Below are 193,514 nucleotides of genomic sequence, written 5' to 3' on the forward strand. Positions count from 1 at the left end.
GACCCCGGCGTTGCGGGCGGCCTGCTCGACGGCGGCCGAGCCGGCCAGCACGATCAGGTCGGCCAGCGAGACCTGCTTACCGCCGGTCTGGGCGGCGTTGAACGACGCCTGGATGCCCTCCAGGGTACGCAGCACCTGAGCCAGCTCGTCGGGGTTGTTGACCTCCCAGCCGTTCTGCGGTTCGAGGCGGATCCGAGCGCCGTTGGCGCCGCCCCGCTTGTCGCTGCCCCGGAACGTCGACGCCGACGCCCAGGCGGTGGAGACCAGCTGGGCCACGGACAGCCCGGAGTCGAGGATCTGCCGCTTGAGCGCGGCGACGTCCTCGGCGTCGACCAGTTCGTGGGTCACCGGCGGCAGCGGGTCCTGCCAGATCAGCGTCTCGCTGGGGACCTCCGGGCCGAGGTAGCGCTGGATCGGGCCCATGTCACGGTGGGTCAGCTTGAACCAGGCCCGGGCGAAGGCGTCGGCGAACTCGGCCGGGTTGTCCAGGAACCGCCGCGAGATCTGCTCGTAGACCGGGTCCACCCGCAGCGAGAGGTCGGTGGTCAGCATCGTGGGGGCGTGGCTGCGCGTCGGGTCGTGGGCGTCGGGGACGGTGCCGGCACCGGCGCCGTCCTTCGGCTTCCACTGGATCGCTCCGGCAGGGCTACGGGTCTGCTCCCACTCGTAGCCGAAGAGGATCTCGAAGAAGCTGTTGTCCCAGGCGATCGGGGTGTTCGTCCAGGCGCCTTCGAGGCCGCTGGTGATGGTGTCGCCACCGTTGCCGGTGCCGAAGGTGTTGCGCCAGCCCAGGCCCTGCTCCTCCAGCGAGGCGCCCTCGGGCTCGGGGCCGACGTACTTGTTCGGGTCGGCGGCACCGTGGGTCTTGCCGAAGGTGTGCCCACCGGCGATCAGCGCCACGGTCTCCTCGTCGTTCATCGCCATCCGGCGGAACGTCTCCCGGATGTCACGGGCCGCGGCGAGCGGGTCCCCGCTGCCGTGCGGGCCCTCCGGGTTGACGTAGATGAGACCCATCTGGACCGCGGCGAGCGGGTTCTCCAGCTCCCGGTCACCGGTGTAGCGCTCGTCACCGAGCCAGGTGGACTCGGGGCCCCAGTAGACGTCCTCGTCGGGCTCCCAGACGTCCGCCCGGCCACCGGCGAAGCCGAAGGTCTCGAAGCCCATCGACTCCAGCGCCACGTTGCCGGCGAGGATCATCAGGTCGGCCCAGGAGAGGTTCTTGCCGTACTTCTTCTTGACCGGCCAGAGCAGGCGACGGGCCTTGTCCAGGTTCGCGTTGTCCGGCCAGCTGTTCAGCGGGGCAAAGCGCTGCTGGCCGGCGCCGGCGCCGCCACGGCCGTCGCTGATGCGGTACGTGCCAGCGCTGTGCCAGGCCATCCGGATGATGAACGGGCCGTAGTGGCCGTAGTCGGCCGGCCACCAGTCCTGCGAGGTGGTCAGCACCTCGGCGATGTCCCGCTTCACGGCGGGCAGGTCGAGGCTGGAGAACGCCTCGGCGTAGTCGAACTCAGCGCCGAGCGGGTTGGCCACGGGCGGGTTCTTGGCGAGGATCTTCAGGTTCAGCCGGTTCGGCCACCACTCGCGGTTGCCCCCGCCCTGGGTGGGGTGCGGGGCGCGCGCGGACGCGACCGGGCAGCGGCCCTCGCTCTCCTCCGATTGCATGTCTCCTACGACTGCGTCGTGCTTCTCAGCCACGGGGATCCTTCCAGGATTGCGGGAACGGGTGGTTCAGGAACTCTGGGTGGTCGAACAGGCAGGGCACAGGCCCCAGTAGATGACCTCGGCCTCGTCGACCGCGAAGCGGTTGTCGTCGGACGCGGTGAGGCAGGGTGCCGCACCGACGGCGCAGTCCACGTCGGCGATCAGGCCACACGACCGGCACACGGCGTGGTGATGGTTGTCACCGACCCGCGACTCGTACCGGGCTACCGAGCCGGGTGGCTCGATACGCCGCACCAGGGCCGCCGCCGTCAGCGCCCGGAGTACGTCGTACACGGCCTGGTGGGACACGCCGGGCAGGTCCCGACGTACCGCTGTGATGATCGAGTCGGTGTCGGCGTGCGGCTGTGCGTACACCGCGTTCAGCACCGCCACGCGGGGACGAGTCACGCGCAGTGCCGCATCACGCAGCAGCTGTTCGAGATCCCCGGGCGTCGGCATGCCGTGCAGTCTTGCCGCTTTTCTGGAATGAGTCAAGAAGAAATCTCACCCAGCATAGCGGTCGACGCCGAGCGGTCGGTCAGCGATGTCCCGGTGAGATCCCGGTCGGTCGGGACCGGATGACACGTGCGGTCTGGGTCCAACGGTCGGCAGGGTCGGTGCCGAATCGTCCACTGACCGAGGAGGTAACCCCATGTATCCCGCCACGACACCCGCCGGCCCGACCGAGGTGCCACCGCAGGCCGTACGCCCGAGACGGGCCTGGGCGATCGCCGGCGCGACCGGCGGTCTGGTCGGTCTGGTCGGCATCTTCGCCACGGCCACGCTGACCGCGCCCGCCGAACAGTTCCGCGCCGACAACGCCGGCTACGTCGCCGCTCTGGTCGAGCGCACCGGCTACGTCTGGGCACACCAGGTGGTGACCGTGATCGTCATCGTCTGCCTGGCGATCTTCGCCGCCGGCCTACGGCGGCACCTGGCGGCACAGGAGCCGGCCGACAGTCTGGTGCCGGCGCTGGCCGCGACCGGCGTCGGGCTGGTGCTGGTCGGGCTGCTCGTCGGCGGCGGCATCTCGACGGAACTGTTCTTCGCCCTCGGCGCGGCCGAGCAGTACGACCCCGACGTCATCGCCCCGCAGTTGACCATCTTCGCCACCATGACCTGGCTGTGGGGCGGGATCGGGCTGAGCGCCGGCGCCGTCGCGGTCGGCGGGCTGCGACACGGCTCGGTCAGCCGCTGGTTCGCGGTCTTCAGCGTGGTGATCGCCGTGCTGATCGCCGCCACCCAACTGACGCCGGTGCAGTACATCGCGCTGGTACCCGCCGGAATCTGGACGGTCGTGGCCGGGCTGGCGCTGGCCTTCGGTCAACGTCCGGAGCCCGGACGGGACTGACCGTGGAACTGCCGGGGTCACGGCGGCCGGCTCGGCGTGACGTGCGACGTGCCGAGCCGGTCGTCCGATCCGCCGAGCCGGGCGGGGCGTCTAGTGTCGGCGGCGCGATGATCAGCCACCACCCGGCCAGTGAGCGGGCCGACGCACCGGCGCACCCGGACCGCGACGTCCGCCTCGGCTGGGCGGGCCGGGCGGCGTGGCCGGTGTGCGTCACCACGTTGCTGCTGGCCGCCAGCGCGGTGGCGCTGGCCGTGCTCAACCGCGCCGCAGTCAACGACGTCACGCACCTGTTCCTGGTGGTGACGAGCGCGGTCGTCGGCGCGACGATCGCCGCGCGTCGCCCGGAGCACCCGATCGGCTGGCTGGCTCTCGCCAGTGGTTTCTGCTTCGCCTTGCAGGAAGCCTGCGGCCAGTACGCGGCGCACGGGCTCGTCGTCGACCCCGGCTCGCTGCCGCTGGCCGCCGCGCTGGCCTGGCCGCAGAACTGGCTCTGGGTGCCCGGTAACGCGGCCATGGCGCTGACCCCGGTGTTCTTCCCCGACGGTCGGCCGCCGTCGCCCGGGTGGCGACCGGTGATCTGGGCGGTGGTGGTCACCGGCACGGCGGCGATGGTCACCGGCGCGGTACGGCCCGGAGCCAACGAACAGGTCGCGCCGGTCGGCGCGGTCAACCCACTGGGCATCGCGGGCTGGCAACCGATCGCCGATCTGGCCGGCGGCGCGGCCACGCTGGCCAGCGCGCTGGTCTTCCTGGCGGCGGGCGCGACCCTCGCCTGGCAGGCCCGCCGGGCCCGCGGAGTGCGCCGCCAGCAGGTCAAGTGGCTCGGATACGCGGTGGCGCTCGCGGTCGCGGTGGTGGCTGCCCGGCTGGTGGCCGGGCTGACCGACGGGCGGCCCGGCCTGTTCCCGTACGGCAGCGTGTTCTGGGATCTGGCCGGTGGGGTCAGCGGTGCGCTGATCCCGATCGCGATCGGCATCGCCATCCAGCAGCACCGGCTGTTCGACATCGACCTGCTGATCAGTCGGACCGCCGTGTTCCTCGCCCTGTCGACCGCTGTCGGGGGGACGTACGTGCTGATCGTCGGCCTGCTCGGGGCCGGCTTCGACACCTCGGCCAGCCTGCCGGTCTCGTTCGTCGGCGCGGCGGTGGCCGCGCTGCTCGTCGCCCCGCTGCGGCACTGGCTGCAACGGCGGGTCAACCTGCTGGTGTACGGCGAACGGGACGACCCGTACGCGGTCCTGGCCCGGCTCGGGCAGCGGCTGGAACAGACCCAGGACGCCGCCGCCGTACTCGCCACCAGCACCGCGACCGTACGCGAGGCGCTGCAGCTGTCCTACGTGGAGATCGCGACCGTGGACGGTTGGTCGTACCGGCTGGGTGTCCCACCCGCCGAGCCGGTGCGGCTGCCGCTAGCCGCCGGTGAACCGGTCGGTCACCTGCTGCTCGGTCCCCGGGCCGGGGAGAGCACGCTCGGTGCCCGGGAGTTGCGGCTGCTGCGTGACCTGGCCCGGCACATCGGCGTCGCGGTGCAGGCGGTCCGGGCACTCGACCGCGCCCAGTCCCTCGCCGCCGACCTGCAACGATCTCGCGAACAGTTGGTGCTGACCCGTGAGGAGGAGCGTCGGCGGTTGCGGCGGGACCTGCACGACGGGCTCGGGCCGACCCTGGCCGGGCTGACCATGCGGGCCGAGGCGGCTCAGGAACTCGGGCCGGGTGAGGCGACCCAGCGGCTGCTGGAGGAGATCGTGGTGGACGCCCGTACCGCCGTGGCCGACGTCCGACGCCTGGTCAACGGTCTGCGGCCACCCGCGCTGGACACCATGGACCTGGCCGCGGCGCTGCGGTCGCACATCGCGACGGGGCCGGCCGACGGGCCACGTGTGCTCGTCGACGCCCCGGCGGCGCTGCCCGCGCTGTCGGCCGCCGCCGAGGTCGCCGCGTACCTGATCGCGGTGGAGGCACTGAACAACGCCCGCCGGCACGCCCAGGCCAGCAAGGTCGAACTGCGGCTGCGGGTCGACGGCGCGATGCTGCACCTTCAGGTACGCGACGACGGGCAGGGTCGCCGGCCGGGCCGCCCGGACGGTGTCGGCATGCACTCGATGCGGGAACGAGCCGAGGAACTCGGTGGTTCCTGCGTCGTCACCTCGACGCCGGGTGCCGGTACCCAGGTGACCGCGACCCTGCTCATTGGCACGAAGGGAACCGATGGATCAGATCCGGGTACTGCTGGTTGACGACCACGCAACGTTCCGCGCGGGACTGCGGGCGTTGCTGGCCACCAGCGCCGACATCGAGGTGTGTGGCGAGGCCGCCAGCGGCGAGGAGGCGCTGACCGTGTCGGGTCGGCTCCAGCCCGACGTGGTGCTGCTCGACCTGACCATGCCCGGCATGGGCGGCATCGCGGCCACCGAGCGGCTGGTCCGGATGAGCCCGCACGTGCGGGTGTTGATCCTGTCCATGGCCGACGACGACGATTCGGTGTTCGCCGCGCTGCGGGCCGGGGCGCGCGGCTACGTGCTCAAGGGCGCCCGCCGGCAGGAGATCATTCGCTCGGTACGGGTGGTGGCCGACGGCGAGGCCATCTTCGGTCCCGCCATCGCCACCCGCCTGATGGGCTACTTCGCCGGGCTCGCCCGCAACGAGCCGGCCTTTCCCGAACTCACCGCCCGGGAGCGGGAGATCCTGGCGCTGATCGCGCAACACCTGACGAATCCGCAGATCGCGGCGCGACTCGGGCTGAGCACCAAGACGGTCCGCAACCACGTCTCCAACATCTTCGCCAAGCTCCAGGTCGCCGATCGGGCGCAGGCGATCAGCGTGGCTCGGGAACAGGGGCTGTGAGCGGCGCGCGGCTCAGCGGGGCAGGCCGGCGAGCCAGCGTTCCAGGGCCTGCGGGGTGTCGAACAGCAGCACGGGCGGCCCGGACCGGTCCTGGTGCCAGGCCCGCATCCGTCGGCGTTCCTTGCCGTACTCGGTGAGGTGCCAGCGCAGCACGGAGTCCCAGGACAGCACGCTGCTCAGCGACTCACGGTTGCCGTTGCAGATCACCTCGCCGGTGGAGAGGCGACGCCTGGTGCGCCGCAGCAGCCACCGGAAGGAGAGCCCGCGCGGATAGTCCAGGCCGATGACCAGGTCGGCGCGGGCCAGCGGCACGTCCCGCCAGCCGTGGTAGGCACCGTCGAGGATCCAGCGTTCGCGCCGGCAGATCGCCTCGATCCGGCTGCGTTGCACGGCGACCGGCACTTCCACCCAGCGCGGTTCCCAGAGCAGGTCGTCGACCGGGTGCCAGGGCAGCCCGAGACGCTCGGCGAGCAGCTGGGCGAGGGTGGACTTGCCGGATCCGTGGACCCCGTAGACCAGGATTCGCGACGGCGGGTTCATCGCGGTGCAGCCTAGTCGAGGTCTGCTCGGGCGGTCGGGTCAGCGCCCGACCGCCCGATCGTGCGTCAGCGCTTGCTGGCGAGGTCGCCGCAGTCGGTCTCGTCGGGCAGCAGCGGCCGCAGGTGGACGGTCCACTGCTTGCCCTCGGAGACCCAGGGGGTCGCCGAGTTGGCGCTCGCCGCGGCGGTCAGCACCTGCTTGGCCTGGTCGCCGGTGGCGGTGACGCAGCCCAGGCCGAGGTCCTTGCTCAGTTCGGTGCCGGGCAGCGCCGGGCCCGGCCAGGCTGCCTCGGGCTGGTCGCCGATCTCGGAGTTGGTCACGTAGTTCTCGGCGACGGCGGCCACGGCGGTCGGCGCGTACGCCTGGGTGTCCGTGGTCGCCCTGCCCAGCGGGCCCGATTCCGCGGTCAGGGATTCGGCGAAGGCGCGCAGCTTGTCCCGGGCGGCCTGCTGGTCGGCGGTCACGCCCTGGCCAGCACCCGCGCCGGGGTCCGCGCCCACCTCGAGCGCGTAGACCTCCACCTGCTCGGTCCTGGTGCCGTCGAAGACGGTGAACCGGGTGGAGGGCACGTCGCTGACCGGCGGGCTGCCCAGGTCACTCACGCCGCCCACGCCGGCCTCCCGGGCCGCCTTGATCAGGTTCTCCAGTTCGGCGGTGCTGATGGTGCCGACCTGGAGATTGGGCAGGGCCGGGCCGGGGTAGACCAGGGTGACCGGCCCTTGGGTGATCACCCGCCCGTCGCCGTAGACGCTGACGGCGGGTAGCCGGGTCGCCAGCATGGCGGGTGTGGTGAACCCGCCGACGTGGTCCATCCGGAACACCACGGTGTCGGCGGAGTAGGACTTCTCGGGAGCGCCGGAGTCCCCGGCGCCATCGGCGCCGGCCTGCTGGCCGCAGGCCGCCGACGCCAGCAACAGCAGGGGCAGAACGGCCAGTCGCCCGTAGCGTGAGGTTGTCATGCCCGATCTGACGTAATCGGGCCCCTGTTGGTTTCGCCGATCCGCGACCGGATCCGGCCGGGATGGGGGCCGCCGGGCGGCGGCCCCCACCGACTCACTCGAACAGGGACAGGGTCAGCGTCGAGGTGTACGCACCCGCCTCGACATCCGCCGGAGTCCGCAGGAACAGATCCGCGTCAACGGTGTACTCGCCAGGAGTCACCGCACCCGAATCGAAGGTCGAGACCAGCAGTTCCTGATCCACCAGACCCACGTTGTTACCCGGCTGCGTCGGCTCGTCCAACACCGTCACGACCTCTTCACCCTCACTGACCAGACCGGTGTCCCCACCATCGATCAGCTTCGGCTTCCAACCCAGATGACCGGCACCGATCGGCGCCTGCTCGGCGTCACCGACGAAATCGGTCGCACTACCCAGCACCGCCCACGCCGCACCCTCCGGCACCTCGTCCGGCGTACGGGTGTCGGTGACCGTCACCGTCGGCAGGGTGCCGGTGAACTGGCGGACCAGCAGCGTCGACCCGTCCTCCGACAACATCACCGAGTCGGCGGCGACCGACATGGCGAGGACACCCGGTTCCCGGATCTCCTCGATCTCGACGGTCACCTCCACCCCGGCCTCGTCACCCGGCTCGGCGAAGGCAGGCGAACCCACCGCCACCGCACCGGCCAGCAGACCGACAGCGGCACCGGCCGCCAGCAGCTGCCTGCGTTTGCCTGTGTCCATTGAATGCTCCGTTTCTGCCCGTAGGTGTCAGGCGCCGCAGGTGGCGCCCGGGTGGTTCACGGTGTGGGTCGTGGTCACGGTCCGGCCGTCGATCGAGCCGGTGGCCCGGACCGTCGCCGATCCGGCCGCCACGGTCGCGGTACGCGTGTTGAACTGCTGGTACGCGTTCGCTCCGGGCGCCACGGCGGCGACCGTGCGCTTGCCGTACGCGGTCTCCAGCTCGATGTCGACCGGACCGTCGTGGCCGTTGCGGGCTTGCACCGCCAGGTACACGGTGCCGCCGATGCAGCGGGTCTGCACGGTGGCTGTCACCGGCAGTTCGGCGGTAGCGGCGGTGAACTGCCAGGTGTCGAGCTCGAAGAGGTCGGCACCAGCGGGGCCGCTGTAGGTGAAGTAGACGTCGTGCACGCCGGAGACACCGTCGAGCTGGGCGGTCAACTCCGTCCACTCGCCGATGGTGCTGTCGACCGGGATGGTCGCCACGACCGGGCCGGTCAGCTCGTCGAGGCGGACCTGGATCTGGCCACCGGCCACCAGCGGGCGCACGTTGGCGGTCACGCTGCCGGCACCGGCACCGAAGTTCACCGACGACAGGGCCGTCCAGTCGCCGTTGTCGATGTCGCGGACGACCAGGTTCGGGGCGGAGCCACCGAACTCGGCGGAGCCACCGTCAATCTTGACGGTCGCGATGCCCTTGCTCCAGCCGAAGGTCTCCGCCTCGAACACCCGGTACGGGTCGAAGTCACGGACCTGCTCGACGCCCGCGTACGTGCCGACCACCTGCTGGATGGTGCCGTCGGCGTTGAAGGCCAGTTCCTGGATGTGCGGGCTGCGGTAGCCCTGCGTGGTGTTGCCGTTGATCCGCTTGTTCAGCGTCGGGGCGTGGTACGTGAAGTAGTACTTGCCCTCGTACTCGAAGACCGACTGGTGGTTGTTGCCGCCGGTGCCGGTGCCGAAGAACTGCGACTGGTTGGGGAACAGCACACCGGCGTAGGTCTCCTTGGGCCACGACATCGGGTCGTCGGAGATCATGTAGCCGATCTGGCCGCCACCGGGGTAGCCGGGCAGCGGCGTCTGGTTGCCACCGAAGTCGTTGCCACCGAAGTGCGACGAGTAGGACAGGTAGTACTTGCCGTCGCGCTTGAACACCTGCGCGGCCTCGAACGCCACCGGAGCGTCCACCACGGCCGCGGTGCCCTCGGTCGACACCATGTCCTCGCCCAGCTTGATCGCGCGCAGGTTCTTCGGGTTGTTGAACCGCTCGGCCGCCGGCATGCTCGTCGACGCGGGACCGCCACCGAAGTAGAGGTACGGCTCGCCGTCCTCGTCGACGAACGGCGCCGGGTCGAACTTCCAGGCGACCGCCTCCGCACCGGGGGTGCGGCCGTCGATCAGGGTGCTGGTGCGCTCGCTGGTCCACGGGCCGATCGGCGACGCACCCGTGATCACGTTGCTGGAGCCGCCACCGTTGGCGTAGTAGAGGAAGAACTTCTCCTGGCCGTCGACGACCTTCTTGGCCATGCCGGGCGCCCACGAGTTGTTGGTGAACGGCGCGACACCGTTGGGGCCGGCGACCGGGACCTCACCGTGGTCGGTCCAGTTGACCATGTCCGTCGTGGAGATCACGGTGATCTGGTTGATGTCACCGTAGTTGATGCCCGGTGAGACTCCGGTGGTCGGGTTCGGCGCGTAGCCCTGGGTGTCGTTGGTCATGTACATGTACACCCGGCCGTCGTGGACGAAGCCGTACCCGTCGGCACCGAACTTGTGCCCGATCAACGGGTTGTGCTCGCCGGGCAGCTTGCCGACCACCTCGATGGTCTTCGACGCCGGCGGGGGCGGCGGGGCGCCGACCACCGAGACGTCGTCGAGCGTGAAGTCCATCAGGTGCAGGTTGGGGTCACTGGCCGGGTTGCTGGTCCAAGGCGTCTCGAAGAACAGCCGGGCCGTCGACACGCCCTGGCTGGCCGGGATGGTGAACTGGCCGTTGAAGTGCGCCCACTGGCCCCTGGTCGCGGTCACGCTGACCAGGTTGGTGTAGGTGCCGCCGCCGTAGTGCATGGTGGCGAAGAACTGCTTCGTCGCCGGTGATTCCGGGTTGTCGTACTTGATCCGGGCGCTGAGCGCGTACGTCTGGCCGGCCTGGACCTTGCCGGAGAGATCCTGCATCGGTCCGGAGCCGGTGGTCGCCCGGTTGGTGACGTGCACCGCGGTCGCACCGGAGTAGGCGTCGGTGGTGGGGGTGAGCGTGGCGGCGTCGGTGGCGTTGCCGTTGTTGACGAACCAGCCGGTCAGACCCTCCTCGAAGCCGCCGTTGACGATGAGGTTCGTGTCGGCGGCCTGGACCGGTGCCGCCGACACGAAGCCGGCCAGCAGCACGCCGGCAGCCGCGATCGCGGTGACCCGGCGACGGGTCGCCCTTCGCAAATGTGGTGTCACGAAATGCCCTCCTTCAACGTGGGACAGGGCCCCGGGGCCGGCGTGGGTCCGGCCCCGGGGCAGCTTGGGGTCAGCCGCCGCAGGTGGTGGCGGCGTGATCCGCGGTGCGGACGGTGGTCACGTCCCGACCGTCGAGGGTGCCGGTGACCCGGAAGGTCGCGGTACCGGCCGCAATGGCGGTCGCCCGGGTGGTGAACTGCTGGTACGCGTTGCCGCCGGGCGCCACGGCCGGGAAACTGCGCTCGCCGTACGCCGTGGTCACGACCACGTCGACCGGCCCGTCGTGGTCGTTGCGGGCCTGCACCGCCAGGTAGACCTTGCCGGCCACGCACCGGGTCTGCGCGCTGACGGTGACCGGCAGCTCGGGTGTGGCGGTACGCAGCACGCCGAGCCGGGCGAGTTGGTAGCTCAGGGCCCGCTCCGGCGCGTCGATCTGGTTCTGGGTGCCGAACTCACCGGCCCGAGCCGTGGTCGCGGCGGCGAGCGCGGCCCGCATCGCGGCCCAGGCGTCGGCCGGGTACTGCGCCTCGTCGAGCGTGCCGGCGTACCCGATGGCCGCGTCGAGCGCGGTGGTGTCCAACGGCCGGTTCTGCGCGGTGAGGGTGTCACTGAGCAGGAAGTGGTCGAAGTCGACCTGGCCGCCGGTCTGCTGGGTCGCGTAGTTGAACAGGCCCACCCGGTGGCCCATGAAGTGGGCGAGGCTGCCGTCGAGGGCCTGCGGACCGACCCGGTTGCCCAGTTGCGTCCAGGTCAATCCGTCCAGGCTGTAGTGGAAGGTGGTCCACAGCTGCCCGGTCGGCGCGGCGAAGTCCAGGTCGGCCTTGACGTGCACCTCGGTGGCGTCGCCCAGCGACACGGTCGTGCCGGGCAGGAAGTTCTCCAGGCTCGCCTGGTCGAGGTCGACGGCGAACGGCTGGCCTCGATTGACCACGCCGAGGGTGTTCACCCCGCCGGCCCGCTTGACCGCCACGTACGAGAAGCCCCGGTTGTAGGCAGCCAGCCCGGCGACGTCCCCATCCTTCATCCGGGAGATGTCCATCCTGGTCTCGGCGGACTGCCGGGGGCCGAACGTGCGCTGCGACAGCGTGTTGCGGGCCTCCTCGAACCAGGCCAGCTCGGCCCGGTTGGACAGCTTGGTGTAGACGTAGTTGCCGGTCACCACCTTGCCGGTGGCCAGCCGCAGCCAGCCGTCGCGGTCGGTGAGCGACCAGTACCGGTTGTCCGGGGCGTGGTTCCACTCCCAGGCCATGTCCAGCCGCGAACCGTTGGGCCGGATCTCCGCCTCGGTGGGGTGTTCGGTGGTGGAGCGCTGCCCGACGACCGACACGTCGTCGAGCAGGTATTCCACGCTGGACGAGGCCGGCTGCGGGTTGGCCCACGGTGTCTCCACCGCGAACTTGAAGTTGTTCAGGTTCGCCGAGGCCGGCACGGTGTACTGGCCGGTGACGGTGGTCCACTGCCCGGCCGGCACGTTGCCGAACGTCATCACCTGCACGCCCGAGCCCCAGTCGGCGACGAGGTTGAACCGGATGCTGCTCGGCCCCGAGGTGTACTTGATCTTCGCGGAGACGGTGTAGGTGACGCCGTGCTGCATCTTGCCGTTGAGGTACTGGTTGGGTCCGGAGCCGTTGAGCGTACGGTTGCCGACCTTCAGCGCCGCCGAACCGGTCGCCGCGTCGGCGGTATCCAGCGCGAGGGTCGCACCGAACTGCGCGGCCCACGGCGACAGCTCCCCGGACTCGAAGCCGGCGTTGTCCAGCAGTTCGACCCCGAGCAGCGACTCGTCGATGACCGGTGGCGTCGGAATCGTCCACTGCTCGTCCATGTACGCCTTGTGCGGCGCGTCGTTGGCGAAGTCGTCGGAGACGACGATGCTCTTCTGCCGCTCGAACAGTTCCTCCTCCGGGCTGAGCCGGATCGGCTTGTCGAACGCGCCCTCGACCGGCACCACACCGTTGGTGCCGAACGTCGGCCAGCCGTCGGACCAGGTGGCGGGGATCAGCGCCGGGATACGCCCGATCGGGAAGGTGTCCCGGAAGAACATGCCGTGCCAGTCGGTTCCGCCGCCGGGTCGGGCGATCGGCACCAGGCTGCCCTGGGCGAAGCCGTTGGAGTTGAGCACGCCGCGCGCCTGCCAGGTGTTCGCCCCGCCCGGGGCGGTGTGCCGGCCGAGCAGTTCCGGTGAGCGGAGCATGACCACCTGGCGGCCCTGACCGGAGGGCCAGGTGATGATGACCGCGTAGTACTGGCCGTCGATGTAGTAGAACTGGGCGCCCTCGAACAGGCCGCCGATGAAGGGCTGGCCGGCGTAGTCGTTGGCGCTGAACACGTTCGGGTAGTCGGCCACGATGGCGGTCAGCCCGGCGTTGAGGCGTACCGCGCTGATGGTGCCGTTGCCGTAGAAGATGTACGGCGTACCGTCGTGGTCGAAGAAGAGCGACGGGTCGTGCAGGCCCCGGCCCAACGCCGTACGCTGCCAGGCACCGTTCTCGATGTCGTCGGTGCGGTAGATGTACGCGCCGTTCAGGTTGTTGGTGTTGAAGGCGACGTAGAACATGCCGTCGTGGTAGCGCAGCGACGAGGCCCACTGACCCTGCCCGTACGAGTTCTGGCCGTTGCGCAGCGAGAACGAGTCGCCGATGCTCGCCCGGTCGAAGACGTAGTTGACGATCTCCCAGTTGACCAGGTCGTAGGACTTCATGATCGGGGCACCCGGGCTCAGGTGCATGGTGGTGCTGATCATGTAGTAGATGTCCCGGCCCTCGGCGTTCTCAGCGGCCGGCACCCGCTCCACGCTGATGTCCGGCACGTCGGAGCGCAGCAACGGCACGGTGTAGGTGCCGTCGCCCCGGTCCGTCGAGGTGTACGACGAGCGAGGCGACCAGGGCTCGGCGGCGTGCGCGGCAGCACCGGGCACGATGGCCCCGGCACCGACCAGCGCGCCGACCGTGGCCACCGCGAGCCCGCGTCGGCGTGGCCGCATCGCGGTGACGATGCGGGTCGCGGCGCGGGCGACGGCGAACAACGGGGCGGCGAGGCGAGGCGGTACGGACGCGGGGCGGGGGTCGGAGGCAGCGGCGACGGACACTTGCATAGCGAGCTCCAGACGCGAGCGTGACGGGGACCCTTATCGTGTTAGCGCTAACAACGATCGTCAAGACCCTGCTCGATACTTGCTTGAAATCTTCAAGCAACATCTCCCGGAAGGTCCGATGCGAGCGCTCCCACGGTCCGCTTCCGATGAGACGGACGCGAGGCCGTGTGGTCGGCGCGGCGGCGCGCGAGGGCCGACACAGTGGACGTCGAGGCGGTCAGCTCAGGTCAAGCGTGTAGTCGGCGGTGTGCACCTTCCCGCCGACCTGGAAGTCGAAGAAGGCACGGTACCGTCCGGCGCTCGGCACGGTCAGCCAGAACGTGACCGCCCCGTCGACCAGCTCCGGTTCGGGGTGAACGTGCACATAGCCCAGGTCACCCTCGCGCACCACGACCAGGTGCCCGAACGCGCCGAGGTAGGGCTCCAACTGCGCCGGCCCGGAGGCACCGGCGACCCGCAGCACGATCGGGGCGCTCAGTCCGATGGTCGGCGTACCCTCCATCGACACCGTGTACGGCCCGGCGGTGGCCTTCGGCTCCGGCGCGGGCAGCTGTGCCGGTGTGTAGACGCCGGGCACGTGGTGGTCGACGCCGAGCACCAGCGGCAGTTGCCGACCGTCGGCTGTGGTGACGGTGAAGTCGGCGTAGAGGCGGTAGTTACCGGCCCGGGCCAACTCCAGCGGGACGCTCCAGACGCCGTCGGCGCTCATGCTCGGGTGCAGATGCTGGTAGCCGCTGAGGTCACGACCCACCACGATGAGGTGCAGGGGCTTGTCGTGGACGACCGCGAAGTTCGTCGCCGCCCGCCGGTTGCCGTCGACGATGCGGAACTGGTAGTCCACCCGTACGCCGGGCGGCTGGGACCGCTGCACCGGTTGCAGGGTGTAGCCGGCGGCGCTGACCCACGCGCCGGTGGCCTGGTCCGTACCGTCACCGGCGTGCGCGTGCGCGCCGGTGCCCGGCGGGTGCTGATGCCCGTCGGTGGCCGAACCGGCAGCCGACACACCGACCCCGCCCGGCGGCGCGTCGGTGGCGCCGCGCCGCTCGCCGGTGCCCAGCCGACCGAGCCCGAATCCCGCCAGCAGAGCGATCACCAGCCCACCGACGAGCAGCGCCAGGCGGGTGTTGTTCGACCGGTCGGTGGGCGCCGACTCGTCGCCCGGCACCGTCGACGGCGCAGCCGGGGCGAGGTTCGCAGTGATCGCCTCGCCGTCCGACCGGCCCGCCGCGACGACTGCCGTACGCCGCCGGCCGGTCGCGCCGGGCCTGCCCTTGGTCCCCGAACCCGACCCGGTGACGATCCGGCCGGTACGTGCAGCCGGCCCGCCGGAGCGGGCCGTCGCGCTCTTCTTCGACCCGGTACGGGAGCCTGCACCGGAGCGGCGACCGCTTCCTGACCTGCTGCCCGATCGCCCGAGCAACCGCGCGACGGTCGCCGGACGGCGCCAGACGAGCAGACCGATCAGGACAGCGGCGACCCCGATCGCGACGGCGGTCCAGGTCCCGGCTCCGGGGCCGGCGTCCGAGGTCGGTGCCGGTGCGGCGGCCGGCGGGGCCGAGGCCGGCGGGGCGGCGGATGCGGGTGACGGCTCGGTGTCGTGTCCGTGCTGGTCGGCAGCGGCGACCAGGGCCGGGTCCGGCTGCCCGGTCGGCGGGTTCCACCCGGCCGGGGCCAGGGTCGTCGGCCCGGTGTAGCGGAAGCTCATCGTCCCGCGTACCGGCTCGCCGTCGGAGGCCACCGACAGGTAGCTGACCGTGTACCGACCCGTCGCGGGCAGGTGGGCGAGGTTCACCACCGCCGGGAAACCCGTGGTGTACTCGCGGGGCTGGAAGGTGCCGTCGACCAGGAAGTACTCCCGCACCGGCTGGTCGAGTTGCCGGGGCTGTCCGTGCGACCAGCCGTTGTCGACCCGGGTGCCGCCCGGCGCGGTGACCGCGAAGTAGGCGTTGGGCACCACCTGCTCGGTGAAGTAGAGCTGCACCGTGGTCAGTGGCTCGGTCACCGTGGCGTCGGCCTTCGGTGTGGACATCGCCAGGCTGCCGTGGGCGGTCGCCGGTGGCGCGTAGGCGAGGACCGCGACCGCCGTGGCGAGGAGCAGCGCGAGCAGACCGCAGGTGACACGCACCAGGGCCTGAGGGAGACGACGCATCAGTTCATCCTCACGACGGCGCAGCTTTGGCCAAGACGCATCTATCTTTTTGCATGAATGGCAAAAGTCAATACGCCTGCCGCCGTCACCCCGAACCCGCAGTCCGAATCTCCGCGTTCGCCGGTCAACTTCCGGTCGACGCGGGGATCGGCGCCGGAGCCGGTCGGGTGCCGCGCAGACCCGGGGTGAGCAGCGCCGTCGCGGTCAGGGCCAGCCCGGCCAGCAGGGCCACCGCCCAGTGCGTCGGTACGAGGTCGGCCAGCAACCCGGCCACCGCGGCGAACACCGCCTGCCCGGTCATCATGCCGTTCTGGTGCAGACCGAGCACCTGTCCACGCGCCTCGGCCGGCGCCCGGGCGATCAGCCGTTCCTGCAACGGCAGCGAGGCGGCGAAACCCACCGAGGCCACCAGGGCGACGAGCATCGCCAACGGCAGCCCCGGCCGCACCAGGAACACCAGGTACGGCAGGGGCAGCAGCAGCCGCAGCGGCAGCACCCACCGGTCCCGCGCGGACGGGGAGAGAAACCGTCCGACCAGGACGTCGCCGGTGAGCATGCCGAGCGCACCGGCGGCGAAGAGAAAACCGGCCCGCTCCCCCGCGTACGGCAGGAACAGCGCCTCGCAGCCGACCACCAGACCGCCGGGCAGCCACAGATTGAGGTAGAGCGACCGGCATCCCGGATCCCGCCACAACTGCCGGTTGACCCGCAGCGTACGGCGGGTCGACGCGGCCCCGTCCGCCCGCGCGGGCCGCTCCCTGAGCCCGAACCGGGTCACCGCGAGCGCCACCGCCCGCAGCACGACGGCCACCAGGAAGACCTGGTACGGACTCAGCCACACCAACAGCAGCCCGCCGGCCCCGAAACCGGCGATCTGCATGACCCCGACGCTGACGTTCATCGCCGAGCGACCCAGCACGTACCCGCCGGCCGGCAGCATGTCGTTGATCAGTGCCCACCGGGCACCGCCGACGACCGACCCGACGTACGCGACGACGAGGATGACCGCGAACCGGGCCCACAACGGCAGCCCGGGCACCGCCTGTAGCCCGGCACCTAGGAGCGCGACCAACCCGGCGAGACTCAACGCCCGACGTGGCGGCAGGCTGTCCGCCGCCGAGAGCAGGGTGAGGCTGCCGAGCACGCCCGCCAGCGGCGCACCGAACATGCTCAGCGCGGTGAGCAGGGCGGAGCCGGTCGCGGCGTAGGTCAGCGAGCCCAGCGCCAGCGCCGAAGTGGTGTGGGCGGCGATGCCGGCACAGTTGGCCACGAACAGATTGCGGAATTCGGCGACGGCGAACAGGTCCGAGTAGGTCCTCACCGGCACGATCCTCGTGGCATCCGAGGCGTACCCATAGGGTTACGGCTGGAGGCGAAACATGTCGATTTGGCGGGTACCGGTGGACCTGTTGGCGCGCAGCCGGTTCGTCGTCTCGCCGATGACCGACACGGTCGCCGCGCTACGGGCCCTGCACAGCCCCGCCCGCCCCTGGCAGCACGCCTGGCGACAGCCGCACCTCGGGGCGTACCGACAGATGCTGGCGCGGCGGGAGACCCTTCGGGCGTTGCTGGCGGTGGCCTTCCAACCACGGTGGACAGCTGATTTCCTGACCCTCGCTCCCGCGACGGCCGCACCGGACTTCGCCGAGGAACTGGCCGTCGTCGCCCGACACAGCGACGACCAGATCCGCGACGACCTGCGGGCGACCCGGCCAGGCCCACTACCGGACATCCTGTACGCCGACGGGCTGACCGCACAGGTGGTGTCCCTGCTGGACTGGGTCTGGGGGCACACCGTTCGGCCGGAGTGGCCGGACCGCCGACGTCGGCTACAGGCCGACATCGTGGCCCGCACCGCCCGGCTGAGCGCCGAGGGTTGGGCCGGTGTGGTGGCCGGCTTCAATCCCGGGATGCGGTGGTTGGGTGACGGCTGCCTGCGGGTCAACGACTATCCGGCGGCACCACTGCCGCTCGACCGGGCCGAGGAGTTGGTGTTCGTCCCGGCCCACTGCGTGCGGGGCTGGGTGCTATGGGACCAGCCGACCCGCTTCGGCATGGTCTATCCGGCCAGTGGCATCCTCGCCGAGACCGCCCCGACGGTGCCGGACGGACTCGACCGGCTGATCGGGGCGAACCGGGCGGCCATCCTCGTCCGGCTGGCCACACCGCTGAGCACCTCGCAGTTGGCCTCGGTCACCGGGCTCTCCCTCGGCGCGGTCGGCGACCACCTGCGGGTACTGCTCGACTCGGGCATGGTGACCAAGCGTCGCTCCGGCCGGGAGGTGCTCTACTGGCAGACCCCGCGCGGGGCGACCCTCTGCGGGCCGGCGGCTGCCGAACCCCGGTGACGGCGGCCTACGGCAGATCATCGCCAGACCGGCGAGGTCGGGTTACGCGCGCGGCCCCGGATGTGCGGGGCCGCCGGTCCCACCGGGCCGGTCTCGGGAAAGCGGAACCGGTGCAGTTCCTCGACGGCGAAACCGGCGGCGGTGATCGCCGCAACGGTGTCGCGGCCGGTGTGGCATCCGCCCACCAGCAGCGGCCAGACGGTCGCGTCCACCAGCCGTTGGACTCGACGCAGCCGGGTGCCCGGTGGCGCGGCGACATGTTCGAGGAAGCGCACCTGCGCGCCGGGACGCAGCACCCGACGCAGTTCGCCGAGCGCGGCGGCCTGGTCGGGCACCGTACAGAGCACCAGCGCCAGCACCGCCGCGTCGAACTCGCCGTCCGCGCCGGGCAGGGCCTCGGCGAGGCCGTCGACGACGGTGACCGGGACCGGGGCGCTGCGCGCCGCCGTGACCGCCGCGGCCCGCAGCCGGGGTTCCGGCTCGACGGCGACGACCTCGGTCACCTCGGGCGGATAGTGCGGGAACATGCGCCCGTTGCCGGCACCCACCTCGATGACCCGACCGGTCAGGCCGGCGGCCAGGGCCCGGCGGTACTCGGCGACGCCGGCACGGTCCAGTTGTGCGCTGAACCGCTCGTAGACCCGGGCGAAGATCGGGCGAGACACTCCGGCCATGATCAACCTCCACCCTGCGCGGACATGGCCGTCGGCGGCAGCGGCAGCGGCAGGCCGGGCAGCCCGTCGATGCTGGTGGCGATGTGCTCCTTGCCGGCGAAGTCGAGGTAGGCCACCGTCAGCTCGTCGAGGATCGCGAACGAGCCGGTCAGCCCCTTGGGCGAGAGGTTGACGGTGCCGTCGGCGGCCAGGGGCGCCGTGGCGCTGAAGAACATCGGCTGCGCCTCGATGAAGGCCCGCAGCCGGCCGGTGATGTGTGGATGGGTCTTCCCCATGGTCGCCACCTCCGCGTGTTCGCCCTGATCGGCGGGCTCTGCCGACAGCATCCCCCGGCTCCGCAAGCGCGGGCGAGGGCATCGCCGCCGATAAGCCGGAACCGGACACCGGGCCATCGGGACGGGTCGGTGGGTGTATCGAGGGCTCCCGGGGGTAACAAGCGCCGACCGGAGGCACCCGCCAGTCGCTCGCGTGGCGCCGTACCGCAGGTCAGGGGGTCGGGATGAGCCGCGTGCGGAACCTGCGGGTACGCCCCGACCTGCTCTACGTGGCCAGCGGCTGGAGCACCCTGGTCACGGACGTGCGTGGACGCATCACCGGTGTCGGCGCGCAGGGCTTCTTCGCCCGCAACACCCGGGTGCTCAGTGCGGAGCGGATCACCGTCGACGGTCGTGAGCCGGTGCCGTTCAGCACGGCGACCGTGCAGGGGCACGCCCAGTTGTCGTACGCCGAACTCGGCGACGGTGAGACGCTGCCGTCGCGGGCGGCGTACCTGGCGGTCGAGCGTTTCGTGGCGGCGGGACTGCGTACCAGGCTGACCCTGTTCAGCTACGCCGAGCAGCACCTGGACCTGCTCCTACGGATCGAACTCGGCGCCGACTTCGCCGACACGAGCGAGGCCGAGAGTGGCCGCCGTGTCCAGTCCGGTGCGGTCGAGGGCCGGTGGGATCCGACCGGGCAGGAACTGCTGCTGACCTACCGGTGTGACGGGCTCGACCGGGCGGTGGCGATCCGGGTCCAGGCGCAGGCCCCGGTCCGGTACGCCGACGGCGCACTCAGCGTCGACGTGGCGCTGACGCCGGGCGGACTCAGCCGGGTCGAACTCGTCGTCGAACCGGTCTTCGACGGTCGGCGGCTCGCCGCGCCGCCGCCGAGCTTCCGCGAACCGGGCGATGCCGCCGGCTCGGCACGCCGCCGGCTCACCGCTGAACTTGCCCGGCTGACCAGCACCAACTTCGACGTCACCGCGGCGTGGCGCTGCGCCCGCGAGGACTTGGCCGGACTTCCCCTCGGCGAGCCGGCCGGTCCCACCGCGCCGATCGCCGGCCTGCCCATCTACCAGGAGATCTTCGGCCGGGACACGATGACCGCATCGTGGCAGGCGCTGCTCGCCGGGCCGACGATGCTCGCGGACAGCCTTCGGCTCAATGCCCGGCACTTCGGCCGGCGGATCGACGACTGGCGCGACGAGGAGCCCGGTAAACCGCTGCACGAGGCCCGCCAGGGGCCGCTGTCCGAACTCGACATCGATCCCTTCGCCCACTACCACGGCGACTGGTCGACCGCGCCGGACTTCCTGATCTTCCTCGGCCAGTACTACACCTGGACGGGAGATCTCGACACGGTACGGGAGCTGCTGCCGGCCGCCGACCGCGCGCTGTCCTGGATCGATCGCTACGGCGACCTCGACCACGACGGTTTCCTGGAATACCACCGGCGGTCCCGAGCGGGCCTGAAGAACCAGGGCTGGAAGGACTCGGACACCGCCATCGTCGACGAGCACGGCCGGGTGGTGTCGAACCCGATCGCCACCAGCGAGGTGCAGGCGTACTGGTACGCCGCGCTGCGGCACGCGGCCGGGGCGTACGCCGTGACCGGTCATCCCGCGGTGGCGGCCCGGCTGGCCGGTCGGGCGGTCGCCCTGCGCCGCCGGTTCCACCGGGCCTTCTGGCTGCCCGAGCAGGGCTGCTACGCGATGGCGTTGGGGCCGGACAAACGGCCGGTACGCTCGGTCAACTCCAACGACGGGCACCTGCTGGCCACCGGGATCGTCCCGCCGCAGATCGCGCCCCTGGTCGCGGACCGGCTGCTCGCACCGGACATGTTCAGTGGCTGGGGGGTCCGGACGCTGTCCGCCACCCACCCGGCGTACAACCCGTTCAGTTACCACCGGGGCAGCGTCTGGCCGGTGGAGGCCGGCACCATCGGTCTCGGGCTGGCCCGCTACGGCTGCTGGGAACACCTGCACCGACTCGCCGAGGGAATGTTCGCGGCGTCCGCCCTCTTCGCCGAGCACCGCCTACCGGAGGTGCTCAGTGGGCTGCCCCGCGACGACGCCCACCCCCACCCGGGGGTGTATCCGAGCGCCTGCTCACCACAGGCATGGTCGGCCAGCTCGGTGATCGCGTTGATCCAGGCCCTGCTGGCGCTGCGTCCCGCCGCACCGTTGCGGACGATCTTCGTCGACCCGCACCTGCCCGCCTGGCTACCCGATCTGGTGCTGGAGGGGGTGCAGGTGGGTGCGCAGACGGTCGACCTGATCGTCAGGCGTCGACGGGGTGGCCGAACGTCCGTACGCACCCGGGGCGACCGGATCGCCGTGGTCCGCCGCCCGACCCGCAGGGCGATCGCCACCCGCCGCCGACGACGCTGACCCGGTGGGCGCGACCCGGCACCCTAGCGGCGCGCCCCGAACGGGGAATGTCAGCATGTCGGGATGGATATCTACGAGGACGAGCGCACCGTGTCGCGGGCGGATCTGGCCGCCTGGCTGCGTCAGGTGGCCAACCAGTTGGAGACCGGGCAGATCTTCTACGGTGCGGCGGGCACCCTCGCCGTGGCCGACCAGGTGCACTGCGAGCTGGAGATCGAACAGGAGGGCAAGGACGAGTACTCGGTCGAGATCGAGTTCTCCTGGACCAACCCGAAGGCCAGCCCGCCCGCCGAGCCGGCTGCCGAGGAGGACAACGCGGACGAGGAGCCGGCAACCGCCGCCGAGTAGCCCACATAAGGAAGGGCCCCTTGTTAACGCCTGGCGTAGTACAGGGGCCCCCTCTTAACGCGTACTGCGGCGGAGGTCAGCGCAGGCGGCGTCGGCCGCCGAACCAGTCGCGGGAGGCTCGGGTGTTCAGCGCCCAGAGCACCCAGACCAGCAGGCCCAACCCGACGCAGGTGATGGCGCCGAACAGCCCGAGCGAGGCCGCGGCCAGCAGAGCCGCCAGGGCGTACGCCGGAAAGGGCGCCCACGGGCGGCGGGCGACCAGGCCGGCGGCCACCAGCAGGCAGGCGACCGTCATCACGGCGAAGAAGACCGCGGCGCCCAGCGAGCCGCCCTCGGTCAGCAACCGATGGGCGGTGGCCAGGGCGAACAACAGCGACAGCAACGCGAAGACGAGCACGGTGATCCGTACCGGGGTCGGCATGACGGGGTACCGGAGCACTTCGGGGTAGCCACGCGCGCCCATACGGACAACGATGAGCGTCTACCTTTGCCGGCGGGTGGCAGTGTCGGCAAGGCGACAGCCCCCAGTACGCGTTCTAAGCTTCCGCCCATGGCCAGGTATTTCGACGTGCACCCGGACAATCCGCAGCCGCGCATCATCGGGCAGGTCGTCGACCTCCTGCGCCGGGACGGACTGATCGCCTACCCGACAGACTCCTGTTTCGCCCTCGGCAGCCAGCTCGGCAACAAGGACGGCATGGACCGCATCCGGGAGATCCGTCAGCTCGACAGCGGCCATCACTTCACCCTGGTCTGCCGTGACTTCGCCCAGCTCGGCCAGTTCGTGCAGTTGGACAACGCGGTCTTCCGCGCGGTGAAGGCGGCCACCCCGGGCCAGTACACCTTCATCCTGCCGGCCACCAAGGAGGTGCCGCGGCGGCTGCTGCACCCCCGCAAGCGCACCGTCGGCGTACGCATCCCCGACCACCCCGTCACCCATGCGCTGCTCGACGAGCTGGGTGAACCACTGTTGTCGAGCACGCTGCTGCTGCCCGGCGACGACGAGCCGCTGACCCAGGGTTGGGAGATCAAGGAACGCCTCGACCACGCCGTCGACGCGGTGGTCGACGCGGGTGACTGCGGCACCGAGCCGACCACGGTGGTCGACTTCTCCGAAGGCGAACCGGAGGTCGTCCGGGTCGGCGCGGGCGACCCGGACCGGTTCGCCTGACGGTTGCGCGGCGCGGCGAGGATACCTGATGATCTTCGCCCCGATCAGCGGCCCCCGGTTCCATCGAGCGGGCCCTCGCACCGAGACGGCAGGTGGAACCGCAGCTCGCACGGGGTTGCTATCGTCGCCGCCACACAGTTGATCTCGGGAGGGGACACGATGGGGCTCATGGACCGCCTTCGGGGCGAGTTCGTAGACATCATCGAATGGCTGGACGACAGCCGCGACACGATCGTCTGGCGGTTCCCCCGTTTCCAGAACGAGATCAAGATGGGCGCCAAACTGGTCGTCCGCGAGTCCCAGACGGCGGTGTTCGTCAACGAGGGACAGGTAGCCGACGTCTACCTGCCGGGCACCCACACGCTCGAAACCCGCAACATGCCGATCCTGTCCACCCTCAAGGGCTGGAAGTACGGCTTCAACTCGCCGTTCAAGGCCGAGGTGTACTTCGTCAACACCCGCCAGTTCACCGAGATGAAGTGGGGCACCCAGAACCCGGTGATCCTGCGCGACCCCGAGTTCGGGGTGGTCCGGGTGCGGGCGTTCGGCGCGTACGCGGCACGGGTGGTGGACGCCCAGCGGCTGCTGAAGGAACTGGTCGGCACCGACCCGCAGTTCCGCACCGAGGAGGTGCAGGAGTACCTGCGCCAGCTCATCGTGGGCCGGCTCGGCGGCGCACTGGCCAGGGCCGGGGTGCCGCTGCTGGACCTGGCCGCCCACCAGGACGCGATCGGCCGGCAGCTGGCCGGCGTGCTGACCGAGGAACTCGCCGAGGTCGGCATCGCGATCCCGAAGTTCGTCATCGAGAACGTCTCCGTACCGCCGGAGGTGGAGCGGGCGCTCGACAAGCGCACCGAGATGGGCGCGGTCGGGGACCTGGACCGGTTCACCCGGTACCAGGCGGCCACCGCCCTGGAGGCGGCGGCGAACAACCCCGGCGGCGAGGCGGGTGCCGGCGTCGGGATGGGCATGGGCATGGCCCTGGGGCAGCAGATGGCCCGGGCCATGTCCGGCGAGAGCACCGCACCGCAGGCTCCCGCGCCGCAGGCCGCCGCACCGTACGCCGCACCAGCGGTCGCGGCGCCGGGTGGCGCCGAGCCGCCACCGCTGCCGGGCCAGGCGCAGTGGTTCCTCGGTGTCGCCGGGCAGCGCCAAGGCCCGTACGACCTCGGTGGGCTGGCCGCACAGGCCGGTGCCGGCACGTTCGGCCCGGACACGCTGGTCTGGCGGGCCGGCATGGCGCAGTGGCAGCCGGCCGGGCAGGTGCCCGAACTGGCGTCCGTGCTGGCCAGCGTCCCGCCGCCGCTGCCGCCGCTGTGATCATCGGGATCGGGAGGGTACACCGATGAGTGAAACCGCTGTCTCGCCCCCGTCGTACGGCTGCGGGGGCTGCGGCGCCCGGGTGGAGCACGCGCCCGGCACCACCGCCCTGCAGTGCCCCTACTGCGGGCACCAGCAGCAGATCGCCGCCGCCACGCGGGAGGTGCGCGAGCACTCCTTCGACGGGCTGGCCACCCTGGCCCGCAAGCCGGCCGCCGCCGTGGGCGCGTACGTCTACCGGTGTCCGGGCTGTGGTGCCTCGACCGAGAGCGAGGCGCTGGCCGAGCGGTGCCAGTTCTGCGCCACCCCGCTGGTGCCGCAGCAGGCGGCCGACGAGCTGATCGCCCCGGAGGCGGTGCTGCCGTTCGCGGTGGACCGCAACGGGGTGCGCACCGCGCTGAGCACCTGGTGCCGCAGCCGCTGGTTCGCCCCGAGCAGCCTGAAGAAGGTAAGCGAGGCGGAGACGCTCAAGGGCACCTACCTGCCGCACTGGACGTTCGACGCGCGGACCGTCTCCGACTACCAGGGCAAGCGCGGCGAGCACTACTACGTCACCGAGACGTACACGGTGACGGTGGACGGCAAGACGGAGACCCGTACCCGGCAGGTCCGGCACACTCGGTGGCACTCGGCCAGCGGCACGGTGCGCCGGGACTTCGACGACGTGTTGGTGCCCGCCACCTCGCACCTGCCGACGGAGAAGCTCGACGAGTTGGCCCCGTGGCCGCTGAACGAGGCGGTCGCGTACGAGAAGGACTACCTGGCCGGGTACCACGCGTTGCGCTACGACACCGAGCCGGAGACCGGCCTGGTCGAGGCGAAGGCCCGGATGGCGCCGGTCATCGACCGGGACTGCCGCTCGGACATCGGCGGCGACGAGCAGCAGGTCGACGCGGTGGACACCAGCTACTCGGACGTGACGTACAAACTGCTGCTGCTGCCGGTGTGGATCGCCGCGTACCTGCACGCCGGACGGTCGTACCAGGTGCTGGTCAACGCCCGCACCGGCGAGGTCATCGGGGAGCGGCCGTACAGCAAGGCCAAGATCGCCGCCGCGGTGCTGGCTGCGCTGGCGGTGATCGCGATGGTCGTGTTCCTTCTGTCGCGGTAGGTCAACCGACGGAGTGGGTCGAGCGGGCACGGGCCCGCAGCCGCCGGAGCATCCGGGCGTCGGTGAAACCGACCGCCCGGGCCGCGGCCTCCACGGCGAGGCCGTGGCCGATGAGGTGCTCGGCCCGCTCGACCCGGAGCAACTGCTGGTAGCGCAGCGGCGTGAGCCCGGTCGACGCGTCGAACAGGCGGGTCAGGGTGCGCTCGCTCACCCGGGCCACACCGGCCAACTCCCCCAGCGGCAACGCCTCGGTGAACCGTTCGTCGATCACGTCCTGGACGCGGTGCACCACGTCGCTGAGGTGCGAGCGGTGGCGCAGCATGGCGCTGTCCTGCCGCTCGTGTCCGTTGCGTCGGGCGTACACCACCATCTCCCGGGCGATCCGGGCCGCCACCGCCGGACCGTGTCGGGACGCCATCAGGTGCAGCGCGAGGTCGATGCCGCTGGCGATGCCGGCCGAGGTGGCCACCCGGTCGTCGACGACGTACAGCCGGTCATGCAGCACGGTGGCCGCCGGATAGCGGCGGGCCAACTCGTCCTGGAGTTCGTGGTGGGTGGTGCAGCGGCGACCGGCCAGCAGCCCGGCGCGACCCAGCAGGTAGGCGCCACCGCAGACGCTGACCACCGTGCCGCCCGCCGCGTGGTGCGCGGCGAGCCGGCGCAGCGTGGCGGGCTGCACCGGCTCGGCGCGGGAGGCGGGTGACCGCCAGCCGGGGACGACGACCAGATCGGCCGGGCCCAGGTCGGGCCAGTCGACGTGGGCGCGCACCGGCAGCCCCTGTGCGGTCACCACCTCACTGCTCTCCGCGACGAAGGACTGCCGGTAGTCGAGCCCGGAGTCCGCCGCCGTGGAGAAGACCTGCGCCGGACCGGCCAGATCCAGCAGATGCAGCTGCGGCAGCAGCAGAAAGACGACCCGGCTCACGAGCGCCTCAGCGGTCGGCGCCGACCGGCACCAGGGCGGTCACCTCGTCGACGGTACGGATGGTGGCGAACCGACCCGACAGTGCGTACACGGTGCGCTCGATGATCTCGTCGGTGCCGAGGGTGCGCGGATCGGCGAGGATCTCGGCCATGGTCCGACCGGCCGGGGCGTCCGGGTGCTCGATGGGCATGGTGGCGGTCGCGTCGACGACGAAGGTGACCTCGTAGCCGAGGTCGACGGCGAGCCGGGCGGTGGTCTCGCAGCACTGCTCGGTACGGATCCCGCAGACGGTGATCCCCTGGACGCCGTGGACGGTGAGCAGTTGCTGGAGTCGGGTCGTGGTGAAGGGGTTGTGCACGTACTTGGTCAGCACCGGCTCGCCCTCGACGGGCCGCAACCCGTCGATCAGCCGGACGAAGCCCAGTGCCGGGTCGAACACGTCACCGCTGTCCGGCTCCGAGTGCAACACCCACACGACCAGGTCACCCCGGCTGCGGGCGGCGTCGACCAGCCGGTTCACCTGACCGACGACGTCCGGTTGCGAGCAGGCCGTCCAGCTGGCCCGCTGGCGGAAGGACTCCTGTACGTCGATCACGACGAGTGCTGCGGTCATGCGTTCATCCTGGCCGTTCCCGGCCGGGGCGCACCAGCCACGATCACGCACCGCTGCGGAACGATCCGGTCATCATGCTGAGGTCAGCGCAACAGCTGACGGACGAGTTCGGTGCGGTTGCGTACGCCGAGCTTGCGGTAGATGTTGCCGAGGTGGAACTCGACCGTCTTGACCGACACCGACAGCCGCCCGGCCACCTCCTGGTTGCTGAGTCCCTCGGCGACAGCGGCGGCGACCCGGCGCTCGGTGGCGGTCAGCGTGACACCGACGCCGGCAGGCGCTGACGACCCGCCGGGCCCGGCGGCTGCCGACCGGGGCGGGTCGCCGGCGCGGGGCGGCGGCGCGGTGGGGGGAACCGCCGGTTCGGCGACCGAGGAGAGGTCGACGGCGACGCGGGCGAGCAGGCCGGCGGCGCCGGTCGCCGCGTACTCGCTGCTGGCCAGTTCCAACAACCGGATCGCGTCGACGCGGCGCCCGGCGCGGGCGTGCCACGCGCCGAGCAACCAGGCCAGCCGGGCGCGCGAGAGCCGTTCCACCGGCCGGTTGAGCCCGGCGAGGGACCTCTCCAACCAGGCCATCGCCGCCGGGTCGCCCGGGTCGGCGATCCACGCCCGCCAGGCGGGCAGGGCCGGCGCGCCCGGCCAGTCCAGCGGCGGATCCTCGATGTACGCGGTGACCGCCTGCGCGGCGGCGGCATCGCCGCGCAGCGCGTGATAGGTGGCCAACTCGCAGCGGTGCTCGAAGAGCAGACCCGAGTTGGCGCCGACCGCGGAGCCGACCAGGCGCCCCACGACTCCGACCCAGGCATCGACGTCGCCACTGGCCAGGTGCAATGCGGCGGCGCATTCGGCGATGTGCGACCCCACCCAGGCGGAGCCGGATCGGGCCGCCAGCACCCGTGCCTCGGTCAGCCGGTCCCGCGCCTGCGCCAGGTCACCGCAGAGCGCGTCGCACTTGGCCAGCCAGGACACGATCTCGGCCTGAAGGTCGAGCCGGCCGGCTGCGACGGCGTACCCGTGGGCCCGGCGCAGCGTGACCCGGCCACGCAGCAGCTCGCCGGACCAGGCCTCACCCATGCCGAGCATGGTGGTCAATCGGGCCCGGCGGACCGGGTCGACAGCGTCGTCGACCAGCCACGGCTCGACCAGATGGGCGAAGTTGGGTCGGATCTGGTCGGGTCGCTGAACGCTCAACGTCGCGAGCATGGCGCACTCCACGTACAGCGGGTCGTCGTGCAGCCCGGCAGCGGCGAACAGGCGCAGCGCCTCGTCCGGATCGGCCCGGTCCAGGCCGGGTCGGGCGACCGACTCGCGCCGGGCGAGCCGCCGGCCGGTGCGGGCAGCGACCGCGCAGGCGATGGCGTGGTAGACGAAGTCGATCTCGCGCTGCCGGTCCTCCACCTCGCGGTGCCGGGACCCGACCTGCCAGGACGCAGGCCGTACGCGCAGGCTCGCCAGCCGCCGCACCATCGGCGGCAGGGTTGCCGCGTCGGCGGTACGGGACACCGCGAGAAATGCCTCAGCCACCATGCGGGCGGCGGTCACCGGTTCACCGGCGCGGTCGGCGGCGGCCAGCAGCCGGTCGGCCTCCTGGTGACCGGGAGCATGCCGATCGATGTCCACGTCCGTCACCTTCGTCGGGCGGGTGCAGCAGGCCACACCCTAGCTAGGGTTTCTCCCAGGCCGACGCGGGACCCGACTGATTGTCGACTCAACGTCGAGACGGGCCCCGCCGGGTGTGACCGTACGACGCATGACACTCCGTAACCGCAAGGGAGTGGCGATGGTCGTCGCTCCTCTGCTCGCCATACCCCTGGCGTTCATCGCCACCAGCACCGCCGCTTCGGCCGACAGGCCGTCGGAGCGGACCCGCCTGTCGTACGCCCGGCTCTGCGACCCGACCGGCTGCTACCTGTCCTGGCGGGTGATCGACAGCGACCGGGACGGTTTCAGCGACGCCGACGAGTTGGCCGCCGGCACCGATCCCCGGGACCCGCAGAGCACGCCGAGCCTTCAGGTGGCCGTGGAACTGGCCTCGGTCAACAAGTTGCCGACCTTCTCGTACGGACGCGGCAGCTTCATCGCGTTCCCCGAGGAGATCCTGAAGCTCAAGGAGACGACGACGAACCTGCCGACCATCGGTGTCTTCGCGATGCCGGTCCGGCAGGACGCCTACACCCGGCTGGGCGTCGACCTCAAGCGGTTCGACGAGTTGAAGCTGTCGGTGCAGCGTGACGGCGTCGCGATCGGCCGTGGCAAGATCTCGCAGTCCGTCGGCGACCCGCTGAGCGGCAGCCTGCTGACTCCGTTCGACTCGCACTTCGTGGAATACGAGCCCGGTGTGACGGGGCAGAGCCCCGCCGCGTACGGCGGTGTCGTGAAGACCGAGAAGGGCGGCTGGTTCGACGACTTCGACTACCAGCTGCACTACGCCGACGGCTCGCGCGACGTCGTCGACCTGGTGCCGGGCGGTTCGGTGCGGGAGCACTTCAACGCCGACGGCTCGCGCGGCAACACCGTCCTGCACCAGTACGAGGAGCGCGGCGAGGCGGGTGACCGCTACATCGAGGAGACCACCACGGTCTTCGACGTGCACGGACGCCGGGTCAGCGAAACCACGTCGAAGACCCATTCGACGAATGGGAACCTGGACACCTGGCTCGAAACGATCTATTACGTCTACGACGAGGACGGCAAGCAGGTCGGCACGATCAAGGTGGAGTCGGTGATCTTCAACAGCTCCACGCACACCTCCGGCAACCAGACCATCACCACCTGCGACGCGAACGGCAGCTGCGACGACGGCGTCAACATGCACTACGACTCCGACGACAACGACTCCGGCGGTGACCACGGCGGTGGCGGTGACCACGGGGACGACGGAGGTGACGACGGCAGCGGTGACACCGATCCGGAGAACGACCACGGCTACGTCGATCCCGACTACACCAGCGACGTGGTGTCGATCCTCAGCGGCAGCGACGGCTTCACCCGGATCGTCGGCACGAATATCACGCCGGTGCGCAACTGGACGCCGACGTACGCCGACGGCACCATCCCGGAGAACAAGCTGACCGGCATCATCTACGTCGACGACACCGCCAACGCCTACAACACGGTCTTCTCCGAGCCACGGATCACCGGGGCGCAGCCGGAGCACGTGCCCGGCCTGCCACAGCCGTGGCTGACCGGGCCGCCGCCGAACCCGGATGGCTGCAACGGTCTCTGCTGATCCCGCGTACCGAATGCGTAGCGTCGCCCGTCCGGTCCTTTCCGGGCGGGCGACGCCGCGTTCGGTGGTGAGGCCTCGGCACTCGGCGCACGTCCCGAGGCGGCGGTTCAGCTTCGGCGTACGACAAGTTAGCCTTGCCTAACTCCAGAAGTGAGGCACGGATGACGAAGACCCCTGCGGCGGCACCGACCGGCCGGCTGATCGGCGGGATGTTCCGACGACAACGCCGCGACACGGCGTTGTGCGCCGGCTTCTGGTCCCTGCACCAGGTGTGTGAGGCGCTCGTCCCGGTGGCGATCGGTCTGGTCATCGACCAGGCCGTGGGGACCGGCTCGACCTCGGCGATGCTCTGGTCGGTGCTGGGGATCTTCGCGCTGTTCCTGGCGCTCACCATGGGCTGGCGGTTCGGGTTCTGGTTCCTGTCCAAGGCCGTGGTCCGGGAGTCACACGACCTGCGCATGCAGGTGGTCCGGCGGGTGCTCACCGGACGTGGCATCCGGACCAACCGGCAGAACGGTGAACTGCTGTCGATCGCCACCTCCGACACCCAGGCCGCCGCCGAACTGCTGGAACTGGGCAGCCGGATGATCTCCGCGTTCCTCGGCCTGACCGTGGCGACGGTGGTGCTGCTGCGCATCGACTGGTCGCTCGGGCTCGGGCTGGTGGTCGGCGTCCCGCTGCTGGTGCTCGGGCTCAACGCGCTCGGGCCGGTGGTGGAACGGCACACCTCGGCACAGCAGCAGGCCATCGGCCGGGCCGCCGCGACCGCGTCCGACCTGCTGCGCGGGCTTCGGCCGCTGCGCGGGTTCGGTGGGGTCGACGAGGCCGCGCGCCGCTACCGGGCGGCCAGCCGCACCTCGCTGCGGGCCAACGTCGGCGCGGTACGCGCCGGCGCCACCTTCGTCGGTGTGTCGACGTTCACCACCGGCCTGCTGATCACCGTGGTCGCCGCGCTGGCCGGCTGGTTCGCCCTCCAGGGGCGGATCACCATCGGTGAACTCATCACCATCGTCGGACTGGCGACGTTCATCAGCGACCCGGTGCTCAACCTCGCCGACTGTGTCTTCCGGCTGGCCACCGCCCGGGCCAGCGCGGCCCGGGTCGCCGAGGTGCTCGCCGCGCCCGAGCCGGCCGGGTCCGGCGACGCGGCGGCGCAGCCGGGCACGCTGGTCCTCGACGAGGTGCACGCACCGGGCCTGGACGGCGTCAGCCTCACCGTACGGCCCGGCGAGATGCTCGGCGTGGTCACCGAGCAGACCCGCACCGCCGACGCCATCACCGAACTGCTGGCCGGGGCGCGGCCTCCCGAGCGAGGCGAGGTGACGCTGGCCGGCACGCCGGTAGGCGACCTCGACGTCGCCACGCTGCGACGGGTCGTCCTGGTCGAACCGCACGCGGTGGACCTGTTCGGCAGCACGTTGCGCGAGGTGCTGCAGACCGGCGACGAGCACGACGACACGGCGCTGCGCCGGAGCATGACCGCCGCCAGCGTGGACGTGCTCACCGACGGCGACGCCGGGCTGGACCGGGAGTTGCTGGACCGTGGGCTGGACCTCTCCGGTGGCCAGCGGCAGCGCATCGCCCTGGCCCGGGCGCTGCTCGCCGACCGGCCGGTCACCGTACTGCGCGATCCGACCACGGCGGTCGACGCGGTCACCGAACACGCCATCGCCGACGGGGTACGCGAGTACCGCGCCGGCGGTGACCGGGCCACCGTCCTGGTCACCACCAGCGCACCGCTGCTCGACCGCTGCGACCGGGTCGTCTTCGTGCACGCCGGTCGGGTGGCGGCCGTCGGACGTCACCGCGAACTGCTCGCCCAGTCCGCGTACGCCGAGGTGGTGCTGCGATGAGCGGCCCGACGTCGACGATCCTGCCCGTCGCCACCGGCCGGGCCGCCCTGGCGACCTTCTGGCGGGCGCTGCGCCGCCACCCGATGCTCGGCTGGGCCTCGATCGCGGCCTCGCTGGCGGCCAGCGCCGCCGCGGTCGTCGTACCGTTGCTGCTCGGTCGGCTGGTCGACCTGGTGGTGGCCGGCGGTACCACCCGGTCGCTGCTGCTGACCTCGGCCTGGATCCTCGGCGCGGGTTTCGCCGCCGCGGTGCTGACCGGTGCCGCCCGCTGGCTGGTCACCGAGTGGGGCATGCGGGCCTGCGCCGACCTGCGGGAGGAGGTCCTCGACCACGCCCTGCGGATGGACTCGGCCCGGCTGGAGAGCGCGGGCTCCGGGGATGTCGCCGCCCGGGTCACCGACGACGTGGAGCAGGTCACCGACTCGATCCAGTTGGCCGCCGGGGTCTTCACCGCACTGGTCACCGTCGTGGTCACGTTCGTCGGCTTCACGGCCCTGGACTGGCGCATCGCCGCCGCGTTCCTGGTCGTCTTCCCGGTGTACGCGCTGAGCCTGCGCCGCTTCGTCCCTGCGGCCAAGCGTCTGTACGCCGCCGAACGACAGGCCGCCGCGGTGCGCACGCAACGCCTGCTGACCACCTTCGGCGGGGTCCGGACGGTGCACGCGTACGGCATGGAGCAGCGGCAGAGCCAGCGGGTCGAGCAGGCCTCCCAGGAGGCGGCCGACGCCCGGCTACGGGCGGTACGCGGGTTCCTCTGGTTCGCGAACATGATGAACTACGCCGAGGCGATCGGCCTGACCGCCGTCCTGCTGGCCGGGTTCCTGCTGGTACGCGCCGGGGACAGCAGTGTCGGTGACGTGACCGCCGCCGCGTTGCTGTTCCACCGCCTCTTCGGCCCGCTCGGCATGCTGCTGATCTCGTTCAACGACATCCAGTCGGCCGGTGCGGCGCTCGCCCGGCTGGTCGGTGTCACCGAGGTCGACGTGCCGGCGCAGCGGACCGCCGAGACGCCCACCCGGGGGCCCGCCGGGGTCACCGCCAAGTCGGTGTCGCACCAGTACGCCGCCGGCCCGACGGTCGTGCACGACGTGTCGATCGAGATCGCCGAGGGCGAGTCGTTGGCGATCGTGGGCGCCAGTGGTGCCGGCAAGACCACCTTCGCGGCCATTCTCGGCGGGGTGTTCCCGGCCACCGACGGCGCGGTGTGGCTGGGCGGCCGGCTGATCGACGACCTCGGCCCCGACGAGTTGCGCCGCACCGTCGGCGTGGTGACCCAGGAGGTGCACGTCTTCGCCGGCACGCTCGCCGACGATCTTCGGCTGGCCGCCCCGCACGCCACCGACGAGCAGTTGCACGACGCGTTGCGCCTGGTCGGCGCGGACGGCTGGGTCGCCGCGTTGCCGGACGGGCTGGCCACCCCCGTCGGCGACGGCGAGCATCCGCTCACGCCCGGTCAGGCCCAGCAGTTGGCGCTGGCCCGGATCGTCCTGCTCGACCCGCCGATCGTGGTGTTGGACGAGGCGAGCGCGGAGGCCGGCAGCGCGGGTGCCCAGCAGCTCGAACTGGCCAGCCAGGCGGTGATCCGGGGTCGTACCGCCATCGTGGTGGCGCACCGACTCACCCAGGCGCACGCCTGTGACCGGGTGGCGGTGATGTCCGGCGGTCGGATCGTCGAGCTCGGTCGCCCCGAGGACCTGGTCGCCGCCGGTGGCCGGTACGCCGAACTCTGGGCGGCCTGGCGGCGCTGACCTGACCGCGGACCTGGCGGTGCCGGCGAGCACCGCCAGGTCACGGCAGGTCAGCGGGTCAGCAGGTGTTCAGCATCGAGGCCAGGGCCGACTTCTCCGCGCTGTCGACGGAAAGCGCGTAGTACCACTTCGTCTGGATCCAGGCCCGGGCGTAGGTGCAGTGGAACGCGGCGCGCGGCGGCTTCCAGGCGGCCGGGTCCTTGTCGCCCTTGGCCTGGTTCACCGTGCTGGTGACCGCCCACAGTTCGGGGCCACCGAGGTCGTTGGCGTAGGTCTGCCGCCGCGAGGTGCTCCAGGCCCAGGCACCGGAGCGCCACGCCTCGGCGAGCGGGACCATGTGGTCGATGTCGATCTGCGTCGGGCTGGTCCGGGTCAGCCCGTCGTACGGGCTGTACCAGGAACCGGAGGTCGGATAGCAGCTCGCGTCGACGGTGACGTTGGTGCCGTCACGCTTGAGGACCTGCTCCCGGGTGTTGCAGGTGCCGGTGACCGTGCTCCAGTGCGGGAACAGGTCCCGGTTGTAGCTGGACTGGTGGGATTCGGCGGCGACGGTGAGCGCGTTGAGGCGGCTCAGCGCCGTGGCGTACGAGGGGATGTTGGGCGGGGTGGCGTGGGCCGGCCGTGGGACCAGCACCAGGGACAGGGCGAGGGCGACCACCATGGCGAGGGCGGCCTTGCGTACGTGAGCCACGCGGCGACTCCTGACTGTCGCCTGCCACGGCGGGTGGGGGTGGCCCGCTGACGGGCGTGACCGGCGACAGTCGGATTCTCGCAAAGATCGTGATCAATGAATACGCCGGCGAACGAAACGATCGTTAAATCCGGATGAAGAGGGGCCTACCCCTGGCGGATGGCCTCGCCGGCGATCTCGATGCGAACGGTGCGGCCGACCAGTACGCCGCCGCTGTCCAGGGCCACGTTCCAGACCAGGCCGTAGTCCTCCCGGTTGAGTTCCGCCGTGGCGCTGAACCCGAAGATGTCCTGCCCGTACGGGTCGCGTCGGGCGCCACCGAACTCGACCTGGCAGTCCACCGGGCGGGTGATGCCCTTGACGGTCAACTCGCCGGAGAGCACGAACCGGGCGGTCACCGGCCGCGTCGGCGGCGCCGGCTCCTCCACCACCGCCCGGCGACCGAGCCGGTGGTTCTTCAGCTTGGCCCAGAAGAAGATCGGATCGGTCTTGTCCAGGGCGGTGATGCCGGTGCTGCGGTACTCCAGGGTCGGGAACTGCTCCACGTCGAGGAAGTCGGCGCTGCGCAGGTGGGTGTCCCGGTCGACGTTCGCGGTGTCGATGCTGGCGGACTGGATGGTCGCCACGATCGTCGACTCCAGCGGATCCTCGGCGACGGTGATGCGGGCGGTCGCCTGGCGGAACTCGCCACGGACCGGGCTGACCATCATGTGCTTGGCGAGGAAGCCGATCCGCTTGTGCCCGGCGTCAAGCTCGTAACTGCCGGGTGCGGGGATGGACATGCCGTTCCAGATGCGCGTGGAGCCGGTCATCGCTCGCCACTTCCTCCCCCGCCTTAACTCAAGGCCCAGACCGGCACCGGACGGCCGGACGATCATCGACGCCAAGCATAGGGAGGTCAGAGGGGGTTTCCCTCCCCCGACCAGTGGTGATCGTGAGGACAATCACCAGGCCGGACGCCCCGGGGGACGGCGGGCGGCGGGTCACGCCCGCGGAGAACCGTTTCGGCGACGGCTGCGTCCTAACCTTGCGTGATGGATTCAGACGACGCGGCGTTGCTGCGCCGCGTCGGTACGGGCGACCGCCGCGCGTTCGACGTGCTCTACGCGCGACACGCACCGTGGTTGGTGCTGCGGCTGCGCCGCCGGTGCCGCGACCCGGAGTTGGCCCAGGAGTTGCTCCAGGAAACGTTCCTGACCGTGTGGCGGGCGGCGGCCGGCTACCGGGAGGACGGCGCGGTGACCGGCTGGCTCTGGGCGGTGGCGTCACGCCGGCTGATCGACGCCCACCGGCGCATCGCGGCCCGTCCGTCCACGGTCGGGGCGGTGACGCCGGAGTCGGTGCCTGCCTGGTCGCCGTCGGCCGAGGACGAGGCGTTGGCCGGGTCCTACGACGCGGCCCTGGAACGGGCGCTGCACCGGCTGTCGCCGGAACTGCGGGCGGTGTTGCAGGCCACCGTGCTCGACGGGTTGACCGTACGGGAGACGGCGACGCTGCTGGGCGTACCGGAGGGAACGGTCAAGACCCGGGCGATGCGGGCCCGCCGGGAGTTGCGGGAGGCGCTGTCGTGACAGCTTTTCACCTGGACGCCCGGACGCTGGCGGCGTACGTCGACGGTGATCTGGACGACGTCGACGCCTGGTCGGTGGAGACGCACCTCGACCGGTGCGCCGCCTGCCGGGGCAACCTCACCCTCGACGATCCGACCCGGCGGCTGGTCGAGGCGGCGGCGGTGGCGGTGGCCGCCCCGCTGCCACCACCGGGCCGGGTACGCCCGGCGACCCGCTGGCGTCGGATCCGGGTCCTGGTGGGTGCCGGCCCGGCCGCCCGGGGTGCGTGGCTGGTGGCGGTGGCGTTGACCGGGCTGGCCGCGCTGGGGCTGGCGGTCAGGCCGGAGATGCTGCCGCCGTGGCTGCTGTTGTTGGCCGCGCCGATGCTGCCGGCGGTCGGCACCGCCCTGTCGTACGGGTCGTGGTCGGATCCGCTGCACGAGATGGTGGCGTCGACACCACAGGGCGGGCTGCAGATCATCCTGTGGCGCACGCTCGCGGTGCTCGCGGTCACCGCGCCGGTCACGCTCCTCGCCGGCGCGATGACCGGCGTCGGTACGCCGATGGTGTGGCCGCTGGCCGGTCTCGCGCTCACCGCCCTGACGCTGGCGCTCGGCTCGCTGATCGAGCCCGGTCAGGCGGCGGCGGTGGTGGCCGGTGCGTGGGCGGTGATCGTACTGGCCCCGATCGGCGAGTGGGCGGTGCTGATGCAGGCCGGTCCGGTGTGGCTGACGGTCACGGCAGCGGCCGTGCTCGTGGTGTGGACCCGGCGGGATCAAGTAGGGAGACGAACCGCGTGAGCGTGACGGTGAGCGTACGAGGGTTGCGGGTCAGCTACGGCCGACGGACCGCCCTCGACGAGTTGGATCTCGACCTGGGTCCGGGGGTGCACGGCCTGCTCGGCCCCAACGGGGCCGGCAAGACGACACTGATGCGGGTGCTGGCCACCGTGCGGCGACCCGACCGGGGGCAGGTGCGGCTGCTCGGGCAGCCGCTGTCCGACGCGGCCGGGCTGCGGTCGGCCCGTCGGCAACTGGGTTACCTGCCGCAGTCGTTCGGGTTCTATCCACGGTTCACCGTTCGGGAGTTCGTGGAGTACTTCGCCTGGCTGAAGGAAATGCCGGCGGCGCAGATCCCGCTGGCGGTGGACCGGGCGATCGAGCGGGTCGGGCTGCTGGACCGGGCCGACGACCGGATGAAGCACCTCTCCGGTGGGATGCTCCGCCGGGCCGGCATCGCCCAGGCCATCGTCAACGATCCTCGGTTGCTGCTGCTGGACGAGCCGACCGCCGGCCTGGACCCGGAGCAGCGGGTGGAGTTCCGTGCGCTGCTGCGGGAGTTGGGACTGGATGCCGTGGTGCTGGTCAGCACGCACCTGGTCGAGGATGTCGTGGCGGCCTGCACCCGGGTCAGCCTGATGGACGCGGGACGGCTGGTGTTCGACGGGCTGCCCGCGGAACTCATCGCGGCCGGTGGGGCCGGCGACAGTGGCGACTCCCCGATCGAACGCGGCTACGCCGCTGTGCTGCGCGACGCCCGGGCGGCAGCCCGGTGAGGCGGATCCTGCGTACCGAGTTGCGTCGGGGCACGGCGCCGTGGGCGGCGGCGGCGATGTGTGGCGCCGGGGTGTGGATGCTGGCCGTACATCCGGAGGATTGGGGTGGCCGGTGGGCCGGGCTGGTCAACTACCTGCGCACCTCGATGCTGATCCTGTGCGCGCTGATGGTCGCGGCGGGCGTGTGGCAGGCCGGCCGGGAGCGGCGGCGCGGCATCGACGAGATGGTGGGTTCCACCCCGCGTCCCGGTTGGCAGCCGATTCTGGTGGCGTGGCTGGCGGTGACGCTGGCCGGCACCGTCGGGGTGCTGGTGGCCTTCGCCGGGGCGGGGGTGCTGGTCGCGCGGGTCGCGACGTACGCCGGGGACGGCTGGTGGTGGACGCTGCTCGTCGGGGTCCTCGCGTTGGGCACGGCGACCGCCGGTGGCATGTGCGTCGGCCGGCTGGTGCCGCTGCGCCTGGCCGCACCGGTCGCCGGGTTGGCCGCGTACCTGGCGCTGGCGATCCTGACGTACGCCGACACGAAGGGCGCGGTGTGGCTCACCCCGGTGCAGGGCGGTCAGGCCGCGTACCAGGTGGTGCCGGGCCGGGTGGTGGCCTGGCAGGTGGGCTGGCTGCTGGCGTTGACGGTCGTGCTGCTCGCGCTCGCCGCCCGGCGCTGGTTGGCCGCCGCGCTGGCCGGTGTGCTCGCGATGGGTGTCGCGGTGCCGATCGTCACCGGCCCCGGCCCGTACCGTCTGCCCGTCGACCCGGACGCGGTCGCGCTGGTCTGCACGGACACCGGCCCGCAGGTGTGCGTGGCCCGGATCCACGCGTTCCTGCTCGACGAGGTGACCCCGGTGGTGCAGCCGGTCCTGGCCCGGATCGAGGGCATCCCCGGCGCCGCCCACCGGGCGGTTGACGACGCCGCCCGGCCGGTCGACCAACCGCAGCTGCCCGGTGACGGGACGATCTGGCTGCACCTCGACGGGCAGCCCACCGTCCGGGGCGGCCTGGCGAAGCAGGACTGGCTGGAGACCGACCTGCGGGCGGTGACGGGGTTGAACTGCACCTACGACGATCATGACCGCGAGGCCGAACGGGCCTACCTCACCGGCGGGCTGGCCCACGCCTGGCTGTTCGAGTTGCCGGCGAGCCCCGAGGTCCCGGTCGACTGGCTCTACGCGCTGCCGATGCCGGCGCAGCGGGCCTGGTTCGCCGACTACCTGCGCGCGGCGGCCGCCTGCGACCTGCCCGCGCTGACCCGGCTCAGGCAACCCCGGTGAACGGCCGCAACACCGACCAGCCTCGATCGCGCCGCAACGCCGTTGACCGTCCTCCGGCAGCCACCGTGCCCGACGGTGGTGGCGCTGTCGCCTCCCGGGCCACGTCCGCTCGTCGGGCCACGTCGACCGGCCGTCGGTTCGCGCTGCATCTGACCGCGCGCGGTGGGCCGGCATTCCTGGTCGGCCTGGTCGTGATCGCGGTGCTGGCCTGGGCGGCGGGCAGTTGGCTGGCCGATCGACCCACCTTCGGCGGATCGGTCGCCCGTATCCCGGTGGTCGCCCTCGCTCCCCTGCTGGCTGCCGTGCTGCTCGGTCCGAGTCTGGCCGGTGCCGACGAGGAACTGGAACGCGGCACGCCGCTGCCGTGGCGGGTGTGGCGGACGGGTCATGTGCTGCTCGCCGCCGTCCTCAGCGCGGCCGTGCTCAGCCTGGCCGGGCTGGCCGACCCGCACACCTTCGGCGCGTACGCCCTGGTGCGCAACACGCTCGGACACACCGGTCTGGTGGTGGGCGCGGCGGCGCTGCTCGGTGTCCGCCTGGCCTGGCTGCCCGCCTTCTGCTACGGCTGCGCCGTCTACGCCGCCGCCCCGCGCGGCACCGACCGGGTCACCGCGATCTGGGCCTGGCCGGTGCAGCCCTCGTCCGCCACCGTCTCGTGGCTGGTCGTCGGGGTGTTGTTCGTCGCCGGCATCACCGGCTATGTCCTGCGCGGTGCCGGCGGCCGGCACGGTCGGTGGCCGGTCCTGATCCGCTCCCGACTCAGCTGGCGGTGAGCAGCCCGCGCGCGGCTCAACTGGCGGTGAGCAGGCCGCGGGCGGCGCGGACCTGGTCGACCGCGTGGCCCAGCGCCGCCACCACCCGCTGCTGCACCTGCTCGTTCAGGCGGGCCGCCGGGATGGAGAGGCTGATCGCGTCCACCGCGGGGGTGTGCAGGGGCACCGCGACGGCGAAGCAGACGATGCCCTCGGTGTTCTCCTCGTGGTCGACGGCGTAGCCGCGTTCCCGGCTGGCCGCGAGGTCGGCGTGCAGGGCCGCCAGGTCGGTGATGGTGTGTCGGGTCAGCGCCGCCGGGGACGACCCGAGGATCGTGTCGACCTCCTCGGCGGCGCGTTCGGCGAGCAGCACCTTGCCCAGGGCGGTGGCGTGCGCGGGCAGGCGTCGTCCGATGGCGCTGTAGAGCCGCAGCGGATGCGACGATTCCCGCTTGGCGGTGTAGACCACGTGCGCGCCGTCGAGTCGGCCGAGGTGCACGGTCTCGCCGAACTGCCGGGACAGGTCGTCGAGCACCCCGGCGAGCAGCCCTACCGCGTCGTCGGTGTCCAGGTACGCGGCACCGACCTGGAGGGCGCGTACGCCCAGCCCGAAGCGGGTGCCGGTGTCGTCGGCCTCCACCCAGCCGCGCTGCATCATCGTGCGCAGGATGCCGTGCAGGCTGCTCTTCGGGATGCCCAGGTCCCGGGCCAGGTCGCCGAGGGAACGTCGCCCGCCGGAGGCGGCCAGCGTTTCCAGCACCTCCAGCGTGCGCCCGGCCGACTTGACCGGTTGGAAGCCCTCGGCGGATGTCATGGCGTCACTGTAGCGGGATTGACATTGCCCGGATCAGCAGTAGGGTCACATATGTGACTGCCGTTCATCCTTCTGAACAGCCCGCCGACGTCTCCGAGACCATCGCCGCGGGCCGGATCCTGCCGGTCGTCGTGCTCGACGACGCCCGTGCCGCCGCCCCGCTCGGCGCCGCGCTGGCCGCCGGTGGCCTGCGCAGCGTGGAGGTGACCTTCCGCACCGACGCCGCCGCCGAGGCGATCCGGGCCATGTCCGAGGACCCGCAGCTGCTCGTCGGCGCCGGCACCGTGCTGACCCCCGGCCAGGTGGACGAGGCCGTCGCGGCGGGTGCCCGGTTCATCGTCTGCCCCGGCTTCAGCGCGCGCGTGGTCGCCCACTGTCAGCAGGTCGGCGTGCCCGTCTTCCCGGGCGCCGCCACCCCGACCGAGATCCAGATGGCCATCGACGCCGGGCTGGACACGGTCAAGTTCTTCCCCGCCGAGCAGCTCGGCGGCACCACGATGATCAAGGCGCTGGCCGCGCCCTTCCGGTCCGTACGCTTCATCCCGACCGGCGGGGTGAACACCGGGAACCTGCGCGACTACCTCAGCCTGCCGCCGGTCCTCGCCGTCGGCGGGACTTGGATGGTCGCCCCCAGCCTGCTCGCCGAGGGCCGGTGGGACGACGTGACCGCACTGACCGCCGCTGCCGTGACCGCCGCCCGGGAGATCTGATCGCGATGTCCATTCTCGACCTGCGCCCCGCCGAAGCGTGCCGCTACGACCTCGTCTCGCTCGGCGAGGTGATGCTGCGCCTCGACCCCGGAGAGGGGCGGGTACGCACCGCCCGCAATTTCCGGGCCTGGGAGGGCGGCGGTGAGTACAACGTCGCCCGGGGCCTGCGCCGCTGCTTCGGGCTGCGCACCGCCATCGTCACCGCGTTCGCCGACAACGAGGTGGGACGGCTGCTGGAGGACCTGATCCTCCAGGGTGGCGTCGACCCGTCGTTCATCCGCTGGATGCCGTACGACGGCATCGGTCGCAGCGTGCGCAACGGCCTGAACTTCACCGAGCGGGGCTTCGGCGTACGCGGCGCGGTCGGCACCTCGGACCGGGGCCACACCGCCGCCAGTCAACTGCGCGCCGACGACGTCGACTGGGACCACCTCTTCGGCGACCTGGGGGTGCGCTGGCTGCACACCGGCGGCATCTACGCGGCGCTGTCGGAGACCACGCCGGAGACCATCGAGGCGGCCATGGTCGCCGCCCGCCGACACGGCACGATCATCTCGTACGACCTGAACTACCGGCCCAGCCTCTGGAAGGCGGTCGGCGGGCAGGCCCGCGCACAGGAGGTCAACCGGCGACTCGCCCGGTACGTCGACGTCATGATCGGCAACGAGGAGGACTTCACCGCTTCCCTCGGCTTCGAGGTGCCCGACACCGACGCCAGCCTGTCCGAACTGGAGGTGACCAACTTCCAGCGGATGATCGAGGAGGTCACCAAGGAGTTCGACAACTTCCGGGTGGTGGCCACCACGCTGCGTACGGTGCGCAGCGCGACCGTCAACGACTGGGGTGCGATCGCCTGGGCCGGCGGCCGGTTCGTCCAGGCCACGCACCGGCCCGGCCTGGAGATCATGGACCGGGTGGGCGGCGGGGACAGCTTCGCCTCCGGGCTGATCTACGGCCTGCTGGAGCAGCACGACCTGGCCACCGCCGTGGAGTACGGCGCGGCGCACGGCGCCCTGGCCATGACCACCCCCGGCGACACCTCGATGGCCAGCCGCAAGGAGGTCGAGGCGCTGATGCGCGGCGCCGGAGCCCGAGTCCAACGCTGATCCGGCCACCCGGTGTCAGGCAGTGCCGTCGCCCGACTCCGACGCTGATCGGGGTCGGGCGACGGCTCACGCCAGGGCCGGCAGGATCACCTGCTCCAGCAACGTCGCCGGGATCCGCCAATCCTCGGGATCGTCGTAGTTGCCGGCGGTCACCGCCACGCTCAGGCCCAACTCGGGCAGGACGAACAACCGCTGTCCGCCGTTGCCGATGGCGGCGACGACTCGACGGCCGGCAACCGACTCCAGGTACCAGTGATAGCCGTAGCCGGCATCCCAGGTGGTCCGCGTACGCGGCGTGAGCATCGCGTCCAGCCACGCGGCGGGAACGATCCGGCGCCCCTGCCAGACGCCCCGGGCCAGCACCAGCTCACCGATGCGGGCCAGGTCGCGTGGTGTCAGCCGCAGCCCGGACGCGGCCGAGGCCACCCCGTCCGTGCCACTGGACCACTCGACGTGGGTGATGCCCAGCGGTGCGAACAGCGTCGCTTCGGCGTACTGCGGCAACGGCTGACCCGTCCCCTGGGCGATCAACCCACCGAGCAGCGCGGTGGCGCCTCCGCAGTAGCTCCACCGGGTGCCGGGTGGTTCCAGGATCGGTTGCTCCAGGACGTAGCGGTACCGGTCCGGTGCCAGCTCCATCGCGATCTCGGCGTTCGCCGGACTGTCGTACGGCACGTCCTCACGCCACTGCAATCCGAGCGTCATGGTCAGCGCGTGCTCGACGGTGAGCCGGGCCCGGCCCGGTTCGGCGGCCAGGTCGGCGTACGCCGGGAAGTGGCGCAACAGCGGGTCGCTGAGGGCGGGCACCCGGCCCTCACCGAGCGCGATGCCGTACAGCAGCGCGGTCACGCTCTTGGTGACCGACCGTACGTCGTGCAGTGTCCGAGGTTCGAACTCGATGATGCCCAACGCCTCGCCCCAGGCGTGATCCGCGCCGGTGCCGTAGTGCTCCAACAGGATCTGGCCGTCCCGGACCACCGTAGTCGCGTGCAGGCCGTTCAGCCGGCCGGCCCGCAACGCCTCGGTCAGGAGATCACTCAGCTGGGTGGTCATGTCACCTCTCGCCACCAAAGGGGATCGACAGGACCAGTTTCGCCAACGCCTTCAAGCGCCAGTTCGCCACCGCACCCGGCAGGTACCGCCGGGTGCGGTGGCGACGGCGTGCAGGCCCGGACAGCGCACGAATGAAGAAGCACGACGGCGGACCGGATGTGATCGTGGCTGCGCGGCGTCGCTCACGCCGCCCCGCGCGGGCAGCCGTCCTCGGTCGGGCCGCACCCCTCGGTGAGCGCCGTCCGGGCGGGCCACGACGCACTGCTGAAGGGCAGGACGAGCATGGCGCACATCGATCTCGGAATCGATGAGAAGCAGTTCCCCGGCATCACCGGTCCGATGCGCTACCGCCCGGAGACGGCGAAGCCGCTCAACGAGTTGGCCGAGGTGCTGCTGCGCGCCCCGCACACGCTGCCGGCCGGTGAGCGGGAGCTGATCGCGGCATACGTGTCCGGGCGTAACGAGTGCAACTTCTGCTGCGCCTCCCACTCGGCGTTCGCCGCCGCACAGCTCGACGAGGGTTATGACCTCGTCGACCAGGTGCGTGCGGACCTCGACACCGCCCCGATCTCGGCCAAGCTGCGGGCGCTGCTGCGCATCGCCGGCGCGGTGCAGATCAGCGGCCGTAACGTCACCAGCGAGCTGATCGCCGACGCCCGCGCGGAGGGCGCCACCGACCTGGAGATCCACGACACTGTCCTGATCGCCGCCGCGTTCTGCATGTACAACCGGTACGTCGACGGGCTCGGCACCTTCGCCCCCGCCGGCCGCGACGCCTACGCCGAGACCGCGCGTCGGGTCGTCGATTTCGGTTACGGAGCCGCTGTCTCGGCTGACTGAGCACACAGCACGGACAAGGGTGCCGCTCCCCGATCCCTCTGCGATGGTCGATGGACATGCCTGGCCAGGCCCGTCACCCGCGAGTACGGAGGGATCGATGGACCACGCACGCCGTCTGCGCCACGCCGCGAACAAGCTCCAGGCAGACATGGTCGACCAGCTGGGCACCCTCGTCGCGTACGAGTCGGCACCGGGCTCGCTGCCTCATCTCGAGTCCTGTGCCGACCTGCTCGCCGGTTGGGGAGAGGAAGTGCTCGGACGCCGCGCCCAACGGGTCGTGCTCGATGGTCTACCGCATCTCTTGTGGCCGGCGGCCGATCAGCGGGTGCTGCTCCTCGGTCACTTCGACACGGTCTTTCCGGTCGGCACGATCCGAACCAGACCCTTCACCGTACGGGGGAATCTCGCGACAGGCCCCGGCGTCTGCGACATGAAGGCCGGCATCGTGCAGATGTTCACGGCCCTGCGCCTGATCGAGGACACCTCGACGATCGGGGTGCTGCTCACCTGCGACGAGGAGAGCGGATCCGTCACCTCCCGACCGCTGATCGAGCGCGAGGCACTGCGCTCGGGCGCGGTTCTCGTCTGCGAGGCGGCCACTCCCGAGGGACATGTGAAGGTGGCCCGCAAGGGCGGCTCGGTGTACCGCCTCACGGTCCAGGGCCGCGCCGCGCACGCCGGCGTGGAACCCCAACGCGGGGTCAACGCCACGGTCGAGGTCGCCCATCAGGTGCTCGCGCTGGGCGCGCTCGGTGCGGCGGACAGCGGAGGCACCTCCGTCACCCCCACCCTGCTCTCCGCCGGTACGACGACGAACACGGTGCCGGAGAGCGCCAGCCTGGCCGTTGACGTACGGGCCTGGACCAGAGCCGAGCTGGAACGCGTCGACCGCGCCATTCGTAAGCTGGAGCCGTACCTGTCCGAGGCGACGCTGGCCGTGTGCGGCGGGATCAACCGCTACCCCATGCCCGCCGAGCTGGCCCGACCGCTGCTGGAGCTGGCCCAGTCCACTGCTCGGGCACTCGGCATGCCGAAGCTCGTCGGCGCGTACGCCGCCGGTGCCTCGGACGGCAACTTCACCGCCGCGCTCGGCGTACCGACCCTCGACGGCCTGGGTGCGGTCGGGGGCGGGGCACACTCCGCCGACGAGTACGTCTGCCTCGACCGGATGCCGGAACGAACGGCGCTGCTGGCCGGGCTGTTGGCATCGGTGTCCTCGATGGAGGGTTTCGGCGCGCAGGCTGTCAGCAGAATCCCGTAACCTGCTCACCGTCGGCAGAGGGCCGGCAGCGAGAGGTCGGCGGTGGCATGACTGTGAGAGAGCGGCCAGGAGCAGCCGTCCCCCTGATCGGCGTCGAGGAGGAGTTCCTCGTCGTCGACGCCGATCGGGGCGAGGTCGTTCCGGAGGCGGCCACCGTCGTCGACCGGGCCCGCCCGACCCTCGGGACCAGGGTGGGCGGCGAGATCACCAAGCTGCACGTCGAGACCCGTACCGACCCGTGCCTGAGCCTGGACGACCTCGGGGCGCAGCTCACCGAAGGCCGGTGGGCGGTCCAGAACGCCGCCCGGTCAGCGGGGCTGCGGGTGATCGCGAGCGGTTCCCCGGTGCTCGGCCGGGCCGTACCACCGCCCATCACCGAGGGGCCCCGCCAGGACCGTGGCAACGCCACCTTCCGGGGCCTGCACGACGAGCTCGCGATCTGCGCCGTACACGTGCACGTGGAGGAGCCCGACCGGGACCGGGCCGTGTTGATCGGCAACCACCTGCGTCCGCACCTGCCGGTGTTGCTCGCGTTGACGGCCAACTCGCCGTACTGGTGCGAGCGCGACACCGGCTACGCGAGCTGGCGCAGTGTCACCTGGGGCCGGTGGCCGGTGGCCGGCGCCCCGCCGTTCCTGACGTCCGCGCAGCAGTACGACGACCACATCGACATGCTGCTCGAGGCGGGCGCGCTGGTCGACCACGGCACGATCTTCTGGGATCTGCGCCTGTCGGCGAACCACCCCACCCTGGAGGTGCGGGTGGCCGACGTACCGATCACCGCCGCCGAATCCGTGGCGTTGGCCGCTCTGGTGCGGGCGTTGGTGGTCGTCGCGGGCCAAGCCGTCGACACCGGCGACGAGGGGCCGAAGCCGATCCCCGATCTGTTGCGACTGGCGTACTGGCGGGCCGCCCGCGACGGGATGGGTGGCCACGGCATCGACGTGGCCACCGGTCGGCTGCTGCCCGCTGCCGCGCTCGCCGAGCGACTGGTCGAGCTCGCCCGACCCGCCCTGGACGAGGCGGGCGACCGGCAGCGGGTGCAGGACTGGCTGGCCTGGCTCGCCACCGACGGCGACGGGGCGACCCGCCAGCGGGCCGTCGCGGCGCTGCGTGGCCGCCTGACCGACGTGGTCGACGAGATCGCCGTCCGCACCGCCCCCGCCGTGCCGGTGAGCCAAGAGGGCACGCTTACATAACGACGAAACGCACCTGCCTCCGCAATGCTGGATGAACCGAACGTCGCGCGGCGGGCATCGCCTCCCGGCGGCGACCGGTCCACCTGTTTCAGGGGAGGCCACAGGTGACTGACACGAACCTGCTACCCAGGGTTGCGATCCAGCACCTTCGTAGACGACCGGCGGACATGATCCGTGATGCGGAGGCGTTCGCGGAGCGGATGGCGCAGCGTCGTTCTGTGCGTGACTTCGCCCCCGACCCGGTGCCGGACAGGGTGATCGAGGCAGCGATCCGGGCCGCGTCGACCGCACCCAGTGGTGCCAACGTGCAGCCGTGGCGCTTCGTCGTACTGACCGATCCGGTCCGCAAGCGGCGGCTACGCGAGGCGGCGGAGGCCGAGGAACGCGAGTTCTACGACCGCCGCGCCTCGCCGGAGTGGCTGGGCGCGATCTCCGGGCTCGGCACCGACTGGCGGAAGCCGTTCCTGGAGACCGCACCGGCCGTCATCGTCGTGTTCGAGGTGCACCAGGGGCCACACAGCCCGAAGCCGTACTACGTCAAGGAATCCGTCGGCATCGCGGTCGGCGTGCTGATCACCGCGCTGCACCACGCCGGCCTGGTCACCCTGACCCACACGCCGAGCCCGATGCGGTTCCTCAACGAGGTGTGCGAGCGGCCACGGGAGGAGCGCCCGTACGTGGTGATGCCGGTCGGCTTTCCCGCGCCGGACGCCCGCGTCCCGGACCTGGCCCGCAAACCGCTCGACGAGGTCATGATCCGTTGGTGAGGTCCTTGGTGAGGAACTCGACCAACGGCTCGACGTGCCGGTCCGGGCGCCGCCACTCGGCCAGCAGATCCTCCAGCAGGTGCAGCTCGGCAAGCATTTCGGTGCCACGGTAGCGCCGGATCACCGGGTGGATGAAGGCGCTCTCCCGGGCCCGGTCGGGGGTCGGATGACGCTCGATGGCGAAGACGTCACCGTAGTCGTCGCGGCCCCACCGCAGCGCCAGCGTGTACCACTGGGTGGCATCGGCGAAACGCTCCACCGCGTAGTCCTCCGGCAGGTCCTCGTAGTGGTTGAAGTCGCCGGTGGCGTCGTCGCGGACGAACACGTCGCAGAGGTACTCGAACTGGGTCCACAGTGCCGAACTCCAGTTGACCCGGTCGAGCATCAGCTTGGTCAGCGAGGCGGCGTCGGCGGGTGTCGTCGCGTACGACAAGGGCACGTTCTCGTAGCGCTCCCGCAGCAACCGGGTGAAGGTACGCAGATTGTAGCGGAACCCGTCGATGAACGGCGACGACGCGTGCTTGACGTCGCGGGCCTGGGCGATGGTGCCGGCGAAGTACAGGTCGTCGACGTTGGTCGACTGCCAGTCGGGACGCAACCCGGGCATCCGGTCGTCGCGCACCATGTCGGGGCGGCAGGTCTCGTCGAACAGCGTGGTGTCCATCTGGAAGCCGGTGCATCGCACCACCTTGTGGTAGTCGAGCACGGCGGTCTCGCCGTCGGCGTGGGTGTAGGTGATCGACACCTGAAACCGCCCGTCGACCGGCCGGATCTCGTCGATGGTGCAGTCGAGCACCGAGTGCAGCGTCTTGAACTGGTAGCTGTCGAGGATCGCGCCGTACTGGCCGCGTACGTCGCCGGGGTGTTTGGTGTTCCAGGCCAACTTCAGCGGGTGTCGGCTGGCCAGGTGCACCATCGACGCCCGGCCGAGGATGGCCGAGGCGGTCTCGAAGGCGGAGTTGCCCTTGCCGATGATGAGGACCCGCTGCCCCTCGTACGCCTCGGGGTCGATGACCATGTCCTCGTAGCCGATCGCGTGCTCGATGCCCGGGATGGCCGGCACGAACGGCTTGCCCCAACCGGCGGCGACGACGAGGCAGCGCGCCCGCACCTCGCCCTGGTTGGTACGCAGGGTGAAGCCGTCGGCGGTCCGGGTGATCCGCTCGACCGTCGTGCCGAAGGAGATGTTGAGCTGGTAGTGCCGCTGGAACTCGGCGAGGTAACGCACCAGGTCGTCGGCGGACGGCAGGTACTCCTTGCTGAAGTTCGGGAACAGCAGGTCCGGGGAGTCGTTGAGCAGCGAGTTCCAGTCCCAGCGCAGCCGGATCTCGGGATCGGTGCTGTCGGTGTGCACCTTGTTCAGCGAGATGAGCCGGCGGTGACGGGGGAACCGACGGAAGAACCCGCCGGGTGAGTCACCACTTTCGAGCGTCAGGTAATCGGCGCCGTGCTGCTGAAGGTAGTAGCTCAGCTGAACACCGGCAGGGCCGGCCCCGACGATGACGTACCTGTGCTCGTTGCTGACCATCCTGCGGCCCCTTCGACTGAGAGATGAATCCATTGACCATGGAATGCATGACGGCGCGTGTCAATGCCACCGCGTACCGTCGCGCAAACCGGCCTGTGCCCGAACTGTTGCCGGAGCGGGTGAAAGCGTGCTGGAATGGCTCACATCGCCGCAGCGTGGGGGCAACCGCGCTGGGAACGGCAGCACGGGAGCATCGCGTTACCGGCAGCGCGCCAACTTGGCGGACGCTCGCGCCGCAGCGCCGGGCCACTGCTCGACCGGGCATCTTTCCTGGGTACGTCCCGCCAACTCAGCAGTACCGGCGACGAGGTGAGAAGCAGTCATGGTTTCCCGAGCAAGTTTCCCGGGGTGGTACCGGCACCGTTACGTGTGGGTGGCGGCGATCCTGCTGACCGTGTCGGCCGGCACGGTCGTACTGGTCAAAGCGGCCGGCTCGGAGGCCGAGCCGACGGATCTGCGGGGGCAGATCATGACCCGGATGCGGACCACGCTCGAACAGGCCGACCCGGAGCAGCACAACCACGCCGGACACAACCTCCAGCAAGTGGCCAACGGCGACCAGGCGAAGCCGGCGGTGATCTGCGGGGTCCACGTCTACGGCTTCGAACCGTCCGAGGCGAGCAGGCTCGCCGACGTGCAGACGGTCTACGGGTTCCATCTCTGCGGGGTCGCCGAGCAGAAGCGCACCTGGGACTGGGCGGTCAAGTTGGCCGGCCCGGTAATCATGGATCTGTCGACGGACCCACCGGGCATCCAGGTGGTCGAGGCGACCGAGGACGTCATCTTCATCGACCGACTGCGGCAGATGTTTCCCCCCAAGTACGCGGAGCCGGCACAGAAGGAGGCGCTGTCCCCTTCGGAAATGGCCGACCTGCGCCGCCGGTACGACGCCGCGGCGGGGCTCTGACCGCCGCCGTCCATTCGGTGCCGGCGCTTATGCATCAATCGACACGTCACCGGCCCCGGCCAATTGGCCGGGGCCGGTGATTTCATGTGCCCCTACGCCGGAGAAATGCCTTCGGCAAAGTCGTAGAGGCTCTTGATGTCATCGTCGAAATAGGGGCCGTCGAATTGGCCGTTGCCCGGGTTGTCACCGTGGCTGACGACACTGTTGATGTATCCGTACCCGGTGCTGTCGTTGTATTCCTGGAGCCAGGGTCCGCCGCTGGAACCGTAGGTCATGTTGCACCACATCCGGATCTGCTGGCCGCCGGCGTTCCAGGTGGTGCCCTGGCAGTAGTACTGGCTCTCGCCGCCACCGAGGTTGGACGGGTAGCCCAGCGCGGTCACCGAGACGCTGTAGCCGTAGTTCCAGCGCAGGCCGTGACCACCCACCGTGTCGACGACCTTGAGCCCGTAGGAACCGCCGTTGTTCATGACGGCGATGCCCATGTCCTCCGCGAAGCTGCTGCTGTTGATCCACGCGGTACGGGTGTTCAGGCTGGACGCCACGAAGGTGCCGAACGGACGGGCGCCGTCACGGTAGCGCGGGACGAACTGCCAGTTGCTGTACCACTGCCCGCCGGCACCCCCGTGCACGCAGTGACCCGCGGTCACCACCAGCCGCCGCTTGCCGCTGGCGACGGTGCTGGCCGAACAGGAGGCGGTGCCACCGCCGGGGACGGTGAAGTAGACCTTCCCGACGGCCAGCGACTCGTTGACCATGGTCCGGACGTCGTCAGTGCCGGCGATCCTGGGCGCCATGGGCGCCACCGCGCCCGCCGGCCCGGTGGGCTTCGGCGCACGGGCCGGTGACTCGACGGCGCCGCCGGGCCGGGCGAAGGTCAGGTCGACGGCCGAGGCCATCCGCTCCGGCGTCCAGAACTCCGCGACCTCCTTGGCGATCTTGTCGTTGGTGATCGCGCGACCGTCGAGGGTACGGGCGACGGTGCTGGTGTTGCCGTTGCTCTCGGTGGTGGTGGGATTTGCACTGACGGCCGGTGCGCCCCCCAGGACCAACGCGATCGACATTCCCGCGATCGCGGTCCAGCGCAGGGTGGATTTCAAAGAGGACCTCCCTTGTCCTTGGCTTCCCGAGCGGGAATAGACGCAGCATATTGATTGATGAGCATTGATCGCAATGAACGAGAAGTGACAGTTTTTGGACTAGCGCATGAAACGCCTCCCCACCAGGCACTTGCAGGATTCGGGCGCCACAATTGCCCCTGCAACTCGCGCTTTGACGCAAAGCTGTCACAGTTCTGACGTAATTGGTTTTCACCGCAGATGACAATTGCGACCCAAGCTATTTGAGGGCATCGCCATCCGCCGGATCGCACCCCGAGCGGGAGGTCGGCCTCGCCACGGCCGGCACCCACCCCGCTCCGCCCGGTGCCCAGCCCTGCTGCCTACCTGCCTACCTGCCTGCCTGCCTGCCTGCCTGCCTGCCGTCAGTAATCCAGATCAGTTACAGGAAGCGTTGACGTATCGATTGTTACCGTCTGCCGACCGACTTTCGAAGGGGGCCTGCCGTGACGATCCTCGCGCCGACGACGGCTCCTCGGCCGGATCGCCGGTCCCGGACGGCGCTGTCCGTCACCGCGCTGCTGGTGCTTGCCGGGCTGGTGAGCGCCGCTGCGGTCGTCGTGCATCGCAGCACCGGCCGATTCTGGGAGGATCTCGCCGTCTACCGAACGGCCGCGATCGCCGCCGCCGGTGGTGACGGGAGGCTCTACGACGCCACCCACCAGGGTGCCGACGGCATCGTGCTGGGCTTCACCTACCCACCGTTCGCCGCGCTGCTACTGCAACCGCTGGCGTACGTCGGCGCCACGACCGGGATCGGAATCTGGTCGATGGCCTCGGTCCTCGCGTTGGCCGCCGTGGTACGAGCGTCGCTGCGGGCCGCCGGCGCGGGTACCGGCGCCGGTGCCGTCCTGGTGGGCACGGTCGCGGTGCTGCCGGTCTTCCCGGTGGCCGGTCACCTGCAGACCGGCCAGGTGGGCCTCTTCCTGATGCTGATCGTGTTGCTGGACCTGACCGGGGAACCCGACAGCCGCTGGCGTGGTCTGGGTGTGGGCATCGCCGCCGGCATCAAGCTGACCCCGCTGATCTTCGTGGCATACCTGCTCTGCCTGCGCCGATGGCGTGCGGCAGGGGTGGCGACGGCCGGATTCGCCGCCACCGTCGGACTCGGCTTCGGCTGGCGGCCGGTCGACTCGGCCCGGTTCTGGGGCGGCGGCCTGTTCGACACCACCCGGGTCAGCGGCGACCCCCGGACAGTGCTGAACCAGTCGTTGCACGGCGCAATGGCCCGGCTCGGCGACACTGCCGACGTCACCGCCGTCTGGCTGCCGTTGGCGGTACTGACGGCACTGGCCGGGCTCGTGGTCGCGGTCCGTTGTGTCCGGGCCGGTGACCAGTTCCTCGGCGTGCTGGCCTGCGCGACGACCGGCCTGCTCGTCTCGCCTGTCTCCTGGCACCACCACTGGGTGTGGTGCGTACCCGCACTGGTGCTGCTGACGGTACGCGGCCGGCAGGCCGGTGACCGGGTCGCGGTGGTTGCCGGCGCACTGCTCTGGGCCGGCTTCGTGGCCAGTGCAGCCTGGGTTCTCATCGGGCTACGCGGCACGGATCTGCACTTCCGGGGCCTGGATCTGCTGCACACCAACCTGTACGTGCTGGTCGGGGTCGTGGCGCTGGGCTGGCTGGCGCTGCGTCCGAGTGGCGGACGGGCCAGCCTCGACGACACCAAGGGGTGGATTCGGTGAGGGTGTCGGTGGTAGTGCCGAACTACAACAAGGAGCGGACCCTGCGCGACTGCCTGTCGGCGGTCTACGCCCAGACGGCACCGCCGGCCGAGGTGATCGTCGTCGACGACGCGAGCACCGACCGGTCCCGGCAGATCGCGGCCGATTTCCCATGTACCGTGCTGGCCTTCCCGGTCAACCGGGGAGTCTCGGCGGCCCGCAACGCCGGTGCGGGCCGGGCGACCGGTGAGGTGCTGTTCTTCGTCGACTCGGACATCGCCCTGGCACCCGGGGCACTGGCCGCCGCCGTAGGAACCCTTGAGGCGTACCCGGACTGCGGTGTCGTGCAGGGCATCTACGATCTGCGTCCGCTCTACGACGACGGCCCGGTCGAGGCGTACAAGACGTTGTTCGAGCACTTCTGGCGACGCCGGGCCACCGGGCTGACGACCACCACCATGTTCGCGCTCACCGCCGTACCCAGGGCGGTCTTCGAACAGGTCGGCGGCTTTGACGAGCGGCTGCGCGACGCCGAGGACGTGGAGTTCGGCACCCGGCTGCCGCAGCGGTACACGATCCGGGTCAGCGACGAGATGGTCGGACGGCACGACGACGTGGACCGGCTGCGGCCGTACCTGTCGGAGCTGTTCCGCCGTGCGGTGACGTACGCCGGTGCGGTGGTCGCCACCCGCTGGGAGCGTCCGGCCGCCGGATCGGGCGGTCGGTCCGGCGACCCGTCGGACGGCCCGGGGCGGACCCCGCACCGGGTCGACCTCGGCTCGGTGGTCGGCATGGTCTCCAGTGGCTTGACGGTGGGCACCGCGCCGCTGGTCCTGCTGTCACCCTGGCTGGCCGCGCTACCGGTGGCCCTGGTCGGCGCCGCTGTCGTGGCGGACCGGGAGTTGCTGGCGTTCGCCCTGCGGCACCGTGGCCCACGGTTCCTGCTCTACGCCGCCGGCCTGCGGTGGCTCACCCACCTCACGGAGTTCGTCGGGATGGGGCTGGGGGTGTCCGGCGCGCTGCTGCGGCGGGCCCGGGCGGCAGGCTCGCGGCAGGTCACCGTGGAGTCGCGCCGGTGAAGGGCCGCTGGTGGCGGCTGGTCAACCGCGCGTTCACCGTCGTCTTCGTGGTGGCCCTGACGGTCGGTCTGGTGCTGTTCGTACGCTCTCAGGACTGGGCTCCGGTGGCGGAGTTGGCCGGCCGACTGGACCCGTGGCGAGTGGGTGTCGCCCTGGCCGGTGCCCTGCTGATCAACGCGGTCGGACTGCTGCTGGGAATGGTCTCGTGGCGGGCGATCTTCGTCGACCTCGGGGCGCCGGTGGACCGGTGGACCGCGTACCGGCTGTTCTTCGTGGGGTTCCTGGCCAAGTTCGTGCCCGGCCGCTTCGTCGCGCTGCCCGTGCTGCTGCGGATGGGCAAGGAGATCGAGGTGGGGCCGGTCCGGCTGGCCGGAGTGTTCCTGCTCAGCTGGGCGGTGGTGGCGATGACCGGGATGACGGTCGCGCTGGCGGCCGGGCCGGCGTTGCTGTCCGGGGCCACCTGGTGGCTGCTGCTGGCCACGATCCCGCTGATCGGGCTCGTGGTCCGCCCGGATCTGCTCAACCGCGGGATCGCCCTGGCCGCCCGGCTGCTGCGCCGACCGCCACCGCAGGTCGTCGCCTCCCCGGCCGGCCTACGTCGGGCCGTCGCCGCGCAGTCACTGTCCTGGGTCGTTTCCGGGCATCACCTGTGGCTGCTCGCGGTGGCCGCCGGCGCGCCGCCCCTCCGGTCGTACCTGATCTGCGTGGCGGGGTTCGCCGCCGCCGCCGTCGCCGGCCTGGCGGTGGTGGTCGCCCCGGACGGCCTGGGCGTACGCGAGGCGGTGCTGATGCTCGGGCTGGCCACCGTACTGCCGGTGGCCGTGGCCACACCGGTGGTGCTGATCAGCCGGCTGGTCTGCGCGCTCAGCGAGGTGGCCGTCGGTGGTGGCGGACTGCTGCTGGCCCAGTACCTGCACCGGCGTCGACTGCGGCTCGAACGGCACGTCGACGCCGGGCCGCAGCAGAGTTCGGTCGAGCGGGCGGCACCGGTCGGCTGACCGCACCCCACGCGTTCACAGCTGCCGGTCCTGACCGGCAGAGAGAGGTCGGTGACATGGTGTCGAAGCTGAGGACGATCGCAGGGCGGATCGGTGCGCCGGTCCGGACGCTGGTGCGGCGCAGTCCACGGTTGAACGCGGCGCTCTGGGACGTCCAGTACGCGCTGGGTTTCTGGGGCTACCTCGACGAGGCCGGTGGGGGCAGCGTGCCGCTGTCGCTGATCGAGGCGTGGGCGCCGCACCCGACGATCCTCGACCTGGGCTGCGGCACCAGCGCCAACCTCGCGCTCTCGTCCGGCCGGTACCGGCATTATCACGGCGTGGATATCAGCCGGCGGGCGATCGAGACGGCCCGGTCGCTCAACCGAGCGGACGCGTCGTACGCGGTGGCCGACATCCGGACGTACGTCCCACCGGGCCGATACGACGCCATCCTGCTCCGCGAGGTGATCTACTACCTCTCCGTGACGGAGGCGGCCGAGCTGCTGCACCGGTTGCCGGGGCTGCTCACTGCGCGCGGCAGGATCCTCGTGCAGATCTACGACGTGCAGCGGTCCCGGCAGTTCGTGGAGGTGATCCGGGGCTGCGGGCTGGACGTGGCCACCTGGCAGCCGCCGGGGGCCGGCGACGGTGCCCCCGACGCGTTCTTCGTGCTCACCCCGGCCGCTGTCGAGTCCTGACGGTCGGTCAGACCCGGACGCGCCGCTCCCACCACGGCCACACCGTGACCGGCTCACTGCGCAGCAGCCGGCGATGCAGGTCCTGGAGCCGGTGGCCGGGTTCCACGCCGAGCCGGTCGGCCAGCGTGGTCCGGGCGTCCTGGAAGGCGGTGAGCGCCTCCGCCCGCCGGGACGTCTGCCCGAGTGCGACGAGCAGCAGCTCCCACAGCCGCTCCCGCATCGGATGCTCGGCCAGCATCCAGCGCAGTTCGGCGACGACGTTCTCGATGTCGCCCAGCAGGAGCCGCACGCCGGTCATCTCCTCCAGCACGTCCTGGCGAAGCTCGGCCAACCGGATCCGTTCGGCCTCGGCCAACGGGCCGGTGGCCTCGTGCAGCGCCCGACCGGACCACCGGGTGAGCGCCCGCTGGAACAGGTAGAGCGCCCGGGTCAGATCCTGTTGGGAACGGGCGGCGCGGGCGCTGCGTACGTCCTGCTCGAACCGGACGGTGTCCACCGCGTCGGCCGGTATGTCGAGGGTGTAGCCCGGTCGGGTGGAGCGCAGCACCCGGGCCAGCGCCGGCCGATGGCCGGGCGGTTCCAACGCCCGGCGCAGGCGGCCGATGTAGGTGTGCACCATGTTCTCCACCGAGTCGGGTCGCCGGCCGACCCAGATCGCCTCGACGATCTGGGCGACGGACATCACCATGCCGCTGCGCATCGCCAACACGGCGAGGACTTCCCGTTGCCGGGGTGTGCCCAGGTACAGCGAGGTGTCGCCCCGGCGGGCCCGCACCGGCCCCAGGAGCAGTATGGACAGTTCATCTTGCGACATCAGGTGTCTCTCCCAGCCAGCTCAACCGGGTTGTGAAGACCCGGTTCAGCGCTCATCGACGGCTCTGTCCTGGCACCGGACACCCACGGCTTCGGGGGTGCTCCGGCTGACCAGTGAGTCGACGGGTTGACGTGTGGCGGTCCGGCCCCGTGCCCGGGCAGGCCATGACAGCGTCCACGGCAGCTACCGCTGGTCCGGGACGGTGACGAAGCGGAGGCCACGGTCGGTCAGGCGCGGCAGCACCTCGGCCAGGGCAGCGATGGTCTGCGACCGGTCACCGCCGCCGTCGTGGCAGAGCATGATCTGCCCAGGCCGGGTCCGGGACAGCGTCCGAACGATCCGAGGGACGCCGGGACTGCGCCAGTCACTGGGGTTCACCGTCCAGTCGACCGGGGTGAGGCCGAGCGCGGCGGTGGTCCGCAGGACCGTCGACGACCAGTTGCCGCCGGGCGCGCGGAACAGCGAGGGTGTGACCCCGGTGGCGTCCTCGATCTCGCGCTGGGCGTGCTCGATCTGGGCCCGCAGGTCGGGCCGGGTGAGCGCGGCGAACGGCTGCGGGTGCGACATCGAGTGGTTTCCGATCAGATGGCCGGCGGCCAGCACCTCGCGGGCCAGGTCCGGCCGCTCCCGCACCCGGTCACCGATGAGGAAGAACGTCGCCCGCACGCCGTGCCGGTGGAGCAGGTCGAGCAGCGGCGGGGTCCACTCCGGATGGGGGCCGTCGTCGACGGTGAGCGCGATCTCCGCGCCGGCCAGCCCGAACACCGGCCAGTGCGGGCCTCCGGGTGTCGGTCGGCGGCGCAGCGTCTGGTGACCACGGTAGGCGAAGAGCAGGTAGTGCAGCGCCTGTGCGTGCAGGTGCGCGCCCAGCCGAGCGACGGGTCCTCGACGGGTGTTCATCGGGACGTCTTCGCGATGCGCGCCCGGGTCGGTCCGAAGTCGCGGTCGGCGAGGTGGCGCAACCCGCCCACGATCGCTCCGCTGACGACGGCGAGTTGGACCAGCAGATGCACGCCGAAGAAGAAGCCCGTAAAAGCGGGACCGCGCCGGCGCAGGACGAACCGCAGCAGAGCCGGTTCGGCGACCGTGAACAGTACGAGGAACAGCAGCGACAGTACCGGCCAGCCGCCGGTGAGCAACGCCGTCGGCAGGGCCGCCGGCACCAGCGTCGCGGTGAGCAGACCGGCCCGGGTGTTGGCGCGGATGCCGGCCGGCCCTCGTTCGGCCCGGGCCACCGGGATCAGCATCTGCGAGCGGTGGAACTGTTTGCGCAGCAGTGCGCCGAGCTGACTGTCGTCGTCGTGCCGGCAGACCACCGTGTCGGTGAGGACGATGCCGTACCGCCCGCCCATCCGGTCGCCGAGTTCGACGTCCTCGGAGGCGCGCAGCTTCTCGTCGAACAGCCCTACCGCGGTGAAGACCTCACGCCGGATGAGACAGACCGCGAAGAGGGTGGTGCGCACCCGCCCGACGTTGCGCAGCCGCCAGTAGTGCCCGTGCAGCAGCCGGTACGCCTCGACCGGGCCGTCGTCGATCAGGGGTTCGAGCGCGTAGATGCCGTGTACGCAGGCGACATCCGGCTGGTCGCGGAGGATGGCCAGGGCGTTGCCCAGCGCGTCCGGTTCCGGTGCGCAGTCGGAGTCGAGGAAGAAGATCAGATCTCCGGTGCTGGCCCGGATGCCACGGTTACGGGCGGCAGCCGGCCCGGCGTTGCGGTCGGTGACCAACAGCCGGCAGGGGAACCGCCGGGCGACCTCGCGGGTGTCGTCGGTGCTGGCGTCGTCGACGACGATGACCTCGGTCACCGGATGTCGCTGCCGCTGGATCGCCTCAAGGCACGCAGCCAGGGTCTTCGAGCTGTTGTGGGTCGGAACGACGACCGACACCGTGGGCGGCATGACGGGCACCTCAATGGGGTTTCGATAATGCTCGAAGAATTGATCTGCGGCAATTGACTTGCGCCTGACCAAGTTATCGAGCGGCAACCCGACACGCAAGGGTTGCCTTGCGTAGTCAAGGTTGCATCCAGCGAGAGTCCAGGAAAGATCGCGGGGCAATAGTTAGCGTCGCAACATGCCCAATCTCGTCAGTATCGAGGAATGCGAGCGGTTCACCGTTCGTGAGGTGCACGATCTCTATCGGCAGTACGTGAACGCGAGCCAGGTCAATCTGATGACGTCGTTCGGGTTCGGCCGGGATTTGGTGGACAGCGCCGAGGGCGCCTACCTGACCTTAGGTGACGGCCGACGGATCCTCGACCTCACCGGCGGGGTGGGGGTGCTCAACCACGGCCACAACCATCCCCGGATCCTGGCCGCCCGCCAGCGGTTCGCCGAACGCCGGCGGATGGAGGTGCACAAGACGTACTTTTCTCCCTATCTTGCCGCACTCGGCCACAACCTGGCGCAACTGCTGCCCGGCGACCTCTCCATGTCGTTCCTGCCGAACTCCGGGGCCGAGGCGGTGGAGGGCGCCGTCAAGCTCGCGTACAAATACCACGGTGGCCGCCGAGCAACCATCCTTCGGGCGGACTGTGGTTTCCACGGAAAGTTGCTCGGCTCGGGCGGACTCACCGGGCAGCCGCACTTCAACTTCCCGACAATTCCGGGCATCGCCACATTCACGTACGGAGATCTGGATTCCGTTCGGTCGGCTATCGAGCAGCATCCCGGCGACGTCTATGCCCTCATCGTGGAACCGTTCAGCGCCTCCACCATTCAGTGGTGCGACGAAGACTTCCTCCGAGGCGTACGCGAACTGTGCGACCGACACGACATCGTGCTCATCTTCGATGAGATCTACACCGGTTGGGGCAAGACGGGCAGCCTCTTCTACTTCATGCGCTACCCCGACCTGATCCCGGACGTGCTGACCACGAGCAAATCCTTCGGCGGCGGCAAGTCGTCCATATCGGCCTTCGTGGCCCGCAAGCCGGTGTTCCGCAAGGCGTACGACAACCTCACCGACGCGCTGTTGCAGAGCACCAGCACCACGTACTACGGCATGGGCGAGGAGTGTGTCACCGCCATCGAGGCGATCAACATCGTGGTGGAGGACGACTACCCGGCGCGGGCACGCGCGTTGGAGCGCGTCCTCGAACCCGCCCTCGACCGGCTGGCCAAGGCGCACCCGGAGGCGGTCGGCCGGGTGGCGGGTGCCGGAGCGCTCTGGGGCGTGCACATCGACGGCGGGCCCCGGATCCTCGATCTGGTCGCGCGGCTCGCCCCGGCGGGCATGGCCCGCGACCCCCGGTTCAAGGCCAAGCTGGTGACCTGCGCCGTCATCAACGCGCTCTACCGGGACCACGACATCTTCACCTACTACACCCTCAACGGACTCAACCCGCTGGTCATCGGACCGTCGCTGGTCACCGAGCCGGCCGACGCGCAACGCGCGGTGGAGGCCCTCGACGAGGTTCTCAGCCAGGGGCTGACCCGGCTGGTCACCCGGTTCGTCGCGCAGAAGGTGGGGACGCTGTGGTGATCGCGATCACCGGTGCCGCCGGCATGCTCGGCTCCCGGCTGGCCGAGCGTCTCATCGCCGACGGCCACCAGGTGCACGGCGTCGACCTGCGGGCCGAGAGCACGGTCAGCCACGTCGGGGACATCCGCGACCCCGGCCTGTTGGACCGGGCCTTCACCGGAGCCACCGTCGTGATCCACTGCGCGGCGGCGCTGCCCAGCTACCCGGCCGACCAGATCCGGTCGATCATCGTCGACGGGACGGGCAGCGTCTTCGACGCCGCCCGACGGGCCAGGGTGCAGCGGGTCCTGCACGTCTCCTCCACCGCCGTCTACGGGCTGCCGAAACAGGTGCCCACCCCGGAGGAGTACCCCCGGACGCCGGTCGACGCCTACAGCGCGGCCAAGGCCGCCGCCGAGGAGATCGCCGAGCGGCACCGGGCCGACGGCCTGCCGGTGGCGGTGCTGCGCCCCAAGACCTTCGTCGGCCCCGGACGCATGGGCCTGTTCGCGATGCTCTTCGAGTGGGCCGAGGAGGGCCGCAACTTTCCGGTCCTCGGCCGTGGCGACGTGCGGATCCAGATGTTCGCCGTGGACGACCTGGTGGACGCGGTGATCGCCGTGCTGGGCGCCGACGACGACGTCGCCAACGACACGTACAACCTCGCCGCCGAGCGTTTCGGCACCCTCCGGGAGGACTTCCAGGCCGTCCTGGACGCCGCAGGCCACGGCCGACGGGTGGTCTCGCTGCCGGCCCGGCCGGCGCTCGTCGCCCTCAGCCTGCTGGAACGCAGCCGTCTCTCACCGGTCTACGGGCGGCTGCTGCACAAGCTGATGGCCGACTCGTACGTCAGCATCGACAAGGCCCGGCACCGGCTGGGCTTCCATCCGAAGCTGTCCAACCAGGACGCGATCCTGCGCACCTACGAGTGGTGGCGGGCCGAGCGACACCGCAACCAGCCGACCCGCGACGGCCGGACCAGCCGTGATCCGTGGCGGCAGGGTGTCCTCGCCGCCACCCGGATCTTCTTCTGACGACGGCCACGATGACCGCCGCCGAGACCGTGGTGGAGCCGGTCGCCCCGGTCGCACCCGACCGCGTTGCGCGCCTGCCTCTGCTGCCGCGCCACCTACTCGTCCTGGCCCGCCCGGGCCACGTCGTCAAGAATCTGTTCACCGTCCCGCTCGCCCTGGTCGACACCCCGGTCTGGACCGCCTCGGCGCTGTGGCGGTGCGCGTGGGCGGTGGCCGCCTTCACGCTCGCCTCCTCGATGATCTACGTGGTCAACGACATCGCCGACCGCCACCTGGACCGGGCACACCCGCAGAAACGGCACCGGCCGATCGCCGCCGGGCACGTCCCGGTCCCGGTGGCCTGGGCGTACGCGGGCCTGCTCGCCGCCGCACTGATCGCGCTCACCGTCAACGCTCCCCCGATGACCTGGTGGCCACTGGTCGCCTACCTGTTCCTGAGCACCGCCTACAGCAGGTGGCTCAAGCACCTGCCGCTGCTCGACGTCTGCGTGGTCTCCGCCGGTTTCGTCCTGCGGGTGATCCAGGGCTACGCCGCGACCGGCACGCCACCGGCCAGCCTGCTGCTGACCGCGGTGTTCAGCGGTTGCCTGGTACTCATCCTCGGCAAACGCCGGCACGAACTCGCCGCCCTGGGCACCGGGCACCGGCCCGCCCTGGACGGATACAACCTGCTGCTCGCCGACCACCTGCTCGGTCTCACCACGACCCTGGCCGGCACCACCTTCGTGCTCTACCTGAACATCGACGCGCCGATCGAGGCCTACCCACCGATCGTGCTGGCGCTCGTCGTACCGCTCGGACTGCTGGCCGCATTCCGGTACCTGCAGGCGGTACTCGTGCTGCGCACCGGCGGCGATCCGATCCGGATCCTGCTGCGCGACCGGACGATCGTCGGGTGCGCCCTGCTGGCCGGTGCCCTGCTCGCCGTGGCACAGCTCAACGCCCGCTATCCACACCTGCTGACCTGGACGGAAAGATGAGCCCTCCCCTGGTGTCGGTCATCGTGCCGAACTACAACTACGCCCGCGCGCTGCACCTCTGCCTCGATTCCCTGCGGGCACAGACGTACCCGCAACTGGAGATCATCGTGGTGGACGACTGCAGCACCGACGACTCGGTCTCGGTCGCCGAGGCCCACGGGGCCCGGGTCGTGCGTACGCCGAGCAACAGCGGCCCCGCCGCGGCCCGCAACCTCGGCGCGACGGTTGCGGCGGGCGAGATCCTGTTCTTCATCGACTCCGACGTGGCGGCCCGCCCCGACGCGGTCGCCAACGCGGTCGACCTGCTCACCGCCGACCCGGCGATCGGGGCGGTCTGCGGCAACTACGACCCGGTGCCGCTGATCCGCGACAGCCTGCTGGAGGAGTACCGCTGCCTCCAGCAGTCCTACTGGCTGATCGCCGACGAGGGCCGGATCAGCACGCTCTACACGGCGCTGCTGGCCATCCCGGCCCGGGTGTTCCACGAGATCGGCCCCTTCAATCCCCGGCTGCGGGAGACCGAGAACGCCGACTACGGCCTGCGGCTCGCGGAGCGCTACGAGATCCTGCTCAGCCCCAGGGTGCGTGGTGTACACGACCACGACCACGAACTCGGGGTGCTGGTCCGCAAGGTGTTCACCCGCACGGCGTTGCACATCCCGATGTACGCCCGCAAGCCGGAGTTCCCCGGCGGACTGCGCAGTGGCCCACGCGCCTGGGTCAGCATCGCCGCCCCGCTGGCCGTCCTCGCTCTCGTGCTGCCGCTGCTGCTCGGCCCGGCGTACCTGCTGGTGCCGCTGGCCGCGTCCGCCGCCTTCGTCGCCGGTGACCTGCCGATGTACCGGTTCGTCCGGGCCGAACGCGGATGGTTGTTCCTGGTCTACTTCGTCGCGATGCACTTCTTCCTGAACCTGGTCATCGCGGTCGCCGCGGCCTCCGGCGTGATCGCCTGGCTGGCCTCGCGCCGCTTCCGCCGGCTCTACGACCGTCCGGAGGTCGTCACCCGATGAACGCGCTTCCACTGGTCTCGGTGATCGTGCCGAACTACAACTACGCCGAGTCCCTGGATCTGTGCCTGCGGTCCATTCTCGACCAGACCTACCCCAACATCGAGTTGCTGATGGTCGACGACTGCAGCACCGACCAGTCCGTGGCGGTGGCCGAGGCGCTCGGTGTCCGCGTGCTCAGCACGGGCTCCAACGGCGGCTGCGGCACCGCCCGCAACGTCGGCGCCGCACACACCGACGGCGAGCTGATCTGCTACGTCGACTCCGACCTGGCGCTGGCACCGGACGCGATCGCGAGCGCGGTCCGCATCCTGCGGGCGGAACCGGCCGTCGGTGCGGTCTGCGGCATCCAGGATCCCGAGCCGTTGCTCCACGACACGATGGTCTCCCGCTACCGTGGCCTCCAGTACCACTACTGGTCGCTGAGCTCGGAAGGTGACGTGTCGTTCCTCTTTCCCGCCGTCTGCATGATCCGGCGGACCGTGTACGACGAGATCGGGCCGTTCAACCCGGCCCTGCGGCAGACCGAGGAGGTCGACTACGGCTACCGGCTGACCCGGCGCCACCGGATGCGGCTCACCTCGGAGGTACGCGGGCGGCACGACCACGACCACGAGTTGCGCGGACTGCTGCGCAAGCTGTTCCACCGGGGGCGGCTGCGCATCCCGCTGTACGCGCGGGCCCGGCGCTTCGGCAAGGGCTTCGAGACCGCCTCCCGCGCCTGGGGCAGCCTCGCCGCGTTCCTCAGCCTGCCGGCGCTGGCCGTACCACTGTTGCTGGGGCCGTGGGGAGCCGTGCTGCCGGTGCTGCTGCTCGTCGCCTCACTGGCCTGCGATGCCGGGATGTACCGTTTCGTCCTGCGTCGGCACGGGCCGCTGTTCCTGCTCGCCTTCGCCGGGCTGCAGTTCCTGGTCAACGTGACGATCACGGCCGGGGTGGCGACCGGCGCGGCGCAGTGGCTGCTGTCCCGGCCCTTCCGCCAGCTCTACGACGCCTCGTTCCCCATCGACGGTAAGCCGCAGTGGAATTCGGCGTGACGACAGTCGCTCCGGCCGACACCGCCGCCGACCAGACCTCGCCCACCCGCCCGGCCGGGCGGGGCTGGCCGACGGGGGTCCTGGTCGGCGGCGCGGCGCTCTGGCTGGCCTTCACCGCCGCGCACCTGGTGTTCAGCGGGCGCTGGTGGCTCTGGCTCGCGGTGGACACCGTGCCACCAGTGGCCTTCCTCCTCGTACCCCTGGCGTTGGGTGTCGGCGCGGCGGTGAGCCGCCGCCGCGCCGTGGCGCTGCTCGCCGCCGCCGGGCTGCTGCTCGGCGCGGGACTCGGCGGGGTGAACGTCCGGTGGTGGCAGGGCGGGGACGGCACCGCCCCGCCCGACGCGCTGCGGGTGTTCTCCTGGAACACCGGCTACTGGGACGAGTGGGGCGAGACCGAGGCGCTGTACCGGGTGCTGCGCGACGCCGACGCCGACGTCTACCTGTTGCAGGAGTACTGGTACGAGCAGGGTCGGCCGACGGAGGAGACCATCGGCCGACTGCGCGCCGAGTTTCCCGGTTTCCAGGTGGTGGTCGTCGGTGAGCTGGTCACCCTCTCCCGCGTGCCGGTGCTGCGGCAGGTGCCGGTGGAACCGGTCGGCCTGCCACCGGAGGTCGCCGAGGCCGGCGACGAGTGGCGCTACAAGAGCCTGCGTACCGACCTGGACATCGGCGGTGGGCGAGTGCTGTCGGCGTACAACGTGCACCTGCCGGTGCAGCTCTCACCCGAGCACGGCCCGTTCGACGGCGACTTCTACCGGATCATGCGCGAGCAACGCGCCCAACGGGAGCCGCAGTGGCGGGCGCTGGCCCGCGACGTGGCCGACAACCCGCACCCGGTGCTGCTCGCCGGTGACCTGAACACCACCCCGGCAATGGGTGACCTGCGTAAGGTGCCCGACGGCCTGCGCGACGCGCAGTACGCCATGTCGTCGCCGTACCCGGCGAGTTGGGCGTACCGTCCGGGCTGGCCGCACTGGTGGCGGCTCGACTGGGCGTTCGTCTCGCCGCAGGTGCGGGTGCATTCCTACCAGTTCGGCGACGCGCGTGGCGCCTCCGACCACCGGCCCCAGGAGCTTCTGGTGTCGCTTCGGTGATCCAAGACACGCTTCGTGCCGCACCGGTCACCCTCTGGTCAGGCGGAACATTCCTGGATGTCCGCTCCGAGCCTCCTCGGTCTCCCCGTCACCGTACGCACACCCGTTGCCAAGATCGTCAACATTCCATCCTCGGAAGTTCTGCTATACGGTCGAGGGGTGAAAACCGAGCGTCACTGGTGGAACGGCAACCGCACCGTGCGCGGACGTCGCGACGTGTACATCCGCACCGACGGCGAGTCGTGGGAGGTGGAGGCCCGTGCCGGCGGCGAAGCCGGCCGATCGAAGATCCACCAGTGCCCCGGCCGGCAGTCGGCGGAGATCCTGGCCCGGGCATGGATGGACGAACAGAGCCGCTGGCAGGTGGTCTCCCCCTGATCGGCCGGGCGCGTGCCCGTCGGCCACGTGTCGGCGGGCAGCGGGGCCCTGGGAGCGGCTTCGAGTAGACTGACAGCACGGCCCGCCCAGCACGGCGGCCGGGTTCGATGTCCCACGCCACGCGCCGCGGCCGAACGGTCAGCGCCGGGCGGGACGTCCCTTCGACGTTCGGAGCCTTCATGGCGGCACGCCGCCCACACCAGAGCACCTCGCCCGACTCGCCCACCTTCGCCGACCTCGGCGTACCCGACGCACTGAACCGCGTGCTGGCCGCGAGCGGGGTCGACCGACCGTTCCCGATCCAGGCCGCGACGCTGCCCGACGCGCTCGCCGGGCGGGACGTGCTCGGCCGGGGGCGCACCGGTTCGGGTAAGACCTACGCCTTCGTACTGGCGGTGCTGACCCGCCTGGCGGCCACCGCGAAACCACGGCGGGCCGGGCGTCCCCGGGCGCTGATCCTGGTACCCACTCGTGAGCTGGCGACCCAGATCGACAGCGTGATGGCGCCGCTGGCGCAGGCCCTGTCGCTGCGCACGATGACCGTCTTCGGCGGTGTCGCCGCGCGACCCCAGATCGCCGGGCTACGCGCCGGAGTCGACGTCCTGGTGGCCTGCCCGGGTCGGCTCGCCGACCATGTCGGAACCGGCAACGCGCACCTCGACGCCGTCGAGATCACCGTGCTGGACGAGGCCGACCACATGGCCGACCTCGGCTTCCTGCCCACCGTGCGACGACTGCTGGAGCAGACCCCGCGCAGCGGGCAGCGGCTGCTGTTCTCCGCCACCCTGGACGCCGGCGTCGATGTGCTGGTACGGCGGTTCCTCACCGAGCCGGCCGTGCACAGCGTCGACACGACTCTGTCGCCGGTCACCGCGATGGCGCACCACGTGTTGCACGTGCACGCCGAGGACCGATTCGAGGTGCTGGTCGAACTGACCGCCACGCCGGGCCGCACCGTGGTGTTCACGCGCACCAAGCGGGGCGCGAAAACCCTCGCCCGCCGGCTGGTCGCGGCCGGGGTGACCGCCGTCGAACTGCACGGCAACCTGGCCCAGGGCGCACGCACCAGGAACCTGCAGGCGTTCTCCGACGGGCAGGCACACACGCTGGTCGCCACCGACATCGCCGCCCGGGGCATCCACGTCGACGACGTGGCCCTCGTCGTACACGCCGACCCGCCGGTGGAGCACAAGGCGTATCTGCACCGGTCGGGCCGTACCGCCCGGGCCGGTGCGGCCGGGACCGTCGTCACGCTGATGACCGACGGACAGGTGCCCGAGGTGCGGGAACTGACCCGCAAGGCCGGCATCAAGGCGACCACGACCCGGCTGCGCCCGGGTGACGCGCTGCTACGTGAACTCGCCCCGGGCGAACGGACCCTGATTCCCCGGCCGGTGACGCCGGCGGCCGACGTTCGGCACGAGGCACCGCCCACCAACGGCGGCCGGGGCCGACGCGGAGGCAAGCCGGCCACGGCGGCGGCACCGTCGACGCGATCCGCACCGGCGCGCGGTGGCGTGGCTGCCTTCTCCGCCCGGGCCCGGCCCAGCGCCCGCCGCGGCGGGCGCTGACCAGCCCGGACAGCGGGCCGAGAACGCCGGTCACCTGGTGAAGCGACGCGCCGCTTCACCTCCCGGATGTCCTCGGGGAGACGACGCTCGCAGATCACCGGCAGCAGACCTGGGCTCGCCCTCGCCTGACGGCACGGTGGGCGACCCGGTACGGCACCCTGATGAGGTGTACGCCGAAGAATCCGCCGATACCGTCCGATTACCCCGGGCCCAGGCCGGGTCCAGCCCGCAACACCTGCTGGCTACCCTGCTCGGCGAATATCTCGACTCGTCGGACGCCGATCTGCCGTCGACCGCGGTCATCGCCATGCTGCGGGAGTTCGGGATCAGCGAATCCAGCGCCCGGGCCGCGCTGTCGCGTCTGGTCAAGCGCGGGTTGATCGCCAGGCGTGGGGACGCGCGGCCGCCGGTCTACCACCTGACGCCGCAGGCGATCGCCAAGCATCGCTCGCGGATGCAGCACTTCCTCGACTTCGGTGCCCGTCCCCCGCAGTGGACCGGCGCCTGGGTGCTGGTGTCGTTCTCGATTCCGAGTTCCGGTCAGACGTTGCGTCACGCCGTACGCAGGTCGTTGAGCGCGCTGCGCTTCGTGGGCCTGTACGACAGCGTGTGGATCCGACCGGGCTCCGATACCGCGGCGGTGCGCCGCGCGTTGGACGAGTTGTTGCAGCACGTCGAGGATGCCCGGTGGTCGGTCATGCACGTCCGGTTCGACGAGGAGTCCGGGCCGCACGGACCCGCGAGCGCGTACGACCTGGCCGCTCTGGCCGCCGGGTACTCCCAATTCGTCCAGCAGTACGCCGAGCTGCGGGAAGCCGCCCGCAACGGGAAGGTGGACCCGGTCGCAGCGCTGGTGGCCCGCACGTCCGCCATGGACTCCTGGCGTAAGTTCGCGGACTCCGACCCCGATCTGCCGCAGCATCTCCTCCCGCAGCCGTGGCCGCGTCAGCAGGCCCGGGACACCTTCCTGGACATCCACAACGCGCTCGGTGCGCTGGCGCAGGCCCGCCTCGTCGAGGTGGTCACGCCGTACTGGCCGGACGCCGTTTCGTGGGTCACGCACTTCCGCGCGTCGAGCGACCCCGCGCGACCGGAGCCGGTCCGTGCAACGCCGACCGGCCCGCCGTCGCAGGCTGACCCGAATCGTTCGTTACATTGACACTTTTCGTTGCGCTGGTAATAGTTACTGCACACACCGCTCCCCTTTTCAGTCGCCTGTGGGGACCGCAGCCGGGCGGTCAGGGCAGCCACATCGACTCGCGGCCGGTGCCGACCTTGGTCAGGGCACGGCTGGACAGCGGCCACCGCCACCGCAGGGAGTGCCACCATTGACATCCCCTGGAGGGTGCATGAAAAGGAGATCGAAGGTCTACGCGGGACTCGTCGCCCTCGTCGTCCCGGTCACCTCTGTGATCATGGCGATCAGCGTGAGTCCGGCCAGTGCCGCAGTCGGCGGCTCCGGCCCGTACCCGGCCGACTACGAGACCTCGCCCAGCCTGGCCAACCACACCATCTACCGGCCGCAGAACCTCCCGGCCGAGCGGCTGCCCATCCTGGCGTGGGGCAACGGCGCCTGCTCGGGCAACGGCCTCTCGCAACACAACTTCCTGCGTGAGATCGCCTCGCACGGCTTCCTCGCCGTGGCCAACGGGGCGCCGAACGGCTCCGGCTCCACCAACGCCCAGATGCTCACCCAGACCATCGACTGGGCCGTGGCGGAGAACTCCCGGCAGGGCAGCAAGTACTACAACAGGCTCGACACGACCAAGATCGCCGTCGCTGGTTTCTCCTGCGGAGGTCTGGAGGCGTACGCCGTCTCCAACGACCCGCGCGTCACCACGACCGGCATCTTCAACAGCGGTCTGTTGAACGACGCCGACGACTACCAGCTCCGGCGGCTGACCAAGCCGATCGCCTACTTCATCGGCGGGCCCAGCGACATTGCCTACCCCAACGCGATGGACGACTGGGGCAAGCTGCCCGCCGGGCTGCCCGCCTTCATGGGCAACCTCAACGTCGGGCACGGTGCCACCTACGACCAGCCCAACGGCGGCGAGTTCGCTCGGGTGGCGACGCTCTACTTCAAGTGGCGGCTCAAGGGCGACACCGCGGCCGGGGCCAACTTCGTCGGCGCCAACTGCGGCCTGTGCGGCAGCCAGTGGGTCGTCCAGCAGAAGAACCTGACGCTCGAGGGAGATCCGCCCCCCACCACTCCGCCCCCCACCACTGCCCCGCCTACCACGCCACCACCCGCCAGCCCGCCGCCCGGCGGAAGCGGCTGCACGGCGGTCTACACCGTGCAGGACCAGTGGAACGGCGGCTTCGTCGCCAACGTCAACGTCACCGCGGGAAGCACCGCCCTCAACGGCTGGACAGTCACCCTGAACCTGCCGAGCGGCGTGTCGGTCAGCAACGTCTGGAACGGCGTGTCCACCGGCAGCAGCGGCATCATCACCGTGAGGAACGAGCACTACAACGGACAGGTGGGCGCCGGTCAGACCACCAGTTTCGGTTTCCAGGGCACCGGAAACGGTAGCGGAACCGCCGCCGTCTGCAGCGGTAGCTGAGGGCACCGGTAACCAACCAGGGCCTCGAACGGGCCGGTGCCACGGCACCGGCCCGTTCGAGCGTGGTTCCGCGCCACGAGGCCGGACTCAGGTTGGGACGCCGCTGGTTGATTGACCACGCGGCAGGCAGGCGGGCAGCCGGAACGAGACATCCGATCCCGGCGTGCCTCTTTTCGGTCACCGACCGCCGGTCGGCGTCGTCGGCGCGACCATGGCGAGACCTGCCGCCTCGGCGCGGTCGAACTTGTCGTCGATGACGACGACCTCGCGACCGGCGTTGGCCAGCAGCGACGCGCCGGCGGTGGCGCGGTAGCCCGATCCACAGTGCACCCAGACGGTGCCGGCGGGCACGTCGGCGAGCCGCTCGGGCAGGTCAGGTAGCGGGATATGGACGGCCCCGTCCACGTGGCCGTCGCGCCACTCGTTGGTCATCCGCACGTCGAGGACCACGTCCGGGGCGGGCAGTCCGGCCGCGAGGCGTCCCTCGCGGGCGGCGGCGAGGGCCCGGAAGTCGGCCATCGGCAGCTCCCGCAACTGCCCGGGCTCGACCGCCCACCGCTCAGCCTCGCCGGTGGCCTGCGCCACTGGCCGGTCGATGCCGATGCGGACCAACTCTCGCTGGGCGTCGGCGATCTGCTCCGGGGTTTCGGCGAGCAGGGTGACCGGCGCACCCCAGTCGATCAGCCAACCGAGCCAGGTCGACATCGGGCCGTCGAGCCCGAGGCTGACCGTACCGGCCAGGTGGGTGGCGGCGTACGCCTTGCGGTGCCGCAGGTCCACGATCCACTGGCCGGCGGCGATGCGCTCGCGGAGTGCGGCGGCGTCCGCCCGGGTCACCGGGGTGAGGTCGACCGGGGCCGGTCCCGCGAGGTTCGCCACGCCCATGTGGGCGTAGTACGCCGGGTAGTAGTCGAGGCCGGCGAGGGTCTGGGCGACGAACTCATCCGCCGCCAGGCGCAGCACCGGGTTCACCTGCTTCTCCCGCCCGATGGTCGAGTCGGGGGCGTCGGCCTGGCTGGCCGAACAGAAACTGCCGAAGCCGTGTGTCGGCCACACCTGCACCCCGTCGGGCAGCAGGTCGGCCAGCCGCTTCGCCGAGGCGTACTGCTGGTGGGCCAGGTCGTTGGCGTACTGCTTGCCGAGCAGGTCGGTGCGGCCGGTCGTACCGAACAGCAGCGATCCGCCGGTGAAGACGCCCACCGGCCGCCAGTCGCCGCCGGTGGCCTCGTCGAGGACGTACGACAGGTGGTGGAAGGTGTGGCCCGGGGTGGCGATCACACGCAGGCGCAGGTGGTCCGAGACGGGTACCACGTCGCCGCCGGAGACCGGCATTCGCGCGAAGTCGACCTCGTCGGCCGCGGCGAGCAGGTACTGCGCGCCGGTCACCCGGGCGAGTTCCAGGCCGCCGGAGACGTAGTCGTTGTGGACGTGCGTCTCCACCACGTGGGTGATCCGCACCCTCTTCTCGCCGGCCAGATACAGCACCCGGTCGATGTCGCGCTGCGGGTCAACCACGACCGCCTGTCGCCCGTCCGAGGCCAGGTAGCTGCGGTCGCCGAGTGAGGATGTCGCGATGACGTGTACGTCTACTGCCATTACTCGCTCTCCCTTCCCATGTGCCACGTATGCCGAGGGGGTGTCGTGCGCATGGAGACTTCTCAGCATGAGGTGACTACCCGTCCATGCCCCCAGCACGCGCCGACGGGCCATGACACCAACGACAAAAGCCGCTTTACCGCCTCATTTCCGGACACCTCCGGCGACGACCACCGGGCCGCACACTCCTACTAGCCGTGCTAGTACTATGCTTCATAGTACTAGGCTTTCTAGTAGTTGTGGATCGGACTGGAGGAGGCACCGATGAAGCCGTCCCGTGGGGGTGCCGGGAAGACCCCGCCGATTCGCAGGGCAGCCGGCTGGCTGGGTCCCGTCGTGGTCATCGCGATCGTCGCGGTCCTCGCGATCATCGCCAGGCCGACCGACAAGCCGTCCGGCCCGGCTGCCGGCGCTGCCGGAACGGCCGGCGGCCAGGAGGAGAATCCCTTCGCCGGTCTGGCCCGGCGCGCACCCGGCGATCCGGTCGCGCTCGGCGAGCCCGATGCCCCCATCGTGGTCATCGAGTACGCCGACTTCCAATGCCCGTTCTGCGGCAAGCATGCCCGGGAGACCGCACCCAGGCTGATCCGGGAATACGTCGACCAGGGGCTCGTCCGCATCGAGTGGCGTGACCTGCCCTACCTCGGCGACGAGTCCCGGGCCGCCGCAGCCGCCGCTCGGGCCGCCGCAGCCCAGGGGAAGTTCTGGGAGTTCCACGACGCGCTGTACGCCAAGCAGCGCCGGGTCAACAGCGGAGCGCTCAACGATGCCGCCCTGCGGGACATCGCTTCGCAACTCGGCCTGGACCTGGCCCGTTTCGACGCCGACCGGGCCTCCGCCGTCACCCGGGAGGCCATCGACCAGGACCGGCGGGAGGCCGCCTCGATGGGCCTCACCGGCACACCGGCCTTCATCGTCGGGGACACGCCCATCATCGGCGCCCAGCCGTACGAGGCCTTCAAGCAGGCCATCGACAAGCAGCTGGACGCAGCGTGAGCCAGGTCGGTTACCTGGCCGCCCTGTTGGGCGGGGCACTCGCCCTGCTCAGCCCGTGCAGCGCCATGCTGCTGCCGGCCTTCTTCGCGTACGCCTTCCAGAACCCGCGTCGGTTGCTCGCCCGCACCGGCGTCTTCTACCTCGGCCTGGCCGCCGTCCTGGTGCCGCTCGGCGTGGGGTCCTCGGTGGTGGCCAACGCCTTCTTCCAACACCGCGACACACTGATCCTGGTCGCCGGATGGTCGATCATCGCGCTCGGCGTCGTGCAGTTGGCCGGCAAGGGGTTCGCCTTCGGGCCGGCGCAACGGCTGCTGGGCCGGATCACCGGGAACTCCCCGCTGTCGGTCTTCGCGTTGGGCGCGGTCTACGGGCTGGCCGGTTTCTGTTCCGGTCCGATCCTGGGTGGAATCCTCACCGTGGCCGCCACCTCGGCGCGGCCGGCGATCGGGGGCGCCCTGCTGGCCGTCTACGCGCTGGGTATGACCGTGCCCCTGCTGCTGCTCGCCCTCGTCTGGGACCGGTGGCGCATCGCCGAACGGCGCTGGTTGCGGGGCCGGTCGTTCGCGGTGGGTCGGCTGCGTCTGCACAGCACGTCGACCCTCTCCGGCCTGCTCTTCATCGCGCTGGGCGGGTTCTTCCTGGCCTTCGACGGCACGGCCGGCCTGGCCGGCGGCTTCGGCCTGACCGACATCGAGAGCACCGCGCAGGAATGGGTCACCGGCACCCTCGGCGGCGTACCGGACGAGTTGGTCCTCCTGGTCGTGGGGCTGGCCGCGACAGCCGTCCTGGTACACCGCCGCCGCCGTCGCAGCGCCGCCGACCCGGCGGCCGGCCTGGAGAGCACCACCGCCGACCCGGCGACACCGGCCGCCGCGTTGCCGTCCGCAGCCGGGCTGGCCGGGGTCGACGTGACGCCCGGCCGGGCGGCCTGGCCGGCTCGACGATGGTTGGTGGCGATCCTCGGCGCCGTGGTGACCACGGTGGCGATCGCCGTTCCCACCGCCCTGATCGACACCCCCTTCTTCGGTCGCGAGGTGGCCGTCACCTGGTGGGCGTGGCCGGTGCTGGTGGTGACCGCAGTACTGTCCGGGCTGCTGCTGGCGACCTACGTCGGGCCCACCGGGCCGGCTGCGGGCCACACCGGGACGCGGACCGGCGTGACCGGGGCCGCCCTGTCCCTGTTCGCCGTCGGCTGCCCCGTCTGCAACAAGATCGTCCTGATCGCGCTGGGCTACAGCGGGGCGATGAGCTGGTTCGCTCCGGCGCAGCCCGTACTCGCCGTGGCCTCGATCGTCCTGCTCGCCTGGGCGCTGCGGCGTCGCCTCGCCGGCGAGCGTGCCTGCCCGACTCCGGCCGGGTCGAAGCTGCTCGCCACCGACGGTACGGTCGACCGGTGAGCCGAGATCGACGGAAGGACCCGGGCAACGACCGCCCACTGGGTCCGCTGGAATCCGTGGTGATGGACGCGCTGTGGGCAGCGGCCGAGCCGCTCACCGTGCGGCAGATGGTCGACGCGATGGCGGACCGCCACCTCGCCTACACCACGGTGATGACGGTCCTGGACAACCTGCACCGCAAGGGCTGGGCGGACCGCGAACTCGCCGGCCGGGCCTACCGCTACCGCCCGAAGGCCAGCCGGGAGGAGCACGTCGGACAGCTCATGGCCGAGGCGCTCTCCTCGGCCGCCGACCAGCACGCCGCACTGGCCCGGTTCGTGGACGCCATGCGGCCCGAGGAGGCGGCGGCGCTGCGCGAGCTGCTGGATCAGCGCGGAAGGCCGAGTTCGTGACCAGTCTGGTACTGCTGGCCTGGGCGACCTCGGTGGCGCTGCTGGCCCGTCCTGCCCTGACCGGGCGGTGGACGACCTCCCTGCCGCGCCTCACGATCGGGCTGTGGCTCGGTGCGGAACTGTCCGTCACCGTCGCCGTCCTCTCCGCCGGGCTGTTCGTCGCCGTACCGCCGGCTGCGCTGGCCGCCGGCCTGGACGGCATCGTCACGGCGTGCGTCCGGGCGTTGGCGGGAATGGGTGCACTGCACGGGGCCCTCGCGGTGACCGCGCTGCTGGCCACCGCGATCCTGGTCGCCCGCCTGCTGGTCAGCTTCGTCCGCACGTTCGTCTCCGCCCGCCGCTGGCGTCGCCGGCACCTGGCCGCGCTGCTGCCGCTGAGCCGGCAGGACGCCGATGGTTGGACGATCGTCGACCACACGGAGGCGGCGGTCTACTGCCTGCCCGGCCGTCCGGGCAAGGTCGTCGTCACCAGCGCCGCGTTCGACGCCCTCACCCCCGACGAGTTCGCGGCCGTACTGCGGCACGAGCGCGCACACCTGCGCGGCCGGCACCACCTCCTCGTCGCCCTCGCCGCCGCGTTTCACCGCGCGCTACCGGGACTGCCGATGGCCGAGACCGCCGAACGGGAGATCAGGCGGCTGGTGGAGCATCTCGCCGACGACCGCGCGAGTGAGCACCACGGGCGGCAGGCGGTCGCCACCGCGATCGTGCGGCTCGCCGACCGCACCCCCCGGCACGCACTCGGCGCCGCGACGGGTGCGGTCGAACGGGTACGCCGGATGCTGGCCCCGCCGGCCCGCCCCCGGATCCGCCATCGCCTCGTTGCCGCCACTGCGATCGCACTGCTCCTGGCCGGGCCGTCGGCCGTGACGGTTGCCTCCGCCGGTGTGGCACTTCAGGGCGCCACCTGTCCGATCGGCTCACAACCGTCCGGCGGGAGATCAGTGTTCGAGAAACAGGATGAGGCGGAATGGCCATCGACGGGGTGACCGCCAAGCGCGCGGACGCGCGCCGCAACGTCGAGTCGATCCTTGACGCCGCAACCGCCCTGCTCGCCGCCGACCCGGCGGTGAGTGTCAACGAGATCGCGAGGGCTGCGGGCGTAGGCCGGGTCACGCTCTATGGTCACTTTCCGTCCCGCGCGGCGCTGGTCGAGGCGGTCAGCCTCCGTGTGATCGCGAGCACGAACCAGGCCCTAAGCGCGGTCGACCTCGACGGTGATCCACGGGACGCGATGGCCCGCCTGCTAGAGGCGACCTGGCAGCTCACGTACCGTTTCGGCGCGATCGTGCTAGCGGCGAGCGACGCGCTGACGCCGGAGGAGATGCGGCGCGTGCACGAGGAGCCGGCGCGCCGGATGCACGCTCTCGTCGAACGCGGTCGGGACGAGGGGGTGTTTCGCCGTGACATGCCGCTGCTGTGGCAGCTCACGACCATTCAGGCGGTGCTGCACGGGGCGGCCGGCGCGGTGCATCGGGGCGATGTGACGGCGGACGACGCCACTCGGCTCGTACGCGACACCGTGCTTGCGGCGCTTGCCGTCACGCCGTCAGGGTGACAACGAGTACGCCTACCCCGACCAGCACGTCCAGTACGCCACAGAATTCCGCGAGGGAGCGCACGACGACGCGCTGCGTACGGTGATGCCACACATCCCAGGCCGCGTGCGCGAACAGGGCGACACTGACGATGATGCCGCCGGTGACGTGGTCGGCCCGCACGGCGAGCAGCGCCGCCGCCGCGAGCACGAGCATCGCCGCTGACTGCATCGGCAGGGACCACACCGGCCGCAGGCCCGCCCGGAGGGCCCCGAAGGCGGCGAGGGCGCCGGCGGCGACGCATATCCACAGCACGGGATCGAATGCGGTACGAAGGCCGAGCCCGATGAGAACGAAGGTGACACCGAACGCCGGCCACGCTGCGCCGGGACGTCCGACGGCAGCTGCCGCGAGATAGACGAACCCCGACGCCGCCACGACGGAGGCGATCTCACCACCATGGTCGATCCCGAGCACGGTACCGACCGCGACCAGGATGCCCAGAGCCGCTGGCCACCGTCGCAGGAGCTGCTCGCCGGTTCTGGCCACGACGTCCCCAATCTCGAACATTCATGTTCGAGATAAACCGTACGCCGTTGTTCGAGTTATGTCACGATGTCGACCTGCGGGGCGGGTTGGGTGCTGGCGGTGACCATCCCCGCAGTGACCGGGGAGGGCCGGAAGCCCCTGACGATCAGGTAGACGCCCAGCGAGAACTCCCAGACGGCGATGGGCAGGGCCCCGATCGCCGTCACCGGCGACAGGCGGTCCCAGAGACCGAACAGTACGCACACGTCGGAAGCGAGGAGCAGGGGCGCTCCGACGAGCCCGAGCACCGGAAGAATCCGTGGCACGAGGCGTGACTGGTACAACAGGGAACCCAGCAACAACGCGTTCAGGACCGGGATGAAGCTCTGGCTGACCAGGAAGACCGAGTCGTAGAAGGCAACCAGCATCTGACCGGTGACCACCGCCTCCGCCCCGGCTCCGCCCCGCCGCAGACCGACGATCGTCAGGAGAGCCGCGACGCCGACGAAGATGCAGGCTGCTTCGAGGACCCGGACGCTGACGAAGCCCAGCGCGCGGGCTGCACCCTGCCGCTTGACCACCGGGTACAGCACGACGGCGGTGCCGATGCAGGCGAGGGCAACGATCAACTCAAGAGCACCGCCGACGAGGACCGAGGTTTCCGAGGTGGTGCCGACGATGTAGTCCGCCTCGCGCACCGGATCGTAGAGCGCGACGGTCGGAATCGAGACGAAGGTGAGCACATAGAACCCACCCGCGACCAGTGAGGTTTTCCTCAGCGCGTCCATCGCGGCTCCTTCGATGCGGTCAGTCAATAGACGGTCGTCACACCGTCACCCTCCTGCCGGTCGATGCGGCAGCGGATCGGCCACTCGGACAGTCCTGCGGTGCCAAAGGAGGACAGTTCTCGCAAGGCCGGCACGACAGCCATCGTGGCCTGCTGATCGTTGCCGAAGTCCGCACGATCCAAGAGGCCTGCCGCGCGTTGACCTCCGATGCTATGTGCGCGGAACAGAGCACGACGGAAGGACGATCGACATGGCCAACCTGCACAGCCGCGAGGCACTACCGATACATACGACGAAAGCCCGGCCACCGGTGCGGGCAACCCTGATCGCCGTCCTCGGGGGAATCCTGCTGGCTGTCGTGTGGTCGTTCGAACTCGTCGACTCGGTCATCGGCGACACCGTGGCCAACGCGGCGCTCGGCCACGACGCCAAGACCACTCCCATCACCGGGACGGCTGCCGGCCTTCTCTTCGCCTTCGTGTCCGGGCTGGCCGGCACCTTCACCGCCTGCAACATCGCCATGATGGCGTCGGTCGGCCCGCTGACCCAGGCCAGTACGGAACGCACCGGGATCGTCCGGCACACCGTCGCCGCGCTCCTGCGCCCGGTCGCCTGGATGACCGTCGGAATGGTGTCCGTGTCCGCGCTGTACGGCGCGATCGGGGTGATGCTCGGTGACCGGCTGCCGCAACTGTCGACCGAGGTCGTCGGCGAGATGCCGGTCCGGCTCATCCAGTCGTCCGTCGTCTTCGGCCTCATCGGGCTGGCGTTGGCCTACCTCGGCCTGGCCGCCCTCGGCATACTCCCCGACGTGTTCGCCCGTCGCCCGGTGGCGCGGGTGGTCACCATCGGTGCCCTGATCGGCGGCTTCCTCATCGGCAGGCCGTACCCGCTGTTCAACAAGCTGTTCCACTGGGCCGTGGACACCGGGAACCCGCTCAACGGGGCACTCGCGTTCGTCCTTCAGTCCCTGGGCAACATCCTGATCGTGGCAGTTCTGTTCGCCATCATCGTGCTCGTCACCCGGGGTCGTTTCCTGCAGTGGGCGGCCGACCCCTCGCGCAGCGCCGTGGTGACCGGAGCGTTGATGCTCATGCTGGGCGTCTTCACCGTTGTCTACTGGGATCTGCGAGTCCCCGCGATGTTCGGGGTGGGCTGGTTCCCGATGATGCCGTACCGCTGAGGGGAACCTCCGGCGTCGAAGGTTGACGCGAGGTCCGATCGCGTCGGACGCGGTCGGACCTCGTCGGCTCAGGGCCGGGGGGCGGCGAACAGCTTCGGGAACCGAGCGGTCAACGCGAGGTCGCCGCGAGTCTGCAGTTTGCCCTTCATCACCAGCATGATCGCGTGCGCGTTGCCGGTGACCAGGCGGACGAAGTCTGCGGCAGCGAGGTCCAGGGTCAGCTGCGGCTTGCCCTCGGCGCGGGGCGACAGCGTACAGACCCCGTCGGCGATGACCATCTCGTAGCTGTCGACCCCACCATCGGGCCGGTCGCCGATGCGCCAGTGCACCACCGCCCGGGTCCGGCCGGCGACCTCTGGCCGGAATGCGGAAGGCATCCCGCCGATCAGGTGGTCGAGAATCTCCGTCCGCCGTTCACCGTTGAGGACCTGACGAAGTTCCTCGATCGGGGTGCGCTTGACCAGCCGGGCGAACTCGACCGGTTCCATGACGTCGACACGTACGTCGTGGATGGACATCGGACTCCTTCGGGCCGGCGGGCTGGTCCATCTCATCGTCGCGGTGCCGCGCTGATCACGGCATCTTCCATGCTGCCCAGCTCCGCTCCGTGGCCGACGCGCGCCGTACCGCCGGTCGCTCTCAGCCGCGACGACGGCGGTAGTGGTGTACGACCAGCGCGACCGCGGAGGCCAGGGTGACCAGTCCGAACCCGGCGCCGATGAGTACGTTCGCACCGGCGAACGACATGGTGGCGTTGGTGGCGGCGCTGACGATCAGCAGCAGCCACAGCACCGGACGGAGCAGGTTACGTCCGCCCTCCGGCGCGGCGACGGTCTCGGCTTGGGCGATACGTTCGGCCATGACTGCTCCCTGGGGTGTGGTTGACGATGACCACAACGCTAGGTGCCCGGTAGGCCGCCGACGATCCAGTCAGCCACCCGACCCGGGTACAGCAGGCTGTACCTTTCGCACCGTCGTGGGCCGGCTCCGACCGCCGTCGCCTATCGTCTGGTGCCGGGGAGGTGCACATGCCGGGCACAGACGCTGGTGGGGATTCCGTGGCAACCTCCGCCGTGGCCGGGCCGGATCGCGAGCGCGCGGTACGGCGGTACGTGCGCGAGCGCGTACGGATATCCGTCGACGCCCTGGAACAGCTCGTCGGTGGCCTCGGTACGGCGATCCTGGCGTCGGCGGCGTTGCTGCTGCTGGTCGTGGTGGCGCTGGCCTGCGTGGTCGGCATCGGCCTGCTGGGGATCCCGTCCGCGTTGAAGGCGGTGCGGTCGGCCGCCGGACGGGAACGGGCCCGGCTGTCACGGTCGGGGTTCCCGCTGCCCGAGCCGCCACCGGTACCCACCGGAGCGCGGGAAGCCCTGCGCGATCCGTGGATGCGGCGCGAGTGTGTGTTCGTGGTCACGCACGGCACGGTCGGCTTCGCGCTGGGCGTGATCGGGTTGTCGCTGCCCCTCTCGGCCGTGCAGAACCTGCTGTTCCCGCTCTACTTCTGGTTGCTGCCGCCGGACATGGGTGGCCCGGGTCTCGTCGTCTGGCGCATCGACGGGCTGCTCGACGCGCTCGTGGTCGCGCTGATCGGTGTCGGCTGGCTCGCCGTGGCCGTGGCGCTCGGCCCCAGGATGGCCCGCCTACAGGCGTTGCCGGGACGACGGTTACTGGCACCGCCGCGCGACGTCGACGCCTCGTTGCGGATCGCCGAGCTGACCGCCACCCGCGCCGCCGCGCTGGACGCGCATGCGGTCGAGTTGCGCCGCATCGAGCGTTCCCTGCACGACGGGGCGCAGAACCGGCTGGTCGCGGTCACCGTGCTGCTCGGCGCCGCCCGGCGGGCGCTGGCCCGTGATCCGGCGCAGGCAGCGGAGGTGCTGGACCGGGCCCAGGACGCGGCCGAGTCGGCGCTCGCGGAACTGCGTACCGTGGTGCGCGGCATCCTGCCGCCGGTGCTCGACGACCGGGGGCTCGCCGGTGCGCTGCACGGACTGGCCGCCGGCAGCGCCGTGCCGTGCACGGTCGAGGTCGACGTACCGGGCAGGTGCGCCGCATCGGTCGAGGCGACGGCGTACTTCGTGGTGGCGGAGGCGTTGACCAACGTCGCCCGGCACAGCGGAGCCGGCGCGGCGGCCGTCACCGTCCGGCGCGACGCCGACCGGTTGTACCTGTCGATCACCGACGACGGTCGCGGCGGTGCCGACGAGCGTCGGGGCTCAGGGATCGGCGGCATCCGACGGCGGGTCGAGGCCCATGACGGCCGGTTCACCCTGACCAGCCCACCCGGTGGGCCGACGACGATACTCGTGGAGCTGATGTGCGGATCGTGATCGCCGAGGACGACGCCCTGCTGCGCGAGGGGTTGGCGCTGCTGCTGCGGGCCGAAGCCCTCGACGTGGTCGCCACCACCGACTCACCGGCCACGTTCCTGTCGGCCGTGGACACCTTCCGGCCGGACGTGGCGATCGTCGACGTCCGGATGCCACCCACGCACACCGACGAGGGCATCGTCGCCGCCGTCGAGGCCCGCCGCCGCCATCCCGGCCTCGCGGTGCTGGTCCTCTCGGCGTACGTCGAGCAGGCGTTCGCCACCGACCTGCTGGCCGAAGGGGCGACACGGCTCGGCTATCTGCTCAAGGAACGGGTCGGCCGGGTCGAGGAATTCCTCAGCGCGCTGCACCGGGTCGCCGAGGGCGGCACGGCGATCGATCCGGAGGTCGTCAGTCAACTGTTCGCCCGGAGCCGTCCCGACAGTACGCTCAGCCTGCTCAGCGCACGCGAGCGCGAAGTGCTCGCCCTGATGGCCGAAGGACTCGGCAACACCGCGATCGCGGAACGGCTCTTCGTCACCGAAGGTGCCGTGCACAAGCACATCCGCAACATCTTCGCCAAGCTCGGCCTCGCGCCGGACGACCGTGCCGACCGGCGGGTGACAGCCGTCCTGCGGTACCTCAAGGACACCCAGGGCCGTAGTTAGTACAGCCTGCTGTACCACGGTTGGCCCGTACGCTAGATCGATCATCGACCGGTATCGCCATAGCTTTTTCGTGTACTCAACCTGCTGAGATACACGGAGAGGCCGATACTCATGCCCGCCTACGTTGGACAATCCGCCGAACCGGCGGTCCGCGTCGGACAACTCACCCGCACCTACGGCACCGGCCCACAGGCGGTCACCGCGCTCGCCGGCGTCGACGTGGAGTTCCACCGTGGCACCTTCACGGCGGTGATGGGGCCGTCCGGCTCCGGCAAGAGCACGCTGCTGCAGACCGCGGCCGGTCTGGACCGGCCCACGTCCGGGCAGGTGTGGATCGGTGACCAGGAGCTGTCGCGACTGTCGGAGACGAAGCTGACCAAGCTACGTCGCAGCCGGATCGGCTTCGTCTTCCAAGCCTTCAACCTGATCGGCGCGTTGACCGTCGAGGAGAACATCCACCTGCCCCTGCGGCTGTCCGGCGCTCGTCCCGATCCCGGGTGGCTCGGACAGGTGGTCGAGCGGGTCGGGCTCGCCGATCGGTTGCACCACCGGCCGGCCGAGTTGTCCGGCGGGCAGCAGCAGCGGGTCGCGATCGCCCGGGCCCTGGCGATGCGCCCAGAGGTGATCTTCTGTGACGAGCCGACGGGCGCACTGGACACGCAGACCGCCGCCGAGGTGCTGGCCCTGCTGCGGTCGGTGGTCGACGAGAACCAGCAGACGGTGATCATGGTGACCCACGACCCGGTGGCCGCCTCGTACGCCGACCGGGTGATGGTCCTCGCGGACGGCCGGATCGTGCAGGACATGCCGCAGCCGGGTGCGGAGCGGATCGCCGAGCAGTTGGCGCTGCTCGGGCGTCGTCAGCTCGTCGCGCAGGGGAGCTGAACCATGCTGGGACTGGCTGTCCGGATGCTGCGGCACCGGATCGGAAGTGCGGTCGCCACCCTCGTCGCCCTCGCCTGCGGCGTCATGATCCTGATGTCGATGGGCGTGCTGGTCGAGTCCGGGTTGCGCTACACGCCCGCGACCCAGCGGTACGCCGCCGCCGACATCGTCGTCGCGCACCGCGACATCACGATCACCGGTAAGGAGTTCGACGGTACGACCATCACGACGACGGTGCCACTGCCCGAAGGTGGGACGGTGCCGGTCGCGTTGGCCGAGCAGCTCCGGCAGGTGCCCGGAGTCGCGACCGTCGCCGTCGACCACTCGCTGCGGGCGGTCGTACCGACCGTGGCGACGCAGGACACGGTCGCCCACGGTTGGAGCAGTGCCGCGCTCACGCCCTACCGGACCGTCGCCGGCGGCCGGCCGGGCGCGGACGACGAGGTCGCCATCGACATCCGGCTCGCCAAGGCGGCCGAGGCCGAGGTACGCCCGGGCGACCGGATTCCGGTCCTCGTCCGTGGTGGAGTCCAGGAGTACAAGGTCAGTGGCGTGGTGGAACGCGCGGTCGACGGCGACTGGCCGTCCGCCCTCTTCTTCACCGACCGCCATGCCGCCACGCTGAGCCCGCACTCGGGCCAGGCCGCAGCGATCGGGATCGTGACGGCACCCGGCACGGACCCGTCCGCCGTGGCGACCGAGGTCCGAGAACTGTCCGCCGAGGCCGGGGCGAAGGTGTACATCGGCGCCGAACGCGGGAACCTGGAGCAGGCCGAGGCCCTCGCGGCGCGTGACCTGCTGGTCCAGCTCGGCGCGATCTTCGGCGGCTACGTGGCGGGGCTCGTCGTGTTCGTCGTCGCCGGCACCGTCGGGCTGGCGGTCCGTCACCGCCGCCGCGACCTCGCCCTGTTGCGGGCGATCGCGGCAACGCCGGGCCAGGTACGGCTGATGATCCTCGCCGAAGTCGTGCAACTGAGCATCGTCGCGGTCGTGCTGGGCATACCCGCCGGGCTGTTCGTGACCGACCGGGTGCACCGGCAGTTGATCGCGCGGGGGTTCATCCCCGACGGCTTCCCGCTCAGCGGTGGCGTGCTCTCCGCCGTTGCGGTGACGGTCGCGACGGTGCTGGTGGCGGTGACGGCGGCACTGATCGCCGCCCGACGCACGGTACGGATCCGCCCGACCGAGGCACTCGGCGAGGTCTCCGTGGAGCCGCCGCGCAACAGCCGGATCCGGCTGATCGTCGGACTGCTCACGCTGGGCGGTGGGGGCGCGCTCACCATGGTCACCACGGCTGCCCGAGGACCGGCCGCACTCGGTGCGGCGCTCGGCATGGTGTACGTCCTCGTACTCGCCGCCGCCCTGCTCGCGCCGTGGATCAACCGGTACGCCGCGCAGGCACTCGGCCCGGTGTTGCGTGCCGTCTGGCGAGACAGCGGATATCTGGCCGCGGCGAATCTGCGGGCGAACGCGCAGGGCATGGTGACCGTGTTGACCGCGCTGGTGCTGTCGGTGGGCTTCGGCGGTTCGGTCTGGTTCCTCCAGGACAACCTGCAACAACAGACCATCGCCCAGAGCCGTGACGGGATGCTGGCCCAACACGCGCTGGTGTCGGCGGTCGGGCTTGCGGAAACCGCCGTGACGGACGCCCGCAGGGTGCCCGGAGTGATCGCCGCGACCGGCATTCGGCGTACCTCGGTGATCACGCGGGTGATGGGTGAGCCCCAGGCCGTCGGTGCGCAGGGCATCGACCCCGACGGCGCCGACGAGACCTTGGACCTCAAGGTCACCGAGGGCCGGCTCGCCGACCTTCGTGGCGCGACCGTGGCGTTGTCGACTCTTCAGGCCTCGTCTCAGGGGGCGAAACTCGGCGACCGGGTCTCGATGTGGTTGGGCGACGGTACGCCGGTGACGTTGCGGGTCGTCGCCCTCTACGAACGCGGCCTCGGCTTCGGTGACGTGACCCTCAACCGGGAAACGGTCGACGGTCACACCGCGACCGACCTCGACGACCAGGTCCTGATCCGGACCGAGGCGGACGCCACCGCCCTCGCCGACCTAGTCGACCGTCACCCGGGCAGCGCCCTGATCGACACGGCGGCGATCAACGGTGAGCTGGCGAAGGATCTGGCGATCAGCGCCTGGCTGAACAAGTTGCTCATCGGCGTCATGGTCGGCTACGCCGCCCTGGCGGCCGCCAACACGATGGTCATGGCCGCGCTGGCCCGGGGCCGCGAACTGGCCCTGCTTCGCCTGGTCGGCGTGACCAGGCGTCAGGTCAAGCGGATGGTGCACGCCGAACAGGTCGGCCTGCTCGGCACGTCACTGCTCATCGGCGGCGCGATCGCCGCTGTCACGTTGGTCTCGGTGGTCCGGACGCTGACCGGGCAACCGGTGCCCTACGTCCCGACCGCCGGCTGGATATCGATCATCGGTGGCACCGCGCTGCTCGCGCTGGCCACCACCGTCCTTCCCATCGGCGCCCTCCTGCGCACCCCGCCGGTCGACAGCATCGGCGTGAAGGAGTGAACGCGAGTCAGGACGGCACGGAGTTCGTTTCGCGGATCGATGCACGTCGCGTCCGATCCGAAAATTCCCAGGGAGGTTCTGTGTCACCGCAAGCTACCGAGAAGTCCGGCGCCCGACGCAAGGGGGTCCGTGCCGCCCGACGGGGCACGGCGCTGCTGGCGGCCTTCGCAATGATCGGGTTCGGCGTGGTCGGCGTACGGCTCGCTGATCCGGCGGCAGCCAAACCGCAGAAGGACACCATCCAGGCGAGTCTGAACGAGTTGGTGCGGGCCGGTGTCGCACCCGGGGCACTCGCCTCGGTACGTGACCGCAACGGTCGGATCACCAACTACACCGCCGGGGTCGCCGACCTTCGCACCAGGGCGAAGGTCCCCACCGACGGGTACGTCCGCATGGCGAGCAACACCAAGATGTACGCCGCCGTCGCCGTCCTCCAGCTTGTCGACGAGGGCAAGGTCAGCCTCGACGAGCCGGTCAAGACGTACCTGCCGGGGCTCGTTCGCGGCACGGGCTTCGACGGGCGGAACATCACGGTCCGGCACGTGCTGGACCACACCAGCGGTCTGCCCGGCTACGACATGCCGCACGTCTTCGAGTGGCGCGACCGGTACTTCGAGCCGCGCGACCTGCTCGACTCGGCATTCGCCAAGGAACCGACGAGCCCGGTGCCCGGCACGACGATGCACTACAGCAACACCAACTACATCCTGGCCGGCCTGCTCGTGCAGAAGGTCACCGGACGGCCGATCAGTGAAGTGATCACCAAGAAGATCCTCGACCGGGCCGGGCTGCGGAAGACCTACTGGCCGGGCGTCGGCGACCAGGGCATCCGCCGGCCGCACGCGAACGGTTACCTCCCCCACCCCGAGACCGGGCGTTGGACCGAGATCACCCGGCTGGATCCCTCCATCGGCTGGGCCGCCGGGCAGATGATCTCCACGCCGAGCGATATCAACCGGTTCCTGGTGGCGTTGCAGAACGGCAAGCTGATCAAGCCGGCGACGCTGGCACAGATGCGTACCGGCAACCCGTTCTACCCCGGCGGCGAGGCACTGCCCGACCTGGTGTGGCACTACGGTCTCGGCACCGTCGGCTTCGACCTCAGCTGCGGCGGTCGGGCGTGGGGACACGGCGGCGACATCGACGGATACTCCAGCCGCACCGCGATCACCGCGGACGGCCGCGCCGTGACCCTCGTGGTGACCGCCGACTCCAGCCCGGTGGAAGACGGCATCTTCCAGGTTCTCGACGCGTTCGACGCCGCGCTGTGCGCCGGCCGGTAGCCGTACGCTGACCCGCCGCCCCTGCGTGACCCGCGCAGGGGCGGCTGCGCTGTCTCGTCAGGGGTGCAGAACCGCCTTGATCACGTCCTGCCGCTGGTCGAACCGTCGATAGAAGTCGGGGGCGTCGTCCAGGCTGCCGTGGTGGGTGATGATCCTGCCGGGTCGGGCCCGGCCGGCGGTCACCAGGTCACGCAGCAGCCGGGTGTAGCGGCGATCATGGGTACGCCCGAATCGCACCGCGACGCCCTTGGCGAAGAACGTGCCCCACGGTGCGTTGAGGTGCCCGTCGCTGGTGCCCCCCGCCTGGGGTGTGAGGTCCTTCTCCGGGTAGACACCGGCGACGGCGATCGCGCCACCCGGATCGACCAGGCGGGCCGCGTCGGCCAAAACCTGGTCGGCGCGCTCCCGGTCGGGGTGGGCCCGGTCGTGGGCCTGGAAGCCGACCGCGTCGATCACCTTGTCCACACCCGGCAGCTTCTCCTCCCCCAGCGGCAGGCCGTCGCGGGCCCGGTCCGCGCGGATCTGCTCGACCGGATCCCCCTGGCGGAAGTCGATGGGTACGGCCCCCAGTTCTTCGGCCTTGTTCAGCCGGGCGTCGACGTGGTCGACGCTGTACACGGTGCGGGCGCCGAGCAGGCCGGCGGAGTACGCGGCGAGCAGTCCGATCGTGCCGGCGCCGAACACGGCCACGGTGTCCCCGGCGTGGACGTCGGCGAGGGTGGCCGCCGCGTGCCAGCCGGTGACGAACGCGTCGGCGAGCAACACGAAATCGTCCTCGTACGCGTCACCCGGCTCGCCCGGCACGGGCAGGCAGTTCGCGTCGGCCCACGGCACACGCAGCAGTTCGGCCTGTGCCCCCGGATACGGGCCCATGCCCACGTAGCCGTAGGCGGCGCCCGGACCGCCGGGCCGGGCCCGAAGGCACAACGCGGACAGGCCACGGGCACACATGGCGCAGACACCGCAGAACAGGTGGGTGGGCACCACCACCCGCGTCCCCGGACGCACCGTCTGCACCGCCGATCCCACCCGCACGACCACACCCAACGGCTCATGACCGAGGACGAGGCCGGGCTGGGCGCCCGTTCGCCCGTCGTACATGTGCAGATCCGTGCCGCACAGCGCGGTGGAGGTGACCTGCACGACCGCGTCGGTCTCCTCCTGCACCGTCGGCTCGGGTACCTCGCACACGTCGACACTGCGCACGTCGCGGTAGACGACACCTCTCATCCTCACGCCCTTCTCATCGCTGGACCGCAGCCGTCGGACCAGCGGCGAGGTGCAAAATGTATGGGCTAATCCTGATACAGATGGCGAGGCGGTCGGGCGATATCGGCTCAAGCCAGCCACGATGGGTTGGTCAGTGCGGCATGGCGGTTCGCGCCGGTGCATCAAGGAGGACGCGATGCAGGCAATCCAGAAGGTCCGCCATCGACAGGCCGACGTCGACGGCCTGTCGGTGTTCTTCCGCGAGGCCGGGCGGCCCGACCTACCGACCGTACTGCTGCTGCACGGGTTTCCCAGTTCGTCGCACACGTTCCGCGCGGTCATGCCCACCCTCGCCGACGTCGCGCACGTCATCGCGCCCGACCTGCCGGGTTTCGGTATGTCGTCGTCGCCGACCATCGACCACTACGACTACACCTTCGGCAACCTCGCGCAGACGATCGAGGACCTCCTCGACCAGCTCGCGGTCGATCGTTTCTTCGTCTACCTGCACGACTTCGGCGCACCGGTGGGCTACCACCTGGCCACCCGCTCCCCGGCACGGATCCGCGGCCTCATCGTCCAGAGCGGCAACGCGCACGACGACGGCCTCGGCGAACAGTGGGACAGCGCCAGGGCGTACTGGGCCGACCCGACCGAGGACAACCGCGCCGCTCTGCCGGACTGGTTGAACTTCGCCGGCATCCGCGACCAGTACCTCGCCGGGCTGCCCGAGAACCTACGCACCCTGTACGCGCCCGAAGCGTGGCACCTCGACTGGGCGCGCATGAGCCGTCCCGGCAACATCGACGCGCAGTTCGCGCTCTTCACCGACTACGCCAATCACGTCGCCCGCTTCGACGAGATCGCCGACTACCACCGCACCCACCAGCCGCCGGCGCTCGTGCTGTGGGGACGACACGACCCGTACTTCGACGTCGACGAGGTTCTCGCCTACCACCGCGCCCTCGAACGCATGGACGCACACGTCTACGACAGCGGACATTTCCTGCTGGAAACCCATGCGGCCGAGTGCGCCGAACTCATGCGGGCCTTCGTGCTCGACAACGCCTGAGCTGACTGCCGTTGTCGGCTACTCGGCCGCCCGGGCCTTGGGTGCTGCCCGGACGTGCACGCGTTCGCCCTGCCGGCCGACGAGGCTGAGGTACTCGACCGGGCCGGCGCTGGTGGCACCGAACCAGTGCGGGGTGAGAGTGTCGAACTCCGCGGCTTCTCCGGGTCGGAGGATGAGGTCGTGCTCGCCCAGGACCAGGCGCAGGGTGCCGTTGAGGACGTAGACCCAGTCGTAACCCTCATGGGTGCGCAGGTCGGGCTCGGCGTCGTCGTCCCCTGTCGGGAGGATGAACTTGTAGGCCTGGATGCCTCCGGGCCTGCGGGTCAGCGGCAGGATGGTGGATCCGTCGCGGCAGGCGATCGGGCGCAGATTGATCCGAGGGTTGCCGGTCGGCGGCGCGTCGACGAGTTCGTCGAGGGTCACCCCGTAGGCACGGGCGAGCGGCAGGAGTTGTTCCAGGGTGGGCCGCCGCAGGCCGGCTTCGAGGCGGGAGAGCGTACTGGTGGAGATGCCCGTCTCGGCGGCCAGGTCGGCCAGGGTGACGTCGCGGCGCTGTCGTAGCTGCTTCAGCCTCGCCCCGACCGCGTCGAGCGTGCGGTCCGCCGCCTCGTCCATGCCCCCAGTTTGCCATTCGGCAACGGGCTTTGCCGTCCGGCTTCGCGCTTGTCACCATCGCCGAAGCAGGCAGGACGCACGGAGGAGGACGACCCGATGACCCACGGCTTCGACAAGGCGTACTGGGAGCAGCACTGGCGGCAGGCAAGCGCCGCCGGCACCGGATCCATGGCCGCGAACCCGCCGAACCCGTACCTTGCTCGGGAGACCAGCGAACTCGTGCCGGGTACGGCGCTGGACGCGGGGTGCGGTTCCGGTGCCGAGGCGATCTGGCTCGCCCGACGCGGATGGCAGGTGACCGCAGCCGACATCTCCTCCGAGGCCCTCGCCCGTGCCGCCGAACGCGCGGCCGCGAGCGGCGTGTCCGAGCACCTGCGGTGGGTCGAGGCGGACCTGAGCGTCTGGCATCCGGGCGAGCGGTTCGACCTGGTGACGACTCACTACGCCCATCCGGCGATGCCACAGCTGGAGTTCTACGACCGGATCGCCGGATGGGTGGCCCCGGGCGGCACCCTGCTGATCGTCGGCCACCTGCACACCCACGACACGACCGACGGCGCCCCGGGGCACGACCACGACCCTGCACACGGCCACGGTCAAGGGCACGGCCAGGGGCACGGGCACGGGTCCGGGCAGCACCCGCCGGCTGAGGCGTCGGCCACCGCCGCGGCCGTCACGGCTCGGCTGGACGACACCGCCTGGGAGGTCGTCACTGCCGAGCAGTGCCACCGGACGCTCGTCGGCCACGGAGGGCGGGAGGTCCGCCTCCACGACGTCGTCGTACGCGCTACCCGGCGCCCTTAGCCAGCGGCGCCCAGGAGTCTCTCGTCGACGAATGGCAGCAGGCCAGGTGGGCCGGCTGCACGGGCGCTGATCGACTCGGTCACCGAGCTGCCGTACACCGCCATCGGTGCCTGCACCGTCGGCCGCCGCGCCATGACGACTCTCCCCCGGCCACGTCGACGCCGGTGGCGAAGACGGTCGTGAACCGCTGTCGCAGGGACGGCGGTAGGGGTGCCCTGCTGACGCAGCGACGCAGCCGGGGCAGGGTCTGCCGGCCCCGTGCCGCGTCGAGCAGGGCCGCGTACATCGCCGGCGTGCCGTGGAAGACGGTGACCTCCTCGCGGAGCATGAGGTCGAGCGCCGCCGGGCCGGTGAAGCGGCTCAGCAGCACCAGCGTCGCCCCGGCCCGGAAGGTGCCGGTCAACGCGACACCCTGGCCGAACCGGCCACCCAGCGGCAGACAGCTGAGCACCACGTCGGTGTCGTCCGGTTCGGTCTCGGTTGCGCCGGCCGGGTCGGCGTCGACGTCCGGGAAGGCGGTGGCGCGGCCGGGAACCGGGTCACCGAGGTCTTCCAGCCGGGGTACGCCGGACGGGCCCCGGGCCGGGCCGACGGTGAGCAGCGGCACGTCGGCCCGTGCGCTGACCCGCCGCCCGGCGGCCAGTTGCGAGGTGTGACAGACGAGCACCCTCGCGTCCCGTGCCAGGCGGACCGCCTGCGGCCCGGCGGGCACACCGATCGGCACGGCGAGGGCACCGGCGGCGAGGGCGCTGAAGTAGACCCGGGGAAAGTCGACCACGTTCGGTGCCAGCAGGGCCACCCGGTCACCGCCGCGTACCCCTGCGGCACGCAGCCCGGCGCCGTAGCAGCGGGCCTCCCACCACAGTTCGGCGTACGTGACGCGGACCCGACCGTCGACGACGGCAACGGTGTCGGCGTGCCGAATGGCGGCCCCGGCCAGCACGGTCGCCGGGGAGAGCGCGGTCATCGGGGCGGTTCGGTGTACAGCCGGCTCACCGTCTCGGCCACGCAGACCGGCTTGCCGCCACCGTCACTCTCCACGGTCGCCGTGGCGACCAGCTGCGCCCCGCCGTCGAACGCAGTGACCTGGTCGATGGTGGCGACGACCCGCACCGCGCTGCCGACGCGTACCGGCGCGGGAAAGCGGACCCGGTTGAGGCCGTAGTTGATCCCCATCCGTACCCCGTCCACCCGGTACAGCTGACCGACCAGGGCGGGCAGCAGGGAGAGCGTCAGGTAACCGTGGGCGATGGTGCCGCCGTACGGCCCGACCGCCGCCCGTTCCTGGTCGAGGTGGATCCACTGGTGGTCGTCGGTGGCGTCGGCGAACAACTCGACCCGGTGTTGGTCGACCGGGAACCACGGGCCGGGGCCGAGCCGCTCACCGACCGCGTCGGCCAACTCGTCGATGCTGGCGAAGCTCCTCATCCCAGGTGTCCTCCGAGTTTGGTGTAACCGCGCAGCAGGTCACGGGAGATGATCAGTCGTTGCATCTCGTCGGTGCCCTCGAAGATCCGATACAGCCGCACCTGCCGGTACCAGCGTTCGATCGGCAGTTCCCGGGTGTAGCCCATGCCGCCGTGGATCTGCATGACCCGGTCGACCACCCGGTTGACCATGCCCGCGCCGTAGAGCTTCGCCATCGAGGAGGCGTGCCTGGGGTCCATTCCGGCGTCGACCGTCCAGGCGGCCCGCAGGATGAGCCAGCGGGCGGCTTCCAGTTCGGTCTCCGAGTCGGCGATCATCCACTGGATGGCCTGGTTGGTGCCGATCTTGGTGCCGAAGGTCTCCCGGGTGTTGGCGTGGTCGATGGCCATCCGCAGCGCGCGTTCGGCGATGCCGACGGCGTGTGAGGGGATGGTGTAGCGGCCCTTGCCGATCCACTGCATGGCGAGGGTGAAGCCCTGGCCCACCTCGCCGAGGATGTTGCGGTGCGGTACGCGTACGTCGTCGAAGAACAGCGACGCCGGGCCGCCCTCGCCCATGGTGGGGATGAACTCCGACCGCCAGCCCATCGCCCGGTCCACCAGGAAGGCCGTCGCCCCGCCGTCGCGGGCACCCCGCTCGGGGTCGGTGACCGCGATGACGATGGCGAAGTCGGCCTCGTTGCCGCCGGTGATGAAGGTCTTCTCGCCGTTGAGGATCCAGTCGTCGCCGTCACGGCGGGCGCGGAAGCGGATGTTTGCGGCGTCCGAGCCAGCCCCCGGCTCGGTGATGGCGAAGCAGGAGTTCCGTTCACCGGCGATGGTGGGCAGCAGGAACTCCTGCCGCTGCTCCTCGGTGGCGTAGAAGAGGATGTTGTCGGCCTCGCCACCGAAGCGGAACGGCACGAAGGTGCGGCCGATCTCGGTCCAGATCAGCGACTGCATGACGGCGGGCAGGTCCATGCCGCCGTACTCCTGCGGCGTGGCCAGGCCCCAGAAGCCGAACTTCTTGGCCTTGAGCTGCAACTCGCGCAGCTCGGAAGGTTCCAGGCCGGGCTGGTGGGCCCGTTCCCGGCGCAACAGTTCCTGCTCCAGCGGCATGACCTCGCGGGTGATGAAGTCGCGGGCGGTGTCGCGGATGGCCCGTTCCTCGTCGGACAGCCCGAAGTCCATGTGCTCACGGTTCCTTTCGGTCAGAAGGCGTTGACGCCGGTGAGCGCCCGCCCGATGAGTAGCTGCTGGATCTGGCTGGTGCCCTCGTAGAGGGTGGTGACACGAGCGTCGCGCAGGTATTTGCCGACCGGGTACTCGTCGATGTAGCCGTACCCGCCGAAGACCTGGATGGCGTCGTTGGCCGCACGCACGGCGGCCTCGCTGGCAAACAGTTTGGCCATCGACGCCTCGGTGGCGTACGGCTGACCCCGGTCGATCAGGTCGGCCACCCGCCAGACCAGCAGCCGCGCCGCAGCGGTGTCGACGGCGATGCGGGCCAGCAGTTGCTGCACGAGTTGGTGTCCGGCGATGGGTTTGCCGAACTGGGTGCGGGTGCCGGCGTAGTCGACGGCGGCGTCCAGGCAGCCCTGGGCGATGCCGACACATCCGGCGGCGACCGACATGCGTCCCTTGGCGAGGGTGCCCAGCGCCAGCCGGAAACCGGCACCGCACTCGCCGAGGCGGGCGGTGTCGGGCACCCGTACGCCGTCGAGGACGAGTTCGGCGGTGGCCTGTCCGCGCAGGCCCAGCTTGCCCTTGATCTCGGATCGGGACAGACCAGGGCTGTCGGTGGGCACCAGGAACGCGGTGATGCCCCGGTGACCTGGGCCGCCGGTGCGGGCGAAGAGCAGCACGACGTCGGCGGTGGTGCCGTTGGTGATGAACGTCTTGCGGCCGGTGAGCAGCCAGTCGTCGCCGTCGCGGACCGCGCGGGTGGTCAGCGCCGCCGCGTCCGAGCCGCTGTCCGGTTCGGTCAGGGCGAAGCAGCCGAGCGCAGTGCCCGAGCAGAGCGCGGGCAGCCACTGTTCGCGTTGCTCCGGGCTGCCGTGAGTGGCGATCGACTTGGCGACCAGGCCGAGGGAGACCGACACGATGCCGCGTACGGCGGAGTCGCCTCGGCCGAGTTCCTCCAGCACCAGGCAGTACGCGAGATGGTCGCCGCCGGATCCGCCGTACTCCTCGTCGATGGTGAGGCCGAGGAAGCCGACGTCGCCGAGTTTGCCGACGATGCCGGGGTCGACCGCCTCGCGCCGGTCCCAGGTCGCCGCGTGCGGCACCACCTCGCGGTTGACGAAGTCGGCGGCGAGTTCCCGGACCGCGACCTGCTCGGCGGAGAGGTGAAGGTCCATGCGATTAAACTAGCGCTGCAAGTTTTATGCTGTCCAGACCCCGGTGTGCGACAGTTCCCCGCGAGCCACCGATCCGAAGGAGGACGCCCATGCCCCGGCCTCGACAGGCGCTGCTCAGCCGGGAGCGGATCGTCGAGACCGCCGCCGCGTTGATCGACGCCGACGGACTCGACGCGTTCTCCACCCGGCGGCTCGCCGCCGCGCTCGGCGTACGCGGGCCCTCGCTGTACAACCACTTCGCCACCAAGGACGAGATCCTCGACGCGGTCGCGGACAGCATCACCGGCCAGGTGGACGTGTCGTTCTTCGGCGAGGTCGACTGGCGGGAGGCACTGCGTCGCTGGGGGTACGAGTTCCGGGCCGCCCTGGCGGCGCATCCGAACATCGTGCCGCACCTGGCCCAGGGTCCCGGTCGACGTCCGGCGGCACTGGCCATGGCCGACGCGGTCTACGGCGGGCTGGTCGCGGCGGGTTGGCCGCCAGCCCGGGCGACGCACATCGGCGCGCTCATGCGCTACTTCGTGACGGGTTCGGCGCTCGGGTCCTTCGCACGGGGCTTCGTGGAGGACCCGGGGCTCTACGCCGAGCAGTACCCACACCTGAGCCAGGCCCACCGCCTGGCCGAGCACCAGCAGCGCGTCGACGAGGGCGCGTTCGCCCTCGGCCTGGAGGCACTCATCGAAGGGCTGTCGCACACCTACGAGCGCCTCGTAGGTCCACTTGCACCCCTCCCGCCGGAGGGCCGGACGCACTAGAGTCCAAACTTGCACCGCTAGTTTTAGGTCGAGGTGGAGGCGCATGGAATCCGTACGGACCGATTTCTACCTCGACGGAGGCTGGGTGCCCGCCGAGGGCCGGCAGTCGCTGGAGGTGCACAACCCCAGCACCGAGCAGGTCATCGGCACGGTCCCGGCCGGCACGGCCGACGACGTCGACCGAGCGGTGGCCGCCGCCCGGGCTGCCTTCGAGGGCTGGGCCGCGACCGACCCCGCCAACCGGGCCGCCCACCTCGACCGGCTGCACGCCGAGTTGACCGCCCGCGGCGACGACATCGCCCGCACCGTCGCCACCGAACTCGGCACCCCGCTGAAGATCGCCACCCGCGTCCAGGTCGGACTGCCACTGACCGTCCTGCGCAGCTACGTCGACCTGGCCGCCCAGCCGCCGGCGCCGCAGACCGTGGGCAACTCGCTGGTGGTCCACGAACCCGTCGGCGTGGTCGGGGCGATCACCCCGTGGAACTACCCGCTGCACCAGATCGTCGCCAAACTCGCCCCCGCGCTCGCGGCCGGATGCACGCTGGTGCTCAAGCCGAGCGAGCTGACCCCGCTGACCGCGTACCTGCTCTTCGACGCCATCCACGCCGCCGACCTGCCACCGGGCGTGGTCAACCTGGTCACCGGCACCGGGCCGATCGTCGGCGAGGCTCTCGCCGGCCACCCCGACGTGGACCTGGTCTCCTTCACCGGCTCCACCGCCACCGGCCGACGCATCGCGCACCTGGCCGCCGACCGGATCGCCCGAGTCGCGTTGGAACTCGGCGGCAAGTCGGCGAACGTCATCCTCGACGACGCCGACCTGACCGCCGCGATCAAGGTGGGCGTCGGCAACGCGATGCTCAACTCGGGGCAGACCTGCACCGCGTGGACCAGGATGCTGGTGCACCGCGACCGCTACGACGAAGCCCTCGACCTGGCCGCCACGGCGGTCGCCAGCTACCGGCTCGGCGACCCCTTCGACCCGGCCACCCGACTCGGCCCCCTGGTCTCCGCGCAGCAACGCGACCGGGTACGCGAACACATCGCCCGGGGCCTGGCCGACGGCGGCCGACTCGTCGCCGGCGGACCGGACGCCCCGGTGCCGCAGCGCGGCTGGTTCGTCGCCCCGACGATCATCGCCGACGTCGACCCGGACGGCGCCCTGGCCCAGGAAGAGGTCTTCGGGCCAGTCCTGGCGGTCATCCCGGTCGACGACGACGACCACGCCGTACGGGTGGCCAACAACTCCCGCTACGGGCTGGCCGGTGCGGTCTGGTCCACCGACGAGGAACGCGCGGTGCAGGTGGCCCGCCGGTTGCGCACCGGCGCCGTCGACATCAACGGCGCACCCTTCAACCCCCTGGCACCGTTCGGCGGCTACAAGCAGTCCGGCCTCGGCCGCGAGCTGGGCACCCACGGGCTGGCGGAGTTCTGCGAGCTGAAGGCGATCCAGCGGTGAGGGGCCTCGTGGCCAGGGCCGCTGGCACTCCCCCGCGCGTCGAGCAGGTCGACCTGCCCGACCTCGACACCGGGCAGGTACGGGTAGCGATCCGGGCGGCCGGCGTCTGCCACTCCGACCTGTCCATGGTGGACGGCACCATCGCCGCGCCGTACCCGCTGCTGCTCGGCCACGAGGCCGCCGGCGTGGTGACCGAGGTCGGCGACGGCGTCGACCGGGTCGCGGTCGGCGACCACGTCGTGCTCAACTGGGCGCCACCCTGCCGCACCTGCTGGTCCTGCACCCACGGCGAACCCTGGCTGTGCGAACACACCGGCACCCCGGCCACCGATGCCGGGCACACCATCGACGGTGAGCCGCTGCACGTCACCCTCGGCCTCGGCGCGCTCGCCGAACAGGTGGTGGTGCCGCAGCACGCGATGGTGGTCGTACCGGCAGACCTGCCCTTCCCCACCGCGGCGCTGCTCGGCTGCGCGGTGCTCACCGGCGTCGGCGCGATCCGGCGGACCGCCGCCGTGCGCCCCGGCGAATCGGTCGCCGTCATCGGCCTAGGTGGCGTCGGCCTGTCGGCGGTCGCCGCCGCCCGCGCGGCCGGGGCCGCCACCGTCATCGCGGTCGACGTCTCCCCCGCCAAAGCCGACCTGGCCCGAGCCGCCGGTGCCACCGACTTCCTGCTCGCCGACGACACCCTCAGCCGCGCGGTGCGAACCCTGACCGGCGGTCGCGGCGTCGATCACGCAGTGGAGTGCGTCGGTCGGGCCGCCACCATCCGCACCGCCTGGCGGGCCACCCGCCGCGGCGGGCAGGTCATCGTGGTCGGCATGGGCGGCAAGGACGACATGGTCGCTCTCAGCGCGCTGGAGATCTTCCACTCGGCCCGGACACTGCGCTCCTCGGTGTACGGCTCCTCCGACCCGGACCGGGACCTGCCGGAACTGGCCCGCGCGGTGCTCGACGGCAGCTTCGACCTCGACTTCCTGGTCAGCGACCGGGTCAGTCTCGACGAGGCACCCGAGGCGCTCGCCCGGATGGCTCGCGGCGAGGGCGCCCGCACCGTGGTTCTGTTCGACTGACGCGCCTCCGGCTGCGAGGGGATCGATGTGGGCGTTGACCAGGAAGGGCTCTCGGCTCATCACGGTCGACGGTGTGGTCCACAGGTGGCGGGTGCGCGGGCGACCAACCTACGCCCAGGCACTCGGCTTCATCTTCACTGCGGCCTTCACGAGTCACCGCTCCCCTCTGTGCTGGGAGGCGCGGGACGGTTGACCTTTGGCTGCCACTCGTTACCCATAGCTGGACGGAGCGCGAACCAGTAAAACAAGGGCGTCCAGACAACCAACCAGACCAAGAACTCTGCTACTGGATTGCCTCGGTCGGGGGCAAGCCACACGAACAGGAGTCCTCCCGCCACGCCACTAGCAATCGCTATCGCCGTGTTACGCCATTTCTTCATCCCAAGATGATGCCTCGCACCCGGATGCAGGGGCCTTCCCTGCCTTGGTGTCTACCACGGCCAATGCGTGACCAGGTGGGCCGGATCGTCTTCCGGCGACACCACGAACCCGTGCTCGCATGCCCCGAACCGGTTCCTCCGACCACTCTTCCGATGCGAAGGGCACGGCGGCAGTATGTCCATGTGGTATCGACAAAGACAGAACAGCGGGCCCTTCAAGCGCGAGCGGCTTTAATTTTGGCAGCTCGCCGTCGCTCGCTTGTGACAACGTTGACCCCGTTCACGTCCGGGTCCTTGATGCCATCGCCGGTGGCTCACTCCCGCCTCGCCCGGATGGCGAGGACCAGCTACCCGGAGTCGCACTTCAGTCTCAACTTGAAGAACAGTTCCCCGATCTGGCCGCAGGTATCGTGCCGCTGATGTCTGCCCTTATGCGGCACGGCCTGGCGGAAGAGCGACTCAGCCACGCCGACGACAACGCTGCCTGGGCTGTGACACCCTTGGCCGAACTACCTGCCCTATCTACCAGCGGGAACGGGCATCGGCACCTGCTCGGAGCGCATCTCGCAGTACTGCGTGTGAGGGCTACAAGCCGAAGGGGCACCCGCGTTGGACGAGCAGCGGCTGACTTGCTGGGCGGAAGCGATCGAGGCGGCCACCGAGTGTGCGTTACGTGACGTCGTGTCGAGGTATCCGTTCAAACCGGACAAGCACACCGTGGGTCCGCCGGCATCGGAGTCGGATCTCGCCGCGCTCCGGCAGCGACTGCCGTGGATACCCGACGCCCTCCTCGCCGTCGCCAGATGGGTGGGCGCGGTCACCTTGCCCGACATCGCAAACGGCTACTTCATGTTCTCGCCGAGCTACATCCAGGGCATGCTGTACCACGACGACGGGATCCCGGACCGCATCGGCGAGCCGTTCGACGAGGACGTTGACGTGGTCATCTTCGGTGCCGACGGCGGCGGCGCCCTGTACGCCATCGCCGTGAGTGACGTCGGCACTGTCTACCGGCTGCGGGAATGCGGATACGAGCAGGGCACCTATTCGGGGTCCGCCGACTTCGGCGTCACCGTCGTCGCTGAGGACCTGGACGACTTCCTGGCCGCACTGCTGGCCGCCGTGGCTGCCTTCGCCCTCAACGGCAGCATCACCGACCTCTGAGTCAACCTCGCGAGCAGTCAGATCACGACTGCAACCCGCATCGTTCCAATATGCGCCCGACTCGACATCCCCTTCTGCCGCAGACAGCGCGCGGCTTGCTGATCGGCCTGTCAGTATCCGGAGCCGCCGATCGTGGCCCTGCCGGACCTTGTGTGGGCCATCCGCGTCCTTGCAGCCCCCGGCCCCGATCCGCCGAGGACGCCTAGGATGCTCTCGATGACCATTCCCCAAACCCGACCGGACGGTGCCCCCACCGACGGAACCCGGGTCGAAGAGGCCCTGCGACTACTCTGCGGCCCGCCGATCGAAGTCGATGTCGCCGTCAATCGGCTGAGCCGTGGCAGCGGTGTCTACGCCTGGTGGGCCGGTCCTTCGATCCTTCCCGACCTTCCCGGGCCACCGAACGAAAACGTCCCGTCGCTACGGCTGCTGTACCTCGGACGGGCAACCAGCCTGCGCGGCCGGATCCTGCGCAACCATCTGAGGCGTTCGGGCAGCTCGACTCTGCGCCGCACCTTGGCCGGGCTGCTGGTGTCCGAGGGATACCAGACGACCTGGACCGACCGTGTCGTCCTGATCCCTGAGGACGAGTCGCGGCTAACCGCGTGGATGTCCGCGCACCTGCGTTTGACCTGGGCGGAAGACGCAGAGCCGGCGACCATCGAGGCCGAACTTGTCCGGCGTTTGCACCCGCCGCTCAACGTGCGCGGCGTCGACCCCGAGCACCTCCAGGCGGCCGTGGTCGCCGCCAAGAACTCATACAACGCCAGCAGCCACCCGGACGAGCCCTCACGAACGCCGTAACCATCTACTCGACACCCGCGCCGGTGCGCTCTTATGGCCGAGCGGGCACGCAAGGCGGTTCGCACACTGCCAACCAAGGGCTCACGTATACCCAGGTCAGGGACTATCGGGGGACGATACTGGGACGAACCAGTGACCTCCTCGGTGTGAACTCACGGTGAGCCGGCCGGCTCGGTTTCGTGCGAGGTCATCCGGGCTGCTGGTGCTCGGTTCGGCCCGCTTCGGCTGACACGGTTGCTGTACTTCGCTGCTGGACTTCTTCCAGCGCTCGGAGGACGTCGGTCACCGACGCCCCGCACACCGGGCACCAGACTTCCTGCCCTGTCTGGGCGCGGTGGATTCGCCGGGCCGTGAGGGTAAGGCGGTTGCGGATCTGAGCCAGGGACAGGAATGGCGCGGTCATCTAGACCACCCCGAGGTCAAGAGCGAGCTGCGCGATCGTCGCGGGGGCGTCCGGGTCGCGGGCGACCTGGGCGAGCAACTCGCGTGCCGCCGGTCGGTGTCGGACCTCGGCCGACGCGATGCTGTCGGCCTGTATCAGCAGCCGAGCCGCGTTGGCTTGGTCATCGATCTGAAGGTACGCCCGAGCGGTGTCGACAAGGTGTGCGGCACGGTGTTCGACGGGTAGCCACCGCCAGCCGTCCCGCTCGACCGCCTCGGAATGTCGTGAAACCGCCCCGGGTCCGTCGCCCAGTTCGACAGCGGCGGCGACCCGGGCCAACTCCACGGCGGTCGGCCCGAACGCGGTCCGGTAGTAGTCGTTTCCGTCCCCGACCTGGGCAGCCATCTCGGCGGACTCGTCCAACAGCTCGCCAGCCACACGCTCGTCACCCGCCCCGGCCGCGATAAGTGCCGCCTGCACCAGCAGCGATCCACACAACGACAACTCCTGCGGTGATCCTGTCTCAAGGTCAGCAGGGGCAATCTGGTACGCGGCAGCCAGCATCACCGACCTGGCCCGCGCCGACGCCCGAAGGACCTGGCCGAGTTGCACCGCCGCACACGCCAGCAACACCCGGTCACCTGTCGCTGCCGCCATCGCGCGGTCCGCGGCCAGCCACGCAAGGTTCACCTCACCCAGCTTGACCAGCAGCGCCGCCGTCAGCCGGTACGCCTCCATCACAAGCACCCGAGCAGCTTCCGGGCCATGCGCCTGGGCGCGGTGGACCTCGGCCAACAGCGCCGGTATCAGCTCGACCAAGTGTGGGTACCGGGCGTACTGGTAGGTGATCCACCCGTGCTCAACTTCCCGGGCCAGCAGATCCGGCGACATCACGTCGCGGCGGGACCGGCTGCCCAGGGCCATTTCGTACGTCGCCAGCGCCGCCCGGATCCGGGCCACACCCTCACTGCGTTCAGCCAACTCAGTGGGCTTGACGTCACGACCCAGCAGGGTTGCGGTATCGACCCGCAGGACGGCGGCAACGTCCCGGATGGTCGACACCCGCTCCAACGACCGCACCCCACGCTCGACCTTGTCCACCCAACTCTTCGACTTGCCCAGACGATCCGCAAACGACTGCTGCGACAACTTCCGCCGCACCCGCAGATACGCCACGCGCCGACCGATCGGCACCGAGTCACCGGCCACCACGCCACCGCCGATCCGGAATCGCCCGAGTCGTTTCCTCGGCCGGTACCCGTTCTGCCTCGGCCTGCGCGAGAATCCGTTGCTTGGCCGCCTCCCGTTCCGCCGCCTGGATCTGCTCACCCCGGCTGCTGGACGAAGTGTTCTCGCTCATCCCCACCTCCGCTGGTAGGGGCGCGATGGTGCGCTTTACAAAAAAACCGATAGCGCCGCGCCCGGCTCCGAGCGGGTCATGCACTCTCGGTGTTTATGACCGTCGCAACCCGCCTCGGCCACAGCATTGGGTGATCAGCCGGTTACGATCCAGATGGCGCGCGTCCGGTCACGTGTCCATGGACGCGGACAGGCTGCGGACAAGAGCGGACAATCGACCGGACCGGTTCCGCGCGGCGATGGCCCGGACTCGCTCCAGCGACTGAGCCGCAGCGTCCCGCTCGTCAACGGCGAGTTGCGCACCGGCCAGGTGGTACACGTAGGTGCCGGTCCAGTCGGCCGAAGCCGAGTCGGCGCCCAAACCGGCGAGGCCGGCAGTCAACAACTCCACCGCCTGCTCGTGTTGACCCAGCGCAGCCCGGGTCGTTCCGGCCTCCAGGTCAAAGAACGCGCGGTCCCGGTAGTAGTCCCACGGCGGCATTTCGCCTACGTATTCCAGCGCAGCAATCGCCCGCTCGTCGGCTGCCGTCGTGGTGTTGATCGCCGTCCGCCGATCGCCAGCAAGGGCATACGCGCGGGCCAGTTGATAGTGGTCGTAGGCCACCTGCCCCGGCGATATACCGGTCTTCGACACAACTGCCCGAGTCACGCCAAGCAGCGCACCGACATCCCGCGTCTGCTCGGCCAGATAGGCGCGGAAGGACAACACCACACCCAACAGCGCATCGTGCCCGCTCTCCACGGCCCACTCCAACGCCTGATCAAGCCAGCGCCGCGACCACGCATGATCACCAGAGGCAATGCCCAGCCAACCTGCGAACTGCGCCCATTGCGCCGCCTGATGGACCAACCGCCCCCGCAAATCGTCGTGCGCCTCACTGGCTAGACGACTGACGAGATCCAGATTGGCCTGCACCGCTGGCATGACAGCAGCAGCACCGAGAACATCGTCAAGACGGCGCTGACTGGCCAAAAGATCCGCGAGCGCTTCGACCGTCGCCGGGTCAATCCGGGTCGGAAAACGAGCGGCGAAGGCAATCCGGGCGGCCCCATCGTCGGGCAACTCGGGCGGACGGGCCAACGCGACCAATCGACCACCCGCGCCGAGCGCATCGTCCAACCGTCGTGCCACGTCATCGCTCGGCTGTCGTCGCCCAGTCTCCAGGTCGTGAAGCTGGCTCTTGCTCTGGTACACCACCTGCGCGAGAACCCGAAGCGAAATCCGCGCTCCCGCACGCAGCCGGCGAAGCTCCGCACCGAAGCGCGGGTCAGCAATGGACGACACGGCGCACTCCCAGGTAGAGGGCTGGGGCGGCGGTCCCGCCGGCCTCTACCCCGACGGGCTGCCACACCGGACGGTACACCTCGATTCCACAATGGGTGACCACACGCGCCGACCGGACAACACCTAGGTCCGATGTTGTCACCATTGCTGTCGGCAGGGCTTGACCCTCCCGAGGGTTGTCCCGGCTACAGCAACCTTGCGATGCCCTCGCCCGCAGCCTCTTGTCGATTACTGCTCAGGCTGAACAGCGGTTTACGGTCTGTCGGGCTAGCAGGCCAACGGACGCCTGCAGCGGCCAACTGGTCGCGATCGACGACGTTACCGCCCAGGACTGCGGCGAGGATATCGGCCTGGACGGGTTCCAGTTCGACTAGCCGGGTCAAAACGGTGAGTAGATCGATAAACTCGCCGGTCCAACTCGACTCCCAGGCGACTACGTGTACGTCATCGAGTGGGGATCCCCGCCGCCCGCCCGGGTCCTTTTTTCGGTAGTTGAACCAGGATTTGACAATGTTTCGACCACCGACGGCGTAGTCCCACACCTCGGCCCGGACCGGCCCGAACTCGCCGTCGCCAACGACGATCACCTGGCGTTGCAGGTCATAGCGCATCGTCTCTGGCACCGCCGTCACTGATACCAGCGACAGCGGCTGCCGCGCGTCACCGGAGGGAAATCGAATGGAACCGGCCGGTCGATCTGGAGCAGTGAACGTTTCGCCGTAGGTGTGCAGCCACAGAACTTGGCAGCCGACCTCGACGGCAGAGTGCCAGAGCTTGGCGTCGGTGGTGATGGGTATTCGGACGCCAGGCGTAGCCAGTTCGTCGGCGAATGTGGCAGTGAAGGCTGGGTGAGCAGTGATGCCAGCGATGTAGGCGAGGACGTCTGCGGCGGTGATCTCCGTGCCGAGTCGTTCGGCGAGTGCCGCCAGAATCCCTGGGGCGAGGTTCGGAGCACCGCCAGGGTGAAGATGCGGCAGGGAACGACCGCCACGATTGTTGAAGTTGTGAAAGTCGGGGATCAGCCCTGAGAAAATTAAGGCAGGACCGCTCGCGATAGGGTTCGAGTGCTGCTCGATGACAAACACTTGGCCAGGCATGCGGGCAGACCAGAGGTCACGGCGGGGCATGTCCATGAGGCGTGGATCGGCGAGCAACCATTGCCGGTCGAAGGCCCGGTAGCCAACGCGTGCGAGGGCGACAGTCGGTCCAACTTCCTTGATTACCGGCACGCTTGGATTCGGGTGTGTGTCATCGCCGGGAAGCTTCGGCTTCACCTTCATCAGGTTCGCGTCTCGGCCTTCCTTGAATAGCTCAGCCTTCCGCTGCCGGTCCGTCTCACCGACAAGCATCGCCCACCGTATTTTCAGGACCTCCGCGCTGGGCGCGTAAACCCACGTGCGGGTGGGAAACACTCCCGGGGAGTACCAGGGCATTAGGTCGTCAAGCGCGGGATAGGCGTCCCAATCACTGACCGCGGCCGGGGTGAGCGGAGCGTCCCACTCGCTTCGACAGTCTCGCCACCCGTCGTCGTCAAGCAGCACCTCGGCCAGTGCGGCTAGCTTGTCTTCTCGGCGGCCGGTCAGTGTGCGGTGATGGACCAGCGCAGGCTTGTCGCGGGTGGCGTCGGCGGTTCGGACGAAGATGCCGATGGCGAGCGGTTGTCGGACGCCGGGAAAGATCCGGGTGGGGATGTCCGGAGTCTGCCCCTCCGGGGTGAGGTCAATGATCCAGCCCTCGGAGGCGTAGCGGCGTAGGTATGCGCGCATCCCGGTAAAGGCTGGTCCGGAAAGGTAGCCGGAGGTGGTGACGAAGCAGATCACCCCGGCGTCGCCGTCGACCTGGTCGCGGGTCGACTCCCACACTTTCCATGTGGCCCAGCGCCAGAAGTAAACATATAAGTTCTTCAGCTTTGCCTTGAACCGACCGATACCTGACGCGTACCAGTCCTCTAGCGGTGCGGAAGCCTTTCGTCTGCTGTCGAGGCCGGCCGTGCCGTTCTCCACCCAGCCGCCCTCGCCATTGGCAAGCTCCTTATAAGGAGGGTTGCCGATGACAACGGTGACGTTCGCACGAGCCTTGATCTCGTTGGCCTTGCGTCGGGCGCGGGCGATGAGCTGCATTCCTGACCCAAGCTGCACATCGTTGGCATGGGGGTCATCGAGAGTGTTGGTGACGAAGAGCTTCATCCCCCCTGGAGGGGCTGCCGCCTTATGTGACGCGAGCAGGTCTGCGGCACGCAGCTCGGCTACCGCATACGGACCCATCTGAAGCTCGAAGCCGACTACTCGTTCAGCGGCCAGGCTCACCGCGCCGGCCACTGCCCCCGGCCCGTCGTGAGCTTCGGCGACCTTGGCGATCCGGTCAAGGATGGTTTGCAGGTACGTGCCGGTACCCATCGCTGGATCAACGGTGAGCACGTCCGGGTCGGCGAAGCCTCGGGGCTTGTCCAGCCGGGACACGAGGACGTTCTCGGTTAGTCGAACCATTTGCTCGACCAGCTCAATGGGGGTGTAGTACGACCCAGATGCCCTACGTAGCTCCGGGTCGTACTCGTCGAGGAAGTGCTCGTACAGGTGCAGGTAGGTGTCTCGGCGGCCTCTACGGACCCTCGTCCAGTCGACGGCGTCGACGACCCGGGCGAGCAGGTCGAGGGTTACCTTGAAGTCAAGGGCGAGGTCGTCAGTGAGTAGCTGCAACGCTCGGCCCATAAGCGAATGTTCGGCACGAAGCTTCTCGCCGATGGTGTGCAGCGATTCGCCTGTAACGGTGATCGAGTTGGTACGGGCAAGCAGCAGTGCGAACGTCACCGTCTGCGCATATCCGTCGGCGAAGGTGCTGTCATCGGCTTGCGGGAACAACATCCGCCGCCAGTCCTGCGCTAATCCCAGGAACGGTTGAATCTCGCGCTCGGCACCACCCCGGACGGCCTTCCGCTCGGCGGCGAGCTGGTCTAGGACCTCGCCGCGCAGTAGCCGCGTGAGCGGGGCAATCGCACATACGAGCGCACCAACACTCGTGATCGGAGCTGGCCGCCACTCCAAGAACTCGGTGAGCAGTTTCTCGAAGGCGGGCGGGGCGGTGAGGATGCCGTCGTCGAGGCTGCCGGTTAACCTCACCGGCGCGTCGACTAGCTCCCGATCCCGGTACAGCCGCCATTCCGTGCCGTTGGTGTAGAGGAGGTTCGGTAGGTCGCGTTGGCGCTCCCACTGCACCCGGTCATGACCACGTAGCCCACTCGGGTCGATGCTCTTCCCAGGTGCCTTGACCTCCACATATCCCGTGATCGCGCCGCCCACGGTGACGCCATAGTCGGGCCGGACCTGCCGCGCAGTATCACGGACCTCATCGTGGAAGACGGCCCTCACACCCATCTGCTTGCCAGCAGCTCCGAGAAGCTGCTCGATCGGGCTCCGGATCGCGGCTTCGCGCTCGCCAGGACCTGCCAGTTTGGAGGCGCAGGATGCCCCAAACCGCCGGACTGCCTCATTCAGCCACTGTGCCGATCCAGACACCCGTACCCCCACCGGCTCCCCGATCACCGCGCAGTCCTGTCCGGACTGACCTGTGTGGACACGCTACCCGAAATGTGAATACTCGTCGGGGGTCGCAATATCGTCTCAACGGGTGCGGCTGGGACCAGATGGAACGATGCGTCGGTCGCGGCCTCAGCCCAGTGCGCGAGCCAGTTCGGTGCGGGAGCGGATGCCGAGCCGGTGGTAAATGTTGCGCAGGTGGTGGTCGATGGTCCGGGTGGACAGGAACATCTGCGTGGCAACCTCCCGGTTGGTGGCACCGGCGGCGACCAGTTGGGCGATGCGCAACTGCTGCCCGGTGAGCAGCCGCACCGCCTGCCGGTCGGGCGTGCCGACGGACTCTCCCGCCGCGCGCAGCTCCACGGTGGTCTGCCGCGCCCACACGTCGGCACCGAGCAGGACGAAGGTCTGCCGGGCCCGGTGCAGGTGGTCGCGGGCGTCGCGGGGCCGCCGGTTGCGGCGTAGTTCCCGGCCGTAGAGCAGTTCGGTGCGGGCCCGTTCGAAGGCGGCGGCGTCGGCCGGGTGCAGGCACAACGCCCGGTCGAAGTGTTCCTCAGCTTCGGCGCTGCCGCGCGGGGCCAGCAGGGCGTGGCAGCGGGCCGACAGCGCCCGGCGCAGCGGGCTGGCGGTGCTGCCCGCCCAGCGGTCGAAAACGGCGAGCGCGGCTCGGGCCCGGGCGGTCCTGCCGTCGTGGGCGGCGGCTTCCACCAGGTGGGGTGTGGCCATCACCTGGACGAGCACCTGGCCGCGCCCGGTGCCGGGTCGGGCCAGCGTGGCCAGCCGGTCGGCCGCGTCGGCGTACCGGCCGTCGACCAGGTCCAGCACCCCGAGGGCCCACTGGGCGAGGGCGTACGGGCGGCTGCCGGGTGCGGCGGTGTCGCCCAGTTCGGCGACGTGGCCGAGGCAGGCGTCGTGGTCGGCCCGCACGGCCGACAGCACGGCGAGCAGACCGAGGTGTACGCCGGCAGTGGCGTGCTGTCCGGCGGCCCGGGCCACCCGCAGTCCTTCCTGGCAGCTTTTCGCTGCGGCGTCGTGCCGACCCAGCCAGTATTCGCTCATCGCGCGTAGTTCCAGCGCCCTGGGCAGCAGCGACACCTCGCCTCGGTCGGTGGCCAGGTCGACGGCGTCCTCGGCGAGCCGGTACGCCGCGGCGTCGACCGCGACCAGCAGGCCGGCCACGGCCGCACCGGTCAACGCGGTCGGGGTGAGTGCGGCACCGGTCAGCCGGCCACCGAGGGCCACCGCGCGGCGCAGCAGTGGGCCACCGTGGGCGTGCTCGCCTCGCAGGGTGGCGGCGACTCCGGCAACCAGGTTGGTCAGCAAATCCGCCCATGGTGGATCCCCGGCGCGGCGCAGGGCCTGCACCCGGCGGGCCACCTCGGCGTAGCGGTAGTGGTCGCCGGAGAAGCAGACGGCCTCACCCGCGCGGACCAGGGCGACCAGTGCCGACTCCCGGTCGCCATCGGCCAGCGCGGTGGCGGCGGCCAGCAGGGTCGGCAGGGCGGTCGAGGGGCGACCACAGCGCAGGTGCATCTCACCCCGCAGCAGTTCGGCCAGGCCAGCCGTGGCAGCGGTCACCGGCGGGCTAGCGGCGCTGCGCCCGGTCGGCGAGGGTGAGGCCATCGGCAGGCCAGCGGCGCTGCGCCCGGTCGGCGTGGGTGGGGCCTGGTGTGGCGGTGCGCCGGTCGCGTCGGCGACGCGGTGCAGCAGCGCCTGGGCCCGTTCGGGGTGCCCCGCCTGCCAGGCGTAGCGGGCCGCGGTGACCTGCCGGGCGGTGGCGAGCGCCGGGTCGTCGCTGAGTTCGGCGGCCCGGGTCAGCGCGGTCGCGGCGACGGAGCGGTCCTGGTGGGCTGCCGCCGCGTCCTCCAGCTCGGCGGCCAACGCCGGATCATCTCCGTCGGTCGCCGCAGCCCGGTGCAGGGCCCGACGCAGCCGGGAGCCGGGGCCGTCGAGGGCGGCGGCGAGCAGCAGGTGGGCGTCGCGGCGGGCGGCGACGGAGGCGGTGGCCTCGATCATGCTGCGGGCCAGGGGTCGGGGAAAGTCGGCGCCACCGGGTGTGGTGATCCGGATCAGGCCAGCGGCCTCGGCGGGTACGAGTGCCTCGACGCCGCTGCCGGCCGCTCGCAGCGCGCGGCCCAGGGTGAGCGGGTCCACGGCGGCGGCGCGGCCGGTCGGGGCCGGGGTGGCGAGGTCGGCTGCGGCGATGGCGGCCAGCAGCAGCGCGCTTCGGGTGTCGTGTGGCAGGCGGGCCAGCAGGGCGCGGTAGGTCCGGCCGAGGGTGCCGTCGGCCGGTGGTGTCGTCGGCAGGGCTTCGGTGCCGCTCCACTGGTCGGGGGTCAGCGAGTCGGCGAGGTCGACGAGGGCCTGGGGGTTTCCGGCGGCGAGGGTGGTCAGGGCGGCCAGCACCGGCTCGGGTGGTGGTGGGCCGGGGCGGCGGGCGGTCAGCAGGGCGAGGCTGTCGGAGGGGTCCAGGGGCAGCAGTCGGCGGCCGGGTATCGCCTCCGCTGCGGTGTCGTTGCCGGCGGTGAGCAGGAGTACGACCGGCAGCTGCGGCAGCCGTCGGGCGACGAAGGTCAGCACCCGTGCGGTCGGGGTGTCGCCCGCGTCGAGGTCGTCCATGGTGCACAGCAGCGGGCCGTCGTGGGCGGCCTCGGCGAGCAGTCCGAGGACGGCGTGGGAGAGGATGAGCTGGTCGCGGTCGTGGCAGCCCTCGCCGGTCAGGGCGTCGCGCAGCACCTGCCGCTGCCGTTCGGGTAGCACGTGTGCGCGGTCGCGCACGGGGTCCAGCAGGCGCTGCAATCCGGCGTAGGGCAGCATCGCCTCGTCGGCCAGGCCGGCGGCGGCGAGCAGGCGGCGACCTGCGCGGTGGCGGTGGGCGTACGCCAGCAGGGCGGTGCGCCCGGCGCCGGGCTCGCCGTGCAGCAGGAGCGCTCCGCCGGCCGGTGCGGCGAGCAGTGAGCGGATCTCCCGGCACTCCGCCTGCCGGCCCCGTAGCAATTCTATTTGCACTGCTGATGCACTAACCATGCATCGAGTCTCGCCTATCGGACAGCGCTTGAGAAGAGGTAGATGCGGAACTCTGCGGCAACCGCCCCAGGTCACCCGCCGTCGCGGTGCCGGCCGCGACCGTCAGCGCCCGGCCACCTGGCCCGTCAGCGCTCGCCAACCTCGGCCAGCAGCGCGCCGACGGTACGGGCCATCACCGCCCGGGCGGCGTCCACGCCCAGCCCGAGGCCGTCGCGCAGGGTCGACCAGGCCGGCCAGGTGCTGGCCGCCACCACCGCGTTGACCACCTGGTCGCGCGCCGCCCCGGCCCGGTCCAGTTCCTCGGCGAACAACTGCTCGACCTCGTCGCGTACCCGGGCGATGTGCTTGAGCCGGTTGCGGCGCAACTGCGCGGAGAACGGTTCGCGCATCTGCGCGGCCCGCGCCGACGGGGCGATCAGTTGCAGCAGCTTCGCCCGCTGCCGGCAGAAGGCGTCGACCCGCTTGGCCAGCGGCAGGGTGGGCGAGATCGGCCGCCAGGCGGCGTCCTGCTGGCGGAGCAGTTCCGCGCCGCTGGCCTCGAACAGCGTCTCCATGTCCTTGAAGTTGGTCCAGAGCGTACGCAGGGAGATGCCGGCCCGCTCGGCGATGCGCTCACCGGTCGGACGCAGGTCGCCCTCGGAGATGAGCGCCAGATGCGCCTCGACGATCGCCGCACGGGTGCGTTCCGCCCGGGCGGTGCGTCCGTCGACCCGACCGGCCGCCTCGGCACTGACCATCCGCGCCCGTCTCCTCACCTTTACGGTTCCATTCGCGCCAGCCGAGTCTAGACGCGCGCCGGCACGGCACCTTCGTCCCGATACCGGCGCAGCTCCCGGCGCGCCAGCGACTGCCGGTGCACCTCGTCGGGGCCGTCGGCGATGCGCACCGCGCGGGCCCGCGCCCAGAGCCGGGCCAGCGGGGTGTCCTGGCTGACCCCGGCCGCGCCGTGAGCCTGCACCGCCCGGTCGATGATCCATTCGACCGTCTCCGGCACGGCGATCTTGATGGCCTGGATCTCGGTGTGGGCCGCCCGGTTGCCGACGGTGTCCATCAGCCAAGCGGTCTTGAGCACCAGCAGGCGGGCCTGCTCCAGGCGTACCCGGGCCTGCGCGATCCAGTCCCGCACCACCCCCTGCTCGGCCAGCGGCGCACCGAAGGCGTGACGCTGGCTGACCCGCCGGCACATCAGTTCGACGGCCCGTTCCGCCATGCCCAGCAGCCGCATGCAGTGGTGCACCCGGCCCGGTCCGAGCCGGGCCTGCGAGATGGCGAAGCCGGACCCCTCCGCACCGATCAGGTTCGTCGCCGGCACCCGTACGTCGACGAAGTCGATCTCGGCATGGCCGCCGTGGTCACCGTCGTCGTACCCGAAGGCCGTCATGCCTCGACGGACGGTGACGCCGGGGGTGGCGCGCGGGACGAGGATCTGGCTGTGCTGCTGGTGCCGGGGTGCGGAGGGGTCGGTCAGGCCCATCACGATGAAGATCGCGCACCGTGGGTCCATCGCGCCGGTGACGAACCATTTGCGGCCGTTGACGACGTACTCGTCGCCGTCGCGTTCGATCCGGGTGGCGATGTTGGTGGCGTCGGAGGAGGCGACCGCCGGCTCGGTCATCGCGAAGGCGGACCGGATCCGGGCGTCGAGCAGCGGCGTCAGCCACCGCTCGCGCTGCTCCGCCGAGCCGAACTGGGCGAGCAGTTCCATGTTGCCGGTGTCCGGGGCGGCGCAGTTGAGCGCCACGGGAGCGAGCCACGGACAGTGCCCGGTGATCTCCGCCAGCGGCGCGTACTGGAGGTTGGTCAGGCCGGCGCCGTGCTCGCCGGGCAGGAAGAGGTTCCACAGCCCGCGTCGACGGGCCTCGACCTGTAGTTCGGCCACCACCGGCGGCACCCTCCACGGCTCGCCCGGTACGCGGGTCTCGGCCTCGAAAATCGGCTCGGCCGGGAACACGCACTCGGTCATGAAGTCGCGCAGGCGCTCGCGCAGCCGTTCGGTGGTCTCGTCGTAGCGGAAGTCCATGTCATCCCTTCCGGATGGTGGTCAGGCCCTCGGCGATCAGCGGCGGCACCTGTGCGCCGATCCGGTCGAACCCGTCCCCGACGGTTTTGCCCTGCACATAGCGGTAGTGCACGCCTTCGAGGATCACCGCGAGCTTGAAGGCGGCGAAGGCGAGATACCAGGGCAGGCCGTCGACCGACCGCCCGGTGCGCCGGGCGTACCGGGCGGCCAACTCGTCGGTGCCCGGTTGGCCCGGCGCCGCCACCCGGCGGGCGTAGAGCAGCGACAGGGCCAGGTCGGCCAACGGGTCGCCGACGGTGGACATCTCCCAGTCCAGTACGGCGCGGACGGCACGGTTATCGCCGAGCAGGACGTTGTCCAGCCGGAAGTCGCCGTGCAGCACGGCCGGCGAGCGGGTCTCGGGTGCGGCGGCGGCCAGCCGGTCGTGCAGTTCGGCGATGCCGGGCAGGTCCCGGCTGCGGGAGGCGTCGAGTTGGCGTTTCCAGCGGCGGACCTGCCGGGCGTTGAAGCCGTCGGGGCGACCGAAGTCGGCCAGGCCGATCGACGCCGGGTCGACCGTGTGCAACACGGCGAGCAGGTCGATCAACCTGAACGCCAGGTCGCGCACCTGCGACGGGGACCAGCCGACAAGCTCCTCCGGTTCCCGGTGCACCCGGCCGGGTACCTGCCCCATCAGATAGAACGGCACGCCCAGCACCGCCGGGGCGGCACAGTGGTGCACCATCGGCGGCACCGGAACGGCGGTCGGGGTGAGCGCACTCATCACCCGGTACTCCCGCCCCATGTCGTGGGCCGTGGCCAGGACGTGACCCAGCGGCGGACGGCGCAGCACCCAACGGGCCTGCCCGTCGGTCACCGCGTAGGTGAGGTTGGACCGCCCGCCGGTCAGCAGTGCGCCACGCAACGGCCCGGCGACCAGCCCGGGAACGCTGCGGTTCAGGTAGGCCGTCAGCCGGTCCAGGTCGAGTCCGGGCAGGGCCCCACCGTCGTCCGGCGCGGCACCGTCTGCCGGGTCAGTCATCGCGGCGCTCGGTCTGCTGTTGGAGGCGGTTCATTCCGCGCAGCCAGCGGTCCGGGTCGGCGGCCCGGTTGGCGTACCAGGCGGCTACCTCCGGATGCGGCAGCACCAGGAACCGATCGTCGGCCAGCGCCTCCAGCACGCAGTCGGCCACCTGGGCGGCGGTGACGGCCGTGGCGTCCAGCAGGGCGCTGCTCATCGCGTCGCCGGCGGCCAGCATCGGGGTACGCACACCCTGCGGGCAGAGCGCCTGCACGACGATGCCCCGGTGCGCGTACGTGGCCCGGAGCCACTCGGCGAAGCTGAGCGCAGCGTGCTTGGTCACCGCGTACGGCGCGTTGCCGAGCATGGTCAGCAGGCCGGCGGCCGACGCGGTCACCAGCAGCCGTCCCCGCCCGGCAGCGAGCCAGTACGGCAGCAGTTCGCGGGCGGCGTGGACGTGGGACATCACGTTGACCCGCCAGGCCGTCTCCCACGCCGCGTCGTCGGCGTCGCCTGCGGGTGCCACGCCGGCGTTGGCGCAGTACAGGTCGATTCCGCCGAGGCGTCGGCGGGCGAAGTCCACCAGCTCGGCGACACCGGCCGGGTCGGCGGCGTCACCGGGGCAGGCGTGGCCGCCGATCCGAGCGGCCACGGCCTGTGCCGCCTGGGCGTCGAGGTCGTTGACGATCACGCGGGCCCCGGTGGCGGCGAACCGCTCGGCGAGGGCCGCACCGATGCCGGAGCCGGCACCGGTCACCACGACCGCCGCCCCCGACAGCCACCGTGCTCCTTCCGGCATGCCGGCGGTCGCGCCGTCGGTGGCCGGGTCGGCTGTCGACATCGGACTCCCGTCTGCGGTCGGGCGTGGTCCGCACCCCGTACGCAGGTGCGGACCACGCGGACGTGTTGCTCAGGCGGTCGGCACGCCGTTGACCGGTGGCGACACCGGCGGTGCGGTGTACTCGTTGACCGGTCCGTCGGACTCGTCGGTCTCGTACGTCGGGCCGAAGTAGCTCTGCGCTCCCCCGCTGACCCGGCTCAGCCGGCCCCCGCCGTAACCGGAGTGGTCGGTGGCGGAGAAGCGCAGCGGTGCGACGCCGGGCCCCTGGTAGCCGCCCTTGCGGACGGCCTCGACCAGCGACTCGCGGGTGAGGTCCTTGCCGGCGGCCAGCAGCACCTGCACGAACAGGTAGCCCACGGCCATCCCGTAGACGGTGTTGCCGTCGAACTCCGCGCCACCGTTGTGTTCGGTGTTCACCTTGGTGAACAGCTGGATCCACGGGTTGTCGGTGTCGCCCTGCATCGGCAGGTAGTTCAGGCCGACCATGCCCTCCAGCAGTCCGGCCGCGTCGCCGAGTTGCCGGGCCAGCGTCGGGTGGTCGGCGCCCACGTTCGACACCACCCACTGCGGGCGGAAGCCCAACCGGGCGGCGGTGCCGACGGACAGGGCGGTGAAGCCGGGCACGGTGGCGAGGATGACGACCTCACAGCCGGCCGCCTTGAACGCACCGATCTGGGGGGCGACGTTGGTGTTGCTCGTCACGTACGTCTCGCGGGCCACCACGCCGTCGGCGCCGAGCACCTTCTCCACGCCGGCCAGGGCGTCCTGCCCGAAGTCGTCGTCCTGGCCGAGGAAGCAGACCTTCCGATCGGGCAGGGTGGTCTTCACGTGGTTGGCCAGGATCTTGCCTTCGACGGTGTAGTCCGGGTTGAAGCCGAAGGTGTTCGGGTAGCGGTCGGGCTGGTCCCAGTTGCGGCTGCCGGAGGCGACGAAGAGGTCGGGCACCCGGTTGGTGTGCAGGAAGTCCAGCACGCCGGTGTGGGTGGGGGTGCCGAGGCCGTTGAGGACGGCGAAGACCTTGTCCTGCAGGACGAGTTGCCGTACGACCTGCTGGGTGGTGGCCGGGTTGTAGCCGTCGTCCATGATCTTGTAAGTGATCTTGCGACCGTGCACGCCGCCGTTGGCGTTGACGTAGTCGAAGTAGGCCTTCGTCGCCGGGGCGATCTTCGAGTAGCCGGCGGAAGCGGGCCCGGTCAGCGGCATGTGGGTACCGACGACGATCTCCGTGTCGGTGACGCCGGGAACCGGCTCGCCCGAGCCGGGACCGTCGTCGGAGCCACAGGCGGTGGAGCTGAGCAAAAGGGTGAGGGTGGTGGCGATCACGAGACCGCGCCGTGCCGTGGTTCGCATGGGACACCGACCTTTCATCGGTCCGGTTGTGCGAGGTGGGTGGTTGGGGTGGGACGGTTACGAGCGCCCGGCCGGCCAGCGGGCGCGCAGCGCCCGGGTCAGTCGGGACAACAGGCCCTGCACGCCGCCGGGCGCGGCGATCATGACCACGATCAACGTGGCCCCGAAGATCGCCAGCGGCAGGTTGCCCTCCAGCCGCTGTGCCGCCGCCGGCGAGAGGGTGAACAGGTTCGTCAGGGAGTGCGTCAGGTCGGGCAGGGCGACCAGCAGGAAGGCGCCCCACACCGCACCGGCGAGCCGGCCGAGACCGCCGATGACGACGGCCATCAGCAGGAACAGCGACAACGTCAGCCCGAACGCGCCGGGTGACACGCTCTGCGCGAGCACCGCCAGCAGGGCGCCGCCGAGACCGGCGCCGGCCGCGCTGACCACGAACGCGATGACCTGCGTACGGGCGACGTGGATGCCGGCCAGCCGGGCAGCGACCTCGTCGTCGCGTACCGCCCGGAACAACCGGCCGTACCGGCTGCGGACCAGGTTGGCGAGCACCACCAGGCAGAGCAGGGTCGCCCCGGCTGCCACCCAGAGCTGCCACCGCTCGTGCGGGAAGTAGACACCCAGGCCCTGCGGTGCGGGCGCCAGCGGCACCGCCAGACCCTGCTCCCCGTTGAAGACGCCGTCGAAGGTGACGGTCAACGCCGGCACCACCACCGCCACCGCCAGGGTGAGCCCGGCCAGGTAGGGGCCGCGCAGCCGGGCTGCGGCGACGCCGACGACCAGGCCGACCGTCACGGTGACCGCCACGGCGGCGACCAGCGACAGCAGCAGCACCGAGCCGGAAGTGACGCCTCGGTCGAAGAAGGCGCTCTGGCACAGCGCGACCGTGTACGCGCCGGTGGCCATCAACGCCCCGTGCCCCAGGGAGAGTTGCCCGCAGAGCCCGGTGAGGATGGTCAGCCCGGCGGTGGCGCAGAGGTAGGCGGCCACGGTGGCCAGTTGGAAGTTGCGGTACGAGTCGAGCTGGTAGCTGACCAGCAGCACCACCAGTGCAGCACCGGCGGCGACGGCGAGGTGGCGGATCAGGGTCGGCACCGGCCGGCCGGGGCGGACGAGATCGACGGCGCGGTGCTGGTGGGGCGGCGCCGACGCCCGGGTGGCGCTCACACTCGCCTCGCGGTGACCGGGGCGAACAGCCCGCCGGGGCGCAGCAGCAGCACCGTCAGCAGCAACGCCAGCACCGCGAGCGGGATGAGGTCGCCACCGGCGTACCCGCTGACGTAGGACAGCAGCAGACCGACACCCAGGCCACCGACGACCGCGCCGGGCGGGCTGTCCAGCCCGCCGAGCACCGCGGCGGTGAACGCGGAGACGAAGACCAGGTCCATCGCGTGCGGATGCAGGCCCAACTCGGTGGGGATGACCAGCATCGCGGCCAGGGCGCCGACACCCGAGGCCAGTGCCCAGCCGAGGGTGAGCATGCCGCCGACGTTCACGCCGAGCAGCCGGGACACCTCGGGTGCGAAGGCCGCCGCACGCATCCGGAGCCCGATCGCGGTCCGGGTGAAGATCCAGACCAGGGCCGCGCCGACCACCCCGACGGCCGCGAAGACGAACAGGTCGTACGGGGACAGCACGGCGGTGCCGCCCACCGCCAGCGCGGTACGGCTGAACGGGGCCTGCGCGGGCCGGTACTCGTTGCCGTACAGCATGCCCAGGACCGCCTGGATCAGCAGGACCAGCCCGAGCGCGACGATCACCGGGTTGAGTGGTGAGCGGTGGTCCACCAGCCGCATCACCGCGATGTCGACGACCGCGCCGAGCAGCAGTCCGGCGAGCAGTGCCGCGCCGAAGCCGAGCCAGTACGAGCCGGTCGCGGCGGTGACGCTGTAGGCGACGTACGCGGCGGCGACCGCCATCGCGCCCTGGGCGAAGTTGACGATCCGACCGGCCCGCCAGATGAGCACCAGGGCGAGGGCGAACGCGGCGTAGACCGCGCCCCTCGACAGCCCGTCGAGGGTGAGGAAGAGGAAGCGGTCCACGGTCCTCCTAACGTTGATCAGAATCCGAGGTAGGCGTGGCGCAGGTCGGCGTCGTCGCGCAGCCGCTCGGCCGGGGCGGCCAGGACGACCCGGCCGAGCGACATCACGATGCCCTGGTCGGCGACGGCCAGGGCGCTGCGCACGTTCTGCTCGACCAGCAGCACGGTCAGCCCGGTGTCGTCGCGCAGCCGGCGCAGCAGCGCCATGGTCTGGGCCACCACGCGGGGTGCCAGGCCGAGCGACGGTTCGTCCAGCAGCAGCAGGCGGGGTCGGCCGACCAGGGCCCGGCCGAGGGCCAGCATCTGCCGTTCGCCACCGGAGAGCTGGTGGCCGAGGTGCCGCCGCCGCGAGGCCAGCGGCGCGAACAGCTGGTAGACCTCGTCGAGGGCGCGTGCGGCGTCGCGGCGGTCGCGGCGCCACAGCGCGCCGAGGCGCAGGTTCTCCTCCACGGTGAGTTCGCCGATCACGCCGCGCCCTTCCGGCACGTGCGCCACACCACGCCGGACGAGCTGCTCGACCGGGGTGCCCCGCAGGTCCTGACCATCGAGGAGGATCCGGCCGGCGGTCGGGCGCAGCATGCCCGACAGGGTGCGCAGCAGGGTGGTCTTGCCGGCGCCGTTGGCGCCGATGACGGCGGCGATGGTGCCGGCGGGCACCCGCAGGTCGACGCCGTGCAGCACCGGCACCGGCCCGTAGCCGGCGGCCAGGGAATCGGCGGTGAGCAGGTCGGCGGTCATCACGCGGCCTCGTCGACGGTCGCGCCGAGGTAGGCGTCCACCACGGCCGGGTCCTCGCGGACCGCCTCGGGCGGCCCGGCGGCGACGACCCGTCCGAAGTCGAGCACCACGATCCGGTCGCAGACCGCCATGACCAGGTCCATGTGGTGTTCCACCAGCAGCACGGCGCAGGGGTCGGCAGCCCGGTGCGGCAGCCCCCGGATCAGCTCCGCGAGGGTTTCCACGTCCTCGGCACCGAGGCCGCCGGCCGGCTCGTCGAGCAGCAGCAGACGGGGACGGGCGGCCAGCGCGCGGGCCAGCGCGACCCGTTGGCGTACGGCGAAGGGCAGGGTGTCCGGCGCGGCGTCGGCGTACGCCACGATGCCCAGCTCGTCCAGGACGGCGCGGGCGTGCTCGCGGAGCCGGCGCTCGTCGCGGTCGCTGCGGGGCAGCCCGAGCAACGCCGGCAGCAGGCCGGTGCGGGCGGTGTGGGTGGCCCCGGTCATCACGTTCTCCAGCACGGTGAGCCCGCTGAACAGGCCGGTGCCCTGAAGCGTGCGGGCGATGCCCAGCCGGGTCAGCCGGTGCGGTCGTGGGCGCAGGGGCCGGTCGTCGAGGGTCAGCGTGCCGGTGTGTGCGGCGACGAAGCCGCACACGACGTTGAACAGCGTGGTCTTGCCGGCGCCGTTCGGGCCGATCACTCCGACCACCTCGCCCGGACCGACCCGCAGCGAGACGTCGTCGAGGGCGGTGAGGCCGCCGAAGCGGACGCCGACCTGGTGCAGTGCGAGACCGTCCGTCATCAACCCGCCCCTCGCCGTGCGGCCAAACTTATTACACTGGGAGTGTACGTTTCTCGCGTGTTTCGTCAACACCTTCAATGCCGCGTCCTCAGCGGACGGCAGCGCCGGACGGGCCGGTGGCCGTGACCGGTGGCGGCAGGTCGACCAGCCGGGCCAGGGCGGCCCGGTGCCGATCGGCGGTGCCGAAGGCGATCGCGGCGCTCTTGGCCCGCTTGAGGTACAGATGCGCCGGGTGCTCCCAGGTGAAGCCGAGCCCACCGTGCAACTGCACGCAGACCTCCGCCGCCCGCACCGCCACCGGCCCGCAGTACGCCTGGGCCAACGCGGCCGCCAGCGCCGCCTCGGGACCAGCCGCGCCGAGCCGGTCGGCGGCGTACCGGGCCACCGCGCGGGCCTCGGTCAGCTCCACCCAAAGGTCGGCCAACCGGTGCTTGACCGCCTGGAACGAGCCGACCGGACGGCCGAACTGGTGGCGCTGGCGCACGTAGGCCACCGTCGTGTCCAGACACCACTGGGCCAGGCCGACCTGCTCGGAGGCGAGCAGCGCCGCGCCGGCGGTCAGCGCCGCCGTCAACGCGTCGGCCGCGGCGGCGCCGGTGGCGATCGGACGGGCCGCCGCACCGGTGAACTCTATGTCGACGAGCGGTCTGGTCGCGTCCAGCGATACCACGGCGGTCATCCGCACCGCCGGTTCGGCGGCGTCGACGACGTAGAGCGCGTCGCCGGCCGGGACCAGCAGCAGGCCGTGCGGCGCGGCGTCGGCCACACCGGTCACCCGACCGGTGAGCGTCGGTCCGGGACCGACCGTGACCGGATCGGGGCGGGCATCGGGCGCGATGGCGGAGCCGGGTGCGGTGGCGAAGTCGGGTGCGGTGGCGAAGTCGACCGCCACCGTCACGTCGCGGTCACCGGCGGCCAACTGGCGCAGCAGGGTGTCCTCGGCACAGGCGAGCAACGCCCGGGTGGCCACGGCGGCGCCCAGGAAGGGCACCGGCGCGACCGCCCGACCCAGCTCCTCCAGCACCACCGCGACCTCGCGGAAGCCGGCGGCGGCGCCACCGTGCTCGGCGGGCACGGCCAGCCCGGTCACCCCGAGCTGGTCGACCAGCCGGCGCCACAGTGTCGCGTCGTACGGGTCGTCGTCGACGGCGGCGAGCGTGCGTTGCCACGGGGCGTGCGCGGCCAGCAGCGCGCGTACGGTGTCGCGCAGCGCCTCTTCGTCGGCGTCGTAGAGCAGGTCGCTCATCGGTCCACCCGGGGTTCGGTGGGCAGCCCGAGCACCCGCTCGGCGATGATGGTGCGCAGGATCTCCGAGGTCCCGCCCTCGATGGAGTTGCCCCGGGCGCGCAGGTAGCGGTAGGTGGCGGTGCGGCCGAGCAGGTCGGGTTCGGTCGGGCGACGCATCGTCCAGTCGTCGTGCCGCAGCCCTTCGGCGCCGCGCAACTCCACCTCCAGCCCGCTGATCCGCTGGCTCAGCTCGGCGAAGGAGAGCTTCACCGCCGAGCCTTCGGGGCCGGGCTCACCGGCGGCGATCAGCTGCCGCAGCCGCAACGCGGCCAGCCGGGCGGCTTCGGCGCCCACCCAGGCGCGCAGGACCTCGTCGTGCAGCCCGGCGGTGCGCAGCTCCGGGCGTTCCCGCCACAGCCGCGCCAGCACGCCCACCATGCCGCCCTCGCGGGGCAGCGGTCGGCCGCCGATGGCGACGCGTTCGTTCATCAACGTCGTACGGGCGATCTGCCAGCCCTGCCCGACCGCGCCGATGCGGTGGGCGTCGGGCACCCGGACACCGGTCAGGAAGACCTCGTTGAACTCCGCTTCGCCGGTGGCCTGCCGCAGCGGACGCACCTGCACTCCCGGTGCGGTCATGTCGCAGACGAAGTAGGTGATGCCGTGGTGCTTGGGCGCGGCCGGATCGGTACGGGCCAGCAGGATCGCCCAGCGCGCTTCGTGGGCCAGCGACGTCCACACCTTCTGACCGTCGATGACCCAGTCGTCGCCGTCGGGCACCGCCCGGGTGCGCAGGCTCGCCAGGTCGGAACCCGCCTCGGGCTCGCTGAACAGCTGGCACCACACCTCTTCACCGGTCCACAGCGGTCGCAGCCAGCGTCGGCACTGGGCGTCGCTGGCGTGCCGCAGCAGGGTGGGCGCGGCCATGCCGAGCCCGATGCTGTTGCGTCGGGGCCGGTTGTCCGGCGCGCCGACCGCGGCGAAGGCGTCGTCGACGACCGCCTGCAACTGCGGCGGCGCGCCCAGGCCACCGCGCCCGGGCGGGTGCTGCACCCAGGCCAGCCCGGCGTCGAAGCGGGCGCGCAGGAAATCGAGGCGGTCACCGTTCGGGTCGTGCGTGTCGAGGAACGCGGCGACCAGCGCGCGCAGCCCGTCGGCCGTGTGGTCGGACACCCACCACCTCCATAATTTTTGCACTGTCGATGCAATATACGGCCGCCGGTCCTCGGGACGGAAGACCGGCGGCCGAACGATCCGGGGCAGCCTGAGTCGCGGCCGCCCCGGCAGGACCGTCAGTGCGGGCAGGTGTTGCGGTACTCCTCCACGGCCAGGCCACTCGGGCCCGGGCAGAGGAACTGGTCGTAGCGGGTGTCGTCGTCGACGAACCGCTTCAGCCAGGCCACCATCTGCTTCGCGGTGGGGGTGTTGACCGTGTTCGGGAAGAAGTGACCCTCGTTGTTGAGTTCCAGGTACGCCTTCTCCGCCGAGGCCGGGATGCTGTTGTAGAACGGCTCGGAGTGCGTCGAGACCGAGGCGACCGAGTCGGTCTCACCACCGATGATCAGTGTCGGCACCCGCAGGTTCGACCAGTTCTTGGTCAGGTTCCACGGGGCCAACGGCACGGCGGCCTGCAACGACGGCCGGCTCGCGGCGGCCTCCAGGCTGCCGCCGCCGCCCATCGAGTGACCGGCCACGGCGAGCCGACTGGAGTCGATACGGCTCCGCACCGAGCTGCGCTCGGTCAGGTAGTCCAGCGCGGCCAGCAGTTGCCGGCCCCGGCTGCTCGGCTGGTCGAGCCGGGTGATGGTGTCGATGCCGATGACCACGAAGCCGTGCGAGGCGATCCGCGGGCCCAGCCAGTCCAGGCTCGACCAGGAGGCGGTGTAGCCGGGCGAGATGGCCACCGCGCCGAAGGTGCCCGCCGTGGTGGTGGTCGGGTAGTAGATGACACCGCCGCCGAAGCCGCTGACCAGTGAGGAGACGGTCGTCGACGAGGTCGCGAAGGGGCCACGGCTGGCCTCCAGGATCGCGTTGGTCGGCGCCGGTCCCCGCTCGTACGGGTTGGCGGCCTGGGCGGCGGACGAGGTGGCGACGACGCCACCGGCGGCCAGGACGGCGGCCATCGCCAGCCGGGCCAGGACAGAGACGGAACGGGGACGGGTGGTGGTGGTTGATCGCACGTCGGATACTCCCTTGGGTTGGAGCGGTATCGACTGCGATCAGTGTTTGGGGCGTTCCGTCAGCGCCGCATCGGCAGAATCACCAGTCACCCGGCACCAGCCCCGCCGGCAGAGCACGACGAGCCCACCCCCGCGCCGGGCGGATCGCGGCAGGCGTACGCACCTGATCGTGGCTGGCGTCGGTCGAACGAGCTGCCGGTCAGTCCGAGGCGGTCGCTCGAACTCCGTACCTCTCGGCCGCGCGGGCCTTGGCCTTGGCAGCCTCCACCTCGCGGTCGCGGGGAGGCGCCTTCGTCACGAGGCTGTTCACGAGGGTCCGGGTGGCCGCCGTGATGACGCGGACGGCCTCGTTGAAGGCCTCCTCGTTGGCCGCTGACGGCCGCGTCGCGCCGCTGACCTTGCGCACGTACTGGAGGGCGGCGGCCTCGATCTCATCGTCGGTCGCAGGCGGTTCGAAGTTGTGGAGCACGCGTATGTTCCTGCACATCCCTCCACAATGCCAGGCCCGACCAATACCGGTGGCCGGGCCAGTCGATCGTGCTCTGTTCAGGAAACCCATGTCGATGTGAACCATGGCCGGTTGCGCGCCGTGGTACCCGCAACCAGCCATGGATTTCGAGGAGCATCGTTCATGACCTCACGTAACGTGAGCCGCCGACGGCGTGTGCGTGTTATCGCGACCCTGACCTGCTGGGCGGCCGTGGCCGGCTTGGTTGCCGCACCGTCGGCGATGGCCGGCTCGGCCGCCGGAACGTCGGCGACGGCCGGCTCCGGCGCACCGATCGTCGGGGTGGCCGGGAAGTGCGTCGACGTCCAGTGGTCCGGAACTGCGGACGGCACGACCGTCCAGCTGTGGGACTGCAACGGCACCGACGCGCAGAACTGGGCCGGGGCAGGTCAGCGGGGCTCGCTCCGCGCGTTCGGCAAGTGCCTGGACGTGGCCGGCGGCTCCCACAGCGACGGCGCACGGGTGCAGCTGTGGGAGTGCAACGACACCGACGCACAGAGTTGGTCGACGGACGACGGGCGGCTGATCAACACGGGGTCCGGCAAGTGCCTGGACGCGTTCGGTGGGACGGCGACTGGGACGCCGTTGCAGATCCGCAGCTGCTCGGGCACCAGCACGCAGGCATGGGCGCCTGGCGGCGCTCCGGCGGCAGCCGGGCCGACGACCAAGAAAGGCGTCGCCACGTGGGCGTTCCCGCCCGGCGGCGACGGAATCCGCGACGTGGGCGCGGCCTGGTACCACGACTGGTCCACCTCGAACAGCGACGTGCGGGCGCCGGCCGAGTTCGTACCGATGATCTGGGGTGCCGCGTTCGTCAACGACGCCGAGTTGGCCGCCGCGCAACGGTCCGGCCGTACGCTGCTCGGCTTCAACGAGCCGGACCTGCCGTCGCAGGCGAACATGTCGGTCGAGCACGCACTGGACCTGTGGCCCCGACTCCAGGGCACCGGCATGCGGCTGGGCAGCCCGGCTGTCGCCTTCGGCGCCGACACCCCGGGCGGCTGGCTGGACCGGTTCCTCGCCGGCGCCCGTCAGCGCGGGCTGCGGGTCGACTTCATCGCCCTGCACTGGTACGGCTCGGACTTCGGCGACGACGCCGCAAACCACCTGATGCAGTACGTGCAGGCGGTCCACGAGCGTTATGGCCTACCGATCTGGGTCACCGAGTTCGGCCTGATCGATTTCAGCCAGGGTGCGCCTCGTTACCCGTCGCCGCAGCAGCTCGTCACGTTCATCGGCAAGGCGACTGCCGCATTGCAGGCCGCGCCGTACGTCGAGCGGTACGCCTGGTTCGCCCTGCCGGCCACCGGCGAGCACGCGGCGCACGGGCTGTACCGCGAGGACGGCAGCGCCACCGAGGCGGGCGCGGCCTACCGGGTGGCGGGCCGTTCGTAGGTCTCGACGGTCGACGGCCGCCGCCGCAGGGGTGGCCGTCGACCGGCCCGGGTGTTGCGGGCGCCGGGTTTCAGCCGGCTGCCGGCGCCCGGTCGACAACGAGAGAACAGCTGGCTGCGGTTACGGACAGCCCGGCGAGCTCACGCCGGGTTGGTCCGGGTGGGCAGCGAATCGTAGTAGGGCTTCATCGCCGGGTAGTAGTCGTTGAAGCTCGGCGTGGCCGCGCCCTCCCGCGCCGCCACCAGCATGTCCAGGTAGTACTCCCAGCCGGGACCCAGCTCGCCGATCTCGTCGGTGGTGTCGAGGTGGTGCACGAGCCGGAGCTCGGTCTGACCGCCGCTGTGCGACAGCAGTAGCTCGATCCGCCAGTTGCCGGACTCGTCGGTCGTCGACAGCGCCAGGCGCCGCGGCGGGTCGCACGCGTCGATCCGTACGTCCAACCACGGCGCCTGGTCCTCGTAGGCCATCTGCATCTTGATCATCCGACCGGGCGCGGCGTCGCCCTCCCACGCTCCGAACCATCGGGCGGTGCGATCGGATTCGGTCACGCTGGCCCACACGTCATCGATGGTGGCCCGGAACGTGCGGCTGAGGACGAGGTCGTGGCCGTCAGCGACCAGAAAGAGCCGGCCGCCGGGTGCATTGATCATGCCGTTTTCTCCTGCCGTCGATCCGCCGTGTCGCGCCGGCGGCGCTCGCGACGGGTGCGGTAGTCCTGACCGCCTGGTCGGCACCGGCCTACTCCAACGCCGACCGATCGAAGACCGTCCGGTGGCCACCGCCGTCGACCAGCCACCCGCCGAAAGTCCCGGCCCGACTCCGTAGCCTTACGCTGGTGACAGAGGTACGGCAAGGGATCAGGGCGGTTCTCGCCGGGACGGTCGACTACGAATCAGGGCTGGACGCGCTGGCCGTCGCAGGGTCGGCCGAGGTCGACCCGGAACTGATGGCCGCGAAGGAAGAGGCGTGCAAGCGGCTGTGGCGGGGTGGGTGGCAGCCGGCCGAGTTGCACCGGGTGGTCGCCCGGCGGGGTCGGCCGCGCCAGGCCGACCTGGTGATCGACGCGGTCGCCGCGCAGCTGCGACGTTTTCCCCGGGCCACGGTCGACGGGCGGTGGCTCGCGCAGGCGGACGCCCTCGGCGCGCGAATCTGGTGGACCGGCGACGCGACGTACATCGACGAACTCGCGGCCCGCTGGCGGCTCGACCGGGTGGCCGTACTCGATCTCGTGTTGGGCCTGCTCGTCATCCTGGCCACGCTCCCCCGGATCGAGGTGCTCGTCCCCCCGCCCGGGTCCGCCGCCGCACCGGACGACAGGCCGGGCGCCGTCGGGTCGTCCCGGATCGACGCCCGGCTGCTGGACCGGGTACGCGCCCTGCTCGCCAAGGCGGAGTCCACGACCTTCCCGGCCGAGGCGGAGGCGTACACCGCCAAGGCCCAGGAGTTGATCACCCGGCACAGCCTGGACGAGGCGCTGCTGGCCGCCCGAAGCGGTGACCCGACGCCAGTGGTGCCGTACGCGCGGCGGATCGGCGTGGACCACCCGCACGAGAAGGAGAAGGCGTCCCTGCTGGACGCCGTCGCCCGGGCCAACCGCTGCCACACGGTGTCGTCACCGGAACTGGCGTTCAGCACCGTCTTCGGCTTCGACACCGACATCGACGCGGTCGACCTGCTCTACACCTCCCTGCTGGTGCAGGCGCACCGGGCGATGGCCCGGGCCGAGCCGCCGGGCGGCAAGGCCGGTCGGAGCCGCCTGAAAGCGTTCCGGCAGTCCTTCCTGGTGGCGTTCGCGGTCCGGATCGACGAACGACTGGCCGGCGCGGCACAGCTCGCGTTGGCGCAGGCCACCGGCCGGGGCGACGCGACGATGACCGACCCGGCCGAGCTGCTGCCGGTGCTCGCCTCCCGGGACGAGCAGATCCGCGAGACCATGCGGCGGGTCTTCCCGCACACCGTCCGGGCCCGAGCCAGCCGGGTGGACAGCCGCGAGGGCTGGGAGTCCGGTCGGCAGGCCGCTGACCGCGCCGCCCTGCCGACCGACACCACCCGGGGCAGATAGACACCTGCCGCACGGGGAAGCTCAGCCGGTCGCCGGACCCGGTTGAGGCCCGCCCGTTCCGCCGGTGCGACCTGTCGTACAGCTGCCAGGGCCGTGGCGAGATGACCGCTATGCTGGGCTTCGTGGTGCCCGACACGAGCCTCAAAGACCGCTACCGGTTGGGCCGGTTCCCCTTGGCGCACAAGGGAATGGGCGAGGTCTGGTCCGCACATGACGCGCTGCTCGACCGTCCCGTCATCGTGAAGTTCGTCAGTCCCGCCATGGCGGAGCCGGAAGTCGTGCGCCGGTTCCGCCGCGAGGCGCTGTTGACCGCGCGACTCGACCATCCCGGCGTGCCCGCCGTCTACGATCTCGGCGAGCAGGACGGCCAGCCCTACGTGGTTCTTCAGAAGATCGACGGGATCACGCTCACGGATCTGGTGGCCGAGCAGGGTCCACTGCCGATCGCCTGGGTGGCCGCCATCGGCGCGCAGGTCAGCAGCGTTCTTCTCGCGGCACGACAGATCGACCTGGTGCACCGCGACATCAAGCCGAGCAACGTGATGCTGGACACGCACGGTGCGGCGAAGGTGCTCGACTTCGGCCTGGCGGTGATCCGCGACGACGAACGCTACTCACGGATCACGCAGACCGGGCAGAGCATGGGCACGGTCGGCTACATGTCGCCCGAACAGATTCTCGGTGAGCACGCCGACCACCGCAGCGACCTGTATGGGCTGGGCGCCACCCTCTTCGACCTGCTCACCGGCCGCCCACCGTTCCAGGGCGTCACCACGATGACCACCCTGCGGCATCAGGTGACCGCTCCGCCGCCGCGCCCCACCCAGTTGCGACCGGACACCCCCGCAGCGGTCGACGATCTGGTGCACTCGCTGCTGGCCGTTCATCCCGACGATCGGCCGGAGAGCGCTGCGGAGGTCTACGCCGTACTGGCGCCGCTCGCCCGTGAGTTGCCACCGATACCCGGCGTCCTGACCGACACCGTCGAGGCGGTGCGGGCGTACGCCGCGATCGTGGGACGGGTGCCCCGCCCGGCCCTCCACCCGTCGCCGACGACGGGCATGCCCACGACGCTCGACCTGCAACACTCCGTGCAGCAGGCCGAACACCTGCACGCGGCGGGCGAGTTCCGCGCCGCCGCACGACGCTGGCGGCAACTGGCTGAGCAGCACGAACGGTTGTACGGCGAAGGCCATCCCGTGGTCTTCGACCTCCGGCTCCGGGCCGCCCGCGCGCACATACCGCTCGGCGAGCATGACCGTACGTTGCGTCAGCTCGACGTGCTGTTGCAGGAGCGCTTGCGGGCGGCCGGGCCAGAGCAGGCCGTGGTGCGGGAGTTGCGCCAGGAGATCGCGCACCTCATTGAGCAGCGGCGGGCCTCACCCCACTCTCGATCAGGCGGACCAGCCGCGGATCGCTGAACGCCGGCGCCAGCAGCGCGGCTTTCTGTTCGGGAAAGCGGTCGGCGCCATAACGGAAGATCCGGGCACAGTTCTGCCCACGCGTCTCGGTCGCCAACGCTCGCCCGGCCAGCCACGAGTACATGCCGCTGTGCTTCAACCAGGCCGCTTCCTCACCGTGTCGGTCGAAGCCACGGCCGCTGGCCGCATGCCCGAACACGTCGTGCACGGCCCGGAACATGTCGTTCTCCCCGTCGCTGAGATACGGATGCGGATTGCCGCTGGCCGCGCTGGCCCACACCCGCAGCCGGCGCTGCCGCACGTCGTCGACCATCGACGCGACATCCGGATACGGGTCTTCGTCGACGACGGACACCGACATGCCGAGCCCACCGAACTCCGCCCGGCCGACCAGGAAGTGATACTGCTGCACCGTCTCTCGACAGAACGCGGCGTATGCGGGGTAGGCCCGCTCGTCCCGGATCGGCGCCGCCACGTAGGCGTCGGCGATGGCCATGCCGACATCAGGGTCAAGGCGCACTCGTGGGTACACCTGGGGACCTGAAGGGCGGGTTCCGAAGCAGTAGCGTGCCGCGCCCTCGCTGACGTAGGCGACCGGTGGAAACCACGGGGACGAGCCGGTGGACGCTGCGGATACGAACAAGGGTGCTCATGGTCCTCCTTCGATCGACGGGGTCGGTCAGGTGCTGGTCAGCGAACGGCCGAGGGCCGCTGCCGTACCGGGGCGTCGGCATCCCGGGTCGATTGCTGCTCACGGCGTAGCAGCTCACCGAGAAGGCGCATCTCGGACCTGCGACGGTCCTGGTAGACCTTCGCGATCTTTCCGATGGTGGTGCTGTAGCCACGACGGGGCATGACTCCTCCAACGCTGTGAATCGGAACGCCATGAACGATAGCTGTCTGTGAACCGAGTACACAAGTGTCATCTATATGCTAACGTTCACGCGTGACGAACGAGTCGAACGCGACCGCCGAAACGGCAACGCTGACCGCCAGCGGCATCGCGCGACTGGCCAACGTGGGCCGAGCGGCGGTCAGCAACTGGCGACGCCGGTACGCGGACTTCCCGAATCCCGTCGGCGGCACCCCGACCAGCCCATCGTTCGACGTCCAGGAAATCGAGCACTGGCTGCGCCGGCACGGTCGACTGCACCAGGCCAGCATCGAGCAACGGACCTGGCGGCACATCGAGAGCTACCAACCTGCGGCGCAGATCAACGACGTCATCGGCATCGTCGGCGCCCACCTGCTCGTCCGGGCCCAGCAGTCCGATGACCCCGACGACAACCTGCCGACCCCACGACAGCTCGTCGCCCGCCTGCGCACACTCGACGCTGCACTGGCCACGATGGTCGCCGACGTGTTGCCGAGGCAGTGGAGCACGCAGCTCACCACACTCCTACGCGCGGCTGATCAACTCAGCTCGGCCCGCGGTGCCGAGTCCGCCTTCGAATACCTGCACAACCAGTACGCCAACTCCACCCAGTCAGGGTCCGGGCTCGCCGGCACACCTGATGCGGTGGCCGAAGTGATGCTGGCCCTGACCGGAGTCGGCACCCACACCTTCGACTTCACCAGCGGCACGGGGTCGATCCTGCGCATGGCCGCCGACCGGGCGCTGCGAACCGGCACCCCCACCCGATGCTTCGCCCAGGAGATCAACCCGCAGTACGCCCTGATCACGCTGCTGCGGCTGTGGTTCGTGCAGCTACGCGCCCAGCAGGCAGGACACCGCACACCGCCGCCCGTCGTCCACGTCGGCGACAGCCTGCTCGCCGATGCCCTGCCCGACCTACGCGCCGACGTGGTCGTCGCGAACTTCCCCTTCGGCATCCACGACTGGGGCCACGACCGCCTCGCCTACGACCCCCGCTGGACGTACGGTCTGCCCCCACGCACCGAACCCGAACTCGCCTGGGTGCAACACGCCCTGGCGCACCTCTCCCCCGACGGCACCGCCGTCGTGCTCATGCCCCCGGCCACCGCGTCACGTCCCGCCGGCCGCCGCATACGCGCGGAACTGATCCGCCGCCACGCGCTACGCGCGATCATCGCCCTGCCCGCCGGACTGATGCCGCCGGCGAACATCGGACTGCACATCTGGGTCCTCACCCAACCCGACCCGCAGCATCCACGCGCCGGTGAACTCCTCTTCGTCGACGCCACCGCCGCCACCGGTCGAGACCTCAGCGACACCATCGGCACCGCCTGGGCCGCCTACCGGTCCCACCAGTACGCCGAAACACCCGGCGTCCACCGCGCCCTGGCCGCCATCGAGTTGCTCGACGACGAAGTCGACCTGACCCCCCAGCGTCACCTACCGCAGGCCGCCGAACTCTCCGCCGACCCGGCGCAGATCATCGCCAACCTCGGTGACTTCGACCGACTACTCGAACAGCTACGGCACAGCCTGCCCGCCGTACACCAGACAGACACCGCGCCGCTGCGCCGAGCCCCCCACGCCGACATCGCCGACCTCATCCGATCCGGCAGCATCTCCGTACAACGGGCCACCTCCCGCAGGCGATCCACCAACGCCACGGTCGGCGCGCTCGTACTGACCGCCGCCGACATCATGGCCGGCGGCCCCGCCACCGGCTCCACGGCCCGCGCCGCAGATGAACCGGCAGGACCGCGAGTACGCGCCGGTGACATCCTCATCTCCGTCATCGGCCACAAGATCAACGCCCGGGTGGCCACCTCAGCGCAGCTCGACGCCGAACTCGGACCGGGCACTCAACTGATCCGCGTCGACACGACCCGCTTCGACCCATGGTTCGTCGCCGGTGTCCTGTCCCGCACCGACAACCTCCGCATCGCCGGCAGGGCTGCCAGCACCATCAACGGCACCGCACGCATCGACCTCAAACGACTCACCATTCCGGTGATGCCGCTGAACGAACAGCAAGCCTACGGGGACGCCTTCCGTCGACTCGTCGAATTTCGTACCACCCTCGACCGGATGACCGGATCCGGCGCCGTCCTGGCCCGGGAGATCGCCGACGGCCTCACGACCGGCACCCTCGGCCTCACACCACCCGTCAACGCTGCACAAGCCACTGTCGACTGAGCGGAGCTCCACCTGTTCAGCCGTTGAGGTACGCCAGGACGGCGAGGACACGCCGGTTGTCGTCATCTGAGGGCGGCATGTCAAGTTTGGTGAATATGTTGTTGATGTGTTTGCTCACGGCTTTCTCGGTGATGCGGAGCTTGGCCCCGATCGCCGCGTTGGAGCGACCTTCGGCCATTTCACCGAGCACTTCCCGTTCTCTGGGGGTGAGCACCGCCAGCGGCTCTCGGCGGGCGAGGAGTTGCGAGATCACCTCGGGGTCCATGGCGGTACCGCCGGCGGCGACCCGGCGCACGGCGTCGACGAACTCACCGACGTGGGACACGCGATCCTTGAGCAGGTAGCCCACACCGCCGTGCGGCGTGCTGAGCAGTTCGCGGGCGTACAAGGGCTCGACGTGCTGGGAGAGCACGAGGATGGGCAAGCCGGGAATCTGGGTACGAGCCGCGATCGCGGCCTGCAGACCTTCGTCGGTGAACGTCGGCGGGAGGCGGACGTCGATGACCGCCACCTGAGGCCGGTGGGTGATCAGGGTGGGCAGCAGGGCCGGGCCGTTGTCGACGGCGGCGACGACGTCGAAGTCGAAGGCCCGCAGGATTCGGGTCAGCCCGTCCCGGAGGAGCGCGTGGTCCTCGGCGATGACAACGCGCACGGCAACTCCATGGTGATGACGGTAGGCCCCCCGAGCGGGCTCGACAGGGCCATCGTGCCATCGAAGGCGGCGAGGCGGCGTTCGATGCCCCGCAGACCGGTACCGGCCACGGGGTCGCCGCCGCCCACGCCGTCGTCGGCGACCACCATCGTCAGCGTTCCGTCCGCGTGCCGCAGGGACACCGATCCGGTGCGGGCGCGGCTGTGCCGGACCATGTTGGTCAGCGTCTCCGCGACGGCGAAGTACGCGGCCGACTCGACGGGTGTGTCGAGTCGGCCCGGCAGGTCGACATCGACCGTGATCGGCACGGGCAGGCTGAGCGCCAGCGCCCGCACCGCGCCGTCCAGTCCGCGTTCGGCCAACACAGGTGGATGGATACCACGGACCAGGTGCCGCAGCTCGACCAGTGCGGTGCCGCTCGCTGCACGCGCTTCAGCGAGCATCTCGTGGGCTGCGGCCGGGTTCCGGTCGATCAGTTCGTCGGCGAGACCGATCGTCATGCCCAGCGAGACGAGCCGCGCCTGGATGCCGTCGTGCAGGTCGCGCTCGATGCGGCGCAGCTCGGCTGCCTGGGCGTCCACCGTGTCGGCGCGGGTCACGGTCAGCTGGGTGACCCGCAGGCGGAGTTCGGCGGCCTTGGTCGGTGCGAGCAGGAGTCGGGCGAAGTACGCGTCGACCCGCCGTAGCCACGGCGCCACCCACAGACCGCCGGCCAGGATGGCGGCGCCTTGCGGCAGGCAGATCAGCCCTTCACTGAATGTGTCGATGGACCAGACGGCGCCGTAGCCGTACCAGTCGGTGCCGAGCCAGATCCACAGCGGGGTCAGCGTCAGACCCATGATCCCGTACAGCGGCACGGCCAGCGAGATCACGCCGAGGGCGGCCCCGACGATCCCGCCGGGCAGGAGCCAGGCGAGGTCACGCCAGGTGGCCGGGTCCGTCACGATCCACCGGAAGCGCCGCCAGCCGCCGGCAATGCCCCGCTCCGGAGGCGAGCGGTAGGGACGTGGCACCGGAACCCCGGCCCATGCGGCACGCCTACGTTCGAGATCCGCCCGCTTCCGGACCAGCGTCGTCGTCCAGGACACCAGCGCCATGCCGAGCAGCGGCACCGGGACCAGGACCAACGCCAGCAGCGATACGCCGAGCAGCGCGACGTTGGCCAGGGCCAGGCCGATCGCGGCCAGACCAGCGAGCACCGCGCGCACACCCCGCCGCGCCCACTCGTACGTCCGCTCGTCAGGCCCGGCCATGTCCACGAATGCCATTGTGCCCACGCGATCGCCGTTTCTCGGTGGTGCTAGCACCCCCTTCCAGCGGGAAGGCAGCGCTCCTGACAGCGCCCTTTTGAGGCGGTCTGCTGGAATCATGATGACTACCACGAGACCGTCGCAGTCGACGACCGGCAGTGATTTCGCCATCCTGTCCCGCCGGATCATCGACGCGGGGTTGATGCGCCGCCGGCCCGCCTACTACGTCGTCCGGCTGAGCGTCGTCACGCTGATGTTCGTCGGCGGCTGGGCGGCCTTCTTCGCCATCGGCTCCTCGTGGTGGCAGATGATCACCGCCGTGTTCCTCGCCGTCACGTTCGCCCAGGTCGCACTCGTGGCGCACGACCTGGCGCACCGCCAGGTGTTCCGCACCAGACGTCCGAGCGCGGTCGCCGGACTCCTGGCCGGCAATCTCGGCATCGGAATGAGCTACGGCTGGTGGATGGACAAGCACACCCGTCACCACAACAACCCCAACCATGACGACCTCGACCCGGACGTGGCCCCCGAGGTGCTCGTCTGGGCCACCGAGTCGGCTGTCGGCCGGCGCGGGCTGAAGGGCTTCATCACCCGGCACCAGGCCGCACTGTTCTTCCCGCTGCTCACGCTGCTCGCCGTCAGCCTGAAGGTGTCCAGCGTCAAGGCGTTGCGCAACGGCACGGTGAAACAGCGGCGTGTGGAGAGCGCACTGCTGATCCTGCACGCCGTCGGCTACCTCGGCGCGCTGGTGCTCGTACTCTCGCCGCTGCAGGCCGTCGCCTTCCTGCTGCTGCACCAGGCACTGTTCGGCGTCTACCTCGGCATGACCTTCGCCCCCAACCACAAGGGCATGCCGCACCCGACCGGCGCCGAGGACTATCTCCGCAAGCAGGTGTTGACCTCCCGTAACGTTCGGGGGAACCGGCTGGTCGACGCGGCGCTCGGCGGTCTGAACTACCAGATCGAACACCACCTGTTCCCCGGCATGCCGACGCCCAACCTGCGCAAGGCACAACCGATCGTGCAGGCATACTGCACCGAGATCGGCGTCGCCTACGTACAGACCAGTCTCGTCACCTCCTACCGCCAGGCCCTGCGACACCTGCACGAGGTGGGCGCACCCGCACGCGCCGAACACGCGCGGCGCTGATCCAGCCGCCCCGCCGGTGTCAACCCCGTCACGCCAAGATCCGCCTCACCTCCGGCCGTCGTCGTCAGGCCGCAAGCCGGGAGATGCGGCCACCCGGCGATGCCGCGAGCATGAAGGTTCCGGTGCGACCCGTCACTCGGCTGTTCCGCGCCGCCATCGAGCGGCGCGCCCACGACCGCGCCGCCTGAAGACCCAGGAGACTCTTATGCGCATTCTCTTCCTGACGTGCCCGGGCAGGACGCACCTGTACTCGTTCGTACCGCTGGCCTGGGCCCTGCAGACCGCCGGGCATCAGGTCCGCGTCGCCAGCCAGCTCGATGCGACCAACCTGACCGCCGCCGACATCGCGCACACCGGCCTGCCCGCGGTCGTGATCGGGGACGAGCTCGACACCTCCGCCATGCTGGCGGAGGCCCAGCAAAAGGCTGCCGCCGAGGGGAAGGCATCGGACGCACCGCCGCCCCCGCCGCCCGCCCCTGCTGGACCGCGGCGCAGGCCGGCACAGCGCGAATACGCCGCCGAGGATCCGTACGCCGAGCTCGACGGCCTGGCCCGTCAACACTTCCCGTTCTTCAACTCCCCCTCGGTGATCGACGGCGCGGTCCGCTACGCCCGCCGGTGGCGACCCGACCTGGTCATCTGGGACACGATGACCATGGCTTACGCCGGCCCGGTCGCCGCGCAGGCGGTCGGAGCCGCGCACGCCCGCTTCGTGTTCGGCGCGGACGCGCTGGGCCAACTGCGGATCGCCGCGCAGCACCAGGGGGATCCGCTACGGGCCGCCCTGGAGCCCATCCTCGACCAGTACGGCCTGGCCTACAACGAGCACACCTTGACGGGTCACTGGTCGATCTTCCCCATGCCGACGTGGACCTGGACTCCGCCGGGCATGGACTACCTCTGGATGCGACCCGTGCCGTACAACGGGCCGTCGGTGGTCCCGGACTGGGTGCTCGACGAGCAGGAGCGCAAGCGCGTCTGCATCACCCTGGGCGTGACCTTCCGCGAGCTCGACGCCGGCGCGTCGACCAGCGACCTGCTCGAGGCGGTCGCCGACCTGGACGCCGAAGTGGTCGTCACGCTCGGCCGGGATCCGGCGGAGCTGCCGACGCTGCCCGCCAACGTCCGTGCGGTCGACTTCGTCCCGCTGGCGGCGCTGCTGCCCTCCTGCTCGGCCGTGGTCCACCACGGCGGCTACGGCACGTTCGCCACGGCGCTGGAACACGGGGTGCCGCAGTTGGTGGTCCCCGGCAAGTTCGGCAACGACAGGTTCTGGGGCCCGTACGCCTATCTCCCTCACATGGAGGACGAAGGCGCCGCCGTCTACGTCAGCGACCACGACCAGCTGACCCCGGACGTGCTGCACGACAGCCTGCAACGGGTGCTGAAGGATCCGGCGTTCGGCCGCAACGCCGCCCGGATGGGCGCGTTGTCGGCGGCGCTGCCGACGCCGAACGACAGCGTGCCGGCCATCGAGCGACTGACCGCCCACTACCGTTCCTGAGTGTCGCCCCTTTACCGGGGCCCGTAACGCTGGGGTGCTGCCCCGCGGTACGGGCCCCGGCCGTATGCGTCCCTGCCCCGGCGCTTGCCGGGGGCAGGGGCGAATGCCCTGGCGGCTCTGGATCACCTGCACCTACTGGCTGGCGGCGAGCAGGTCGTCGTGCGTGCCGCAGTCCATCCAGGGGTAGCCGCGGCTCAGCCGGACGAGCTTGGCCCGGCCCTGCCGCATGAACTCGATGTTGCCATCGGTGATCTCCAGTTCACCGCGGGGCGATGGCATCAGATCGCGGGCGAAGACGGTCAGCCCTGGACCGAGCCGGCCGCGCGGTGCAGCACGTGCCAGAAGCCGGCGCCGTGGAACAGGTTGTCACCGAGGATCAGCGCCGAGGGGTCGTTTCCGATGTGGTCCGCGCCGATCAGGAACGCCTCGGCGATGCCGCGCGGCTCCTTCTGCTCGGCGTACGACAGGTTGAGGCGACACCAGGGATCTTCTGAATTGCCGAGCGACGGCGCCGGGACCGGCGCCGTCGGTCAGTCCGTCGGCGCGAGCAGCTTCTTCTTCTCGTTCTTGAACTCCGGGTTGTTCACCTCGTGCCACGCCCGGCTGCGAATCTCTTCCAGAACCTCCGCCGGCACGAGGGTGTTGACCATGTTGGCCTTGTAGATGTTCATCCGGTCCGGGTCGAAGTCTTCGCTGAAATGCCCTCCGGCGACCGCGGCATCGTAGAGCGGGGAACCGGGCAACGGCACCACGATGAAGAAGCCCGCCGCGTCCAGGCCGTACGACATGTGCTTCTTGGCGGCCTCGATGGTGGTCTCAATCTCTTCCAGCGTCTCGTCCGGATACCCCAGCATGTAGTTGCCGTAGATTTTGAAGCCGTATTCCTTCATCGCCACGATCAGGGATTCGATATCCGCCTTCTCGATATTCAGCTTGTTGCTGGCGTACTTGCGCATGATCCGCAGGTTGCCCGTCTCGAACGGCAGGTTGATCTGTGTGAACCCCGCTCCGGCCAGCGCCTCCAGGATCTCGTGGTCGGCCTTCCAGCGCTTGAGCAGGTGAATGATGTTGATGCCGTTCACGTCGCAGATGTTCAGCCCGGCGCCCTGGATCTTACGAAGCAGGCGTAGGCCTCGCTTCTTGTCGCCCAGCAGCGAGTCGTCCTCGATGAAGACGTTGTCGACGCCCAGGTCCTTGAGCATGGCGATCTCGTCGAGCACCCGATCGTCGGACTTGATCCGGAACTTACCGATAGGTCCGCTGAGCGAGCCTTCCTGCTCGCCGGCGATGTGGCAGTACGAGCAGTGAAACGGGCAGCCCAGAGACGTCATCATCTGGGCGTACCGCAGCTCGACACCGGGCTCGAACACCCCGGCGTGCGGCCGGGCGATCTTCCAGTACCGCTCGTTGGCCAGCAGGTCCCAGGCGGGCATCGGCAGCTTGTCCAGGTCCCAGACCACATCCTGCGAACGGGTCGGCCTGATCCGGGTGGTGCCGCCGGCGTCGACGTACGCGATCCCGTGGATCGACGAGAAGTCCGGCCGAGCCGACCGCCGCACCTCGTTGACGATCTCGACAATCGTGCCCTCGGCCTCCGACAGGCAGACCGCGTCGAACCCGGCCGCGAAGAACCGGGGCAGCCGCGAGCGCGCGTTCACCCCGCCGGAAACGAGGATCTTGTCGGGGAAGGCCGCCCGGATGAGCCGCGCACAGTGCAGCACCATTGTCTCTTGATCGGTGAAGATCGACGTGATTCCGACGATGTCGTAGTCCGCCACGACATTCAGGATCCGCTCGTCGTCGACGCCCATGCGCACATAACCGCTCGGCAGCGGCATTGGCTTGTCGAACATACTGTCGACAATTGGGTCGTCGGCATCACCAACGCAGGCGTCGTAAATTCGCACGTCTACGCCGTGGTCGCGCAAGGCGCCCGCCAGATTGGGGTAGGCGAGCGACGCATTCGGCTTACACACCTGCCCCGCAGCAGTTTGCATGGGTGGGTACAGCAGCAGCACCCGACCCTCTCGCATATTCATAGGAGTAGACTATCTGACTGCGTCGGAGAGCTCAATTAGTTGAGCATTCTAGAACAAAGGCGCCGCCGATTCGAATCCAAAACGGACGCGGAGGTGCCGCGAGTGCCCTGTTATGCGGTCCAGCCGAATACACGCGGCGCACAGCAACCCGCACGCACCGCCGTCGCGCGGCCACGCGCGTGAAACTCGAGCGGAGCAGCCGCGCGAGGGCCGGCATGGTGCACAGGTCAGAGGCCACGCTCCGAAACGGAGACCTGGCCTCTTTGACCGAGCTGGCCCGCGCCAGCTACCCGGTCGACGTAAAGGCCCGCCGCCTGCTGATCTGTCTCCGCGGGCCAGCGCCGCCGGAACCGGAGCCGTCAGCTCACCGGTGCTCGATCGTTGCCGCGGCCACCGTGGCGTTGGGGTTGACCTCCGGCCCAACCGACCATTCCGGACTCAACTTCCTCTTCTTGCTCTTGAAGTCCATGTTGTTCACCTCGTGCCACGCCCGGTTACGGATCTCTTCCAGAACGTGTGGCGGCACAGCGGTGTTGGACATGTTGGCCCGGAAGATGTTCATCTGGTCCGGGTCGAAGTCTTCGTTGAAATGCCCTCCGGCGACCGCGGCATCGTAGAGCGGGGAACCGGGCAACGGCACGACGATGAAGAAATGCACCGCGTCGAGGCCGTAGGACATGTGCTTCTTGGCGGTCTCGATGGTGGTCTCGATCTCTTCCAGCGTCTCGTCCGGGTACCCGATCATGTAGTTGCCGTAGATCTTGATGCCGTACTGCTTCATCGCCACGATCAGGGATTCGATATCCGCCTTCTCGATGTTCAGCTTGTTACTGGCGTACTTGCGCATGATCCGCAGGTTGCCCGTCTCGAACGGCAGGTTGATCTGTGTGAACCCCGCTCCGGCCAGCGCCTCCAGGATCTCGTGGTCGGCCTTCCAGCGCTTGAGCAGGTGAATGATGTTGATGCCGTTCAGGTCGCAGATGTTCATGCCGGCGCCCTGGATCTTACGAAGCAGGCGCAGCCCTCGCTTCTTGTCGCCCAGCAGCGAGTCGTCCTCGATGAAGATGTTCTCCACGCCCAAGCCCTTGAGCATGGCGATCTCGTCGAGCACCCGATCGTCGGACTTGATCCGGAACTTGCCGGTCGGTCCGCTGAGCGAGCCTTCCTGCTCGCCGGCGATGTGGCAGTACGAGCAGTGAAACGGGCAGCCCAGAGACGTCATCATCTGGGCGTACCGCAGCTCGGCTCCCTGCTCGAAGACGCCGGAGTGCGGCCGGGCGATCTTCCAGTACCGGTCGTTGGCCATGAGATCCCAGGCCGGCATGGGCAGCTTGTCCAGGTCCCACACCACATCCCGCGAACGGGTCGGCCTGATCCGGGTGGTGCCGCCGGCGTCGACGTACGCGATCCCGTGGATCGACGAGAAGTCCGGCCGAGCCGACCGCCGCACCTCCTCGACGATCTCCACGATCGTGGCCTCGGACTCCGACAGGCAGACCGCGTCGAACCCGGCCGCGAAGAACCGGTTCAGTCGCGAGCGCGCGTTCACCCCGCCAGAAATAATGATCTTTTCGGGGAAAGCCGCCCGGATAATCCGCGCACAATGCAGCGCCATCGTCTCCTGATCGGTGAAGATCGACGAGATTCCGATGATGTCGTAGTCCGCCACGACATTCAGGATCCGCTCGTCGCCGACGCCGATGCGCTCAAAACCACTGGGCAGTGGCGTGCGCTTGTTGTACGTATCCTCGAACGGATCGCCCTCGTCACCGACACAGGCATCGTAGACTCGCACGTCTGCACCATGGGCGCGCAAAGCGCCCGCCAGATTGGGGTAGGCGAGCGAGGCGTTCGGCTTATACGCCTGCCCAGGGGGGTTCTGCAACGGCGGATTCAGCAGCAGAACCCGGCCCTCAGGGGTACTCATGGCGCAAGGCTAGCCGACACGATCGGACAGCTCAATTAATTGAGCATTCTCGAACAAGACAAGAATTCTCGATCAAGACCAAGGCTCAGGCAAAGTGGTGGAATGTCCGCTGTGAATATCTTGAGTGGATACTCCTAATCACGGCGATATGAGGCCAGCCGCGGCCGCTCGGATCATCCAGGTGCCGAAGCTGAAATGGATCAATCGAGGACCGCGCCCGTTGGGATCATTATCGCCGATCGGTGTGCTGGCTGTGCACGCGGATCAGGTCGTAGTCGTTGCCCGCGTCGTTGAGTCTGGTAGAGGCGTTGGCCGTGGTGCCGGACCGGCGTGATCCGCGGGGTGTGGTGCATCCGCTTGCCGGTGTCCTGGCCACCGCGGTCGCCGCGGTGCTGACCGGAGCCCGATCAGCGGCCGCGGGTCGCGGAGTGGGCGAGCAATGCTCCTCTCGGTCAGGTCGGCAGTGGTCCGGCGAGAACGGCTCCGCCGAGATAGGCGTAAACAAGTAGCATCGACCCACATAACCCGCCCCTGGGTGTCAGCCGATTGTCTTGGCGGTCGTGGTCGTCCAGTTGCTGGCGATCTGGACACGGCTGTTGAGACCTCCGGCGCCGTTGCCGGGGTAGAGCCAGACGTTGTTGCTCGTGTCGACGCCGACGATGTCCGGCTTGCCATCCGAGTTCATGTCGGCCAGTGTCACCCGGTAGCTTGACCAACCTTGTCCGATCGATCGCGGAGCGCCCAGCATCGCTGATCCTGCCTGGCCGGTGTTCGGGTAGAGCCACAGCTGACCTGAGCCGTCGATGGCGACGATGTCGTCACGGCCGTCGGAGTCGAAGTCCGCCGGGTAGATGCGAAAGTTCGTCCAGCCAGAACTACCGACGAGCATCTTGCAGCACCCGTCAGGGTAGTAGAACAATTCACCTGTCGACCTTCTGATCCCGAAGTGGTCCGGACTCCTGTCGCCATCGGCATGCCCGGTGGCGTGCGTGTAGCCGGACCAAGAGACGCCGATTTGACGGCGCTGTGCGGAGCTGGGCGCGCCGTTGATGTTGGGGTACAGCCAGAGAATGCCGTCTGTGGGGATTCCGAGGACGTCAGCGCGTCCGTCCAGGGTCCAGTCCCGGATGTTCCACCGGTAACTCGCCCAACCGGTGCCGATCTTGACCGGTGAGCCGAAGGTGGACATGCCGCCGTTTCCGGTGTTCGGGTGCAGCCACAGGTTTCCGGATGAGTCCGCGGCGACGATGTCTGCTCGGCCATCCCCGTTGAGGTCGTGAGCCGCCGGCTCCGGGCCCAGCGTCGCCACGTCCCACGCCTGGGTCAGGGAGACCTCTCCACTCAGGTGACCACCATGGCTGGTCGATCCCGTCTTGACGGCACCGATGCGAAAGCCACGGGCGGCGGTCCAAGTGTTGCCGTGGGCGGCAGAGGCTACGTTACGGCCGTCCACGAAGAGAAACATGCTGTGCAGATTGCCGGCGGCCGGGCTGAACACCGCGGTCAACTGCGTCCACACACCGAGTCGAGCCGAACGCGCGCCGGCGCTGGCCGTGTCCCAGACCGGGCTCGCCACGTCGCTTCGTGACATGGCGAAGCGCCATGATTGGTCGCTGGACTCGGCCCAGAGCTTGAACCCGGCGGTGTTCGCGCCGTCCTGCGACACCACCGTTCCGCCATGGGCCGCGAGCTTAACCCAAGTGGAGACGGTGAAGGCCGCATTGGTGGGTACGGCCGGGGCGCTGGTGGCGAGGGTGCCGCTGGTGCCGTTGAAGGCAACGTCCGGGTCGAACAGGTCGCCGCTGCTCCAGGTGGCCCCGTTGGTGCCGGTGGCGTGCAACGTGCCGACGATGTCCCTGGCGGTGGTGACCGTTCCGGTGGCGGCATCGTTGAGCTGCCAAGCGTGCTTGGCGGTGATCAGGGTGATCGTGGGCTGGGCGGTGATGGTCGCGGTGCCGTCGGCAGGGTTGCTGACGTGCCATTTGGTGGTCTGGCCGCCGTCGGTGGTGGTCCAGAGGTCCGGGGTGCCGTCGGCGTTGATGTCGGCCGCTCGTAGGTCGAGGTTGACGCCGGTGTTCCAGCCGTCGTGCCGCAGCAGGTGGGCGGTGTGGGTGAGCTGACCGGTGTTCTCGTCGTAGGCGAGTGCGGTCCACAGGTGCAGGGCCCCGGTGGTGCGCTCCCAGAGGAACATCGCGGTGCCAGTGGCGGTCTGGGTGGTGGCGATCCGCCAGTCGTCCCAGTTGGTGCCCCCGCTGGGAGTGAGGGCGGTGGTGGGGTGGGTGAGGAGATACCCGCCGGGTACCCCTAGGTTGGGGTGGTAGGTGAGGTGGTAGCCGTGTTCGGCGCTGCCGTTAATGCCGATCAGGTCGGGCAGCGGGGAGCCGGTCGCGCGGGCGTCGCCAGCGTTGACGAGCTGCTGGGGTGAGTTGCCGTTCTCGTCGCGAAGCTGATCGGGCACGATGGTCTGCTGGACGCCGCTGCGGAGGGATTCGATCACGGAACCGTCTCCGTTACCACGCAGGATGCTGGCGCCTCCGGCGTGTGCACCGCTGCCGTAGTAGACCAGGACGTCCTGGAAGCCTTCGCCGAAGAAGCGACCGGTGACGGCCTGGCCCTCGTTGAAGTCCGCTGGGTTGTTGCTGGCCGGGTTCTCCGGGCTTGTCGTGCCGGAGACCCCGTTGCCGCGGGCGCCGATGTTGGTGGCGACGATGTTGCCCCGCTGGTGGCCGCCGTGAGCAAGCCAGAGTCCGGAGGGTAACCCGTGTCGGCCGCCGACCGAGAGCAGGTCGGCCAGATCGTCGCCGGTCAGGTCGCCCTCGGCGGCGTTCGCTGCCGGCGTCGAGTTGAACGTGACGCTGGAGGTGTCACCGAAGTTGCCGCCGGCGGACACGCTGGTCACCGAGAGGGTGTTGACGAAGCGGGTTGGCGCGGCGGTGATTGTGGCGTTGCCGGCGGTGTCGGCGGTCACGTCGACTGGTGGGCCGGCGTTGATCTGGTAGACGTAGCTGCTCGGAACGGTGGTCCCCGGCGGCGGTGCGACCGTGAAACTCCACGGCTGCCCGACTACCGTCTCCCCGTCGTTGGGCTGGCTGACCGTTGGTGAGCCGGGCCGCGTTGGATCGTAGGTGAAGGTACAGGTATCCGACCAGTCGCTGGAGGACCGGAAGTCTGTGGTCTGTACCTTCCAGGAAAAGCCGGTACGGGTGCCACCGGCAGCGCTGCGCAGGGTGGCCACCGGAACGACCAGCACGGCCGTGCTCCCCGACGGGTAGGTCAGCAGGCTGGGATTGGACGAGGCGAGGGCCGTCTCCGTGGTGTCGCTGGCCCTCCAGAGCTTGAACGAGACACCCAGCGTGCCGCCGTTGCGATCGGACACCGGCGCGTACAGCGAGACGCCGCTGTCGCCGACGAAGGAGGCTCCGGCGCAGGCGGTCTTGGGAGAGGTGGTCAGGTTCGCGGGCTTGGTGGGTGTGTGGTTGTAGAGGATGGTCAGGGTGGGACTGGTCTGGTGAAACTCCTTCCAACTCTGGGTGTCGTTGGCCTCGTTGGCGGCGACCATCCAGAGGGTCCGGGTGGCCCGTTTGCTGGTGACGTCGGTGCGGATCCGGCTGGTGATGTCGAAGGAGACGGCGGCGGGGTCGCAGTCGGTGTAGCCGTGGGCGAAGCTTCTGGAGGCGATGGCGGAGCCCTTGCTGACGCCCTCCCAGTGGTTCCAGGTGGCGTTCGATGATGTCAGCGTGGTGCTCGGGCCGTAGATGTGGACGGTCTTGTCGTTGCAGTTCCAGGACCGGGTGTTGGTGATTTTGAAGGTGGCGGAGCTGATTTCGGCATCTGCGAGGGTGCCGTGCGGTACGGGAAAGTTGATCAGGGTGTTGGAGCGTTGGCTACCGGAGTTGCCGACCTGCATCCGGCCGAGCGGGTCAGGGGTGTCCTTCCAGTAGTTGGTGGATTGGTGGTGGTAGGAGATGCTGGCCCAGCCGGACATCTTCGGGCCGACCGGTGTCCAGGTGAAGGTGGGATCGATGTAGACCGGGAAGACCGTCTCTGCTGAGGTCAGCAGGTCGCGGTCGGGGGTGAGCGCGAGCCTGCCTCGACCGATCGTGACGCCGATGGGGGCGGTACGTGCGGTGCGGCCCGGGGCGCTGGCCTCGGAGCCGACCTGCTCCCGGGCGTTCGGTCCAGCGGCGCGGGCGGAGGTGGAGTCCCACATCCTGGGCGCGGGCGCGGTGAGCACCGTAGCGCCGGCGCGGTCGCGGCCGACGATGTTTCCGGCCCGGTCGGTGGTGAGGGTGACGCCCGTGGTGGTGGTGGTCAGTTTCAGAGCAGTCAGTTGCGGGTGCGCGGCGGCCTGCCGGGTCTTGACGACGAACATGTGGGAGAAGCCACCCTCAGGGGTGACTCGGACGTTGAGGTCCACCCCGGGCAGCACCTCCCGATACACGGCGGTTGGGCCGTGCAGGGTGGGGGCCGGTAGCGGTATCGGCGCGGTGAGCGCCACCACCCGGTCGCCGCTGGTCAACTCCGCCATGGGGCCGGTCCCGCCGGGGGACAGTCGGACCGTGTTGGTGGTGACCGCAGCGGTGATGCGGCCGTCGGCCTGGCGGACCAGGGTCGGGTCCAACGCCTGCCAAGCCCCGCCGACCCGTTTGCGCGTCGGCACCGCCGTCTGTGTCAACTCCATGAGGCCGTCCGGCCGGGCGGTAAGGATGGATGTCGGCGTGCCCGCAGCGGTCGCCTCCACAGGCCGGCCGGTTCGCCGCGCCGCGTCGATGGCGGCGTCCGCGTCGAGGGGGCCGGCAGGCCCCGAGGTGGCAGCGGGTGGTGACGCGGCGGCCGACGCGACTGGAGCCGGCAGGCTGGCGATCAGGACGGCGCCGGCGGTGACACCGATGGCTCCGATAAAGAGTGAATGTACTCGGAACCGGACTTCGAATGTGGGTAGCACGATACCTCCCCCGTGTGATGCCACCAGATCGCGTAGCCCGCGACCCGCTGACGGCCACATTGAAGCAGAGGACCCTTCGGGCAAGGGACCCGCGACCATAAAAGACCATCCGATTCATGTGGTTTGAGAATGAATTGATGCCTCCTAACGTCGGCTAATTGCCATGTAGGTGCCACGTCGACCATTGACATGCGACATTGTTGTCGCCACGGGGGTGTGCAGCTGAGCACTTGAGCGTGGCCTGTTGTCGATCTTCGCTTGAGGTGAGGTTGCATGAACAGGCTCCGTCGATCAAAAGTGTCCGCATTCGGACGAAAAACCGTCGCACTCGCCGCCGCCGCTTCGCTGGTGGCAAGCATGCTGACCGCGACGCAGGCATCGGCCGAGCCAAAGGATCCGGCTACCCCGGCCGCCTCGCCGGGCGCGTGGGTGCAGGGCGTCAAGCCGTTGCTGACGAAGTTCGTGACGCCACCGGACGCGGCGAAGGGCACCTACCGCCCGACCCAGACGACCTGGCCGGCTGCGGTGACATCGCGCCTCGAGTTCGCCGCTACCTCCACCCAAACGACCACCCCGCAGCCGGTACGTGCTGCGGACACGCCAGTATGGGCACAGCCGGTCGCTCGTGACGGCGTCTACCGGGGCCCCGGCCAGATCGAGGTAGATGTCGCGGACCGGGCGGCCGCGCAAGCGGCCGGTGTAGACGGCGTGCTGCTGACGGTGCGGGCTGGTGCCGCCGAGGCGAGCGGAGTGGTGCGGATCGGGTTGGATTACGCCGGGTTCGCGGAGGCGTTCGGCGGCAACTACGGGTCGCGGCTGGCTCTGGTGCGACTTCCGGCCTGCGCATTGACCACCCCATCGATACCGGTGTGCCGGTCAGGCACGCCATTGGTGTCGTCGAACGACGCGTCCGACCAATCGGTGTCAGCGGAGGTGTCCCTGTCGCCAGGCGGCGCGGGTTCGCGCTCCGCCGACAGGGCGGCAGTGGTGTTGGCGGCGGTGGCAGATGCCGGCGAGGAGGGCGGCAAGGGTGGCACCTACGCGGCCACGGACCTCAAGCCATCCGGGTCATGGACCGGCGGCGGCAGCTCCGGCTCGTTCACATACTCGTACCCGATTGCGGTGCCGCCAGCGGCGTCGGAGCTGGTGCCCACGGTGGACCTGTTCTACAACTCGGCGAGTGTGGACGGTCAGACCGCGTCGACGAACGCTCAATCGTCGTGGGTGGGTGACGGCTGGTCGACCGACCGCTCCTTCATCGAGCATTCGTTCGCGTCATGCCAGGACGATCCGGGTGGTAAGGCGTCGCCAGTGAAGACGTACGACCGGTGCTGGGACGGGCCGATGGTGACAATGTCGTTGAACGGATCTTCCACTGCGCTGGTATGGGATGCCGGCAAGAAGATCTGGAAGCCGGAGTCGGACAACGGTGAAGTCATCACGCGCGTCACCGGTTCGAACAACGGCTCCGGCACGTACAACACCGACTACTGGCGGGTGACGCTGCGCGACGGGACCGTCTACGAGTTCGGTCGCAACCGCCTCCCCGGTTGGACGTCGGGTAAGCCGGAGACGAAGTCGGTGGACCACACGCCGGTGTTCTCACCACATGTGGGGGATCCCTGCTACGACTCGGACGGGTTCTCGGCGTCGGTGTGCACGATGGCGTACCGGTGGAACCTGGACCATGCGGTGGACGTGCACGGCAACGCTATGGCGTACTACTACGGGCAGGACACCAACCGTTACGGGCGGAACAAGGGTGCCACCGACGTGTCCTACATCCGGGACTCGTGGCTGAGCCGCGTCGACTACGGATTCCGGGACGGTGGCGCGTACGCGACGGTGCCGAACCGGGTGGTGTTCCACACCGGGGATCGGTGCCTGTCGGGTACGTGTCAGCCGCTGAACTCGGCGAACAAGGCGAATTGGCCGGACGTGCCGTTCGACCTGATCTGCGCCTCAGGCACGGACTGCGACAACTGGAGCCCGTCGTTCTTCTCCACCGTGCGGCTGACGTCGATCGAGACGCAGCAGTGGCACATCGGCACCAGTAGGCACGAGAAGGTCGACACCTACGCCCTGGGTCACACTATGCCGGCGACCGGGGACGGCACGTCACCGACGCTGTGGCTGTCGTCGGTGACGCGGACCGGGCACGACACGGGTGCCGGCGGGTCGCCGGGGTCGATCACGCTGCCGTCGGTGAGTTTCAGTGGGATCAAGTTGCCGAACCGGGTGGATACCGCAGGTGGGCTGCCGTCGTTCTACCGGCAGCGGATCTCGGCGATCACCACGGAGAGCGGGTCGGTGACCGCCCCCAGCTACGAACTTCCGGTGCCCTGCACCGCACCGGTATCGCAGTCGCCGTCCTCGAACACGAAGTCGTGTTATCCGGTGTACTGGACGCCGGACGGGTATGTGGACCCGCACCGGGACTGGTTCCACAAGTACGCGGTCACCCGAGTGACCTCCACCGACCCGACCGGTGGCGCCCCCGCGCTGACCAGCAGCTACAAGTACCTGGGTGGTGCGGCGTGGCGATACGACGAGAACGAGGTCGGCAAGGCCAAGTATCGTAGCTACGGCCAGTTCCGCGGCTACGCCAAGGTGCAGACCTTCACCGGTGACGGGGTCAACGACCGCCGCACCCAATCCGAGGCCACTTACTACCGGGGCATGTCGAAGAACAACTCGACGACGGTGGTGAACGTGACCGACTCCGCCGGCGGCGTGCACGAGGATGTGGACGAGTTCGCCGGCCGGACGCTGGAGACCACGGAGTACCTCGGTGAGAACGGTCGCGTCGACTCATCGACGATCACGTCGTACTGGGCCTCCGGAGCTACCGCGACCCGCACCCGTACGGGTCTGCCGGCGCTGACCGCGCAGTGGGTGCAGGCGGTCAAGACGTACACCCGGGAGGCGGTGACCAGCGGCGCGTCACCGGAGTGGCGGTACACCGCCACCGAGCACAGCTATGACGCGAGCACCGCCAGCGCCACGCTCGGATCGCTGAAGCACACCTACACCTACACCGTGCCGACCAACCCGGCCTACGACCAGTGCACCAGCTACACCTACGCGTCGCCCAACACGGCCAGGAACCTGATCGGCCTGACCGCCCAGGTCGAGACCGTCGCGGTGGCCTGCGGCGGATTCACCCCCGGCAACCCCGCCTCGAAGCCGGGCAGCGTGAACACGCTTACCGCCCCGGCAGCGGTGGACCGGCCCGCGCAGGTGGTCAAGGCCGAACGGACCTTCTACGACGACACGACGTTCACCGAGACGTTCCCGCAGCCGGCTGCGCCGTCCAAGGGCAACGTGACAATGACCCGTACCGCCAAGGATCACGTCTCCGGGGCGTACGTCTGGCAGACCACAGGGCGCAGCACCTACGACGCCTGGGGGCGGGTGGTGGACAGCTACGACGCGAAGGGCAACAAGTCGACCGCCGGTTTCACCATGAACGCGGTGGGCCTGGTGACCGGCACGTCGACGACGAACCCGTTGCAGCAGACGTCGTCAACGACGGTGAACCCGCGCCGGGGCAGCACGCTGACCAGCACGGACGCAAACAATGTGGTGACCCGCCAGCAGTACGACGCGCTGGGTCGGTCCACCTCGGTGTGGTTGCACTCGCGACCGACGAGCAGCCTCGCGAACCACACGTTCTCCTATACGGTGTCGAAGACCGGTGTCACGGCGGCGACCAGCCGCACGTTGAACAGCGTGAGCGGCTATCAGACGTCGGTGACGCTGTACGACGCCCTGTTGCGGGAGCGGCAGACGCAGGCGGTCACTCCGCAGGGCGGTCGGATGATCACCGATACGTTCTACGACACCCGGGGCTGGAAGCGGGCGTCGTACAACGGATGGTGGGACAACAGCACTCTGCCGATGGTGAGCAGCCCGGTGTCGGCGGCGGAGTTGAACAAACAGGTGCCGAACCAGACGTTCACCACCTACGACGGTCTGGGTCGGGCGGTGATTGTCGCCGCCGCGAAGAACGGGGTGACCGTCTCGACCACGACCACGGTGCACCACGGTGACCGCACCACGGTCATCCCGCCGGACGGAGGGACGGTGGCCACCACCATCACCGACCCACTCGATCGGAAGACGCACCTCGTGGAGTACCCGGGGCGGCCGACGGTGACGGCACCGTCCGACACATTCACCGGCACGTTCACCGTGACCGGCGGCACCACCACGACCAGCAGCTACGGGTACGACGTCCGGGGCAACCAGACGACGTTGACCGATGCGAAGAACAACGTGTGGACGTCGACATACAACCTGCTCGGGAAGGTGGTGACCAAGTCAGACCCGGACGCCGGTGACAGCAGCCTGTCCTACGACGCCAACGGCAACCTGGCACAGGTCACCGAAGGCCGGGGCAAGACTTTGTCGTACACCTACGACGCGCTCAACCGCAAGACCGGCGAGTTCGCGGCAACGGTGGCGAACCAGTCCGCCGCCAACCAGCGGGCGAAGTGGGTGTACGACAACAGCAACGACGTAGCGGGGGTCACCCACGCGATCGGTCAACTCACCACCACCATCGCCTACCGCAGTGGGCATGCTTACCGCACCCAGCAGAAGGACTTCAACGTCTACGGCAAGAGCCTCGGGCAGACCGTCACCATCCCCGACAGCGAAGGCACCCTGGCCGGCTCCTACACCTTCGGGCACACCTACACCAACGTGCTCGGCCTGCCGCTGACCGACAGCTACCCGGCCAAGGGCAGCCTGCCGGCGGAGACCGTCGTGCACGGCTACGCCGGGGTGCTGGACCTGCCCACCACCCTGGGCGGCCTCGCCGGCTACAGCCAGAACGTCAGCTACGACGCGTGGGGCCGGGCCAACCAGCAGAAGATCGGCTCCGCAAGCAGCTTCGCCCTGGTCACGAACACCTACGACACGCACACCGGCCGGCGGATCAACCAACTGGTCAGCAAGGTCACCAGCAGCACGACGGCTGTCCCGCTGGACGAGCAGGAATACCGCTACGACCTGTACGGCAAGATCGACCGGAAGGTCAGCAAACGCAACGGCGCGGCGGCCGAGACACAGTGCTACGGCTACGACGGCCTGAACCGGCTCGCCGAGGCGTGGACCGCCACCGACGGCTGCGCTGTCATCCCCACCGCCGGCGACCGATCCATGGTTGGCAACAGCGTCGGCGGGGGCAGCGCGTACTGGACCAGCTGGGAGATCGACGCGATCGGCAACCGTACCAAGCAGACCGAGCGCAACCTCTCCGGCGGCGGCGACGTCACGACCGGCTACATCTACGACGGCCAGGGCAAACCCCACACCCTTGCCGCCACCAGCGTGTCTGGCGGTGCAGGCCGTGCCACTGCGTACGCCTACGACACGGTCGGCAACATGACCGGGCGCGATGCCGCCCAGGGCGCTCAGATCCTCACCTGGGACGACGCAGGAAAGCTCACCGAAGTCAGCGGCGGTACCAGCGGCACCAACGCCTTCCTCCACGACGCTGACGGCAACCTGCTCATCCAACGAGAACCTGACAAGACCACACTCTACCTACCTGGGCAGCAGCACACCCTTCACACCGCAACCGGCGCCATTGACAGCAGCCGCTACTACACGTTGCCTGGCGGAAACACCTGCATCCGCTCCGGCGGCGGCAACGACTACACCTTCGCCCTTGTCGACCACCAGGGCACACCCACTCTCTACCTCGACCGCACTGCACAAACGCCCACCTGGCGCCAGTACACCCCCTACGGTGCGCCCCGTGGTGCCACCGCGGACTCCCCCGACAACCGTGGCTTCCTCAACAAGCCGATGAGCGCGGCCGGACTCATCAGCATCGGCGCTCGCGCGTACGACCCCACCACCGGCCGCTTTGCTTCCGTCGACCCCATTATTGACACGGCCGACCCGCAACAGTGGCACGGGTACAGCTACGCCAACAACACACCGATTACGATGAGCGACCCTGATGGCCTACGGCCGATGTTCACCGACACATCCTGGGGCGACAACCAAATTTTCCGCAAAACCGGGCAGAAGTTTGTCAAAGGGAGCAACGGAAAGTGGCGCACACCTAAGCCGAAGAAGCATTATCCCTGCCGCGTACTGTGGGAGGATTGCAGTGCGAAGAAAAAGCCGGAGGGGAGCAAGAAGTATTGCACCCACCCCTTTGCAGGGGACCCCACGTGCCTCCCGAACCAGACTCGATACCTCAATCCACCCAAAAAGCCGTTCCAGTGGCCGGATTGGCCGAATAACGAGGGGAGCCATACTCAGTGCATCGGTGTCGGGGCACAGGCCGCTGGCGCGATATCTGTCGAAGGTTGCATTGAGGTTGATGCCAAGGGCATCGGCCTTGGCGGTGGCTTCAAACGGGGTGTGGGAGTGGGCGCTGGAGTGGACTTGAGTAGAAGCAGCAACTATTCCACTCAGCAGATCGGACAGAAAGACGGCTGCTCGGACTACTATCAGGCATCGGGTGGAGTGGGGAGACTTGCTAGCATCGGCGTCGGTGTTGAAACCGACAGGAATGGCAACTATCAGGGCGGCGTAAGTGGCGGCCTGGGCATCGGCACGGCCATCACATCGTCGATGGGAGTCTCGTGCTCCGATTCCTTTTACATTCCTTTTTTGAAATGGGACTGACTTACACCGTCGGCGGATCCGCATCGGTGCCGAAGGCTTTCGACGCCGACCCGGCTGACCTGAGCGAAATCATCGACGCTCTCCTCGATCCGACGTCGACGACGTCGCCCTCGGACACGAAACCAAGCTGCGCTGGAAACCCGCTGAGGAGTGGATCTACCCCGGAGCGTTGGCGCACGAACCGCTGGTCGATGATGAGACCTTCGCCCGCGTACAGACTCTGCTGGCCAGTGCGGGCAGACGTCCCGACGGAGTCAGGAAGCCCCGCGCCAGCAAACGCAACTACCTGCTGTCCGGACTACTGCGCTGCGGCATCTGCCAGCGACGCATGGTCGGCAGCTTCAACAACGACCGCAACAACTACCGTTGCACCTACGCCGCCGAGTACGCCGACGCCAACCGCGTCGCCCACCCCCGCAGCGTCTACGTCCGAGAGGACCACATCCTCGAACAACTCGACCCATGGCTCACCCGAGCCTTCTCACCCAGCCGACTCACCGCCACCATCCAAGCCATGGCCGAAGCGCAACACGACGACATCGACCAGCAGGCGATCAAGGCGGCACGGGAAACGCTCGCCACCTGCGCGACCCGGCTGGACCGCTACCGCGCCGCCCTCGACAGCGGCACCGACCCCACCATCGTCAGCCGATGGATCGCCGACGTCCAAGCCGAACAGGTCACCGCCGAAGCCACCCTGCGCCGCCTCACCGGACGCCGGACCATGACACCGGACGAGATCCATCACATGGTCAAAGCGCTGGGAGACATGGCCGCCGTCCTCCGTGACGCGGACCCCGCAGACAAGGCACTCATCTACCGCGAACTGGGGCTGACCCTGACCTACCGGCCGACCGCCCGCACCGTATCCGCTCAGGCGAACCCTTGGATCATGTACTAGATTGTGTCCGAGGGGGGACTTGAACCCCCACGCCCTATACGGGCACTAGCACCTCAAGCTAGCGCGTCTGCCATTCCGCCACCCGGACTTGCTTGTCCAGCCTACCCTGCCGGTCTCGGTGGTCCACCATCCGAAGGCCGCTCAGCGAGCCGCACGGGGAGTTACTGTACACGCCGCAGATGGATCATGCACATCGGCATCCACGGCCCGATTCACGCCGGCTTGGCCAGGGTTCCCGACGTGGGCGCGGCGGCTTCACGGGTCGGGTAGCGGCATGGCGGCGACACCCGGCAGCATGGGCCACGTGCCCCATGCCTCTCCCCTGGCCGTCGCCCAGCAGCGTGCCCTCGCGCTGCGTGGTGCGGGCAATCTTGCCGCCGCCCGTGACCTGCTGAGCGACGCGTTCGAGTCTGCCCGGCCGCCGTTCGGCAAGGATCACCCGGACGTACTCAGCACCGCACACCTGCTGGCTCGGCTGCATCGGGAGGCGGACGACCCGAGCGCCGCCCGCCGGGTGTTGGAGGAGGCGTTCGCCGCCGGGGAGCGCCGGTGGCCTCATTCGGACCCGCTGATGCTGGCCCTGTCGTACGAGCTGGGGTCCGTCGCGGACGAGCTGGGCAACCGCCATGAGGCTCGACGGAACTACACCCGCGTCGCGATCGCGGGCCCCGCCGTGCTCGGGTTGGATCATCCGGCGGTACGCACGGCACGCGAGTATCTCGGCGATGCCGCACCCGCCCTTCAGCCTGCGGTCCCCTCTCCCGGTCAGCCGACGGCGGTCGATCAGTCCTCGCATGGGGCACTTGCGGAGCCGACGGTGTCGCTGGCCGTCCTGTCGACCGCCTGGAAACCGCACGACGCGTCGACCGCTACGGTGCCGTTCCGCTCGGTCGCACCCGCTGCGTCCGCGACCCCGAGCGTGTCGTCCGCGCCCGGAGTTCCCTCGCCTGCACCGACCATCCCACCGGTGCCGCCGATCCCTACGCCACCAAGCACCACCCCCTCAAGCATCTCGCCACCGGAGCCGTCCGCCGCCACGCCGCCGACCACCACGCCACCGGAGCCGCCGACCATCAGGTCGACGCCGCCAACCCCCGCGCCGCCCACGCTGGCGATGCGGCCGGTTCCGGCCCCGCCAGCGGCACCCTCGATGGCTCCGCCGGTCGTCAGCGCACCACCGGTCACCAGCATGCCGCCAGCCACCAACGTGCCGCCGGCTCCGATCGGCGCCGCACCGGCGATGCCGGCTGCCCCGGTGGTACCGCCACCCCGGGCCGCTTTTCACGATGAGCCCAGGCGGCCGGGCGAGCCAGCCCTGGCGTTACCGCCCGACGCAGCGCCACCCGGGCAGTCGTCGCCCGGAGCAGCTTCACCAGCGGCAGCGTCGCCGCAGTCGACGGGCGCCACCGAGGTGATCGGCGTGGCGGCGGCTCCGGCGGAGTCCAACGGCCTGCCGGCGGTGGTCGGACGACCGCTACCCGCCGATCCGCCGGCACAGGACGCCGACCGGCCCGCACCATCCCAGCCGCAATGGGCAAACCCGACGATCGCGGTACGTCAGATCGGGCCGCTGTTGGCGGAGGAGGCGACCCGCAGCAGCTCTCTTGCGCAGGCCGCGACGCCGGCCGCCGCCACGCCGCCACCCACCAGCGGACCACCGAGCGCTGCGTCAACTACCAGCGGAGCCCCGGTCAGTGGGCCACCGATCACCACACCACTCGTCAGCGCACCACCGGTCAGCGCACCACCCGTCAGTTCCCCACCGATCACCGGGCCACCCGTCAGCGGACCACCCACCAGTGGACCCGCCGTTGATCTGCCCCGGCCACAGCCTCCAACGCATCGGGTGCCGGGTGCCGGGGTCGCGGGACACCTCGCGCCGGTGGACCCGGTGGCACACGAGTTGACCGCGGCGCTGCCCCAGCCGGGACCGACCAGCGGGCCGCCGGGTCAGGTGCCGTTGCCGTTCAAGGCGGCCGGGACGCTGCCCGGCCAGCGTGGCACGATCGCGCCGGCCAGCGTTCCTCCTGGTGTCGGCTCTGCTGGCGCGACGCCGCACCACGGACCGACCAGCGCGACGCCGCACCACGGGCCGGTCAGCGGCCCACCTGTCAGCGGCCCAGCTGGTTCGGCCGGCGGCTTGGCCGGCTACGGCCTGGCGTGCGGACCGCAGCAGCACGGTGAACTCGGTGGCGGCCACCCGCAGGGGGCGGCCCAGCAGTACCCGCCCGCGCCGCCGACTTACCCACCGCCCGCACAACCCACGCCACACGTCTACCCACCGCCCACGCAGCCTGCGCCGCAGGCCTACCCAACGCCCGCGCAAGCCACGCCACACGCCTATCCACCGCCCGCGCCACAGACCTACCCGGCGTCCGCGCAGCCCACCTATCCCCCGTCCATGCAGCCCTCGGCCATGCAGCAAACGCCGCAGGTCTACCCGCCGCCCGCTCAGCCCGTGTCCGGGACGCCGGCCTACCCGACGGCTGGCTGGGGGCAGCAGCCGACCGGTCAGCCGCCGACGGCGGTGCCGGCTCGACCGGCGGTCGCGCCGCCGTACCAGGGTGCCTTGGTGATGCCCACGGCGGAGCCGGCTCCCGGCCGTAACCGGATGGTGGCGGTGGCGGTGGTGATCGTGTTGGTGTTGGCTCTCGCGGCGGTGATCGGGGTCGGGCTGTTGCTCCTCGACCGGCGCTCCGCCGCGCCGCCGGTGGCGCCCGAGTCGTCGGCGCAGCCGCAGGGCGGTGCGCCACCCGGCGAGTTGAAGCTGCGCGATCGAACGACCACGATCACGTTGACCTGGTCCGATCCGGCGGACGGGCTGGTGCCGTTCATGGTGGCCGGTGGGCGGGTCGGTCAGCCGCTGGGCGTGATGGCCACCGTTGATCCTGGGGAGACCAGCTACACGGTGAACGGGCTGAATTCCCGAGTGGACTACTGCTTCACTGTGCTCGCTGTTTACGGTACCGACCAGTTCGCCACCTCCGGTCAGGTGTGTACGTCCCGGGACGGCGGCGACGCGACCAATTGACCGGCGTACCGTCGCGGCCCGACAGTGGTGCGGGGACACGCCGACGACACGCCACGCTGGGTGTCCACAGGCGGACAATGCGGGTTCCCGGCGTCGGTAGCGTGACCATATGATGGCTCCCGGCTCAGGGGAGGGGTCGCCTTACGGGGGGCGCCACCTGCCAGGACGACACGGGAGGCGCCAGCTGTGGCGAGCATGGACGAGGTCGTTCCGACCCGCACGACCCGCTCCCGGTCTCGGCTGCGGGGTGGTCTGGTCACCGTGGCCACGGTGCTGGCGTTGCTGGCGGCGATGGGTCTGACCGTGCTCGGCCTCGGCTCGGCGGACAACGCGGTGGCCAACTACGACGCGAGTTCCTGGTTGTGGAGTGCGGCGCGCAGCGAATTGGCCCGGGTCAACGGCGTGACCGCCCGGGTGGACACCCGGATGGAGGTACCGGCGGCGCGGCGGCATCCGATGCAGGTGGTGCAGACGGACCGGGTGCTGGTGCTGCGGGATCTGCACAGTGGCCAGATCAGTGCCCTGGACCTGGCCACGCTTCAGATCACCGCGACCACGCCGACCGCTCCCGGGCTGGGGGTGAGTGTGGCGCTGCACGAGGACGCGGCGTTCGTGGTGGACGCGGTGCAGGGTGTGGTGCGGCAGTTGGATCCGCAGTCGCTGGTGCCGGTGGGTGAGCCGGTGCGTTATCCGCCGGGGATCACCGGTGGCACGTTCGACGGCAAGGGGCGGTTGTGGATCGCGGTGCCGGCCGAGGGCACGGTTTCGGCGATCACCGCAGCGCGGTTGCCGTCGTCGCCGGCAGCGGATGCGGCGGTGTCCCCCAGGCAGGTCGAGACTCATGACGTGGCCGAGCCCAGCCATGAGCTGGTGGTCTCCACGCTGGACGACGGGGTGGCGGTGCTGGACCGCACCGCCGGGGCGTTGGTGACGGTGGTGCAGGGCACCACACGTCGTACCGTGTTGGGTGAGCAGTTGGCCGGGCCGGGCACGTTGCCCGTACGCACCAGTGGGCCGGTGGTGCCGGTGACGGTGGCCGGGCAGCGGCAGGTGCACGCGATCACCGACGGTGCGGTGCGTTCGTTCACGGTGCCGGGCGAGGGTGACCGGTTGGGTGCCGCGGTGGCCTGGGCGGGTCGTTTCTACTGTGCCGACGACGCGGCGGGGGTGGTGTACGCGTTCGACGCGACGGGCCAGTTGGTGGAGACCATCCGGGGCCGCTGGGGTGGGCCGCTGGAGCTGGAGGTACGGGAGAACCACCTGTTCATCAACGCGCCGGACGCGGCGACCGCCCGGGTGGTCAACGACCGGCACGAGGTGCGTGAGGTCGACAAGTACGCCAACGACGTGCTCGGCGGCGACCCGCCGGTGGAGCCCCCGCCGCCGCCTCCTCCGCCGAAGAAGCCGCAGGTGAGCAAGCCGGGTGCGCCGCGCAGCGTGACCGCGGCGGCCGGTGACGCGCAGGCGCGGGTGAGTTGGCAGCCGGCGGCGGGCAACGGCGCGGAGATCATCCGCTATGTAGTGGAGGGTGCCGGGCAGCGCCTGGAGGTGGGCGCGAACCAGCGGTCGGTGCAGGTCAAGGAGCTGACCAACGGGGAGACGTACAAGTTCTCCGTGCACGCGGTGAACGCGAAGGGTGCGGGTCCGTCCCGGAGCAGCAATCCGGTGACGCCGACGGCGGAGGTGCCGGACGCGCCGACCAGTGTCTCCGCGCAGGCTCGACCGGACGGCACGGTGGTGGTGAGCTGGCCGGAGGCGAACGGGCAGGGCAACAAGATCTCCCGGTACGCGGTGACGGCCACGTCGGCGGGCACGAACGCCCCGGCCGGTGAGTCGGAGGGCACCGAGTTGGTGATCGCCGCCGGTGAGTTGGAGTACGGCACGCAGTACGCGTTCACGGTGGTGGCGGTCAACGACAAGGGTGCGGCGTCGGAGGCGTCGCCGGTCAGCGACACGGTGGTGCCGTTCACGGTGCCCGGTGCACCGGTGGAGTTGACCGCGAGCACGGTGGCGGATCAGCCGGGCACGGTGGCGGTGCAGTGGGCACCGGCGGAAGCCAACGGTCGGCCGGTCACCGGGTACGTGGTGGAGGTGGGCGACAAGCGCAGCGAGGTCACCGACACCCGGACGACGGTGGGTGGTCTGGGTGACGGGCAGAACGTCACGGTACGGGTCCTGGCGGTCAACGAGGCCGGTGAGGGTCCGGAGGCGACGACGACGGCGCGGACGGTGGCCCCGCCTCGGGTGACGGTGACCGGTTCGTCGGCGACCGCGACGTCGGCGACGGTGGCGTTCACCGTGGATGCCGGTGGTGGGCAGGCGACGTGCACGCTGGCCCGGTCGGGTCAGCCGGCGAAGAGCGGGCCGTGTTCGAGTATCACGATGAGTGGGTTGACGCCGGGCACCGGCTACACGTTCACGGTGACGGCCACCAACGCCGCCGGGTCGGGTACGGCGACGCGGGCCCAGGCGACCGATGCGCTCTACGGCATCGCCACCTGTGTCAACGGCACCGAGCCGGAGCAGCGCACCTACTGTGACCGGGACCGCGACGGCCGCAACGGCAACGAGATCTTCTCGGTTCCCCGGCAGGACAACGACCGGCAGGTCGGCTGGGCCAGACCCGGCACCCGACTGAAGGCGCTCTGCAAGGTCCGCGGCGAGGAGGTGTACGCGTACGTCTACAACGACAACAAGCGCAGCACCTGGTGGGTGCGGGTCGAGTACAGCGGGCGCAACTACATCCCGTGGGTCTGGTTGAACCTGGAGGACGGCGACAACATCAACATCCTGCCCACCTGCTGATCCGCCCCAGGCAAGGAGCACCACCGTGAACAGCCAGGAACCCCTCAACCACCAGGAGGTGCAGGGCTTCGCCGCCCTGGCCGCCCGGCTGGCGGAGAACGTCAACGCGGTGGTGCTCGGTAAGCCGCAGGTGGTCCGGTTGGCGTTGACGGCGCTGTTCGCCCAGGGGCACGTGCTGCTCGAAGATGTGCCGGGGGTGGGTAAGACCACGCTCGCCCGGGCTATCGCGGCGACGGTGAAGGGGCAGTGGCGGCGCATCCAGTTCACGCCGGACCTGTTGCCGTCGGACGTGTCCGGGGTGACCATCTTCAACCAGGCCACCCGGGGCTTCGAGTTCCATCCCGGTCCGGTGTTCGCCAACATCGTCATCGCCGACGAGATCAACCGGGCGTCGCCGAAGACGCAGTCGGCGCTGCTGGAGGTGATGGAGGAGCGGACGGTCACCGTGGACGGCGTACGCCATCCGGTGCCGCAGCCGTTCCTGGTGGTGGCGACGCAGAACCCGGTGGAGATGGACGGCACCTACCGGCTGCCGGAGGCGCAGCTGGACCGGTTCCTGGTCAAGCTCTCCGTCGGCTATCCCGACGAGTCGGTGGAGGTGGAGGTGCTACGCGGGGCCACGGTCCGCTCCCCCGAGGCGCTCGCCGCGATCACCGACACCGCCACGATCGGGGAGATGGTCCGGATGGCCCGCCGGGTGCACATCGCCGAGCCGCTGTACGCGTACGCGGTGCGGCTGGCTGCGGCCACCCGTACTCATCCGCAGGTCCGGGTCGGGGTCAGCCCGCGTGGGGTGATCGCGTTGACCCGGGCGGCGTGTGCGTACGCGATGATCGACGGCCGGGGCTGGATCATGCCGGAGGATCTCAAGACGCTCACCGAACCGGTCTTCGCCCACCGGCTGCTGCTCACTCCCGATGCCCAGGTGCGCGGTGTGACCGCCGGGGACGTACTGCGCCAGGCCGTCGCATCGGTGCCGGTGCCGCTGCCGTCGGGGCAGCCGGCGCCGGCGCACCCCTGATCGGCGCGGATCGGCGTGGGGATCACGGCCCGGGGCATCGGTCTGCTCGTCGCGGCGGCGCTGCTGCTGGGCGCCGGTTTCCGGTTCGGATACCCGGAGTTGACGTTGCTCGGTGCGGCGGCCGGCGTCGCCCTGACGGTCGCGGTGCTGACCGCCGCCTGGCGGCCCAGGTTGCAGGTGCACCGGCTGGCGGATCCGGACCGGGTGGCGCGGGGTGAGCCGGCAACGATGACGTTGACCGTCCGTAACTCGGGTCGGCTGCGTTCGGCGAGTCTGCTGGCCGCCGACCGGTGCGGCGACCAGGTGGTGCCGGTGCCGGTGCTGCGACTGCGCCCGGGGGCGGACACCGAGGTCCGTTACGACGTGCCGACGGGACGTCGCGGGGTGGTGCCGGTGGGCCCGCTGCGGGTGACCCGCCGTGATCCCCTCGGCCTGGTCGTGTTGGCCCGTACCTACGGCGACAGCGTGCCGGTGTGGGTGCACCCACGGATCCATCCGTTGCACGCGGTGCCGACCGGTGCCGGCCGCAGTCTCGACGGGCGGGTCGACGCGGTACCGCACGGCTCGATCACCTTCGACTCGTTACGGGAGTACGTCGTCGGCGACGAGTTGCGGCGGGTGCACTGGCGTACCAGCGCCCGGGTCGGTGAGCTGATGGTGCGGGAGAACGTGGACACCAGCCTGCCCCGGATCGTGGTGCTGCTGGACAACCGGACGGCGGCGCATCCGCAGCGGGTGCGTGGGGTGGCCGAGTCGTTCGAGGCGGCGTGCGAGGCGGCGGCCTCGGTGGTCACCGCGGCGGTGCGGGAGGACCTGCCCGTGGTGCTGCTGTTCGTCGCCGCGTCGAGCGACCTCGCCGGGGTAAGCACCACGGCGGCCCACGACGGCACGGCAAGTCACGGCAGCACGGCAGGCCACGACGGCACGGCGGCCCACGGCAGCACGGCAGGTCACGGCAGCGGGGCCGGCGAGGCTGGACCATCCGGGCCGCTGGACCGGTTGGCGGCGGTGTCGCTGTCCGACGACGGCACGCTCGACGCTGCGGCGGCCCGGCTGCGCCGCGACCGTCTCGGCGACACCCTGGTCGTACTCACCGGGCCGGGTGGCCGTGACGACCTGGGGCACGTCGGCGCGCTGCGCGGGGCGTACCCGTCGGTGGTGGTCGGGGTGTTCGGCGCGGCGGAACCGACGCCGCCGGGTACGGGCGGCCTGCTCGTGGTGGACGCGGCCGACGGGGCGGCGTTCGCCGCCGAGTGGGACGGGGTGCGCCGGTGGTGAGGCTGGTGCGGGCGGTGCCGGTGCCGGCGGCACTGGTCGGCATGGTCGTCCTGGCCGGGGTGACGCTGGACCGGGTGTACGCGGGATCGCTGCTGACCGTGCTGGTGGCCGGTGCCGCCGTCGGGTCGGTGCTGGTCAGCGTCGCGGCACGGCGGCTGCCGTCGTGGCTGGTCGCGCCGGTGTCGGTGCTGGCCATGCTCGGCTGGACGGCGTGGTGCCTGCGGCTGACCGCACAGCGGGCCGGTCTGCCGGGCGGGTTCGTCGAGGTGGCCGGCGATGCCGCCACGAACGGCATCCCCCGGTTGCTGACCGCGATGATTCCGGTGGAGCCGACCCCGGACACGGTGCTGGTGCCGCTGGTCGGTGCCTGGCTGGCCGGGTTGGCGGGCGCGGAGGTGGCGCTGCGCGCCGGGCGGGTGCTGCTGGGTTACCTGCCGCCGGTGCTGCTCTACACGGGCGCGGTGTACGTGGTCGGGCCGAACGCCGAGCCGGCGACCGGCCCGACGGTGGCGCTGGTGGTGGTGGCGGGGCTCGGACTGGCCGCCTCGGCGCGGCGCGGCGGCGGCGACCCGGTCGACGGGTTGGCACCGGCGGTGCGTTCGGGGGTGCGGGTCCGGCTGGCGATGGCCTCGGCCGCCGGTACGGCGGTGGTGGTCGCGGCGGCGACGCTGCTCGGCCCGGCGGTGGCCGCGCTGGTGGAGGCCCGCCCGGTGGACCCGCGCCGCTACGTCGAGCCGCCGCAGGTCGAGACGCTGGACGAGAACCCGCTGATCCGGATCTCCGGTTGGGCGCTCAACCCCGACCAGCAACTGTTCCAGGTGAACACCGAGGCCGCCGGAGCTGGAAGCGGTGGCGGCGCCCGGATCCGGCTGGCCGTGCTCAGCGACTACGACGGGGTCACCTGGCGGGTCGGCGCCACCTACCGTAACGCCGGCCGGATCCTGCCGACCGTGGAGCCGGCACCGCAGGCCACGGTCGAGACGGTCCGGCAGGAGATCATCGTCGGTGACCTGAGTGGACGGTTGTTGCCGGCGGTGGCCACCCCGCGTGAGGTCACCGGCGCCCGGGTGGCGTACGACCCGGGCACCGGCACGCTGATCCGCCCCGACGGGCTCAGCCCGGGGCTGCGCTACACGGTGACCTCGGCCCGGGAACGCCCGGACGTGAACCTGCTGGCCACCGCGAACACCCCGGCCGGTGACGAGGTGGCCCGGGTGCTGCACGTGCCGGACGGGACACCCGAGCAGTTGCGTCGCCTCGCCGCGCAACTGGCGCAGGAGAACGGCGCCCCGTACGCCCGGGCGGCGGCGATCGAGCAGTGGCTGGCCGAGCACTACCGGCTGGTCGCCGACGCGCCCAGTGGGCACGCGTACCCGAATCTGGCGTTCTTCCTGTTCGGGCCGCGTAACGGCGGCGGGCAGCGGGGTACGTCCGAACAGTTCGCGGCCTCGTTCGCGGTGCTGGGCCGGTTGGCGGGGTTGCCGACGCGGGTGGTGGTCGGGTTCGCCGCGCCGGGCGACGGGCCGGTGCGGGCGGGTGACGCGTACGCCTGGCCGGAGGTGCTCTTCGACGGGGTGGGCTGGATGCCGTTCGACCCGCTGCCCCGCCCGGACGACGAGCCACGGCCGGTGGAGGAGGACTTCCGGCCGCAGCCGGAGAACCCGCCGCCGTCGGAGCAACCGGAACCGACCCTGGAGCCGAGCGCCTCACCGCCGCCGCAGGCCGCCCCCGAGCGTGCCGACGATCGTGCGGGCGGGTCGACGCCGGTGCTGGCCGCGGGCACCGCCGGAGGGCTCCTGCTGCTGGTCGTGGCGGTGCTGGCCATCCTGACCGGGATGCGTCGCGCGCTGACCCGCAACCGGTTGCACCGGGGTCCGGCCGACCATCGTGTCGCCGGTGCCTGGCGGGAGCTCACCGACGCGCTGCGGCTGGCGGGGCAGCCGGTGGCCGCCGACCTCTCCGCCACCGAGGTCGCCGCCGTGGCTCGCCGTGCCCTGGCCGCCACGTCACCGGCCGCCGACGCCGGCCAGACCGACGAGCCGGTGGCGTATCGCGCGGTGGACGAGTTGGCTCGGCTGGTCAACCAGGTCGGGTTCGCCCCCGGCCAGGTGACCGACGCGCAGGCCGGTGCCGCCGCCGAGGCGGTCACCGTCTACACGGGTGCGCTGCGCGCCGACCGGTCCCGGTGGCGGCGGCTGCTCTGGTCGGTGCATCCGGGGCCGCTGCGCTGGCGGCGCTGAGAGCTGATCACCACCCGCCGGGCGGTGCGGTCACGCCGGTGCCTCGTCGCCGAGCCCGAGCCGGGCGACCATGGTGGCCAGGGCCGCCGTGTCCCCGGTAGCCAGTTCGGGGGTGGGCAGCAGGGCCAGTACGGGGACCTCCACCCCGGCCTCGGCGTAGCGGCGGACCTGGGCCCGGCACTGCTCGGGTGAGCCATGCACGATCAGCGCGTCCACCACCTCGTCCGGCACCGCGGCGAGGGCGGCCCGCCGGTCGCCGGCCGCCCAGGCCCGCCACATCCCCGACAGCGCCTCCTGGCGGCCGAGCCAGCGGTGGAACTCCGCGTACGCGGGCACCGTCAGATAGCTGGTGATCATGCGGCGGCCCAGGCTGCGGGCGTACCCGGCGTCCTCGGTGGGGCAGACGAAGATCCGGGCGACCACCTCGAACTGCGGGCGGCGTTGGCCGAGTTCGGCCAGCGCGCGGGGTACGTCGCCGGCGGCGAGCCAGTTGAGGATGACTCCGTCGGCCTCGGCTGCGGCCAGCCGCAGCATGCCCGGGCGCAGCGCGGCCAGCAGCAACGGCGGCGGTACGGCCGGCGGACGTTGCAGGGTGAACCGCCGCACCGCGAAGGTGTCGAAGGCGCCGTCGACGGTTTCCCCGCGCAGCGCCGCCCGCAGGAACCGCAGCACGTCACGGGTGCGCCGGTACGGCTCGGTGAACTCCACCGCGTTCCAGTCGGAGACCAGCACCGGCGACGACGCGCCGATACCGAGGGCGAACCGGCCCGGTGCGACGTCCGCCAGCGCGGCGGCGCTCATCGCCAGCAGGCCGGGCCCCCGGGTGAACACCGGCGTGATGGCGGTGCCCAGCCGCAGCCGTGGCTGCCAGGCGGCGGCCAACGCCAGCGGGGTGAAGGCGTCGACGCCGTTGACCTCGGAGGACCACACGTCGGTGAACCCGGCATCGGCAAGGGCCGCGTACACGGTGGCATGCTCGGCCAGTGGGACGCCGTCCAACGGCACTGTCATCGCCCATCGCGTCGTCATCGATCGATGGTGCCCGCCATACCGCCCGCCGAGCAAGATCTTGTCGGCTTCCCGGTGGGTCGGACGCGCTCGCCGGGCCCAGCAACAGGGCCGCGACCAGCGCTAACCTTGCCCGCGTGACCTTCTCGCTCGTTGCCCGTTCCGCCGACGGCCACCTGCACGGTGTCGCCGTGGCCAGCCGCTTCCTGGCCGCGGGCGCTCTCGTCCCGGCGGCCGAGGCGGAGATCGGCGCGATCGCCACGCAGGCGCATGTGAACCTGGCCTACCGGCCGCAGGGGATGGCCCTGCTGCGCACCGGGGTGACTGCGGCCGGCGTGGTCGCCGGTCTGGTCGCTGCCGACCCGGAACGCGACCACCGTCAACTCGGCGTGGTCGCCGCCACCGGCTCCGGCGCCACGTACACCGGAGAGCACTGCCGTGGCTGGGCGGGTGGCCAGGCGGGCGACGGCTGGGCCGCGCAGGGCAACATCCTCACCGGCCCCGAGGTGATCGACGCCCTGCGCGACATCTGGCTGGCCCGTACCGACCTGCCCTTCGCGCACCGGCTGCTCGCCGCGCTGCGCGCCGGGCAGGAGGCCGGCGGTGACCGGCGCGGCCAGCAGAGCGCCGGGCTCGTCGTGGTCCGTCGTGGCGGCGGGTACGGCGGCACCGGCGACCTCATGATCGATCTGCGGGTCGACGACCACCCCGATCCGATCACCGAACTCGACCGGCTGCTGGCCGTGCACACCCTCATGTTCAGCCGCCCCGACCCGGCCACCCTGCTCGACCTGACCGGCGCGGTGGCCGTCGAGGTGGCCGGCCTGCTCACCGCGCTCGGCCATCCGGCCGATCCGGCCGAGCCCGAGGACGCGCTGGTCGCCTGGGCCGGGCTGGAGAACCTGGAAGAACGGTTGGCGCCCGGCCGTATCGACCCGGTGGTGCTGGCCCACCTGCGTGCCGCCCTCCCCCACGTACCCGCACCCCGAGGTGCGGCGTCAGCAGATTCTGACGCAGCCGTCGGCGGGGGCGGTGACTTCGCGGCCCAGGTGGGCAGCGAGCCTGAGTCGGCACGGTAAAGCGTCCCGCTCGGCGCAGCCGGCCCGCTCGGCTGGGATCAGGGGCCGAAGGCCAACAGCGGCAGGCCGACCCGGGCGAGGGCTGCCTGCTCGGCAGGACTGCACGGCATGCGCCCGGTCACCTTGGCGATCAGGGTCAGCCGGTCCCAGCCCAGCTCCGCCGGCAGGGAGCGGCCCACGGTGAGCAGATCGGCGATGACCCGGCTGGCGGCCGTGGTCAGCCACGGCGGCCGGTCCAGCGCCGCCGCCAGGTCCAGGCCGTGCACTCCGACCTCCACCACCCGGGTACGGAGGAACTCCGTCACCGTCATCGCATCGTCGTGTCGGGTGCGTACCACCCGGTCTGGTGGGTACGCCTCGACGGCCGCAAGGGCGGCCCGCCAGGCCCGGTCGAAGTCCTCGCCCAATCCGGCCCCCCGGCGCCTGCCGTCCGGGCCGAAGCTCTCCTCACCACCCTCAACCCGCCCGTCCCCAACCCGAGCCGCCTCGGCATGAGCAGCCTCGATGCGGGCAGCCTCGATGCGGGCAGCCTCAGCACGGGCCGACTCGATGCGGGCGGCGTCGACCTCGGAGGTGAACTTGGCGGTGCCGAAGTAGCCAGCGGCGTCGACCGGGGCGCCGGTCGGCGCCGGTGCGGCCAGCATGTCGATCAGCCGGCCAGCACCGGTGCGGACATGTGCCAGCAGTTCGGCCACTGTCCACGGCACGCAGCCGGTCGGCCGGGCCAGGTCCCCCGGATCGAGGCTGGCCAGCACCTCACCGAGCCGCAGGCACTCCTCGCGGAAAGCCGCCCGAACGAGGTCAGCGTTCCCCGCGCGCTCCCCCACCTCGGACAACCCCACCTCGGACAACCTCGGCTCGGACTGCCCCTCCTCGGACGGCCCCGTCACGAACATCGCCGATCGCCCGTCCATCGCACCTCTGCACCCGTCACTGGGACCTGCTGATCCCCCATCTTCAGCCCTAGGCATCATCCGCTGGCCTTCCACCCATGCTGACCGATTCGCAGGTCGACGCCCAGCGAGGGTGCACCCGGTAGCCAACTGCATTCCTGCCAACGGCCAACGACTCATGATCGTGCTCGATCCCGGATCGAGTGGTCTCGTTATTCATTGTCAGCCACTCGATCCTGCATCTAGCACGATCTTGCGGAAGCCTGCCTGCGGGAGCCTGGCTGCGGGAGCCTGCGCGGACACGGATACCTCACCCAGGAGTTTCATGGGCGCCTCGAAACCCGCAAAGCTTGGCGAGCCGAAAGCGTGGCGGCGGTCAGCCCTTGTGGCGGGGGACGATCCGGTGCACGGCGGCGAGGACCAGCGCCATGACCACAACCATCGTTCCGGCGATGCCGGCGGCGCTGCCGGCGTACCCGACGAACAGGGGCTGGCGGGACAGCTCGGCCGGTGCGGTGGCGCGCTGCCCGACCAGCCAGGACAACGCCAGCGCGCAGGCGGCGATCGCCAGCAGTCCGCCGATGCCGAGCAGCAGCGCGACGCCCCGGTGCGCGTCGGCCGAGGCAACCTGCGCCCGTTCCCGCTGGGTGATCAGCAGCAGCAGGCCGGCCAGGGCCGCCCACACTCCGACCACGAGGAACGCGGCCACCGCGTCGCTGGGACGGTGCCACCCCGCGGAGAGGGTCGCCACCCCGGCGACCGCGGCGTATGCGGCGCCGACCAGGGCGGCGAAGGCCCGGCCCTTGGGCGGCAGCACGAGCACCAGCGCCACCGCCACCGAGGCGGCGACGGTGGTGTGACCGCTGGGCAGGCTGTTACCCACGTACGCCCGTTCCGGGTCGATGCCGTAGTCGGGCCGGACCAGGCCGTACTTGAGCAACTGGGTGGTGACGTTGGCGCCGGCGATCAGCAGGGTGGCCGCCACCGCCAGGGCTACCCGACCTCGGATCAACGCGATGAACCCGATCATCACGGTGGCCGCCAGCAGCGACACCACCGACATCGCGTTGAGGATCCGGTCGACCGGATCCTCGATGTGATCACGACCGATCCGGTTGCCGGTCAGCGCCACCGTGTCGATCCACTGCCCGACGTCGGTGTAGAGAGCGAACCGCCAGACAACGATGAAGGCCGCTGTCTGGACGAGGGCCAACGCGACCAACCAGACCGCAGTCCCACCCCTGGGCGTCACAGGCACCCGCACAACTTAGCGGCCCTCCCCCACCGGGCGAGCAGTGGCCCGCCGACCGCGTCGGGAGCGCTTCGGGGCACAGGTGAGCAGGGGCGACGGGGATCGGTAAGCCGTCGGAGCGCGAACGCGATGCCGCGGGTCGACGCCGCGAGACCGGGATGGGGCCGACACAATAAGGGAGAGGCCGCCACGGGGGGAGCGGCCTCTCCGGTGATGTACGTTACTCCGTCCCCGGCCGGGTTGTGATCCCGGGGCGGGCACTTTTTTTCGCGATCTGCGTGGTGTGCCTGTCGGATCGGGGGGCGGTGGGGTGGGTCGACTGCTCCGCTGCGTCGGCCAGAGGGCCGACCCACCCCGGCCTGACCGTGGGCGTCAGGCCACCGGCCGGTCCTGCCTCTACCCCCGAGGCCCGGCCGGAGCCTCCGGGTGGGTCACCGCCCACCCGGAGGACGTCGTTCAGCCGTTGGGGAACAGCTTCCCGTAGTCGGCGTACGCCATGGCGACGTCCGCCTGGGCCCAGAACCGGTGGTAACGGAACTCCGGCTCCGGCCCACCGTCGAGGTACGCCTGGACCTTCGGCCACGCCGGGTCGTTCTTGTAGAACGACCGGATGTCGACGAAGCTCTTGCCCGGAGCGATCACGTCACCGTTGGGCATGCGGCCGGTCCAGCCCTGCGGGATGTACAGGCCGTCTCCGGTGGAGGCGTTGTAGACGTCGTCGAAGCGCCGGTAGTCGCCGCGCTTCTCCACCGTCGACACACCCTGCGCGTCACTTTCCCCGTGCAGCGCGTCCAGCAGCCCCTTGGCGGTGTTCTTCGCCGCCGTGTTGCCCGACTTCGCCGCGTACGCGATGAGCGTGCGGGCGTAGGCGGCGGCGACGCCGACGTCCTGGCCCTTGACCGTCACCTCGACGTGCAGGTTGGTGTTGGGCTGCGGGTTGGTCGGGTTCCAGTTGTTGGGCTGGCCGGTCCACTTCATGTCCGACGGGATGGACCAGTCCTCACCCAACGTGGTGTGGGAAATCGCCCACGGCACCCACTTGTCCAGCAGCGCCTTGGCTCGGGCGTCGCCGCTGACCAGGTACAGCTCGGCGATGCGCTGCATCGACCAGGCCTGCATGCCGAACCACTGGTTCGACGGCGGGTCGTTGTAGACCGGGTCCTCGTCGTAGAACATGCCGTAGAAGGTGGCGGTGCCGGCCGGCGGCGTGCCGTAGTGCCCGCCCCAGCTGTTGGTCGCGCCACCGGCGATGCCACCCTCGGCCGACTGGAGCCAGGTGTAGAGCTCCAACTGCCGGGTGAGGCTGTTGTTCCAGTCCGCCGCCGCGGTCGACGAGCGCGGCTTGAGCTCGTTGACGTTGGTCAGCGCCCAGGCCGCGAACGGGTTCTGGTAACCGAAGTGGCTGTGGCTGGAACCGATCCGCCACGACCAGTTCTGGCTGGTCTCGTACGCGCCGCCCCAGGCGTAGTACCAGGACAGCAGGTAGTGGGCGGACTCGCGGTTGTTACCGGCCGGGCAGGAGGTGGCCCCGACGCAGTTACCGATGCGCTTGAAGTACTTGTCGAACAGCGCGTACCGCAGGTAGTCACCCATCTTGGCGGCCTTGGCCACGGTGGCCGCCACGTCGGCCTGCTTGTTCTGCTCCTTGGCCCAGGTCAGCGCCCAGTACGCGGCCTGCACGGCGCGGGCGTCGGCGTCCGGGGCGTTGGTGTACTTCCACTGCTTGGCCGGAGCGCCGGACTCCTTGATGAACAGGTCCAGGTAACCGTTCGTGCCGCCGTGGGCGAAGGTGTCGCAGGAGGGGTGCGGCACGGTCTCCCACACCGACTCCTGGGTGCCCCGCTGGAAGGTGTTGATGTACGCGGGGCGGGTGGTGCCGTTGCCGCAGCGGCCGAAGCCGTAGACGTTGTCCACGTCCAGCAGCCAGTGCATGCCGTAGATGCTGCCGGTGCCGTAGGTCTGCTGCAGTTCCGAACGCAGCGGGTCCCTACCGACCGGCACGTTCGCGTCGAGCTGCGACGGGTACTGGTTGGGCAGGTTGTGCTCGGCGGCATAGGTGGCGTCGCCGGCGGAACCGGCGGTCGGCTGGTCGGCCGTGGACGGGATGATGTAGGTCTCCATCACCGTCCAGGCGTTGTTGAACGGCGCCCAGTTCTGGGTGACCCGACCGTAGTACGCCTCCAGCCACAGCCAGAAGCTGAACGCCTCCGAGGTGGTCTGGTGGCCGTGGTCGGGCGCCTCGACGATCAGCGTCTCGATCGAGTGGTACGGCACGCCCTCGGGGCTGAAGTAGCCCGAGTTCTTGATCTTGTTGTACTGGGTGAGGAAGCGCTGCACGTACTCGCCGTCGCCGCCCGGCACGTCGTTGTCGATCTCGGTGACGGTGACCGTCGCCGACGTGTGGCCCGAGGCCGAGGCGGTGATCGTCGCGGTGCCACCGACGGTGTCGGAGTCCTCGGCGGCCCGGACGGTCACGTCGACGCCACTGTTCCAGTTGCTCGTGGTCAGCGTCAGCGGAGTCGACGGGACGGTGATGTCGGTGTCACCGGTGCGGGACAGGCTCACCGAGACGTTGGCCGACGGCGCGCGGCTGAGCTTGACGTTGAACGTCGAGCTGCCGCCCTCGGGCACGGTCAGCGCGGTCGGGGTGGCCACCACCGACGGCGAGGTGGACGCCGTGACGGTGAACGCCCGCTCGGCGATCGCCGACAGGCCGCTGTTGTCGTACGCCCGGGCCTGCACGGTGTAGTCACCGGCCGGCAGGCTTTCCAGGGTGTACGCGTACGGCGCGGTGGTGTCGGTGTTGACCAGCAGGCCGTTGCGGTAGAACTCGACGCGGGCGATGGTGCCGTCCGGGTCGCTCGCGGTGGCGGTCAGCGGCACGGTCGCCGGGGCCGTGAACGGCCCGGAGGGGATCGACAGGCTCACCGTCGGGGGCTGCTGGGCGACGCCACCGCAGGTGACCCCGTTGACGGAGAACGAGGTCGGCTTCGGGTTGCTGCCGGTGTACGAGCCGTTGAAGCCGATGGTGGTGCTGGCGCCGGTGGCCATGCTGCCGTTCCACGCCTCGTTGACGGCGGTGACCTCGTTGCCGCTCTGGCTCCACCGGGCGGACCAGCCATTGGTGACCCGCTGGTTGCCGGGGAAGGCGAACCGCAACGTCCAGCCGTTGACCGGGTCGCCGAGGTTCTTGAGGGTGATGTTGGCGGTGAAGCCGTTGCTCCAGTCGTTGGTCGTATAGACCACGTCGCAGGCCGGTGCGGCCTGTGCGGCGCCGGCGGGTACGGTCACCCCGCCGATCGCCAGCGCCGCGGCGGCGAGCCACGCCAGGCGGCGACGTCTTGCCAAGTTTCTCATCTGCGCGGTGTCTCCTCGAACCAGGCCGGGTGCGGTGCCGCCCCCGGCGGGACGCCTCGCAGACGACAGGACGCGAGACGCCATTGGATGGTGGTGACCGGCCGGCCGGCCGGAACGCAGCAGGTCGTCGTCAGGGACGAACGCCGCACCCACTGCGATCAGGGCGCCGTCCGGATACACCGGAAGCCCTCGGCGGCCCCACGCTCACGCATACCTGGCTCCACGCGGTCGATCGACAGTGTGCCATGGAAGCGCTCCCAGCACCAGAGATCATACTTCCGGAAGCACTCGGTTGTTTCGATCTCATTTTGGGGCTTTCACAAAGCCGTGACGGGCGTTACAGTCGCAGCAACGTCGATGGGAGCGCTTCCATCGATGGAGTTCCAAGCATTGGATTTACCCGGCGCTGTGCCCACGGCATCGGGTACTAAGACCGCAGGCCGACGGCGGGCCAGCCCGGACACCGCCGTCAGCCGTCACCCCACCAGCAGTGAGGGGAGGTGGATCCTCAAGCCACTCGCGTGGCCCGGCTCCCGCGCGACACGCACGACTGGGACGCCAATCCGCACGTGCGTGTACCGCAACACGGTGGGGACGGGGGTTGCCCTCCCCCGTCCCCACACTAAACCCCCGTTAACGATGGGAAAAGAGGCCGACGGGTCAGACGCGCATCACCCGCGCGCCCCGCACGGCAGTAAGCCCCGCCCGCCGACCGTGCGCTGCCCCGCCGACCACCTCCGGGAGCACGCCGCCGGTCCGCCCGCGGAACTCGGCGTACCCCGGTCCCGCCACACCCGACGCCCGACCGGCTGACGCCCGAACCTTCACCTTTTTACCCCCGCCGCCGCGGCCGTTCGTGATCTGCGACGACCGAGCACCGGCGGCGGCCGCCCACCCCTTACGCTTTATTGGGAGCGCTCCCGAGGGCGCTGGCGGCCACCCCACCCACGAGGAGAACCCATGTCGATGCTCACCAGGCGACACCTGCTGCGCCAAGCGGCGCTGTCGGCCACCGCGGCAACCCCGGCCGGCGCCGCCCTGGGCACGGTCACCGCCGCGGCCGGGGCGACCGCCCTCACCGGTTGCCAGTCCGGTGACTCCGCGGCACCCGGCGAACCGGCTGCCAGCCCTGCCGCTCGATTGCACTTCCCGGCGAACTTCGGCTGGGGCGCGGCCACCTCGGCGTACCAGATCGAAGGCGCCGCCAAGGAGGACGGCCGGGGTGAGTCGGTATGGGACACCTTCAGCCGTACCCCGGGACGCACCCGCAACGGCGACACCGGTGACGTCGCCGCCGACCACTACCACCGCTACGCCGAAGACCTCGATCTGATGCGCGACCTGGGGCTGCGCAGCTACCGGTTCTCCATCTCCTGGCCGCGCATCCAGCCCGACGGCACCGGCGCCGCCAACCAACGTGGGCTCGACTTCTACCGCCGACTGGTCGACGGGCTGCACGAGCGTGGCATCTCTCCGATGGCCACCCTGTTCCACTGGGATCTGCCGCAGACCCTGCAGGACGCCGGCGGCTGGGAGTCCCGCGACGTCGCTTACCGCTTCGCCGACTACGCCGCCACCGTATTCGCCGCACTCGGCGACCGGGTGCCGGTGTGGCTCACCATCAACGAGCCCAAGACGGTCGTGCAGAACGGCTACCTGTACGGCCATCACGCCCCGGGCCGGCAGGACCCGGACGCCGCCTACCTCGTCGCCCACCATCTTCAGCTCGCCCATGGCCTCGCGGTCCAGGCGCTGCGCGCCGGCGGCCACGGCGGCCGCATCGGCCCGGCCTTCAACCTGCACCCCTGCTACCCCGCCGACGACTCCTCCGGCGCCACCGAGGCCACCCGGTTGTACGACGGCTACGAGAACCGCCTCTATCTCGACTCGGCGCTCAAGGGCAGCTACCCGGAGGACGTCCTGGCCGACCTCGGGCCGACCAGCCGGATGGTACGGGGCATCCGGGACGGCGACCTGAAGATCATTTCCTCGCCCATCGACCTGCTCGCCGTGCAGTACTACACCCCGATCTACGTGACCGCCACCGGCGGCACCGTACGCCGCTGGCCCACCTCGGAGGCGAGCTGGCAGCAGATCTACCCGGACGGGATGTACGACATCCTGACCCGGGTCACCCGCGACTACGGCTCGATCCCGCTCACCGTCACCGAGAACGGGCTGCCCACCCCCGACGTCCTCGCCGCCGACGGCACCGTCGAGGACACCGGTCGGGTCAACTTCCTGCGCGATCACCTCGCCGCCGCCCACCGCGCGGTCACCGACGGGGTGCCGCTGGAGAGCTTCCACGTCTGGTCGCTGCTGGACAACTTCGAGTGGGCCGAGGGCTACGACCAGCGCTGGGGCCTCATCTACGTCGACTACCCCACCCAGCGGCGCGTGCTCAAGCGCAGCGCCCACTGGTACCGCCAGGTCATCGCCGACAACGCCCTGTAAGCCTCGGCTGACGCGCCGGGCCGGCACCCGGATCAGAGCTGCCGGCCCTGCGCGTCCCAGGTGATGCAGCAGCAGACCCTGGGCCTGCACGGCTGCACCGCCTGCCGTGCCTGAACGGCCGTCGCTACTCCGGGCGGTCGGGGGCCTACGACGATCGGATCCCGCCGCGCGACCGGGGCCTGCGAAGCTGACCGCACTAGGCTCGCGGCATGGACCAGAATCCACGATCGTTGGGCCGGCCGTTCTGGACATTCTGGAGCGCCGCCGCGCTGGCCAACCTCGGTGACGGCATCCGGGTGGCCGCCTTCCCGCTGCTGGCCGCGACGCTCACCGACAACCCGCTGGCGGTCGCTGCCGTGGCCGCCGCCCAGTTCCTGCCCTGGCTCGTCTCCGGCCTGCTCGCCGGCGCCCTCGCCGACCGTCGTGGCGCCCGGAACCTGCTCACCGCAGCCGACACCGGCCGGGTCCTCGTGCTGGGCACCCTCGCCGCCACGATCGCTCTCGGCTGGGCGACCATCGCCCTCGTGGTGGCCGCCGCGTTCCTGCTCGGCGTCGGGGAGACCATCCGCGACACGGCCGCCCAGACCGCCGTACCCCGGCTCGTCCCGGACGCCCAGTTGGAGAAGGCCAACGGGCGGCTCGTCGCCGGGGAGATCGTGGGCAACGAGTTCGTCGGCCCACCGGTGGGCGCACTGCTGTTCGTCGTCGGCGCCGCCATACCGTTCGCCGTCAACGGCGCCGCGCTCGCCCTGGCCGTGATGCTGGTGCTGTCCCTGCCGCTGACCCTGGCGCACCGGCCCAGCGTCGACGGCGACATGCCGGTCGGCGAGGGGGACGGCGTCCTGGCCGGTCTGCGCTGGCTGGTGCGCCAACCGATGCTGCGGACCCTGGTGCTGGTCACCGCCGCCGTGGCCGCCGCCGACACCGCCTGGTTCGCGATCTTCGTACTCTACGCCCGCGATGCCCTCGACCTCGGTGCGTTCGGCTTCGGCCTGCTGTTGGCCACCGGGGCGGCTGGCGGCCTGCTCGGCTCGTTCACCGCTGACCGGCTCATCGCCCGGTTCCGGCACCGCACGGTACTCACCGGGTCGATGGCCGTCACCGCGGGCGTACCCGTGCTGCTGGCCGTCGTCGCCGACCGGGCCGTGGCCGTGGTCGTGGTGGTCGCCACCAGCGCGGCGTTCGCCGTGCTCAACGTCGCCGCCCTGTCGGTACGGCAGCGTCTGGTGCCGGGCGGGCTGCTGGGTCGGGTCATCGCCGCCTCCCGGCTGGTCACCTACAGCTGCACGGCACTGGGTGCGTTGGCCGGCGGCGCACTGGCCGCACGCGCCGGTCTGGGGGCACCGTTCGTGTTCAGCGGCGCGGTCGCCGTGGCCGCCACCGCGGCCTGGTGGCTCGCCTCCCGACCCGCCGCACCCGGCGCCCTCGGGCTGCGCTGACCCGCAATGTTAAGAAGGGGCCCCGCTACTACCGCAGGCGTTAAGCAGGGGCCCTTCCTTACCCCAAAACCCGGCAGGTCAGCGGGGTAGCGCCTGCTGGAGCTCGGCACGCAGCGCAGGGGTCAGCATCTCCCCCGCCTGCTTGGCCAGCCGGGCCATCTCGTAGCCGACCACGCCGATGTCGGCATCCCCCGCCGCCAGCGTGGCCAGGATCGAGCCGTCGCGTATCTGCATCACCAGGAAGTAGCCACGGCCCATCTCCACCACGGTCTGCTTGACCACGTCGCCGTCGAACATCTGGGCCGCACCGGCGGTAATGCTCATCAGGCCCGACGTCACCGCGGCGAGCTTGTCCGCATGGTCGCGCGGCAGGTGATCGGAGATCGCGACCAGCAGTCCGTCGGAGGACACCACCACGGCGTGGGCGACACCGGGTACCCGTTCCGCGAACGCGCTGATCAGCCAGCTCAGGTCCCGTGCCTCCTGAGACAACGTCGTCACCTGCGTCCTCCTTCACTCCAGGTCCCGGGCGGTGGCACGGGTATCTCGGTGGTCTCCTCGGCCTCGGCCCGTCGTACCCCGCTGTACAACCTCGACAACATGCCGCCGACCGCCTCCGGGTCCGGGTCGTGCCGCGCCACCTGCTGCTCGGGGCGGGCCGACTGGGTCGCGGTACGCAGCTGTGCCATCGGAACGCGTACCGGCAGTCCCCGGTCGTTGGTGCCCGCGGTCACCGGCACCGTCGGCGGTGCCGGGCTGCCGGCATCGGCCGTCGACGACGACGGTCCCTCCCGGGACCACCAACCGCCGCCGGTCGACGCTGGCGCTGCCGCCGGTGCGAGCACGTCCTCCGCGCGTACCGGCACGGGGTGGGCCTGTCGGGGCACGGTCGGTCGACGCCCGGCCACCGGCAGCTCCACCTGCCCGGCGTGCACCGACCGGTCCGGCCGGGCTGCCGGGCCCGGCAGCCCGCGCGGCGACGCAGGCGGATCCAGAGCCGGCGGCGATGCCGCCGCCAGCAGGGCGCCCGGCAGCTTGATCCGGGCCACCAGCCCACCGGCCCCGCCGTGCAACCGCACCTCGATGCCGTGCCGGGCCGCCAGATGGCTGACCACGAACAGGCCCATCCGCTCGACCGTCGCCACGTCCGCCGCCGGCGGCGTGGCCAGCACGGCATTTGCCTCGGCCAGCGCGGTCTGGCTCATGCCCAGACCCTGGTCGGCGATCTCGATCGTCGCGCCCGAGCCCTCTGCGCGGGCCGAGACCTGCACGATCGTGTCGGGGCGTGAGAAGGCGGTGGCGTTCTCCAGCAGCTCGGCGAGCAGGTGCACCAACTCGCCGACGGCGTGCCCCACGAGATGCAACTCGGCCACCGCGTCGTGCCGCACCCGCTGGTACTGCTCGATCTCGGCGCTCGCCGCCAGCAGCACCGCACTCAACCCGATCGGCCGGTTCCAGCGGCGGGTCGACTCGGTGCCGGCGAGCACCAGCAGGCTCTCGTCGTTACGGCGCATCCGGGCGGCGAGGTGGTCCAGCTTGAACAGGTTCTCCAGCTGCTCCGGGTCGCTCTCCTCGCGTTCCAGGTCGTCGAGCAGCTCCAGCTGCCGTTCCACCAGCACCTGGCTGCGACGGGCGAGGTTGACGAACATCGCGTTGACGTTGCGCCGCATGTTCGCCTGCTCGACGGCCACCCCGACGGCGCTGCGGTGCACCGCGACGAACGCCTCGGCCAGCTCGCCGATCTCGTCGAGCGAGCGCACCACCGCCGGGGCGACCTCGATCTGCGGCACACCGCCGGAGACCGACCGCAGCCGGGCCAGCGCCTCGGGCAGCTCGATCTGCGCGATCCGCAACGCCTGCGAACGCAGCAGGCGGATCGACCGGGCCAGCGAACGGCCGATCAGCACCGAGATCAGTACGGCCACCAGCAGCACCGTGATGATCACACCGACCATCAGCAGCGTCTCCCGCCACTGGGTGTCGCTGGCCGTCTCGGCCTGAGCCGCCGAGTCCTCCAGCACGCTGGCCTCGAAATCGCGCAGCAGGTCGTGGCGGACCTCGCTGAAGGTCCACCAGTCGTCGTCGGGCAGCAACGTCAGCGCGGTCGGGTTCTGGGTCAGTGCCCGTTCCTCCAGCCGGCCGGCCTGGACGAAGGCATCCTCCTGGCTCATCAGGTCGTAGCGGGTCACCTGCGCGTTGCTGGCCGCGATGCGGAAGGTGCCCAGCGCCGTCAACTGCCGCGCTCGCAGGTCGTTGATCTGCGCCCGGTCGTTGTCCTCGTACGCGCCGTTGCGGGCCGCCGCATAGAGTTCCGCGCGTACCCGCGAGGTGAGTTCCTTGGCGCGGGCGAACTGCACGTAGCGTGACACCGCGTCGGACAGGTCCGGCCGGTCGGCACCGGGGGCCGGCTGGGCGAGCAGGGTGAGCAGCGCGTCGACCGCCCGATGGTAGTTGCCCAGGATGGTGTCGTTGCTCAACACCACGGTGGCCATGACGCTACGCATGTAGCCGACCTGCTGGTAAGCCTGGTAGGCCACCGTGAAGGTGTCCTGCCAGCCGGCGTCCGCCTTGCCCACCGCCTCGGCCGCCCGGCGCAGTGCCTGTGCCGCCTGGTCGGTGTCGGCGCGATAGGGGGCCAGCGCCTCCAACACCTGCGCGCTCTCCTCCTCGGCGGAGGCGGCACGCAGCGCGGGCAGCTCACCGGCGGTCCGGTCGCGCTCCTGCTGCAACTGGTGCACCAGTTGGGAGATCTCCCGCCCGATGCCGACCTGGGCGGCGAAGTCGCTCAACGTGTTGGCCCGGCCGACCAGGTTCTGGGTCTGTACGCCCGCCAGGACCAGGAAGGCGACCGAGGGGATCACCAGCACCGTGGCGAGCTTGGTGCGCATCCGCCAGTCCTGCAGGCGCAGCGGGGAGCGGCGTCGGTGGGGCACCACCCGGACATCGAACCGACGCCGATGATGCTGCGACACCGTCGGGGCTTGGTCCGGTGCTGCTGCCACGACCTCCTCCTCCCAGGCGTCCGCCGCGATCCGGGAGCGCCGTCCATCCAACCAGGCCCCGGACCAGTGTCAACGCCCGCCCTTACGTTGGTTCAGGCGGGCACCGCCGGGCGTCACCCTATGCCGTGTCCGCCGAGGATTGATCATCCGTCTGGCCGATGTCGGTCAACGCGACGGCATCGGTGATGCGGCCACAGGCCACCAGCGCCGCACCGGTCGCCCCGATCTCCGGATGACGCCCGAAGCCCACCGGTCGAGGTGCCAGCACCTCGGCGAAGGCGGCGCGCCACCACGGTGAGGCCGCCATCGCGCCGCCGCCGAGGACCACCTCCACCGGGGAGCGGACTGTGGACTCCAGCGCCGCGAGATCGTCGACGACCTGCTCGCACACCCCGTACATCAGTCCGGCCAGCAACTGCACCGCGGTGGTGTCGAAACTCAACCCGCCCAGCGCACCGGAGCCGGCTCGGCGGTTGCCCGGTGGCCGGTCACCGCCGAAGGCGGTGTTCACCGGGCGCCGGTCGGCGGCCGACAGCCCCCGCAGCGCCGCCTCCAGCGCCGGGCCCTCCGGGAGCCGCAGCTCCCGATCGGCCCACGCGAACAGGTTTCCCCCGGAGGAGTACGCCGCCCCGGTGACCACGTGGTCGTGGTCGACGCGGTACCGCCACAGCTGCGGCGGCAACGGCGCCAACGGCGTGTTCGCGGGCGTCCGCTGAAGCAGCCGCACCGCCGACGAGGTACCCACGGTCACCGCCGCCCGGGTGTGGTCGATGCAGCCGGAGCCGACGTTGGAGGCGGCACCGTCACCGACCGGCGGCGCCCACGGCACCCGCGCCAGGGCCGGCCACCGGCGGGCGTACGCGGGGCGCAGCCGTCCCCGCCAGTGCGACGGTGCCAGTTCCGGCAGTTCGTCGCCGAGGACACCGGCCAACGCGCAGGCCTCGGGATCCCAGTCGAGGGTACGCAGATCGAGCAGGCCGGTGCCGGAGGCCTGGGAGATCGACATCGGCGCGTCGTCGAGCAGTTGGCTCAGCGCGTACTCGACCAGGCCGGTGAACCGGGCCACCGGGCTGCCGCAGTGGGCGCGTAGCCAGGGCAGCCGCACCGACCAGTAGCAGCGGTGCCACCAGGTGCCGGTCCGTTGGTGGTATGCATCCGGGTCAGCCGGCCCGGTCTGCGTCGGTGCCGGTGCGGGCCGGGTGTCCAGCCAGGTGAGCACCGGGCCGAGCGGCTCGCCGTCGGAGCCGAGCGGCAGCACCGAGTGCCACTGCGCGCTGATCGCCACCAACTCCACCTCGCGCAGCCAGCCCTGCTCGCTCAACTCGTCCAGGCAGTCGAACAGACAGGCCAGGTAGCCGCGCGCGTCGAGGGTGCCGGTGCCGTCGTCGTCGACGGTCAACTCGATCCGGCGTCGGGCCAACGCGCCCGGCACCGGCTGGATGTCGCTGTCCAGCACGATCCCGCGCACCGAGGAGGTGCCCAGGTCCAGCGCGAGAATGTTCATCGCGGGTCAACGTACCCGGTGGGCCGGTGGCCACAACCTCGCCGCGCACCCGGGTACGCCGATCGGCTTCCCCGCCGTACGCCGGGCGCGTAGGGTGAGCGCATGCTCGCGCGACTGTCCTGCTGGTGGCCCGCCGACCCGGCGGCCCATCCCCGCGCGTAGCTTCCCACGCGGCCGCCTGACGAGGCGGTCGCCGGTCAGCTCTCCCGGCCCGTGGGCCGCCCCCGACGGCGGCACCCGGCCTGAGGAGACCGATGGAACCGCTGACCGCACTACTCGCCACGCTCGCCGCCGGCGCCGATCCGGGCCCGTTCGCCCTGATCCGTCGCGACGGTGCCGAGCACCTGGACCTGTTCACCGGCACGGTGGGCACCGTCGACCGGCTCGTCGAGATCCCGCTGCCCGCCGGGCCGCCCGGCCCCGCCACGCTGGCCCTGGTGCCGTTCCGGCAGGTCGCGGAGCGGGGCTTCGCCTGCGTCGACGACGGCGTACCGCTGGAGTGCCTACGCATCGACCGGCAGGTACGGCTGCCGCTCGCCGAGGCTCTCGACGCCCTGCCGGGCGGCCCGGTACGCACCACCGGCGTGGCCTTCGACATCTCCGACGACGAGTACGCCGCGATGGTGGCCCGGGTGCTCGGCGAGGAGATCGGCCGTGGCGAGGGGGCCAACTTCGTCATCCACCGCACGCTGCACGCGCAGATACAGGGTGCGCCGCTGACCGCCGCGCTGGCCGCGTTACGTGCCCTGCTGCTGCGCGAACGGGGCGCGTACTGGACGTTCGTGGTGCACACCGGCGCCCGCACGCTGGTCGGTGCCAGTCCCGAACGACACGTCAGCGTCGACGACGGGCTGGTCATGATGAACCCGATCAGCGGCACCTTCCGGCACGACGGCGCGGCGGCGGACCGGGCGGCGCTGCTGCGCTTCCTCGCCGACACCAAGGAGATCGAGGAGCTGTACATGGTCCTCGACGAGGAACTGAAGATGATGGCCACGGTGGCCGAGCACGGTGGCCAGGTGGTCGGGCCGTACCTGAAGGAGATGTCGCACCTGGCGCACACCGAGTACCTGCTCGCCGGTCGCGGCTCGAAGGACGTCCGCGAGGTGCTGCGGGAGACCATGTTCGCCCCGACGGTGACGGGTAGTCCGATGGAGAACGCCTGCCGGGTCATCGCCCGCCACGAGCGCGCCGGCCGCCGCTACTACGCGGGGGTGCTGGCCCTGCTCGGTCACGACGACGCGGGTCGGCAGACCCTCGACGCGCCCATCCTGATCCGTACCGCCGAGATCGCCCCGGACGGCGCCCTGCGGGTGCCGGTCGGTGCCACCCTGGTGCGGCACTCCACCCCGGCGGCCGAGGTCGCCGAGACGCACGCCAAGGCGGCCGGCGTGCTGGCCGCCTTCGGGCTGGGACCGCAGGCTCCGACCGCCGGCTTCAGCCCCGCCGGCCGGCTGGCCGACGATCCGCAGGTACGCGCGGCACTGGCCGCCCGCAACGCGCCGCTGGCCCGGTTCTGGCTGGACCAGCGGCCGCCGGGGGCACTGGCCGTACCCGCGTTGACCGACCGCCGGGCCCTGATCGTCGACGGTGAGGACACCTTCACCGGGATGCTGGCTCATCAGTTGGGGGCGCTGGGACTGACGGTGACCGTCCGGCCCTGGCACGCCGAAGCGCCGGTCTCCGGGTACGACCTGGTGGTGGTCGGGCCCGGCCCGGGTGACCCGAACAGCGACACCCCGAAGATGCGTACGTTGCGGGCCCTGCTCGGCGCGCTGCTGGACGACGGCCAGCCGACGCTCGCCGTCTGCCTGGGTCACCAGTTGCTGGCCGGGCTGCTCGGGTTGCGGGTGGACCGTCGCGCCGCGCCCTACCAGGGACTGCAACGTACGGTGCCGCTGTTCGGCACCTCCCGGCGGCTCGGCTTCTACGCCACCTTCACCGCCCGCGCCGCCGCCGACCGGCAGGACAGCCCGTACGGTCCGGTCGAACTGGCCCGCGACGAGACCGACGGGGCGGTGCACGCGCTGCGCGGCCGGGGCTTCGCCGGGGTGCAGTTCCACCCGGAGTCGGTACTCAGCCCGGACGGCCTGGCCGTGCTGGCCGACCTGCTGCGGGAACTGCTGCCGGCGCCGGCCGGCGAACTGTCTCCCAGCGCGCAGGCATAGCGGCGCCGATCCGGGGTAGCGCTGGATGACGGCCGGTGACCCGGGCGGGTTTGAGAGCCCCCGCCCGGGTCACCGGTCCGTCGAGCCTCAACCGGCCATGCCCTGCTTGAGCGCCGCGCTGATCTGCACCGCCCGCTTCGCGGTCAGCGCCGTCGCGGCCAGGGCGACATGATCCGGGGCGGTCTCGCCGTTGTTGCTGACGTGCGACGCGCCGTACGGGTTGCCGGCGACGAACTGGCTGGGGTCGGTGTAGCCGGGCGTGACCACGATCCCACCCCAGTGGTAGAAGACGTTGAACAACGACAGCAACGTGGACTCCTGCCCGCCGTGCTTGGTGGCGGTGGAGGTGAACGCCGAGTAGACCTTGTTGGCCAGCGCACCGTTGGCCCACAGCGGGCCGGTGGTGTCGATGAACTGCTTGAGCTGGGCGGCGATCAGGCCATAGCGGGTCGGCGACCCGAAGATCACCACGTCGGCCCAGCTTAGGTCGTCGGGCTCGGCCTCGTCGATGTTCTGCGTCTCCAGGCGGTGCGCCTCCCATCCCGAGTTGGATCGGATCGCCTCGTCGGGTGCCAACTCCCGCACCTTGCGCAGCCGTACCTCCGCCCCCGCGTCGCCTGCGGCCTCGCACGCCGCCTGGGCCATCTGGTATGTGATGCCGGTCGCGCTGTAGTAGATCACCGCCACCTTGACCTGTGCCGCCATCGCACGTCCTTCCTCGCTCATGGGTAGGCCTCCGCGATTACCCGATCTTCGCGTCGGCGAACATTCGCGGCATTCGCTGCCGCAATCGCTCGGGCCGCCCACGACCGGGGGCTCGTGGCTGTCTGGCATGCTCGCGGCTATGAAGATCAGGATCGCGACGATCGAGGACTGGCCGGGCATCTGGCCCTTCCTACGCGAGATCGTCGCCGCCGGCCTGACCTACACCTGGCCGCGCGACGTGGCCGAAGGACAGGCCCGCGAGATGTGGCTGCCCGCTCCACCCGGTCGTACGGTGGTCGCGGTCGACGACGACGGCACCGTGCTCGGCTCGGCGAAGCTGACCCCCAACCAACTGGGTCCCGGCGATCACGTGGCCAACGCCAGTTTCATGGTCGCCCCGTGGGCGGCCGGACAGGGCATCGGGCGGGCCCTCGGCCGCCACGTACTCGACCTGGCTCGCGCCGACGGCTACCGGGCGATGCAGTTCAACGCCGTGGTGTCCAGCAACACCCGTGCGGTGGCGTTGTGGCGGTCGCTCGGGTTCGAGGTGGTCGGGCGGATCCCGGAGGGTTTCCGCCACCCCGACGAGGGCTACGTCGACCTGCTCGTGATGTACCAGCGGCTCTGATCCGGGGGCGGTCGTCGGGCCGGATAGCCTGGGCCGGTGATGCTCCCCCTGCCCACCGGCGAATTCCAGGCGTACCTGTTCGACTGCGACGGCACCATCGTCGACTCGATGCCCCAGCACTACACGGCCTGGCGGCAGGCGCTCGATGAGTGGGGCTGCGAGTTCCCCGAGAAACTGTTCTACGCCTGGGCCGGTCGGCCGACCGCCGACATCGTCGCCGCCCTCAACGAGCAGCAGCGGCTGAACATGCCGCTGGAGGCCGTCATCGCCCGCCGGGAGGCGCTCTACCAGCAGTTGCTGCCCACGGCGGCCGGCATCCCCGGGGTGCTGCACCACATCGACGACGCGCACGGCCGGATCCCGTTCGCGGTGGTCTCCGGCAGCACCCGGGACGCGGTCACCGCCTCCCTCGACGCGTTGGGCATCCTCGACCGGTTCGACGTGCTGGTCTGCGCCGGCGACTACACCCGGCCCAAGCCGGACCCGGAGCCGTTCCTGCGCGCCGCCGAACTGCTCGGCGTACCACCGGGCGCCTGCCTGGTCTTCGAGGACGCCGACCTGGGCATCGAAGCCGCCAGGGCGGCGGGCATGGCCGCGGTACGGGTGCCGCAGCCTCGGCAGGGTTGATCGAATCGAGCTTGCTCAAGATATCCGCAAGTTGCCGGGGTCACAGTTCTCGGTCCGGCCGGAAAGCGCCATCCTGATTACACCGGCGCCGGCGATCCGTCTGCCGCCCCGCGTCGGCGTACCTGAACGGGGGATCGCGCTCCGCCACCAACGGCGCTGGCGTAGCGCGATCAGGGGAGTTGCCGGTGCGGCGTCGCCAAGCCGAGGACGAATCCCGATCTGAGCCACCGAATGTCGGTGGCTGCCCCTAGGCTCCCGTCGACCGACGACGGAAGGCAGGCTCGTGGCACCCACCGGTTCGACGACGCTGACCGGCGCCGAGGCGCTCGCGCTGCGGATGACCAGCCTGCTGCTACCGCCCACGCCCGCCACGCCCGCCGGGGTGGCCGAGGTGGTGGAGTGGTTCGGCGCCATGCAGGCACAGGACCTGGCCAGCGGCCTGTGGTCGCTGGGCGTACGCCTGCCCGGCGCCACCCACGCGGACGTGCACGCCGCGTTGGAACGCCGGGAGGCGCTACGGACCTGGCCGATGCGCGGCACCATCCATCTGGTGCCCGCCCGGGACGCCCGCTGGCTGCTGGAGCTGACCGGCGTACGCGCACTGGCCGGTGCCGCGAGGCGACGGGAGTTCCTCGGCCTGTCCGAGGCCGAGGCCGACCGCGCGGCCGACGTGCTGGGCGCGGCGCTGGCCGGCGGTGGCCGGCTGACCCGCGCCGAGTGCATCGCCGCGCTGGTCGCGGCCGGCATCGACAGCGCCGGCCAACGCGGCTACCACCTGCTGTGGTACGCGGCCCAGCGCGGCGTCACCTGCATCGCCCCCAACGTCGGCACCGAGCAGACCTTCGCGCTGCTCGACGAGTGGGCACCCGGCCAGCACCGGCTCGACCGGGACGAGGCGCTGGCCACCCTGGCGCTGCGGTACTTCCGCAGCCACGGCCCCACCACCCGGCAGGACTTCGCCGGCTGGACGGGCCTGACCGCCGCCGACGCGAAACGCGCCATCGCCGCCGGTGACGACCTGGTCACCGTCGAAGTCGACGGCACCGAGGCGGTGCTGCACGCACCGCTGTTGGACGCGCCCCGTGGGCCGGTGGGCGACGTGCTGGTGCTGCCCGGTTTCGACGAGTACCTGCTCGGCTACAAGGACCGCGCGCTGATGCTCGACCCGGAACACAAGCAGGCGATCATTCCCGGCGGCAACGGCATCTTCCAGGCCACCATCGTGGTCGGCGGCCGGGTGGTCGGCACCTGGAAGCGCAGCCTGGCCAAGACCCGGGTCACCCTGACGGTGCAGCCCCTGGTCGACCTGGGACCGACCCGGCGTGCACAGGTCGAGCAGGCCCTCGGCCGGTACGCCGATTTCCTCGCCCTGCCACCCCGGGTCACCTGGAACAGCTGACCCTTCCCCCGGTCGGTGGCGGCGTCAGGCCCGGCTGAGCGCCCACGCCAGCGAGATCGTGCTCGATCTGGGATCGAGTGGTTTCGTCGAGCTGCCAGACCACTCGATCCCAGATCGAGCGTGATCATGACGGGGTCCCAGCACCCGGATGTGCTGCGACGCGGCAGGCTCGCCTCACGCAGTCGACCGCCGGTCGGGGTGATTCTCCTTGTGCGCAGACAGCGCAATCGTGAAGAGGACACGGCGTAGCCGACCGGGCACACTGGGCGCACTCTCGAACGGCGATCGGCCGGCCGACATGGTGCCCGGAGGTGCGCGTGTACCGTCCGATCCTGGACCCGCTCGCCGACTCGCTGGCGGTGAGCGCCCTCGTCGCCGGGTTGCCGATCGTCACGCTGTTCCTGTTGCTCGGGGTGCTGCGGGTACGGGCGTGGCTGGCCGCGCTCGGCGCGCTCGCCGTCGCACTGCTGGTCTCCGTCGTGGCGTACTCGATGCCGACCGGACAGGCGCTGCTCACCGCGAGTCAGGGCGCGACGTTTGCGCTGTTCCCGCTCGTGTGGACGTTCGGCACCGCCATCTGGATCTACCGGATGACCGTGACGAGTGGACACTTCGACGTGCTCCGGCGCTCCTTCGCCCGGGTCAGTGACGACCAGCAGGTGCAGGCGTTGGTGATCGCGTTCTGTTTCGGTTCCTTGCTGGAGGGGTTGGCCGGTCAGGGCACGCCGGTCGCGATCACCACGGTGATGCTGCTGGCGCTGGGCTTCCGTCCGATGAAGGCGGCCACCGTGGCGCTGGTGGCCAACACCGTGCCGGCCGCATTCGGGCCGCTCGGCCTGCCCATCACCACGCTGGCCCGGGTGACCGATCTGCCGGTCAGCGACCTGGGCGCGATGGCCGGACGACAGGTACCGGTGATCGCGCTGTTCATTCCGCTGCTGCTCGTCGGCATGGTCGGCGGTCGCCGAGGGCTGCGCCGGACCTGGCACGTGGCGGTCGCCTGTGGCGTGTCGTTCGCGCTGGCCCAGTTCCTCACCTCGAACTACTTCGCGATGGCCCTGGCCGACATCGTCGCCGGGCTGGTCAGCGCCGTGGTGGTGACCGTGACCGCGCGGATGTGGCCGCCTCGGCTCCACGACGACCCGGTGATCGACACCGCCGGCCCGGCAGGACTCGGCACGCCGGCCACGCCGGGGAGGCCAGGCGGGCCGGGCGGGCCAAGCGGGCCAAGCGGGCCAAGCGGGCCAGGCGGGCCAAGCGGGCCAGGCGGGCCAGGCGGGCTAGGCGGGCTAGGCGGGCCAGGCGGGCTAGGCGGGCCGGCAGAGCACACGGTGGCGGTCGCCGGCCGCACGGAGGTGGCTTCTCACCCGCCGGACACCTCGGTCGAGGTGTGGCGGGCGTACGCCCCGTACCTGGTGATCGTGGCGATCTTCGGCCTGTCGCAGGTCCCCGCGATCGCGGACGCGCTCAACGCGGTCACGGTGACCTTCAACTGGCCGGGACTGCACCTGCTGACCACATCGGGCACGCCGTCGACGTTGCCGATCTTCCGGTTCAACTGGCTCTCCTCGACCGGCACGCTGCTGGTACTGGCCGGACTGGTGACGATGGCGATCCTACGGATCACCCCGCGCACCGCGCTCGTCGCGTACGGGCAGACAATGGCCTCGCTGCGCTGGGCGATCCTCACCGTGTGCGGACTGCTGGCGCTGGCCTTCGTGATGAACGGCAGCGGGCAGACCGCGACGCTGGGCACCTGGATGGCCGGTGCCGGTGGCCTGTTCGCGCTGCTCTCGCCGATACTCGGCTGGCTGGGTGTGGCGCTCACCGGCTCGGACACCTCGTCCAACTCACTTTTCGGTGCGCTCCAGGTCACCGCCGCGCAGCGCGCCGGTCTGGATCCGGTGCTGCTCGCCGCGGCCAACGCGTCGGGCGGAGTGGTCGGCAAGATGATCTCGTTGCAGAACCTGACGATCGCGGCGAGCGCGGTGGGGCTCGACGGCCGCGAGGGCGACCTGTTCCGCCGCATGTTCGGCTGGAGCGTGGTGTTGATCTGCGCGATGGCGTTGCTGGTCGGCTTGCAGGCCACCCCGGTGCTGAGCTGGATGGTGCCGTAACGATTCCCCGTTTGCCGGCCCGTGAGGAGGGCCGGCGTCAGCTCACCGGGCTTCGGCCAGCAGGGCTGCGTGGTCGTCCCGTTCGGTGTCCCGGGCACGTCGTACCATCCGGCTCACCTCGCGCAGCCCGACCGCCGCAAGGTGGGCGGCGATCTGGTCGGGGCGGTAGCAGTGGCGTTCGAGCTGAATCTCGTGGCCGAACCGGCGGTACGCCCCGGACACGTCGCGGATCCCCTCACCGGACTGGAAGCCGACGAGCAGATGCCCACCGGGCCGGAGTATCCGGGCTACCTCGGCGAAGATCCGCGCCTGGCCGGCGGGCGGAGTGTGGATGATCGAGTACCACAGCAGCACGCCGTCGAACCGGTCGTCCGGGTAGGGCAGCTCGCTCAATGAGCCCACGGCGAAGGCGAGGTCCGGGTTGTCCCGCCGAGCCATGGCGATCATGCCCGGCGACAGGTCGACACCCTGGACCCGGCAGCCCCGGTCGGCTAGGTAACGGCTCATCCGGCCGGTGCCGCACCCTGCGTCGAGCACCCGCACGTCGCCGCCGGACGACACCGCCTCGGCGAACGCGTCGACCATGGCGCGGTCGAGAGACGTCTCCGCCCGGGTGTCCGGGAAGTAGGCGGCGTAATCCTGCGCCACGGTGTCGTAGGCACGCCGCACACCGACGTACCCGCCGGGGGGCGAGGGGACGGATGCACCGGGAGCCGGGGCCGCGAGACTCACCGCCGCATCATCGCACCGGCGCCGCCGCCCGCGCTGGCGACATCCCCGTCGCCGGGCGCGGGCGGCGGCGTCCGTAGGCCCGCCATGGGCGCTGTTAACAAGGGGCCCTTCCTCTACCGCAGGCGTTAATAAGGTGCCCTTCCTTACATCAAGCGGCCCTCGTGCAGGGTGAGGTTGCGGCCGTTCGAGGGGTCGAACAGGTGCAGTTTCTCCAGGTTGAACCAGATCCGCCGGTCCTCCCCCTCGGTCACCGTGGACTCGGCCGACAGCCGGGTGACCAGGTTCGAGCCGGCACCGGCGAAGTCGGCGGCACCGGCGTCGGCGGCCAACTCCTCCAGTTCGGCGGCGGTGGCCCGGCCACCTTCGACGGTCAGGTAGACGTACTTGTCCGAGCCCATCGACTCGACGATGTCCACCGGCGCGGTGAACTCCATGCCCCGGTCGCGGGTCTGCTCGTCGACCAGTTCGGCGTCCTCGAAGTGCTCGGGGCGGATGCCGAGGATCAGCTCACGCGGGGCATCCGCCTCGGAGAGCTCGCGGCGGATCCGGTCGCCGATCGGCAGGTCGCCCAACGCCGTACGCAGTCGACCCTCCTCGACCGTCGCGGGCAGGAAGTTCATCGACGGCGAGCCGATGAAGCCGGCCACGAAGAGGTTGTTCGGGTGGTCGTACAGTTCCTGCGGCGGGCCGACCTGCTGGATCGCCCCACCCCGCATGATCACGACGCGGTCGCCGAGGGTCATCGCCTCGGTCTGGTCGTGGGTGACGTAGACGGTGGTGGTGCCGAGTTGTTTCTGCAGGCGGGACACGACGGTCCGCATCTGCACCCGCAGTTTGGCGTCCAGGTTGGACAGTGGCTCGTCCATCAGGAACGCCTTGGGTTGACGCACGATCGCCCGGCCCATCGCCACCCGTTGCCGCTGGCCGCCGGAGAGGTTGGCCGGCTTGCGGTCCAGCAGCGAGGTCAACTCCAGGACCTTGGCCGCCTCATCCACCTTCTGGTCGATGGTGGCGCGATCCAGCTTGGCCAGCCGCAGCGGGAAGGCCATGTTCTCCCGCACGGTCATGTTCGGGTAGAGCGCGTAGGACTGGAAGACCATCGCGATGTCCCGGTCGCGGGGTGCTTTGTCGTTGACCCGTTGGCCGTCGATGCGCAGCTCACCGGAGCTGATGTCCTCCAGCCCGGCGATCATGTTGAGGGTGGTGGACTTACCGCAGCCGGACGGGCCGACCAGGATGACGAACTCGCCGTCGGCGATCTCCAGGTCGACGTCCCGCACCGCCGTGGTGCCGTCCGGGAACTTCTTGCTCACCTTGTCGAGCACGATGTCAGCCATGTGAAACTCACCTATCCCTTGACGGCGCCGGAGGTCAGGCCGGAGACGATGCGGCGCTGGAAGAAGAGGACGAACAGGATGATCGGTACGGTGATCACCACGGCGGCGGCGCAGATGGCCCCGGTCGGGTCCTCGAACTGCGAGGCGCCGGTGAAGAACGACAGCGCCACCGGCACCGTGCGGGATCGCTCGGTGGAGGTGAGCGAGATGGCGAACAGGAAGTCGTTCCAGCAGAAGATGAAGACCAGAATGGCCGTGGTGAACAGGCCCGGTGCGGCCAGCGGGGCGATCACCCGCCGGAACGCCTGCCCCTGGGTGGCGCCGTCCATCTTGGCGGCCTTCTCCAGGTCCCACGGGATCTGCTTGAAGAACGCCGACAGCGTGTAGATGGCCAGCGGCAACGCGAAGGTGATGTACGGCAGGATCAGGCCGGGCCAGGTGTCGAAGAGCCCCAACTGCCGCTCGATCTCGAACAGCGGCGAGACCAGTGACACCTGCGGGAACATCGCGATCAGCAGGGAGACGCCGATCAGCAGCCGCTTGCCGGGGAAGTCCAGCCGGGAGATCGCGTACGCGGCCATCGCGCCGAGCACGACGGCGATCACGGTCGCGATCATTGCGATGCCGATCGAGTTGATCAGTGCCCGGACGAACTGGTCGGTGCCGAAGATGTTGCGGTAGTTGTCCAGCGTCCACTCCCGGGGGATGAACTTCCCGTCGGTGAGGGTGGCCGGGGTCTTGAACGACAGCGACATGATCCACAGCACCGGGATCAGGGCGAAGACGACCACGACGGCGTTCAGCAGGCCCCATTGCAGCTTGGCGCGGCGGGCGGTGGTGTCAGCCATGTCAACGCCTCTCCCCGTCGTCGCTGCCGGGGGCAGCGGTACCGAACAGCTTCACGAAGACGAACGCGATGATCGCCACGGTGATGAAGATCAGCACCGACATGGTCGAGCCGATGCCGAGGTTGAGGCCCCGGATCAGGTTGTTGTAGGCGATCATCGACACCGATGAGGTCTCGTTGGCCCCGGAGGTCAGCACGTAGATGTTGTCGAAGACCCGGAACGCGTCCAGGGTGCGGAACAGCAGCGCGACCAGGATGGCCGGCTTCATCACCGGCAGCATCACCTTGGTGAACCGCTGCCACGCGGTGGCTCCGTCGGTGGAGGCCGCCTTGAGCAAGTCCTCCGGCACCAGGGCCAGACCCGCCATCAGCAGCAACGCCATGAACGGCGTGGTCTTCCAGATCTCCGCCAGCATGATGATCGCCAGCGAACTGGCCCGCTCGGTCAGTGGCGCCCCGTCGGAGAAGAGGTCGGCCAGGTACCCGGTGCCGGGCGTCCACGCGTACCGCCAGGAGAACGCGGCGACGACCGTGACGATGCCGTACGGGATCAGCGCCGAGGTCCGGACGATGCCCCGGCCGACCAGCGTACGGTGCATGATCAGCGCCAGGCCCATGCCGAGCACGAGTTCCACGGCCACGGTGACCACCGTGATCAGCATGGTCACCCCGAAGGCCGTCCACCAGAACTCGTTGGTCAGCACGGTGACGTAGTTCTGCAGGCCGACGAACTCCCGATCGGCGGGGAAGCGCAGGTCGTAGCGCTGCAACGACAGCCACACCGAGTAGAGGATCGGGTACGCGGTCACCGCGAGCATGACCAGCGCGGCGGGGGCGCACAGCAGCAGGCCTAACCGGCGTTCGGCCCGTTTGTTCTCGCTCAACGGCGCCTTGCGCCGCCGGTTGTTCCGCTGCGCGGGCACGGCGGCGTGCCGACCGGTGCTGCGGGTGTCGGTCCCGTCGGCGGCCACGTCCGCGCCCGCCGGGGTGGCGTTGACGCTCATGCCCTCACCCCCGTGTGGTTTCGCCGGCTCATGGCAGGACCCCCTTCGACTCCAAGGCGTCGGCGATCGCCGCGCGCAGTTCGTCGGCGGTCGCCTGCGGGTCGATCGCCGCCGGCGGCGACAGGATCGCCGAGGTCACGGTGGAGATGCTCTGGTACGCCGGGGTCAACGGCCGGACGGCCGGATCCCGCAACTGTTCGAGGATGGTCTCCTTCATCGGGTACGCCTCGTCCATCTCCGGGTCGTCGTAGACGCTCTCGATGGTCGGTGGCACCCCGTCGTTGATCGCCGAGAACTTCTGGTTCTCCGCGTTGCGCAGGCACTTGGCCGCGTCGAAGGACTCCTGCGGATGCTTCGAGTACCGGCTGACGGCGAGGTTGACCCCACCGATGGTCACCCGGCTCGGGGTGTCCGCGTCGACGCCCGGCACCCGGGCCCAGCCGACCTGCTCGGCGAGCTGCGGGTTGGCCTCCTGCATGGCCGGATAGACGAACGGCCAGTTCACCTGGAACGCGCCGGAGCCGGACTGGAACTCCAGCCGTACCGGGTCCTCGGTGGCGTTGCTGAACGACGGCGACGCCACGCCCGACGTGGCAAAGGCACGCAACACCTCAAGCGCCCGTACGGCGCCGTCGTCCACCACGGACTCGGTGCCGTCGTCGTTGAGCAGCTTGCCGCCGGCACTGGCCACGAGGGTGTTGAAGAGCACCACCAGGCCCTCGTACTGGGCGCCCATGGTGAGCACCTGGTGCGGCTTGCCCTGCTCCTTGAGCCGCTGCGCCGTCGAGATCATCTCGTCCCAGCTGGTCGGTGGCTCCGGCACCAGGTCCTTGCGGTACCACAGCAGCTGGACGTTGGTGTTCTTCGGCGCCCCGTAGAGCTTGTCCTCGTACCGCGCGGTGTTTAGCGGGCCCGCAAGGGTGCCGTCCTCCACCTCAGCGCGGTCGGATCCGGTCCACTCCAGGATCCACTTGGCGCTGGCGAACTCCTGCGTCCAGGTGACATCGAGACCGAGCACGTCCATGCCGTCGTCGGAGGCGGCGAGCCGTCGCACCAGCTGCACCCGCTGCTCGTCGGCCTCCCTCGGCAGCACCCGGTTGACGATCCGGTAGCGCCCGGCGGCCTCGGTGTTGCACCGGTCGACCACCTGCTGAAGGTTCTGCTCCGGCGGGTAGTACAAGTTGATCACGGGCACACCGGTGTCATCGCCGGAAGCACAGGCTGCCAGCGGCGCCACCAACGTCAGCGCCGCGGCGGCGGCCGCCACGCGTACCCGGGGTCGGCGCCGGTCCTCGTCTGGGTCACTCATGTCGGCATCCCCTCCCCCTCCTCCTAGGTCGGCCAACAGCCGGGGAAGGCTCCCGTGCCCCGGCGCACGGCGAGACGATCAAGGCCTGTGACCTGCTGGTTTCCTGGCCCCACGTTTCGTGGCAGCAACACTGCCCGACCTGCGAAGTCGCGAAACCTGACCCAGGTGAGACACCCCGGACAGCGACACCCAGTGGCCCAGATCACACCCCCCTGGTGCCCGCACGGCCCGGCGCTACCCTCGGACGATGGATGCGATCTTCTTCTTCGACCCTGCCTGCCCGTGGACCTGGCGAACCTCCCGCTGGCTGGTGGCTGTCGCCGAGGCCCGCGGCCTGAGCATCGAATGGCGGGCGTTCAGCCTGAGCATCCTCAACGGCGGTGACATCCCGCCGCAGTACGCCGATGCGGTGGCCGCCTCCGGTCGGGCGTTGCGGCTGGTGGAGGCGTTGCGTGCCGAAGGCCGGCACGCCGACACCGGCCGGTTCTACGCCGAGCTGGGCGCCCGTACGCACGATGCCGGCAATCCGCTGAGCGGCAAGCTGGTGGAATCGGCCGTCGAGGCGGCCGGGCTCGCCGACATGGCGGCTGCCCTCGACGACGAACGCTGGGACGAGGCCGTGCACGCCTCACACGCCAAGGCGTACGCCTCCGCCGGACCCGACATCGGCTCGCCGGTGCTCATGGTGCCCGACGCCGAACGGGGCATCCACGGGCCGATCCTGACCGAGGTGCCCGGTGCCGACGATGCGCTGACCCTCTGGGACAGCCTGCTCCCGCTGGTGCGCATGCCGGCCTTCCACGAAATCAAACGCGGCCGCCGCTGACCACCCACCCACCCTCCGTTCCCGCCCCACCCCGCCCGTCCCGGGCGAGATCCGTGCAACTTCGGGGAAGATGCTGCCTCGCTGCGCGAGGAGGCGACATCTTCCCCGAAGTTGCCTGACTTGCGGTTGCCGTCGGCGAGCTTGGCGGGGTACGCGAGCGGGAGATCGACTGTGTGGGTCGGCCTGGGGGATGACGAGGTCTGGCCGTTCGTGCCGCGTGTCACCGGATAGAAGTGGGGTGCTACCGGGGTAGCCGTCGGGTGCACTAGCGTTTGACAAAGCATCGCCGTCAGCGCGTACGCCGTCGCCGTCGATACGCCACCGGCCGACCCCGATCCGCCCGATCGGTTGGTTCTCCCGGGAACAGCGCGTCACCGCTCCACCGGTTGGGCAGGATCATCTCCAACGAGGAGGTGCCGTCGTGGTGCAGGACACCCGCGCTCTCGCCCTGACGTTCGAGGTGAGCGGCCTGCCACCGGTGAAAACCGAGGCGTTGTCCATCTTCGCCGCCGGGCACCGGCAGGCGACGAGGGTACGCGCGCTGCTACAGGCGGCCTGCGAGGCGGCCCAGCGTACGGGTTGGACCCCGCTGTCCGGGCCCATCGAGGTGGACCTGACCCTGCGCTGCCCGCCCGGGCGTCGTACCTCCGACGCGAGCACCCTGCTGGGCGGGGTGTGTGCGGTGTTGCAGGACAAGAAGCGGGTCGCCAACATCGGGCTGGCCCACCTCGGTGTCCTGGTCGACGTCGCTGCCTACGGCGACGACAAGCAGATCCGCCGACTGTCGTACGCCGAGGAACCGGCCGAGGAATTCTCGTACCAGGTTCGCGTCGCGGCCGTACCGGAGGCGGTTTGACCGACGGCCGCGGTGGGGTACCGCAGCCGCCGACGAAGGGAGCCCCGATGTCGGAGCCACATGTCACGCTCACACCTCGTGACCCGGTGCAGGAGAAACTGCGCGGGCCGCTGGAGGAGCAGCTGACCTCTGCGCTTCAGGCAGCCGCCGACCGGGTCCGGGGCCAATACGCGGGCGAGCCGGTCGAACAGGTCTGCCAACGGCTCCTCGACGAGACCCGAGCCGGGCTGCACCCCGACATCGCCGCCGGCTTCGAGCCCGACATGGACGAGTTCTGCCGGGTCGCGGTCGCCATCGTGCGGGGCGAGGCCCCCTGAGAGACGCCGCGGCGCGCGGTGCGGCCACCTGACTCAGCCAGGTGACGTCACCCCGGTCCGCCGGTGACGGTGGCGATAGGCGAGGATGCCCGCCCCGACCAGTACGCCCGGCAGCACCCCGATCCCGTTCACCAGAGCGGCCGGTGCGTACACCAGCCGCACCAGCGGGCCGCGTGTCTCAGGTAGGCCGGCGACCAGGTGATCGACGTGCCCGTCGGCGTGGCACGTCACGAAGACCGGTCCACTTCGGGGCGCCTCGAACGTGCCCAGCAGGACAGTCACGATGCTGTCGTTGTTGTCGGTGAACGGCACCGCGGGTGCGGACAACGCAAGCTCGTTGCCGTCCTGATCGACGATCGTGCACTGGCGTGTCGACACCTCCGGCGCGTACGAGCGGAAGACGGCGTGCCGCCCCTCGCTCACCCGTACCGGAACACGCCGGCCTCGATCGACCGCCACGGCGTCGGCCGGTACGAACCGCACGACGGACAGTTCGGCGCCGACCCGGACGAACTCCGGCACCACGAACAGGCCGGCCAGTCCGATCAGGCCACCCACCACCCACCAGCGGCGTACCCAGAAGGAACTCCCGGGCGGCCCGACGTCGACCGGCCCGGCCCGGCTCCGGCCCTCCCCCGAGCGCGGCCCGACGTCGGCCGGTCCCGTGGCGGCCCGCCATGCCGCACCTGCACCGACGCCGAGGGCGCCAGCGAGCATCGTCCACCCCACCGTCGTCGCCCACGTCCGGGCAATGTCGAGGCTCGCGCCGAGCGGAACCACGTACCGGTAGAGCAGGGCGTTGCCGACGAGGAACAGCGTTGCCGTCCCGACGGCGACCACCAGCACCCGCAGCAGAGCACCGCGCAGGCCCGACACCCGCCCATGGTGACCCGCCACGACAGCGGTGCCGATCGCCAGCACCTTCGCCGCCGCCGTCAGCTCGGCCGGCTCGGGCCGATATCCCTCATACCGGCCGGCATCCAGGACGACCAACGCCAGGGCAAGCCCGGCAGTTGTCCATCCGATCATCACGGCGGCTGCCACCAGTGACCGCGCGGGACGCCACATCCGACCAGGCTAGAGGTAATCGACGGCGATAACCGCATCGGCGGAACGGAAACCGGTGCGTACCCCCGGGTTGCCGGTTCGGGTCAGGACCGGACCCGCACGCCCCGGCCCTGACCCCAAGCTCGGCGTGGCAGCGGCCAGCCGATGCGCTGGTACGGCGTGTCGACCGTCACCAGCACGGCAGTCGGCGCGCCCGCACTCAGCTCCACGGTGCCCCACACCGAACTTCGGCGTCGCAACCCACCCCGGCGAATCGCGACGCCGAAGGCGAGGTTAGGCGGACGACAGCAGCTGACGGCTGCCCGACCGGGCGATTACCAGCAGGGTGCAAAAGCCGCAACGTGTTGTAACAGCACGTCGACCATCGGCGCTGATCATAATCGGGCCGTACCTCAGAAGTGGTGCAGCAGTTCCGGGAAGGCACCCAGGTGCAGCACGCCCTCGTCCGCCGGGTCCAGTTCGTCGTGCTCCAACACCCAGGTGTTGGCGTTCGGGATGAACACGGCACGCCACCCGGCGGCACGGGCCGGCAGAATGTCCGAGCGCGGCGAGTTGCCGATCATCCAGGCCCGAGCGGGGTCGACCGCGTGTTCCCGAACCAGCCAACGGTAGGTCTCGACGTTCTTCTCCGACACGATGTGGGCCGCCTGGAAATGATGCAACAGCCCGCAGGCGTCCAGCTTGCGCTGCTGCTCCTCGCGCTCACCCTTGGTCAGCAACAGCAACTCGTGTCGGCCGGCCAACTCGTCCAACGCGGTGGCCACCCCGGGCATCAGCTCGACCTGATGGTTCACCAGCGCCACCGCCAACTCGTCGATCTCGCGCTGCTCCGCCTCGGTGGCCGGTCGCCGCCGAAGCTGCTCCAGGCACTCCCGCAGACTCCGCAGAAAGACCTTGCTGCCGTACCCGTGGGCGACCGCGTTGGCCCGCTCGATGTCATCGAGTACGGCCCGGATCTGCACCCGGTCCAGCGTCGGATGATCGAGCCAGGCCAGGAAGTCGTCGATCACCCGCTCGAAGACGACGTTGTTCTCCCACAGCGTGTCGTCGGCGTCGAAGACGAGCACCCGCCCCGCCTCGACCCCCTTCCCATCACCAGTCACGCCGCGACTCTAAAGAACCACCCCCCTCCCCACGACCCAATAACCCACCCCACCGCAGCCCCTCCCCTCCCCGCCCTCCCCGCCCTCCCCGCCCTTCCCGCCCTTCCCGCCCTTCCCGCCCTTCCCGCCCTTCCCGCCCGCCCTCTCCGCCCTTCCCGCCCGCCCTCTCCGCCCGCCTCCTCTCCGCCGATCTTGCACTTTCTGCCTCCGCAAAAGCCCCCATAATGGGCAAACGGTCGACCAAAAGTGCAAGATCGACGCGGGATGGGCGGGCGGGGCGACGCGGGATGGGCGGGTGGGGTGACGCGGGATGGGCGGGGGGGTGGGCGGGGTGGGCGGGGTGGGCGGGGTGGGTGGGGTGGGGGGGCATGGGTCGAGCGGGAGGGGGGGGAGGGGAG

The 193,514-nt window shown here is 70.6% G+C and carries 159 protein-coding genes, 1 tRNA gene and 1 pseudogene (1 of these 161 only partly in view); 81 read left to right on the forward strand and 80 right to left on the reverse strand.

Features of this window, described 5'->3' with window-relative positions; translation table 11 throughout:
* Together katG and AB0M35_RS11525 are read right to left on the reverse strand one after the other, a co-directional pair.
* Window positions 1–1,662: the 5' portion of a catalase/peroxidase HPI gene (katG, locus tag AB0M35_RS11520; RefSeq protein ID WP_363744501.1), read on the reverse strand. Its footprint begins 540 nt before the window's first position; only the first 1,662 of its 2,202 coding nucleotides appear in the window; its start codon is at window positions 1,660–1,662; its stop codon lies off the left edge, out of view.
* A 66-nt stretch (window positions 1,663–1,728) separates the two neighbouring features.
* Complete coding sequence (locus tag AB0M35_RS11525; RefSeq protein WP_363744199.1) at window positions 1,729–2,160, reverse strand: Fur family transcriptional regulator; 432 nt, start codon at window positions 2,158–2,160, stop codon at window positions 1,729–1,731.
* A gap of 193 nt (window positions 2,161–2,353) precedes the next feature.
* Between AB0M35_RS11525 and AB0M35_RS11530 the strand changes: the two genes are divergently transcribed.
* From AB0M35_RS11530 to AB0M35_RS11540, 3 genes are all read left to right on the forward strand, one after another.
* Entirely contained in the window at window positions 2,354–3,052 is a 699-nt protein-coding gene (locus AB0M35_RS11530; protein ID WP_363744201.1) for a hypothetical protein, read from the forward strand.
* A 107-nt stretch (window positions 3,053–3,159) separates the two neighbouring features.
* Window positions 3,160–5,289 carry a sensor histidine kinase gene (locus tag AB0M35_RS11535; RefSeq protein ID WP_363744203.1) on the forward strand — a complete coding sequence of 710 codons (2,130 nt, stop codon included), beginning with the start codon at window positions 3,160–3,162 and terminating at the stop codon, window positions 5,287–5,289.
* Entirely contained in the window at window positions 5,261–5,896 is a 636-nt protein-coding gene (locus tag AB0M35_RS11540) for a response regulator transcription factor (protein ID WP_363744205.1), read from the forward strand. Before AB0M35_RS11535 ends, AB0M35_RS11540 begins: the two co-directional genes overlap by 29 nt.
* A gap of 12 nt (window positions 5,897–5,908) precedes the next feature.
* Here the strand turns inward: AB0M35_RS11540 and AB0M35_RS11545 are convergent, their stop codons facing one another.
* The 7 genes from AB0M35_RS11545 to AB0M35_RS11575 all read right to left on the reverse strand — a co-directional run bounded on the left by AB0M35_RS11545 (window position 5,909) and on the right by AB0M35_RS11575 (window position 17,125).
* Entirely contained in the window at window positions 5,909–6,436 is a 528-nt protein-coding gene (locus tag AB0M35_RS11545; protein ID WP_363744207.1) for an AAA family ATPase, read from the reverse strand.
* A gap of 65 nt (window positions 6,437–6,501) precedes the next feature.
* Window positions 6,502–7,395 (reverse strand): hypothetical protein, encoded by an 894-nt coding sequence (locus AB0M35_RS11550; protein ID WP_363744209.1) that lies wholly within the window; start codon window positions 7,393–7,395, stop codon window positions 6,502–6,504.
* Between the two features lie 94 nt (window positions 7,396–7,489).
* Window positions 7,490–8,122 (reverse strand): hypothetical protein, encoded by a 633-nt coding sequence (locus AB0M35_RS11555; protein ID WP_363744210.1) that lies wholly within the window; start codon window positions 8,120–8,122, stop codon window positions 7,490–7,492.
* A 27-nt stretch (window positions 8,123–8,149) separates the two neighbouring features.
* Window positions 8,150–10,561, reverse strand: coding sequence for a family 43 glycosylhydrolase (locus AB0M35_RS11560; protein ID WP_363744212.1), 2,412 nt, complete (start codon window positions 10,559–10,561; stop codon window positions 8,150–8,152).
* 70 nt (window positions 10,562–10,631) lie between these two features.
* A complete protein-coding gene (locus tag AB0M35_RS11565) occupies window positions 10,632–13,655 on the reverse strand; it encodes a family 43 glycosylhydrolase (RefSeq protein WP_363744214.1) in 3,024 nt (1,007 codons plus the stop codon).
* A gap of 217 nt (window positions 13,656–13,872) precedes the next feature.
* A complete protein-coding gene (locus AB0M35_RS11570; RefSeq protein ID WP_363744216.1) occupies window positions 13,873–15,804 on the reverse strand; it encodes a copper resistance protein CopC in 1,932 nt (643 codons plus the stop codon).
* Between the two features lie 124 nt (window positions 15,805–15,928).
* On the reverse strand, window positions 15,929–17,125 hold the full coding sequence (locus tag AB0M35_RS11575; RefSeq protein WP_363744218.1) for an MFS transporter: 1,197 nt from the start codon (window positions 17,123–17,125) through the stop codon (window positions 15,929–15,931).
* 58 nt (window positions 17,126–17,183) lie between these two features.
* On the opposite strand from AB0M35_RS11575, the gene AB0M35_RS11580 reads away from it, so the two are divergent.
* Window positions 17,184–18,152 carry a helix-turn-helix domain-containing protein gene (locus AB0M35_RS11580; protein WP_363744220.1) on the forward strand — a complete coding sequence of 323 codons (969 nt, stop codon included), beginning with the start codon at window positions 17,184–17,186 and terminating at the stop codon, window positions 18,150–18,152.
* A 17-nt stretch (window positions 18,153–18,169) separates the two neighbouring features.
* Here AB0M35_RS11580 and AB0M35_RS11585 read toward each other — a convergent pair whose 3' ends face one another.
* The gene (locus AB0M35_RS11585; RefSeq protein ID WP_363744222.1) at window positions 18,170–18,826 is read right to left on the reverse strand and encodes a class I SAM-dependent methyltransferase; all 657 of its coding nucleotides are present in this window, start codon (window positions 18,824–18,826) and stop codon (window positions 18,170–18,172) included.
* Window positions 18,827–18,918: 92 nt separating this feature from the next.
* Window positions 18,919–19,101: pseudogene (locus tag AB0M35_RS11590) on the reverse strand (pyridoxamine 5'-phosphate oxidase family protein); the annotation flags it as partial.
* A 224-nt stretch (window positions 19,102–19,325) separates the two neighbouring features.
* On the opposite strand from AB0M35_RS11590, the gene AB0M35_RS11595 reads away from it, so the two are divergent.
* Both AB0M35_RS11595 and AB0M35_RS11600 read left to right on the forward strand, forming a co-directional pair.
* On the forward strand, window positions 19,326–21,476 hold the full coding sequence (locus tag AB0M35_RS11595) for a glycogen debranching N-terminal domain-containing protein (RefSeq protein WP_363744224.1): 2,151 nt from the start codon (window positions 19,326–19,328) through the stop codon (window positions 21,474–21,476).
* 63 nt (window positions 21,477–21,539) lie between these two features.
* On the forward strand, window positions 21,540–21,824 hold the full coding sequence (locus AB0M35_RS11600; protein ID WP_363744226.1) for an amphi-Trp domain-containing protein: 285 nt from the start codon (window positions 21,540–21,542) through the stop codon (window positions 21,822–21,824).
* Window positions 21,825–21,900: 76 nt separating this feature from the next.
* On the opposite strand, the gene AB0M35_RS11605 is transcribed toward AB0M35_RS11600, so the two are convergent.
* Window positions 21,901–22,245 carry a hypothetical protein gene (locus AB0M35_RS11605; protein ID WP_363744228.1) on the reverse strand — a complete coding sequence of 115 codons (345 nt, stop codon included), beginning with the start codon at window positions 22,243–22,245 and terminating at the stop codon, window positions 21,901–21,903.
* A 129-nt stretch (window positions 22,246–22,374) separates the two neighbouring features.
* Here AB0M35_RS11605 and AB0M35_RS11610 point away from each other — a divergent pair, with 129 nt between their 5' ends.
* From AB0M35_RS11610 to AB0M35_RS11620, 3 genes are all read left to right on the forward strand, one after another.
* Window positions 22,375–22,995 carry an L-threonylcarbamoyladenylate synthase gene (locus AB0M35_RS11610; RefSeq protein WP_363744230.1) on the forward strand — a complete coding sequence of 207 codons (621 nt, stop codon included), beginning with the start codon at window positions 22,375–22,377 and terminating at the stop codon, window positions 22,993–22,995.
* 168 nt (window positions 22,996–23,163) lie between these two features.
* Window positions 23,164–24,315, forward strand: coding sequence for an SPFH domain-containing protein (locus AB0M35_RS11615; protein ID WP_363744232.1), 1,152 nt, complete (start codon window positions 23,164–23,166; stop codon window positions 24,313–24,315).
* Window positions 24,316–24,340: 25 nt separating this feature from the next.
* Complete coding sequence (locus AB0M35_RS11620) at window positions 24,341–25,426, forward strand: hypothetical protein (protein ID WP_363744234.1); 1,086 nt, start codon at window positions 24,341–24,343, stop codon at window positions 25,424–25,426.
* 1 nt (window position 25,427) lies between these two features.
* Here the strand turns inward: AB0M35_RS11620 and AB0M35_RS11625 are convergent, their stop codons facing one another.
* The 3 genes from AB0M35_RS11625 to AB0M35_RS11635 all read right to left on the reverse strand — a co-directional run bounded on the left by AB0M35_RS11625 (window position 25,428) and on the right by AB0M35_RS11635 (window position 28,586).
* Entirely contained in the window at window positions 25,428–26,351 is a 924-nt protein-coding gene (locus AB0M35_RS11625) for a DJ-1/PfpI family protein (protein ID WP_363744236.1), read from the reverse strand.
* 7 nt (window positions 26,352–26,358) lie between these two features.
* Window positions 26,359–26,964 carry an isochorismatase family protein gene (locus AB0M35_RS11630; protein ID WP_363744238.1) on the reverse strand — a complete coding sequence of 202 codons (606 nt, stop codon included), beginning with the start codon at window positions 26,962–26,964 and terminating at the stop codon, window positions 26,359–26,361.
* 83 nt (window positions 26,965–27,047) lie between these two features.
* Window positions 27,048–28,586, reverse strand: coding sequence for a helix-turn-helix transcriptional regulator (locus AB0M35_RS11635; protein WP_363744240.1), 1,539 nt, complete (start codon window positions 28,584–28,586; stop codon window positions 27,048–27,050).
* A gap of 130 nt (window positions 28,587–28,716) precedes the next feature.
* Between AB0M35_RS11635 and AB0M35_RS11640 the strand changes: the two genes are divergently transcribed.
* The 3 genes from AB0M35_RS11640 (at window position 28,717) to AB0M35_RS11650 (ending at window position 33,796) form a co-directional block, all read left to right on the forward strand.
* On the forward strand, window positions 28,717–30,195 hold the full coding sequence (locus AB0M35_RS11640) for a thrombospondin type 3 repeat-containing protein (RefSeq protein ID WP_363744242.1): 1,479 nt from the start codon (window positions 28,717–28,719) through the stop codon (window positions 30,193–30,195).
* Between the two features lie 161 nt (window positions 30,196–30,356).
* Entirely contained in the window at window positions 30,357–32,048 is a 1,692-nt protein-coding gene (locus AB0M35_RS11645) for an ABC transporter ATP-binding protein (RefSeq protein ID WP_363744244.1), read from the forward strand.
* Entirely contained in the window at window positions 32,045–33,796 is a 1,752-nt protein-coding gene (locus AB0M35_RS11650; protein WP_363744246.1) for an ABC transporter ATP-binding protein, read from the forward strand. Before AB0M35_RS11645 ends, AB0M35_RS11650 begins: the two co-directional genes overlap by 4 nt.
* A gap of 58 nt (window positions 33,797–33,854) precedes the next feature.
* On the opposite strand, the gene AB0M35_RS11655 is transcribed toward AB0M35_RS11650, so the two are convergent.
* Together AB0M35_RS11655 and AB0M35_RS11660 are read right to left on the reverse strand one after the other, a co-directional pair.
* On the reverse strand, window positions 33,855–34,487 hold the full coding sequence (locus AB0M35_RS11655) for an HNH endonuclease family protein (RefSeq protein ID WP_363744248.1): 633 nt from the start codon (window positions 34,485–34,487) through the stop codon (window positions 33,855–33,857).
* Between the two features lie 146 nt (window positions 34,488–34,633).
* Window positions 34,634–35,299 carry a YceI family protein gene (locus AB0M35_RS11660; RefSeq protein ID WP_363744249.1) on the reverse strand — a complete coding sequence of 222 codons (666 nt, stop codon included), beginning with the start codon at window positions 35,297–35,299 and terminating at the stop codon, window positions 34,634–34,636.
* A 219-nt stretch (window positions 35,300–35,518) separates the two neighbouring features.
* On the opposite strand from AB0M35_RS11660, the gene AB0M35_RS11665 reads away from it, so the two are divergent.
* From AB0M35_RS11665 to AB0M35_RS11685, 5 genes are all read left to right on the forward strand, one after another.
* Window positions 35,519–36,058, forward strand: a complete 540-nt coding sequence (locus tag AB0M35_RS11665; RefSeq protein WP_363744250.1) for an RNA polymerase sigma factor — start codon at window positions 35,519–35,521, stop codon at window positions 36,056–36,058.
* Window positions 36,055–36,837 (forward strand): zf-HC2 domain-containing protein, encoded by a 783-nt coding sequence (locus AB0M35_RS11670; RefSeq protein WP_363744251.1) that lies wholly within the window; start codon window positions 36,055–36,057, stop codon window positions 36,835–36,837. Before AB0M35_RS11665 ends, AB0M35_RS11670 begins: the two co-directional genes overlap by 4 nt.
* The gene (locus tag AB0M35_RS11675; RefSeq protein WP_363744252.1) at window positions 36,834–37,592 is read left to right on the forward strand and encodes an ABC transporter ATP-binding protein; all 759 of its coding nucleotides are present in this window, start codon (window positions 36,834–36,836) and stop codon (window positions 37,590–37,592) included. Before AB0M35_RS11670 ends, AB0M35_RS11675 begins: the two co-directional genes overlap by 4 nt.
* Window positions 37,589–38,857 carry a hypothetical protein gene (locus AB0M35_RS11680; protein WP_363744254.1) on the forward strand — a complete coding sequence of 423 codons (1,269 nt, stop codon included), beginning with the start codon at window positions 37,589–37,591 and terminating at the stop codon, window positions 38,855–38,857. Before AB0M35_RS11675 ends, AB0M35_RS11680 begins: the two co-directional genes overlap by 4 nt.
* A 143-nt stretch (window positions 38,858–39,000) precedes the next feature.
* Window positions 39,001–39,630 (forward strand): hypothetical protein, encoded by a 630-nt coding sequence (locus AB0M35_RS11685; protein ID WP_363744503.1) that lies wholly within the window; start codon window positions 39,001–39,003, stop codon window positions 39,628–39,630.
* A gap of 16 nt (window positions 39,631–39,646) precedes the next feature.
* On the opposite strand, the gene AB0M35_RS11690 is transcribed toward AB0M35_RS11685, so the two are convergent.
* Entirely contained in the window at window positions 39,647–40,423 is a 777-nt protein-coding gene (locus AB0M35_RS11690; RefSeq protein ID WP_363744256.1) for an IclR family transcriptional regulator, read from the reverse strand.
* A gap of 53 nt (window positions 40,424–40,476) precedes the next feature.
* On the opposite strand from AB0M35_RS11690, the gene eda reads away from it, so the two are divergent.
* The gene (gene eda / locus AB0M35_RS11695) at window positions 40,477–41,133 is read left to right on the forward strand and encodes a bifunctional 4-hydroxy-2-oxoglutarate aldolase/2-dehydro-3-deoxy-phosphogluconate aldolase (RefSeq protein WP_363744258.1); all 657 of its coding nucleotides are present in this window, start codon (window positions 40,477–40,479) and stop codon (window positions 41,131–41,133) included.
* Window positions 41,134–41,138: 5 nt separating this feature from the next.
* Entirely contained in the window at window positions 41,139–42,239 is a 1,101-nt protein-coding gene (locus AB0M35_RS11700) for a sugar kinase (RefSeq protein ID WP_363744260.1), read from the forward strand.
* 66 nt (window positions 42,240–42,305) lie between these two features.
* Here AB0M35_RS11700 and AB0M35_RS11705 read toward each other — a convergent pair whose 3' ends face one another.
* Window positions 42,306–43,292 (reverse strand): serine hydrolase, encoded by a 987-nt coding sequence (locus AB0M35_RS11705; RefSeq protein ID WP_363744262.1) that lies wholly within the window; start codon window positions 43,290–43,292, stop codon window positions 42,306–42,308.
* A gap of 282 nt (window positions 43,293–43,574) precedes the next feature.
* Here AB0M35_RS11705 and AB0M35_RS11710 point away from each other — a divergent pair, with 282 nt between their 5' ends.
* The 4 genes from AB0M35_RS11710 to AB0M35_RS11725 all read left to right on the forward strand — a co-directional run bounded on the left by AB0M35_RS11710 (window position 43,575) and on the right by AB0M35_RS11725 (window position 47,359).
* Window positions 43,575–44,132, forward strand: a complete 558-nt coding sequence (locus AB0M35_RS11710) for a carboxymuconolactone decarboxylase family protein (RefSeq protein WP_363744264.1) — start codon at window positions 43,575–43,577, stop codon at window positions 44,130–44,132.
* A gap of 97 nt (window positions 44,133–44,229) precedes the next feature.
* A complete protein-coding gene (locus AB0M35_RS11715; RefSeq protein ID WP_363744266.1) occupies window positions 44,230–45,393 on the forward strand; it encodes a M20 family metallopeptidase in 1,164 nt (387 codons plus the stop codon).
* 47 nt (window positions 45,394–45,440) lie between these two features.
* Window positions 45,441–46,592, forward strand: a complete 1,152-nt coding sequence (locus tag AB0M35_RS11720) for a glutamate--cysteine ligase (RefSeq protein WP_363744268.1) — start codon at window positions 45,441–45,443, stop codon at window positions 46,590–46,592.
* 167 nt (window positions 46,593–46,759) lie between these two features.
* Window positions 46,760–47,359: a nitroreductase family protein gene (locus tag AB0M35_RS11725; RefSeq protein ID WP_363744505.1), complete on the forward strand. Its 600-nt coding sequence runs from the start codon at window positions 46,760–46,762 to the stop codon at window positions 47,357–47,359.
* Here the strand turns inward: AB0M35_RS11725 and AB0M35_RS11730 are convergent.
* Window positions 47,343–48,887 (reverse strand): NAD(P)-binding domain-containing protein, encoded by a 1,545-nt coding sequence (locus tag AB0M35_RS11730; RefSeq protein WP_363744270.1) that lies wholly within the window; start codon window positions 48,885–48,887, stop codon window positions 47,343–47,345. The genes AB0M35_RS11725 and AB0M35_RS11730 overlap by 17 nt on opposite strands.
* Window positions 48,888–49,209: 322 nt before the next feature.
* Here AB0M35_RS11730 and AB0M35_RS11735 point away from each other — a divergent pair, with 322 nt between their 5' ends.
* Window positions 49,210–49,794 (forward strand): hypothetical protein, encoded by a 585-nt coding sequence (locus tag AB0M35_RS11735; protein ID WP_363744271.1) that lies wholly within the window; start codon window positions 49,210–49,212, stop codon window positions 49,792–49,794.
* A 92-nt stretch (window positions 49,795–49,886) separates the two neighbouring features.
* Here the strand turns inward: AB0M35_RS11735 and AB0M35_RS11740 are convergent, their stop codons facing one another.
* Window positions 49,887–50,858: a hypothetical protein gene (locus tag AB0M35_RS11740; protein WP_363744506.1), complete on the reverse strand. Its 972-nt coding sequence runs from the start codon at window positions 50,856–50,858 to the stop codon at window positions 49,887–49,889.
* 500 nt (window positions 50,859–51,358) lie between these two features.
* On the opposite strand from AB0M35_RS11740, the gene AB0M35_RS11745 reads away from it, so the two are divergent.
* Genes AB0M35_RS11745 through AB0M35_RS11760 form a run of 4 tightly spaced genes read left to right on the forward strand, consistent with a single transcriptional unit; the run spans window position 51,359 to window position 55,333 of the window.
* Window positions 51,359–52,597 carry a glycosyltransferase 87 family protein gene (locus tag AB0M35_RS11745; protein WP_363744273.1) on the forward strand — a complete coding sequence of 413 codons (1,239 nt, stop codon included), beginning with the start codon at window positions 51,359–51,361 and terminating at the stop codon, window positions 52,595–52,597.
* Window positions 52,594–53,655: a glycosyltransferase gene (locus AB0M35_RS11750; protein ID WP_363744275.1), complete on the forward strand. Its 1,062-nt coding sequence runs from the start codon at window positions 52,594–52,596 to the stop codon at window positions 53,653–53,655. The genes AB0M35_RS11745 and AB0M35_RS11750 overlap by 4 nt, the downstream gene beginning before the upstream one ends.
* Window positions 53,652–54,653 carry a lysylphosphatidylglycerol synthase domain-containing protein gene (locus tag AB0M35_RS11755; protein WP_363744277.1) on the forward strand — a complete coding sequence of 334 codons (1,002 nt, stop codon included), beginning with the start codon at window positions 53,652–53,654 and terminating at the stop codon, window positions 54,651–54,653. Before AB0M35_RS11750 ends, AB0M35_RS11755 begins: the two co-directional genes overlap by 4 nt.
* Before the next feature lie 56 nt (window positions 54,654–54,709).
* Window positions 54,710–55,333, forward strand: a complete 624-nt coding sequence (locus AB0M35_RS11760) for a class I SAM-dependent methyltransferase (RefSeq protein ID WP_363744279.1) — start codon at window positions 54,710–54,712, stop codon at window positions 55,331–55,333.
* A gap of 7 nt (window positions 55,334–55,340) precedes the next feature.
* Here AB0M35_RS11760 and AB0M35_RS11765 read toward each other — a convergent pair whose 3' ends face one another.
* The 3 genes from AB0M35_RS11765 to AB0M35_RS11775 all read right to left on the reverse strand — a co-directional run bounded on the left by AB0M35_RS11765 (window position 55,341) and on the right by AB0M35_RS11775 (window position 58,045).
* The gene (locus AB0M35_RS11765) at window positions 55,341–56,147 is read right to left on the reverse strand and encodes an AfsR/SARP family transcriptional regulator (protein ID WP_363744281.1); all 807 of its coding nucleotides are present in this window, start codon (window positions 56,145–56,147) and stop codon (window positions 55,341–55,343) included.
* Between the two features lie 183 nt (window positions 56,148–56,330).
* A complete protein-coding gene (locus AB0M35_RS11770) occupies window positions 56,331–57,047 on the reverse strand; it encodes a polysaccharide deacetylase family protein (RefSeq protein WP_363744283.1) in 717 nt (238 codons plus the stop codon).
* Window positions 57,044–58,045: a glycosyltransferase family A protein gene (locus AB0M35_RS11775; protein WP_363744285.1), complete on the reverse strand. Its 1,002-nt coding sequence runs from the start codon at window positions 58,043–58,045 to the stop codon at window positions 57,044–57,046. Before AB0M35_RS11775 ends, AB0M35_RS11770 begins: the two co-directional genes overlap by 4 nt.
* 274 nt (window positions 58,046–58,319) lie before the next feature.
* On the opposite strand from AB0M35_RS11775, the gene AB0M35_RS11780 reads away from it, so the two are divergent.
* From AB0M35_RS11780 to AB0M35_RS11825, 10 genes are all read left to right on the forward strand, one after another.
* A complete protein-coding gene (locus AB0M35_RS11780; RefSeq protein ID WP_363744508.1) occupies window positions 58,320–59,630 on the forward strand; it encodes an aminotransferase class III-fold pyridoxal phosphate-dependent enzyme in 1,311 nt (436 codons plus the stop codon).
* On the forward strand, window positions 59,624–60,643 hold the full coding sequence (locus AB0M35_RS11785; protein WP_363744287.1) for an NAD-dependent epimerase/dehydratase family protein: 1,020 nt from the start codon (window positions 59,624–59,626) through the stop codon (window positions 60,641–60,643). Before AB0M35_RS11780 ends, AB0M35_RS11785 begins: the two co-directional genes overlap by 7 nt.
* An 11-nt stretch (window positions 60,644–60,654) precedes the next feature.
* Entirely contained in the window at window positions 60,655–61,623 is a 969-nt protein-coding gene (locus AB0M35_RS11790) for a UbiA prenyltransferase family protein (RefSeq protein ID WP_363744289.1), read from the forward strand.
* Window positions 61,620–62,633 (forward strand): glycosyltransferase, encoded by a 1,014-nt coding sequence (locus AB0M35_RS11795; RefSeq protein ID WP_363744291.1) that lies wholly within the window; start codon window positions 61,620–61,622, stop codon window positions 62,631–62,633. The genes AB0M35_RS11790 and AB0M35_RS11795 overlap by 4 nt, the downstream gene beginning before the upstream one ends.
* Complete coding sequence (locus AB0M35_RS11800; protein WP_363744293.1) at window positions 62,630–63,667, forward strand: glycosyltransferase; 1,038 nt, start codon at window positions 62,630–62,632, stop codon at window positions 63,665–63,667. The genes AB0M35_RS11795 and AB0M35_RS11800 overlap by 4 nt, the downstream gene beginning before the upstream one ends.
* On the forward strand, window positions 63,664–64,761 hold the full coding sequence (locus AB0M35_RS11805) for an endonuclease/exonuclease/phosphatase family protein (protein ID WP_363744295.1): 1,098 nt from the start codon (window positions 63,664–63,666) through the stop codon (window positions 64,759–64,761). The genes AB0M35_RS11800 and AB0M35_RS11805 overlap by 4 nt, the downstream gene beginning before the upstream one ends.
* A gap of 159 nt (window positions 64,762–64,920) precedes the next feature.
* On the forward strand, window positions 64,921–65,139 hold the full coding sequence (locus AB0M35_RS11810; RefSeq protein WP_013734656.1) for a hypothetical protein: 219 nt from the start codon (window positions 64,921–64,923) through the stop codon (window positions 65,137–65,139).
* Between the two features lie 179 nt (window positions 65,140–65,318).
* Complete coding sequence (locus AB0M35_RS11815; RefSeq protein ID WP_363744297.1) at window positions 65,319–66,710, forward strand: DEAD/DEAH box helicase; 1,392 nt, start codon at window positions 65,319–65,321, stop codon at window positions 66,708–66,710.
* A gap of 166 nt (window positions 66,711–66,876) precedes the next feature.
* On the forward strand, window positions 66,877–67,869 hold the full coding sequence (locus AB0M35_RS11820) for a PaaX family transcriptional regulator C-terminal domain-containing protein (RefSeq protein WP_363744299.1): 993 nt from the start codon (window positions 66,877–66,879) through the stop codon (window positions 67,867–67,869).
* A gap of 190 nt (window positions 67,870–68,059) precedes the next feature.
* Window positions 68,060–69,277 carry a cellulose binding domain-containing protein gene (locus AB0M35_RS11825; RefSeq protein ID WP_363744301.1) on the forward strand — a complete coding sequence of 406 codons (1,218 nt, stop codon included), beginning with the start codon at window positions 68,060–68,062 and terminating at the stop codon, window positions 69,275–69,277.
* A gap of 177 nt (window positions 69,278–69,454) precedes the next feature.
* On the opposite strand, the gene AB0M35_RS11830 is transcribed toward AB0M35_RS11825, so the two are convergent.
* Entirely contained in the window at window positions 69,455–70,873 is a 1,419-nt protein-coding gene (locus AB0M35_RS11830; RefSeq protein WP_363744303.1) for an MBL fold metallo-hydrolase, read from the reverse strand.
* Window positions 70,874–71,137: 264 nt separating this feature from the next.
* Here AB0M35_RS11830 and AB0M35_RS11835 point away from each other — a divergent pair, with 264 nt between their 5' ends.
* The 5 genes from AB0M35_RS11835 to AB0M35_RS11855 are packed head-to-tail and all read left to right on the forward strand — an operon-like array spanning window position 71,138 to window position 75,216.
* A complete protein-coding gene (locus AB0M35_RS11835) occupies window positions 71,138–71,869 on the forward strand; it encodes a thioredoxin domain-containing protein (RefSeq protein WP_363744305.1) in 732 nt (243 codons plus the stop codon).
* Window positions 71,866–73,266 carry a cytochrome c biogenesis CcdA family protein gene (locus AB0M35_RS11840; protein ID WP_363744307.1) on the forward strand — a complete coding sequence of 467 codons (1,401 nt, stop codon included), beginning with the start codon at window positions 71,866–71,868 and terminating at the stop codon, window positions 73,264–73,266. Before AB0M35_RS11835 ends, AB0M35_RS11840 begins: the two co-directional genes overlap by 4 nt.
* Window positions 73,263–73,658 (forward strand): BlaI/MecI/CopY family transcriptional regulator, encoded by a 396-nt coding sequence (locus AB0M35_RS11845; protein WP_363744309.1) that lies wholly within the window; start codon window positions 73,263–73,265, stop codon window positions 73,656–73,658. The genes AB0M35_RS11840 and AB0M35_RS11845 overlap by 4 nt, the downstream gene beginning before the upstream one ends.
* Window positions 73,655–74,647: a M56 family metallopeptidase gene (locus AB0M35_RS11850; RefSeq protein ID WP_363744311.1), complete on the forward strand. Its 993-nt coding sequence runs from the start codon at window positions 73,655–73,657 to the stop codon at window positions 74,645–74,647. Before AB0M35_RS11845 ends, AB0M35_RS11850 begins: the two co-directional genes overlap by 4 nt.
* A complete protein-coding gene (locus AB0M35_RS11855) occupies window positions 74,629–75,216 on the forward strand; it encodes a TetR/AcrR family transcriptional regulator (protein WP_363744313.1) in 588 nt (195 codons plus the stop codon). Before AB0M35_RS11850 ends, AB0M35_RS11855 begins: the two co-directional genes overlap by 19 nt.
* On the opposite strand, the gene AB0M35_RS11860 is transcribed toward AB0M35_RS11855, so the two are convergent.
* The 3 genes from AB0M35_RS11860 to AB0M35_RS11870 form a co-directional block, all read right to left on the reverse strand.
* Window positions 75,200–75,673, reverse strand: coding sequence for a hypothetical protein (locus AB0M35_RS11860; protein WP_363744315.1), 474 nt, complete (start codon window positions 75,671–75,673; stop codon window positions 75,200–75,202). The genes AB0M35_RS11855 and AB0M35_RS11860 overlap by 17 nt on opposite strands.
* 128 nt (window positions 75,674–75,801) lie before the next feature.
* A complete protein-coding gene (locus AB0M35_RS11865) occupies window positions 75,802–76,512 on the reverse strand; it encodes a DUF4386 domain-containing protein (RefSeq protein WP_363744317.1) in 711 nt (236 codons plus the stop codon).
* A 23-nt stretch (window positions 76,513–76,535) separates the two neighbouring features.
* Window positions 76,536–76,694, reverse strand: coding sequence for a hypothetical protein (locus AB0M35_RS11870; RefSeq protein ID WP_363744319.1), 159 nt, complete (start codon window positions 76,692–76,694; stop codon window positions 76,536–76,538).
* 68 nt (window positions 76,695–76,762) lie between these two features.
* On the opposite strand from AB0M35_RS11870, the gene AB0M35_RS11875 reads away from it, so the two are divergent.
* The gene (locus AB0M35_RS11875; RefSeq protein WP_363744321.1) at window positions 76,763–77,695 is read left to right on the forward strand and encodes a hypothetical protein; all 933 of its coding nucleotides are present in this window, start codon (window positions 76,763–76,765) and stop codon (window positions 77,693–77,695) included.
* Window positions 77,696–77,763: 68 nt separating this feature from the next.
* Here the strand turns inward: AB0M35_RS11875 and AB0M35_RS11880 are convergent, their stop codons facing one another.
* Together AB0M35_RS11880 and AB0M35_RS11885 are read right to left on the reverse strand one after the other, a co-directional pair.
* The gene (locus AB0M35_RS11880) at window positions 77,764–78,213 is read right to left on the reverse strand and encodes an SCP2 sterol-binding domain-containing protein (protein ID WP_363744323.1); all 450 of its coding nucleotides are present in this window, start codon (window positions 78,211–78,213) and stop codon (window positions 77,764–77,766) included.
* A gap of 121 nt (window positions 78,214–78,334) precedes the next feature.
* Window positions 78,335–78,556, reverse strand: a complete 222-nt coding sequence (locus tag AB0M35_RS11885) for a hypothetical protein (protein ID WP_363744325.1) — start codon at window positions 78,554–78,556, stop codon at window positions 78,335–78,337.
* A 197-nt stretch (window positions 78,557–78,753) separates the two neighbouring features.
* Between AB0M35_RS11885 and AB0M35_RS11890 the strand changes: the two genes are divergently transcribed.
* The 5 genes from AB0M35_RS11890 (at window position 78,754) to AB0M35_RS11910 (ending at window position 85,369) form a co-directional block, all read left to right on the forward strand.
* Window positions 78,754–80,025, forward strand: a complete 1,272-nt coding sequence (locus tag AB0M35_RS11890; RefSeq protein ID WP_363744327.1) for a sensor histidine kinase — start codon at window positions 78,754–78,756, stop codon at window positions 80,023–80,025.
* Entirely contained in the window at window positions 80,013–80,672 is a 660-nt protein-coding gene (locus tag AB0M35_RS11895; RefSeq protein ID WP_363744329.1) for a response regulator transcription factor, read from the forward strand. The genes AB0M35_RS11890 and AB0M35_RS11895 overlap by 13 nt, the downstream gene beginning before the upstream one ends.
* Window positions 80,673–80,783: 111 nt before the next feature.
* Entirely contained in the window at window positions 80,784–81,557 is a 774-nt protein-coding gene (locus tag AB0M35_RS11900; protein WP_363744331.1) for an ABC transporter ATP-binding protein, read from the forward strand.
* Window positions 81,558–81,560: 3 nt separating this feature from the next.
* Window positions 81,561–84,086: an FtsX-like permease family protein gene (locus AB0M35_RS11905; RefSeq protein ID WP_363744333.1), complete on the forward strand. Its 2,526-nt coding sequence runs from the start codon at window positions 81,561–81,563 to the stop codon at window positions 84,084–84,086.
* An 80-nt stretch (window positions 84,087–84,166) separates the two neighbouring features.
* Entirely contained in the window at window positions 84,167–85,369 is a 1,203-nt protein-coding gene (locus AB0M35_RS11910; RefSeq protein WP_363744335.1) for a serine hydrolase domain-containing protein, read from the forward strand.
* Window positions 85,370–85,426: 57 nt separating this feature from the next.
* Here AB0M35_RS11910 and AB0M35_RS11915 read toward each other — a convergent pair whose 3' ends face one another.
* Window positions 85,427–86,599 carry a glutathione-independent formaldehyde dehydrogenase gene (locus AB0M35_RS11915; protein WP_363744336.1) on the reverse strand — a complete coding sequence of 391 codons (1,173 nt, stop codon included), beginning with the start codon at window positions 86,597–86,599 and terminating at the stop codon, window positions 85,427–85,429.
* Window positions 86,600–86,774: 175 nt separating this feature from the next.
* On the opposite strand from AB0M35_RS11915, the gene AB0M35_RS11920 reads away from it, so the two are divergent.
* A complete protein-coding gene (locus AB0M35_RS11920) occupies window positions 86,775–87,650 on the forward strand; it encodes an alpha/beta hydrolase (RefSeq protein ID WP_363744338.1) in 876 nt (291 codons plus the stop codon).
* Between the two features lie 18 nt (window positions 87,651–87,668).
* Here the strand turns inward: AB0M35_RS11920 and AB0M35_RS11925 are convergent, their stop codons facing one another.
* Window positions 87,669–88,265 carry an XRE family transcriptional regulator gene (locus tag AB0M35_RS11925; protein ID WP_363744340.1) on the reverse strand — a complete coding sequence of 199 codons (597 nt, stop codon included), beginning with the start codon at window positions 88,263–88,265 and terminating at the stop codon, window positions 87,669–87,671.
* A gap of 96 nt (window positions 88,266–88,361) precedes the next feature.
* Here AB0M35_RS11925 and AB0M35_RS11930 point away from each other — a divergent pair, with 96 nt between their 5' ends.
* Window positions 88,362–89,069, forward strand: coding sequence for a class I SAM-dependent methyltransferase (locus AB0M35_RS11930; protein WP_363744342.1), 708 nt, complete (start codon window positions 88,362–88,364; stop codon window positions 89,067–89,069).
* A gap of 79 nt (window positions 89,070–89,148) precedes the next feature.
* Here the strand turns inward: AB0M35_RS11930 and AB0M35_RS11935 are convergent, their stop codons facing one another.
* From AB0M35_RS11935 to AB0M35_RS11950, 4 genes are read right to left on the reverse strand one after another with little or no spacing between them, the layout of a single operon-like run.
* Complete coding sequence (locus AB0M35_RS11935; RefSeq protein ID WP_363744344.1) at window positions 89,149–90,036, reverse strand: AMP-binding protein; 888 nt, start codon at window positions 90,034–90,036, stop codon at window positions 89,149–89,151.
* Complete coding sequence (locus AB0M35_RS11940) at window positions 90,033–90,497, reverse strand: MaoC family dehydratase (protein ID WP_363744346.1); 465 nt, start codon at window positions 90,495–90,497, stop codon at window positions 90,033–90,035. The genes AB0M35_RS11935 and AB0M35_RS11940 overlap by 4 nt, the downstream gene beginning before the upstream one ends.
* Complete coding sequence (locus tag AB0M35_RS11945) at window positions 90,494–91,666, reverse strand: acyl-CoA dehydrogenase family protein (RefSeq protein ID WP_363744348.1); 1,173 nt, start codon at window positions 91,664–91,666, stop codon at window positions 90,494–90,496. Before AB0M35_RS11945 ends, AB0M35_RS11940 begins: the two co-directional genes overlap by 4 nt.
* A 20-nt stretch (window positions 91,667–91,686) precedes the next feature.
* The gene (locus AB0M35_RS11950; RefSeq protein WP_363744350.1) at window positions 91,687–92,835 is read right to left on the reverse strand and encodes an acyl-CoA dehydrogenase family protein; all 1,149 of its coding nucleotides are present in this window, start codon (window positions 92,833–92,835) and stop codon (window positions 91,687–91,689) included.
* 89 nt (window positions 92,836–92,924) lie between these two features.
* Between AB0M35_RS11950 and AB0M35_RS11955 the strand changes: the two genes are divergently transcribed.
* From AB0M35_RS11955 to AB0M35_RS11975, 5 genes are all read left to right on the forward strand, one after another.
* Window positions 92,925–93,590 carry a TetR/AcrR family transcriptional regulator C-terminal domain-containing protein gene (locus AB0M35_RS11955; RefSeq protein WP_363744352.1) on the forward strand — a complete coding sequence of 222 codons (666 nt, stop codon included), beginning with the start codon at window positions 92,925–92,927 and terminating at the stop codon, window positions 93,588–93,590.
* Between the two features lie 43 nt (window positions 93,591–93,633).
* Window positions 93,634–95,052: an aldehyde dehydrogenase family protein gene (locus tag AB0M35_RS11960; protein ID WP_363744354.1), complete on the forward strand. Its 1,419-nt coding sequence runs from the start codon at window positions 93,634–93,636 to the stop codon at window positions 95,050–95,052.
* An 8-nt stretch (window positions 95,053–95,060) separates the two neighbouring features.
* Entirely contained in the window at window positions 95,061–96,125 is a 1,065-nt protein-coding gene (locus AB0M35_RS11965; protein WP_363744356.1) for a zinc-binding dehydrogenase, read from the forward strand.
* A 1,061-nt stretch (window positions 96,126–97,186) separates the two neighbouring features.
* A complete protein-coding gene (locus AB0M35_RS11970) occupies window positions 97,187–97,669 on the forward strand; it encodes a hypothetical protein (protein ID WP_363744358.1) in 483 nt (160 codons plus the stop codon).
* 216 nt (window positions 97,670–97,885) lie between these two features.
* On the forward strand, window positions 97,886–98,473 hold the full coding sequence (locus AB0M35_RS11975) for a GIY-YIG nuclease family protein (RefSeq protein WP_363744360.1): 588 nt from the start codon (window positions 97,886–97,888) through the stop codon (window positions 98,471–98,473).
* Between the two features lie 403 nt (window positions 98,474–98,876).
* Here the strand turns inward: AB0M35_RS11975 and AB0M35_RS11980 are convergent, their stop codons facing one another.
* The 18 genes from AB0M35_RS11980 to AB0M35_RS12065 all read right to left on the reverse strand — a co-directional run bounded on the left by AB0M35_RS11980 (window position 98,877) and on the right by AB0M35_RS12065 (window position 120,722).
* Window positions 98,877–100,064, reverse strand: a complete 1,188-nt coding sequence (locus tag AB0M35_RS11980) for a helix-turn-helix domain-containing protein (RefSeq protein WP_363744362.1) — start codon at window positions 100,062–100,064, stop codon at window positions 98,877–98,879.
* On the reverse strand, window positions 100,054–100,215 hold the full coding sequence (locus tag AB0M35_RS11985) for a hypothetical protein (RefSeq protein ID WP_363744364.1): 162 nt from the start codon (window positions 100,213–100,215) through the stop codon (window positions 100,054–100,056). The genes AB0M35_RS11980 and AB0M35_RS11985 overlap by 11 nt, the downstream gene beginning before the upstream one ends.
* Before the next feature lie 168 nt (window positions 100,216–100,383).
* Window positions 100,384–101,499, reverse strand: a complete 1,116-nt coding sequence (locus tag AB0M35_RS11990; RefSeq protein ID WP_363744366.1) for a helix-turn-helix transcriptional regulator — start codon at window positions 101,497–101,499, stop codon at window positions 100,384–100,386.
* Between the two features lie 185 nt (window positions 101,500–101,684).
* Entirely contained in the window at window positions 101,685–104,795 is a 3,111-nt protein-coding gene (locus AB0M35_RS11995; RefSeq protein ID WP_363744368.1) for a type ISP restriction/modification enzyme, read from the reverse strand.
* A gap of 369 nt (window positions 104,796–105,164) precedes the next feature.
* Window positions 105,165–108,041: a LuxR C-terminal-related transcriptional regulator gene (locus AB0M35_RS12000; RefSeq protein WP_363744370.1), complete on the reverse strand. Its 2,877-nt coding sequence runs from the start codon at window positions 108,039–108,041 to the stop codon at window positions 105,165–105,167.
* A gap of 143 nt (window positions 108,042–108,184) precedes the next feature.
* The gene (locus AB0M35_RS12005) at window positions 108,185–108,796 is read right to left on the reverse strand and encodes a TetR/AcrR family transcriptional regulator (protein ID WP_363744372.1); all 612 of its coding nucleotides are present in this window, start codon (window positions 108,794–108,796) and stop codon (window positions 108,185–108,187) included.
* A gap of 47 nt (window positions 108,797–108,843) precedes the next feature.
* On the reverse strand, window positions 108,844–110,079 hold the full coding sequence (locus tag AB0M35_RS12010; protein ID WP_363744374.1) for an acyl-CoA dehydrogenase family protein: 1,236 nt from the start codon (window positions 110,077–110,079) through the stop codon (window positions 108,844–108,846).
* A gap of 1 nt (window position 110,080) precedes the next feature.
* A complete protein-coding gene (locus AB0M35_RS12015) occupies window positions 110,081–111,100 on the reverse strand; it encodes a phosphotransferase family protein (RefSeq protein WP_363744376.1) in 1,020 nt (339 codons plus the stop codon).
* Window positions 111,093–111,878 carry an SDR family oxidoreductase gene (locus AB0M35_RS12020; protein ID WP_363744510.1) on the reverse strand — a complete coding sequence of 262 codons (786 nt, stop codon included), beginning with the start codon at window positions 111,876–111,878 and terminating at the stop codon, window positions 111,093–111,095. Before AB0M35_RS12020 ends, AB0M35_RS12015 begins: the two co-directional genes overlap by 8 nt.
* A gap of 111 nt (window positions 111,879–111,989) precedes the next feature.
* Window positions 111,990–113,270 (reverse strand): ABC transporter substrate-binding protein, encoded by a 1,281-nt coding sequence (locus AB0M35_RS12025; protein WP_363744378.1) that lies wholly within the window; start codon window positions 113,268–113,270, stop codon window positions 111,990–111,992.
* Window positions 113,271–113,327: 57 nt separating this feature from the next.
* Window positions 113,328–114,434, reverse strand: a complete 1,107-nt coding sequence (locus AB0M35_RS12030) for a branched-chain amino acid ABC transporter permease (RefSeq protein ID WP_363744380.1) — start codon at window positions 114,432–114,434, stop codon at window positions 113,328–113,330.
* Complete coding sequence (locus AB0M35_RS12035; protein WP_363744382.1) at window positions 114,431–115,309, reverse strand: branched-chain amino acid ABC transporter permease; 879 nt, start codon at window positions 115,307–115,309, stop codon at window positions 114,431–114,433. Before AB0M35_RS12035 ends, AB0M35_RS12030 begins: the two co-directional genes overlap by 4 nt.
* Before the next feature lie 17 nt (window positions 115,310–115,326).
* Entirely contained in the window at window positions 115,327–116,046 is a 720-nt protein-coding gene (locus AB0M35_RS12040; protein WP_363744512.1) for an ABC transporter ATP-binding protein, read from the reverse strand.
* Entirely contained in the window at window positions 116,046–116,828 is a 783-nt protein-coding gene (locus AB0M35_RS12045; RefSeq protein WP_363744384.1) for an ATP-binding cassette domain-containing protein, read from the reverse strand. Before AB0M35_RS12045 ends, AB0M35_RS12040 begins: the two co-directional genes overlap by 1 nt.
* A gap of 88 nt (window positions 116,829–116,916) precedes the next feature.
* Window positions 116,917–118,074, reverse strand: a complete 1,158-nt coding sequence (locus AB0M35_RS12050; protein ID WP_363744386.1) for an acyl-CoA dehydrogenase family protein — start codon at window positions 118,072–118,074, stop codon at window positions 116,917–116,919.
* Window positions 118,071–119,228, reverse strand: a complete 1,158-nt coding sequence (locus AB0M35_RS12055) for an acyl-CoA dehydrogenase family protein (RefSeq protein WP_363744388.1) — start codon at window positions 119,226–119,228, stop codon at window positions 118,071–118,073. The genes AB0M35_RS12050 and AB0M35_RS12055 overlap by 4 nt, the downstream gene beginning before the upstream one ends.
* Before the next feature lie 119 nt (window positions 119,229–119,347).
* Window positions 119,348–120,178: an alpha/beta hydrolase gene (locus AB0M35_RS12060; RefSeq protein ID WP_363744514.1), complete on the reverse strand. Its 831-nt coding sequence runs from the start codon at window positions 120,176–120,178 to the stop codon at window positions 119,348–119,350.
* 256 nt (window positions 120,179–120,434) lie between these two features.
* The gene (locus AB0M35_RS12065) at window positions 120,435–120,722 is read right to left on the reverse strand and encodes a DUF2277 domain-containing protein (RefSeq protein WP_363744390.1); all 288 of its coding nucleotides are present in this window, start codon (window positions 120,720–120,722) and stop codon (window positions 120,435–120,437) included.
* Window positions 120,723–120,866: 144 nt separating this feature from the next.
* On the opposite strand from AB0M35_RS12065, the gene AB0M35_RS12070 reads away from it, so the two are divergent.
* Entirely contained in the window at window positions 120,867–122,138 is a 1,272-nt protein-coding gene (locus AB0M35_RS12070; RefSeq protein ID WP_363744392.1) for a glycosyl hydrolase, read from the forward strand.
* Between the two features lie 140 nt (window positions 122,139–122,278).
* Here the strand turns inward: AB0M35_RS12070 and AB0M35_RS12075 are convergent, their stop codons facing one another.
* Window positions 122,279–122,788: an SRPBCC family protein gene (locus AB0M35_RS12075; RefSeq protein WP_363744394.1), complete on the reverse strand. Its 510-nt coding sequence runs from the start codon at window positions 122,786–122,788 to the stop codon at window positions 122,279–122,281.
* A gap of 185 nt (window positions 122,789–122,973) precedes the next feature.
* Between AB0M35_RS12075 and AB0M35_RS12080 the strand changes: the two genes are divergently transcribed.
* The gene (locus AB0M35_RS12080; protein ID WP_363744396.1) at window positions 122,974–124,200 is read left to right on the forward strand and encodes a DUF2786 domain-containing protein; all 1,227 of its coding nucleotides are present in this window, start codon (window positions 122,974–122,976) and stop codon (window positions 124,198–124,200) included.
* A 101-nt stretch (window positions 124,201–124,301) separates the two neighbouring features.
* Window positions 124,302–125,621, forward strand: coding sequence for a serine/threonine-protein kinase (locus AB0M35_RS12085; RefSeq protein WP_363744398.1), 1,320 nt, complete (start codon window positions 124,302–124,304; stop codon window positions 125,619–125,621).
* Here the strand turns inward: AB0M35_RS12085 and AB0M35_RS12090 are convergent.
* Window positions 125,560–126,141: a hypothetical protein gene (locus AB0M35_RS12090; RefSeq protein WP_363744400.1), complete on the reverse strand. Its 582-nt coding sequence runs from the start codon at window positions 126,139–126,141 to the stop codon at window positions 125,560–125,562. The two genes, AB0M35_RS12085 and AB0M35_RS12090, sit on opposite strands and share 62 nt — an antisense overlap.
* A 170-nt stretch (window positions 126,142–126,311) precedes the next feature.
* Window positions 126,312–126,476 (reverse strand): hypothetical protein, encoded by a 165-nt coding sequence (locus AB0M35_RS12095; RefSeq protein WP_363744402.1) that lies wholly within the window; start codon window positions 126,474–126,476, stop codon window positions 126,312–126,314.
* A 91-nt stretch (window positions 126,477–126,567) separates the two neighbouring features.
* Between AB0M35_RS12095 and AB0M35_RS12100 the strand changes: the two genes are divergently transcribed.
* The gene (locus AB0M35_RS12100) at window positions 126,568–128,691 is read left to right on the forward strand and encodes an N-6 DNA methylase (protein WP_363744404.1); all 2,124 of its coding nucleotides are present in this window, start codon (window positions 126,568–126,570) and stop codon (window positions 128,689–128,691) included.
* A gap of 16 nt (window positions 128,692–128,707) precedes the next feature.
* Here the strand turns inward: AB0M35_RS12100 and AB0M35_RS12105 are convergent, their stop codons facing one another.
* Window positions 128,708–129,343 carry a response regulator transcription factor gene (locus tag AB0M35_RS12105; RefSeq protein ID WP_363744406.1) on the reverse strand — a complete coding sequence of 212 codons (636 nt, stop codon included), beginning with the start codon at window positions 129,341–129,343 and terminating at the stop codon, window positions 128,708–128,710.
* Window positions 129,295–130,611: a sensor domain-containing protein gene (locus tag AB0M35_RS12110; RefSeq protein ID WP_363744408.1), complete on the reverse strand. Its 1,317-nt coding sequence runs from the start codon at window positions 130,609–130,611 to the stop codon at window positions 129,295–129,297. Before AB0M35_RS12110 ends, AB0M35_RS12105 begins: the two co-directional genes overlap by 49 nt.
* Window positions 130,612–130,714: 103 nt before the next feature.
* Between AB0M35_RS12110 and AB0M35_RS12115 the strand changes: the two genes are divergently transcribed.
* Both AB0M35_RS12115 and AB0M35_RS12120 read left to right on the forward strand, forming a co-directional pair.
* Window positions 130,715–131,743 (forward strand): acyl-CoA desaturase, encoded by a 1,029-nt coding sequence (locus tag AB0M35_RS12115; RefSeq protein ID WP_363744410.1) that lies wholly within the window; start codon window positions 130,715–130,717, stop codon window positions 131,741–131,743.
* Between the two features lie 205 nt (window positions 131,744–131,948).
* The gene (locus tag AB0M35_RS12120) at window positions 131,949–133,247 is read left to right on the forward strand and encodes a nucleotide disphospho-sugar-binding domain-containing protein (protein WP_363744412.1); all 1,299 of its coding nucleotides are present in this window, start codon (window positions 131,949–131,951) and stop codon (window positions 133,245–133,247) included.
* A 132-nt stretch (window positions 133,248–133,379) separates the two neighbouring features.
* Here AB0M35_RS12120 and AB0M35_RS12125 read toward each other — a convergent pair whose 3' ends face one another.
* The 4 genes from AB0M35_RS12125 to AB0M35_RS12140 all read right to left on the reverse strand — a co-directional run bounded on the left by AB0M35_RS12125 (window position 133,380) and on the right by AB0M35_RS12140 (window position 137,213).
* Entirely contained in the window at window positions 133,380–133,526 is a 147-nt protein-coding gene (locus tag AB0M35_RS12125; protein ID WP_363744414.1) for a sugar phosphate nucleotidyltransferase, read from the reverse strand.
* 20 nt (window positions 133,527–133,546) lie between these two features.
* A complete protein-coding gene (locus tag AB0M35_RS12130) occupies window positions 133,547–133,714 on the reverse strand; it encodes a sugar phosphate nucleotidyltransferase (RefSeq protein ID WP_363744516.1) in 168 nt (55 codons plus the stop codon).
* 63 nt (window positions 133,715–133,777) lie between these two features.
* Window positions 133,778–135,265, reverse strand: a complete 1,488-nt coding sequence (locus tag AB0M35_RS12135) for a radical SAM protein (RefSeq protein ID WP_363744416.1) — start codon at window positions 135,263–135,265, stop codon at window positions 133,778–133,780.
* A gap of 385 nt (window positions 135,266–135,650) precedes the next feature.
* Window positions 135,651–137,213, reverse strand: coding sequence for a radical SAM protein (locus AB0M35_RS12140; RefSeq protein WP_363744418.1), 1,563 nt, complete (start codon window positions 137,211–137,213; stop codon window positions 135,651–135,653).
* A gap of 347 nt (window positions 137,214–137,560) precedes the next feature.
* Between AB0M35_RS12140 and AB0M35_RS12145 the strand changes: the two genes are divergently transcribed.
* Window positions 137,561–137,722 (forward strand): hypothetical protein, encoded by a 162-nt coding sequence (locus tag AB0M35_RS12145; RefSeq protein ID WP_363744518.1) that lies wholly within the window; start codon window positions 137,561–137,563, stop codon window positions 137,720–137,722.
* 29 nt (window positions 137,723–137,751) lie between these two features.
* On the opposite strand, the gene AB0M35_RS12150 is transcribed toward AB0M35_RS12145, so the two are convergent.
* Window positions 137,752–141,894, reverse strand: a complete 4,143-nt coding sequence (locus tag AB0M35_RS12150; RefSeq protein WP_363744420.1) for an FG-GAP-like repeat-containing protein — start codon at window positions 141,892–141,894, stop codon at window positions 137,752–137,754.
* Window positions 141,895–142,515: 621 nt separating this feature from the next.
* Here AB0M35_RS12150 and AB0M35_RS12155 point away from each other — a divergent pair.
* Window positions 142,516–148,809 carry an RHS repeat-associated core domain-containing protein gene (locus tag AB0M35_RS12155; RefSeq protein ID WP_363744422.1) on the forward strand — a complete coding sequence of 2,098 codons (6,294 nt, stop codon included), beginning with the start codon at window positions 142,516–142,518 and terminating at the stop codon, window positions 148,807–148,809.
* A gap of 169 nt (window positions 148,810–148,978) precedes the next feature.
* Window positions 148,979–149,710 (forward strand): zinc ribbon domain-containing protein, encoded by a 732-nt coding sequence (locus tag AB0M35_RS12160; RefSeq protein WP_363744424.1) that lies wholly within the window; start codon window positions 148,979–148,981, stop codon window positions 149,708–149,710.
* A 4-nt stretch (window positions 149,711–149,714) separates the two neighbouring features.
* On the opposite strand, the gene AB0M35_RS12165 is transcribed toward AB0M35_RS12160, so the two are convergent.
* Window positions 149,715–149,798: transfer RNA gene (locus AB0M35_RS12165), tRNA-Leu, on the reverse strand.
* Window positions 149,799–149,984: 186 nt separating this feature from the next.
* Here AB0M35_RS12165 and AB0M35_RS12170 point away from each other — a divergent pair.
* From AB0M35_RS12170 to AB0M35_RS12190, 5 genes are all read left to right on the forward strand, one after another.
* Entirely contained in the window at window positions 149,985–152,741 is a 2,757-nt protein-coding gene (locus AB0M35_RS12170) for a tetratricopeptide repeat protein (RefSeq protein WP_363744426.1), read from the forward strand.
* 195 nt (window positions 152,742–152,936) lie between these two features.
* On the forward strand, window positions 152,937–155,546 hold the full coding sequence (locus AB0M35_RS12175) for a fibronectin type III domain-containing protein (protein WP_363744520.1): 2,610 nt from the start codon (window positions 152,937–152,939) through the stop codon (window positions 155,544–155,546).
* Window positions 155,547–155,571: 25 nt separating this feature from the next.
* Window positions 155,572–156,567, forward strand: a complete 996-nt coding sequence (locus AB0M35_RS12180) for a MoxR family ATPase (RefSeq protein WP_363744428.1) — start codon at window positions 155,572–155,574, stop codon at window positions 156,565–156,567.
* 15 nt (window positions 156,568–156,582) lie between these two features.
* Entirely contained in the window at window positions 156,583–157,845 is a 1,263-nt protein-coding gene (locus AB0M35_RS12185; protein WP_363744430.1) for a DUF58 domain-containing protein, read from the forward strand.
* A 41-nt stretch (window positions 157,846–157,886) separates the two neighbouring features.
* The gene (locus tag AB0M35_RS12190; protein ID WP_363744522.1) at window positions 157,887–160,085 is read left to right on the forward strand and encodes a transglutaminaseTgpA domain-containing protein; all 2,199 of its coding nucleotides are present in this window, start codon (window positions 157,887–157,889) and stop codon (window positions 160,083–160,085) included.
* A 30-nt stretch (window positions 160,086–160,115) separates the two neighbouring features.
* Here AB0M35_RS12190 and AB0M35_RS12195 read toward each other — a convergent pair whose 3' ends face one another.
* The gene (locus AB0M35_RS12195; protein WP_363744523.1) at window positions 160,116–161,096 is read right to left on the reverse strand and encodes an LLM class F420-dependent oxidoreductase; all 981 of its coding nucleotides are present in this window, start codon (window positions 161,094–161,096) and stop codon (window positions 160,116–160,118) included.
* Between the two features lie 134 nt (window positions 161,097–161,230).
* On the opposite strand from AB0M35_RS12195, the gene AB0M35_RS12200 reads away from it, so the two are divergent.
* Window positions 161,231–162,172 carry a DUF1028 domain-containing protein gene (locus AB0M35_RS12200; protein WP_363744432.1) on the forward strand — a complete coding sequence of 314 codons (942 nt, stop codon included), beginning with the start codon at window positions 161,231–161,233 and terminating at the stop codon, window positions 162,170–162,172.
* A 38-nt stretch (window positions 162,173–162,210) separates the two neighbouring features.
* Here the strand turns inward: AB0M35_RS12200 and AB0M35_RS12205 are convergent, their stop codons facing one another.
* From AB0M35_RS12205 to AB0M35_RS12215, 3 genes are all read right to left on the reverse strand, one after another.
* Entirely contained in the window at window positions 162,211–163,086 is an 876-nt protein-coding gene (locus tag AB0M35_RS12205) for a maleylpyruvate isomerase N-terminal domain-containing protein (RefSeq protein ID WP_363744435.1), read from the reverse strand.
* A 355-nt stretch (window positions 163,087–163,441) separates the two neighbouring features.
* Window positions 163,442–164,329 (reverse strand): phosphatase PAP2 family protein, encoded by an 888-nt coding sequence (locus tag AB0M35_RS12210; protein ID WP_363744437.1) that lies wholly within the window; start codon window positions 164,327–164,329, stop codon window positions 163,442–163,444.
* 444 nt (window positions 164,330–164,773) lie between these two features.
* Window positions 164,774–167,674 (reverse strand): glycoside hydrolase family 48 protein, encoded by a 2,901-nt coding sequence (locus tag AB0M35_RS12215; protein ID WP_363744439.1) that lies wholly within the window; start codon window positions 167,672–167,674, stop codon window positions 164,774–164,776.
* 960 nt (window positions 167,675–168,634) lie between these two features.
* On the opposite strand from AB0M35_RS12215, the gene AB0M35_RS12220 reads away from it, so the two are divergent.
* Together AB0M35_RS12220 and AB0M35_RS12225 are read left to right on the forward strand one after the other, a co-directional pair.
* Window positions 168,635–170,128, forward strand: coding sequence for a GH1 family beta-glucosidase (locus AB0M35_RS12220; RefSeq protein ID WP_363744441.1), 1,494 nt, complete (start codon window positions 168,635–168,637; stop codon window positions 170,126–170,128).
* Window positions 170,129–170,337: 209 nt separating this feature from the next.
* Window positions 170,338–171,567, forward strand: coding sequence for an MFS transporter (locus AB0M35_RS12225; protein WP_363744443.1), 1,230 nt, complete (start codon window positions 170,338–170,340; stop codon window positions 171,565–171,567).
* Between the two features lie 78 nt (window positions 171,568–171,645).
* Here the strand turns inward: AB0M35_RS12225 and AB0M35_RS12230 are convergent, their stop codons facing one another.
* The 3 genes from AB0M35_RS12230 to AB0M35_RS12240 all read right to left on the reverse strand — a co-directional run bounded on the left by AB0M35_RS12230 (window position 171,646) and on the right by AB0M35_RS12240 (window position 176,073).
* Entirely contained in the window at window positions 171,646–172,059 is a 414-nt protein-coding gene (locus AB0M35_RS12230; RefSeq protein WP_363744525.1) for a roadblock/LC7 domain-containing protein, read from the reverse strand.
* 5 nt (window positions 172,060–172,064) lie between these two features.
* A complete protein-coding gene (locus AB0M35_RS12235) occupies window positions 172,065–174,569 on the reverse strand; it encodes a nitrate- and nitrite sensing domain-containing protein (RefSeq protein ID WP_363744445.1) in 2,505 nt (834 codons plus the stop codon).
* A 118-nt stretch (window positions 174,570–174,687) separates the two neighbouring features.
* Window positions 174,688–176,073 (reverse strand): FGGY family carbohydrate kinase, encoded by a 1,386-nt coding sequence (locus AB0M35_RS12240; RefSeq protein ID WP_363744447.1) that lies wholly within the window; start codon window positions 176,071–176,073, stop codon window positions 174,688–174,690.
* A gap of 254 nt (window positions 176,074–176,327) precedes the next feature.
* Here AB0M35_RS12240 and AB0M35_RS12245 point away from each other — a divergent pair, with 254 nt between their 5' ends.
* A complete protein-coding gene (locus AB0M35_RS12245; protein WP_363744449.1) occupies window positions 176,328–178,241 on the forward strand; it encodes an anthranilate synthase family protein in 1,914 nt (637 codons plus the stop codon).
* An 87-nt stretch (window positions 178,242–178,328) separates the two neighbouring features.
* On the opposite strand, the gene wrbA is transcribed toward AB0M35_RS12245, so the two are convergent.
* Window positions 178,329–178,946 (reverse strand): NAD(P)H:quinone oxidoreductase, encoded by a 618-nt coding sequence (gene wrbA, locus AB0M35_RS12250; protein WP_363744527.1) that lies wholly within the window; start codon window positions 178,944–178,946, stop codon window positions 178,329–178,331.
* Window positions 178,947–179,085: 139 nt separating this feature from the next.
* Here wrbA and AB0M35_RS12255 point away from each other — a divergent pair, with 139 nt between their 5' ends.
* From AB0M35_RS12255 to AB0M35_RS12270, 4 genes are all read left to right on the forward strand, one after another.
* Window positions 179,086–179,574 (forward strand): GNAT family N-acetyltransferase, encoded by a 489-nt coding sequence (locus AB0M35_RS12255; protein WP_363744451.1) that lies wholly within the window; start codon window positions 179,086–179,088, stop codon window positions 179,572–179,574.
* Between the two features lie 39 nt (window positions 179,575–179,613).
* Window positions 179,614–180,201 (forward strand): HAD-IA family hydrolase, encoded by a 588-nt coding sequence (locus AB0M35_RS12260; RefSeq protein WP_363744529.1) that lies wholly within the window; start codon window positions 179,614–179,616, stop codon window positions 180,199–180,201.
* 283 nt (window positions 180,202–180,484) lie between these two features.
* Complete coding sequence (locus tag AB0M35_RS12265) at window positions 180,485–181,600, forward strand: winged helix DNA-binding domain-containing protein (RefSeq protein WP_363744453.1); 1,116 nt, start codon at window positions 180,485–180,487, stop codon at window positions 181,598–181,600.
* 311 nt (window positions 181,601–181,911) lie between these two features.
* The gene (locus AB0M35_RS12270) at window positions 181,912–183,717 is read left to right on the forward strand and encodes an L-lactate permease (protein WP_363744455.1); all 1,806 of its coding nucleotides are present in this window, start codon (window positions 181,912–181,914) and stop codon (window positions 183,715–183,717) included.
* A 42-nt stretch (window positions 183,718–183,759) separates the two neighbouring features.
* Here AB0M35_RS12270 and AB0M35_RS12275 read toward each other — a convergent pair whose 3' ends face one another.
* The 5 genes from AB0M35_RS12275 to AB0M35_RS12295 form a co-directional block, all read right to left on the reverse strand.
* Window positions 183,760–184,449, reverse strand: a complete 690-nt coding sequence (locus AB0M35_RS12275; RefSeq protein WP_363744457.1) for a methyltransferase domain-containing protein — start codon at window positions 184,447–184,449, stop codon at window positions 183,760–183,762.
* Between the two features lie 143 nt (window positions 184,450–184,592).
* The gene (ugpC, locus tag AB0M35_RS12280) at window positions 184,593–185,786 is read right to left on the reverse strand and encodes a sn-glycerol-3-phosphate ABC transporter ATP-binding protein UgpC (RefSeq protein WP_363744459.1); all 1,194 of its coding nucleotides are present in this window, start codon (window positions 185,784–185,786) and stop codon (window positions 184,593–184,595) included.
* An 11-nt stretch (window positions 185,787–185,797) separates the two neighbouring features.
* Window positions 185,798–186,634 carry a carbohydrate ABC transporter permease gene (locus AB0M35_RS12285; RefSeq protein ID WP_363744461.1) on the reverse strand — a complete coding sequence of 279 codons (837 nt, stop codon included), beginning with the start codon at window positions 186,632–186,634 and terminating at the stop codon, window positions 185,798–185,800.
* Window position 186,635: 1 nt separating this feature from the next.
* The gene (locus tag AB0M35_RS12290; RefSeq protein WP_363744463.1) at window positions 186,636–187,637 is read right to left on the reverse strand and encodes a sugar ABC transporter permease; all 1,002 of its coding nucleotides are present in this window, start codon (window positions 187,635–187,637) and stop codon (window positions 186,636–186,638) included.
* A gap of 28 nt (window positions 187,638–187,665) precedes the next feature.
* A complete protein-coding gene (locus tag AB0M35_RS12295) occupies window positions 187,666–188,946 on the reverse strand; it encodes an ABC transporter substrate-binding protein (RefSeq protein WP_363744465.1) in 1,281 nt (426 codons plus the stop codon).
* Window positions 188,947–189,193: 247 nt separating this feature from the next.
* Between AB0M35_RS12295 and AB0M35_RS12300 the strand changes: the two genes are divergently transcribed.
* From AB0M35_RS12300 to AB0M35_RS12310, 3 genes are all read left to right on the forward strand, one after another.
* Window positions 189,194–189,772: a DsbA family protein gene (locus AB0M35_RS12300; RefSeq protein ID WP_363744467.1), complete on the forward strand. Its 579-nt coding sequence runs from the start codon at window positions 189,194–189,196 to the stop codon at window positions 189,770–189,772.
* A 424-nt stretch (window positions 189,773–190,196) separates the two neighbouring features.
* A complete protein-coding gene (locus tag AB0M35_RS12305; protein WP_363744531.1) occupies window positions 190,197–190,628 on the forward strand; it encodes a hypothetical protein in 432 nt (143 codons plus the stop codon).
* Between the two features lie 47 nt (window positions 190,629–190,675).
* Entirely contained in the window at window positions 190,676–190,945 is a 270-nt protein-coding gene (locus tag AB0M35_RS12310; RefSeq protein ID WP_363744469.1) for a hypothetical protein, read from the forward strand.
* 33 nt (window positions 190,946–190,978) lie between these two features.
* Here AB0M35_RS12310 and AB0M35_RS12315 read toward each other — a convergent pair whose 3' ends face one another.
* Window positions 190,979–192,013, reverse strand: a complete 1,035-nt coding sequence (locus AB0M35_RS12315) for a hypothetical protein (protein ID WP_363744471.1) — start codon at window positions 192,011–192,013, stop codon at window positions 190,979–190,981.
* Between the two features lie 392 nt (window positions 192,014–192,405).
* Entirely contained in the window at window positions 192,406–193,080 is a 675-nt protein-coding gene (locus AB0M35_RS12320; protein WP_363744533.1) for an HAD family hydrolase, read from the reverse strand.
* Between the last annotated feature and the right edge of the window lie 434 nt (window positions 193,081–193,514).

The organism is Micromonospora sp. NPDC051196, from assembly GCF_040682415.1.
GTDB lineage: Bacteria > Actinomycetota > Actinomycetes > Mycobacteriales > Micromonosporaceae > Micromonospora.

Excerpts from the sequence above, each read along its gene's own strand:
- AB0M35_RS11525 (WP_363744199.1), bottom strand. The coding sequence starts at position 2,160 with ATGCCGACGCCCGGGGATCTCGAACAGCTGCTGCGTGATGCGGCACTG.
- AB0M35_RS11530 (WP_363744201.1), top strand. The coding sequence starts at position 2,354 with ATGTATCCCGCCACGACACCCGCCGGCCCGACCGAGGTGCCACCGCAG.
- AB0M35_RS11535 (WP_363744203.1), top strand. The coding sequence starts at position 3,160 with ATGATCAGCCACCACCCGGCCAGTGAGCGGGCCGACGCACCGGCGCAC.
- AB0M35_RS11540 (WP_363744205.1), top strand. The coding sequence starts at position 5,261 with ATGGATCAGATCCGGGTACTGCTGGTTGACGACCACGCAACGTTCCGC.
- AB0M35_RS11545 (WP_363744207.1), bottom strand. The coding sequence starts at position 6,436 with ATGAACCCGCCGTCGCGAATCCTGGTCTACGGGGTCCACGGATCCGGC.
- AB0M35_RS11550 (WP_363744209.1), bottom strand. The coding sequence starts at position 7,395 with ATGACAACCTCACGCTACGGGCGACTGGCCGTTCTGCCCCTGCTGTTG.
- AB0M35_RS11555 (WP_363744210.1), bottom strand. The coding sequence starts at position 8,122 with ATGGACACAGGCAAACGCAGGCAGCTGCTGGCGGCCGGTGCCGCTGTC.
- AB0M35_RS11565 (WP_363744214.1), bottom strand. The coding sequence starts at position 13,655 with ATGCAAGTGTCCGTCGCCGCTGCCTCCGACCCCCGCCCCGCGTCCGTA.
- AB0M35_RS11570 (WP_363744216.1), bottom strand. The coding sequence starts at position 15,804 with ATGCGTCGTCTCCCTCAGGCCCTGGTGCGTGTCACCTGCGGTCTGCTC.
- AB0M35_RS11580 (WP_363744220.1), top strand. The coding sequence starts at position 17,184 with ATGTCGATTTGGCGGGTACCGGTGGACCTGTTGGCGCGCAGCCGGTTC.
- AB0M35_RS11585 (WP_363744222.1), bottom strand. The coding sequence starts at position 18,826 with ATGGCCGGAGTGTCTCGCCCGATCTTCGCCCGGGTCTACGAGCGGTTC.
- AB0M35_RS11595 (WP_363744224.1), top strand. The coding sequence starts at position 19,326 with ATGAGCCGCGTGCGGAACCTGCGGGTACGCCCCGACCTGCTCTACGTG.
- AB0M35_RS11600 (WP_363744226.1), top strand. The coding sequence starts at position 21,540 with ATGGATATCTACGAGGACGAGCGCACCGTGTCGCGGGCGGATCTGGCC.
- AB0M35_RS11605 (WP_363744228.1), bottom strand. The coding sequence starts at position 22,245 with ATGCCGACCCCGGTACGGATCACCGTGCTCGTCTTCGCGTTGCTGTCG.
- AB0M35_RS11610 (WP_363744230.1), top strand. The coding sequence starts at position 22,375 with ATGGCCAGGTATTTCGACGTGCACCCGGACAATCCGCAGCCGCGCATC.
- AB0M35_RS11615 (WP_363744232.1), top strand. The coding sequence starts at position 23,164 with ATGGACCGCCTTCGGGGCGAGTTCGTAGACATCATCGAATGGCTGGAC.
- AB0M35_RS11620 (WP_363744234.1), top strand. The coding sequence starts at position 24,341 with ATGAGTGAAACCGCTGTCTCGCCCCCGTCGTACGGCTGCGGGGGCTGC.
- AB0M35_RS11630 (WP_363744238.1), bottom strand. The coding sequence starts at position 26,964 with ATGACCGCAGCACTCGTCGTGATCGACGTACAGGAGTCCTTCCGCCAG.
- AB0M35_RS11640 (WP_363744242.1), top strand. The coding sequence starts at position 28,717 with ATGACACTCCGTAACCGCAAGGGAGTGGCGATGGTCGTCGCTCCTCTG.
- AB0M35_RS11645 (WP_363744244.1), top strand. The coding sequence starts at position 30,357 with ATGACGAAGACCCCTGCGGCGGCACCGACCGGCCGGCTGATCGGCGGG.
- AB0M35_RS11650 (WP_363744246.1), top strand. The coding sequence starts at position 32,045 with ATGAGCGGCCCGACGTCGACGATCCTGCCCGTCGCCACCGGCCGGGCC.
- AB0M35_RS11660 (WP_363744249.1), bottom strand. The coding sequence starts at position 35,299 with ATGACCGGCTCCACGCGCATCTGGAACGGCATGTCCATCCCCGCACCC.
- AB0M35_RS11690 (WP_363744256.1), bottom strand. The coding sequence starts at position 40,423 with ATGACATCCGCCGAGGGCTTCCAACCGGTCAAGTCGGCCGGGCGCACG.
- AB0M35_RS11700 (WP_363744260.1), top strand. The coding sequence starts at position 41,139 with ATGTCCATTCTCGACCTGCGCCCCGCCGAAGCGTGCCGCTACGACCTC.
- AB0M35_RS11705 (WP_363744262.1), bottom strand. The coding sequence starts at position 43,292 with ATGACCACCCAGCTGAGTGATCTCCTGACCGAGGCGTTGCGGGCCGGC.
- AB0M35_RS11710 (WP_363744264.1), top strand. The coding sequence starts at position 43,575 with ATGGCGCACATCGATCTCGGAATCGATGAGAAGCAGTTCCCCGGCATC.
- AB0M35_RS11715 (WP_363744266.1), top strand. The coding sequence starts at position 44,230 with ATGGACCACGCACGCCGTCTGCGCCACGCCGCGAACAAGCTCCAGGCA.
- AB0M35_RS11720 (WP_363744268.1), top strand. The coding sequence starts at position 45,441 with ATGACTGTGAGAGAGCGGCCAGGAGCAGCCGTCCCCCTGATCGGCGTC.
- AB0M35_RS11725 (WP_363744505.1), top strand. The coding sequence starts at position 46,760 with ATGATCCGTGATGCGGAGGCGTTCGCGGAGCGGATGGCGCAGCGTCGT.
- AB0M35_RS11730 (WP_363744270.1), bottom strand. The coding sequence starts at position 48,887 with ATGGTCAGCAACGAGCACAGGTACGTCATCGTCGGGGCCGGCCCTGCC.
- AB0M35_RS11735 (WP_363744271.1), top strand. The coding sequence starts at position 49,210 with ATGGTTTCCCGAGCAAGTTTCCCGGGGTGGTACCGGCACCGTTACGTG.
- AB0M35_RS11740 (WP_363744506.1), bottom strand. The coding sequence starts at position 50,858 with ATGTCGATCGCGTTGGTCCTGGGGGGCGCACCGGCCGTCAGTGCAAAT.
- AB0M35_RS11760 (WP_363744279.1), top strand. The coding sequence starts at position 54,710 with ATGGTGTCGAAGCTGAGGACGATCGCAGGGCGGATCGGTGCGCCGGTC.
- AB0M35_RS11765 (WP_363744281.1), bottom strand. The coding sequence starts at position 56,147 with ATGTCGCAAGATGAACTGTCCATACTGCTCCTGGGGCCGGTGCGGGCC.
- AB0M35_RS11770 (WP_363744283.1), bottom strand. The coding sequence starts at position 57,047 with ATGAACACCCGTCGAGGACCCGTCGCTCGGCTGGGCGCGCACCTGCAC.
- AB0M35_RS11775 (WP_363744285.1), bottom strand. The coding sequence starts at position 58,045 with ATGCCGCCCACGGTGTCGGTCGTCGTTCCGACCCACAACAGCTCGAAG.
- AB0M35_RS11780 (WP_363744508.1), top strand. The coding sequence starts at position 58,320 with ATGACGTCGTTCGGGTTCGGCCGGGATTTGGTGGACAGCGCCGAGGGC.
- AB0M35_RS11790 (WP_363744289.1), top strand. The coding sequence starts at position 60,655 with ATGACCGCCGCCGAGACCGTGGTGGAGCCGGTCGCCCCGGTCGCACCC.
- AB0M35_RS11795 (WP_363744291.1), top strand. The coding sequence starts at position 61,620 with ATGAGCCCTCCCCTGGTGTCGGTCATCGTGCCGAACTACAACTACGCC.
- AB0M35_RS11800 (WP_363744293.1), top strand. The coding sequence starts at position 62,630 with ATGAACGCGCTTCCACTGGTCTCGGTGATCGTGCCGAACTACAACTAC.
- AB0M35_RS11815 (WP_363744297.1), top strand. The coding sequence starts at position 65,319 with ATGGCGGCACGCCGCCCACACCAGAGCACCTCGCCCGACTCGCCCACC.
- AB0M35_RS11825 (WP_363744301.1), top strand. The coding sequence starts at position 68,060 with ATGAAAAGGAGATCGAAGGTCTACGCGGGACTCGTCGCCCTCGTCGTC.
- AB0M35_RS11830 (WP_363744303.1), bottom strand. The coding sequence starts at position 70,873 with ATGGCAGTAGACGTACACGTCATCGCGACATCCTCACTCGGCGACCGC.
- AB0M35_RS11835 (WP_363744305.1), top strand. The coding sequence starts at position 71,138 with ATGAAGCCGTCCCGTGGGGGTGCCGGGAAGACCCCGCCGATTCGCAGG.
- AB0M35_RS11855 (WP_363744313.1), top strand. The coding sequence starts at position 74,629 with ATGGCCATCGACGGGGTGACCGCCAAGCGCGCGGACGCGCGCCGCAAC.
- AB0M35_RS11865 (WP_363744317.1), bottom strand. The coding sequence starts at position 76,512 with ATGGACGCGCTGAGGAAAACCTCACTGGTCGCGGGTGGGTTCTATGTG.
- AB0M35_RS11875 (WP_363744321.1), top strand. The coding sequence starts at position 76,763 with ATGGCCAACCTGCACAGCCGCGAGGCACTACCGATACATACGACGAAA.
- AB0M35_RS11880 (WP_363744323.1), bottom strand. The coding sequence starts at position 78,213 with ATGTCCATCCACGACGTACGTGTCGACGTCATGGAACCGGTCGAGTTC.
- AB0M35_RS11885 (WP_363744325.1), bottom strand. The coding sequence starts at position 78,556 with ATGGCCGAACGTATCGCCCAAGCCGAGACCGTCGCCGCGCCGGAGGGC.
- AB0M35_RS11900 (WP_363744331.1), top strand. The coding sequence starts at position 80,784 with ATGCCCGCCTACGTTGGACAATCCGCCGAACCGGCGGTCCGCGTCGGA.
- AB0M35_RS11905 (WP_363744333.1), top strand. The coding sequence starts at position 81,561 with ATGCTGGGACTGGCTGTCCGGATGCTGCGGCACCGGATCGGAAGTGCG.
- AB0M35_RS11915 (WP_363744336.1), bottom strand. The coding sequence starts at position 86,599 with ATGAGAGGTGTCGTCTACCGCGACGTGCGCAGTGTCGACGTGTGCGAG.
- AB0M35_RS11920 (WP_363744338.1), top strand. The coding sequence starts at position 86,775 with ATGCAGGCAATCCAGAAGGTCCGCCATCGACAGGCCGACGTCGACGGC.
- AB0M35_RS11925 (WP_363744340.1), bottom strand. The coding sequence starts at position 88,265 with ATGGACGAGGCGGCGGACCGCACGCTCGACGCGGTCGGGGCGAGGCTG.
- AB0M35_RS11930 (WP_363744342.1), top strand. The coding sequence starts at position 88,362 with ATGACCCACGGCTTCGACAAGGCGTACTGGGAGCAGCACTGGCGGCAG.
- AB0M35_RS11935 (WP_363744344.1), bottom strand. The coding sequence starts at position 90,036 with ATGACCGCGCTCTCCCCGGCGACCGTGCTGGCCGGGGCCGCCATTCGG.
- AB0M35_RS11940 (WP_363744346.1), bottom strand. The coding sequence starts at position 90,497 with ATGAGGAGCTTCGCCAGCATCGACGAGTTGGCCGACGCGGTCGGTGAG.
- AB0M35_RS11945 (WP_363744348.1), bottom strand. The coding sequence starts at position 91,666 with ATGGACTTCGGGCTGTCCGACGAGGAACGGGCCATCCGCGACACCGCC.
- AB0M35_RS11950 (WP_363744350.1), bottom strand. The coding sequence starts at position 92,835 with ATGGACCTTCACCTCTCCGCCGAGCAGGTCGCGGTCCGGGAACTCGCC.
- AB0M35_RS11955 (WP_363744352.1), top strand. The coding sequence starts at position 92,925 with ATGCCCCGGCCTCGACAGGCGCTGCTCAGCCGGGAGCGGATCGTCGAG.
- AB0M35_RS11960 (WP_363744354.1), top strand. The coding sequence starts at position 93,634 with ATGGAATCCGTACGGACCGATTTCTACCTCGACGGAGGCTGGGTGCCC.
- AB0M35_RS11975 (WP_363744360.1), top strand. The coding sequence starts at position 97,886 with ATGACCATTCCCCAAACCCGACCGGACGGTGCCCCCACCGACGGAACC.
- AB0M35_RS11985 (WP_363744364.1), bottom strand. The coding sequence starts at position 100,215 with ATGAGCGAGAACACTTCGTCCAGCAGCCGGGGTGAGCAGATCCAGGCG.
- AB0M35_RS12005 (WP_363744372.1), bottom strand. The coding sequence starts at position 108,796 with ATGGTCAGTGCCGAGGCGGCCGGTCGGGTCGACGGACGCACCGCCCGG.
- AB0M35_RS12010 (WP_363744374.1), bottom strand. The coding sequence starts at position 110,079 with ATGGACTTCCGCTACGACGAGACCACCGAACGGCTGCGCGAGCGCCTG.
- AB0M35_RS12015 (WP_363744376.1), bottom strand. The coding sequence starts at position 111,100 with ATGACTGACCCGGCAGACGGTGCCGCGCCGGACGACGGTGGGGCCCTG.
- AB0M35_RS12020 (WP_363744510.1), bottom strand. The coding sequence starts at position 111,878 with ATGCCGGAAGGAGCACGGTGGCTGTCGGGGGCGGCGGTCGTGGTGACC.
- AB0M35_RS12025 (WP_363744378.1), bottom strand. The coding sequence starts at position 113,270 with ATGCGAACCACGGCACGGCGCGGTCTCGTGATCGCCACCACCCTCACC.
- AB0M35_RS12040 (WP_363744512.1), bottom strand. The coding sequence starts at position 116,046 with ATGACCGCCGACCTGCTCACCGCCGATTCCCTGGCCGCCGGCTACGGG.
- AB0M35_RS12045 (WP_363744384.1), bottom strand. The coding sequence starts at position 116,828 with ATGACGGACGGTCTCGCACTGCACCAGGTCGGCGTCCGCTTCGGCGGC.
- AB0M35_RS12050 (WP_363744386.1), bottom strand. The coding sequence starts at position 118,074 with ATGAGCGACCTGCTCTACGACGCCGACGAAGAGGCGCTGCGCGACACC.
- AB0M35_RS12060 (WP_363744514.1), bottom strand. The coding sequence starts at position 120,178 with ATGGCCGCCGTCCTGGCCGCCGGTGGCGTCGTCGCCACCTCGTCCGCC.
- AB0M35_RS12065 (WP_363744390.1), bottom strand. The coding sequence starts at position 120,722 with ATGTGCAGGAACATACGCGTGCTCCACAACTTCGAACCGCCTGCGACC.
- AB0M35_RS12070 (WP_363744392.1), top strand. The coding sequence starts at position 120,867 with ATGACCTCACGTAACGTGAGCCGCCGACGGCGTGTGCGTGTTATCGCG.
- AB0M35_RS12075 (WP_363744394.1), bottom strand. The coding sequence starts at position 122,788 with ATGATCAATGCACCCGGCGGCCGGCTCTTTCTGGTCGCTGACGGCCAC.
- AB0M35_RS12085 (WP_363744398.1), top strand. The coding sequence starts at position 124,302 with ATGACCGCTATGCTGGGCTTCGTGGTGCCCGACACGAGCCTCAAAGAC.
- AB0M35_RS12095 (WP_363744402.1), bottom strand. The coding sequence starts at position 126,476 with ATGCCCCGTCGTGGCTACAGCACCACCATCGGAAAGATCGCGAAGGTC.
- AB0M35_RS12110 (WP_363744408.1), bottom strand. The coding sequence starts at position 130,611 with ATGGCATTCGTGGACATGGCCGGGCCTGACGAGCGGACGTACGAGTGG.
- AB0M35_RS12115 (WP_363744410.1), top strand. The coding sequence starts at position 130,715 with ATGACTACCACGAGACCGTCGCAGTCGACGACCGGCAGTGATTTCGCC.
- AB0M35_RS12120 (WP_363744412.1), top strand. The coding sequence starts at position 131,949 with ATGCGCATTCTCTTCCTGACGTGCCCGGGCAGGACGCACCTGTACTCG.
- AB0M35_RS12125 (WP_363744414.1), bottom strand. The coding sequence starts at position 133,526 with ATGCCATCGCCCCGCGGTGAACTGGAGATCACCGATGGCAACATCGAG.
- AB0M35_RS12140 (WP_363744418.1), bottom strand. The coding sequence starts at position 137,213 with ATGAGTACCCCTGAGGGCCGGGTTCTGCTGCTGAATCCGCCGTTGCAG.
- AB0M35_RS12150 (WP_363744420.1), bottom strand. The coding sequence starts at position 141,894 with ATGGAGTTGACACAGACGGCGGTGCCGACGCGCAAACGGGTCGGCGGG.
- AB0M35_RS12155 (WP_363744422.1), top strand. The coding sequence starts at position 142,516 with ATGCTGACCGCGACGCAGGCATCGGCCGAGCCAAAGGATCCGGCTACC.
- AB0M35_RS12170 (WP_363744426.1), top strand. The coding sequence starts at position 149,985 with ATGGCGGCGACACCCGGCAGCATGGGCCACGTGCCCCATGCCTCTCCC.
- AB0M35_RS12175 (WP_363744520.1), top strand. The coding sequence starts at position 152,937 with ATGGACGAGGTCGTTCCGACCCGCACGACCCGCTCCCGGTCTCGGCTG.
- AB0M35_RS12190 (WP_363744522.1), top strand. The coding sequence starts at position 157,887 with ATGGTCGTCCTGGCCGGGGTGACGCTGGACCGGGTGTACGCGGGATCG.
- AB0M35_RS12195 (WP_363744523.1), bottom strand. The coding sequence starts at position 161,096 with ATGACAGTGCCGTTGGACGGCGTCCCACTGGCCGAGCATGCCACCGTG.
- AB0M35_RS12205 (WP_363744435.1), bottom strand. The coding sequence starts at position 163,086 with ATGGACGGGCGATCGGCGATGTTCGTGACGGGGCCGTCCGAGGAGGGG.
- AB0M35_RS12215 (WP_363744439.1), bottom strand. The coding sequence starts at position 167,674 with ATGAGAAACTTGGCAAGACGTCGCCGCCTGGCGTGGCTCGCCGCCGCG.
- AB0M35_RS12220 (WP_363744441.1), top strand. The coding sequence starts at position 168,635 with ATGTCGATGCTCACCAGGCGACACCTGCTGCGCCAAGCGGCGCTGTCG.
- AB0M35_RS12225 (WP_363744443.1), top strand. The coding sequence starts at position 170,338 with ATGGACCAGAATCCACGATCGTTGGGCCGGCCGTTCTGGACATTCTGG.
- AB0M35_RS12240 (WP_363744447.1), bottom strand. The coding sequence starts at position 176,073 with ATGAACATTCTCGCGCTGGACCTGGGCACCTCCTCGGTGCGCGGGATC.
- AB0M35_RS12245 (WP_363744449.1), top strand. The coding sequence starts at position 176,328 with ATGGAACCGCTGACCGCACTACTCGCCACGCTCGCCGCCGGCGCCGAT.
- wrbA (WP_363744527.1), bottom strand. The coding sequence starts at position 178,946 with ATGGCGGCACAGGTCAAGGTGGCGGTGATCTACTACAGCGCGACCGGC.
- AB0M35_RS12255 (WP_363744451.1), top strand. The coding sequence starts at position 179,086 with ATGAAGATCAGGATCGCGACGATCGAGGACTGGCCGGGCATCTGGCCC.
- AB0M35_RS12260 (WP_363744529.1), top strand. The coding sequence starts at position 179,614 with ATGCTCCCCCTGCCCACCGGCGAATTCCAGGCGTACCTGTTCGACTGC.
- ugpC (WP_363744459.1), bottom strand. The coding sequence starts at position 185,786 with ATGGCTGACATCGTGCTCGACAAGGTGAGCAAGAAGTTCCCGGACGGC.
- AB0M35_RS12285 (WP_363744461.1), bottom strand. The coding sequence starts at position 186,634 with ATGGCTGACACCACCGCCCGCCGCGCCAAGCTGCAATGGGGCCTGCTG.
- AB0M35_RS12290 (WP_363744463.1), bottom strand. The coding sequence starts at position 187,637 with ATGAGCGTCAACGCCACCCCGGCGGGCGCGGACGTGGCCGCCGACGGG.
- AB0M35_RS12295 (WP_363744465.1), bottom strand. The coding sequence starts at position 188,946 with ATGAGTGACCCAGACGAGGACCGGCGCCGACCCCGGGTACGCGTGGCG.
- AB0M35_RS12300 (WP_363744467.1), top strand. The coding sequence starts at position 189,194 with ATGGATGCGATCTTCTTCTTCGACCCTGCCTGCCCGTGGACCTGGCGA.
- AB0M35_RS12310 (WP_363744469.1), top strand. The coding sequence starts at position 190,676 with ATGTCGGAGCCACATGTCACGCTCACACCTCGTGACCCGGTGCAGGAG.
- AB0M35_RS12315 (WP_363744471.1), bottom strand. The coding sequence starts at position 192,013 with ATGTGGCGTCCCGCGCGGTCACTGGTGGCAGCCGCCGTGATGATCGGA.